This window comes from Halomonas sp. H10-59, assembly GCF_040070555.1.
GTDB lineage: Bacteria > Pseudomonadota > Gammaproteobacteria > Pseudomonadales > Halomonadaceae > Halomonas > Halomonas litopenaei.
Window position 1 is genome coordinate 733,861 of sequence record NZ_CP098828.1, and the last position, 229,383, is coordinate 963,243.

General features: G+C 65.0%; 204 protein-coding genes and 8 tRNA genes (2 of these 212 cut by a window edge). 140 read left to right on the top strand and 72 right to left on the bottom strand.

The features are described 5' to 3' along the window. The 5 genes from NFG57_RS03350 to dctP all read right to left on the bottom strand — a co-directional run. A protein-coding gene (locus NFG57_RS03350; protein WP_348815367.1) for a malonyl-CoA synthase crosses the window boundary here: on the bottom strand, window positions 1–208 show its 5' end (the start). Its footprint begins 1,316 nt before the window's first position; 208 of the gene's 1,524 nt are visible here — the first part of the coding sequence; the start codon lies at window positions 206–208; its stop codon lies beyond the left edge, outside the window. Beyond that, window positions 205–1,560: a malonyl-CoA decarboxylase gene (locus tag NFG57_RS03355; protein ID WP_253029016.1), complete on the bottom strand. Its 1,356-nt coding sequence runs from the start codon at window positions 1,558–1,560 to the stop codon at window positions 205–207. Before NFG57_RS03355 ends, NFG57_RS03350 begins: the two co-directional genes overlap by 4 nt. 76 nt (window positions 1,561–1,636) lie before the next feature. Further along, window positions 1,637–2,986: a TRAP transporter large permease gene (locus NFG57_RS03360; RefSeq protein ID WP_045992166.1), complete on the bottom strand. Its 1,350-nt coding sequence runs from the start codon at window positions 2,984–2,986 to the stop codon at window positions 1,637–1,639. Then, complete coding sequence (locus NFG57_RS03365; RefSeq protein WP_197037048.1) at window positions 2,986–3,543, bottom strand: TRAP transporter small permease; 558 nt, start codon at window positions 3,541–3,543, stop codon at window positions 2,986–2,988. The genes NFG57_RS03360 and NFG57_RS03365 overlap by 1 nt, the downstream gene beginning before the upstream one ends. 67 nt (window positions 3,544–3,610) lie before the next feature. After that, window positions 3,611–4,606 carry a TRAP transporter substrate-binding protein DctP gene (dctP, locus tag NFG57_RS03370; RefSeq protein WP_045992164.1) on the bottom strand — a complete coding sequence of 332 codons (996 nt, stop codon included), beginning with the start codon at window positions 4,604–4,606 and terminating at the stop codon, window positions 3,611–3,613. Between the two features lie 291 nt (window positions 4,607–4,897). Here dctP and NFG57_RS03375 point away from each other — a divergent pair, with 291 nt between their 5' ends. Then, entirely contained in the window at window positions 4,898–5,596 is a 699-nt protein-coding gene (locus NFG57_RS03375; protein ID WP_045992163.1) for a GntR family transcriptional regulator, read from the top strand. A 112-nt stretch (window positions 5,597–5,708) separates the two neighbouring features. Continuing rightward, on the top strand, window positions 5,709–7,232 hold the full coding sequence (locus NFG57_RS03380; protein WP_348815368.1) for a protein adenylyltransferase SelO: 1,524 nt from the start codon (window positions 5,709–5,711) through the stop codon (window positions 7,230–7,232). An 88-nt stretch (window positions 7,233–7,320) separates the two neighbouring features. Here NFG57_RS03380 and NFG57_RS03385 read toward each other — a convergent pair whose 3' ends face one another. After that, window positions 7,321–11,265, bottom strand: a complete 3,945-nt coding sequence (locus NFG57_RS03385; protein WP_213228119.1) for a NahK/ErcS family hybrid sensor histidine kinase/response regulator — start codon at window positions 11,263–11,265, stop codon at window positions 7,321–7,323. A 391-nt stretch (window positions 11,266–11,656) separates the two neighbouring features. On the opposite strand from NFG57_RS03385, the gene NFG57_RS03390 reads away from it, so the two are divergent. The 6 genes from NFG57_RS03390 to ttcA all read left to right on the top strand — a co-directional run bounded on the left by NFG57_RS03390 (window position 11,657) and on the right by ttcA (window position 17,996). Further along, window positions 11,657–11,914, top strand: a complete 258-nt coding sequence (locus NFG57_RS03390) for a DUF4212 domain-containing protein (protein WP_045992160.1) — start codon at window positions 11,657–11,659, stop codon at window positions 11,912–11,914. Window positions 11,915–11,952: 38 nt separating this feature from the next. After that, a complete protein-coding gene (locus NFG57_RS03395; RefSeq protein WP_108131315.1) occupies window positions 11,953–13,746 on the top strand; it encodes a sodium:solute symporter family protein in 1,794 nt (597 codons plus the stop codon). 102 nt (window positions 13,747–13,848) lie between these two features. Next, a complete protein-coding gene (locus NFG57_RS03400; RefSeq protein ID WP_348815370.1) occupies window positions 13,849–15,672 on the top strand; it encodes a DUF294 nucleotidyltransferase-like domain-containing protein in 1,824 nt (607 codons plus the stop codon). Further along, entirely contained in the window at window positions 15,669–16,361 is a 693-nt protein-coding gene (locus NFG57_RS03405; protein WP_308812406.1) for a 3'-5' exonuclease, read from the top strand. Before NFG57_RS03400 ends, NFG57_RS03405 begins: the two co-directional genes overlap by 4 nt. A gap of 49 nt (window positions 16,362–16,410) precedes the next feature. Continuing rightward, entirely contained in the window at window positions 16,411–16,650 is a 240-nt protein-coding gene (locus NFG57_RS03410) for a hypothetical protein (protein ID WP_239452527.1), read from the top strand. Between the two features lie 386 nt (window positions 16,651–17,036). Next, window positions 17,037–17,996, top strand: a complete 960-nt coding sequence (gene ttcA, locus NFG57_RS03415) for a tRNA 2-thiocytidine(32) synthetase TtcA (RefSeq protein ID WP_348815372.1) — start codon at window positions 17,037–17,039, stop codon at window positions 17,994–17,996. A 159-nt stretch (window positions 17,997–18,155) separates the two neighbouring features. On the opposite strand, the gene fnr is transcribed toward ttcA, so the two are convergent. From fnr to ccoN, 10 genes are all read right to left on the bottom strand, one after another. Further along, on the bottom strand, window positions 18,156–18,896 hold the full coding sequence (gene fnr / locus NFG57_RS03420) for a fumarate/nitrate reduction transcriptional regulator Fnr (RefSeq protein ID WP_045992157.1): 741 nt from the start codon (window positions 18,894–18,896) through the stop codon (window positions 18,156–18,158). A 154-nt stretch (window positions 18,897–19,050) separates the two neighbouring features. Continuing rightward, on the bottom strand, window positions 19,051–19,737 hold the full coding sequence (locus NFG57_RS03425) for a sulfite exporter TauE/SafE family protein (RefSeq protein WP_348815373.1): 687 nt from the start codon (window positions 19,735–19,737) through the stop codon (window positions 19,051–19,053). Beyond that, on the bottom strand, window positions 19,734–19,964 hold the full coding sequence (gene ccoS, locus NFG57_RS03430) for a cbb3-type cytochrome oxidase assembly protein CcoS (protein ID WP_253555352.1): 231 nt from the start codon (window positions 19,962–19,964) through the stop codon (window positions 19,734–19,736). Before ccoS ends, NFG57_RS03425 begins: the two co-directional genes overlap by 4 nt. Further along, window positions 19,961–22,435, bottom strand: coding sequence for a heavy metal translocating P-type ATPase (locus tag NFG57_RS03435; RefSeq protein ID WP_348815375.1), 2,475 nt, complete (start codon window positions 22,433–22,435; stop codon window positions 19,961–19,963). The genes ccoS and NFG57_RS03435 overlap by 4 nt, the downstream gene beginning before the upstream one ends. Then, on the bottom strand, window positions 22,435–22,959 hold the full coding sequence (locus NFG57_RS03440) for a FixH family protein (protein WP_124802786.1): 525 nt from the start codon (window positions 22,957–22,959) through the stop codon (window positions 22,435–22,437). The genes NFG57_RS03435 and NFG57_RS03440 overlap by 1 nt, the downstream gene beginning before the upstream one ends. After that, window positions 22,959–24,377, bottom strand: coding sequence for a cytochrome c oxidase accessory protein CcoG (gene ccoG, locus NFG57_RS03445; protein ID WP_239452526.1), 1,419 nt, complete (start codon window positions 24,375–24,377; stop codon window positions 22,959–22,961). Before ccoG ends, NFG57_RS03440 begins: the two co-directional genes overlap by 1 nt. A 116-nt stretch (window positions 24,378–24,493) precedes the next feature. Further along, window positions 24,494–25,438, bottom strand: a complete 945-nt coding sequence (gene ccoP, locus NFG57_RS03450) for a cytochrome-c oxidase, cbb3-type subunit III (RefSeq protein WP_287163147.1) — start codon at window positions 25,436–25,438, stop codon at window positions 24,494–24,496. Continuing rightward, complete coding sequence (locus NFG57_RS03455; RefSeq protein ID WP_045992151.1) at window positions 25,435–25,647, bottom strand: CcoQ/FixQ family Cbb3-type cytochrome c oxidase assembly chaperone; 213 nt, start codon at window positions 25,645–25,647, stop codon at window positions 25,435–25,437. The genes ccoP and NFG57_RS03455 overlap by 4 nt, the downstream gene beginning before the upstream one ends. A gap of 2 nt (window positions 25,648–25,649) precedes the next feature. Next, complete coding sequence (gene ccoO / locus NFG57_RS03460) at window positions 25,650–26,267, bottom strand: cytochrome-c oxidase, cbb3-type subunit II (RefSeq protein WP_287163145.1); 618 nt, start codon at window positions 26,265–26,267, stop codon at window positions 25,650–25,652. 23 nt (window positions 26,268–26,290) lie between these two features. Beyond that, on the bottom strand, window positions 26,291–27,715 hold the full coding sequence (ccoN, locus tag NFG57_RS03465; RefSeq protein ID WP_045992149.1) for a cytochrome-c oxidase, cbb3-type subunit I: 1,425 nt from the start codon (window positions 27,713–27,715) through the stop codon (window positions 26,291–26,293). A gap of 165 nt (window positions 27,716–27,880) precedes the next feature. On the opposite strand from ccoN, the gene NFG57_RS03470 reads away from it, so the two are divergent. The 10 genes from NFG57_RS03470 (at window position 27,881) to NFG57_RS03515 (ending at window position 36,996) form a co-directional block, all read left to right on the top strand. Beyond that, a complete protein-coding gene (locus NFG57_RS03470; protein ID WP_124802784.1) occupies window positions 27,881–28,591 on the top strand; it encodes an alpha/beta family hydrolase in 711 nt (236 codons plus the stop codon). Window positions 28,592–28,770: 179 nt separating this feature from the next. Then, window positions 28,771–28,846: transfer RNA gene (locus tag NFG57_RS03475), tRNA-Val, on the top strand. Between the two features lie 40 nt (window positions 28,847–28,886). Further along, a tRNA-Asp gene (locus NFG57_RS03480) sits at window positions 28,887–28,963 on the top strand. A 29-nt stretch (window positions 28,964–28,992) separates the two neighbouring features. Beyond that, window positions 28,993–29,069 (top strand) — tRNA-Asp (locus NFG57_RS03485). Between the two features lie 63 nt (window positions 29,070–29,132). Continuing rightward, a tRNA-Val gene (locus NFG57_RS03490) sits at window positions 29,133–29,209 on the top strand. Between the two features lie 3 nt (window positions 29,210–29,212). Beyond that, window positions 29,213–29,289, top strand: a tRNA-Asp gene (locus NFG57_RS03495). Between the two features lie 418 nt (window positions 29,290–29,707). Next, entirely contained in the window at window positions 29,708–31,720 is a 2,013-nt protein-coding gene (locus NFG57_RS03500) for an NADPH-dependent 2,4-dienoyl-CoA reductase (RefSeq protein ID WP_287163144.1), read from the top strand. Between the two features lie 337 nt (window positions 31,721–32,057). After that, the gene (locus NFG57_RS03505) at window positions 32,058–33,980 is read left to right on the top strand and encodes a PrkA family serine protein kinase (protein ID WP_108131323.1); all 1,923 of its coding nucleotides are present in this window, start codon (window positions 32,058–32,060) and stop codon (window positions 33,978–33,980) included. Window positions 33,981–34,043: 63 nt separating this feature from the next. Then, window positions 34,044–35,330 (top strand): YeaH/YhbH family protein, encoded by a 1,287-nt coding sequence (locus tag NFG57_RS03510; protein WP_045992146.1) that lies wholly within the window; start codon window positions 34,044–34,046, stop codon window positions 35,328–35,330. A 100-nt stretch (window positions 35,331–35,430) separates the two neighbouring features. Then, window positions 35,431–36,996, top strand: a complete 1,566-nt coding sequence (locus tag NFG57_RS03515) for a SpoVR family protein (protein ID WP_108131324.1) — start codon at window positions 35,431–35,433, stop codon at window positions 36,994–36,996. 128 nt (window positions 36,997–37,124) lie between these two features. Here NFG57_RS03515 and NFG57_RS03520 read toward each other — a convergent pair whose 3' ends face one another. Next, a complete protein-coding gene (locus NFG57_RS03520) occupies window positions 37,125–37,439 on the bottom strand; it encodes a high-potential iron-sulfur protein (RefSeq protein ID WP_348815378.1) in 315 nt (104 codons plus the stop codon). Window positions 37,440–37,785: 346 nt separating this feature from the next. On the opposite strand from NFG57_RS03520, the gene NFG57_RS03525 reads away from it, so the two are divergent. Beyond that, a complete protein-coding gene (locus NFG57_RS03525; RefSeq protein ID WP_348815380.1) occupies window positions 37,786–38,061 on the top strand; it encodes an Lrp/AsnC ligand binding domain-containing protein in 276 nt (91 codons plus the stop codon). A gap of 115 nt (window positions 38,062–38,176) precedes the next feature. Further along, window positions 38,177–39,049, top strand: a complete 873-nt coding sequence (locus NFG57_RS03530) for a DNA/RNA non-specific endonuclease (protein ID WP_348815381.1) — start codon at window positions 38,177–38,179, stop codon at window positions 39,047–39,049. A gap of 202 nt (window positions 39,050–39,251) precedes the next feature. Here NFG57_RS03530 and NFG57_RS03535 read toward each other — a convergent pair. The 3 genes from NFG57_RS03535 to NFG57_RS03545 form a co-directional block, all read right to left on the bottom strand. After that, window positions 39,252–39,338, bottom strand: a tRNA-Leu gene (locus NFG57_RS03535). 65 nt (window positions 39,339–39,403) lie between these two features. Then, window positions 39,404–39,490 (bottom strand) — tRNA-Leu (locus NFG57_RS03540). A 65-nt stretch (window positions 39,491–39,555) separates the two neighbouring features. Further along, window positions 39,556–39,642 (bottom strand) — tRNA-Leu (locus NFG57_RS03545). Between the two features lie 263 nt (window positions 39,643–39,905). Here NFG57_RS03545 and rnr point away from each other — a divergent pair. The 9 genes from rnr to NFG57_RS03590 all read left to right on the top strand — a co-directional run bounded on the left by rnr (window position 39,906) and on the right by NFG57_RS03590 (window position 48,062). Beyond that, window positions 39,906–42,353: a ribonuclease R gene (gene rnr / locus NFG57_RS03550; protein WP_348815382.1), complete on the top strand. Its 2,448-nt coding sequence runs from the start codon at window positions 39,906–39,908 to the stop codon at window positions 42,351–42,353. A 165-nt stretch (window positions 42,354–42,518) separates the two neighbouring features. Further along, entirely contained in the window at window positions 42,519–43,259 is a 741-nt protein-coding gene (gene rlmB / locus NFG57_RS03555; RefSeq protein ID WP_204248931.1) for a 23S rRNA (guanosine(2251)-2'-O)-methyltransferase RlmB, read from the top strand. Window positions 43,260–43,423: 164 nt separating this feature from the next. Further along, window positions 43,424–43,795, top strand: a complete 372-nt coding sequence (gene rpsF / locus NFG57_RS03560; RefSeq protein ID WP_045992140.1) for a 30S ribosomal protein S6 — start codon at window positions 43,424–43,426, stop codon at window positions 43,793–43,795. A 45-nt stretch (window positions 43,796–43,840) separates the two neighbouring features. Further along, window positions 43,841–44,068, top strand: a complete 228-nt coding sequence (rpsR, locus tag NFG57_RS03565) for a 30S ribosomal protein S18 (RefSeq protein WP_016853668.1) — start codon at window positions 43,841–43,843, stop codon at window positions 44,066–44,068. A gap of 10 nt (window positions 44,069–44,078) precedes the next feature. Beyond that, window positions 44,079–44,930 carry a hypothetical protein gene (locus NFG57_RS03570; protein WP_348815383.1) on the top strand — a complete coding sequence of 284 codons (852 nt, stop codon included), beginning with the start codon at window positions 44,079–44,081 and terminating at the stop codon, window positions 44,928–44,930. Window positions 44,931–44,946: 16 nt separating this feature from the next. Then, complete coding sequence (rplI, locus tag NFG57_RS03575; RefSeq protein ID WP_045992138.1) at window positions 44,947–45,393, top strand: 50S ribosomal protein L9; 447 nt, start codon at window positions 44,947–44,949, stop codon at window positions 45,391–45,393. 209 nt (window positions 45,394–45,602) lie between these two features. After that, the gene (gene dnaB, locus NFG57_RS03580; RefSeq protein WP_045992137.1) at window positions 45,603–46,991 is read left to right on the top strand and encodes a replicative DNA helicase; all 1,389 of its coding nucleotides are present in this window, start codon (window positions 45,603–45,605) and stop codon (window positions 46,989–46,991) included. A 78-nt stretch (window positions 46,992–47,069) separates the two neighbouring features. After that, on the top strand, window positions 47,070–47,363 hold the full coding sequence (locus NFG57_RS03585; RefSeq protein WP_045992136.1) for a hypothetical protein: 294 nt from the start codon (window positions 47,070–47,072) through the stop codon (window positions 47,361–47,363). A 396-nt stretch (window positions 47,364–47,759) separates the two neighbouring features. Then, window positions 47,760–48,062, top strand: coding sequence for a DUF6482 family protein (locus NFG57_RS03590; RefSeq protein ID WP_045992135.1), 303 nt, complete (start codon window positions 47,760–47,762; stop codon window positions 48,060–48,062). Between the two features lie 141 nt (window positions 48,063–48,203). On the opposite strand, the gene NFG57_RS03595 is transcribed toward NFG57_RS03590, so the two are convergent. After that, a complete protein-coding gene (locus NFG57_RS03595; RefSeq protein ID WP_348815385.1) occupies window positions 48,204–48,584 on the bottom strand; it encodes a DUF393 domain-containing protein in 381 nt (126 codons plus the stop codon). Further along, window positions 48,581–50,161: a cryptochrome/photolyase family protein gene (locus tag NFG57_RS03600; protein WP_348815386.1), complete on the bottom strand. Its 1,581-nt coding sequence runs from the start codon at window positions 50,159–50,161 to the stop codon at window positions 48,581–48,583. Before NFG57_RS03600 ends, NFG57_RS03595 begins: the two co-directional genes overlap by 4 nt. Window positions 50,162–50,269: 108 nt before the next feature. Here NFG57_RS03600 and hemH point away from each other — a divergent pair, with 108 nt between their 5' ends. Next, complete coding sequence (gene hemH / locus NFG57_RS03605; protein ID WP_348815387.1) at window positions 50,270–51,340, top strand: ferrochelatase; 1,071 nt, start codon at window positions 50,270–50,272, stop codon at window positions 51,338–51,340. 91 nt (window positions 51,341–51,431) lie between these two features. Here the strand turns inward: hemH and NFG57_RS03610 are convergent, their stop codons facing one another. Genes NFG57_RS03610 through NFG57_RS03635 form a run of 6 tightly spaced genes read right to left on the bottom strand, consistent with a single transcriptional unit; the run spans window position 51,432 to window position 57,294 of the window. Next, window positions 51,432–51,815 carry a Na+/H+ antiporter subunit G gene (locus NFG57_RS03610; protein WP_045992131.1) on the bottom strand — a complete coding sequence of 128 codons (384 nt, stop codon included), beginning with the start codon at window positions 51,813–51,815 and terminating at the stop codon, window positions 51,432–51,434. A gap of 15 nt (window positions 51,816–51,830) precedes the next feature. Next, window positions 51,831–52,100, bottom strand: a complete 270-nt coding sequence (locus tag NFG57_RS03615; protein WP_045992130.1) for a K+/H+ antiporter subunit F — start codon at window positions 52,098–52,100, stop codon at window positions 51,831–51,833. Beyond that, window positions 52,094–52,594 (bottom strand): Na+/H+ antiporter subunit E, encoded by a 501-nt coding sequence (locus tag NFG57_RS03620; protein ID WP_045992129.1) that lies wholly within the window; start codon window positions 52,592–52,594, stop codon window positions 52,094–52,096. The genes NFG57_RS03615 and NFG57_RS03620 overlap by 7 nt, the downstream gene beginning before the upstream one ends. Further along, window positions 52,591–54,099: a monovalent cation/H+ antiporter subunit D gene (locus NFG57_RS03625; protein ID WP_108448056.1), complete on the bottom strand. Its 1,509-nt coding sequence runs from the start codon at window positions 54,097–54,099 to the stop codon at window positions 52,591–52,593. The genes NFG57_RS03620 and NFG57_RS03625 overlap by 4 nt, the downstream gene beginning before the upstream one ends. Then, window positions 54,096–54,440, bottom strand: coding sequence for a Na+/H+ antiporter subunit C (locus NFG57_RS03630; protein WP_045992127.1), 345 nt, complete (start codon window positions 54,438–54,440; stop codon window positions 54,096–54,098). Before NFG57_RS03630 ends, NFG57_RS03625 begins: the two co-directional genes overlap by 4 nt. A 1-nt stretch (window position 54,441) precedes the next feature. Beyond that, window positions 54,442–57,294, bottom strand: coding sequence for a monovalent cation/H+ antiporter subunit A (locus NFG57_RS03635; RefSeq protein ID WP_045992126.1), 2,853 nt, complete (start codon window positions 57,292–57,294; stop codon window positions 54,442–54,444). A 320-nt stretch (window positions 57,295–57,614) separates the two neighbouring features. On the opposite strand from NFG57_RS03635, the gene NFG57_RS03640 reads away from it, so the two are divergent. From NFG57_RS03640 to NFG57_RS03650, 3 genes are all read left to right on the top strand, one after another. Continuing rightward, window positions 57,615–58,916: a DASH family cryptochrome gene (locus tag NFG57_RS03640; protein ID WP_348815388.1), complete on the top strand. Its 1,302-nt coding sequence runs from the start codon at window positions 57,615–57,617 to the stop codon at window positions 58,914–58,916. Between the two features lie 220 nt (window positions 58,917–59,136). Further along, a complete protein-coding gene (locus NFG57_RS03645; protein WP_348815390.1) occupies window positions 59,137–60,435 on the top strand; it encodes a lytic murein transglycosylase in 1,299 nt (432 codons plus the stop codon). 165 nt (window positions 60,436–60,600) lie between these two features. Beyond that, on the top strand, window positions 60,601–61,152 hold the full coding sequence (locus NFG57_RS03650) for a RimK/LysX family protein (protein ID WP_231498512.1): 552 nt from the start codon (window positions 60,601–60,603) through the stop codon (window positions 61,150–61,152). Window positions 61,153–61,191: 39 nt separating this feature from the next. Here NFG57_RS03650 and NFG57_RS03655 read toward each other — a convergent pair whose 3' ends face one another. Continuing rightward, window positions 61,192–61,905, bottom strand: coding sequence for a 16S rRNA (uracil(1498)-N(3))-methyltransferase (locus tag NFG57_RS03655; RefSeq protein WP_045992123.1), 714 nt, complete (start codon window positions 61,903–61,905; stop codon window positions 61,192–61,194). Between the two features lie 119 nt (window positions 61,906–62,024). Between NFG57_RS03655 and phaR the strand changes: the two genes are divergently transcribed. The 4 genes from phaR to NFG57_RS03675 all read left to right on the top strand — a co-directional run bounded on the left by phaR (window position 62,025) and on the right by NFG57_RS03675 (window position 65,254). After that, window positions 62,025–62,498 (top strand): polyhydroxyalkanoate synthesis repressor PhaR, encoded by a 474-nt coding sequence (gene phaR, locus NFG57_RS03660; protein ID WP_045992122.1) that lies wholly within the window; start codon window positions 62,025–62,027, stop codon window positions 62,496–62,498. A 102-nt stretch (window positions 62,499–62,600) separates the two neighbouring features. Beyond that, window positions 62,601–63,884: a phosphoribosylamine--glycine ligase gene (gene purD / locus NFG57_RS03665; protein WP_348815392.1), complete on the top strand. Its 1,284-nt coding sequence runs from the start codon at window positions 62,601–62,603 to the stop codon at window positions 63,882–63,884. A 63-nt stretch (window positions 63,885–63,947) separates the two neighbouring features. Next, complete coding sequence (locus NFG57_RS03670) at window positions 63,948–64,382, top strand: thioesterase family protein (protein ID WP_045992120.1); 435 nt, start codon at window positions 63,948–63,950, stop codon at window positions 64,380–64,382. Further along, window positions 64,382–65,254: a phosphoribulokinase gene (locus NFG57_RS03675; RefSeq protein WP_045992119.1), complete on the top strand. Its 873-nt coding sequence runs from the start codon at window positions 64,382–64,384 to the stop codon at window positions 65,252–65,254. Before NFG57_RS03670 ends, NFG57_RS03675 begins: the two co-directional genes overlap by 1 nt. Before the next feature lie 32 nt (window positions 65,255–65,286). Here NFG57_RS03675 and NFG57_RS03680 read toward each other — a convergent pair whose 3' ends face one another. Further along, window positions 65,287–66,216, bottom strand: coding sequence for a DMT family transporter (locus NFG57_RS03680; protein ID WP_348815395.1), 930 nt, complete (start codon window positions 66,214–66,216; stop codon window positions 65,287–65,289). Window positions 66,217–66,331: 115 nt separating this feature from the next. Between NFG57_RS03680 and NFG57_RS03685 the strand changes: the two genes are divergently transcribed. Next, complete coding sequence (locus NFG57_RS03685) at window positions 66,332–67,789, top strand: PLP-dependent aminotransferase family protein (protein ID WP_348815396.1); 1,458 nt, start codon at window positions 66,332–66,334, stop codon at window positions 67,787–67,789. Between the two features lie 49 nt (window positions 67,790–67,838). Here NFG57_RS03685 and NFG57_RS03690 read toward each other — a convergent pair whose 3' ends face one another. Further along, entirely contained in the window at window positions 67,839–69,083 is a 1,245-nt protein-coding gene (locus NFG57_RS03690) for a sodium:proton antiporter (protein ID WP_348815397.1), read from the bottom strand. A 222-nt stretch (window positions 69,084–69,305) separates the two neighbouring features. On the opposite strand from NFG57_RS03690, the gene NFG57_RS03695 reads away from it, so the two are divergent. Beyond that, window positions 69,306–69,647 carry a histidine triad nucleotide-binding protein gene (locus NFG57_RS03695; protein WP_045992116.1) on the top strand — a complete coding sequence of 114 codons (342 nt, stop codon included), beginning with the start codon at window positions 69,306–69,308 and terminating at the stop codon, window positions 69,645–69,647. Window positions 69,648–69,677: 30 nt separating this feature from the next. Here NFG57_RS03695 and NFG57_RS03700 read toward each other — a convergent pair whose 3' ends face one another. After that, window positions 69,678–69,851, bottom strand: a complete 174-nt coding sequence (locus NFG57_RS03700; protein WP_348815399.1) for a hypothetical protein — start codon at window positions 69,849–69,851, stop codon at window positions 69,678–69,680. A gap of 48 nt (window positions 69,852–69,899) precedes the next feature. On the opposite strand from NFG57_RS03700, the gene coq7 reads away from it, so the two are divergent. Further along, window positions 69,900–70,544 carry a 2-polyprenyl-3-methyl-6-methoxy-1,4-benzoquinone monooxygenase gene (coq7, locus tag NFG57_RS03705; RefSeq protein ID WP_108131334.1) on the top strand — a complete coding sequence of 215 codons (645 nt, stop codon included), beginning with the start codon at window positions 69,900–69,902 and terminating at the stop codon, window positions 70,542–70,544. Between the two features lie 137 nt (window positions 70,545–70,681). Here the strand turns inward: coq7 and NFG57_RS03710 are convergent, their stop codons facing one another. The 3 genes from NFG57_RS03710 to NFG57_RS03720 all read right to left on the bottom strand — a co-directional run bounded on the left by NFG57_RS03710 (window position 70,682) and on the right by NFG57_RS03720 (window position 72,890). After that, the gene (locus tag NFG57_RS03710; protein ID WP_348815400.1) at window positions 70,682–71,101 is read right to left on the bottom strand and encodes an OsmC family protein; all 420 of its coding nucleotides are present in this window, start codon (window positions 71,099–71,101) and stop codon (window positions 70,682–70,684) included. 74 nt (window positions 71,102–71,175) lie between these two features. Further along, window positions 71,176–71,853: an N-acetylmuramate alpha-1-phosphate uridylyltransferase MurU gene (gene murU, locus NFG57_RS03715; protein WP_045991846.1), complete on the bottom strand. Its 678-nt coding sequence runs from the start codon at window positions 71,851–71,853 to the stop codon at window positions 71,176–71,178. Beyond that, window positions 71,850–72,890 (bottom strand): phosphotransferase, encoded by a 1,041-nt coding sequence (locus tag NFG57_RS03720; RefSeq protein ID WP_045991847.1) that lies wholly within the window; start codon window positions 72,888–72,890, stop codon window positions 71,850–71,852. Before NFG57_RS03720 ends, murU begins: the two co-directional genes overlap by 4 nt. A 188-nt stretch (window positions 72,891–73,078) precedes the next feature. On the opposite strand from NFG57_RS03720, the gene NFG57_RS03725 reads away from it, so the two are divergent. The 8 genes from NFG57_RS03725 (at window position 73,079) to NFG57_RS03760 (ending at window position 80,966) form a co-directional block, all read left to right on the top strand. After that, complete coding sequence (locus tag NFG57_RS03725; protein ID WP_045991848.1) at window positions 73,079–75,541, top strand: LPS-assembly protein LptD; 2,463 nt, start codon at window positions 73,079–73,081, stop codon at window positions 75,539–75,541. Window positions 75,542–75,618: 77 nt separating this feature from the next. Next, complete coding sequence (locus NFG57_RS03730) at window positions 75,619–76,260, top strand: SurA N-terminal domain-containing protein (protein WP_045991849.1); 642 nt, start codon at window positions 75,619–75,621, stop codon at window positions 76,258–76,260. Between the two features lie 11 nt (window positions 76,261–76,271). Next, the gene (pdxA, locus tag NFG57_RS03735) at window positions 76,272–77,321 is read left to right on the top strand and encodes a 4-hydroxythreonine-4-phosphate dehydrogenase PdxA (RefSeq protein WP_222515614.1); all 1,050 of its coding nucleotides are present in this window, start codon (window positions 76,272–76,274) and stop codon (window positions 77,319–77,321) included. Window positions 77,322–77,362: 41 nt separating this feature from the next. After that, the gene (gene rsmA / locus NFG57_RS03740) at window positions 77,363–78,175 is read left to right on the top strand and encodes a 16S rRNA (adenine(1518)-N(6)/adenine(1519)-N(6))-dimethyltransferase RsmA (protein ID WP_108448069.1); all 813 of its coding nucleotides are present in this window, start codon (window positions 77,363–77,365) and stop codon (window positions 78,173–78,175) included. Then, a complete protein-coding gene (gene apaG, locus NFG57_RS03745; RefSeq protein ID WP_045991851.1) occupies window positions 78,172–78,552 on the top strand; it encodes a Co2+/Mg2+ efflux protein ApaG in 381 nt (126 codons plus the stop codon). Before rsmA ends, apaG begins: the two co-directional genes overlap by 4 nt. 39 nt (window positions 78,553–78,591) lie before the next feature. Further along, window positions 78,592–79,404, top strand: coding sequence for a symmetrical bis(5'-nucleosyl)-tetraphosphatase (locus tag NFG57_RS03750; RefSeq protein ID WP_108448070.1), 813 nt, complete (start codon window positions 78,592–78,594; stop codon window positions 79,402–79,404). Between the two features lie 66 nt (window positions 79,405–79,470). After that, the gene (glpE, locus tag NFG57_RS03755) at window positions 79,471–79,809 is read left to right on the top strand and encodes a thiosulfate sulfurtransferase GlpE (RefSeq protein WP_222515613.1); all 339 of its coding nucleotides are present in this window, start codon (window positions 79,471–79,473) and stop codon (window positions 79,807–79,809) included. Further along, window positions 79,806–80,966 (top strand): polynucleotide adenylyltransferase, encoded by a 1,161-nt coding sequence (locus tag NFG57_RS03760; RefSeq protein WP_287163115.1) that lies wholly within the window; start codon window positions 79,806–79,808, stop codon window positions 80,964–80,966. Before glpE ends, NFG57_RS03760 begins: the two co-directional genes overlap by 4 nt. A gap of 13 nt (window positions 80,967–80,979) precedes the next feature. Here the strand turns inward: NFG57_RS03760 and folK are convergent, their stop codons facing one another. Beyond that, window positions 80,980–81,522: a 2-amino-4-hydroxy-6-hydroxymethyldihydropteridine diphosphokinase gene (gene folK / locus NFG57_RS03765; RefSeq protein ID WP_045991855.1), complete on the bottom strand. Its 543-nt coding sequence runs from the start codon at window positions 81,520–81,522 to the stop codon at window positions 80,980–80,982. Beyond that, window positions 81,522–81,887: a dihydroneopterin aldolase gene (gene folB / locus NFG57_RS03770; protein ID WP_045991856.1), complete on the bottom strand. Its 366-nt coding sequence runs from the start codon at window positions 81,885–81,887 to the stop codon at window positions 81,522–81,524. Before folB ends, folK begins: the two co-directional genes overlap by 1 nt. A gap of 204 nt (window positions 81,888–82,091) precedes the next feature. On the opposite strand from folB, the gene NFG57_RS03775 reads away from it, so the two are divergent. Next, window positions 82,092–82,679, top strand: a complete 588-nt coding sequence (locus tag NFG57_RS03775; RefSeq protein ID WP_045991857.1) for a glycerol-3-phosphate acyltransferase — start codon at window positions 82,092–82,094, stop codon at window positions 82,677–82,679. A 79-nt stretch (window positions 82,680–82,758) separates the two neighbouring features. On the opposite strand, the gene tsaD is transcribed toward NFG57_RS03775, so the two are convergent. Further along, a complete protein-coding gene (tsaD, locus tag NFG57_RS03780; RefSeq protein WP_108131338.1) occupies window positions 82,759–83,787 on the bottom strand; it encodes a tRNA (adenosine(37)-N6)-threonylcarbamoyltransferase complex transferase subunit TsaD in 1,029 nt (342 codons plus the stop codon). Window positions 83,788–84,176: 389 nt separating this feature from the next. Between tsaD and rpsU the strand changes: the two genes are divergently transcribed. The 3 genes from rpsU to rpoD all read left to right on the top strand — a co-directional run bounded on the left by rpsU (window position 84,177) and on the right by rpoD (window position 88,553). Beyond that, window positions 84,177–84,392, top strand: a complete 216-nt coding sequence (gene rpsU, locus NFG57_RS03785) for a 30S ribosomal protein S21 (protein ID WP_013333229.1) — start codon at window positions 84,177–84,179, stop codon at window positions 84,390–84,392. 198 nt (window positions 84,393–84,590) lie between these two features. After that, entirely contained in the window at window positions 84,591–86,405 is a 1,815-nt protein-coding gene (gene dnaG / locus NFG57_RS03790) for a DNA primase (protein WP_045991859.1), read from the top strand. Window positions 86,406–86,717: 312 nt separating this feature from the next. Beyond that, window positions 86,718–88,553, top strand: coding sequence for an RNA polymerase sigma factor RpoD (gene rpoD / locus NFG57_RS03795; RefSeq protein WP_108131339.1), 1,836 nt, complete (start codon window positions 86,718–86,720; stop codon window positions 88,551–88,553). Between the two features lie 216 nt (window positions 88,554–88,769). On the opposite strand, the gene NFG57_RS03800 is transcribed toward rpoD, so the two are convergent. Then, on the bottom strand, window positions 88,770–89,417 hold the full coding sequence (locus NFG57_RS03800) for a hypothetical protein (protein ID WP_222515612.1): 648 nt from the start codon (window positions 89,415–89,417) through the stop codon (window positions 88,770–88,772). A 179-nt stretch (window positions 89,418–89,596) separates the two neighbouring features. Further along, complete coding sequence (locus NFG57_RS03805; RefSeq protein WP_108448077.1) at window positions 89,597–90,520, bottom strand: LysR substrate-binding domain-containing protein; 924 nt, start codon at window positions 90,518–90,520, stop codon at window positions 89,597–89,599. Between the two features lie 239 nt (window positions 90,521–90,759). Between NFG57_RS03805 and NFG57_RS03810 the strand changes: the two genes are divergently transcribed. The 7 genes from NFG57_RS03810 (at window position 90,760) to NFG57_RS03840 (ending at window position 98,085) form a co-directional block, all read left to right on the top strand. Continuing rightward, a complete protein-coding gene (locus NFG57_RS03810; RefSeq protein WP_348815404.1) occupies window positions 90,760–92,139 on the top strand; it encodes an L-serine ammonia-lyase in 1,380 nt (459 codons plus the stop codon). A 335-nt stretch (window positions 92,140–92,474) separates the two neighbouring features. Beyond that, the gene (locus NFG57_RS03815) at window positions 92,475–93,251 is read left to right on the top strand and encodes an ABC transporter ATP-binding protein (RefSeq protein WP_124802746.1); all 777 of its coding nucleotides are present in this window, start codon (window positions 92,475–92,477) and stop codon (window positions 93,249–93,251) included. Further along, a complete protein-coding gene (locus NFG57_RS03820) occupies window positions 93,248–94,000 on the top strand; it encodes an ABC transporter ATP-binding protein (RefSeq protein WP_045991865.1) in 753 nt (250 codons plus the stop codon). Before NFG57_RS03815 ends, NFG57_RS03820 begins: the two co-directional genes overlap by 4 nt. 139 nt (window positions 94,001–94,139) lie before the next feature. After that, window positions 94,140–95,387 (top strand): ABC transporter substrate-binding protein, encoded by a 1,248-nt coding sequence (locus tag NFG57_RS03825; protein ID WP_045991866.1) that lies wholly within the window; start codon window positions 94,140–94,142, stop codon window positions 95,385–95,387. 70 nt (window positions 95,388–95,457) lie between these two features. After that, window positions 95,458–96,345: a branched-chain amino acid ABC transporter permease gene (locus tag NFG57_RS03830; RefSeq protein WP_045991867.1), complete on the top strand. Its 888-nt coding sequence runs from the start codon at window positions 95,458–95,460 to the stop codon at window positions 96,343–96,345. A 1-nt stretch (window position 96,346) separates the two neighbouring features. Further along, complete coding sequence (locus tag NFG57_RS03835; RefSeq protein WP_348815406.1) at window positions 96,347–97,333, top strand: branched-chain amino acid ABC transporter permease; 987 nt, start codon at window positions 96,347–96,349, stop codon at window positions 97,331–97,333. 80 nt (window positions 97,334–97,413) lie between these two features. Continuing rightward, the gene (locus tag NFG57_RS03840) at window positions 97,414–98,085 is read left to right on the top strand and encodes a tetratricopeptide repeat protein (protein ID WP_348815408.1); all 672 of its coding nucleotides are present in this window, start codon (window positions 97,414–97,416) and stop codon (window positions 98,083–98,085) included. Window positions 98,086–98,182: 97 nt separating this feature from the next. Here the strand turns inward: NFG57_RS03840 and NFG57_RS03845 are convergent, their stop codons facing one another. Then, window positions 98,183–99,112 carry a LysR family transcriptional regulator gene (locus tag NFG57_RS03845; RefSeq protein WP_108131345.1) on the bottom strand — a complete coding sequence of 310 codons (930 nt, stop codon included), beginning with the start codon at window positions 99,110–99,112 and terminating at the stop codon, window positions 98,183–98,185. Between the two features lie 184 nt (window positions 99,113–99,296). On the opposite strand from NFG57_RS03845, the gene NFG57_RS03850 reads away from it, so the two are divergent. The 16 genes from NFG57_RS03850 (at window position 99,297) to NFG57_RS03925 (ending at window position 123,411) form a co-directional block, all read left to right on the top strand. Continuing rightward, complete coding sequence (locus tag NFG57_RS03850; RefSeq protein ID WP_045994980.1) at window positions 99,297–100,406, top strand: S-(hydroxymethyl)glutathione dehydrogenase/class III alcohol dehydrogenase; 1,110 nt, start codon at window positions 99,297–99,299, stop codon at window positions 100,404–100,406. A gap of 209 nt (window positions 100,407–100,615) precedes the next feature. Continuing rightward, on the top strand, window positions 100,616–101,473 hold the full coding sequence (gene fghA, locus NFG57_RS03855; protein WP_045994979.1) for an S-formylglutathione hydrolase: 858 nt from the start codon (window positions 100,616–100,618) through the stop codon (window positions 101,471–101,473). Between the two features lie 577 nt (window positions 101,474–102,050). Further along, window positions 102,051–103,166 carry a GlxA family transcriptional regulator gene (locus NFG57_RS03860; protein ID WP_045994991.1) on the top strand — a complete coding sequence of 372 codons (1,116 nt, stop codon included), beginning with the start codon at window positions 102,051–102,053 and terminating at the stop codon, window positions 103,164–103,166. 198 nt (window positions 103,167–103,364) lie between these two features. Then, a complete protein-coding gene (mtgA, locus tag NFG57_RS03865) occupies window positions 103,365–104,063 on the top strand; it encodes a monofunctional biosynthetic peptidoglycan transglycosylase (RefSeq protein WP_045994978.1) in 699 nt (232 codons plus the stop codon). Between the two features lie 284 nt (window positions 104,064–104,347). Then, window positions 104,348–105,361 carry a dipeptidase gene (locus tag NFG57_RS03870; RefSeq protein ID WP_108448107.1) on the top strand — a complete coding sequence of 338 codons (1,014 nt, stop codon included), beginning with the start codon at window positions 104,348–104,350 and terminating at the stop codon, window positions 105,359–105,361. A gap of 42 nt (window positions 105,362–105,403) precedes the next feature. After that, window positions 105,404–105,949, top strand: coding sequence for a DUF5943 domain-containing protein (locus NFG57_RS03875; protein WP_222515607.1), 546 nt, complete (start codon window positions 105,404–105,406; stop codon window positions 105,947–105,949). Between the two features lie 242 nt (window positions 105,950–106,191). Further along, window positions 106,192–108,294, top strand: a complete 2,103-nt coding sequence (locus NFG57_RS03880) for an NADH:flavin oxidoreductase (RefSeq protein WP_253555417.1) — start codon at window positions 106,192–106,194, stop codon at window positions 108,292–108,294. A 60-nt stretch (window positions 108,295–108,354) separates the two neighbouring features. After that, window positions 108,355–110,484: a DUF3483 domain-containing protein gene (locus NFG57_RS03885; RefSeq protein ID WP_348815411.1), complete on the top strand. Its 2,130-nt coding sequence runs from the start codon at window positions 108,355–108,357 to the stop codon at window positions 110,482–110,484. Then, the gene (locus tag NFG57_RS03890) at window positions 110,481–111,905 is read left to right on the top strand and encodes an electron transfer flavoprotein subunit alpha/FixB family protein (protein ID WP_348815413.1); all 1,425 of its coding nucleotides are present in this window, start codon (window positions 110,481–110,483) and stop codon (window positions 111,903–111,905) included. The genes NFG57_RS03885 and NFG57_RS03890 overlap by 4 nt, the downstream gene beginning before the upstream one ends. After that, window positions 111,895–113,001, top strand: a complete 1,107-nt coding sequence (locus tag NFG57_RS03895) for an electron transfer flavoprotein subunit beta (protein ID WP_348815414.1) — start codon at window positions 111,895–111,897, stop codon at window positions 112,999–113,001. Before NFG57_RS03890 ends, NFG57_RS03895 begins: the two co-directional genes overlap by 11 nt. Window positions 113,002–113,105: 104 nt before the next feature. After that, window positions 113,106–114,863 carry an NADH-ubiquinone oxidoreductase-F iron-sulfur binding region domain-containing protein gene (locus tag NFG57_RS03900; protein ID WP_348815415.1) on the top strand — a complete coding sequence of 586 codons (1,758 nt, stop codon included), beginning with the start codon at window positions 113,106–113,108 and terminating at the stop codon, window positions 114,861–114,863. Then, complete coding sequence (gene fdhF, locus NFG57_RS03905) at window positions 114,863–117,817, top strand: formate dehydrogenase subunit alpha (protein WP_348815416.1); 2,955 nt, start codon at window positions 114,863–114,865, stop codon at window positions 117,815–117,817. Before NFG57_RS03900 ends, fdhF begins: the two co-directional genes overlap by 1 nt. Window positions 117,818–117,997: 180 nt before the next feature. Continuing rightward, window positions 117,998–118,273, top strand: a complete 276-nt coding sequence (locus NFG57_RS03910; protein ID WP_045990997.1) for a hypothetical protein — start codon at window positions 117,998–118,000, stop codon at window positions 118,271–118,273. Between the two features lie 133 nt (window positions 118,274–118,406). Next, a complete protein-coding gene (locus NFG57_RS03915) occupies window positions 118,407–119,558 on the top strand; it encodes a sugar diacid recognition domain-containing protein (RefSeq protein ID WP_348815418.1) in 1,152 nt (383 codons plus the stop codon). 452 nt (window positions 119,559–120,010) lie between these two features. Then, window positions 120,011–121,009, top strand: coding sequence for a hypothetical protein (locus NFG57_RS03920; RefSeq protein ID WP_348815419.1), 999 nt, complete (start codon window positions 120,011–120,013; stop codon window positions 121,007–121,009). Further along, the gene (locus NFG57_RS03925) at window positions 120,895–123,411 is read left to right on the top strand and encodes an EAL domain-containing protein (RefSeq protein ID WP_348815420.1); all 2,517 of its coding nucleotides are present in this window, start codon (window positions 120,895–120,897) and stop codon (window positions 123,409–123,411) included. Before NFG57_RS03920 ends, NFG57_RS03925 begins: the two co-directional genes overlap by 115 nt. Before the next feature lie 237 nt (window positions 123,412–123,648). Here the strand turns inward: NFG57_RS03925 and NFG57_RS03930 are convergent, their stop codons facing one another. Continuing rightward, on the bottom strand, window positions 123,649–124,935 hold the full coding sequence (locus tag NFG57_RS03930) for an aromatic ring-hydroxylating dioxygenase subunit alpha (protein ID WP_348815421.1): 1,287 nt from the start codon (window positions 124,933–124,935) through the stop codon (window positions 123,649–123,651). A gap of 360 nt (window positions 124,936–125,295) precedes the next feature. Between NFG57_RS03930 and NFG57_RS03935 the strand changes: the two genes are divergently transcribed. From NFG57_RS03935 to purU, 8 genes are all read left to right on the top strand, one after another. Continuing rightward, window positions 125,296–126,402: a hybrid-cluster NAD(P)-dependent oxidoreductase gene (locus NFG57_RS03935; RefSeq protein WP_348815423.1), complete on the top strand. Its 1,107-nt coding sequence runs from the start codon at window positions 125,296–125,298 to the stop codon at window positions 126,400–126,402. A 155-nt stretch (window positions 126,403–126,557) separates the two neighbouring features. Further along, the gene (locus NFG57_RS03940) at window positions 126,558–127,781 is read left to right on the top strand and encodes a GlxA family transcriptional regulator (protein WP_348815424.1); all 1,224 of its coding nucleotides are present in this window, start codon (window positions 126,558–126,560) and stop codon (window positions 127,779–127,781) included. 435 nt (window positions 127,782–128,216) lie between these two features. Then, window positions 128,217–129,524: a serine hydroxymethyltransferase gene (gene glyA / locus NFG57_RS03945; protein WP_348815425.1), complete on the top strand. Its 1,308-nt coding sequence runs from the start codon at window positions 128,217–128,219 to the stop codon at window positions 129,522–129,524. 94 nt (window positions 129,525–129,618) lie between these two features. Further along, window positions 129,619–130,869 carry a sarcosine oxidase subunit beta family protein gene (locus NFG57_RS03950; protein WP_108448117.1) on the top strand — a complete coding sequence of 417 codons (1,251 nt, stop codon included), beginning with the start codon at window positions 129,619–129,621 and terminating at the stop codon, window positions 130,867–130,869. Between the two features lie 14 nt (window positions 130,870–130,883). Continuing rightward, on the top strand, window positions 130,884–131,249 hold the full coding sequence (locus tag NFG57_RS03955) for a sarcosine oxidase subunit delta (RefSeq protein ID WP_108131358.1): 366 nt from the start codon (window positions 130,884–130,886) through the stop codon (window positions 131,247–131,249). Continuing rightward, window positions 131,246–134,287, top strand: a complete 3,042-nt coding sequence (locus NFG57_RS03960; RefSeq protein WP_348815427.1) for a sarcosine oxidase subunit alpha family protein — start codon at window positions 131,246–131,248, stop codon at window positions 134,285–134,287. The genes NFG57_RS03955 and NFG57_RS03960 overlap by 4 nt, the downstream gene beginning before the upstream one ends. Then, window positions 134,280–134,948: a sarcosine oxidase subunit gamma family protein gene (locus NFG57_RS03965; protein WP_348815428.1), complete on the top strand. Its 669-nt coding sequence runs from the start codon at window positions 134,280–134,282 to the stop codon at window positions 134,946–134,948. Before NFG57_RS03960 ends, NFG57_RS03965 begins: the two co-directional genes overlap by 8 nt. Further along, window positions 134,945–135,829 (top strand): formyltetrahydrofolate deformylase, encoded by an 885-nt coding sequence (purU, locus tag NFG57_RS03970; RefSeq protein WP_348815429.1) that lies wholly within the window; start codon window positions 134,945–134,947, stop codon window positions 135,827–135,829. The genes NFG57_RS03965 and purU overlap by 4 nt, the downstream gene beginning before the upstream one ends. 2 nt (window positions 135,830–135,831) lie before the next feature. Here purU and NFG57_RS03975 read toward each other — a convergent pair whose 3' ends face one another. Beyond that, entirely contained in the window at window positions 135,832–136,530 is a 699-nt protein-coding gene (locus tag NFG57_RS03975; RefSeq protein WP_348815430.1) for a DUF3047 domain-containing protein, read from the bottom strand. 278 nt (window positions 136,531–136,808) lie between these two features. Here NFG57_RS03975 and NFG57_RS03980 point away from each other — a divergent pair, with 278 nt between their 5' ends. After that, complete coding sequence (locus NFG57_RS03980; RefSeq protein ID WP_052704195.1) at window positions 136,809–137,303, top strand: DUF302 domain-containing protein; 495 nt, start codon at window positions 136,809–136,811, stop codon at window positions 137,301–137,303. A gap of 256 nt (window positions 137,304–137,559) precedes the next feature. Here the strand turns inward: NFG57_RS03980 and NFG57_RS03985 are convergent, their stop codons facing one another. The 8 genes from NFG57_RS03985 to NFG57_RS04020 form a co-directional block, all read right to left on the bottom strand. Further along, window positions 137,560–137,850 (bottom strand): zf-HC2 domain-containing protein, encoded by a 291-nt coding sequence (locus NFG57_RS03985; RefSeq protein ID WP_348815432.1) that lies wholly within the window; start codon window positions 137,848–137,850, stop codon window positions 137,560–137,562. Next, window positions 137,847–138,428 (bottom strand): sigma-70 family RNA polymerase sigma factor, encoded by a 582-nt coding sequence (locus NFG57_RS03990; protein WP_045991008.1) that lies wholly within the window; start codon window positions 138,426–138,428, stop codon window positions 137,847–137,849. The genes NFG57_RS03985 and NFG57_RS03990 overlap by 4 nt, the downstream gene beginning before the upstream one ends. Continuing rightward, on the bottom strand, window positions 138,425–139,162 hold the full coding sequence (locus NFG57_RS03995) for a TIGR04282 family arsenosugar biosynthesis glycosyltransferase (protein WP_348815434.1): 738 nt from the start codon (window positions 139,160–139,162) through the stop codon (window positions 138,425–138,427). Before NFG57_RS03995 ends, NFG57_RS03990 begins: the two co-directional genes overlap by 4 nt. Further along, window positions 139,152–139,865, bottom strand: coding sequence for a TIGR04283 family arsenosugar biosynthesis glycosyltransferase (locus tag NFG57_RS04000; protein ID WP_348815436.1), 714 nt, complete (start codon window positions 139,863–139,865; stop codon window positions 139,152–139,154). Before NFG57_RS04000 ends, NFG57_RS03995 begins: the two co-directional genes overlap by 11 nt. After that, window positions 139,852–140,595 (bottom strand): ATP-binding cassette domain-containing protein, encoded by a 744-nt coding sequence (locus tag NFG57_RS04005; RefSeq protein ID WP_348815437.1) that lies wholly within the window; start codon window positions 140,593–140,595, stop codon window positions 139,852–139,854. Before NFG57_RS04005 ends, NFG57_RS04000 begins: the two co-directional genes overlap by 14 nt. Before the next feature lie 27 nt (window positions 140,596–140,622). Further along, window positions 140,623–142,332: an ABC transporter permease gene (locus NFG57_RS04010; protein WP_348815439.1), complete on the bottom strand. Its 1,710-nt coding sequence runs from the start codon at window positions 142,330–142,332 to the stop codon at window positions 140,623–140,625. Beyond that, window positions 142,319–143,551, bottom strand: a complete 1,233-nt coding sequence (locus tag NFG57_RS04015; protein ID WP_348815441.1) for an ABC transporter substrate-binding protein — start codon at window positions 143,549–143,551, stop codon at window positions 142,319–142,321. The genes NFG57_RS04010 and NFG57_RS04015 overlap by 14 nt, the downstream gene beginning before the upstream one ends. 176 nt (window positions 143,552–143,727) lie before the next feature. Continuing rightward, window positions 143,728–144,828 (bottom strand): aminoglycoside phosphotransferase family protein, encoded by a 1,101-nt coding sequence (locus tag NFG57_RS04020; RefSeq protein ID WP_348815443.1) that lies wholly within the window; start codon window positions 144,826–144,828, stop codon window positions 143,728–143,730. Between the two features lie 316 nt (window positions 144,829–145,144). On the opposite strand from NFG57_RS04020, the gene NFG57_RS04025 reads away from it, so the two are divergent. Further along, window positions 145,145–146,647: a SulP family inorganic anion transporter gene (locus tag NFG57_RS04025; protein ID WP_213227567.1), complete on the top strand. Its 1,503-nt coding sequence runs from the start codon at window positions 145,145–145,147 to the stop codon at window positions 146,645–146,647. Window positions 146,648–146,830: 183 nt separating this feature from the next. After that, window positions 146,831–147,685 (top strand): universal stress protein, encoded by an 855-nt coding sequence (locus tag NFG57_RS04030; RefSeq protein WP_348815445.1) that lies wholly within the window; start codon window positions 146,831–146,833, stop codon window positions 147,683–147,685. Between the two features lie 70 nt (window positions 147,686–147,755). On the opposite strand, the gene NFG57_RS04035 is transcribed toward NFG57_RS04030, so the two are convergent. The 4 genes from NFG57_RS04035 to NFG57_RS04050 form a co-directional block, all read right to left on the bottom strand. Next, on the bottom strand, window positions 147,756–148,256 hold the full coding sequence (locus tag NFG57_RS04035; protein ID WP_045991012.1) for a DoxX family protein: 501 nt from the start codon (window positions 148,254–148,256) through the stop codon (window positions 147,756–147,758). Beyond that, window positions 148,253–149,017 carry a DNA-binding domain-containing protein gene (locus tag NFG57_RS04040; RefSeq protein ID WP_213227568.1) on the bottom strand — a complete coding sequence of 255 codons (765 nt, stop codon included), beginning with the start codon at window positions 149,015–149,017 and terminating at the stop codon, window positions 148,253–148,255. Before NFG57_RS04040 ends, NFG57_RS04035 begins: the two co-directional genes overlap by 4 nt. Continuing rightward, window positions 149,014–150,006 carry a DUF692 domain-containing protein gene (locus NFG57_RS04045; protein ID WP_249742757.1) on the bottom strand — a complete coding sequence of 331 codons (993 nt, stop codon included), beginning with the start codon at window positions 150,004–150,006 and terminating at the stop codon, window positions 149,014–149,016. The genes NFG57_RS04040 and NFG57_RS04045 overlap by 4 nt, the downstream gene beginning before the upstream one ends. Window positions 150,007–150,087: 81 nt before the next feature. Beyond that, window positions 150,088–150,366, bottom strand: coding sequence for a DUF2282 domain-containing protein (locus NFG57_RS04050; protein ID WP_045991014.1), 279 nt, complete (start codon window positions 150,364–150,366; stop codon window positions 150,088–150,090). A 240-nt stretch (window positions 150,367–150,606) separates the two neighbouring features. Here NFG57_RS04050 and NFG57_RS04055 point away from each other — a divergent pair, with 240 nt between their 5' ends. After that, a complete protein-coding gene (locus NFG57_RS04055) occupies window positions 150,607–150,969 on the top strand; it encodes a RidA family protein (RefSeq protein ID WP_045991015.1) in 363 nt (120 codons plus the stop codon). A gap of 159 nt (window positions 150,970–151,128) precedes the next feature. Here NFG57_RS04055 and NFG57_RS04060 read toward each other — a convergent pair whose 3' ends face one another. The 4 genes from NFG57_RS04060 to NFG57_RS04075 all read right to left on the bottom strand — a co-directional run bounded on the left by NFG57_RS04060 (window position 151,129) and on the right by NFG57_RS04075 (window position 155,318). Then, window positions 151,129–152,637, bottom strand: coding sequence for an ABC transporter permease (locus NFG57_RS04060; protein WP_348815447.1), 1,509 nt, complete (start codon window positions 152,635–152,637; stop codon window positions 151,129–151,131). Further along, on the bottom strand, window positions 152,634–153,467 hold the full coding sequence (locus NFG57_RS04065) for an ATP-binding cassette domain-containing protein (RefSeq protein WP_348815448.1): 834 nt from the start codon (window positions 153,465–153,467) through the stop codon (window positions 152,634–152,636). The genes NFG57_RS04060 and NFG57_RS04065 overlap by 4 nt, the downstream gene beginning before the upstream one ends. Continuing rightward, entirely contained in the window at window positions 153,467–154,345 is an 879-nt protein-coding gene (locus tag NFG57_RS04070; protein ID WP_348815449.1) for a putative selenate ABC transporter substrate-binding protein, read from the bottom strand. The genes NFG57_RS04065 and NFG57_RS04070 overlap by 1 nt, the downstream gene beginning before the upstream one ends. Before the next feature lie 115 nt (window positions 154,346–154,460). Further along, window positions 154,461–155,318: a MurR/RpiR family transcriptional regulator gene (locus NFG57_RS04075; protein ID WP_045991062.1), complete on the bottom strand. Its 858-nt coding sequence runs from the start codon at window positions 155,316–155,318 to the stop codon at window positions 154,461–154,463. 331 nt (window positions 155,319–155,649) lie between these two features. On the opposite strand from NFG57_RS04075, the gene zwf reads away from it, so the two are divergent. The 5 genes from zwf (at window position 155,650) to NFG57_RS04100 (ending at window position 159,851) form a co-directional block, all read left to right on the top strand. Beyond that, window positions 155,650–157,149 carry a glucose-6-phosphate dehydrogenase gene (zwf, locus tag NFG57_RS04080; RefSeq protein WP_045991016.1) on the top strand — a complete coding sequence of 500 codons (1,500 nt, stop codon included), beginning with the start codon at window positions 155,650–155,652 and terminating at the stop codon, window positions 157,147–157,149. A 1-nt stretch (window position 157,150) separates the two neighbouring features. Further along, window positions 157,151–157,834 carry a 6-phosphogluconolactonase gene (pgl, locus tag NFG57_RS04085; RefSeq protein WP_045991017.1) on the top strand — a complete coding sequence of 228 codons (684 nt, stop codon included), beginning with the start codon at window positions 157,151–157,153 and terminating at the stop codon, window positions 157,832–157,834. Between the two features lie 18 nt (window positions 157,835–157,852). Beyond that, entirely contained in the window at window positions 157,853–158,515 is a 663-nt protein-coding gene (locus NFG57_RS04090; RefSeq protein ID WP_045991018.1) for a bifunctional 4-hydroxy-2-oxoglutarate aldolase/2-dehydro-3-deoxy-phosphogluconate aldolase, read from the top strand. Window positions 158,516–158,711: 196 nt separating this feature from the next. Continuing rightward, window positions 158,712–159,392: an NAD(P)H-binding protein gene (locus NFG57_RS04095; protein ID WP_348815450.1), complete on the top strand. Its 681-nt coding sequence runs from the start codon at window positions 158,712–158,714 to the stop codon at window positions 159,390–159,392. Window positions 159,393–159,428: 36 nt separating this feature from the next. Next, window positions 159,429–159,851 (top strand): hypothetical protein, encoded by a 423-nt coding sequence (locus NFG57_RS04100; protein WP_348815451.1) that lies wholly within the window; start codon window positions 159,429–159,431, stop codon window positions 159,849–159,851. A 51-nt stretch (window positions 159,852–159,902) separates the two neighbouring features. On the opposite strand, the gene NFG57_RS04105 is transcribed toward NFG57_RS04100, so the two are convergent. The 4 genes from NFG57_RS04105 to edd are packed head-to-tail and all read right to left on the bottom strand — an operon-like array spanning window position 159,903 to window position 164,727. Further along, on the bottom strand, window positions 159,903–160,859 hold the full coding sequence (locus NFG57_RS04105) for a carbohydrate kinase (protein ID WP_306169081.1): 957 nt from the start codon (window positions 160,857–160,859) through the stop codon (window positions 159,903–159,905). Window positions 160,860–160,877: 18 nt separating this feature from the next. Beyond that, on the bottom strand, window positions 160,878–161,864 hold the full coding sequence (locus tag NFG57_RS04110) for a D-hexose-6-phosphate mutarotase (protein WP_348815452.1): 987 nt from the start codon (window positions 161,862–161,864) through the stop codon (window positions 160,878–160,880). Beyond that, window positions 161,861–162,829 carry a glucokinase gene (gene glk, locus NFG57_RS04115; protein WP_213227585.1) on the bottom strand — a complete coding sequence of 323 codons (969 nt, stop codon included), beginning with the start codon at window positions 162,827–162,829 and terminating at the stop codon, window positions 161,861–161,863. Before glk ends, NFG57_RS04110 begins: the two co-directional genes overlap by 4 nt. 8 nt (window positions 162,830–162,837) lie before the next feature. Then, complete coding sequence (edd, locus tag NFG57_RS04120) at window positions 162,838–164,727, bottom strand: phosphogluconate dehydratase (protein WP_045991024.1); 1,890 nt, start codon at window positions 164,725–164,727, stop codon at window positions 162,838–162,840. 274 nt (window positions 164,728–165,001) lie between these two features. Here edd and NFG57_RS04125 point away from each other — a divergent pair, with 274 nt between their 5' ends. The 20 genes from NFG57_RS04125 (at window position 165,002) to lpxL (ending at window position 184,267) form a co-directional block, all read left to right on the top strand. After that, complete coding sequence (locus NFG57_RS04125; RefSeq protein WP_181248585.1) at window positions 165,002–166,120, top strand: GNAT family N-acetyltransferase; 1,119 nt, start codon at window positions 165,002–165,004, stop codon at window positions 166,118–166,120. Window positions 166,121–166,272: 152 nt separating this feature from the next. Then, complete coding sequence (locus NFG57_RS04130; RefSeq protein ID WP_231498460.1) at window positions 166,273–167,655, top strand: sigma-54 dependent transcriptional regulator; 1,383 nt, start codon at window positions 166,273–166,275, stop codon at window positions 167,653–167,655. A gap of 902 nt (window positions 167,656–168,557) precedes the next feature. Continuing rightward, window positions 168,558–168,908, top strand: coding sequence for a hypothetical protein (locus tag NFG57_RS04135; protein ID WP_045991026.1), 351 nt, complete (start codon window positions 168,558–168,560; stop codon window positions 168,906–168,908). A 53-nt stretch (window positions 168,909–168,961) separates the two neighbouring features. After that, a complete protein-coding gene (locus NFG57_RS04140) occupies window positions 168,962–169,474 on the top strand; it encodes a hypothetical protein (RefSeq protein WP_045991027.1) in 513 nt (170 codons plus the stop codon). A 2-nt stretch (window positions 169,475–169,476) separates the two neighbouring features. Beyond that, the gene (locus NFG57_RS04145; protein WP_045991028.1) at window positions 169,477–170,118 is read left to right on the top strand and encodes a hypothetical protein; all 642 of its coding nucleotides are present in this window, start codon (window positions 169,477–169,479) and stop codon (window positions 170,116–170,118) included. Window positions 170,119–170,193: 75 nt separating this feature from the next. Beyond that, complete coding sequence (locus NFG57_RS04150; protein WP_108131379.1) at window positions 170,194–171,345, top strand: hypothetical protein; 1,152 nt, start codon at window positions 170,194–170,196, stop codon at window positions 171,343–171,345. A gap of 129 nt (window positions 171,346–171,474) precedes the next feature. Further along, window positions 171,475–172,179 carry a C39 family peptidase gene (locus NFG57_RS04155; protein ID WP_108131380.1) on the top strand — a complete coding sequence of 235 codons (705 nt, stop codon included), beginning with the start codon at window positions 171,475–171,477 and terminating at the stop codon, window positions 172,177–172,179. 69 nt (window positions 172,180–172,248) lie between these two features. Then, the gene (locus NFG57_RS04160; RefSeq protein WP_124802684.1) at window positions 172,249–173,037 is read left to right on the top strand and encodes a hypothetical protein; all 789 of its coding nucleotides are present in this window, start codon (window positions 172,249–172,251) and stop codon (window positions 173,035–173,037) included. A 150-nt stretch (window positions 173,038–173,187) separates the two neighbouring features. Beyond that, on the top strand, window positions 173,188–174,264 hold the full coding sequence (locus NFG57_RS04165; RefSeq protein ID WP_231498461.1) for a transporter: 1,077 nt from the start codon (window positions 173,188–173,190) through the stop codon (window positions 174,262–174,264). Between the two features lie 192 nt (window positions 174,265–174,456). Beyond that, the gene (gene ftsB, locus NFG57_RS04170; protein ID WP_045991030.1) at window positions 174,457–174,792 is read left to right on the top strand and encodes a cell division protein FtsB; all 336 of its coding nucleotides are present in this window, start codon (window positions 174,457–174,459) and stop codon (window positions 174,790–174,792) included. After that, window positions 174,789–175,517 carry a 2-C-methyl-D-erythritol 4-phosphate cytidylyltransferase gene (gene ispD / locus NFG57_RS04175; protein WP_045991031.1) on the top strand — a complete coding sequence of 243 codons (729 nt, stop codon included), beginning with the start codon at window positions 174,789–174,791 and terminating at the stop codon, window positions 175,515–175,517. Before ftsB ends, ispD begins: the two co-directional genes overlap by 4 nt. Window positions 175,518–175,531: 14 nt before the next feature. Beyond that, entirely contained in the window at window positions 175,532–176,068 is a 537-nt protein-coding gene (ispF, locus tag NFG57_RS04180; RefSeq protein ID WP_045991067.1) for a 2-C-methyl-D-erythritol 2,4-cyclodiphosphate synthase, read from the top strand. Further along, window positions 176,065–177,240 (top strand): tRNA pseudouridine(13) synthase TruD, encoded by a 1,176-nt coding sequence (locus NFG57_RS04185; RefSeq protein WP_348815454.1) that lies wholly within the window; start codon window positions 176,065–176,067, stop codon window positions 177,238–177,240. Before ispF ends, NFG57_RS04185 begins: the two co-directional genes overlap by 4 nt. Continuing rightward, entirely contained in the window at window positions 177,237–177,983 is a 747-nt protein-coding gene (gene surE / locus NFG57_RS04190) for a 5'/3'-nucleotidase SurE (RefSeq protein ID WP_045991032.1), read from the top strand. The genes NFG57_RS04185 and surE overlap by 4 nt, the downstream gene beginning before the upstream one ends. After that, window positions 177,970–178,635, top strand: a complete 666-nt coding sequence (locus tag NFG57_RS04195; RefSeq protein ID WP_045991033.1) for a protein-L-isoaspartate(D-aspartate) O-methyltransferase — start codon at window positions 177,970–177,972, stop codon at window positions 178,633–178,635. Before surE ends, NFG57_RS04195 begins: the two co-directional genes overlap by 14 nt. Window positions 178,636–178,670: 35 nt before the next feature. After that, window positions 178,671–179,624 carry a DUF368 domain-containing protein gene (locus tag NFG57_RS04200; protein WP_108131381.1) on the top strand — a complete coding sequence of 318 codons (954 nt, stop codon included), beginning with the start codon at window positions 178,671–178,673 and terminating at the stop codon, window positions 179,622–179,624. Then, on the top strand, window positions 179,617–180,777 hold the full coding sequence (locus tag NFG57_RS04205; RefSeq protein WP_348815455.1) for a peptidoglycan DD-metalloendopeptidase family protein: 1,161 nt from the start codon (window positions 179,617–179,619) through the stop codon (window positions 180,775–180,777). The genes NFG57_RS04200 and NFG57_RS04205 overlap by 8 nt, the downstream gene beginning before the upstream one ends. Window positions 180,778–180,887: 110 nt before the next feature. Then, window positions 180,888–181,883 (top strand): RNA polymerase sigma factor RpoS, encoded by a 996-nt coding sequence (gene rpoS / locus NFG57_RS04210; protein WP_348816158.1) that lies wholly within the window; start codon window positions 180,888–180,890, stop codon window positions 181,881–181,883. A 309-nt stretch (window positions 181,884–182,192) separates the two neighbouring features. After that, window positions 182,193–183,302 carry an alanine racemase gene (gene alr, locus NFG57_RS04215; RefSeq protein ID WP_348815456.1) on the top strand — a complete coding sequence of 370 codons (1,110 nt, stop codon included), beginning with the start codon at window positions 182,193–182,195 and terminating at the stop codon, window positions 183,300–183,302. Window positions 183,303–183,346: 44 nt separating this feature from the next. Next, the gene (gene lpxL / locus NFG57_RS04220) at window positions 183,347–184,267 is read left to right on the top strand and encodes an LpxL/LpxP family Kdo(2)-lipid IV(A) lauroyl/palmitoleoyl acyltransferase (protein WP_108131384.1); all 921 of its coding nucleotides are present in this window, start codon (window positions 183,347–183,349) and stop codon (window positions 184,265–184,267) included. A 57-nt stretch (window positions 184,268–184,324) separates the two neighbouring features. Here the strand turns inward: lpxL and NFG57_RS04225 are convergent, their stop codons facing one another. The 5 genes from NFG57_RS04225 to NFG57_RS04245 form a co-directional block, all read right to left on the bottom strand. After that, complete coding sequence (locus NFG57_RS04225; RefSeq protein WP_045991038.1) at window positions 184,325–185,677, bottom strand: DUF2254 domain-containing protein; 1,353 nt, start codon at window positions 185,675–185,677, stop codon at window positions 184,325–184,327. 205 nt (window positions 185,678–185,882) lie between these two features. After that, window positions 185,883–187,544, bottom strand: a complete 1,662-nt coding sequence (gene ettA, locus NFG57_RS04230) for an energy-dependent translational throttle protein EttA (RefSeq protein ID WP_045991039.1) — start codon at window positions 187,542–187,544, stop codon at window positions 185,883–185,885. 270 nt (window positions 187,545–187,814) lie between these two features. Continuing rightward, a complete protein-coding gene (locus NFG57_RS04235; protein WP_108131385.1) occupies window positions 187,815–188,030 on the bottom strand; it encodes a hypothetical protein in 216 nt (71 codons plus the stop codon). A 143-nt stretch (window positions 188,031–188,173) separates the two neighbouring features. Continuing rightward, on the bottom strand, window positions 188,174–188,608 hold the full coding sequence (locus NFG57_RS04240; protein ID WP_108131386.1) for a PAS domain-containing protein: 435 nt from the start codon (window positions 188,606–188,608) through the stop codon (window positions 188,174–188,176). 397 nt (window positions 188,609–189,005) lie between these two features. After that, window positions 189,006–190,316 (bottom strand): MFS transporter, encoded by a 1,311-nt coding sequence (locus NFG57_RS04245; protein ID WP_108448146.1) that lies wholly within the window; start codon window positions 190,314–190,316, stop codon window positions 189,006–189,008. 110 nt (window positions 190,317–190,426) lie between these two features. On the opposite strand from NFG57_RS04245, the gene NFG57_RS04250 reads away from it, so the two are divergent. Continuing rightward, on the top strand, window positions 190,427–190,696 hold the full coding sequence (locus NFG57_RS04250; protein ID WP_045991043.1) for a SelT/SelW/SelH family protein: 270 nt from the start codon (window positions 190,427–190,429) through the stop codon (window positions 190,694–190,696). Window positions 190,697–190,827: 131 nt separating this feature from the next. Then, on the top strand, window positions 190,828–191,724 hold the full coding sequence (locus NFG57_RS04255; RefSeq protein WP_348815457.1) for a DMT family transporter: 897 nt from the start codon (window positions 190,828–190,830) through the stop codon (window positions 191,722–191,724). Window positions 191,725–191,740: 16 nt separating this feature from the next. Here the strand turns inward: NFG57_RS04255 and NFG57_RS04260 are convergent, their stop codons facing one another. Then, window positions 191,741–192,439 carry an arylesterase gene (locus tag NFG57_RS04260; protein WP_348815458.1) on the bottom strand — a complete coding sequence of 233 codons (699 nt, stop codon included), beginning with the start codon at window positions 192,437–192,439 and terminating at the stop codon, window positions 191,741–191,743. 136 nt (window positions 192,440–192,575) lie between these two features. Between NFG57_RS04260 and NFG57_RS04265 the strand changes: the two genes are divergently transcribed. The 7 genes from NFG57_RS04265 to NFG57_RS04295 all read left to right on the top strand — a co-directional run bounded on the left by NFG57_RS04265 (window position 192,576) and on the right by NFG57_RS04295 (window position 203,049). Continuing rightward, complete coding sequence (locus NFG57_RS04265; RefSeq protein ID WP_108448147.1) at window positions 192,576–193,328, top strand: ABC transporter ATP-binding protein; 753 nt, start codon at window positions 192,576–192,578, stop codon at window positions 193,326–193,328. Continuing rightward, complete coding sequence (locus NFG57_RS04270) at window positions 193,325–195,943, top strand: FtsX-like permease family protein (RefSeq protein ID WP_348815460.1); 2,619 nt, start codon at window positions 193,325–193,327, stop codon at window positions 195,941–195,943. Before NFG57_RS04265 ends, NFG57_RS04270 begins: the two co-directional genes overlap by 4 nt. A 123-nt stretch (window positions 195,944–196,066) precedes the next feature. Continuing rightward, window positions 196,067–197,575, top strand: a complete 1,509-nt coding sequence (locus NFG57_RS04275) for a polyphosphate kinase (protein ID WP_348815461.1) — start codon at window positions 196,067–196,069, stop codon at window positions 197,573–197,575. Window positions 197,576–197,716: 141 nt separating this feature from the next. Next, complete coding sequence (locus NFG57_RS04280) at window positions 197,717–199,102, top strand: hypothetical protein (protein ID WP_045991046.1); 1,386 nt, start codon at window positions 197,717–197,719, stop codon at window positions 199,100–199,102. Window positions 199,103–199,320: 218 nt separating this feature from the next. Further along, window positions 199,321–200,586: a serine hydroxymethyltransferase gene (glyA, locus tag NFG57_RS04285; protein ID WP_348815462.1), complete on the top strand. Its 1,266-nt coding sequence runs from the start codon at window positions 199,321–199,323 to the stop codon at window positions 200,584–200,586. A 295-nt stretch (window positions 200,587–200,881) separates the two neighbouring features. Then, window positions 200,882–201,832 (top strand): HAD-IIB family hydrolase, encoded by a 951-nt coding sequence (locus NFG57_RS04290; RefSeq protein WP_348815463.1) that lies wholly within the window; start codon window positions 200,882–200,884, stop codon window positions 201,830–201,832. Then, window positions 201,829–203,049, top strand: a complete 1,221-nt coding sequence (locus NFG57_RS04295) for a glycosyl transferase (RefSeq protein ID WP_348815464.1) — start codon at window positions 201,829–201,831, stop codon at window positions 203,047–203,049. The genes NFG57_RS04290 and NFG57_RS04295 overlap by 4 nt, the downstream gene beginning before the upstream one ends. Before the next feature lie 213 nt (window positions 203,050–203,262). Here NFG57_RS04295 and dsbG read toward each other — a convergent pair whose 3' ends face one another. Together dsbG and NFG57_RS04305 are read right to left on the bottom strand one after the other, a co-directional pair. Continuing rightward, on the bottom strand, window positions 203,263–204,066 hold the full coding sequence (gene dsbG, locus NFG57_RS04300; RefSeq protein WP_348815466.1) for a thiol:disulfide interchange protein DsbG: 804 nt from the start codon (window positions 204,064–204,066) through the stop codon (window positions 203,263–203,265). Window positions 204,067–204,224: 158 nt separating this feature from the next. Next, window positions 204,225–205,982, bottom strand: a complete 1,758-nt coding sequence (locus NFG57_RS04305) for a sugar phosphorylase (RefSeq protein ID WP_348815467.1) — start codon at window positions 205,980–205,982, stop codon at window positions 204,225–204,227. Between the two features lie 193 nt (window positions 205,983–206,175). On the opposite strand from NFG57_RS04305, the gene nrdR reads away from it, so the two are divergent. From nrdR to NFG57_RS04360, 11 genes are all read left to right on the top strand, one after another. Continuing rightward, window positions 206,176–206,661, top strand: a complete 486-nt coding sequence (gene nrdR, locus NFG57_RS04310) for a transcriptional regulator NrdR (protein WP_045993087.1) — start codon at window positions 206,176–206,178, stop codon at window positions 206,659–206,661. Further along, entirely contained in the window at window positions 206,658–207,851 is a 1,194-nt protein-coding gene (ribD, locus tag NFG57_RS04315; protein ID WP_348815468.1) for a bifunctional diaminohydroxyphosphoribosylaminopyrimidine deaminase/5-amino-6-(5-phosphoribosylamino)uracil reductase RibD, read from the top strand. The genes nrdR and ribD overlap by 4 nt, the downstream gene beginning before the upstream one ends. A gap of 180 nt (window positions 207,852–208,031) precedes the next feature. Next, window positions 208,032–209,177, top strand: a complete 1,146-nt coding sequence (gene ribBA / locus NFG57_RS04320; RefSeq protein ID WP_253029119.1) for a bifunctional 3,4-dihydroxy-2-butanone-4-phosphate synthase/GTP cyclohydrolase II — start codon at window positions 208,032–208,034, stop codon at window positions 209,175–209,177. Between the two features lie 121 nt (window positions 209,178–209,298). Continuing rightward, entirely contained in the window at window positions 209,299–209,796 is a 498-nt protein-coding gene (gene ribE / locus NFG57_RS04325) for a 6,7-dimethyl-8-ribityllumazine synthase (RefSeq protein ID WP_045993084.1), read from the top strand. Further along, window positions 209,793–210,293, top strand: coding sequence for a transcription antitermination factor NusB (gene nusB / locus NFG57_RS04330; protein WP_045993083.1), 501 nt, complete (start codon window positions 209,793–209,795; stop codon window positions 210,291–210,293). The genes ribE and nusB overlap by 4 nt, the downstream gene beginning before the upstream one ends. A gap of 12 nt (window positions 210,294–210,305) precedes the next feature. Then, entirely contained in the window at window positions 210,306–211,265 is a 960-nt protein-coding gene (thiL, locus tag NFG57_RS04335; protein ID WP_045993082.1) for a thiamine-phosphate kinase, read from the top strand. Further along, complete coding sequence (locus NFG57_RS04340) at window positions 211,262–211,735, top strand: phosphatidylglycerophosphatase A (RefSeq protein ID WP_045993081.1); 474 nt, start codon at window positions 211,262–211,264, stop codon at window positions 211,733–211,735. Before thiL ends, NFG57_RS04340 begins: the two co-directional genes overlap by 4 nt. Before the next feature lie 59 nt (window positions 211,736–211,794). Then, window positions 211,795–213,051, top strand: coding sequence for a DUF945 family protein (locus tag NFG57_RS04345; protein WP_108448154.1), 1,257 nt, complete (start codon window positions 211,795–211,797; stop codon window positions 213,049–213,051). Window positions 213,052–213,252: 201 nt separating this feature from the next. Beyond that, the gene (gene lon, locus NFG57_RS04350) at window positions 213,253–215,700 is read left to right on the top strand and encodes an endopeptidase La (RefSeq protein WP_213227613.1); all 2,448 of its coding nucleotides are present in this window, start codon (window positions 213,253–213,255) and stop codon (window positions 215,698–215,700) included. 213 nt (window positions 215,701–215,913) lie between these two features. Beyond that, entirely contained in the window at window positions 215,914–217,761 is a 1,848-nt protein-coding gene (gene ilvD, locus NFG57_RS04355; protein ID WP_045993078.1) for a dihydroxy-acid dehydratase, read from the top strand. A gap of 246 nt (window positions 217,762–218,007) precedes the next feature. Continuing rightward, window positions 218,008–219,099, top strand: coding sequence for an oxidoreductase (locus tag NFG57_RS04360; RefSeq protein WP_045993077.1), 1,092 nt, complete (start codon window positions 218,008–218,010; stop codon window positions 219,097–219,099). Between the two features lie 122 nt (window positions 219,100–219,221). On the opposite strand, the gene nudE is transcribed toward NFG57_RS04360, so the two are convergent. Next, window positions 219,222–219,806: an ADP compounds hydrolase NudE gene (gene nudE, locus NFG57_RS04365; RefSeq protein ID WP_348815469.1), complete on the bottom strand. Its 585-nt coding sequence runs from the start codon at window positions 219,804–219,806 to the stop codon at window positions 219,222–219,224. Window positions 219,807–220,063: 257 nt separating this feature from the next. Between nudE and yrfG the strand changes: the two genes are divergently transcribed. The 8 genes from yrfG to NFG57_RS04405 all read left to right on the top strand — a co-directional run. Continuing rightward, window positions 220,064–220,744 (top strand): GMP/IMP nucleotidase, encoded by a 681-nt coding sequence (gene yrfG, locus NFG57_RS04370; RefSeq protein ID WP_348815470.1) that lies wholly within the window; start codon window positions 220,064–220,066, stop codon window positions 220,742–220,744. After that, a complete protein-coding gene (locus tag NFG57_RS04375) occupies window positions 220,737–221,123 on the top strand; it encodes a S4 domain-containing protein (protein WP_108131399.1) in 387 nt (128 codons plus the stop codon). The genes yrfG and NFG57_RS04375 overlap by 8 nt, the downstream gene beginning before the upstream one ends. Window positions 221,124–221,219: 96 nt before the next feature. Then, window positions 221,220–222,095, top strand: a complete 876-nt coding sequence (hslO, locus tag NFG57_RS04380) for an Hsp33 family molecular chaperone HslO (RefSeq protein ID WP_108131400.1) — start codon at window positions 221,220–221,222, stop codon at window positions 222,093–222,095. Window positions 222,096–222,424: 329 nt separating this feature from the next. Next, window positions 222,425–223,981 carry a phosphoenolpyruvate carboxykinase gene (locus NFG57_RS04385; RefSeq protein WP_045994135.1) on the top strand — a complete coding sequence of 519 codons (1,557 nt, stop codon included), beginning with the start codon at window positions 222,425–222,427 and terminating at the stop codon, window positions 223,979–223,981. Window positions 223,982–224,216: 235 nt separating this feature from the next. Further along, window positions 224,217–224,714 (top strand): peptide-methionine (R)-S-oxide reductase MsrB, encoded by a 498-nt coding sequence (gene msrB, locus NFG57_RS04390; protein WP_045994136.1) that lies wholly within the window; start codon window positions 224,217–224,219, stop codon window positions 224,712–224,714. A 107-nt stretch (window positions 224,715–224,821) separates the two neighbouring features. Further along, entirely contained in the window at window positions 224,822–227,191 is a 2,370-nt protein-coding gene (locus NFG57_RS04395; protein ID WP_348815471.1) for a Tex family protein, read from the top strand. A 170-nt stretch (window positions 227,192–227,361) separates the two neighbouring features. After that, a complete protein-coding gene (gene gshA / locus NFG57_RS04400) occupies window positions 227,362–228,999 on the top strand; it encodes a glutamate--cysteine ligase (protein WP_348815473.1) in 1,638 nt (545 codons plus the stop codon). Next, on the top strand, window positions 228,996–229,383 hold the 5' portion of the coding sequence (locus tag NFG57_RS04405; protein WP_348815474.1) for a disulfide bond formation protein B. It continues 137 nt past the right edge of the window; 388 of the gene's 525 nt are visible here — the first part of the coding sequence; its start codon is at window positions 228,996–228,998; its stop codon lies off the right edge, out of view. Before gshA ends, NFG57_RS04405 begins: the two co-directional genes overlap by 4 nt.

The following is a 229,383-nucleotide window of genomic DNA, read 5'->3' on the forward strand; positions in this document are numbered from 1 at the left end:
GAAGGATCGCCTCGGGGCTCTTGTCGACCTGGACGGCGACCCGGTCACCGGGCCCCACGCCGAGCGCGACCAGCGCCCCGGCGAGCCTGGCCACCGCTTCCAGCGCATCGCTGTAGCGGTAGTCACGGCCTTCGCGGGTGGTGATGAAGGGCGCGTCGCCACGCTCGGTCATGCGCTTTTCAAAGGTGGCAAAGAGGTTGTGATTCATGTGACGGGATCTCCCTTCAAGTGCTTGCGGGCGCGACGACGCTGGTCCCTGACCTGAGACGAGCAGGCCACCTTGCCTTCGGTGGTGTAGCGCTCATGGTTGCCTTCGATGTCGTCGAGCACGTAGAGATAGTTGACCATCAGTGAGCCGAACTGTGACAGCCCCCGGCGAGAGGTATCACCGAGCCAGTTGATGCGGTGCAGTTCGGCGCCATTGCCGAGATGGAAGCGAGCGACGGTATTCAGCGGCAGATTGCGCGCGTTGCGCTCCTTGGTGAGGTAGTGAGCGGCCAGCGGCTTGATCACCTCACCCAGGGCCTTGCTGCGCTCGGGGTCCTCGAGCCAGTCGTCCTGATCGAGCTCGGCCAGCAGGGCGCGGGTGTCGTCGTCGAGGCGACCGCGTTGGTCCTGGCGCTCGGCGTCCAGCCAGGCGCGAAAGCCGGGTACCGGTGACAGGGTGACGAAGTTCTTCAGCCGCGGCAGTTCCGACTTCAGCTCCTTGACCACCTGTTTGATCAGGAAGTTGCCGAAGGAGATGCCGCGCAGGCCGACCTGGCAGTTGCTGATGCCGAAGAAGGCCGCACTGTCGGCGTCTTCGGCCTCGATGGCCTCGTGGTTGGCGTCCAGGATCGGCTGGATGCGCTCGGGCATGCCCCTGGTCAGGGCCACCTCCACGAAGATCAGCGGCTCGTCGCCGATGGCCGGATGAAAGAAGGCGAAGCAGCGCCGGTCCCGGGCGTCGAGGCGCCTGCGCAGGTCGTTCCAGTCGCAGATCTCGTGCACCGCCTCGTAGCGGATGATCTTCTCCAGTACCGCCGCCGGGGTGTTCCAGTCGATCCGCTTGAGCACCAGAAAGCCACGATTGAACCAGGACGCGAACAGGTGGGCGAAGTCGGCATCGAGCGCCTCCAGCGCCGGGAAGGCCTTGAGCCGGGGCAGCAGGTCCTCGCGCATGCGCACCAGCTCATAGGTGCCGCCGGCGGTCAGGTTGAGCCGGCGCAACAGCTCCTGGCGCTGCGGTTCGCAGGCCTCGAACAGTCGCTGCAGGTCGACATTGCCGCGACTGTCCCGGTAGCACTCGTAGGCGCCGTCGACGGCCTCGGGATCGGCACTGAACTGCTCGGTCAGGCACTGGAAGAAGCGCGTCTTCTCGTCTTCATCGAGGCAGCTGTAGCCGTCCAGGGCCTGGCCGGCCAGGGCGATGCTGGAGGCCTCGCCATCGCTTTCCAGAAGCTTGCGACAGGCGTCGATCACCTGGGTATGTTCCAGCGGCGGGCCATCGCCCCGGCGTCTGAGCAAGGCGTCACGCTGGGTGATACTGGAGAACAGTTCCTGCAGAAAGCTGAAGTTCATCGGGGACATCTCCTCGGGGCTGGGCCAGGTGGGAGCGGGCCTGGTGGCCCGCTGGTCACACGCGTCGGCGTCGGGATCATCCGGCGCTCTCCATGATCAGGTCCGGCAGCCAGGTGGCGATGCCCGGGAAGAAGCACAGCAGCACGATGCCGAGCACCATGCACAGGGCGTAGGGTAGGCTGCCGAGCAGGATGTCCTTGAGCGCGATATCCGGTGCGATCCCCTTGATGATGAACAGGTTAAGGCCCACCGGTGGGGTGATCAGGCCGATCTCCAGGTTGATGGTCAGGATCACCGCGAACCAGTAAGGGTCGAAGTTGGCCGCCAGAATGATCGGCAGCAGGATCGGCGCGGTCATCACGATCACCGCCACCGGCGGCAGGAAGAAACCGGCCACCAGCAAGAAGACGTTGATGATCCCCATCAGTACCCAGCGATTGACCTCCAGTGACGCGATCGCCTCGGCCACCGTCTGGGTGATGAACAGCGACGACAGGGCGTAGGCGAAGATCTCGGCGCAGGCGATGATCAGCATGATCATCACGCTCTCGCGCAGGGCGTCGCGCATGATGGTGGTGAGCGGTTTCACCTGCCACATGCGGTAGACCACGATGGCCAGGGCCAGACACAGGAAGGCCCCGGCGCCGGCCGCCTCCGAGGGCGTGGCGACACCGCCGTAGAGGGCGAACAGGATACCGCTGACCACCACCAGGAAGGGCAGCACCCGCACCAGCGCCTTCATGTTGGTCTCGACGTTCCTGGCGACGGTGTCCTTGAGCTCGCGGGCGGCGTCGGCGACGGGGCTGGGGGTGTCATAGCCACCGGCCAGCTTGCACGCGATCAGCGTCCAGGCCATGAACAACAGCGCCAGCATGATGCCGGGCAGGGCGCCGGCGATGAACAGCCGTCCGATCGAGGTCTCGGTGGAGATGCCATAGACGATCATGGTGACCGAGGGCGGAATCAGGATGCCCAGGGTGCCGCCGGCGGCGATGCAGCCAGCCGCCACGCCGTCGGGATAGCCGCGCTTGCGCATCTCGGGGATACCCAGCTTGCCGATGGCGGCGCTGGTGGCAGGCGACGAGCCGGACAGGGCGGCGAAGATCGAGCAGGCGCCGATATTGGAAATGGCCAGTCCCCCCGGCACCTTGCCGAGCCACAGGTCCAGCGAACGATAGAGGTCGCGGCCGGTGGGGGAGGAAGCCACGGCGGCGCCCATCAGGATGAACATCGGAATCGCGACGAAGCCGAACGACGCCAGGCTGCCGAAGAAGGTCTCGCCGAAGTAGGTCAGCTCGCTGACGCCCCGGTCCATCACCAGGGCGGCGAGGGACACGCCGCCGAGGGCGAAGGCGATGGGCGTGCCGATGGCCATCAGCACGAACAGGGCGGTAACGATAAGGATGCCACTGGTAACTGGATCCATCAGCGTGCTCCTCCCAGTATTTCCGCCAGGTACTGCAGCGCCAGCAGGGTCGAGCCCAGTGCCAGCGGCACCAGCGCCGGCCACAGCGGCGGATTCCATACCGTGCCGGTGGTCCAGCCTCCGTGGTAGGCCTCCAGCAGGTAGAGCCAGGAGCCGTAGGCCAGGGCGATGCAGAAGGCCAGGCCGCACAGCGAGGCGATCAGGTTCATGGCGCACTTGATGCCGCCCTTGAGCGCATCGGGCAGCACCGTGACCGCCACCTGGCCGCCGGTCAGCAGCACATAGGGGGCGCCCAGCAGCATCGCGCCGGTGATCGAGAAGATCGCGAATTCGGTCTGCCAGGTGGTGCTTTCACCGAGCAGGTAGCGCACGAAGATCATGTGGCAGACGGCCAGCACCCCTGCAAAGAGGGCGGCGCCGGCCACCACTGCCATAGCGATGGATAGCCGGTCCATCAGCCGACAGAAAGCGCCCACCGGGCCGGAGGCATGTCGCCGGGAACCGGGGGCTGCGGGTGCAGAGACGTGAGGGGGAGAGTGGGACGGTGTGTGTGACATGGAGCCTCCGAGGTGACACGACAGCGACGAACGACGAGGCGCGGCCAGCGGCCGCGCCCACCTCGGTCTATTCCACCGCCAGGGCGGCGTCGATCAGTGCCTGGCCGTTGTCGACGTTCTCGGCAAAGCTCTTGTAGGCGCTCTCTTTCGCTACCTCGAGCCAGGCGTCGTAGTCTTCCTGGGACATCTGGACCACTTCGACGCCGTTTTCCTCGAACACTTCCACCATGGTCTGGTCGAGCTGGGCGGCCTGCTCGGCGAAGTACGCCTCGGCCTTCTCGCCAGCGTCGATCAGTGCCTGCTGTTGCTCCTCGTTGAGCCCGTTCCAGCTCTGCTCGGAGATCAGGATCGGCTCGTACATGAACCACAGGGCGTTCTCGCCCGGCGCCGTCAGGCAGCTGACCTGCTCGTAGATGCGATAGGAGACGAAGGAACCCGACGAGGTGTTGGCGCCGTCGAGCACGCCGGTCTGCATGGCGGTGTAGATCTCCGACGAAGGCATCGAGGCGATGGAGGCGCCGGCGGTGGCCAGCATCTCGTCGAACGCCGGGCCAGCCGCGCGCATGGTCTGTCCCTGCACCGTGTCGGGCGAGGTGATGCACTGCTGGTTGGAGGCGAAGCCGCCGGCCAGCCAGGCGTCGGCCAGCACCCGGGCGCCGGCGTCCTCGATCACCTGCTTGATCATGTCCATGAACTCGGAGTCGTTGAGGCGCTGGGCACGCTCGTGATTGCGCACCAGACCCGGCATCAGGGTGGCCGAGAATTCGGGGTGGCGGCCGCTGGCGTAGTCCAGCGGCAGCGAGGTCATGTCCAGGCGGCCGCGTACCAGCGCGCCCCACTGCTCCTTGGCCTTGAACAGCGACTGACCGGGATAGACCTGCAGGGCCAGGTCGACGTCGGCGGCTTCGACCTCCTTGGCCATCAACTGGACCATTTCGTCGCGCACGTCGCCCTGGCCACCGGGAAACTGGTGGGACACGCGCAGGGTGGTCTCGGCGCTGGCAATGGACGCGCTGGCGGTGGCGATGGCGGCGACGGCGAGAGTGAGAGCTTGGCGTTTCATGGTGACTCCTCGAGGCGTTGTTGTTGTGATGATTGTTGTAGTGGGTGTTGTAGCGAGCGTGATGATCAGTGTTGTGGTGGTGGGATAAACGCGCCGAGGTCGGCGCGGGGGATAGAGGTCAAACATTTTTTATCTGCTATGATGTATACATCAATAGCCAGCATGTATATTCCTGTCAATTCGTAGGGCTTAGACCATGGTGGAGTGAGGGCGCCGAGGGGTCAGTCGCATCAGGACAGGATATGCTGGAACGATTCGAGTTCAGCCAAGGGACAGCCAGGGGACAGCCATATGAGCAAGAAGCCCTCCAACGCCCAGCGTCTGCGGGACTCTCTCGAGGACGACATCATTAATGGTCGGCGCACGCCGGGTGAGCGACTGGACCCCGAAGAGCTGTGCAGGACCTACCAGGTATCGCGTACCCCGGTGCGCGAGGCCATCCAGCAGCTGGTGGCCAGTGGCCTGGTGACCGTCTACCCCAAGAAGGGCACCTTTGTCGCCAGGCTAGGGCTCGAGCGACTGATCGAGATGTTCGAGGTGATGGCCGAACTCGAGGGCATGTGCGGTCGACTGGCGGCGCGGAGAATCTCAGCCGATGAACTCAAGGCCCTGCGCGACGCCTTCGAAGGATGTCGCCGCGCCGGCGAGACCGGTGACAGCGACGACTACTACTACGAGAACGAAGCCTTCCACAGCGTCATCTATCAGGCCAGCCACAACGCCTTCCTGGCCGAAGAGGCCCAGACCCTCAAGCAGCGGCTCAAGCCCTATCGACGCCTGCAATTGCAGGTGCGTTCACGCATGCAGAGCTCGCTCGATGAACACCGTGAGGTGCTCCAGGCGATCGAAGCCGGTGATGCCGAGAGCGCCGAGCGCATCCTGCGTGACCACGTGCTGATCCAGGGCGAGCGCTTCAGCGACTTTGTCTCCAGCGTGCGCAAGCTGGAGGAGGGTGGGGGCGAGTTGCGACGCGCCACTGCCTCGAACTAGCCGGGCTCTGCCGTACCGGGATGGTGGTGTCGCAAGCAATGTCGCTTGACGACCACCACAGGCAGGGCCGAGGGTAGTCGGCATCCCACTTGCCAGCCTGAGGTAGCAGCCCATGTTTCCTGCCTTTTCCGGGCGCTATGCGTCCCTGCCCGATCGTATGCGCGCCGAGATGGCGCCCACCCCTGTGGCGGCGCCGCGTCTGCTGGCCTTCAATCGTCCGCTGGCCGAGGCGCTGGGTTTCGACCTTGACGCCTTCGACGCGACCCGTGCCGCCGAGGTGCTCGGTGGCAACGCCGTGCCCGATGGAGCGACGCCGATCGCCGCGGCCTACGCAGGGCATCAGTTCGGCAACTTCGTGCCACAGCTCGGCGATGGTCGGGCGATCCTGCTGGGCGAGCTAGCCCATCGAGACGGCGGCCTGCGTGAGGTCCAGCTAAAGGGCGCCGGACGCACGCCCTTTTCCCGCGGCGGTGATGGTCGCGCGCCGATCGGACCGGTGCTGCGCGAGTATCTGGTGTCAGAAGCCATGGCCGCACTGGGGGTGCCCACCACCCGGGCGCTGGCGGCGGTGGCCAGCGGCGAGCAGGTGGTGCGCCAGATGGTGGAGCCCGGGGCGGTACTGACCCGGGTAGCCTCGAGCCATGTGCGGGTCGGCACCTTTCAGTATTTTGCCGCCCGCCGTGACAGCGAGGCGCTGTCGCTGCTGGTGGACTTCTGCATCGAGCGACACTACCCCGAGCTGGCCGACTTGCCCGAGGCCGAGCGCGCGCTGGCGCTGGTCGAGGCGGTGGTCGAGCGCCAGGCCAGCCTGGTCGCCCAGTGGAAGGGGCTCGGCTTTATTCATGGGGTAATGAACACCGACAACTGCGCGATCTCGGGGGAGACCATCGACTATGGTCCCTGCGCCTTCATGGACGCCTTCCACCCGCACAGGGTGTTCAGCTCCATCGATGAGCGCGGGCGCTACGCCTGGGACAACCAGCCGGCCATCGCCCAGTGGAACCTGGCGCGCCTGGCCGAGACGCTGCTGCCGCTGATCAGTGACGATCAGGAGCGAGCGGTGGCGCTGGCCACCGAGGCCATCGAGGCCTTCGCCGAGTGCCATGACGCCGCCTGGACGGCGGTGCTGCGTGCCAAGCTGGGACTCGGGGCTGATGACTCGCAAGGCCAGCCGGAAAGCCGCTCGACCGATGGGCAGGGGGGCCCGTTGGCAGACGAGGACCTGGCCCTGGGCGAGGACTTCCTCAAGGCCATGGAAGAGGGCAACGCCGACTTCACCCTGAGCTTTGCCCATCTGCCCCGGGCGCTGGTCGGCGATGAGGCAGCGCTTGCCGAGGGCTTCGAGCGCAGTGGCAGGCTCGAGGCCTGGCTGCCGCGCTGGCGCGAGCGTCTGGCCCGTGAAGGCGTCGCCGACGAGGTCGTCGGCGCGCGCCTGGCGGCGGCCAACCCCCAGGTGATACCGCGCAATCATCTGGTCGAGAAGGCCATTCGCGCCGCCATCGATGACGACGACCTGAGCGTATTCGAGACGCTGCTCGCCGCCGTGACCCGGCCCTACCAGACCCCGGACGATACCAGCCTGCTGGCCCCGCCCGGGCGCGACGAGCGAGTGCTCAGAACCTTCTGCGGTACCTGAGGGGCCCCACCGGCAACGTCGTCGCCGGTGGGCTGCTCGCCAGCAGGACTTACGCCGACAGAACTTTCGCCAGCACGGCTCGCGCCGGCTACTGCGGTGCCTGGCTGGCCTGCAGGGTGCGCGTCAGCAGTGCCCGCAGGGCGGCCGGGCGCACCGGCTTGAGCAGCAGCTGGTAGCCGCCGCGGCGGACCTCTTCGGCCACCTCCTCGGTGCGGTCGGCGGTGATCACGATACCGGGCACCGCGCCGGTCAGGCGCTCGCCCAGGGCGTCCAGCGCCATCAGACCGGTGACCTCGTTGTCCAGGTGATAGTCGGCGAGGATGGCGTCGGGGTCGTCGTCCAGATGGCGCAGCACCGACTTGGCGCCGCCGATGGAGGTGGCGGTGAACACCTCGCAGCCCCAGCCCGACAGCATCGCCTTCATGCCCTCGAGGATCAGCGACTCGTTGTCGATGCACAGGATGCGCTTGCCGTCGAGCTTGCTGGCGACCTTGCGCGCAGGCCGGGAGTCCGTGTCCTCGGCCGGGGCCCTGGCCTCGACCCTGGGAACGCTGACCGAGAATACCGTGCCCACGCCGACCCAGGAGCGCACCCTGATGGGGTGGTCGAGCACCCGGCTCATGCGGTCGGCGATGGACAGGCCGAGGCCCAGCCCCTTCTCGCTTTCCTTGTGGCGCGAGGCCTGATCCAGGCGACGAAACTCCTGAAAGATCTCGGCCTGCTTGGCCTCGGGGATGCCGGGGCCGCTGTCCCATACCTCGATCAACAGGCGCTCACCGCGCCGGCGAATGCCCAGCAGCACCCGGCCTTCCTGGGTGTAGCGGATGGCGTTGGACAGGAAGTTCTGGATGATTCGGCGCAGCATCTGGCTGTCGCTGTCCACCCACAGGGCCGATCCCACCACCTTGAGATCCAGGCCGCGGTCTTCGGCCATTACCGCGAACTGGGCCTGCAGCGGACGCAGGATGTCGGTCAGCGCAAAATGGCTGCGTCTGGGGGTCAGCGCGCCGGCGTCCAGCTTGGAGATGTCCAGCAGGGTGCCGAGCAGCTCTTCGGCGGACTGCAGTGAGCTGTCGATATGGCCGATGGTGCGCTTCATGTCCTCGGCGCCCATGTCCTGGGACAGCGCCGAGGTAAATAGCCGCGCCGCGTTGAGCGGCTGCAGCAGGTCATGGCTGGCTGCGGCCAGGAAGCGCGTCTTGGAGGCGTTGGCGTCCTCGGCCACCTGCTTGGCCTGGCGCAGGGCCTGCTCGGCTTCGGCGCGCACCCGGTTCTCCTGGCGCAGCGCGGCGTTGGCTTCGGACAGGGCCAGGGTGCGCGAGCGTACCCGCTCCTCCAGGGTCTCGTTGGTTTCCTTGAGGGCGATCTCGGCCCGCCGGCGCTCGGTAATGTCCTGATAGAGCGCGAAGAAGCCGAGGATCGCGCCGCTGTCGCCGAAGTGCGGAGTATAGGTCACCAGCATGTAGCGCAGGCCTTCGTTGGTGATCTCGAGCGAGACTTCGAAGCTGACCCTTTCACCACTCAGGGTGCGCTGAATCCAGGGAATGCGCTCCTCGGCCATGGTCTCCGGAATCACCTGGGTCACCTTCTTGCCGATGACCTCGTTGCGGTTGATGTTGAAGGCCTGCTCGTAGGCACGGTTGGTAAAGAGGTAGCGACACTCCCGGTCGAAGTAGGCGATCAACGCCGGCACGTTGTCGGTATAGATGCGGATATTGTTTTCCGAGCGGATCAGCGCTTCTTCGGTGCGTTTCTGCTGGGTGATGTCCTGATAGGTGTAGACGAAGCCGCCACCGGGCATGGGGTTGCCCTGGACCTCCAGCACGCTGCCGTCCTGGCGATATCGCACGTAGCGGTGGGGCTGGCCTTCACGGATATTGTCGAGCAGCAATTCCACGTGCTCTTCCGGGTCGCCGGGGCCGTACTCGCCGTTATGGGCGTTGTAGCGGAAGATGCGGTCGATCGGGGCGCCGACACGGATCAGGTGGTCAGGGAAGCGGAACAGCTCCAGATAGCGCTGGTTCCACACTACCAGGCGCAGGTTCTGATCCACCACGCTGATGCCCTGGTTGATGTTCTCGATGGTGGCCTGGAGCAGGGCACGATTGAACTCCAGCACCTGGGAGGCCTCATCGACGATGGAGATGACGTCGGAGATGCCGATGCCACGCCCCTGCAGCGCCGAGTTGACGACGATGCGCGCCGACGAGGCGCCCAGCACCGAGGCCAGAAAGCGCTCGGTGAACTGGATCACGTCGATGGACGCTCGGGCACTGTCTTCCAGCGCCTTGCCGTTGCGCCGGGCGTAGTCCGAGAAGGCGCGGTCGACCTGGCCGGCGCTGAGAAAGCGCTGGCACAGCACCTTCAGGTCGCCGACCGTGGTAGCCCCGGTCCAGGGGCGATTGACCGAGGTCTGGCGGGTCTCGACGCTGTCGACGAACAGCGACGCCTGAATCCGTTCCACCACCCGCTGAGGGGTTACCTGGGAGACAAAGATGTAGGCCACCAGGTTGACCCCCAGCGACAGCATCACGCCGTGGGTAAAGCTGTCACCCACGTGCAGGCCGAACAGCGAGGTCGGTGACAGCCAGGCGATCCCCAGCGGCCCACCCTGGAGCCAGCCGGCGGGCAATACACCGGCGTTGATCATCGCTGGCAACAGCAGGGTGTAGGCCCAGATGGCGAAGCCCGCGTTCATGCCGACGATGACCCCCAGGCGATTGCCGCGCTTCCAGTAGAGCCCACCGATCAGCGCCGGGGCGAACTGGGCGGCGGCGGCGAAGGACAGCATGCCGATGGAGGCCAGCGAGGTGAATTCGCCGATCAGCTGGTAGAAGCCATAGGCCATGGCCAGGATCACGGCGATGGTAATGCGCCGTGCCCGCAGGACCAGGCGTCCGTAGTCGCGGGCCTTGGTGTCGAACCAGCGCATGCGGAACAGCGCCGGGATGACGATCTCGTTGGAGATCATGATCGAGACCGCCACGGCGGCGACGATGACCATGCCGGTGGCGGCGGAGAAACCGCCGATAAAGGTCAGCAGGGCCAGCCAGCTCTGGTTGGCGGCCATCGGCAGCGACAGCACATAGGTATCGGGTGATACGTCGGTGCCGGCGAAGATGGTCAGGCCGGCGGCGGCCAGCGGCAACACGAAGAAGGCGAACAGCACCAGGTACAGCGGGAACATCCAGCGCGCGCGGGCGGCGTCGTCGCGGTGGGTGTTCTCCACCACGGTGACGTGAAACTGACGCGGCAGACACAGGATCGCCAGCATGGCCAGCAGGGTCTGGGCCCAGAAGCTCTGGCCGAAGTCCTGCTGGGCCAGTTGCCGCTGCAGCTGCAGGTGGGTGTCGGCCCGGGTCATCAGGTCCTGCAGGCCATCGAACATGCCCCAGGTGACGTAGGCGCCGAGGATCAGGAAGGCCACCAGCTTGACCAGCGACTCGAAGGCCACCGCGTGGATCAGGCCCTCGTGGTGCTCGGTGGCGTCGGTATGGCGGGTACCGAACAGGATGGCGAAGATCGCCATGACGATGGCCACATAGAAGGCGGTGTCGCCGAACAGCGGCGCCTGGGTGATGTCGGAGGCGTCGGTGAGCACGGCAAAGGACGTGGACACTGCCTTCAACTGCAGGGCGATGTAGGGCAGGGTGCCGATCAGCGCGACCAGGCTGGCGAAGGCCGCCAGAGACTGGGTCTTGCCGTAGCGCGAGGCGATGAAGTCGGCGATCGAGGTGACGTTCTGGTGCTTGGCGACCCGCACCATCTTGGCCAGTACCGGCCAGAACAATAGAAGCGTCAGCACCGGACCGACAAAGATGCTGGCGAACGACCAGCCGGAGGTCGCCGCCTGGCCCACGGCGCCGTGGAAGGTCCAGGAGGTACAGTAGATCGCCAGCGCCAGGCTGTAGACCAGCGGGCGACGATGGCTGGCCCCCAGGTGGCGTGCACGACGATCGCCGCGCCAGGCGATGGCGAACAGCACGGCGATGTAGAGCAGTGAAACAGCGATCAATAGCCAACCGGCAAACATGGGCACCTCCTCGACGTCAGCGGCCATTCTAGGGCATTGGCGGCCTGCTCGGCAGGGGCGCAGCGTGGTTGCCTCGATTCGGGCGCCTGAAGCGCGAAGCATTGACGGAATTTTGCGCCATCAAGGGAAAGGCATTGCCTTGTCTCAAGGCCTTGAATCGCGACTAAGGTGGATTGCACCTTTGTAGTGATAGACCATCGGCTAATATTCCAGAAATGTTTATAAGTTGCTGAAATATTTCATGTAATGGTTTTCTTGGTGCGGTGCATTTATGCTTTTCGACTAAAGTTATCGTTCCAGGAAAGGCCATTTTGTCTAGTCTGCTTCTCGAGCCTTTGTGTCGTCTTTGCGGCGGCATTTGGCGATCAAACCACTTCTTGAGGGTAGCCTTATGCTAGACAAGAGCGCACAGGCCTACTGGAAACGAAACATACGAACCATCCTCGGCTGTCTGGCCGTATGGTTCATCGTCTCCTATGGCTTCGGCATTCTGCTGGTGGATGTACTCAACAATATCCAGTTCTTTGGCTTCAAGCTCGGCTTCTGGTTTGCACAGCAGGGATCCATCTACACCTTTATCGTGCTGATCATTTTCTATGCCTGGAAGATGAACAAGCTCGATGAAGAGTACGACGTCCACGAACAGTGACACCCGCAAAATAACGTCAATGAACGGGAATTGATTCCATGGATGTACAACTACTTACCTATATATTTGTAGGGGCGTCCTTCGCGCTCTACATCGGTATCGCGATCTGGTCGCGTGCCGGGTCTACCAAGGATTTCTACGTCGCCGGCGGCGGCGTCCACCCTGCCGCCAATGGCATGGCTACCGCGGCAGACTGGATGTCGGCGGCCTCTTTCATCTCCATGGCGGGCCTTATCGCCTATCTGGGTTACGACGCCTCGGTCTACCTGATGGGCTGGACCGGTGGCTACGTCATGCTGGCCATGCTGCTGGCGCCTTACCTGCGCAAGTTCGGCAAGTTCACGGTGCCGGACTTTATCGGTGACCGTTACTACTCGAATATCGCCCGTACCGTGGCGGTCATCTGCGTTATTTTCGTGTCCTTTACCTATGTCGCCGGTCAGATGCGCGGCGTCGGTATCGTCTTCGCCCGTTTCCTCGAAGTCGAGGTCAATCTGGGCGTGGTCATCGGCATGGTCATCGTGTTCTTCTACGCGGTGCTCGGTGGCATGAAGGGCATCACCTACACCCAGGTGGCTCAGTACTGCGTGCTGATCACCGCCTTCATCGTGCCGGCGGTGTTCCTGTCGATCATGATGACCGGCCACGTGCTGCCGCAGACCGGGCTCGGTGCCACCTTCGTCGATGCCGCCGGCAACGACAGCGGCCAGTACATTCTCGATCGTCTCGACGGTCTGCTGACGGATCTGGGCATCACGCCCTACACCGACGGCAGCCAGCCGATGATCAACGTGTTCTTTATCACCGCCGCCCTGATGTGCGGTACCGCGGGTCTGCCCCACGTCATCGTGCGCTTCTTCACCGTGCCGCGGGTGCGTGACGCCCGGGTCAGCGCCGGCTGGGCGCTGGTGTTCATCGCACTGCTCTACACCACCGCTCCGGCGGTCGGCGTGTTCGCCCGCACCAACATCATCGAGACGGTACACGAGACCAGCTACGAAGAGGCACCGGCCTGGTTCAAGAGCTGGGAAGGCGTGGGCCTGATCGGTTGGCTCGACAAGAACGACGACGGTCGTGTGCAGATGGGGCCGGGCGCACCGTTCGAGGGCAAGCCGACCTTCGAAAGCGGCCCGCTGGAAGAGGAAACTCCTGGCGAGCACGGGCAGCGGGTGGTGACCAATACGCCTACCGACAGCCCCAACGAGGTCTATATCGACCGCGACATCATCGTGCTGGCCAACCCCGAGATCGGCGGCCTGCCGGCCTGGGTGATCGCCTTGATGGCCGCCGGTGGCGTGGCCGCGGCGCTGTCCACCGCAGCCGGTCTGTTGCTGGTGATCTCGGCGGCGGTGTCCCATGACCTGATCAAGAAGCAGATCAATCCCAACCTCAGCGAGAAGGGGGAGCTGCTGGCGGCGCGTAGTGCTGCTGCGGTGGCGGTGGTGGTAGCCGGCTACTTCGGCATCAACCCGCCGGGCTTCGTGGCCCAGGTGGTGGCCTTTGCCTTCGGTCTTGCTGCCTCGTCCTTCTTCCCGGCGATCCTGCTTGGCATCTTCGACAAGCGCATGAACCGCGAAGGGGCCATCGTCGGCATGGTGCTGGGTCTGAGCTTCACCTTCATCTACATCGTCTACACCAAGTTCATCAACACCGATCCTTCGATCTGGTGGTTCGGCATCTCGCCGGAGGGTATCGGTACCCTCGGCATGATCCTCCACTTCGTTGTGGCCTTCGTGGTCTCGCGGGCAACCGCGGCACCGCCGGAGCACATCCAGGAACTGGTGGAGAACGTGCGTGTGCCGAGAGGCGCGGGTGAGGCCCACGCTCACTAGAGCGGGCCATCAGGCAGGGGCGTCGGCCCACCATCCGTCGCCCCCTGCCAGACGACAACACTCCCCGACCCCGGCCTCGCCGGGGTCGGTCATGGAGCAGACATGATCGACATCGACTTCACTCATCCACCGTTTTCATTGCTCGACGAGGCCGAGCGCGAGCGGGTCCTGGGCGGGCTGGATATCGCCTACTACGGGCGGGATGACGTGATCCTCGATGCAGGGCAGTCCGGCGAGTTCGTCTTTGTGATCCACAAGGGCGAAGTCGCCGAACTGGACCCGGCCGAAGGCCCCGCCGGGGGGCGCATCGGCCACTACACCGGGGGCGATCTGTTCGGTGCCATCAGCGTGATCAACGGCCAGAGCCGTTACCGCTTCGTCGCCGAAGAAGAAAGCCTGTGTTATCTGATGCCGCACACCTTGTTTCTGTCGCTGTGCGAGAACAACGCCGCCTTCTCGGACTACTTTCACCAGCGCCTGATCAGCAAGACGCGCTTGCTGGCCGAACGTCGCGCCGAGGGCGGCGTCACCCTGGCCGGATTCATGCTCGCCCGGGTGAACGAGTGCATGCGTGAGCCGCTCAAGGTCGGCTCGACGACATGCATTCGCGACGCCGTGCTGACCCTCAAGGACAAGGGCGCCGACAGCCTGCTGGTCGAGACGCCCGACGGTCCTGGCATGCTGACCAAGACCGACCTGCTCGAGGCCCTGGTGCTGGAGGGGTGCGACGGTAATGCCGAGGTCGGTGGCATCGCTCATCTGTCGCTGGTGACGGTGGATGAAAGCCAGTACCTGTTCGAGGCACTGATCGAGATGACCCGCCACAAGGTGGCCAGGGTGGTGGTGCTTCAGGGCCAGCGGCTGATCGGTGTCGTGGAGCTGACCGATGTGCTCAGCTTCTTTTCCAGCCGCAGCTACGTGGTCAGCCTGCAGGTCGAGCAGGCGACGACCCTGGCCTCCCTCAGCGAAGCAAGTCAGCGTGCGCCGGAGCTGGTCGAGGCGCTGATGGCCCAAGGGGTACGCATGCGCTTCGCCATGGGCATGCTGTCGGCGCTCAATGGGCGCATCATCAGCAAGGCCTGGCACTTCTCGATGCCGGCCCCTCAGCGCGAGCGCGCCTGTCTGCTGGTGCTCGGCAGCGAAGGGCGCGGCGAGCAGATCTTGAAGACCGACCAGGACAATGCGCTGATCCTGGCCGATGACCAGCAGTGGGACGAGCTCAGTGCAGATACCGCGCGGTTTACCAGCGTGCTCGACGATCTGGGCTATCCGCGCTGCCCGGGCAACATCATGGTCTCCAACCCCCAGTGGATCGGCACCCTTGCGCAGTGGCGAGGGCGCATCCGTCGCTGGGTCAGCGAACCCGACGGAGAAAGCCTGATGCGTCTGGCGGTGCTTGCCGACGCCTCGGGGGTGGCCGGTGACTTTGCCCTGGTGGACCGACTCCACGACGTGCTGATCGAAGAAACACGGGGCAATGAACTGTTGCTGACCCATCTGGCGAGGGGGGTGTTGCGGTTCTCGACGCCCTTGACCCTGTTTGGAACGCTGAAGAAGCCCGAGCACGGTGTCGACATCAAGAAGGGTGGGATCTTTCCCATCGTCCACGGTGTTCGCACCATGGCGCTGGAGTGCGGGCTGCGTGAGACCTCGACCCACGACCGGCTGGCGGCGCTGGCGTCACTCGGGCGCATCGAGCGAGTGGTGGCGGAGGATCTCGGCGAGGCGTTGTCGCTGTTCTGTGAGCTGCGGCTTCGGGCGCAGCTGGCCTACCGGCGCGACGATGCCCGGGCCACGGACGCCCCGGACAGGGTGGTGGTGCAGTCGCTCAATTCACTGGAGCGGGACCTGCTGCGCGAGGCGCTGCATCTGGTCAAGGAGTTCAAGGCCAGCCTGTCCCACCGCTATCACCTGGAGTATGCATGAGTGTCGAGGCAGCCCCCCAGGGCAAGCTGCCTTGGCGTCAATGGTTTCGCTTGGGAGAGTACCCGATGCTGAGAGCGATCAGGCGTGTGGCCGACAGGCGTCGGCAGGCCGATGGCGATTTCGCCTGGCTGTTCAATCCCTATACCGGCGATGAGCTGGTGTCCCTGGACTGCGAAACCACCGGTCTGGATACCCGTCATGCGGAGCTGGTGTCCATCGCTGCGGTACGCATTCGTGACGATCGCGTCTTGACCAGCGAGTCGCTGGACCTGCGGCTCGCGCGTCCTGCCAGCCTGAGTGGAGACTCCATCTGCATCCATCGCCTGCGAGGGGTCGACCTGGAAGGCGGCCTCGAGGTGCGCGAGGCCTTGACGACGCTGCTGGAATTTATCGGCAATCGCCCATTGGTCGGCTGGTGTATCGACTTCGACCTGGCCATGCTGGATCGCTACCTGAAGGCGGAGTTTGGCTTCTCGCTGCCCAACGCCACCATCGACGTGGCCCAGCAGTACCGCAAGCGGCTGCGCCGAAGTCACCCGGAAATCGAGGTGCAGCCGACCTTTGAACAATTGGCAGAGCGACTGGGAGTCCCGATCATGGGACGCCATACGGCCCTGGGCGACGCCGTCACCACCGCGCTGATGCATCTGCGCCTGGAGAGCGGGGCACTCACGGCGCCATCGCGCTGACCCGGTGCCACCCGCACCGGCAACCATTCACCTGCAAGGAGATCCTGTCATGAGTCTGCACGCCATGTTGACCCTTCTCGAGCCCACGCTGCTGGCGCTGGGCCTGGTCTCGGTGCTGGTGGCCTACCTCCAGTACTATCGCCGTACCCGGGACCTGTGGGGCATGGTCAAGTTCTGGGAGAAGCGCCTGACCCTGACCGTGCGCGAGTTTGGCTGGCAACGTGCCGGCATCCTGCTGCTGTTGCTGGGCGTGGTGGTGCGCTATCTGCTGGCGCTGAACGTCGTCTAGGGCTTGTCTGAAAAGTGCCTGCGCTCGGTAATACGGCGTTAAAAATCGTCTGGTGCGCCAGCCCGGTCAAAATGCTCATTTACACCCCGTAAACTGCGCTTTCTCACCGATTTTTGCCTTGTCTAACCTTCGCTCGTCGACTTTTCGGACAGCGCCTAGGGCCTGGCTGACAGGCACTTGCGTTCTTCGACTTGCCAGACCAGGCCACGACGCGCAAGGGCGCCACTACGGCGGTGTCGTCCTTGGCGCTTTCCGATGTGCTGCCGACGAAAAGCCTCTCCCGTATTGTCCTCGCCGGGGTAAGCGGTCGCTGACCTCTTCGCCACTAAAGCGTCCGGATGGTAGACTGGCGCCTCTTTCATTTTCAGCCGTGATGTCCCGCTCCCATGTCGCCACAGTCCGCCTCCGCCACCCTGTTCGATCCCCGTACCCCCGAGGATGACCATCTCTCGATCGATGCCGGCGTCAGCCCGGCCGACCCTGCTACGGATGGCGATCAGACGGAAGCCCAAGTTCAGGCCAAGGCACGGCGTGAGTTCAACAAGCTGCAGAAGCGCCTGCGCCGCCAGGCCGGTAACGCCATCATCGACTACGGCATGATCCAGGAAGGCGACAAGATCATGGTGTGTCTGTCTGGTGGCAAGGACAGCTACACCATGCTCGAGATCCTGCGCAGCCTTCAGCGCAACGCGCCGGTCAACTTCTCGCTGGTGGCGGTGAATCTGGATCAGAAGCAGCCGGGCTTTCCGGAGCATGTGCTGCCGAACTATCTGGACAGCATCGGCGTGGACTACCACATCCTCGAGCGCGACACCTATTCGGTGGTGAAGGAGAAGACGCCGGAGGGCAAGACCACCTGCGCGCTCTGCTCACGCCTGCGGCGCGGCTCGCTCTATGGTTTCGCCGAGGAGATCGGGGCGACCAAGATCGCCCTGGGCCACCACCGCGAGGACATTCTCGAGACGCTGTTTCTGAACATGTTCTTCGGTGGCAGCCTCAAGGCGATGCCGCCCAAGCTGCTCTCCGACGACGGCAAGAACATCGTTATCCGCCCGCTGGCGTACTGCCGCGAGGCCGATATCCAGGCCTACAGCGAGGCGATGGAGTTCCCGATCATCCCGTGCAACCTGTGTGGTTCCCAGCCCAACCTGCAGCGCCAGGTGGTCAAGGAGATGCTGGCCGAGTGGGAGGTCAAGCATCCCGGGCGCCTCGAGAGCATGTTCAAGGCGGTGACCAATGTGGCGCCGTCGCAGCTGGCGGATCGGCAACTGTTTGACTTCGAGGGGCTGGAGGCCGTACAGGCCGAACGCCAGGCCCGGCGCATCGACGTGGTGGATGCCGGCTGATCTCGCCAACAGCGAATGTGCAGGACGCCATGACAGCAAAAGAGGCCGCATCTCCGGAGGCGGCCTCTTTTTGTCATACGCCATCTATTACGCTCTGCTTTCCAGATCCTGGATACCGGGCCCTGCCGGCCAAGCCCGGCACACTGCCGCCAGGCCCGCTCAGGTAACTTCGGTGTCGGCCAGGGTCGACAGCGCGGTCAGGTCGAGGATATTGACCTCACGTCCCGATACCGCCACCAGATCCTGCTGCTGGAAACGCCCGAGGATACGGCTGACCGTTTCCACCGCCAGCCCCAGGTGATTGCCGATGTCGGCGCGGGACATGGACAGGCGGAAGCTGAACGGCGAATAGCCGCGGCGGCGGAAGCGGTCGGACAGGCCGAGGAAGAAGCAGGCCAGGCGCTGATCGGCGGTCTTGCGTGACAGCAGCTGCATCATCCGGCGGTCCTCTCGCAGCTCCTTGCTCAGGGTGCGAAACAGCTGGGCACGCAGCTCCGGTAGGGTCTGGGTCAGCGCATCGAGGCGGTCGAAGGGAATCTCGCACACCGTGGTGGTCTCCAGCGCCACCACGCTGCCGGGATAGCGGCCGTCGTCGATGCCATCCAGGCCAACCAGTTCACTGGGCAGGAAGAAGTTGGTCAACTGAGCTTCGCCGCTGCCTTCGGTGGTGATCTGCTTGAGACTCCCCGATCGGACCGCGAAGACGCTGGTGAAGCGATCTCCCTGCTCGACCAATCGTGTGCCTTTCTTGATCGGCGGGTGACGACGGATGATGGAATCGAAGCGCTCGAGGTCGGCGGTCTCCAGCGACAGCGGAAGGCATAAGGAACTCAGGCTGCAGGACTCACAGCGAGTCTCATGCAGCATGGGACGCCGCCGATCTTGGGCCGTAGGACTCATTCGCAGCTCCTGTGGATCTGGGATCGATATTGACTGGGCCATGGGGAGAACAGACGTCGCCCGTACAGCACGTTGATGGCACTATTCTACACCCTCAGATCAGCTAAAAGTGGCGTCTACCTCTTTAGGATTAATAACTTAGAGGTAGGATGCGTCATTGATGCAGCCCAGTCCAAAGTTGCCAGACGGCAAAGGCGATGATCATGCCAGCGGCGGCGAGGCGTGTTGCCCGATGCGCCAGCAGGGCCTGCATTTGTCTGGCGGCGAGGCCCGTCACCACCAGCGCCGGAAGCGTGCCAAGACCGAAGCTCGCCATCAGCAGTGCGCCCTCGAGGGGTTCGGCCCGTGCCAGGCTCCAGGCCAGCATCGAGTACACCAGGCCACAGGGCAGCCAGCCCCAGATGGCGCCCAGCGCCACCGCCTGGGGCAGACGCACCACCGGCAACAGGCGTCTGCCTGCGGGTTCCAGGTACCTCCAGAGGTGACGCCCCAGTGCCTCGACGTGACGCAGGCCTTTCCATAGATCGGCAATGTAAAGCGCCATCAGGATCAACATCAGGCTGGCGACGATCTGCATCAGGCCACGCAGGGTCGGCGAAAGGCCGATCACCGAACCCAGGGTGGCAACCAGAGCGCCCGCCACACAGTAGCTGGTGATACGACCTACATTGTAGCCGAGCACCAGAGAGCCCACCCGCCAAGGTTGACGCATGCTGGTGGGGATGGCAAAGGTCAGAGCGCTCATGATGCCGCCGCACATGCCAATACAGTGTGCACCACCAAGCAGACCAAACACGAAGGCCGCCATCATGGGAGGCAGTTCCAGGCCGGTAGGATTCACTCAGGCCCTCTGGACGATGGATCACGATCGGATGTCTGCGCAGGCGTTTCGGACGAGGAAGCGCCGTCATCGGCACTGCGAGTGTCGTCTTCATCTTCGAACAGGATGCGATAGGCGGGGCCTTCGAGGTCCTCGAACTGGTCGTTGCGCACCGCCCAGAAGAAGGCCCAGACCGCCAGGCCCAGCAGGATCAACGACAAGGGTATCAACAGGTAAAGGATGCTCATGGGCCGGGGCTTGCGGTGACGGGTGAAGGTGTCGCGGTCGGCCTGGTGCGTCCGCGCCGCAGACGCAGGGCATTGCCGATGACCAGCAACGAGCTGAGTGACATGCCGATGGCGGCAAGCCATGGGGGCACGAAGCCCAGCGCCGCTGCGGGCAGCGCCACGACATTGTAGAGCACCGACCAGGACAGATTCTGGCGAATGATGCGACGGGTCTGGCGGGCCACCTCGATGGCTTCGACGATACCCGTGAGCGGTTCGCCCAGCAATACAAGATCGGCGCGGGTGCGGGTGAGGTCGCTGGCCCCGGCCATGGCGATGGCAAGGTCGGCGCCGGCCAGTACCGGCACGTCATTGATGCCATCACCGACCATGGCCACCTTTTCGCCCTGTGCCTGCCGCGCCTTCAAGTGCCCGAGCTTGTCCTCGGGGGAGGCCTCGCCACGCCACTGACCGACGCCCAGCGTGCGCGCAAGCTGGCCAACGTTGACGGCGCGGTCGCCCGACAGGATCTCGATGGCAAGCCCTCGCTGGGCGAGGGCGGCGAGGGTCTCGGCGGCGTCGTCACGGGGCTGATCGTCGAGCTTGAACCAGGCCTGGGGCTTGCCTTCGCTGGCCAGCAGCAACCAAAGCCCTGCGCCAGGGAGCTCAGGAACGGGTTGGCCCAGGCAGGCAAAGTGCGGCTGGCCCAGTCGCCAGCGCCGGCCGTCGATCACGCCTTCCACGCCCTGGCCCGGGTGATTGCGCAGTTCGCTGGCCTGGCAGCTGGCGTCGCGCCAGGCAGCGAAGGCGCGGGCGATGGGGTGCTCCGAGCCGGTCTCCAGTGCCGCCGCCAGTGCTAGATGCCGGCGCTTGGCGGCAGCGTCCATCTCGCCATTGTTGGCGCTTCCTTCGTCGTCGCTCAGCGGCCGGTGTTCGGCGAGTTGCATACGCCCCCGGGTCAGGGTGCCGGTCTTGTCGAAGACGACGCGATCGAGGCAGGCCAGGGTCTCCAGCGCATCGGCTCGGGTCACCAGTACCCCGGCACGTCTCAGCCGGCCGTGGGCCACGGTCAGGGCGGTGGGGGTCGCCAGCGCCAGGGCGCAGGGGCAGGTCACCACCAGTACCGACAGGGTGATCCACAGGCTGCGGCTCGGGTCGATCAGGCTCCAGACCAGCGCCACCAGGGCGGTGATGACCAGCAGGTTCAACACGAAGCGATGGGCCACCTGCTCGGCCAGGCGGGCGATACGTGGACGATGGGTGAAGGCACGGTCGGTGAGATCGAGAATGCCGGCGGCGCGGGTGTCGTCGCCGACGCGGGTGACCATCACTTCGATCGGGCTGTCCATGCACAGGGTACCTGCGTGCACGGCATCTCCCTGGCGACGCAGGAGGGGCAGCGATTCGCCGGTCAGCAGCGACTCGTCGATCTGGGCAAGACCCGAGGTCAGGTTGCCGTCCGCGGGAATCTGGGCGCCGGGACTGACCCGAACCCGGTCACCCGGGACCAGCCGACTGGCGGGGATGACGCGTTCATCGCCATGCTCGTCGAGGCGCACCGCAGCACTTGGCAGGGCACTGGCCAGGGCATTGCCGCTACGGCCGTAGTGAGTACGGGCGCGAGACTCCAGGTAGCGTCCGAACAGCAGGAAGAAGGTGAACATGCTGACTGAGTCGAAGTAGCGGTCACCGGAGTCGCTCACGACCGACCAGGTGCTGGCGATAAAGGCCCCACCGATGGCCAGGGCCACCGGCACATCCATGCCCAGCACGCGGGTTCGCAGATCACGCAGGGCGCCGACGAAGAAGGGTTGGGCCGAGTACAGTACCACCGGAGTGGTCAGCGCCAGCGATAGCCAGGCAAACAGGCGCTCGAACTCGGTGCTGAGATCACCGCCGTCGACGTAGTGCGGGATGGAAAACATCAGCACCTGCATCATGCCGACGGCCGCCACGATCAGGCGCCTTATCATCTGGCGCGACTGTTGCTTGAGCCGCTGCTGGGCCTGGTCCGGCTCGTAGGGCTGGGAGGGATAGCCGATGGCGGCCATCTCGGCCAGCAGGCGCGACAGCGACAGGCGTTCGGGATCCCAGCGCACCTGAAGGCGGTGCTGGGAAAGATTGACAGCGCAGCTCTCCAGGCCGGCGAGGGCATTCAGGCGGTGTTCGATCAGCCAGGCGCAGGCGGCGCAAGTGATGCCATCCACCGCCAGGGTCGCTACCTTGGTGTCGCCATCCTGACGCACGAAACGATCCTGCAGGCCCGGATCGTCGAATACCTGATAGCGGGCCTCGTCGGCGGGTGTCGGCGATGGGCGCTCCGGCAGGGCGGTGCGAAAGCGATAGTAGCTGTCCAGGCCGCCGCCGACGATGGCCTGGGCCACCGCCTCGCAGCCCGGGCAGCACAGCGGATGGCGCTGGCCATCCAGGGTGATCGACCAGGGTGCTGTGGCCTCCACCGGGGCGCCACAGTGGTAGCACGAGGCCGCCATCAGAGTCCCGGTGTCAGGCGCACGGAGGTCTCACGCGGGAACTCTGCCTCGCCGGTCAGGCGCCATTCAGGCTGCTGTCCCGACGCGCCTTCTGCGTGGGGCTGCAGCTGAAGGTACCAGCGATAGCGCAGATTGCGCTCGAGGGTGCCGACATAGTGGCCTTCACGGGTGTGGGTCAGCACCAGTGCCCGGTCGCGGGCGCCATCGGTGGGGAACTTCAGCGCCAGATCCAGCCGCTCTGGGCGTTCGTCGCCATCGAGCGTTACCACCACGTCGCCGGTGGTGGCGTCGATGCGCAGTTCGGCCGCCAGCCCCAGCGCCTCGGCACGTTGCTGCTTTTCGAGCTGGACGTTGATGGCCAGACCTTCCTTGTAGTAATCGTCCGGCACCGAACCGTCGAAGTAGCGGATCGAGAAGGCCAGGTAGACCATGCTGAAGGTGACCGACGACAGCAGCAGGGCGATCAGGAACCAGGGCCAGAACTGCTTGTACCAGGGCGGCACCTGGGGATCGGACAGGGACATCAGGGGGTAACTCCTATAAAGCGGCTTTCACGTTCGATGGCCACGGACGGATCGTCCTCGGCGAGGACGCGAACGCTGATATCGGCACTGCGTTGTTCCATCTGATCAGGATTCACGCTCAAGGTCATCACCAGTTGGCGGGACTGGTTGGCGGGAACTTCGATGGCGGTGGTGTCGCTCTCGAGACCTTCGATGCCGGCTACCTCGATCACGTAGCGATGAGGGCGGTTGTCGAGGTTACGCACGGTCATGGCGTAGGAGTTGGCGATGCGTCCATCGGTCAGTGTCTGGTAGAGCCGTGCGCGATCGCGCTCCACATCCACATCCAGCGGTGTGCGGTCGGCGATGGTCCAGACGAACAGGCCGATCATCACCACCAGGGCGACCAGATAGCCGATCAGTCGAGGCCTCAACAGGTGGGTCTTGTTGCCGTCGAGGGCATGCTCGGTGGTGTAACGCACCAGACCACGGGGGTAGCCCATCTTGTCCATGACGCTGTCGCAGGCGTCGATGCAGGCGGCGCAGGTGATGCACTGGTACTGCAGACCGTCGCGGATATCGATGCCGGTCGGGCAGACCTGAACACAGAGGTCGCAGTCGATGCAGTGGCCAAGGCCCTGCTCTGCCGGGTCGGCGTTGCGCTTGCGCGGGCCGCGAGGCTCCCCGCGGTGGTAGTCGTAGGACACGATCAGGGTGTCGCGATCGAACATCACCGACTGGAAGCGGGCGTAGGGGCACATGTACAGGCAGACCTGCTCGCGCAGCCAACCGGCGTTCAGGTAGGTGAAGACGATAAAGAAGCCGACCCAGAAATAGGACCAGCCGCTGGCCGAGAGGGTGGCAAGATCCAGCACCAGGCCACCGATCGGGGTGAAGTAGCCGACGAAGGTGATGCCGGTGGCCGCCGAGATGATCAGCCAGATGGCGTGCTTGGCGCTCTTGCGCCAGGCCTTGTCGGCGTCCCAGGAGCGCTTGTCGAGCTTGATGCGACGATTGCGCGGCCCCTCGATGCGGTGCTCGACCCAGATGAACAGGAAGGTCCAGACGCTCTGGGGGCAGGTGTAACCGCACCATACTCGACCGGCAAAGACGGTGATGAAGAACAGGCCGAAGGCGCAGATGATCAAAAGCCAGGACAGCAGCACGAATTCCTGGGGGTAGAAGGTGGCGGCGAAGATATGAAATTCGCGCCCCGGCAGATCAAACCAGACCGCCGGTCGATCACCCCAGGGAATCCAGGGCAGCAGCAGAAAACCGAGCATCAGCGCCCAGTTGGCGACCCGACGGACACGCTGGAACACGCCTTTGATCTCGCGTACGTAGATGTGCCGGCGGCTCTCGTACATGCTCTGGCTGTCGGGGGAATGGTGCGACACCGCAGGGTCGGTGACGTCGTGGGCAGGGATCTTGTCGCTCATGGCAGACTCACATCGCGTCGATGGGGCCGAAGCCCCAGTCTAGCGATTGACGGGTAGGTGGGTGGCGAGTGCGGCCAAGCGCCGCACTCGCCGCGGGAGCGATCCCGCTGGGGTCACTACTGACTCTTCTGGTCTTGATTCTGGCTCAGACCATAGACATAGGCGGCGACCAGGTGGACCCGCTCCTCGCCGATGTAGGCGGCCTGCGCCGGCATATGGCCATTGCGGCCGTTGCGCAGCGTCTGACGCACGGAGTCGGCCAGGCTCTGGCCCGGTGCCTGGTACAGCCAGCTGTCGTCGGTCAGATTGGGCGCGCCCAGCGCCTGGTTGCCGGTACCGTCAGGCATATGGCAGGCGGCACATACCGAGGTGAAGACGGCGCCGCCTTTTTCGGCACGTTCGGCGTCCTCGGCCTGGCCGGACAGCGACAGCACATGCTGGGTCAGGTTCTCGATATTGTCCGCGCCGAGCTGCTGCCATGACGGCATCAGGCCATTGCGTCCGTTGTTGATGGTGGTGACGATGTGCTCGGGCTCGCCGCCGTAGAGCCAGTCGTCGTCGGTCAGATTGGGGAAGCCGTAGCCGCCCTTGGCGTTGGAACCGTGGCAGATGGCGCAGTTGTTGAGGAAGATGCGCTCGGCCACCTGCATGGCGTCACCGTCCTGGGCGAGTTCCGGGATGGGTACCTGCTGGTACTTCTCGAAGATCGGTGCAAAGCGCTCTTCGGCCTGGGCGACCTCTTCCTCCCACTGACCTTCCTGGCTCCAGCCCAGCACACCGGCGAAGTTGCCGAGGCCCGGATACAGCACCAGATAGCCCAGGGAGAAGATCACCGTGGCAACGTAAAGCTGAAACCACCAGCGAGGCAGCGGGTTGTCGTATTCGTCGATACCGTCGGCGGTGTGGCCGGTGGTCTCGACGGTGCCGTCGGCGTCAGGGCGCTTGTCGGTCTTGCGGTTGGCCCACAGAAGCCAGAACGCAAAGCCGATGGTGCCGAGCGTGATGACGATGATCCAGGCACTCCAGAAGCCTGAGAGGGCATCACCCCAAAGCGTATTCATGTGTTCTTCTCTCCCCTGTCCTCTCGGGAATCGGCCTGTCGCTCGGCCGTGCGGTCACGATTCGGTTGTTCGTCGTCGTCGGCGAACGGCAGCTGCGCCGCCTGATCGAACTCGCGCTTGCGGCGGCTCGAGTAGGCCCAGGCCACCAGGCCCAGGAAGGCGATCAGCAGGATGCCGGTCAAGATGCCGCGAAAGGTTCCGATATCCATGGTTACGGGCTCTTCGCCGAGCTGGGCAACACCGTGCCAAGCTGCTGCAGGTAGGCGACCAGGGCGGTGATTTCACGCTCACCGCGGACCTCGCTGGTGGCGTTGGCGATCTGCTCGTCGGTGTAAGGCACGCCCAGTTTCTGAAGGGTGCGCATCTTGGCCGGGGTGTCCTCGCCGTCCAGGGTGTTCTCGAACAGCCAGGGGTAGGCCGGCATCACCGATTCCGGCACCACGTCCCGCGGGTTGTAGAGGTGGGCACGATGCCAGTCGTCACTGTAGCGACCGCCGACGCGGGCCAGGTCCGGGCCGGTGCGCTTGGACCCCCACAGGAAGTTGTGCTCGTAGACGGATTCACCGGCCACACTGTAGTGGCCATAGCGCTCGGTCTCGGCACGGAAGGGGCGAATCATCTGCGAATGACAGCCGACGCAGCCTTCGCGGCGATAGATGTCCCGGCCTTCCAGTTCCAGCGCGGACAGCGGCTCGAGGCCCTCGACCGGCTCCGTGGTCTGCTTCTGGAAGAACAGCGGTACGATCTCGGCCAGGCCACCGAAGCTGATTACCACCAGCACCAGCACCGCCATCAAACCGATGTTCTTTTCTATGATCTCGTGTTTCATGTCAGTCTCGGTCCTTCGTTGACTCAGGCGGTCTGGGGCAGGGGCGCGCCGCGCTTGGCGGAACCCTTGACGGTCATGGCCACGTTGACGGCCATGATCAGCATGCCGGTCACCCAGAAAAGGCCACCGATCAGGCGCACGATATAGCCGGGGCCGCTGGCCTCGACGGTCTCGACGAAGGTGTACATCAAGGTGCCGTCTTCGTTGATGGCGCGCCACATCAGGCCCTGCAGGATGCCGTTGACCCACATCGCGGCGATGTACAGCACGGTGCCGATGGTGGCCAGCCAGAAGTGCACCGCCACCAGCTTGACGGAGTACATCTCGGTGTGACCGAACAGGCGTGGAATCAGGTGGTACATCGAGCCGATGGTGATCATCGCGACCCAGCCGAGGGCGCCGGCGTGGACGTGACCGATGGTCCAGTCGGTGTAGTGGGACAGGGCGTTGACGGTCTTCACCGCCATCATCGGGCCTTCGAAGGTCGACATGCCGTAGAACGACAACGCGACGACGAGAAAGCGCAGGGTCGGGTCGGTTCGCAGCTTATGCCAGGCCCCGGAGAGGGTCATCATGCCGTTGATCATGCCGCCCCAGGAGGGCGCCAGCAGAATGATCGACATCACCATGCCCAGCGACTGCGCCCAGTTCGGCAGGGCGGTGTAGTGCAGGTGGTGGGGGCCGGCCCACATGTAGACCATGATCAGCGCCCAGAAGTGGACGATGGACAGGCGGTAGGAGTAGACCGGGCGCTCGGCTTGCTTGGGCACAAAGTAATACATCATGCCGAGGAAGCCGGCGGTCAGGAAGAAGCCTACCGCGTTGTGGCCGTACCACCACTGCACCATGGCGTCGATGGCGCCGGAGTAGATGGAGATGGAGTAGGTGGCGGTGACCGGAAGGGCCGCGCTGTTGACGATGTGCAGTACGGCAACGGTCAGGATGAAGGCGGCGAAGAACCAGTTGGCCACGTAGATGTGGGAGGTCTTGCGGACCTTGATGGTGCCGAGGAAGACGGCTGCGTAGGTAACCCACACCACCGCGAGCAGAATGTCGATGGGCCATTCCAGCTCGGCGTATTCCTTGACCTCGGTGAGGCCCAGCGGCAGGGTGACGACCGCGCACAGGATGACCGCCTGGTAGCCCCAGAAGGTAAAGGCGGCCAGCTTGTCGCTGATCAGCCTCACCTGGCAGGTGCGCTGGACGACGTAGTAGGACGTCGCGAACAGGGCGGAGCCGCCGAAGGCGAAGATGACCGCATTGGTATGCAGCGGGCGAAGCCGACCGAAGCTTGTCCAGGGCAAGCCAAGGTTGAGTTCCGGCCAGACCAGTTGGGCGGCGAGAATCACACCGAGGGTCATGCCCACGATGCCCCACACCACCGTCATGATCGCGAACTGCCGGACCACCTTGTAGTTGTAGGTCGGATGTTCAAATGCTGTGCTCATGATCAGTTTCCCATCGATCGCGTAAAGGGGACGATCCCCCGGCCATAGTGCCTGCCCGGCAATTGCCTCAGAATGATGCAGATCAACAACCACTCAGAATTCTAGCCCAGCCTGGCAGTGAGAAGAACTTAGCCTCTGGTGGCAGTGAACTTTGGAAACTTTGCCGTGTCACAACTCGTTTTACCCGACGCTTTTACTCAGGAATTCAGCCAGGCACTCGCCGCCGGGCACCGTGGCGAGTGGCAGGTGCCCGACCTGGCGCCGGTGATCCTGGAGGGACCACCTTGCCGAGACGTGTTGTTGCTGGCGCATGGGGCCGGTGCCGGACACGATTCACCCTTTTTGCTTGAATGGCGCGCGGCGCTGGCCCGGGCCGGCGTACAGACGCTGTCATTCGAGTTTGCCTATCTGCGCGAGATGCGTGCGGCGGGGCGTCGGCGGCCGCCGCCCAGGGTGGCTCGGCTGGTGGAGGAAATGCGCCTCTGGCGTGACGTTTTGTCGCAGATGGTGCCAGGGGCGCTGTGGCTCGGCGGCAAGTCCATGGGCGGGCGGGTGGCCAGTCTGCTGGCCGCCGAGGACGGTGCACCGGGGCTGGTGCTGGCTGGCTACCCCTTTCATCCCGTGGGCAAGCCCGAGCGCCTGCGGCTGGATCACTGGCCGTCGCTGGCTTGCCCTCTGGTGGTGCTGCAGGGTACCCGGGACCCTTTCGGTACTCGAGACGAGGTGGCGGGCTATGAGTTGCCGGCGCATGCGCGTCTTGAATGGCTCGAGGATGGTGACCACGACTGGTCGCCGCGGCGCTTGAGTGGACTGTCGCGTCAGGACCTGATGGCTAAGGCGGCGCGCGCTACCGCGGACGCCATGGGCAAGTCGTGAGCGCTTCTTTCTGCAAGGGTGGATATCACGGCGCTGTGGCGCCAGCCCTTGCGCCGTCTGGCTTTCGGCCCAAGTCGATGAATGCACGGGCAAAAGTCGGGACAAAAAAAACGAGAAAGATGCGTGGAGCGCGTTGACATCCCCCGGATGTTCTGTAGAATGCAGCGCCACGTGACCAGGGGTGGTTAGCTCAGCTGGGAGAGCACCAGCCTTACAAGCTGGGGGTCACAGGTTCGAACCCTGTACCACCCACCATCATGAAAATGATGGATGGACACGTAGAGTAGAGAGCGCTGGACCGGTAGTTCAGTTGGTTAGAATGCCGGCCTGTCACGCCGGAGGTCGCGGGTTCGAGTCCCGTCCGGTCCGCCAGCGTCTCTTCTCGAATTGGTCATCATTGCGGACCGGTAGTTCAGTTGGTTAGAATGCCGGCCTGTCACGCCGGAGGTCGCGGGTTCGAGTCCCGTCCGGTCCGCCACGATGACAAGCCAAAGACGACGTCTTCAGGAAACTCGAGACATCGCACCGTGTGAAATAACGTGGGTGATTAGCTCAGTTGGTTAGAGCACCAGCCTCACATGCTGGGGGTCACTGGTTCGAATCCGGTATCACCCACCACGCGGACCGGTAGTTCAGTTGGTTAGAATGCCGGCCTGTCACGCCGGAGGTCGCGGGTTCGAGTCCCGTCCGGTCCGCCAGTTTCACTCGATCCAGTTCGCTGGAAAAGTCCGGTCCTGTTACCGGCGCTTATTTCGGAAGGCCCCGCTGCTACGCAGCGGGGCCTTTTTCGTGTGCGTCAGGTCAGCGGTGGTGGACGAGGGTTGACTGGAGGGCTATCCAGAGAGCTGTTCCAGGAGGGCGATTCCAGGGGCTATTTTAGGAGCTGTTTCAGGAGCTCTTTCAAGAGCTCTTTCAAGAGCTATCCCCGGAGCTGGCCAGAAAGAAACCTTTGCCCGACGATGCGTTTTGCGCGCATTTTCATCGAGGGGGGTGGCAGAGGGTGGACTGCTATCATACAGTTGTTTGAAATTGGTCGATGAGTGGCGCCAATTGTGTGAGCGCGCCATCCGACACCGCCAACAACAACGCGCAGCCTGTGCTGCGAAGGACCGCCCCGTGACCGCCTATCCCCAGCTCTTCACTCCCTTGCGCCTGGGCCATCTGAGCCTGCCCAATCGTGTGCTGATGGGCTCCATGCATACCAACCTGGAAGAAGCACCGCGCGGCTTCGAGCGTCTGGCCGCCTTCTACGCCGAGCGCGCCCGCGAGGGAGTGGCGCTGATTGTGACCGGCGGCATCGCCCCCAACGCCGAAGGCGCCGTCTTCCAGGGGGCCTCGCAGTTGACCAGCGAGGACCAGCTCGAGGGACACCGTCAGGTCGTCGAGGCGGTGCACGCCGAGGGCGGACGCATCTGCATGCAGATCCTGCACGCTGGGCGCTACGCCTATTCGCCGGAGCTGGTGGCGCCGTCGGCGATCCAGGCGCCGATCAATCCCTTCGTGCCGCGTGAGCTTACTGACGAGGATGTGGAGCGGCAGATCGACGACTACGTGCGCTGCGCGCGCCTGGCCCAGCAGGCCGGCTACGATGGCGTCGAGATCATGGGGTCCGAGGGCTACCTGATCAACCAGTTCATCTGTCGGCGCACCAATCAGCGCCAGGATCGCTGGGGCGGCGACTTCGACAATCGCTGTCGCTTTGCGCTGGAGATTTTGCGCCGGGTACGCGCGGCGGTGGGGGATCGCTTTCTGCTGATCTACCGGCTGTCGATGATCGACCTGGTGGAGGACGGCAGCACCCATGACGAGGTCATCGCCCTGGGGCGGGCGGTGGAAGCCGCCGGTGCCGACGTGATCAACACCGGCATCGGCTGGCACGAGGCCAGGGTGCCGACCATCGTCACCAGTGTGCCGCGGGCGGCCTTTACCGAGGTGTCCCGGCGCATGCGCCAGGCGGTGACAATTCCGCTGATCACCACCAACCGCATCAACATGCCCGAGGTGGCCGAGCGGGTGCTCGCCGAGGGCCACGCCGACATGGTCTCCATGGCTCGGCCTCTGCTGGCCGACCCCGCCTGGGTGGCCAAGGCTCGCGGCGACAGGGCAGACGAGATCAACACCTGCATCGCCTGCAACCAGGCCTGCCTCGACCACACCTTCCAGGGCAAGCTGACCTCGTGCCTGGTCAACCCTCGCGCCTGTCACGAGACCGAGCTGTCGCTGGAGCCGGCCGCCACGCCGCAGACGGTGGCGGTGGTAGGGGGCGGTCCTGCTGGACTCGCTACCGCCGTCAGTGCCGCCGAGCGGGGCCACAGGGTCACCCTGTTCGAGCGCCAGGCCAGTCTGGGGGGGCAGTTCAACTTTGCCCGTCGGATACCTGGCAAGGAGGAGTTCGACGAGACGCTGCGCTACTTCCGGGTCATGCTCGACAAGACCGGTGTCGACGTCAGGCTGTCCTGTGAAGCAACGGTGGCTGATCTTGAGGGCTTTGATCATGTGGTGCTGGCCACCGGCGTCCGTCCCCGCCAGCTTCAGTTGCCCGGTGCCGATCATGCCAGTGTGCTGAGCTACGCAGAGGCAATCGAGTCACCCGGGCGGGTCGGGCGGCGGGTCGCCATCATCGGCGCCGGCGGTATCGGCTTTGACGTGGCGGAGTTACTGACCCACGTCGCCCCGGGTGACGACCCCCTGGCCGAGTGGTGTGACGAGTGGGGCGTGGATCTCTCCGTGAGCGCGCCGGGAGGGCTCAAGCCCGCACAGCGTCCCGAGTCACCGCGGGAGGTCTTTCTGCTGCAGCGCAAGAGCTCCAAGCCCGGCAAGGGGCTCGGCACTACCTCTGGCTGGGTGCATCGGGCCTCGCTGCGCCATCGGGGAGTCCAGGCGATACCCGGCTGCGAGTATCAGCGTATCGACGACCAGGGCCTGCATCTGAGCGTTGACGGCGAGGAGCGCACCCTGGCCGTGGACAGTGTGGTGGTGTGTGCCGGGCAGGAGTCGGTGCGTGAGCTGGTAGCGCCACTTGAGGCCGCCGGCGTTCGGGTGTCGATCATCGGTGGGGCGGACAAGGCAGCGGAGCTGGACGCCAAGCGCGCCATCGATCAGGGCGTGCGTCTGGCGGCGTCACTGTAGGATTGTCGACAATAAAATATGCAGATTCGGTAATCCTCAGGAGGTGCGCTGTCGTGCCTCATGAGGACCGGGCAGGTGGCGTCCGGCGCTGGCTTCCCGGCCGTCGGCTACCTCGGCTTTGGTGCCTCTTGACCCTCTTAGGTCGAATTACGTCTGGACAATGAAACGCTTCTGCTGGCATGAGTTCTTATAGGTAAGGACGTTCAGCGTTGAAGATCCGAGCATCGTCATTGGCTAATGCTGTTCTACGCTGAGAGTACCCCCTCGACAAGGGCGATGGCAGGCAAGGGTGGGTGACGTCGTCCAGATCGAGTCCCGGGCATCACAGGAGGCATCGATGAGCATCTTCGACCATGTGCAGAACCGCTTCGCTCGCGTCCAGCAGGAAGAAATGTCCCTGCAGGAATATCTGGAACTCTGCCGTCAAGACCCTTCCGTCTACGCCAGTGCGCCAGAGCGCATGCTGGAGGCCATCGGTGAACCGGAGGTGATCGACACCGCCAAGGACCCGAGGCTGGCGCGGATCTTTTCCAACAAGGTGATACGCCGCTACCCGGCGTTCAGTGAATTCCATGGCATGGAGGAGGCCATCGAGCAGATCGTGGCCTACTTCCGCCACGCCGCTCAGGGCCTGGAAGAGAAAAAGCAGATTCTCTACCTGCTGGGGCCGGTGGGGGGCGGCAAGTCGTCGTTGGCCGAGCGGCTCAAGCTGTTGATGGAAAAAGTGCCGTTCTACGCAATCAAGGGTTCTCCGGTGCACGAGTCCCCGCTTGGCCTGTTCTCGCCCGAAGAAGACGGCGAGCTGCTCGAGAAGGAGTACGGCATTCCCGGTCGCCACCTGCGCAGCGTGATGTCGCCCTGGGCAGCCAAGCGACTCAAGGAGTCCGGTGGTGACATCTCCCAGTTCCGGGTGGTGCGGCTGTATCCCTCGCGGCTCAATCAGATCGCCATCTCCAAGACCGAGCCTGGCGACGAGAACAACCAGGACATCTCTTCGCTGGTGGGCAAGGTGGACATCCGCCAGCTCGAGCTCTACTCCCAGGATGATCCGGACGCCTACAGCTTCTCCGGTGGCCTGTGTCGAGCCAACCAGGGCCTGATGGAGTTCGTCGAGATGTTCAAGGCGCCGATCAAGGTGCTGCACCCGCTGCTGACCGCCACCCAGGAAGGCAACTACAACCCCACCGAGGGCATGGGCGCGATACCCTTCGATGGCGTCGTGCTGGCCCACTCCAACGAGAGCGAGTGGCAGGCGTTCCGCAACAATCGCAACAACGAGGCCTTCCTCGACCGGGTCTACATCGTCAAGGTGCCTTACTGCCTGCGGGTCTCCGAAGAAATCAACATCTACAAGAAGCTGCTCGAGCACTCCTCGCTCAACCAGGCTCCCTGCGCGCCGGATACCCTGCGCATGCTGGCCCAGTTCTCGGTGCTGTCGCGGCTCAAGGAGCCGGAGAACTCAAGCGTCTACTCCAAGATGCGGGTCTATGACGGCGAGAACCTCAAGGACACCGATCCCAAGGCCAAGTCGATCCAGGAGTATCGCGACAGCGCCGGGGTGGACGAGGGCATGGACGGGTTGTCCACACGCTTCGCCTTCAAGATCCTGTCGAAGGTGTTCAACTTCGACAACCATGAGGTGGCGGCCAATCCGGTGCACCTGCTGTATGTGCTGGAGCAGCGTCTGGAGCAGGAGCAGTTGCCCAAGGAAACCTTCGAACGTTACCTGCGCTACATCAAGGAGTACCTGGCGCCGCGCTACGTCGACTTCATCGGCAAGGAGATCCAGACCGCCTACCTGGAGTCCTACTCCGAGTACGGTCAGAACATCTTCGACCGCTACGTCACCTACGCCGACTTCTGGATCCAGGATCAGGAGTACCGGGATCCCGAGACCGGCGAGCTGTTCGATCGCCAGTCGCTCAATGACGAGCTGGAAAAGATCGAGAAGCCGGCGGGCATCTCCAATCCCAAGGACTTCCGCCACGAGGTGGTCAACTTCGTGCTCAGGGCGCGTGCCCAGAACAACGGCATGAATCCGGGCTGGCAGTCCTACGAGAAGCTGCGTGGTGTGATCGAGCACAAGATGTTCGCCAACACCGAGGAGCTGCTGCCGGTGATTTCCTTCAACGCCAAGGCATCCTCTGCCGACATCAAGAAACACGAGGACTTCGTGGCGCGGATGAAGGATCGAGGCTACACCGAGAAGCAGGTGCGCCTGCTGTCGGAGTGGTACCTGAGGGTGCGCAAGTCGCAGTAGCCGTGAAGGCACCGGGAGCGTCCCGGTGCCTGCCACCCTTGTCGACTGCGCCCAGGAGGTCCCATGACCTACTTCATCGATCGCCGAGCCAACGCCAAGAACAAGAGCGCGGTCAACCGCCAGCGCTTTCTTGACCGTTATCGGACCCATATCAAGCGCTCCGTGGAGGAGGCGGTGAATCGCCGTTCCATCACCGACATGGAGCGCGGCGAGAAGGTCTCGATCCCGAGCCGTGATATCTCCGAGCCGGTATTCCAGCACGGCAGCGGGGGGCGTCGCTCCATCGTCGCGCCGGGCAATCGCGAATTTCAGGAAGGGGATCGCCTGCGCCGTCCGGACGGTGGCGGCGGTGGTGGCGATGGCAGCGGCGAAGGCGGCGCTTCCAATCAGGGTGAGGGCATGGACGAGTTCGCCTTCACCCTGACGCGGGAGGAATTTCTCGAGTTTGTCTTCGACGGCCTGGAGTTGCCCCACCTGGAGCGCAAGCCGCTGGTCGACGTCGAGGAGGTGCGGCCGGTGCGCGCCGGGGTGTCCCGGGACGGGGTGCCGGCGAGGATCAACATCGTGCGCTCCATGCGCGAGGCCCAGGCCCGACGTATCGCCATGCGGGCGCCCATTCGTCGGGCCCTGCGCGAGGCTCAGGAGGCACTGGAGGTCGAGGAGCGCAAGGATCCGGTGCTCCGAAACCCCGCCCGCATCCAGGAGCTCAAGGACGAGATCGAGCGCCTGGAGCGGCGCCTGGAGGCGGTGCCCTTCATCGACACCTACGATCTTCGCTACAACCACCTGATCAACCAGCCCCAGCCATCGAGCAAGGCGGTGATGTTCTGCGTGATGGACGTCTCCGGGTCGATGACCCAGGCCCACAAGGACATCGCCAAGCGCTTCTTCCTGCTGCTGTACCTGTTTCTCGAGCGCAGCTACGAGCGGGTCGAGCTGGTCTTTGTCAGGCATCATACCGCCGCCAAGGAGGTCGACGAGGAGGAGTTCTTCTACTCCCGCGAGACCGGCGGCACCATCGTCTCCAGCGCCTTGACCCTGGTCGACGAGATCATCGACAAGCGCTACCCGCCGGGTCAGTGGAATCTGTACGTGGCCCAGGCCTCGGATGGCGACAACTGGGACGATGATTCGGTGAACTGTCGTGAGCTCCTGACCAAGTCACTGATGGGGCGCCTGCAGTACTTCACCTACGTGGAGATCACGCCCCACGCCCACCAGGCCCTGTGGGAAGAGTACGAGCGGGTGGAGGCGGCCTATCCTGACCGTTTCGCCATGCGTCAGATCGTCGAGCCGGGGGATATCTATCCGGTGTTCCGTGCCTTGTTCAAGCGTCGCGCCGAGAGTTGACCCCTCGGTCGACTCGACAGCAGGCCGGGGCCTTGCGGCCCCTGAACAAGCGCTACGCAACTCCGGGCGATGATAGAGCCCCGGAGAGGAGGGGAGCTCCATGACCACCTTGACCAAGCGCCACGCCAAGCCCATCGCCACCGGCTCCGACTGGAGCTTTGACGATCTCACCGAGTTCGAGGCCGAGATCGCGCGACTGGCAGACGAGTACCGGCTCGATACCTACCCCAACCAGATCGAGATCATCACCACCGAGCAGATGATGGACGCCTACGCCAGCGTCGGCATGCCGGTGGGCTATCACCACTGGTCCTTCGGCAAGCAGTTCCTGGCGGTGGAGCAGGCCTATCGGCGTGGTCAGATGGGGCTGGCCTACGAACTGGTGATCAATTCAGATCCCTGCATCGCCTACCTGATGGAAGAGAACACCCTGATGATGCAGGTGCTGGTCATGGCGCACGCCTGCTATGGCCACAACTCCTTCTTCAAGGGCAACTATCTGTTTCGGACCTGGACCGACGCCTCCTCGATCGTCGACTACCTGGTGTTCGCCCGCAAGTACATCAGCCAGTGCGAAGAGCGCCACGGTGTCCAGGCGGTGGAGCAGCTGCTCGACGCCTGTCACGCCCTGCAGAATTATGGCGTCGACCGCTACAAGCGTCCGTCCCCGGTATCTCCCGAGGAGGAGGCTCGCCGTCAGCAGGAACGCGAAGACTACCTGCAGACCCAGGTCAACACCCTGTGGCGCACCATTCCAACCGGTGATGTGGGCAGCATCGCCGAGCCCATGGCGTCCGAGGACGATCCGCTGGGGCTGCGAGGTGGCGGGCGTTATCCGCCGGAGCCCCAGGAAAACCTGCTGTACTTCATCGAGAAGAACGCTCCGCTGCTGGCGCCCTGGCAGCGTGAGGTGGTGCGCATCGTGCGCAAGCTGGCCCAGTACTTCTACCCCCAGCGTCAGACCCAGGTGATGAACGAAGGCTGGGCGACCTTCTGGCACTACACCCTGATGAATCGCTTGTTCGACGAGGGCGCGGTGGACGAGGGGCTGATCCTCGAGTTCCTGCAGTCGCATACCGCCGTGGTCAGTCAGCCGGCCTTCGATAGCCCCTACTACAACGGCATCAACCCCTACGCCCTGGGGTTCGCCATCTTCACCGACCTGAAGCGTATCTGCGAGGCGCCCAATGACGAGGACCGCGAGTGGTTCCCCGACATCGCCGGCAGTGACTGGCGCGAGACGTTGAACTTTGCCATGCGCAACTTCAAGGACGAGTCCTTCATTCAGCAGTTTCTCTCGCCCAAGGTGATCCGCGATCTGAAGCTGTTCCAGATCGTCGACGATGACCAGGAGGAGACCCTGGAGGTCGGCGCCATCCATGATGAGCGAGGCTACCGGCGGGTGCGCGAGGCGCTGTCCACGCAGTATGCGCTGTCGCTGCGTGAGCCCAATATTCAGGTCTATGAGGCGGATATCCGTGGTGATCGTTCGCTGACGCTGCGCCACGTGCAGGATCAGCGGCGACCGCTGGCACGCAGTGTCTATCCGGTGATCCGTCATCTGCATCAACTGTGGGGCTTTCCGGTCAAGCTGGAGTCCTGGGACGGCGATGAGGTGGTGCGTCGCTATCAGTGGCCGCTGCCGGACAGCGAAGAAGGCGCTTGAGACTCGGCAAGAGCGGCAAACGACAACACCCCGGGCCATCGGCCCGGGGTGTTGTCGTTCTGGTGTGGCTCAGGGGTGAGCTCTTTTCAGCCTACCCCTGGTAGATCCGACGCTGGGTCAGCCAGACGTCAAGGCTTGGCGGTCCAGGACTGGCACCACCCGCCCGGCTCCACGCTGTTCTGCGGGAACAGCTGGCAGCCTTCGGTCTCGGCGTTGAAGAACATGCAGTTGGCGCAGGTCTCTCCCTCTTCGTAGGCGGCGTTGCCACTGGCGTCGCTGGCGTTCTCGACGTAGCCGAGCGCCTTGGCCTGGGCGTTGTTGGTATCCAGGCGCGGCAGGCTCTGGGCCAGGGCGGTGCGGGACAGTACGCCAGCGCCCAGAGGCAGGGCGGCGATGCCCAGCAGACTGTGGCGCAGGAAGTCACGGCGGCTGTGCTTGGCCATGGTGGGGCTCCTCGTTGTGGCTCGATCGATGGTGATCGAAGTCGATAGTCGAACGGTCTTGGTTGGGTCCGTTTCTGCTGGACCGATGTTATCGAGTGTGCCCGGTGAGCCTGGGCGACCTCGTGCGCTCTAGGCGGCGCTGAACATTCAGATTAGCTAAGCCTTTGAGTCTTGGCGAATCCTCGCTACTCCGCTGCGGCAATCCGCCACGCAGGTGGTGCCTGTCGGGTGGTGCTGCCCGTGCCGCGCCGGCGCTGATATACTGCGCCGCGAGCACACCACATCTTGCCGTCTGTGCCGTGGGCTTGGTTGGCCAGGCGAAGACGGACATCGAAGGAGGGCGACCATGCAGAATGCAGTGATCCTGATCAATGCCGAAAAGGGCCAGGTCAAGGCGGTGGCGGAGCGCCTCGCCGAGGTCGACGGCATCAGCGAGGTGTACTCCACCTGTGGTCGCTACGACCTGGTGGCGATCGCGCGCACCCGTGATTTCGAGAGCCTGGCCGAACTCGTCACCGGGCGCCTGAACGCGGTGGAAGGGGTCGCCGACACCGAGACTCTCAATGCCATGCAGGTGCACTCCCGTCACGACCTGGAGACCATGTTCTCGCTGGGGTGGTAGCAAGGTCGCGTGTGCGGCCCGGTGACTGCGCCGGGCCGGCGCAACGCCGCTCGTTCGACGCGCCGGCGACCAGCACTTCTTCGCCATCTCGTGACTCTTTGCATCAAGGAAGCGTGTGGACCTTTCACTCGATCGCCTGATACCCCGCCCCCGAAACCTCCTTGTCTCGCTGGTGCTGGTCGCCGCGGGTGCCTTTCTGTGGCACAGCACAGAGCAGGGCTACCGTGATCGCATGAGCTGGATGGGGGTAACCGAGTGGGCCGAGCCCGGCGTCTTGTCCTTCACCCGCGTCATGCGCAACGATGGCTATCTGCTCGGATGGTCGGATGTCCGCGTCGGTGCGCTGTGGGTCAGCTATGAGCTACGCCAGAGCGGGGATCGACAGATCGGGCCGCGACCCGGTTTCCGCCAGGACTGGCGCACGCTGTGGCCTGTCAGCACCACGAGCTACTCGGGCAGTGGTTACGACCGCGGCCACCTGGCCCCGAACTACGCCATGGCCAAGGTGTGGGGAGAAGACGCCCAGGACGACAGCTTTCTGATGAGCAACATGATGCCGCAGAAGCCCGCGCTCAATCGGCAGCTGTGGCAGCGCCTGGAGGAGGTGGTGATGGACCACTTCCTGCCGCGCTTCGGCCGGCTGCAGGTGATCACCGGCCCGATCTACGCCGAGACACGAATCACCGATATCGAGATCGATCGTCTACTCGATCGCGTCGGCTTCGTCGAGGTGCCGGTGGCGTTCTACAAGATCGTGGTGGTGCCGGGGGATACGCCGCTGGCGGTGGCCTTTGTGATGCCCCAGGACGTGCGTGGCGACGAGTCGCTCAAGCAGTTTCTGGTCAGCATCGACGAGGTAGAAGCAAGCACCGGGCTGAATTTCCTGCCGCGGCTGGCGGCGAGCCAGGAAGCCGACTGGGAGTCGGTCGCGGGGGTCGGCGACTGGGCATTGTCCCAGGTGGCCGAGTTGCCCTCTCGATTCGACTAGGTAGAGAGTTCGCGGGTGCCGGAAAGACGGCGGAGCTGGCTGTTGCTGTTCTGCTGCGTCAGGAGGGTGGCGCAGAGGGATAGTGCGAGAGGAAGGTGAGGTAGAGGGATATCCGGGAGCGGTGCAGATTTCAGGCACAAAAAAACCGCGACGAGGCGCGGGTTCTTGTTGATCCGATGTGGATCCGTTGTCTGCATGACGATGGTGCCCAGGAGAGGACTTGAACCTCCACGTCCATAAGGACACTAGCACCTGAAGCTAGCGCGTCTACCAATTCCGCCACCTGGGCATGTCATGCGATTCTCTTGTCAATCTTGCATCAGTCTGTCGTGTTCGTCGACCCTGACGAGTCGATGGTGCCCAGGAGAGGACTTGAACCTCCACGTCCATAAGGACACTAGCACCTGAAGCTAGCGCGTCTACCAATTCCGCCACCTGGGCGAACACGTGCTGCTTGACTGACAAAGAGCGTGACGACTTGCATCGTCGTGATCCCGAAGGATCGTTGGTGCCCAGAAGAGGACTTGAACCTCCACGTCCATAAGGACACTAGCACCTGAAGCTAGCGCGTCTACCAATTCCGCCATCTGGGCAAGTGGCGCGTATGTTACCGAATCATCTGAATAATGCAAGCGTCTCGATAGGGAATCGCGCGATTTTTTTTGCCGTTGTGACCATCGCCTGAATGGGCCCTCGGTGGGCGGCGGGTCTATCCACGGGCGCTTATGGTTGGGTCAAGGCCGCGCCAGCGCTATACTGCGCGCATGTTACGACAAATTTTCGACAAGACCGCACGCTCGCGCCCGGGAGTCGGCGCTCACCTGCCGTCCTCGACCCTGCCAAGGATGCCTTTCGCATGACCCATTGGACGCTCGACGCCGACGAACACGCTCTCCGCGAAGCCCACAAGTACGACAACCCCGCCCCGTCCCGCGAATACCTGCTCAAGCGGCTCGAGGAAATCGGGGCGCCGGTGACCCATGAGGCCATGAGTGATCAGCTGGGTCTCGATGACGAGGACCTGCGCGAGGCGGTGCGTCGCCGCCTGTCCGCCATGGAGCGGGACGGCCAGGTGCTGCGCAACCGTCGCAACGCCTATGCGCTGATCGACAAGCTCGATCTGATCAAGGGCAAGGTGCTGGGGCATCGGGATGGTTTCGGCTTTCTATTGCGCGACGACGGCAAGAAGCCCGACCTGGTGATCCCCCCGCGACAGATGCGCCGGGTGTTTCACGGTGACCACGTGCTGGTGCGCATCAGCGGACGCGATCGCAGGGGCCGTGACGAGGCCACGGTGGTGGACGTCATCGCGCGCAACACCCAGACCATCGTTGGTGTGTATCGCGAGAATACGCCCGAGTTCGGGGTACTGATCCCCGAGAACAATCGGATCACCCAGGAGGTGATCATCCCGCACAGCGCCTGTGGTGGCGCCCAGGACGGCCAGGTCATCTCGGCACGCATCGTCAAGCAGCCCGAGACCCGGGTGCAGCCGGTGGGCGAGGTCATCGAGGTGCTGGGAGAGCGTATGGATCCCGGTATGGAGATCGACATCGCGCTGAGAAGCTACGAGATCCCGTCCGAGTTTCCGCCGGATGTCACCGACCAGATCGCCAGCATGTCCGCCGAGGTCGCCGAGGAGGACAAGCACCACCGCATTGACCTGCGTGACAAGCCGCTGGTCACCATCGATGACGAGACCGCCAAGGACTTCGACGACGCGGTGTGTGCCTACAAGACGCGTTCGGGCAGCTGGAAGCTTCTGGTGGCCATCGCCGACGTGTCGCACTACGTGCGTCCCGGCAGCCCGCTCGATCAGGAGGCCATCGCCCGCGGCAACTCGGTGTACTTCCCGGGGCAGGTGGTGCCGATGCTGCCGGAGCTGCTGTCCAATGGATTGTGCTCGCTGAACCCGGACGTCGATCGTCTGGCGCTGGTGTGCGAGCTCAACATCTCCAAGACCGGGGCCATCAGCCGTTATCGCTTCTACGAGGCGGTTTTCCGTTCCCATGCCCGGCTGACCTACAACAAGGTGGCGGCGATCCTTCAGGACGAGGGGGAGGAAGGCGAGGCCCTGCGCCAGGAGTACAAGTCGCTGGTGCCGTCGCTGAAGAACCTGCACAGCCTGTATCAGTTGCTGCGAGAAGCGCGTACCGAACGGGGTGCCATCGACTTCGAGACCACCGAGACCGCCATCGTCTTCAACGACGAGCGCAAGATCGAGAAGATCGTGCCGCGCTCGCGCAACGACGCCCACAAGATCATCGAGGAGTGCATGCTGGCGGCTAACGTTGCCACCGCGCGCTTCCTCGACAAGCACGACCTGCCGGCGCTGTACCGTATCCACGAGCGTCCGTCGCCGGAACGCCTGGACAAGCTGCGGCTGTTCCTCAACGAGATCGGCATGTCACTCGGCGGTGGTGATGAACCGACGCCCCAGGACTACCGTGACCTGGCCGAGGCGATCAAGGGTCGCGACGATGCCGACATCATTCAGACGGTGATGCTGCGCTCGATGAGTCAGGCGGTGTATTCGCCCCACAACGAGGGCCACTTTGGCCTGGCCTACCCGGCCTACGCCCACTTTACCTCGCCGATTCGTCGCTATCCCGATCTGCTGGTGCACCGTGCCATTCGTTCGGTGATCCGCGGACCGCGCCAGACCAACACCGTGCTGCGCGCCGAGGGAGCGCCGGTGGAGCCGCCGACCAAGTGGTGTCCCTATACCTTCGAGCAGATGCTCGAACTTGGCGAGCACTGCTCGATGACCGAGCGTCGTGCCGACGACGCCACCCGTGACGTCGAGGGCTGGCTCAAGTGCGAGTTCATGTCCGACAAGCTCGGCGAGGTCTACGACGGTACCATCGCCTCGGTCACCCAGTTCGGTATCTTCGTGCGCCTCGACGCGTTCTATGTCGAGGGACTGGTCCACGTCACCTCCTTGCCGTCGGACTACTACCACTACGAGCCCGAGAAGCATCGTCTCAAGGGCGAGCGTACCGGCACCAGCTATCGTCTGGGCGATGGGGTCACCGTTCAGGTGGCTCGGGTCGACCTCGACGAGCGCAAGATCGACTTCGAGATGGCCGACGACAAGCCGCGCCCTCGTCGGGCACCGCGCAAGCGTCGCGACGCAGGCGCCCAGAGTCAGGGCAAAGGCCAGGGCAAGGGGCGCGGCGGCAGGACGGCCCAGGGCGACACCAAGCGCCGTGCCGACGGCCCTTCCGGGGTCGGCGAACAGGATGCCCCGAAGAAGAAGGGCGGACGTCGGCGCCGCGGTCCGCGGCGTGGCAACAAGGGATGAACACCCGCGTGAAGATTGACCAGGAGGCCGCCCGTGGCCAAGCATGATTCCAGACGCCGTCGCCACGGCCAGAGCCAGTCCCAGACGCATGACCAGGCGCGTACTCAGGCGCGTGGCAAGGGACGTGGTCAGCATGGTCCGGCAGTGCCGAACGGCCTCGACAGTGTGTTCGGCGTCCACGCCGTCCGGGCGCTGCTGGAGCGTGGCGAATCACCCAAGGAACTGTGGGTGCAGGAGGGCGACGCCGGGCGTCGTCTCAGTGAGCTGGTCGATACCGCGCGCAGTCGCGGCGCCAGGCTCAGGAGCGTGCTCCGTGAAGAGCTCGACGGCCTTTCCCAGGGTGCCTCCCATCAGGGTATCGTGGCGTTCTGTCCGCCACTGGCGCCGGAGGGCGAGGAGTCCCTGTGGCACAAGCTCAAGGCCTGGCCGCTGGAGACGCCGCCGCTGCTGCTGATCCTCGATGGTGTCACCGACGTTCACAACTTCGGCGCCTGTCTACGCAGTGCCGATGCCGCCGGGGTGCACGGCGTGATCGTGCCCAAGGACAAGTCGGCACCGCTCAACGCCACCGTGCGCAAGGTGGCCTGCGGTGCCGCCGAGAGCGTGCCGGTGTATCAGGTGACCAACCTGGCCCGCGCCATGGCGCGACTGAAGGAAGAAGGAGTGTGGATCACCGGTACCGCCGGCGAGGCCGACGCCAGCGTCTTCGCTGCCGACTTCACCGGGCCCATGGCGCTGGTGATGGGGGCCGAGGGCAAGGGCATGCGTCGGTTGACCCGGGAGGCCTGCGACAACCTGGTCAAGCTGCCCATGGCGGGCACCGTCTCGAGTCTCAATGTGTCGGTGGCCACCGGCGTCTGTCTGTTCGAGGTGGTGCGCCAGCGCGAGCTCAAGGCCCGCGGGTGACGGTGTCGCCCCAGCATCGGCTTGCAACCCTGATCACAACTCCGTAGAATCTGGGCGCCCGTGCGTTCTGCGCGGGACAGGCTAATTGTTATTCACTCCTTGCTTCCCCCGGCGCCGAGACGACTCAGGCCCCTGCGGAAGCTGCCAAACCGAAAGGAGAATCCATGCGTCACTACGAGATCGTCTTCATGGTCCACCCGGACCAGAGTGAGCAGGTTCCGGCCATGGTCGAGCGCTACACCAGCATCGTCACCGAGAACGCCGGTACTGTTCACCGTCTCGAGGATTGGGGCCGCCGTCACCTGGCCTACCCGATCAACAAGATCCACAAGGCTCACTACGTGCTGATGAACGTCGAGTGCAGCGGCGAGACCCTCGAGGAAATCGAGAACATCTTCCGTTTCAACGACGCCATCATTCGCAGCCTGGTGGTGCGCTGCAAGGAAGCCATCACCGAAGCGTCTCCGATGATGAAGCCGGTGGAAGAGAAGCGTGCCCGTCGCGAAGAAAAGCCGCGCACCGCTGAATCCGCCTGAGCCGCGCATCACTAGCTCTGCAACGCACGTATAAGGAGTCTTTCCATGGCACGCTTTTTCCGTCGCCGCAAGTTTTGCCGTTTCACCGCTGAAGGCGTGAAGCAGATCGACTACAAGGATCTGGACACGCTCAAGGCCTACATCACCGAGACCGGCAAGATCGTTCCCAGCCGCATCACCGGTACCAAGGCCCGTTACCAGCGCCAGCTGTCCACCGCGATCAAGCGCGCACGCTACCTGGCCCTGCTGCCTTACACCGACAGCCACCAGTAAGTCGTCGCCGATGCTGCCCGTCGCCCGATGGTCGATGAAAGGCATGCCCCAGGCGACTCTGGTCGCGCTGGTGGCGTCTGCGGTGCCCTGGCTGTTCTGGTTCGGGGCGGCGATTGCCGCTCTGGTGACCTTGCGCAAGGGCATGGCACCGGCGATGCCGGTGATCGCCGCTGCGGCGGTGCCGGCAGGCTGGTGGTGGACCCAGGGAGATCCGATCCCTCTGGCGACCACCCTGCTGGCGCTGTTGATGGCCATCGTGCTGCGCTCCCGCATGCGCTGGGGCGAGGCGCTGATCCTGGGGTCGCTGGCCGGCGCTGCGATGATCCAGTTGGGGGTGTTCCTGCCCAAGGCAGACACCGCCCTGATGCTGGAGCAGCTGCGCCAGAGTTCCTCCGAGGTGGCGGCCATGCTCGACGAGCTGGCTGCCCAGGGGGTCGACGCCAGTCGGCTGGCCGAGCTGGTCATCAGCGGTGTCACCGGTCTGGTGGTGATGCTCGCTGCGGTGGCCTGTCTGGCCCTGGCACGCAGCTGGCAGGCGGGGCTCTACAACCCGGGAGGTTTCCGGGAAGAGTTCCACGCCCTGCGGCTCACCCCGAGGGAGCTGATCCTGTTGGTGGTGCTGGTGATCGCCGGCACCCTGCTGGGTCTCCCCGGGATCGGCATGCTGGCCTGGATTCCGCTGCTGATGGCCGGCATCGGCCTGACACATGGTGTAGTTGGACGTAAGGGAATGAACGGGTTGTGGCTGGTCGCGTTCTATCTGCTGCTGATCACCACCTGGCCCATGATTCTCATCGTGCTGGTTGTGGCCCTGATCGATACCTTCGCGGACTTCCGCGGGCGTCTGGGTCACAACAACTGACATAGAGGTTTACGAGATGGAAGTCATTCTGCTCGACAACATTGGCAAGCTGGGCGGTCTCGGTGACAAGGTCACCGTCAAGCCTGGTTACGGCCGCAACTACCTGGTGCCCTACGGTCTCGCCGTGCCGGCCACCAAGGACAACATCGCTGCCTTTGAAGCCCAGCGTGCCGAGCTCGAAGCTCAGGCCGCCGAGCGCAAGGCCGAAGCCGAAGCTCGCGCCGAGCAGCTCAACGACATCGAGCTGTCTCTGGTCGCCAAGTCTGGCGACGAAGGCAAGCTGTTCGGTTCCATCGGTCCGCGTGACCTGGCCGAGGCGATCTCCAGCGCCGGTATCGACGTCGCCAAGAGCGAAGTCCGCATGCCGGAAGGCCCGATCCGCCAGACCGGCGAATACGACATCGTGCTGCACCTGCATGCCGACGTCGACGCCACCGTGCGCGTGGTGGTGGTGGCCGAGTAAGGTCGTCTCCCACGGCAGTGGCAAGGGCGCGGGAGTCACATCCCGCGCCCTTTTTTGTGGCTCGCGATCGCCCGCACGGGTGATCGTGCGACGGACCCGGCTTCGGGTAGACTAAGGCTTGTCTGGAGAGTGGCTGCGCTCGTCGACTTTTCGGACACAGCCTGGATCCAGTGGCATGGCGCCGTGAACAACAGCGAAGAGACAAGCGCATGAGTGACGTCCAGACCATCGATCGTGAAGCCGCGGCGCTGAAGGTTCCGCCGCACTCGGTGGAGGCCGAGCAGTCGGTGCTGGGTGGCCTGATGCTCGACAATCAGGCCTGGGACAATATCGCCGACCGGCTGGTGGCCGACGACTTCTATCGCTACGAGCATCGCCTGGTGTTCAACGCCATGGTGGCGCTGGCCGAGTCGAGCCGTCCGCTGGACGTGGTGACCCTGTCCGAGGCCCTGGAGGGGCGCGACCAGCTCGACACCGTGGGCGGGCTCGCCTACCTGGCGGAGCTGGCCCGCAACACTCCCTCGGCCAGCAATATCCGCGCCTATGGCGACATCGTGCGCGAACGCGCCACCCTGAGAAAGCTGATCCAGGCGGCCAACCAGATCGCCGACGGCGCCTTCAGCCCCAATGGGCGTCCTGCCGATGAGCTGGTCAACGAGGCCGAGCGGCTGGTGTTCCAGATCAGCGAGGATCGCCCCAAGGCCGGCGGCCCCATCGGCATGAGCGAACTGCTGACCAAGGCCGTCGATCGCATCGACGAGCTGTTCAACATGAAAGGCGAGATGACCGGCCTGTCGACCGGCTTTCGCGATCTCGATGACATGACCTCCGGGCTGCAGCCCTCCGACCTGGTGATCGTCGCCGGCCGCCCGTCCATGGGCAAGACCACCTTCGCCATGAACCTGGTGGAGCACGCGGTGGTGTCCAGCGACAAGCCGGTGATGGTGTTCTCCATGGAGATGCCGGCGGACTCGATCATGCTGCGCATGCTGTCGTCACTCGGGCGTATCGACCAGACCCGAGTGCGCTCCGGTCAGCTCGAGGACGAGGACTGGCCGAGGTTGACCTCGGCGGTCAACCTGCTCAAGGACAAGCAACTGTTCATCGATGACACCGCTGCGCTGTCGCCCAACGAGATGCGCTCACGGGTGCGTCGCGTGGTGCGCGAGCACGGCAACCTGGCGATGATCATGATCGACTACCTGCAGTTGATGCAGGTGCCGGGGTTCGGTGACAACCGTACCGGCGAGATTTCGGAGATCTCGCGCTCGCTCAAGGGGCTTGCCAAGGAGTTCGGCTGCCCGGTGATTGCGCTGTCGCAGCTCAACCGCTCGCTGGAGCAGCGCCCCAACAAGCGTCCGGTGATGTCGGACCTGCGTGAATCCGGGGCCATCGAGCAGGACGCCGACCTGATCGGTTTCGTCTATCGTGATGAGGTCTACAACCCGGATAATCCCGACAACAAGGGGCTCGCCGAATTCATCATCGGCAAGCAACGTAATGGTCCCATCGGGACGGTGCACATGGCCTTTATCGGCAAGTACACCCGCTTCGAGGATCTGGCGCCGGACAGCTACGGTGATACCTTCGGCGAATAAACGTGCTTGAGCCTGACCGACGGGCTCGTATAATGCCGCCCCTTGCGATTTCGACAGACACAGTGAAGGAGACCTGACATGGCAGGCGGATTTCGACGCGGCAATCGCCGTCGCGCGCCCAAGCTGGAAGCCCGTGGCGAATTGACCTCGGTGGAAAGGGAAGGCCCGTTCAAGGAATGGCTCGGCATGCCCGATCTGTATCGCTATCACCTGGTAGTGGACGGCGTGGACTACAGCTACCAGACAGAAGACTCCGAGCTGCCGGTGCAGATCGGCGACAAGGTGGTGTTTCGCTACAAGGAGACCAAGGCCGGCAATTGGGTCGACCGCAACTCCCTCGGCAAGGCCATCGATCCCTCCGACTACCAGTAGTCTCACCGCCGGATCCGTCGCCCGCGAGCATTCGTGTCGCGGGCCTTCGTTTTCCCTCCTTCAAGCTCTCCACTTCCTCCCGCAAAGGCGCTGCCTGCCGCTGAAGACCCCCTTTTCTCCGCCGCGATCATGGAGGTCGTTTAACCCGCTGTGCGCGCGAAACGGCCAATATGTATCCAGATCAGAGAAATTCTTCACACCGTCACGGGAATGTCACCCGAAGGGCCCAGGCTGTGCCATGATCAGAGAGTCACATGCGCGGCACAGGGAAATGAAACGAGCGTCATGGTCTGCCGAAATATCATCGGCACGCTCGTCGCCGTAGTGTCGTCACATAAGGAGGGCGGGGGCCACAGGACCCCCGTCGCGACAGGATGAAAAGAGGCGAAAGATACGATGGAAATTAATGATCTCAAGGCCTTTGTCGGCCGCCACGACAACTTCGAGATTCGCGTGATCGGCCATGCCGGCAGCCGTTTTTACCAGGTCGAACTGGAAGACGTGGAAGGTGCCCGCAAGATGCTCTGCCGCCGCGGCAAGCCGGTGTTGTTCCGCTCGCTGGACGACGTCTACCTGGAGCTCAAGCGTGCCGGTATCCACCGCGCCTACCTGGTCCAGCACGTGGCCCACGACGAGGTGATCGGTCGCGAGGCCCACTATGCCGAACCGCTGGCCTCACGTATGCCCCTGGTGTTTTGAGTGACATCGTTCCACACCACCCTGGTGCTGGAACCCTCTCGACGGCAGTCTCGCCGTCTCTGCCTTGCCACTGATGTACCCACGTTCACCGAACAAGTCCCTGGCGCAAGCTGCCAGGGCCCTTGGCGGTGTCGACCTGCCTTATCGCTTCCTATGAGTCCCTGTTAGCCAGGGTCGTAGTCGGGCGAAGCCCAGATAGCCGATGTTCAGCAGTCCACGCAAACCGGGTACGCTGCTTAGCTGCACCCAACGGCGATGACCCAGCGTCGCGTACAATGCGCGAGTGGCATCCATGCCGATGAACCAGCGACCTGTGGCGTCGCGCAGGTGCAGCTTGCCCAGCATGTCATCGAAGCGCTGGCCCCAGGCCTCGGCGCAAAAATCGTCGTCGCGGATATCGATAAAGTGGATCAGCCGGCTGCGCGGATGCCGCCTCAGCCAGGCGATCTCCTTGCGGCATAGTGGGCACTGACCATCATGAAACAGCGCAAGCGGTGTGGCGAGTGACTCGAATGGGCTCATATAGATGCTCCCTGAGGTCGATAGCCGTCGCGGTGGGGACCCTGACCGTAGCTCGGTTCGCATGCCAGGTTGTCGAGAAAGGACGTGGCCTGACGGCGCATGGCGCTGCGCTTGTCATCGCTCATGCGGCGCAGCGAGCCATAGATCAGCTTCATGCGAGGATTGCTCGCCAGGGTGTCGGCGTGACGTTCGAGAAAGTCCCAGTAGAGGCTGTTGAAGGGACAGGCGTCTTCGCCCAGGGTCTTTTTCACGTCATAGCGACAGTGGCGGCAATGGTCAGACATCCGATCGATGTACTTGCCTGACGCACAGTAGGGCTTCGAGCCCATCAGTCCACCGTCGGCGTGCAACACCATGCCAAGCGTATTGGGCAATTCGACCCATTCGCAGGCGTCGGCGTAGACCGCCAGGTACCAGTCGCACAGGGCCTCGGGGCTGACGTCGCACAGCAGAGCAAAGTTGCCGGTCACCATCAGACGCTGGATATGGTGCGCGTAGGCGTTGTCCCGGGTCATGCCGATCGCGCGGGATAGACAGCGCATGCCGGTGTCACCGCTCCAGTAGAAGTGGGGCAGACCCCTGCGGGCCTGCAAGGCGTTATAGCCCTTGTAGTCCGGCATACGGGTCCAGTAGATGCCCCTGACGTACTCTCGCCAGCCGAGGATCTGGCGGATAAAACCTTCCACCGCATTGATCGGTGCATGCCCCTCGAGATAAGCGGTTTCGGCGGCCTCGCAGACCTCTCTCGGGCTGAGCAGGCCAAGGTTCATGGGAGCGGACAGGCGCGAGTGGAAGAGAAAGGGATCGCTGTCGCTGATGGCGTCCTGGACGTCACCGAAGCTCGGCAGCAGGTGATCGATGAAGTGTCTGAGATCGACCAGCGCCTGGCGTCGGGTGACCGGCCAGTGGAAGCCATCCAGACGACCGAAGTGTTCATCGAAGTGTTCCTCCACCAGTGTCAGCACCTCACGGGTCATGTCGTCGACGGTGTGGCGGGGAGGCTTGGGCAGCGTGTAGTGCTGGGGCAGGGGCCGTCGGTTGTCCTTGTCGAAGTTCCACTGGCCGCCCATGGGTTCATCGCCCTCCATCAGCAGGCCGGTGCGGCGACGCATCAGTCGATAGAAGCCCTCCATGCGAGGCTGCCGGCGATGGGACAACCAGTCGCCGAATTCACCAGGCGTGCAGTAGAAGCGGTCGTCCTCGACCCATTGCCAGGGTATCCCGCCCTGGCGGCGCTCCATGGCATCCAGCAGCCGCCATTCGCCGGGCCTTGTGGTGACAATCCGCGAACAGTCGTAGGCTTGCGCGAGGCGTTCCGCCTCCGCCAGCAGGCCATGGGCGTTGTCCGGATCATCGAGGGCGCTGTAGTGGACGCGATAGCCCTTGTCGCGAAGAGTGGCGGCGAAGTGGCGCATGGCCGACAGCATCATGGCGATCTTCTGAGGATGATGCGGCACGTAGCGGCCTTCCTCGGCGACCTCGCACAGCGCGACGACGTCGTCGTCGCCAGTGGTCTGCAAGAGTCCGAGGTCCAGGCTCAACTGGTCGCCGGTGATCAGGATCAAGGATCTGGACATGGGTTCACCAAAAATTGTACAAATCCTCTTCATAGTAACACTTCATTCGAGCCTGATACCCACCGGTGATAGGCTTTGTGCATTCGCTACCAAGAGGAAGTCACCTTCATGGATCAGTCCGTTCCCCCCTCAGTGGTGGAGGCCCATCGCCCGGAGCAGGCGCCGGTCGACCACCCCGCCGTCGCACGTGAAAAGATCGGCGTGCTGGTCGCCAACCTGGGTACGCCGGACGATACCGACTACTGGTCCATGCGCCGCTATCTCAGCGAATTTCTGTCGGACCAGCGGGTGGTCGACTATCCGCGCTGGCTCTGGCAGCCACTGCTGCAGTTGATCATCCTGAGTCGCCGGCCATTTGCTTCCGGGGCGGCCTATCGCAGCATCTGGAACACCGACAAGGACGAGAGTCCATTGCTGACCATCACCAGAAGCCAGAGCGAGAAGCTGTCGACGCGGCTGCGCGCTGAGCTGGGGGACTCGATCGAGGTCAGCTTCGGCATGCGCTACGGCAATCCTTCCACCGACAAGGCGCTCAAGGAGCTGGAGGAGAAGGGATGTCGGCGTATCCTGTTCTTCCCGCTGTATCCCCAGTACGGCTCGCCCACTACCGCCACCGCCTGCGATCAGTTCTTCCGTCAGCTGATGAAGCGCAAGTGGCAGCCATCGGTGCGAACGGTGCCGGCCTACTTCGACGAGCCGGGCTACATCGAGGCCCTGGCTGCCTCGGTCAGCGAACGCCTGGAGAACGAGACGCACCAGCCTTCGGTGGTGGTGGCGTCCTATCACGGCGTACCCAAGCGCTTTCTGGAGGAAGGCGACCCCTACTACTGTCAGTGCAGGAAGACCACGCGACTGCTGCGCGAACGGCTGGGGCAGGCCGAGGACGAAGTGGTTACCGCCTTCCAGTCCAAGTTCGGGCCTGAAGAATGGGTGGGCCCCGCCACCGTCGACAAGGTGGCGGAGCTGGCGCGTCAGGGACACAAGAGAATCGCCGTACTGTCCCCCGCCTTCAGCGCCGACTGCGTGGAGACCTTGGAAGAGATCGAGGAAGAGATCCGCGACGCCTTCATGGAGGCCGGCGGCGAGCACTTCATCTACATTCCGTGCCTCAACGATCGCGACGACCATATCGCGGTGCTGGCCGATATCGTCAAGCGCGAACTGGGCGGCTGGATCTGATCGCTCGGCCTTTCGCGCCACGATAGCCAGACACAGAACGGGCAGCCCATGGGCTGCCCGTTTCGTATCCAGCTTGCATGAAGCTAGGCTTTTAGTCTCGGTCGGGGTGGGGCACCGGCTTATCCCCAACCTCCTCCTCACGGAATTCGAGCGGCTTGCCGCGGGTCTTGTCCAGATACTTGAGGCGCTGGTGCAGGCCAGTCTTGGCCAGCATGTGGGCGCTTACCGGGGCGGTGATGAACAGGAACAGGGTGATCAGCATCTCCTGTAGGTGGGTGCCTTCCTGGGTGGCGCTGAAGTACACCATGGAGCCGGACAGGATGCAGCCCATGCCCAGGGTGGTGGCCTTGGTCGGGCCGTGCAGGCGCATGTAGAAGTCCCGCAGGTGGGCCATGCCCAGCGAGCCGATGAAGGCAAACAGCCCGCCGGCGATCAGCAGCACCGAGATCAGCCCCTCGAGAATGACGTAGAACATGGAATTCTCCCGAAGTTACTCGATGATATCGCCGCGCAGCAGATACTTGCAGACGGCAATGGTGCTGATGAAGCCGAGCAGCGCGATCAGCAGCGCGGCTTCGAAGTAGGTCTTGGAGTTGAGCCACACTCCCATCAGGATGATCAGGGCGATGGAGTTCACGTACATGGTATCCAGCGCCAGGATCCTGTCGGGCATGTCCGGGCCCACGGTCAGGCGAAACAGGTTCAGCAGCAGCGCCAGGCAGACCAGCGCCAAACTGATGGTCAAGGCGGTGTCTAGCATTCGAAGATCTCCTTCAGCGGCTGCTCGTAGCGTTCGCGGATGGTGCGGATCAGGGTCTGTTCGTCACGCACGTCCAGAGCGTGGATCAGCAGCGTCTTGCCGTCCATGCGCAGGTTGGCCGACACCGTTCCTGGGGTCAGGGTGATGGTGCTGGCCAGCAGGGTGATGGTGAATCGCTCCTCGAGCATCAGCGGATACTCGACGAAGTGGGGCCGAGTGCGGCGCCAGGGATTGATGATGATCCAGGCCACCTGCATGTTGGCCACCACGATGTCACCGATCACCCGGAAGAAGAAGCGCAGCAGTTTCCAGGGCTTCTTTACACCGGGCTGCATGTCCCAGAAGGGGTAGGTCAGCCAGGGGATGAGCACGGCCAGAAAGCCGCCAAGCAGCAGGTGACCGACCGAGACCGTGTTGACCAGCAACAGCCACACGACCAGCAGCAGCAGGCTGAGCAGCGGTGTCGGCAGTAGTGAGCGAGTGCGTCGGTTCATTGGGCGTCTCCCTGATCGATCAGAACGGCCTGAATCATCGGTTGCGGGTCGCTCAACTGTTCTGCCGTGGCCTCGGTGTAGCCGGCCAGGGGGCCGGCCAGGATCACCAGCAACGGCGACGATGCCAGCAGCCAGCCGGTGCCCGCCCACTGCCAGGGGGACAGCGAATCGCCGTCATCGCTGGCCTGGCTACGCCAGAACAGGGTGGACCCTGCCCGCGACAGCGCCACAATGGCGCACAGGCCGGTGGCCAGCAGCAGAGGCCAGAACCAGAGACGTTGGGCGCTGTCCCCGGCGTTCATCAGCATGACCTTGCCCAGCGCCCCGGACAGCGGGGGCAGGCCCGCCACCGCCATGGACCCGATCAGGAACATCAGGCCCAGCGCCGTGGCGTTGCGCGGTATCCGGCCGCGCACCAGGCGGGTACCGGCCTTGCCACGCTGGACGCCGATCATGTCCGCCAGCAGGAACAGCCCGCCGGTGACCAGGGTGGTGTGCACCAGATAGAACAGGAGGCCCGACACCGCCTCGGGGGAGCGCATGCCGACGCCGGCGAGCAGGGTGCCCACCGACACCAGTACCAGATAGGCCACCAGCAGACGCAGGTCGCGGGCGGCCAGCACGCCGACACCGGCAATCGCCAGGGTGCCGAGCGAAAGCCACCACACCCAGCTCTGCTCAAGCGCCTCCAGGGGACCTGCCTGGTCGCCGAAGACCAGCCAGTAGACCCGCAGGATGGCGTAGACGCCGATCTTGGTCATCACCGCAAACAGGGCGGCCACCGGCGGCGGCGCGCTGGCGTAGGCCCGCGGGAGCCAGAAATACAGTGGCAGTACCGCCGCCTTGAGGCCAAATACCACCAGCAGCAGCAGGGCGCCGGCGACGACCATGCCCTGACGCTCTCCCGGCAGCTGACTCACCGCCTGGGCCATGTCCGCCATGTTGAGGGTGCCGGTAGCCCCGTACAGCAGCCCCACGGCGAACAGGAACAGCGCCGATCCCGCCAGGTTGAGCACGGCGTAGTGGACCGCCGACTGGATGCGCGCCTTGCCACCACCGTGGACCAGCAGGGCGTAGGAGGCCAGCAGCAGCACCTCGAAGAACACGAACAGGTTGAACAGGTCGCCGGTCAGGAAGGCGCCGTTGATTCCCATCAGCTGCAGCTGGAACAGGCCGTGGAAGTTGCTGCCCTTCTCGTCGTCGCCGCCGCAGGCGAACAGCACCGCACCAACCGCCAGCATCGAGGTCACGAACAGCATCAGTGCCGATAGCCGGTCCAGCACCATGATGATGCCGAAGGGCGGCTGCCAGTTGCCCAGGGCGTAGTACTGGATCTCGCCGCTGGCCGCCTGGCGCAGCAGCATCACGCTGATCACCAGCAGCGCCAGGGTGGTGGCAAGGCCGAGACCACGCTTGAGCGTGGCATTGCCGAATCGGGTCAGCAGCAGCGCCACCGCTGCTGCCAGCGGCAGCACGATGGGCATCACGATCAGGTGGGACATCAGCGTCGCTCCTCCTTGTCCTCGGCCTTGCGCCCGTCCACGTGGTCATTGCCCATGTCGCCCCGTGCACGCATCGCCAGGATCACCGCGAAGGCGGTCATGGCGAAGCCAATGACGATGGCGGTCAGCACCAGCGCCTGGGGCAGCGGATCGCTGTAGTCGCTCTTGCCGTCGATGATGGCGGAACCACCGGTGGTCAGTCCGCCCATGGAGAACAGAAAGAGGTTGGTGGCGTAGGAGAGAAGCGTCAGACCTACCACCACTGGGAAGGTTCGGCCGCGCAGCATCAGATACAGGCCACTGGCGGCGAGCACGCCGGTCGTTATGGCATAGAGCATTTCCATGTCACACGGTCTCCTTGCCGTCGGGGGTGGGGTCGTCGGTGCGGTGCAGGCCGCGTTCCGTCGCGTCATGGTCTTCCTTGGCCGGACGGTGGGGGGTGGTCACCTTGCCCAGGTTGGCCAGGATCATCAGGGTCGCACCGACCACCGCCAGATAGACACCGAGATCGAACAGCATCGCGGTGGCCAGTTCGATATCGCCGATCAGCGGGATATGGAAATGGCCGAAGGACGAGGTCAGGAAGGGTGCGCCGAACAGCCAGCTGCCGAAGCCAGTCAGGGCGGCGACACCGACGCCGAGGATCGCCACCGGCTGGTAGGGGAAGTCGAGACGCTTCTGGGTCCAGGCAACGCCCCGGGCCATGTACACCAGGATCAATCCCACCGCGGTGATCAGGCCGGCGATAAAGCCGCCACCGGGCTGGTTGTGGCCGCGCAGGAAGATGAATACCGACACCAGCAGTGCCAGCGGCAGTACCGTCTGGGAGATGGTGGTCAGAATCATCGGGTAGCGATCCGGCGCCCAGATGCGTCCCTCGCTGTCGCTGTGAGGCATGAACAGGCGCAGACGGTTGAGCAGCTTGAAGATGGCGAGACCGGCGATCGCCAGCACCGTGATCTCGCCCAGGGTGTCGAAGCCACGGAAGTCGACCAGGATGACATTGACCACATTGTGGCCGCCGCCGCCGGGCACGCTGTTGTCGAGGAAGAAGTCCGAGATGCTTTCGGTGTCGCGGGTCAACACGGTGTAGTTGAGTCCGGCGATCACTCCGCCCAGTCCGGTACACAGCACCAGGTCGCGCAGCGCCCGCGCCGGGGTGGATTCCCGAGGGGTCTTCTGGGGCAGGAAGAACAGCGCCAGCATCAGCAGGATCATGGTGACCACCTCGACCGATAGCTGGGTCAACGCCAGGTCCGGTGCCGAGAAGCGGGCAAAGGTCAGTGATACCAGCAGGCCCACCACCGACAGCATCAGCAGCGAGATCAGACGATGGCGATGGGTAATGGCGGTGCCAATGCCGGTGAACACCAGCAGCAGGGCGCCGACCAGCAGCACGCCGTCCACCGGTTGGTTGCCCTTGGCCCCGGTCAGGGTATCCATCTGGGCCAGACCGATGGCGCCGACCACGAGGGAGGCGGTCAGCAGCAGGGTCATGAAGCGCTGCAGCGAGGCGTTGTCGACGCATTCGGTGATGCGCTCGGCGCGATCGCCGATGCACTGGATGACACCCTCGAAGATACGGCTGGCATCACGCGGCGGGAAGTCCCGCACGAACTGGCGAATCTTGCGATGCAGGATATAGGTGATGACGCCGGCGACCAGGGCCACGGCGCTCATCGCCAGCGGCAGGTTGAAGCCGTGCCACAGGGCCAGGTGGAACTCCAGCGGCTCGAGCAGCACCGCCTCAACCGCAGGCGCCATCAGCCAGGTGGCCATCAGCGCCGGGAACAGGCCGACCAGGATACACAGCACCGCCAACAGCTCCGCCGGAGCTCGCATCAGATGGGGCGGCTCGTGCGGCGTCTTGGGCGGCGCGTGGCGCGGAGGGGAGAAGAACACCGCGTGGACCAGCCGCGCGGAATAGGCCACCGACAGCACGCCGCCAATGGTGGCCAGTACCGGCAGCACCAGGCTGAGGCCGCCGAAGGCGTGGGTCTCGAGGGCCTCGGTGAAGAACATTTCCTTGGAGATGAAGCCATTGAACAGCGGCACGCCCGCCATGGCGGCGCCGGTGATGCTCATCACCACGCAGGTGACCGGCATCGCCTTGGCCAGTTTGCCCAGCCGGGCCAGGTCGCGGGTGCCGGCCTCATGGTCGATGATCCCCGAACACATGAACAGTGCGGCCTTGAAGGTGGCGTGGTTGAGGATATGAAACAGCGCCGCCAGCACCGCCATGGGACTGCCGATGCCCAGCAGTACGGTGATCAGGCCCAGATGGCTGACGGTGGAGAACGCCAGGATACCCTTGAGATCCGCCTTGATCAGAGCAAACCAGGCGGCATACACCATGGTGACGATACCGATCACGGTCACGATGGCCGACCACAGCTCGCTGCCGGCGATGGCGGGATGCAGGCGCGCCATCAGGAAGATCCCCGCCTTGACCATGGTGGCGGAGTGCAGGTACGCAGACACCGGAGTCGGTGCCGCCATGGCATGGGGAAGCCAGAAGTGGAACGGGAACTGGGCGGACTTGGCGAAGGCGCCGAGCAGCACCAGGACCAGCATCAGCGGGTAGCGCGGGTCGGCCAGGATCGTCTCGCCGCTTTCCAGCACCACCTGCATGTCGAGACTGCCGACGATATCGCCCAGCAGCAGAAAGCCCGCCAGCAGGGCGAGGCCACCGGCGCCGGTGACCGTCATCGCCATGCGCGCGCCCTTGCGCGCCTCCGAGCGGTGTGACCAGAAACCGATCAGCAGGAAGGATGACAGGCTGGTCAACTCCCAGAAGAACCACAGCACCAGCAGGTTGTCGGCCATGGCGATGCCCACCATGGAGGCCATGAACAGGATCAGGTAGGCGTAAAAGCGGGCGTAGTTCTCGCTGGCGTCCAGATAATAATGGGCGTACAGGATGATCAGCAGGCCGATGCCCAGGATCAGCACATTGAACAGCAGTGACAGGCCATCGAGGCGAAAGGCCAGGTCCAGCCCCAGTTGGGGCACCCAGCTCAGGGAGACCCGAGGGATATCCCCGGCACCCAGGGCGGGCAGCTGGGCCAGGGTCATGGCCAGGGCAATGGCGGGAAGGACCGCCGTGGCGAGGGTGCAAAGAGGGCGGCCTCTAGATCCGGTCAATGCGGGGACCAGCACACCGAGAAGGGGGAGCAAGGGAATCCATAGCAAAGTCATCTGTCGGTCATCCTGCCTGTCCTTGAACGTGGTGAGCGCCGCGATGGTCTGAAAACACGAGCCCTCACAATGCCTTGGCCTACCGCCAGGGGTGTTGATCAGCTCACCCTGAAGCGCCGACCCACTTTACCCGAAAGATGGACGGACCGCTGCCCCGTGCGGATTCAACGTGATAGCCGTAGGCGCTCTAAAAATTGTACATGTAGTGTACAAGACCTATATATTATCGCTATGTAGTAGGGCAATGCCTCCGTCGGTAGCGCACGATCTGTGCCCACGAGGCGCGTGCCGCGAATCCTCAGGCCTGTCGGGAGGGTAATATGGAAACAGAGCTGGTGTGGTTGCGTGGGGAACTGCGGCTGGCCGACAACCCCTTGCTGGACATCGCGCCCTCGGTCAGCGAGCGCCTGGTGGTGTTCGTGATCGACGAGGCGCTGCTTGATGGCTCATCGGCAGACGGCGTGGCCGGTATCGGCGCTCGTCGGCTGCGCTTTCTGTGGCAGTGCCTCAAGGAGTTGCGTGGGACGCTGTTGAAGAAGGGTAGCGACCTGCTGGTGGCGGTGGACGAGCCGGTGTCGCTGGTCGCCCGGCTGGCCGAGCAGTATCAGGTGACACGGGTGGTGGCCAGCGAGGCAGCAGGCGGGGACGACCAGCTTGAGCGTCTGGCACGCTGCCTGCCAAGGCAGTGTCGACTGGAGCGTCGTGGTGCGGGCACGCTGTGGACGTCGCAGACGTTGCCGATGACGTTGGATGAGGTACCGGCAAGCTGGTCGGCTTTCCGGCGTCGTCTCGGCGAGGCGTCTCCTCGAAGCCACAGTCGTCCGGCCCCGGCGACGCAGCCGGCGTGGCCGGAACGAGCGCCGCGCGGACTGCCCTCGTTGCAGCGATTGTCACGCGAAGCGGACGCCTTGAACGACAAGCCCGACAGCGCCGGGCTTGCCTTTGTCGGCGGTGAAGCGCCCGCCTGGCAGCGTCTCGACGACGTCGTGTGGGAGTCCGATTTGCTGGCGACCTATCAGCAGACGCGCAATGGTTTGATCGGCGCTGGCTTTTCGTCCCGTCTATCGCCCTGGCTGGCGCTTGGCTGTGTGTCGGCGACCCAGGTCCTCGAAGCACTGAGAGAATGGGAAGACCGGCGGGGTGCCAACGCATCATCTCGCCACTTCTATCACGAGTTGTTATGGCGCGAGTACTTCCACTGGGCGGCACGCCAGGAAGGCAAAGCGCTGTTCGGCGATCCCCCATCATCGCCGGGGCCGGCATTCGAGTGCTGGCGCCTGGGCGCTACCGGGCAGCCGCTGATCGATGCAGCCATGCGTGAGTTGACGGTCAGCGGCTGGCTCTCCAATCGAGCGCGTCAGCTCGTCGCCAGCTACCTGGTGCACGATCTCGGGGAGGACTGGCGCCACGGCGCCGCCTGGTTCGAACGCTGTCTGATCGACCATGACGTCGCCAGCAACTGGGGCAACTGGAAGTACATCGCAGGAGTGGGCCGCAACGCCAAACCCAGGATCTTCGATATCGACGAACAGAGCCGGCGCTACGACCCCGATGAACGCTATGTCCGCCACTGGAAGGAGGTGAGCTTGCAGCCGTCTTCCTACGAGGCACTGGGGCATTGAGGCACTGGGGCATTGAGGCACCGGTGTAGGGAAGAACGAGCGATGCCCTGTTCACTACGTTGTTCGACCTACCGTATGAGGTCTCTTGCCCCTGCGGGTGGCTCTCACCTTGGTGGTAGTGGTGCCACATCTTGCGATGCTCTGGCGGCCTGACTGGCTGGTATGACAGCGGGTCCTGGGTCATCATGCCCGCATATTGATCGCCAAGGATTGCTTCATCATGCTGACCCGATTGTTCCCCGCCCTTCTCGTGGTGACCCTGGCCGGTTGCCAGAGTACCTCCGCCGCCCCCTCCGGCGATGCCGCGGCCGGTACCAATGCCAGTGCTGGTGCAAGCGTCACCGCCAGCGCCAGTGGCGAAGCGTCTGGGCAGGCCGCCCCTGCCGCCGCTGCAGCCGACCCCCAGAGCTTCGATCAGTGGCTGGCCGGCTTTCGTGATCAGGCGCGTGCAGAAGGCATCAGCGAAGCGACCCTGGCGCGCGCGCTGGATGGCCTGCGCTACCGTCCCCGGGTGATCGAACTCGACGGCTCCCAGCCCGAGTTCGTGCGCCCGATCTGGCAATACCTGGATACCGCGGTCTCCAACGCCAGGGTGACCCAGGGGCGTGACAAGCTCGCCGCCAATCGCGCTGCGGCCGACCGCGCCGAGGCCGACTACGGTGTGCCCGCCGAGGTCCTTACCGCCATCTGGGGTATCGAGAGCAACTACGGCCAGAACTTCGGTGACTTCTCGACCCTGGAGGCACTGGCGACCCTGGCCTATGACGGTCGGCGCCGAGACTTTGCACGCGGTGAACTGATGGCAGCGCTCGAGATCATCGACGCCGGCGATATCACACCGCAGCGCATGAAGGGCTCCTGGGCGGGGGCGATGGGCCACACCCAGTTCATTCCTTCCAGTTTCGTGGCCTACGCCAAGGACGGAGACGGCGACGGTCGCCGTGATATCTGGGCGAGTATCCCCGACGTCATGGCGTCGACTGCCAACTATCTGGATCGTGCCGGTTGGCGTCAGGGCGAGCCCTGGGGTGTCGAGGTGCAACTGCCGTCCGGGTTCGACTACGCCCAGACCGAGCTCGATACCCGCAAGAGCGCTTCGGCCTGGGCCGGCCTGGGTGTGAGCCCGCTGGGCGGTGGCGATCTGCCGGCCTTCGATGAGGCGTCGGTGATCACTCCTGCCGGCGCGCGTGGTCCTGCTTTCCTGGTGGGACCGAACTTCCGCGCCATCCTGCGCTACAACAACGCCACCAGCTACGCCCTGGCGGTAGCCTCGCTGAGCGACCGTATCGCCGGGCGCGCCGGCATCGAGGGTGGCTGGCCTCGTGACGAGCAACCGCTCTCTCGTACTCAGGTGAAGACGCTGCAGTCGCGGCTTCAGGCGCTTGGCTACGAGGTGGGAACCCCGGACGGCATCATGGGTCCCAATACCCGGGCAGGGTTGCGCGCCTGGCAGCGCGACCAGGGTCTGGTGCCCGACGGCTTCGCCACGCTCAACCTGCTCGAACGCCTAAGTCACTGAGCGATCAATCAGCCCTGAAAACATCAAGGCGGCCCCTGACTCAGGGGCCTGACGTATCGGCGTCCGGCGGGACGCCCTCCACATGGAAATGGCACGATGACTCTCTGGAATCGATGGCTGTCGGGCCCCGCCCGACGGATGGCGCTGGCGGCGCTTCCCCTGTGCATGGCGCCGGCCGGCGGCGCCCTGGCCGATGACGGCCCTGACGTCTTTGGCTGGGTCGAGATGGCGACCCTGGAGCCCTGGGACGTCGAAGTGAAGGCAAAGCTGGACAGCGGCGCGCTGACGTCTTCGTTGGATGCCCGGGATATCGAGCGCTTCGACAAGGAAGGCGAACCCTGGGTGCGTTTCGCCCTCGAGCTCGAGGACGAGGAGACCGGTGAAACCTTCAAGAAGCAGCTCGAGCGCCCGCTCTATCGCGACATGACGGTGCGCGGCGCCGGCGGTCGCGACGAGCGCCTGGTGGTGTTGATGGAGGTGTGCATGGGGGACACCATCCACGAGGAGCAGTTCAGCCTGCGCAACCGGGAAGAGATGAACTACCCGATGCTGCTGGGTCGCCGTACCATCGGTGAGCTCGGGCTGCTGGACGTGCGCGAGACCTTCATGATCGAGCCGAGTTGCGACGAGAACTCTCCGGTCATCGAGCATGAGGGAGAGGGCGAGTACGGCACCAACAAGGATGACGGTGCCGATGACGAGGACAGCGAGAGCTGATACGTCGATGGCACCGCTGGTGTGGTCTACAGGGTTGGCCTAGAAGAGCCTGGACAGTAGCGCGGTCACCGCGGTTTCCACCCGCAGGATGCGCTCGCCCAGGTGGATGCCCTCGCAGCCTGCCGCCAGCATCTGTTCCACCTCCCATTCGATGAAGCCGCCCTCGGGGCCGACCAGCAGGGTCACAGGCTCGGTCAGGCCTCGAGGGCAGGCAGTCGCCATCCCGGGGTGCGCCAACAGGCCCCGCCGTCCTTCCAGCAGGGACGGCAGACGGTCCTCGACGAAGGGCCGAAAGCCCCGCGCCGTGTCCACCACCGGCAGCGCAGTATCGCGGGCCTGCTCCAGGCCAAGCACCAGGTGCTGGTGGATCTTGGCGGGATCGAGTTCGGGGGACTGCCAGTAGCTCTTCTCCACCCTGCGGCTATGCAGCAACGTGATGCGCTTCACCCCCAGCGCGGTGGCATGCTCTATGCTTCTTGCCAGCATGCGTGGGCGAGGCAGCGCCAGCACCAGGTGCACCGGTAGCGCCGCGGGCGGAGCCTGATCGAGCCCGGAAACGTCGAAGCAGGCCTCATCGTCGGTCAGCGACACGAGCTGACCGCGGCCCAGCGGGCCGTTCTCCAGTCCCAGGGTCATCACGTCGCCCTGGCGGGCGCGGTGGACCTGGCGCAGGTGGGCCAGGCGCCGGGGGTCGCGGACCCGTGCCAACCCGGCGTCATCGACGTCGTTCCGGGTGAGAAGTATCAGATTCATGGAGCCTCGAGTACCGGTTTGTCTTGCAAGGGCCGTGTCGCGGTGCAAAATGGATGCGAACGAAGCCGAGGATCTGCAGCTGCAGTCCCGGAGCTTCCCACGAACAAAGGAGCAGCGCCGTGCGCGTGATTCGCAAGTATGCCAATCGCCGGCTCTATGATACCGAACAGAGCCGCTATGTAACGCTCGAGGATTTACGAAGCCTGATTCTCGAGGAAGTGCCTTTCCGTGTGGAAGATGCCAAGAGTGGCGAGGACCTGACGCGTACCATTCTGCTGTCGATCATCATCGAGCAGGAGCAGGCCGACAGCGACGCCGAGGTGTTCTCCAATGACCTGCTGCAACAGCTGATTCGGGTGTACGCCATGTCTCAGCCGCTGCCCCTGGCGCGCTACCTGGAGCAAGGCACCCGGTTGATGATGGAGCAGCAGAAGAAGATGCAGGATCAGTGGCAGCAGGCCATGCGGCATTCGCCGATGGAGCTGATGCGCGAGCTGGCCGAGGAAAACATGCGTTTCTGGCAGAACACCATCAGCCAGGGCGGAACCAGCCAGGGCGGGACCACCAAGGACGACGACGAGCGTTCCTCCTGACCCTCCCACGCCCGGCTCTGATGGAGAGAGGCCAGGAGGGCGAGAGCGGGCTTTTTCTGCCATAATGCCGCCTCATTTGGTACTCGAAAGGTAGTTGAGCGGATGAAGGTCCTGATCATCGGCGGCGGTGGCCGCGAACATGCCCTGGCCTGGAAGGTCGCCCAGTCGTCCAGCGTCTCCTCGGTCTTCGTGGCGCCAGGCAATGCCGGCACCGCACGGGAGGCGGGACTGACCAACGTCGATATCGCGGTATCCGACCTCGACGGGCTGGTGGACTTTGCCCGGCGCGAGAGCGTCGGCCTGACCATCGTGGGCCCCGAGGCGCCGCTGGTCGAGGGAGTGGTGGATCGTTTTCGTGACGCCGGGCTCGCGATCTTCGGCCCGACCCAGGGCGCTGCCCAACTCGAGGGATCCAAGTCCTTTACCAAAGACTTTCTGGCTCGCCACGCCATTCCCACCGCTGACTACAGCACCTTCACCGCCGTGGAACCGGCGCTGGCCTATCTGCGGGACAAGGGCGCACCCATCGTCATCAAGGCCGACGGCCTGGCGGCGGGCAAGGGCGTCATCGTGGCCATGACCGAGGCCGAGGCCGAGGCGGCGGTTCGCGACATGCTCGAAGACAACGCCTTCGGTGATGCCGGTGCTCGTGTCGTGATCGAGGAATTCCTCGAAGGTGAGGAAGCCAGCTTTATCGTCATGGTGGATGGCGAGTCCATCGTGCCCATGGCCACCAGCCAGGACCACAAGCGGGTGGGCGAGGGCGACACCGGCCCCAACACCGGCGGCATGGGCGCCTATTCGCCGGCACCGGTAGTCACCGACAGCGTCTACCAGCGCATCATGGACGAGGTGATTCGCCCCACGGTGCGTGGCATGGCCGACGAAGGGCATCCTTATACCGGCTTCCTCTACGCCGGGCTGATGATCACCGACGCGGGTGAACCCAAGGTGATCGAGTACAACTGCCGCTTCGGCGACCCCGAGACCCAGCCGATCATGATGCGTCTGCAGAGCGATCTGGCCGAGCTGTGTCTGGCCGGCGCCGAGGGTCGCCTGTCCGGTCACGATTGCCGCTGGGACCCGCGTCCGGCCATCGGTGTGGTGATGGCCGCCGAAGGCTACCCCGGCAGCTACCGCAAGGGCGACGTGATCAGCGGAGGCGACAGTGCCGAGGCCCAGGGCGTCAAGGTCTTCCACGCCGGCACCGCGGAAAAGGATGGCCAGGTGGTCACCTCCGGCGGACGAGTGTTGTGCGTGACCGCCCTCGGTCAGGATCTTGGCGAGGCTCGGGAGCTGGCCTACCGCGGGGTCAAGACGGTGAGTTTCGAAGGCGCCTTCTGGCGTTCGGACATCGCCCACCGTGCCATGGCCCGGCAGTCCTGATCGTCGGGTACCGGTCTGGCTTGCCCCATGGTACTGACCAACAATAATCAGCAAGGAGCGAGCATGGAACGCGTCAAACTGGAGTTTCCCGAGCAGGCGATCGTCCACCGTCATGGTTTGACGGTGCGCGTGACCGACATGAACTACGGGCACCATCTGGGCCATGACGCCGTGATTTCGCTGTTGCACGAGGCCAGGGCGGCCGCCCTGGCCCATCTCGGGCTTCACGAAGGTGACATGGGAGGCTATCCCAGTGTCGCCGCCGACCTGGCGGTGCAGTATCAGGCCGAGTCTCGTTGGCCGGACGCCCTGACGGTCGAGACCGCCATCCCCGAACCGGCGCGCAAGGCCATCACGGTCTACCATCGCATGCGTCGCGACAGCGATCAGCGGATAGTGGCGACCGCCAGGCTCAACCTGATGGTGGTCGACCCCCAGGCAGGGCGTGCGGTGGCGGTGCCCGAAGCGGTACGTGACGCCCTGGCGAGGGCTGGCTGATGTCGAGGGAGTATCCAGTCATCGCGGTCACCGGTTCGTCCGGTGCCGGCACCACTACGGTCAAGCGTACCTTCGAGCGCATGTTCGCCCGGGAAGACGTCCATGCCGCCTTCGTCGATGGTGACGCCTTCCATCGCTACACCCGCCAGGAGATGGCGCGGATCTTTCGCGAGGAGCCCGAGCGCAAGGATGAGCTGTCCCACTTTGCGGTGGAGGCCAACCTGCTCGATCGCCTGGAGACCTTGTTCCAGGAGTACGGTGACAGCGGCGCCGGGACCTTCCGGCACTATATCCACGCCGAAGACAAGAAGATGATCGAGGCCGGCTACCAGGTCGGCACTTTCACCGAATGGCAGCCGCTGCCCACCGGTACCGACCTGCTGTTCTACGAGGGTCTGCACGGTGGGCTGGTCACCAGTGAGGTGGACATCGCCCGCCACGTCGATCTGCTGGTGGGCGTCGCCCCGACCATGAACCTCGAATGGATCCAGAAGATCGACCGCGACATGCATGCCCGCGGCTACACCCAGGAAGCGGTCATCGACACCATCCTGGGGCGCATGGATGACTACGTGCGCTACATCCTGCCGCAGTTCTCGCGTACCCACATCAACTTTCAGCGGGTGCCCACGGTCGATACCTCGAACCCCTTCGAGGTCCAGGATATTCCCACCGATGCCGAGTCCTTCGTGGTGATCCGGTTCCGCGATCCGTCCACCGTGGATTTTCCCTACCTGCTGGCGATGATTCAGGACGCCTTCATGAGTCGCCCCCACACCCTGGTGGTGCCCGGCTCTCGTCTATCCTTGGCGATGGAGCTGATCCTCGGTCCGCTGGTGCGTCATCTGCTGGCCCAACGACGTTTTCGTTGAGCCGCCGCGCCGTTGATGCCGGCTTCGTCTGACTAGCGAGTCGGGATCGACGGCACCGGAGCTGGTGTTGCGAAGCGTTTTGCACCGGCGACGCACACCACGACCGCGGCACAGGTGGCGAGCATCGCCACGCTGATCGACTCGTTCAACAACCAGGCCGCCAGGCCAAGCCCGAGAAACGGCTGCAGCAACTGTAGCTGACCCACCGCGGCCACCCCACCGAGCGCCAGGCCGCGATACCAGAAGATGAAGCCAATCAGCATGCTGAACAGCGATACATAGCCCAGCGACCACCAGGCGGCGCTGCCGATGCCCTGCAGGGTCGGCGGGTGCGTTGCAACCGCCAGAGGCAGCATCAACGGCAGGGCCAGTGTCAGCGCCCAGCAGATCACCCGCCAGCCTTCCAAACGTCGCGACAGTCGCGCGCCCTCGGCGTAGCCGAGCCCGCAGACGATCACGGCGGCCAGCATCAACAGATCGCCGGTCAAGGAGGCGCTGCCAGGCTGGCCGAGCGCGAAGCCTGCGACCAGCGCAGCACCGCTCAACGAGCAGGCCCAGAACGCCGGGCGGGGCCTGTCGCCGGTACGCAGCACCCCGAACAGCGCGGTGGCCATCGGCAGCAGGCCGATATAGACCAGCGAGTGCGCTGCGCTGACGTGCTCCAGCGCCATGGCGGTCAGCAGTGGAAACCCCACCACCACGCAGGCGGCAACCAGCCCCAGCGATGCAAGCTCATCGGTCCGCGGCCGGCGTCCCTTCAGGCGCACCAGCAATACCACCGCCACCAGTCCCGCCAGGCTGGCCCTGGCAAAGGTCAGAAACAGCGGATCGAAGGCCCCCACCGCCACCCGGGTGGCGGGCAATGAACCGCTGAAGATGGCCATGCCGAGGGCGCCGCAGGCCCAGCCCCTGCCAAGGTCCGGGCGGTGTGTCGGGTTCAATGGTCGGTGTCGTGAGGGCATCTGCGCGAACTCCGTGGCGGGTCAGTAGCGCCTAGGGTGAAGGGCGTGCGCTGGTGCAGCCAGAGACGGTGCAGTACAGTTTTGACAAACTGTCATGGTGGAGCCTCCAGTACAGATGAAGGCACAGGACATCGATCGTCGGGCGGGCATCAGCCTGGTCGAGCAGGTGGTAGCGCTGATCCAGCGCCGCATGGCCCAGCGTCAGCTGGCGCCAGGTACGCGCCTGCCGTCGATTCGCGGCTTGGCTGAATCGCTCGGGGTGTCACGCTCCACCGTGGTCGAGGCCTACGATCGGCTGGTCGCCGAGGGCGCCATCCATTCCCGTCGCGGCGCCGGCTTTTTCGTCGGTGATCGCTTGCCGCCGCTGTCCCTGGCGGAGCTGGCGCCCCGTCGCGAGCGCGCAGTGGACCCGCTGTGGCTGACCCGCCAGGCGCTCGAGAGCGACCATTACCGGCTGAGGCCAGGCTGTGGCTGGCTGCCGGCAGAGTGGATGCCCCACGAGGAGATTCGCCGTGGGCTGAGGCAGTTGGCGAGGCGTTCCGGCGCTGTCGCCAGCCTGACCGACTATGCGTCGCCCCAGGGCCTGCAAGCACTGCGTCAGGTGCTGGCGCATCGCCTTACCGAGCGGGGTGTCGAGGCGGCGCCGTCCCAGATCCTGCTGACCGAGTCCGGCACCCAGGCCATCGATCTGTTGTGTCGGTTTCTGCTCGAGCCGGGCGACCGCGTGCTGGTCGATGACCCCTGCTATTTCAACTTTCATGCCCTGCTGCGTGCCCACCGGGTCAAGGTGGTGGGGGTGCCCTTCAGCCCTGCGGGGCCGGACCTATCGCGCCTTGCCGAGGCCCTCGAGCAGCATCGTCCGCGGCTCTATATCACCAACTCGGGGCTGCATAATCCAACCGGTGCCAGCCTGTCACTGGCGGTGGCCCACCGCGTGCTGCGCCTGGCCGAGCGTCACGACCTGCTGATCATCGAGGACGACATCTTCGCCGACTTCGAGCACCAGGCGTCACCGCGCCTGGCGGCGCTGGACGGGCTCGAGCGGGTAATCCAGGTGGGCAGCTTCTCCAAGACCCTGTCGGCCTCGGTGCGCTGTGGCTATATCGCCATCCGCCCCGAGTGGTTCGAGGAGCTGGTCGACCTGAAGCTGGCGACCTCCTTTGGCGCCAGTGCGCTGTCGGCAGAGCTGGTGTTCCAGCTGGTCAGGGAAGGCGCCTATCGACGTCACCTCAACGTGCTCAGGACGCGCCTGGCAGACGCCATGGGACAGGTCATGCCGAGACTGCGCGCGGCGGGCCTGGAGCCCTGGGTGGAGCCTAGTGCGGGGCTCTTTCTGTGGACGCGACTGCCCGCGGGGCTCTGCGCCAAGGACGTGGCCAGAGCGGCGCTGGACGAGGATCTGGTACTGGCGCCTGGGGAGGTGTTCAGCCCGGAAACGGCGAACAGTCGCTACCTGCGCTTCAATGTGGCGCAGTCGCTGGATGATGACGTCTTCAGGGCGCTGGACCGGGCCATGGAGCGGGCGGCCAAGGATCGGGTGGCCAAGGAACGGACGGCCAGGGATCGGGACTGACGCTATCGTGGTGAAACGTCAGTCCCGCCCACCCGTCAAGCAGGCGGCTCTAGTGGCCAGGAGGCCCCTGCTTGACGGGTGCGTCCTTGGTGGGGCGAGAAGCGACGAAGCGCTGGGCCATGGGCTGGGCGCTGACGCCGTGCAGCACCACCGAGATCATGACCGTCAACACCACGCAGGCGAGGATCTCGTCGCTGCCGGGGATCGGGTACTGATCGTAGATCAGCAGTGCGAACAGGATGCTGGCCAACCCCCGAGGTCCGAACCAGCCGAGGAAGGTCTTTTCATAGGCGGACAGCCCGAGTCCGGTGAGCGATATCCAGATCGGGATCATGCGAATCACCGACAGGTACATCAGCGCCAGAGCAACGGTCTTCCAGGACGCATGCGAGATGGCCAGCGGCACCATCACCGCACCGAAGATCAGGAAGGTGGCGATGGTCAAGAGCTGGCCCTCGCTCTCCATGAACTCCTCGATGAAGGTGGTGTCATGGCGTAACTGGTTGCCGAAGGTCAAGCCGCCGAGGAACACCGCGATAAAGCCGTTGCCGCCGACGGTTTCGGCGACCAGATAGATCAGGAAGGCCAGCGCCAGAAACAGGATGCCCTGATAGATGACGGTGACGTAGCCGCGGTCGATGGCGGCGTCGAGCAGGCGGGCAAAGCCCCAGCCGAACAGCACCCCGACCAGCGGCCCGAGGGTCAGTTGCAGCAGGGCGAAGGTCCAGAGGTTGTCCGGTGCGTCGGCGACCTCGGTGCCGGTGGCCGCTACCGCCAGGAGTGCCGAGGCAAGAATCACCGGTACTGCCAGGCCATCATTGAGCCCACTTTCGACGTTGATCGACTGGCGGATACGTTCTGGCACGCTGGGGCTCGATACCACCGCCTGGCCCAAGGCCGCGTCGGTCGGGGTAAGAATCGCCGCCACCAGCATGGCGGTGCCCCAGGCCGCTTCCGGCGAGACCCACTTGGCCATCAGCGTGCCCAGCAAGACCGTCAGGGGCATGCCGATCAACAGCATGCGCAGCGGAATCGCCAGGTTCTGGCGCAGAGACTTCAGCTTGACCACCGAGGCATCGGCGAACAGCACGATGATCAGGGTGATCTCGGCGATCACCTGGGTCAGCTCCTGCTGCATGTCCATGGGCACCAGGTCCGGCGTCAGCGCGCCCAGCCCCATCCCCGCGGCCATGAACACCATGGGCAGACTGATCAGCGAGGCCGAGATGCGCCGCGACAGCAGGGCAAAGGCGATGATGATCAGAAGGATCAGCAGCAGGGCGGTGTGATGCATGGCAGGCGACACTCCGAAAATGCATGGGAGCTACGGTTGTACCATAGCCGCAATGGCTTGGGGGGGCAGGCGAGCGCGATGACCAGAGGTGCATAACTGGCGGTTTGGGAACGTTGCTCATGGGGCCTGGGTCAGTGATCGGGCGAGTCAGGGGACTGACAGCAGCCCTGTTGGCGGGTAATCTCGAAGACACCGTTTTTTCAGTGTGCCCCGGAGCCTGCCATGGATTGCCTGTTCTGCAAGATCATCAACCGCGAGATTCCCGCCGATATCGTCTACGAGGACGATCAGGTGCTGGCCTTCAACGATATCGATCCCAAGGCCCCGACCCATATGCTGGTCATCCCCAAGAAGCATATTGCCACTCTCAACGACATCACCGAGGAAGACCAGGCACTGGTGGGGCGCCTGCCGCTGACCGCCTCGCGTCTGGCCAAGGACCTCGGGTTTGCCGAAGATGGCTTCAGGGTGGTGATGAATTGCAATGAAGACGGCGGCCAGACGGTCTATCATATTCACATGCACGTGATGGGCGGTCGTCGCTTCACATGGCCGGCTGGCTAGCCGGCGCGCGACGGAGTCTCTTCCGGCAGTTCAAGCGCTCGACGCATCCGTGCATTCTCCGGCGTCGCCTGGTGTCCCCCAGGCGGCGCCGATCGGTTTTTTCGATGTGTTGAGCGTCGAGGCGTCGCCGCCCTCAACATGAAGAGCCGGCGCTTGAGTGCCGCCGACGCTTGCGTAGAATAATCCCTTGATGCGAACGTTCATCGTTTCGCCCATGTTTGCTGGCTCACTTAGTCGTACAAGGATCGCGCCATGTCCCGCTCCCTCAGTCCCGCTGATCGGGCCATCCATCAGTTCGACAATGTATTGCGCACCCTGGTGCCGGGGGCGGCGCGGGCATCTCGGCCGACGCCCGCGGTCGATACGATCCATGACGGCGAAATGAGCCCGGATGAGCGCCATCACGCGGCCGGCCTGATGCGCATCAACCACACCGGAGAGGTATGCGCCCAGGCGCTGTACCAGGGCCAGGGCCTGACCGCCAAATTGCCGGAGGTGCGCGGCCAGATGGAGGAAGCCGCCCAGGAAGAGATCGATCACCTTGCCTGGTGCGAGGACCGGCTCAGGGAGTTGAATGCGCCGACCAGTCGACTCAATCCGCTGTTCTATGCGGCGTCCTTCGGCATGGGGGCGCTGGCGGGGGCGGTTGGCGATCGTGTCAGCCTGGGCTTTGTCGCCGCCACCGAGGAGCAGGTTGGCAAGCATCTGGACGAGCACCTCGAGACCTTGCCCGAAGGGGACAAGCGCTCCCGGGCGGTGCTCAGGCAGATGGCCATCGACGAGGCCCACCACGCCCAGCAGGCGCTGGAGGCTGGTGGCGCCAGGTTCCCTGGCCCGGTCAAGGCCGGCATGACGCTGATGTCCAGGGTGATGACCAAGAGCGTCTACCGCATCTGATCCTGTGCCGGTGGCCAGCGCCTGATGCTGCGATGGCCTCGCCCTCACGCAAAAGCCCCTGCCGATCGGCAGGGGCTTTTGCGTGAGGGTGGCTGTCGATCCGAGGCGCTCGCTGCTGCGCGGCGCTCGAAGCGGCCTCAGGATTCGACGATGGTGTAGGAATGGGTGACCTCGACGCCGCCCTTGGCCAGCATGATGGAGGCGCTGCAGTACTTGTCGGCGGAGAGTTCCACCGCGCGCTGGACCTGCTTTTCCTTGAGCCCCTTGCCGGTGACGGTGAAGTGCACGTGGATCTTGGTAAACACCGACGGCACGCTGTCGGCGCGTTCGGCCTCGATGTCGGCGACGCAGTCTTCCACCGGGGCGCGGGACTTCTCGAGGATCTCCAGCACGTCGAAGGAGGTGCAGGCGCCCATGCCCATCAGCAGTATCTCCATCGGGCGCGGCCCGGTGTTGCGGCCACCGTGATCGGGGGGGCCGTCGATGACCACGGCGTGGCCACTACCGGATTCGGCCACGAACTGACGGCCGTCGGTCCATTTGACGCTGGCTTTCATGGGGATTCCTTCTTTTTCTGCGATAGTGATGTCGATGTTTTTTGATGCGGTCTGCAGGATGCAGCCGGACTCAATCAGCGTTCGCCAGGAGCGCCGCCGAGTCTGTGATTCAACGCCTCGAGGCGCTCGGGCGTACCCACGTCGACCCAGTCTCCCCGATGGTGGGTGCCGGCGACGAGGTCGCGGGCCATGGCCTCGCGAAGCAGTGGAGCGACAGGATAGCAGGGAGCGGGCAGGTCATTCACCAGACGCGGGTCGATCAGCGCTATCCCCGAGTAGGTCAACTTTGGCGAGCCGTCGCTCGAAACTCTGCCGCCGGCCGCCAGGTGGAAGTCGCCGTCCGGGTTGTGGACGGGGTTGTCGACCAGCACCAGATGGGCCAGATCGCCCTCCAGAGAGGGCAGGGCGCTGGGGTCGATGTCGCAGAAGGCATCGGCGCTGACCAGCACGAAGGGCTCCTCGCCGAGCAGTGGGCGAGCCTTGGCGATACCGCCGGCGGTCTCCAGCGGCTCGTCCTCGCGACTGTAGGCAATCGATACCCCGTAGCGTTCACCGTCGCCCAGGGTCTCGATAATCTGGTCGGCACGGTAGCTGACGTTGATCACCACCTGTTCGATACCGCAGCCGGCCAGGCGCCTGAGGTGGTGGCCAATCAGCGGTTCGCCGGCCACCGGCAACAGGGGTTTGGGGCAGTGGTCGGTCAGCGGCCGCATGCGTTTGCCGAGACCGGCGGCCAGGATCATGGCTTTCATGGGCGCACCTCTGCGACGCGGGCTTCGATCAGCGGGCGCAGGCTGTCTTCGACCCAGGCGCTGAAGTCGGCGTGTCCCGCGAGGCCCTCCAGCCCCTCTAGGCTGTCCTGAAGATGGGCAAGAAAGTGAGGTAGACGCGCCAGGTAGCCGTCGCGCTGGTCGCGCAGGGTCAGGCGACAGAAGATGCCGAGCACCTTGAGCGCACGCTGGGCAGCCATGGCATTGACCCAGCGCAGGAAACTGTCGCTATCCACCGAGTCAGACAGGCGCCCGTCGGCTATCGCGCGCTGGCGGAAAGCCTCGCTCCAGGCCGCCCGGGTGGCCGCATCGAAGCGCCGATAGCGCCCGTGCAACAGCGAGATCAGGTCATAGGTGATGGGGCCTGCCAGGGCGTCCTGGAAGTCGATCAACCACAGTTCGGCGGCGTGACGCATCAGGTTCATGGCATCGAAGTCGCGGTGCACGGTGACCACCGGCTGGGCCAGCGCCTGTTCGATCAGCGCCTGGCGCAGCGCAGGCCAGCCGGGAGGCTGGCCATCCAACTCCAGCCACTGGGCGAGGCACCAGTCGGGGAACAGGTCCAGCTCCCGGGCCAGCGTTACGGCGTCGTAGGGCGGCAGGCTATCGCTCGGAGCCTTCCGCTGAAGCTCCTCGAGCAGCGCGATGGCGGCGTCGAAATGGGCGTGGGTGGTGGCCTCGTCGGCACCGTCGAGGGCCAGGTGCAGCGGCTCGTCGCCGAGGTCCTCAAGCTCCACGAAGCCCTGGTCGGCGTCCACGGCATAGACCCGGGGTACCGGCAGGCCCGCTGCGTGCCAGTCACGGGCGATGGCGACGAAGGGGCCGACGTCCTCCTGGGGGGGTGGGGCGTCCATCAGCATGCGGGTCTCCCCACTTTCCAGGGTGAGGCGGTAGTAACGCCTGAAGCTGGCGTCGCCGGCGGCCAGCACGAGATCGCTCGAGCCCTCGATGGACGGGTGCTGTGCCTGTGCCCAAAGGCGCAGTTGCTCGAGTCGGCGGGGGCTTTCAGCCTGGGACATCGGGGGGAAAACTCCTGGTGGCGGCAGGGCGAAGGATGCCAATGTCGGTTGACGCTCCGTTGGCCTCACCGCATGCTGTGCATGGATCAAGGGCGGCCGTGGCGCGAATCTCGTTGGAACAGATCGGCGTTACAGGTCGGCCGCGGCCTGTATAATACCGATTCACCCCGTCGAGGACAGCGTGCAACATGGCCAAGCGATACGCATGGACGGCCCTGGCGGGCCTCGCCACCACCAGTCTGGTGTCGTCCCCCCTGTGGGCGGCCCCACCTGAACCCCTGCCGGCAAGCCAGATGGATTGGCAGCCCTGGGGCGATGACCGTCCCGCCGGGACGGTGTGCCGAGGCTACTACGTTCAGCCCGAATACCGCCTTCCTGCGCCGGCCATCGATGGCCAGGTCAACAGCGAATCCAACACCGCCAACTACGGCACCGACGGTGACACCGTGCTCGACGGTGAAGTGGTGCTGCGCAAGGGCGATACCCAGCTCGAGGCAACCCGGGTGCAGGTACCACCGGAGCGTGACCTGGCCAACGCCAGTGGTCCCCTGACCCTGCGCGACAAGGGCCTGCTGGTGCGCGGTGACAGCGCCGAGGTGTCGCTGAACAGCGACCAGGCCACCATCGATTCGGCCCACTACGTGGCCCACGAGTCGCGCCTGCGCGGCGATGCCATCCAGCTCGAGCGAGTCAGTGACAACGTCTTTCGTCTGCGCGAGGCCAGCTTCACCACCTGTGAGCCTGGCGACAGCACCTGGCGCCTGATCGGCAACGATATTCTGCTGGATCGCAATCAGGGCTACGGTACCGCCAAGCATGCCCGCCTGGAGGTAGGCGATGTGCCGGTGTTCTACTGGCCCTGGGTGCGCTTTCCCATCGACGAGCGGCGCCAGACAGGCTTCCTGTGGCCGACCATCGGCGTCTCCGACGGTGGTGTCGACTACGCACAGCCCTTCTATCTGAATCTGGCGCCCAACTATGACGCCACCATCACCCCGCGCTGGATCGACGACAGCGGGTTACTGATGGGGGCGGAGTTCCGTTACCTGTTTCCCACCGATCAGGGCACTCTGGAAGGCGCCTACATCGGTGACGACGAGTCCGCCGGAGATGACGACTCCACCACCGAGCTCGAGAACGGCGACGAACGCTGGTACTTCGACTACAGCCATTACGGGCGCTTCAGCTCGCGCGTTCCCTACCGGCTGCGCTATGGCGCCGCCAGTGACGGCCGCTATTTCGATGACTTCGGGCGTACCTTTGGTGAGACCGATACCAGCAACATGGCGCGTCTGGCCCAGATCGACTACCTCGGCGACACCTGGAACCTCCAGGCCAAGGCCCAGGGCTATCAGCTGCTGGACGATCCGGTCGACGAAGGCGACAAGCCCTTCTACCGGCTGCCGAGCCTGACCGCCAACGGCCGCTGGTCCCAGGACCTCGGCTTCTATCAGGAGTGGAACTCCAACGCCACCTACTTCTGGCGCGATATCGAGGGCGACGAGAACGGCTTCTACGACTACGAGGATACCCAGCGCCGCATCCCGCTCAGGGAAGACGTCAAGGGCGCCCGCCTGGATCTGGCGCCGGCGGTGGGCTACCGCTTCGAGCCGAGCTGGGGCTTCTTCGAACCCCGCGTGGCGCTGCAGCACACGAGCTATGACCTCGACTATGACGAGCGCATCACCGACAACAGCGAGAGCCCGACGCTGACCGCACCGGTGACCACCATCGACGCCGGGCTGATCTTCGAGCGCGACTTCGCCTTTGGCGGTGACGACTGGCGCCAGACCCTCGAGCCACGCCTCAACTACGCCTACGTACCGGAGCGCGACCAGAGCGACTTCCCCGACTTCGACACCGAGGAGCTGGCGTTCTCGTGGGGCCAGCTGTGGTCGCCGTACCGCTTCTCCGGCGGCGATCGTCTGGGTGACCTGAACCGTTTGTCCTACGGCGTGGAAAGCCGCTTCCTCGAAGACCAGAGCGGCCGCGAGCGGTTGTCTGTCGGGGTCGGGCAGTCGGCCTACTTCGAGGACCGCAATATCGATATGGCCGGTGATCCCGACACCTTGCCCGGTGATGAGGAGTCGTTCGACTACTACGAAGCCACCCGCGATCGTTCGCCCTGGGTGACCCGAATCAACTGGCAGATCACCGACAACTGGAGCACCCGCTGGCAGTGGCTCTACGACGACGAGGAGAGTCGCACCGAGAGCACCGGCCTTGGCGTGCAGTACCGTGCCGACGCCGGTCACGTGCTCAACCTGGGCTACCGCTGGGAGATCGAAGGCTTCGACAACGCCGACGATGACGATGACGTTCGCAACTACAACCGCGAAGAGTACGACATGTCCTTCGCCTACAAGGCGACGGATCGTTTCGACGTCATCGGCCGGGTGCTCTACGACAACACCAACGACCGTGCCCTCGACCAGATGGCGGGTGTGCAGTGGAACGACTGCTGTTATGGTGTGCAGGTCGTGTGGCGCGAGTGGATCGAAGACGAGGACACCGCCAACAACATCGAGGACGACACCACGGATCGCGGGCTCTTCCTGCGCTTTGTGCTCAAGGGCTTCGGTGGCATCGGTGGCGACGCGGACACCTACTTCCAGTCTGCGGTGCCCGGTTACCGTCCCGGCCTGAACTAAATACCCTGGCGTATCCCCAACGGCGAGCACGAGACGTGCTCGCCGCATCGAATCTGAGTGAACGAGGAAGCATGACTATGCGTAGCCGACCCCTTGCCGCCCTGGCGATGGCCGCCTGTCTGGCACTGACTACCGTGGCGGCCCACGCCCAGGACGGTTACCGCCAGCCGCTGGATCGGATCGTCGCCGTGGTCAACGAGGACGCCATCATGGCCTCCCAGCTCGATGACCGTGTCGAGCAGGCCATGGCCAGACTGCGCGCCAGCGACATGGACACTCCTCCGGAGCAGGCCCTGCGTGAGCAGATTCTGGACCGCATGATCGTCGAGGAGATCGAGGTGCAGATGGCCGAGCGCATGAACCTGAGCGTCGACGATACCGAGCTCAATCGTCAGGTGCGCGCCGTGGCCAACCAGAACGGTGTCAGCCTGGAGCAGTTCGCCGATCGGCTCGAGTCCCAGGGCATGAGCCTGTCCCAGGTGCGTGATCAGATCCGTCGCGAGATGCTGATCATGAAGGTCCAGCAGGCCCAGGTGTCCAGCCGGATCAACATCTCCGAGTCCGAGGTCGAGCGCTATCTGCAGCAGCAAGGCGTCGGTACCAGCCGCGAGGAGGCGCGCCAGGCGATCTTCCAGCGCAAGGCCGGCGATGAACTCGAGAAGTGGGTTCAGGAAATTCGCGGCGAGGCCTTCGTCGAGAAGCGCCTGAACCAGGGCTGATGTCGCAGCGGATGAAGGCACCGATCGTGGTGACCACCGGCGAACCCGCCGGCATCGGTCCCGAGCTTGCCCTGATGCTGGCTGCGCGCCACGCCACCGACTGGGTCGCCATTGGCGACCCAGAGCTGTTGAGGGCTCGCGCCTTGGCGCTCGGACTGGATGTCGAGGTGGTAATAGTGGCACCGGGCGAGGCGCATCCGGGGCCGCGCCGGCAGCGTCTGGCGGTGTGGCCGGTCGCGCTCAAGGAGGCCAGCGAGCCTGGCGTGCTGTCGACGGCCAACGCCGACTATGTGCTCGAGACCCTGGATATGGCGGTGGCCCAGTGCCTGGCCGGCAAGGCCTCGGCGATGGTCACGGCGCCGCTGCACAAGGGGGTGATCCGCGACGCGGGCCATCACCACTTCACCGGCCACACCGAGTACCTGCGCGATGCCTGCGGGGTCGAGGAGGTGGTCATGATGCTGGCCACCGACAGCGCCCTGCACGGGCGCGTCGTCTCGGCCGACGCCACCACTGATTCATTGCGTTCGATACCGCTGCGGGTGGCCCTGGCGACCACCCACCTGCCGCTGCGCGAGGTGGCCGACGCGCTGTCTCGAGAGGGTCTCGAGCGAGTGCTGCGTATTCTGGCCCGGGACCTGACAGACTTCTTTGGCGTTGTCTCTCCGCGGATCGCCGTGTGCGGTCTGAACCCCCACGCCGGCGAGGATGGGCATCTCGGGCGCGAAGAGATCGAGATCATCACCCCGGTGCTCGAACGGCTACGTGAAGAAGGACTGGCCCTTGACGGGCCGCTGCCGGCGGATACCCTGTTCACCCCGCGTCATCTCGACGGCGTCGACGCGGTGCTGGCGATGTATCATGACCAGGGTCTGCCGGTGCTCAAGTATTCGGGATTCGGCCAGGCCGCCAACATCACATTAGGGCTGCCGCTGGCACGGACCTCGGTGGACCACGGCACCGCCCTGGACCTGGCCGGGCATGGCACTGCCAGTCCCGATAGCCTGGCGGTGGCGATTGCCCTCGCCGAGGATATGGGCAGCCGGGTGGCCGAGCGCTGAAGGTCCGTCACCCCAACCCTCGTTTTGCAAAGGATTCAAGCATGTCATCCCGCCCCACGGCGCACCGGGCCCGCAAGCGCTTCGGTCAGAACTTCTTGCGTGATCCCGGCGTCATCTCGCGCATCGTGCGTTCCATCGGGGCGCGCCCCGGCGACCGTATGGTCGAGATCGGCCCAGGCCAGGGGGCGCTGACCGAACCACTGCTCGATGCCACCGACGGTGATCTCGAGGTCATCGAGCTGGACCGGGACCTGATTCCGGGGCTGCGGGTGCAATTCTTCAATCACCCGAACTTCGTCATCCACGAAGGCGACGCCCTCAAGATGGACTTCGTTGCGCTACGCGGCGAGGGCCAGCCACTCAGGGTCGTCGGCAACCTTCCCTACAACATCTCGACCCCGCTGATCTCGCACCTGCTCAAGGCTGGCGACGCCATCCAGGACATGCACTTCATGCTGCAGAAGGAGGTGGTGGATCGTCTTGCGGCGCCACCGGGCGGAGGTGATCGTGGGCGGCTGTCGGTGCTGGCGCAGTACTTCTGCGACGTCGATTCGCTGTTCGTGGTACCGCCGGAGGCCTTCGTGCCGCGTCCCAAGGTGGACTCGGCCATCGTCAGGCTGACCCCGCGTGAGCGACCCCAGGGGCGGGCCAAGGACGAGACGTTGCTGTTCGACGTGGTGCGCGAGGCCTTCGGTCAGCGGCGCAAGACGCTGCGCAACAATCTCAAGGGACGCATCGACGGTGACGCCCTCGAGGCCCTCGGTATCGATCCGAGCCGGCGGCCCCAGACGCTGGAGGTGGAAGAGTTCGTGTCCATCGCCAACGCCTTGAGTGCAGAGGAGAATCCGTCATGAGCGAGATGCCCGACGTAAGGGTCGATGTGGAGCCCGCCTATCGTGAAGATGAATCTTCGCCGATGGAGAACCGCTTCGTGTTCAGCTACACGGTGACGGTGCACAATCATTCGCCGGGGAATATTCAGTTGATGGCGCGTTTCTGGAAGATCACCCAGACCAGCGGGCAGGTCCAGGAGGTTCGTGGCAAGGGGGTGGTCGGCAAGCAGCCGATGATAGGCCCCGGTCAGACCTTTCAGTACACCAGTCGTGCCATTCTCGACGGGCCGGTAGGGTTCATGGAAGGGGCCTACACCTGCGTGGACACCGCCAGCCAGCGTCCCTTCGAGGTGCCGATCACGGTGTTTCGCCTGGCCACACCCAACCAGATTCACTGATCTGGCGAATCGAACGCCCTTCAAGAGCCCCGAGATCCTATGAAACGCTACGCTATCGGTGACCTTCAAGGCTGTCATGAGGAATTCATCGCCCTGCTCGAGGCGCTCGACTTCGATCCGCGTCGGGATCAGTTGTGGCTGGCCGGAGATCTGGTCAACCGCGGGCCGGGGTCGCTGGCCTGCCTGCGCGAAGTGATGGCGCTGGGGGAGGCGGCCAGGGTGGTGCTAGGCAACCACGACCTGCATTTGCTGGCGGTGGCGCGAGGTGGCGCCGCGACCAAGCGCAAGGACACCATCGACGATATTCTAGAGGCCGAGGATCGCGAGACCCTGCTCGACTGGCTCCAGGCCAGGCCGCTGCTGGTGCGCGATGGCAATACCCTGATGACCCACGCCGGCCTGCCGCCCCAGTGGGGGCTGGATCAGGCCGAGTCGCTGGCCGGTGAGGTCGAGTGGATGCTGACCGGCGAGCGTGCCGGCGATTTTCTCACGCGCATGTACGGCAATCGTCCGCGCCGCTTCAAGCCGCACCAGGAAGGGGTCGACCGCCTGCGGGCCATCGTCAACACCCTGACCCGTATGCGCTTCATCGACGCCGAGGGGCGCCTGGATTTCGACGCCAAGGAAGGCCTGGACAGTGCGCCGGATGGCTTCGCTCCCTGGTTTCAGTACCCTCGCCAGGATGATCCCTGGCTGCTGTTCGGCCACTGGGCCGCGCTCAACGGCGAGGCCAGCGGCAGTCGGGTTCGCGCCGAGGCGCTGGATACCGGCTGCGTCTGGGGCGGCAGCCTGACCGCGCTGGACCTGGACAGCGGCGAGCGCATCAGCGTGCCCAGTCGGCAGTTTGCGTAACGCCGCAGGCCACTCGCCGAGACCCACTTCCCCGTGCCCGACCCTTCCCTTTATCAAGGAGTCCATATGACGTCCGCCGCCTTCGAACATCTGGATATCGAGCGCCTGAGCCAGTGGCTCGATGAGCAAGGCGAGCTGTGTCTCGTCGATATTCGCGATCCCGGCAGCTACGCCCAGGGCCACATTCCCGGCAGCCGCCATCTGGACAACCACAGCGTAGGGCCGTTGGTCGAACAGACGCCGAAGGATAGACCCCTGGTAGTGGTGTGCTATCACGGCCATTCCAGCCAGCAGGCGGCAAGCTGGCTCAGCGCCCAGGGCTTCGAGCGCGTCTACAGCCTCGATGGTGGCTTTACCGAGTGGCAGCATCGCCTGCCCGAACGGGTGAGCCGGATGGCGTCATGACCCAGGAACGCGAGCAGCGTCAGGGCGACGAGCCTTGTGCGGGGCTGGAGGTCTATCGGGTGGGTGGCGCGGTACGCGACGCGCTGCTTGGCTGGCCGGTGAAGGACACCGACTGGGTGGTGGTCGGTGCCACCCCCGAGGCCATGCGCCAGCGTGGTTTTCGCCCGGTGGGGCGCGACTTTCCGGTATTTCTGCACCCCGAGACCCACGAAGAGTACGCCCTGGCGCGGACCGAGCGAAAGTCTGGTCACGGCTATACCGGCTTTGTGGTGCACGCCAGCCCCGAGGTGACCCTGGAGGAAGACCTGGCCCGCCGCGATCTGACCATCAACGCCATGGCCGAGTCACTCGACGGCGCGCTGGTGGATCCCTTCGATGGCCGTCGAGACCTCGATGATCGACTGCTGCGCCACGTCAGCCCGGCTTTCGTCGAGGATCCCTTGAGGGTGCTGCGTACCGCCCGCTTTCTGGCCCGTTATGCAGGTCTTGGTTTTCGCATCGCCGAACCGACCCAGGCGCTGATGCGCCAACTGGCCGACAGCGGTGAGCTCGACCATCTGGTGGCCGAGCGGGTCTGGGTGGAGACCGAGAAAGCGCTCGGCGAGCCCGAGCCGCGGCATTACTTCGATGCCCTGGCCGCCTGCGGTGCACTTAAGCGGCTGATGCCGGCGCTGAACGAGGCGGGCGGTGATGCCCTGGAGCGTGCGCTTGTTCGGATGACGAGATTGCCCGAGGCGTTGTCCGGTTCGCCCTGTTGGCGCTGGGGGCGACTGGTGGAGGCACTGAGTGCGCCCGCACGCAAGGCCCTGGAGGAGCGCCTCAAGCTACCCAACGACTATCGTGACGCCGGGCATCAGTTAGCGTCGACCCGACAGCTGGCGTCGTCGCTTGCTCAGGACGGTGATCGCTCGGCGCCGTTGATCGCCATGGACTGGCTCGATGGCATCGACGCCTGGCGCCGCGGTGAGCGGGTGGCGCCGCTGCTGGCGGTGCTGGCACTTAGGCGTCCCGGGGACGCCGAACGGTTGGCGCTGGGCTATCGTACGGCGCTGGCGCTCTCGCCCAGAGACCTGCTCGATGAGGGCTTCAAGGGTGCGGCGCTGGGTCAGGAGCTACGACACAGGCGGCTTGCCGTCCTGGAAGACGCCTGGCGCTAGCGGGCTTGCGGGGCTACTGCTCGAGAGTCCCCTCGAGTGCTGCGCGTGAAGGCAGCGCCCGATCCCCCCAGTGGAACTCGATGGGCCACAACGGCTGGTCGTCCGCGTCGAAGGCCTGCCAGATCTCCTGATAGCAGCGCCCGTCGAGGGGGTGGCGGTGCTCCGGCAGCAGCTCGGCCATGGGCCAGAGCACGAAGGCGTGGTGCAGGATTTCGCCTCGCGGCAGGCTGACGCCGTCGATGTCGCCTACCTGCTCGCCGACGGTGAGGATGTCCACGTCGAGGGTGCGAGGGCTGAACTTGGGGCTGTCCTTGCGTCGACCATTGGCGGCCTCGAGACGTTTGCACCAGGCCTGCAGTTCGCCAACGGACCAGTCGCTGTAGAGGGCGACCACCAGGTTGTAGAAGTTGCGACCGTCTTCGAAGCCGACCGGCTTGCTTTCGTAGACCCGCGAGATGGCAAGCTCGCCAAAGGTCTCCGACAGGGCGTCCAGGCAGACGCGAATATGCTGGTCGCGCTCGATATTGCTGCCAAGACTCAGGGTTACCAGCGCCATCAGTGGCCCCCGGGGCGCTGACCGCGCTCGATGCTGACGCCTACGGCGCGGGCGTTGGCCACCGCCCCGGGCTTGCGCAGGGTCATCTTCAGCCAGGGCACGCCGAACTCCTCCTGCAATAGTTCCGCCAGCCGCTCGGCGAAGGTTTCCACCAACTCGAAGCTGTGTTCTTCGGCGAAGACCCCGATGCGACGGCTGATGGCGTCATAGTCGAGGGTCTGGCTCAGGTCATCGTCTTGCGCTGCAGCGCGGATGTCGGTGGCCAGCACCAGGTCCAGCGTCAGGCGCTGGGTGATGCTGCGCTCCCAGTCATAGACGCCGATGACGGTATCCAGTTCAAGGCCTTCGATCAGTACCTGATCCATCGGTGATCCCCGGTGATTGTCCTCCCGGCCGCTAAGCAAGAACCGGGAAAAGCAGGTGTGACAAGGCGCCCGATTGTACTTGAGCCGCCCCCCGGGAAACAGGCCGCGGGTGACTCGCGAGTGCTCGTACTGGCAAACTACGACGGAATGCCCTTGAGTGTGGCATCTTTCGCCAGCACCGGTTGCGTCGGGTCAGGAGTCGCCATGGGTTCATCGTTGGAAGTGATACTGCCCTTGACCGCTCTTGCCTACCTGAGCGGCACCTGGCTGGGCGCCATCAGCGTCTGCCGCTGGGCCGGGCGCCCGGATCCGCGGCTCAGCGGCTCCTGCAATCCCGGCTTCTCCAATGTGCTTCGCCAGCACGGCGTGCCGCTGGCGCTGGCGACGCTGGCGATCGACGCCCTGAAAAGCTGGCCGGTGCTGCTGCTCGGCCTGTGGCTCGAACTGCCGCCCTGGGGGCTAGGCCTGGTGGGGCTCGGTGTGCTGCTGGGCCACTGCTACCCGGCGTGGTATCGCTTCCGTGGTGGCAAGGCGGTGGCCAGCGCCTTCGGCGTGATGCTGTTGTTGACCCCTGGGGTAGCCCTGGTCAGCGCCGTGATCTGGGCGCTGCTTGCCTGGTGGGCGCACACCGCGGCGGTGGCCTCATTGACCAGCGCCACCCTGGCCCCGCTGCTGAGCCTGTGGCTGGCGCCGGACTTTGTCTGGGTAGTGCTGGTGTTCGCCGGTCTTGTGGTGGCCCGCCACGCCATCAATATCGGCCGGTTGCGCCAGGGCAAGGAGCCCCACCTGTAAAGCGACCGGCTCGATGGGGCAGGCTGGGCTCCTGGGCGTATAGAGAGCGCAATCATGGCCCTTTCTTCTTGCTAGTCGACTACGGCGCGCTGAGTTGATCCATCGGCCAGCGCGGCACCGCCTTCATCTGACCCACGGTATCCTTTTCTCCTGCGATCAAACGCTGGGCTCCCGCATAAGCGATCATGGCGCCGTTGTCGGTGCAGAAGCGGCCGCGAGGGTAGTAGGCGCGAGCCCCCTGTTTTCGCGTCGCTTCTTCCAGCTTGGCGCGCAGGCGCACATTGGCACTGACACCGCCGGCCACCACCAGGCGGGTGAGCCCGGTCTGCTTGAGGGCCCGACGGCACTTGATCGCCAGGGTGTCGGCGACGGCCTCCTCGAAGGCTCTGGCGACGTCGGCGCGGGCCTGGTCGTCGAGCTGGCCAGCCTGTTCTAACTGACGAATGGCGGTCAGGGTGTGGGTCTTGAGCCCCGAAAAGCTGAAGTCGAGACCCGGGCGATCGGTCATCGGCCGGGGGAAGCGGAAGCGGCCCGGGTCGCCGCCCTCGGCCAGGGCAGCTACCCGCGGGCCGCCGGGGTAATCGAGGTCCAGCATCTTGGCAGCCTTGTCGAAGGCTTCACCGGCGGCATCGTCCACCGATTCGCCCAGCAGTTGATAGCACCCGATGCCGTCAACCTGGACCAGCTGGGTGTGGCCGCCCGAGACCAGCAATGCCACGAAGGGAAAGGCCGGAGGCTCGTCCTCGAGCATGGGAGCGAGCAGGTGTCCTTCCATATGGTGAACGCCGAGCACCGGAATGCCGAGTGCGCGGGCCATGCCGTGGGCGGTGCTGGCGCCGACCATCAGCGCGCCGACCAGCCCGGGGCCTGCCGTGTAGGCGATGGCGTCCAGCTGGGTGCGTTCGAGCTGTGCTCCAGAGAGCACCTGGTCGATCAGCGGCAGCAGGCGCCGGGTATGGTCGCGAGAGGCGAGTTCCGGCACCACACCGCCGTAGTCCGCGTGCATCGCCACCTGGCTATGCAACGCATCGGCCAGCAAGCCGCGGTCGGTGTCGTAAAGGGCGACGCCGGTCTCGTCGCAGGAGGTTTCGATGCCTAGTACGCGCATGGATCGGGCTCGGGAAACGGTGAAAGGGGGGAGTATTCTACGCCGATTTGGCTTCCGCTGCATAAGCGACGGGCTCCCTTTCGGCGGCCGCGGCGCGCCTTGTGGCAGGCAAGCAGCGCTGGCGGCGGGTACAGATTGAAGGGTGAGCGAGACGAAAGCATTTGCAAGAAAGCGGGATGGTCACTAAAATACTGTCCGCTGCAAGACTGGGTCGTGCATCCAGGGCTCGCTTCCCCCGTCTCTGTTCCGTTTCAGGTCATGCCCGCAGGGTTCCTGCGCTGAGCTGTTGTCAGCTCAAGGGTTGGCCGGACAAGGAGTGGTGCGAGGTATTGGCCTTGAAGGTGTGCGTACAAACCGAACTCAAGTTACCCAAGGTAGGTGAGTGCTTAATGCCTTCTGTCAAAGTACGTGATAACGAGCCGTTTGACGTCGCTCTGCGTCGCTTCAAGCGTTCCTGTGAAAAAGCCGGCGTTCTGTCCGAGGTTCGTCGTCGTGAGCAGTACGAGAAGCCGACTGCCGAGCGCAAGCGCAAGGCTGCTGCCGCTGTCAAGCGTCACGCCAAGAAGCTCCAGCGCGAGCGCAAGCGTTTCGAACGGCTCTATTGATCCGTACTTGAGTCGAGCGCGGTCCGCCGCCCTCGGTTCAGGAGGACGCCAAGCGGCCGCCATTGAGGTGGCCGCTTGTTTTTCTGACGTTTGTCGCCGACTCCCGCTTCGCTTCTCTTGCTCCTGCTAGTGCATTGTCTAGCGCGTTTCAGTCTAGACTAGCGCGCTTCAGTCGAGAGAGCTCCTGTCGAGCAGAATATGGCCGGTCAGATTCCCCAGCGTTTCATCGATGATCTCCTTGCCCGCGTCGACGTGGTCGAAGTGGTGGGAGAGCGCGTCAAGCTGAAAAAGGCCGGGCGCAACCATTCCGGTCTGTGCCCCTTCCACCAGGAAAAGAGCCCGTCTTTCACGGTCAGTGCGGACAAGCAGTTCTATCACTGCTTCGGCTGCGGCGCCCACGGCAACGCCCTGCGCTTTCTGATGGAGTACGACAAGCTGCGGTTTCCCGAAGCGGTGGAGCAGCTGGCCTCGCGGATGGGAATGGAAGTGCCGAGGGAAGGGGCGGACGACCCTCGCGCCCAGGCCCGCGAGAAGAAGCGCAAGGAAGGCGTCAACCTGCTGGAAATGTCGGCCAGCTATTTTCGCGAGCGGCTCAAGATGCCGGAAGGCAAGGCGGCGCGCGAATACCTCGAGGGTCGAGGGCTGTCCGATGAGGTGCGCGAGACCTTCGGCATCGGCTACGCGCCGGCCCAGTGGGAGGCGCTGAAGCGACACCTGGGCAGCCAGGGCGTCGATGAGTCGGTGCAGATCGAGTACGGCCTGCTGGTGCATCACGAGGACAGTGGCCGCAGCTACGACCGCTTCCGCGACCGGGTGGTCTTTCCGATCCGCGACATTCGCGGCAGGACGCTTGGCTTCGGCGGCCGAGTGATGGGCGACGCCAAGCCCAAGTATCTGAACTCGCCCGAGACGCCGGTGTTCCACAAGGGGCGCGAGCTCTACGGCCTCTATGAGGCACGTCAGGCCAATCATCGCCTGGAACGCCTGCTGATCGTCGAGGGCTACATGGACGTGGTGGCGCTGGCCCAGTTCGGCATTCGCAACGCGGTGGCGACGCTTGGCACCGCCACCACCGCCGATCACCTGCGTCGGCTGTTCCGTCTGGTCAGCGAAGTAGTGTTCTGCTTCGACGGCGACAAGGCGGGACGCCAGGCGGCAGCGCGGGCGCTGGAAACGGTGCTGCCGGAGATGATCGATGGTCGCCAGGCACGCTTCCTGTTCCTGCCGGAGGGAGAGGATCCCGACTCCCTGGTGCGCAAGGAGGGAACCGAGGCCTTCGAGGATCGGGTGACGTGCGCAAGCCCTCTGTCGGAGTTTCTGTTCGAGCACGCCGCCCAGGGGCGCGATCTGGCGCAGCTTGAGTCGCGAGAGCGCTACGCCAGTCAGGTGCTGGCAGCGATCGAGAAGCTGCCGCAGGGGGTGCTCAAGTCGCTGATGCTGACCGAACTCTCGCGTCGCACCGGGGTCGAGCAGTCGCGCTTCGAGGCGCTGCTGGCGCCGGCGCCCGAGGACAACGACGTCGCGCCGGTCGATGAGTTTTTCGAACCCGTCGTCGAGGACGGCGAGCCGGCGCCACGGCCGCGCCGTTCCGGGGGCGCCCTTGGCCTGATGGCGCGAACCCTGCAATTGCTGGTTCACGAGCCCAGGCTGGTGGAGCGCTTGCCCGAATCGCTGGACTGGTGCGGGGGGCAGGACGAGGACGCCCGGCTGTGCCGGGAGGTCATTACCTTGCTGCGCGCTGGCGGCTACTCAAGCGCTCAGGTGCTGCTGATGCACTTCCACGGTAGCGAGGACGGTGAGCGGCTGGCGGCGCTGGCGCGACGGGAGTTGTTGATCCCGGTGGCAGCCAGGGCGGCGGAGCTCGATGGTCTGGTGAGCTATTTTCAGAGAGCCAGTCAGACCCCGTCCCGGCAGGAAGAGATCGACGCCTTGCTGAGGCGGCAACAGTCCGGCGAGCGGTTGTCGAGTGAAGAACGCGGGCGCTTGATGGAGTTGCTGGCGGCGGGGCGCTAGGTCGCTTGCGGCAGGGCGCGAGCGCTGTCACGACGGCAGGTTCGGCTACCACCAATGGTAAGAACCTGTGAGCGTTCGACGACAAATATGAGGTATGGATGTGGGTAGGGTTGAATTTTGTCCTACCATCACCATCTAAGGGATACGGCGCTGACAAGTGGCGCAACCAGATAAACTAACACACCTGAGACATCGCGCAAACACTCCAGACTGGCAGAAGTGGCCCCAAAACCGCTATACTGTCCGGCTTACCGAGTTTCTCCACCTTAGCGCTTCAGGTGCTTCATTCTTCTTCGTCGAGATAGGGTTTCTATGGCTGGAAATGCGCAGCAGCAGTCACGTCTGAAGGAGTTGATCGCGCGCGGCAAGGAACAGGGCTTCCTGACCTATGCCGAGGTCAACGACCACCTTCCCGAAGATATCGCCGACCCCGACCAGGTGGAAGATATCATCGGCATGATCAATGACATGGGTATTAACGTCGTCGAGGAAGCTCCCGACGAAGATACCCTGATGATGTCGGATCACTCAACCGATGAATCCGCGGCTGAAGAGGCAGTGGCGGCCCTGGCCGCGGTGGAAAGCGATGTCGGTCGCACCACGGACCCGGTGCGCATGTACATGCGCGAGATGGGCACCGTCGAGCTGTTGACTCGTGAAGGCGAGATCGAGATCGCCAAGCGCATCGAAGAAGGCACCCGTGAAGTCATGTCGGCGCTGGCCTATGTGCCGGGTGCCGTCGAGTCGATCCTCGATGCCTACGATGCCACCCAGGACGAGGAAGCGCCGGGACGTCTCTCTGACCTGTTTTCCGGCTTCATCGACCCCGACGAAGGCATCCCCGGCGTGGCCGAGGCCGAAGTGCCCGAGGTGGACGAGCAGGCTGCCAGCGACGACGACGAAGACGGCGAGGAAGAAGAGGACGACTCCGGTGGTGGCCCGGATCCGGAAGAGGCCCGTGCGCGTTTCGGGCAGATTCGCGAGCAGAGCCAGGCCGCCAACGCCGCCATCGAGACCCACGGTCGTCAGTCCCGTGAGGCTCAGGAAGAGCTGGCACGTCTGGCCGAGCTGTTCTCTCCGATCAAGCTGGTGCCCAAGCACTTCGAACGTCTGGTCGGACAGGTCCGCATCAGCGTCGAGCAGGTGCGTGCCCAGGAAAAGACGGTGATGCAGCTCCTGGTGAAGCAGGCCAAGGTGCCGCGCAAGGCCTTTATCAAGGCCTTCCCGAGCAACGAGTCCCGGCTCGACTGGCTCGACGACTTCATGGCCGACAACGCCCGCTACGCCGATCGTCTCGCGCCGCTCAAGGCCGACGTTCAGCGTGCCCAGCGCAAGATCGCCTTCGAGGAGGAGATGATCCAGCTGCCGGTGAGCGAGGTGAAGGAGGTCAATCGTCGCCTGTCCATCGGTGAGGCCAAGGCTCGCCGTGCCAAGAAGGAGATGGTCGAGGCCAACCTGCGTCTGGTCATCTCCATCGCCAAGAAGTACACCAATCGCGGCCTGCAGTTCCTCGACCTGATCCAGGAAGGCAACATCGGCCTGATGAAGGCGGTGGACAAGTTCGAATATCGTCGCGGCTACAAGTTCTCGACCTACGCCACCTGGTGGATTCGTCAGGCGATCACGCGTTCCATCGCCGACCAGGCGCGCACTATCCGTATTCCGGTGCACATGATCGAGACCATCAACAAGCTCAACCGCGTTTCGCGGCAGATGCTGCAGGAGATGGGGCGCGAGCCGACGCCTGAAGAACTGGGCGAGCGTCTCGAGATGCCGGAAGACAAGGTGCGCAAGGTGCTCAAGATCGCCAAGGAGCCGATCTCCATGGAGACGCCGATCGGTGACGACGACGATTCGCACCTGGGTGACTTCATCGAAGACTCCACCATGGTGCTGCCGATCGACTCGGCCACCGGCGAGGGCCTCGTCGAAGCCACGCGCAACGTGCTCGGTGGCCTGACCGCCCGCGAAGCCAAGGTGCTGCGGATGCGCTTCGGTATCGACATGAACACCGACCACACCCTCGAGGAGGTCGGCAAGCAGTTTGACGTGACCCGCGAGCGTATCCGTCAGATCGAGGCCAAGGCGCTGCGCAAGTTGCGCCATCCGACCCGCTCCGAACCGCTGCGCTCCTTCCTCGACGAGTAACGCCTGTCTCGACCGAGCAGGGCTTGCGTCGACAGCGAAGCAGTAGGGTGAGCACAGGACGCCCGTGGCGAAAGCCACGGGCGTTTTTTCATGTCATCGAATCAGGGTGAAGCGCTGCCGCACGCGAGCGTTTCCGGCGAGCGAAGGCTGAAAGCGACAACGCCCGCGGTGATGGCCGCGGGCGTTGTCGTGTCACGACGCTGTGGTGGTCGCGAGCTATTCGCTTCTGGCCTGGCGCCGGCGGATCCACAGCACCAGTTCGACCATGGCGAACATCAGCAGGGTGTACCCGAACAGTTCCGTGACCTCTTCGGCGGCGTCCTTGAATACCCTGACGTAGCGTTCGGCGAGCAGGGCCTCCCACATCTCGCTGCGGCCGTAGAGCCGCGAGAAGGCAAAGGTGCAAAGGAAGCCTGCTGCAAACAGGCCGAAGGCGAAGCTTTCGACGAACTCCTCGAACTCGCGTACGAAGGCGTGACGCTGGCGAAGCACGCAATAGAGAATGGGCAGCAGCAGCAGGGTCACCAGGGTCTGCCAGGCGCCGTCGAAAACGTAGGCGTCGAGAAAGGCGTCCTGCTCGCGAATCAGGGCGGCGCCGAGCAGACCGAACATCAATAGCGTCACCCGTGGCAGGCCGCCCAGCACCTGGCGGGCGTAGATCAGCAAGAGGCAGCTGATCAGCAGCCACAGTGTCTGCATGCTCTCGGTAAAGCCGACTTCGCTGAAGCGAATCTTTTCGGGCAGGCCGGTCTCCCACAGCACGCCCTGCATCATCGCGCCGATGATCAGGATATAGAGCAAGGCTCTGGCGCAGGTCGCGCGAAAGCTGATGGTAGGCGTGATGGAAGGGGGGGTATTGAGCATCCCTCTCAATCTCCAGAAAAGGGGTGTATCTGGGCGTGATTATACCCGTCGAGCCGGGGGAGTGTCTGGGAATCCCGAAGGATTCTTCGCCAGTCTTCGCCATATGCTTATACAGCATAGGTAAGGCGCAAGACAGGTGCCCGATGACCTGGTCAGGGCCGCTCGTCCAGGCACGGGGGTTAGTGGTTTGTGCTGCGGCTGGCCTCCTCCACCAGCCAGTCGTGCACGGCCTTGACCCGGCGATCGTCGGTGGCGCCTGCCGCGTGGACGATGCCGTACTGCTTGCCACTGTCGACGCGGGCACGGAAGGGGGCGATCAGGGCGCCGCTCTTCAACTCGCTGGTGATCAGTGTTTCCCGGGCGATCGCCACGCCCATGCCGGCGATGGCGGCCTCCATGGTGAGGTGATTGCGGTTGAAGGTGTAGCCACGCTCCAGATTGATCGAAGGGGCGCCGATGGCGGACAGGTAGTGGCGCCACTCGCCATACTCCTGGCTGCCGCGCCAGGCGGTGATGTCATGCAGCAGCGGGTACCAGGCCAGGTCTTCGGGACGTCTGAGTGGTGGGCGGCCCTTCAGCAGGCCGGGTGAACAGACCGGGAAGATGCGTTCCTGCATCAGCGGGGTGATGGCAAGTCCCGGATAGTGGCCGTCGTTGAGGTCGAGCGCGAGGTCAAAGTCGCCGTCACGCAACGAGATGTTGCTGTCCTCGGCGGTGATATGCAGTTCGATATCGGGAAACCTGGCCTGCAGACGCGGCAGGCGGGGCATCAGCCACTTGTTGAGGAAGGAGGGCACCGAGCGCAGGCGGATGACCCCGCTCATTACCCCGCTGCGCAGGCGACTCACCTCGAGTCCCACCGCCTGGTAGGCGTCGTCCACCACGGCGGCCAGGCGCTTGCCTTCTTCGGTCAGTTCCAGGCGACGGGGCAGGCGTCGGAACAGCTTGAAGCCCAGCCGGTCCTCCAGTTGCTTGATCTGCTGGCTGACGGCGCCGGTGGTGACGTGCAGTTCCTCCGCCGCTCGGGTGAAGGACAGGTGGCGGGCGCTGACGGCGAACCCCTTCAGCCAGGCGTGGGTCTGGGCGTTGAGCAGTCGACTCATTGCGATGTGTTCCGACAAGAGGTCATGGTCTGGCCGTGGTATGGCGGTGGTTTAGGTATGGTTTAGCTGAGCTATAGTGAAGGCAAGATATTCTGCCTTGTCCATCGAAGCGATGGCAGCCAGCATAACGATATCCCGGAGGAACGACAGCCCTCGCTTTAGCGAAATTGACCTCGCAGGTCTCGGACCTCCGCCCCTCATGCCCCACACTTCGCGTCATTCGTACAAGAGGCAGCGCCATGGCTATCAGCGTATTCGACCTGTTCAAGATCGGGATCGGGCCGTCCAGCTCCCACACCGTGGGGCCGATGAAGGCCGCCTACGACTTCGTCGAGGCGCTGCGGTCGCAGGACCTGCTGGAGCGCGTCGCGGGGATCGAGATTCACCTCTACGGTTCGCTGTCGGCCACCGGCAAGGGCCACGCCACCGATCGCGCCTGCGTGATGGGACTGATGGGTGAGCGTCCAGACCGCATCGATCCGGCCGTTGTTGGCCCCTGCATCGAAGAGCTGCTCGAGAGCCAGACCCTGTTGCTCGGTGGTCAGGTGGCGGTGCCTTTCCTGTGGGCCAGAGACCTGCAATGGCACGAGGAGAGCCTGCCCTATCACCCCAACGCCATGACGCTGGTGGCCAAGGGGCACAGCGAGGAGGTCAAGCGCGAGACCTACTACTCGGTCGGAGGTGGCTTCGTCATCGACGAGGCCCAGGCCCGGGACGGAGCGCTGGATTCCGACACCACCCCCTTGCCTTACGACTTCAACAGCGGCGCGGAACTGATGGCGCTGTGTCGTCTGCATGGCATGAGCATCAGCGAGCTGATGCTGGAAAACGAGAAGGCCTGGCGCAGCGAAGCCGAGGTGCGCTCCGGTCTGTGGGATATCTGGCAAGCCATGCAGGCCTGCGTCAACCGTGGTGTCGAGGGGGAAGGGGTGTTGCCTGGCGGGCTCAACGTCAAGCGTCGCGCCGCGTCACTGTATCGCCGTCTCGAGGCGATGGGCGATGACGCGGGGCTGATCGCCACGACGTTTTCGGCGATGGACTGGGTCAACGTCTACGCCCTGGCGGTCAACGAGGAAAATGCCGCCGGTGGGCGCATGGTCACCGCGCCCACCAATGGCGCCGCGGGGATCATTCCCGCCGTGCTGCACTACTACATGAAGTTTCAGCCCGGTGCCTGTGAGAAGGACGTGGTCAACTTCCTGCTGACCGCCGGTGCCGTCGGCATCCTGTGCAAGAAGAATGCCTCCATCTCCGGCGCCGAGGTGGGCTGTCAGGGCGAAGTGGGATCGGCCTGCGCCATGGCCGCGGCCGGGCTCGCCGAAGTCATGGGGGCCAGCGTCCCCCAGGTCGAGAACGCCGCCGAGATTGGGCTCGAGCACAACCTGGGGCTGACCTGCGATCCGGTCGGAGGCCTGGTCCAGGTGCCCTGCATCGAGCGCAATGCGATTGCCTCGGTCAAGGCCATCAACGCCGCCCTGATGGCCTGTCGCGGTGATGGTGAGCACTTCATCTCGCTGGACAAGGCCATCCGCACCATGCGCGACACCGGCGCCGACATGCAGGAGAAGTACAAGGAAACCTCCAAGGGTGGACTCGCCGTCAACGCCATCGAGTGCTGAGCAGGACGCGGGCGCTGGTCGTGGTGGTTGACCAGTCGCTCGACGAGGACCGAACCATTTGAGCCTCTTCTTTCAGGCCCCCGTCGCGCCAGCGCGACGGGGGCCTTGTGCTTTTCAGGGGGAAAACCTCGCGGGGCCAAGGTGTTGCCGGTTTGTCGTAAGCAACCTATTGAAATGCGGAGAATACATCTTTGGTCTTGTTCAACGCTTGGCCAATTGCGTCGGGCCTTTGACTCTTCTAGCTTACGTAAACGTAAAGTAGAGCGTCGCCATCGCGGCATCGAACAACCATAACAACCTCAAGCCAGGGACCCCGGTCCCGCAGAGGACGCCACATGACCCAGCAGTACGTGCTAGAGACCCGTGGCCTGACCAAGTCGTTTCGTGGCTTCACCGCCGTGGACGGCGTGGATCTCAAGATCACGGAAGGGCATATCCACGCCCTGATCGGCCCCAACGGCGCCGGCAAGACCACGGTCTTCAATCTGCTCACCAAGTTTCTTCCGCCGACCCGCGGCGAGATCCTCTATCGCGGCAAGCCGATCACCCGCATGCGGGCCAACGAGATCGCGCGGCTGGGGCTGGTGCGTTCGTTCCAGATATCCGCCGTGTTCGCCCACATGACCGCGCTCGAGAACGTGCGTGTGGCCCTGCAGCGCAAGCTCGGCACCTCCTTCCACTTCTGGAAGTCAGAGCGTTCGCTGGAGCCACTCAACCAGCGTGCCATGGAACTGCTCGAGCAGGTGGGACTGGCCGACGTCGCCGATGTCCTCACCGTGGAGCTGCCCTACGGACGCAAGCGTGCGCTGGAGGTGGCCACCACCCTGGCGCTGGAGCCCACCGTGATGCTGCTCGACGAGCCCACCCAGGGCATGGGAGCCGAGGACGTCGACCGTATCGTCGAGCTGATTCGGCGGGTTTCTGCCGGGCGTACCGTGTTGATGGTCGAGCACAATCTGAGCGTCGTCAGTCGTCTTTGTGATCGCATCACCGTGCTGGCCCGGGGCTCGGTACTGGCCGAAGGCGACTATGCCAGCGTCTCGGCCGATCCGGCGGTGCGTGAAGCCTACATGGGCAGTGAAGCCAGCGTCGGTGAGGAGGCCAGCGCATGAATCAGACTCTCGACAGGCCAACTGCGTCACCGGCGGTCGGCGCCCATGGCGACGAGGCGCTCAGTCTAGCGGACGTCAACGCCTTCTACGGCGAGTCGCATATCCTGCACGGCGTGGAGCTGCGCGTGAAGCGGGGAGAGCTGGTGACTCTGCTGGGGCGCAACGGGGCCGGACGCAGCACCACCCTGAAGACCATCATGAACATGGTCGGTTCGCGCAGTGGCTCGATCAAGATCAACGGCCAGGAGACCCTGGCCATGAAGCCTCATCACATCCCGCGTCTGGGGGTCGGCTACTGCCCCGAGGAGCGTGGCATCTTCGCCAGTCTCGACGTCGAGGAGAACCTGCTGCTGCCGCCCACCGTGCGCTCGGGCGGAATGAGCCTGGATGACATCTACGCCATGTTCCCCAACCTCTACGAGCGGCGTCGCAGTCAGGGGACCCGGCTGTCCGGCGGCGAGCAGCAAATGCTGGCGATGGCCCGCATCCTGCGTACCGGGGCCGAGATCCTGCTGCTCGACGAGATCACCGAGGGGCTGGCACCGGTCATCAACCAGAAGCTCGCCGAGGTGCTGATTACCCTCAAGTCTCGGGGCATGACCATCGTGCTGGTGGAGCAGAACTTCCGCTTCGCCGCGCCCCTGGCCGATCGCCACTTCGTGATGGAACACGGTCGCATCATCGAGACCATCGAGGCGCGTGATCTGGACGCTCGTCGTGAGCACCTCAACAGCCTGCTCGGGGTCTAGTGTCCATGGCCGCTGTCTTCCAGGCCTTAGAGGACCTTTGCATCAACCACAAGATGTCCGGCAGTAGCCGTTCAACAACCACTTTCTAAACAACAACCTATTCAACAACAACAAGGGCCGCTGGCCCCAGGAGCCTCCCATGACCAAGGTACACGCTTCCTCCCCCCGTCTTGCCCGCCGCCACCTGGCCCTGGCGGTCGCCGCCGCCACCGGCCTGGGCCTGGCATCGTCGGCCATGGCGCAGGATGCCATCAGCGATGGCGAGGTGCGTATCGGCTATCTGGCCGACATGTCCGGCACCTACCGTGACCTGGCCGGCCCCGGCGGCCTCGAAGCGCTGAAGATGGCGGTAGAGGACTTCGGCGGCGAAGTCGCCGGTGCCCCCATCGAGGTGTTCAGCGCCGACGATCGCAACAGCGCCGACGTGGGCGCCAACACCGTGCGCGGCTGGGTCGACCAGCAGAACGTCGACCTGGTGGCCGGCATGGTCGCCTCCTCGGTGTCCATCGCCGTGACCAAGGTGCTGGAGGAGGCCGGTGGTCTGGCCATCATTTCCGGCTCGGCGGCCTCGAGCATCACCAACGAACACTGCACCCCGAACCATATTCACTACGTCTATGACACCTATCCGCTGGCCAACGGTACCGCCAAGGCGGTGGTCGAGCAGGGCGGCGACAGCTGGTTCATGCTCACCGCCGACTACGCCTTCGGTCATGCCCTCGAGAGCGACGTGGAAAAGGTGGTCACCGACAACGGTGGCACGATCATCGATCGCGTTCGCCATCCGTTCCCGACCAGCGACTTCTCCTCCTACATCCTTCAGGCCCAGGGCTCCGGCGCCAAGATCGTCGGTCTGGCCAACGCCGGCTCCGACACCGTCAACGCGATCAAGACGGCCAGCCAGTTTGGCCTGACCCAGAGTGGCCAGCAGCTGGCCGGCCTGCTGATCTTCCTCAACGACGTCCATGCCATGGGCCTGGAGACGACTCAGGGCCTGTTGTTGACCACCGGCTGGTACTGGGACATGGATGACGAGTCCCGCGAGTGGGCCGAGCGCTACTTCGAGCGGGTGGGCAAGATGCCGACCATGGTTCAGGCCGGCATCTACTCCAGCACCACCCAGTACCTGAAGGCGCTGGAAGACGCCGGCACCGACGATCCTGCCACCGTCAGGGCCAAGCTGGGCGAGGCGCCGATCAACGACTTCTTCGCTCGCAATGGCCAGATTCGCGAGGATGGTCGCATGGTGCATGACATGTACCTGGCCGAGGTGAAGGCTCCCGCCGACTCCGAGGGCGAGTGGGACCTTTACGAGATCCAGGCCACGATCCCGGCCGAAGAGGCCTACCGTCCGCTGTCCGAGAGTTCCTGCAAGCTCGTCAACTGAGCCGCCCGCGCTCGATCTACGCCGGGGTCACCAGGGTGGTGCCCCGGCCTGATGCTCAAGGGAAATCATCATGACCATGATATTCGGCGTACCGCTGGCGGTGTTCATGGGCCAGCTGATGCTGGGGCTGATCAACGGCGCCTTCTATGCGCTGCTCAGCCTGGGGCTGGCGGTCATCTTCGGTCTGCTGAAGATCGTCAATTTCGCCCACGGCGCCCAGTACATGCTGGGTGCCTTTGCTGCACTGCTCGGGGCTCAGTACCTGGGCATCAACTACTGGCTGGCGCTGTTGCTGGTGCCGCTGGTGGTCGGCGCCTTCGGTGCTCTGCTCGAGCGTCTGGTGCTGCGGCGCATCGCCCACCTGGATCACCTCTATGGGCTGCTGCTGACCTTCGGCCTGGCGCTGATCTTCGAGGGTAGCCTGATCAACCTGTTCGGCGTGTCCGGGGCCAGCTACCCGATTCCCGAGGCGTTGAGCGGCGGCATCAAGCTGCCCTTCATGTTCCTGCCGACCTATCGCGGCTGGGTGCTGGTGGCGGCCCTGGTGGTATGCCTGGGCACCTGGTTCATCATCGAGCGAACCCGGCTTGGCGCCTACCTGCGGGCGGGCACCGAGAACCCCGCCTTGATGCAGGCCTTCGGCGTCAACGTGCCGCTGCTGGTCACCCTGACCTACGGCTTCGGGGTGGCCCTGGCGGCCTTCGCCGGGGTACTCGCCGCGCCCTTGTACCCGGTGTCACCGACCATGGGCTCGAGTCTGTTGATCGTGGTCTTCGCGGTGGTGGTGATCGGCGGCATGGGCTCGATCCTCGGTGCCATCCTGACCGGTCTTGCCATGGGGCTGATCGAGGGGCTGACCAAGGTGTACTACCCGGAGGCAGCCAACACCGTGATCTTCCTAGTGATGATCATGGTGCTGATGCTGAGGCCCGCCGGGCTGTTTGGAAAGGAGGCCTGAGATGTCCACAACCACTACTTCGCCGACGCCGACTCAGACCCGGGCCCGCGCCGCGCGCCGACGCCAGGGCATGCTGATGATCGTGTTGCTGGCCATCGCCCTGGTCGCGCCGCTGTTTGCCTACCCGGTGTTCCTGATGAAGGTGCTGTGCTTCGCGCTGTTCGCCTGTGCCTTCAACCTGCTGCTGGGCTTCGCCGGACTGTTGTCCTTCGGCCACGCCGCCTTTCTCGCCACCGGGGGCTACATCACCGGCTTTCTGCTGTCGAGCTATCCGGGCCTGACGCCGGAACTCGGGATCGTCGTCGGCACCCTGGCGGCGGTGATCCTCGGCACCCTGTTTGGGGCGCTGGCGATCCGTCGTCAGGGCATCTACTTCGCCATGGTGACCCTGGCGCTGGCCCAGATGATGTTCTTCTTCTACATCCAGGCGCCCTTCACCGGGGGCGAGGATGGCCTGCACGGTGTGCCGCGGGGCAAGCTGCTGGGGCTGATCGATCTGTCCGACAACCTGGCGATGTACTACGTGGTGCTGGCGATCTTCGTGATCGGCTTCGCCATCATCCAGCGCACCGTGCACTCGCCCTTCGGTCAGGTGCTCAAGGCCATCCGCGAGAACGAGCCACGGGCGGTGTCACTGGGCTACAACGTCGACGCCTACAAGCTGGTGGCCTTCGTCATCTCGGCGGGGCTTGCTGGCCTTGCCGGCGCGACCAAGACGGTGGTGTTCCAGCTTGCCTCGCTCACCGATGCCCACTGGCACATGTCCGGCGAGGTCATCCTGATGACCCTGGTCGGTGGTGTCGGCACCCTGTTCGGCCCGCTGGTCGGCGCTGGCCTGGTGGTCAGCCTGCAGACTCAGCTGGCGCAGTCGCCGCTGGGCAACTGGGTCAGCGTCATCCTGGGGTCCATCTTCGTGCTCTGCGTGCTGAGCTTTCGCAGCGGTATCGTCGGCGAGATCCAGAACATGGTGCGCAAGAACTTCAAATAGACACGGCGATTGCCGCTGTTCTCCCGCTGCCCGGCCTCAAGGCCGGGCTTTTTTTGTCAGGATTTTTATCTCAGGGTGGAGTGCGTGGTTTTGATGTGGAGAAAAATATTGAAGATATGGTGAAATATAATGAGAACGCCTGGAGGTTGGGTGCAGTTGATGCGGGACACGTTCTGTTTGGAATGTACTATACCGGGGGTGGCGTCGAGAAAAACAAAGGAGTTGCATTAAGATATCTATTGGATTCAGCTAGGCTAGGTTTTATTAGATCGCAAAGACAATTGGGCGTGGCATATAGGGGGCTAACTTTACGTGACTTGGTGGATAAAGATGAAGCTGCAGCATTCGAATGGTTTTTATTGGCTGCAGAGCAAGGAGATAGGACTTCTGCAACGAATGTGGCAGTGTTTCTTCACGAAGGAAGAGGTGTAGATAAAGATGACGATGAGGCATTTCGTTGGTTTTCTAGGACGGAGGATATGCCTTATGGCCGCGATACATCAGGGTTTAGAGGGCTGGCAGCATTTTATGAAAAAGGTATCGGTACCGACATAGATCTCGTCCAAGCCTATAAATATTACGACCTTCTCTCCCCCGGCAGCGCCCCCGACAAAGCCCGCCTTGAAGAACAAATGACCCCTGAGCAGATCCGTGAGGCGATCCGACTTTCTCGCCAGTGGCAGGAAGAACACAATATCTTTGTTCCCAGCTACTACGGCCTGGAGTATCAGGAGGATGGGACCTTTCAATAGCCGCAGATGGCAGGCAATAGGAGACAAGGCTTTTGGTGACCAGATGTCGAAGGCCCTCGATACGAAAGCGTATCGAGGGCCTTTTTGTCGCTGGGGGTTAATCGGATGGCGCTGGCTCGTCGATGCCTCGCCTGTCGCGATATCGCGGTGGCAGGCGCTCTGCGAGGTGCTCGGCGAGGTAGTCGATGACCACGCGGACCTTGGGGGAGCGGTGGCGGTGGTGGGGGGTGACGGCCCAGACGCCGGTATCGCTGTGACGGTAGGTGTCGAGTACCGAGACCAGCTCACCCTGGGCCAGATGGTGCTCGACGTAGTAGTCGGGAAGCTGACCCAGGCCCACGCCCTTCAGCACGGCGTCGAGCAGGGCCGGGCCGGAGTTGCCCTGCCAGGGCCCCTTGATCGCCACTTCCCGGGGAATGCCGTCGACGGCGAAGCGCCAGCGATCGCGTGAGCCATGCAGACAGCGGTGATGCTTCAGCTCGGACAGGGCGTGGGGCTGCGAATAGCGCTGGAAGTAGTCGGGGGAGCCCACCACGTACTCGCGGCGATCGGCCAGACGACGGGCGATCATGGTGCTGTCCTCCAGCGTGCCCATGCGGATGCCGATATCGAAGCCTTCCTCGATCAGGTCCACCTGGCGGTTGGTGAAGTGCAGGCGCACGCCGAGCTGGGGGTACTGGATCAACAGGTCATTGATCAGAGGCGCCACGTAGCGCTCGCCAAAGGTGGTGGCGCAGGTCAGCGCCAGCTCGCCCCTGGGGTGAGCCTCGAAGTCCTTGACCACGGCGTCGGCCTCGCGAAAGCCGTCGACCAGTGCCTCGCATTGTTGATAGTAGAGCCGACCGGCCTCGGTCAGGCTTATCTGGCGGGTGGTGCGATACAGAAGCGGCGTATCGAGGCGGCTTTCCAGGGCGGCCACCTGTCGGCTGACGTGGGAGCTGGATACACCCAGGCGTCGGGCGGCGGCGGCAAAGGACTTCAGGCGCACCACCTCGATAAAGGCTTCAATGCCGGCCCAAGGATGCATGGCGCTCTCCATTGTTGCGAGACAGCAACAATGTTATGCCGAATGCGTGCTTTATCCCAGTCCGTAGCGAGGTCTAGACTGTGGTCATCATCCACCGGGTCAGGATGACCCGTGCCCCTTACGTTAGTGCGCCAGGCTTGGTCGTTCATGCCTGGCGTGCAACCCCCGATCCGAGGAGATTGCCATGAAGTCTCGCGCCGCCATTGCCCTGGAAGCCGGCAAGCCGCTTACCCTGACCGAAATCGATGTCGAAGGCCCCAAGGCCGGCGAAGTGCTGGTCAGGGTGGTCGCTACCAGCGTCTGTCACACCGACGCCTATACCCTGTCCGGAGCCGACCCGGAGGGGCTGTTTCCGTCGGTACTGGGTCACGAGGGTGCCGGTGTGGTGGAAGAAGTGGGGGAGGGCGTCACCAGCCTGAAGCCCGGTGACCACGTCATCCCGCTGTACACGGCCGAGTGCGGCGAGTGCAAGTTCTGCCGTTCGGGCAAGACCAACCTGTGCAGCTCGGTCCGTGCCACCCAGGGCAAGGGCCAGATGCCTGACGGCACCACGCGCTTCTCGCTGGACGGCAAGCCGCTCTATCACTATATGGGCACTTCCACCTTCAGCGAGTACACCGTGGTGCCGGAGGTCTCGCTGGCCAAGGTGTCCAAGGAAGCGCCGCTGGACAAGATCTGCCTGCTCGGCTGCGGGGTGACCACCGGGATCGGCGCGGTGATGAACACCGCCAAGGTCGAGCCGGGCGCCACCGTGGCTGTGTTCGGTCTCGGTGCCATCGGCCTTGCGGTAATCCAGGGTGCGGTGATGGCCAAGGCCGGTCGTATCATCGCCATCGACGTGAATCCGGACAAGTTCGAGCTGGCCAAGCAGTTTGGCGCCACCGACTTCGTCAATCCGAAGGACTACAGCGATTCCATCCAGCAGGTGATCGTCGACCTGACCGACGGCGGCGTCGACTACTCCTTCGAGTGCATCGGCAACGTCAACGTCATGCGCTCGGCGCTGGAGTGCTGTCACAAGGGCTGGGGCGAGTCGATCGTCATCGGTGTCGCCGGCGCCGGCGAAGAGATCTCCACCCGGCCTTTCCAGCTGGTGACCGGTCGGGTATGGAAGGGCTCCGCCTTCGGTGGCGTCAAGGGCCGTAGCCAGCTGCCGGGCTACGTCGAGCAGTACATGAAGGGCGAGCTGAACATCGACGACTTCATCACCCACAACATGGAGTTCGAGAAGATCAACGAAGCCTTCGACCTGCTTCACGCCGGCGAGAGCATCCGCACCGTACTGCATTACTGAGCCGGTAGCATCGAGACGGCGCTGATGAGGCCACGCCCGCCTGACCCAAGCGATGGGCCAGGCGGGCGCCGATTGGCGGTGAGTCGAATGCTGGCGCAGTATTGATGCCAGCTCGCCCCACCGCCAGACGGCCGCGTCGTCCGCCAGAACGCACCGCGTCGTTTTATCCGCCCCGGACCTCGGGGCTTCATCGTTGAGGGGAAGTCGCCATGTCCATGAGCGAACATCTGGAACTGGTCAGCGCCAATCGCAGCTTCGGCGGCTGGCACAAGCGCTATCGTCATCATTCGCGGGCGCTGGACTGCGAGATGACCTTCGCCATCTATCTGCCGCCCCAGGCCGAGACGGAAAAGGTGCCGCTGCTGTGGTGGCTGTCGGGGCTGACCTGCACCGACGAAAACTTCATGCAGAAGGCCGGTGCCCATCGGCTGGCGGCGGAACTGGGCATCGCCATCCTCTGCCCCGACACCAGTCCCAGGGGGACCGACCTGCCGGGTGAGCACGACAGCTATGATCTGGGCTCCGGGGCGGGCTTCTACGTCAACGCCACCCAGGAGCCTTGGAAGGCCCACTACCGGATGTACGACTACGTCACCGAAGAGCTGCCTTCGGTGGTTCGTCAGCACTTCCCGCTCAACGGTCGCGAGTCCATCAGTGGTCACTCCATGGGAGGCCACGGTGCCCTGATTCTGGCGCTGCGCAAGCCGGGGCACTACCGCTCGGTGTCGGCGTTCTCGCCGATCGTCAACCCGACCCAGTGCCCCTGGGGGCGCAAGGCTTTCTCGGCCTATCTGGGCGAGGATTCCAGCAAGTGGACCCAGTACGACGCCTGTGAACTGGTGGCCCGTGGCGCCTCACGTCAGCCGTTGTTCATCGACCAGGGCGACGCCGATGACTTCCTCGATGAGCAGTTGTGTCCAGAGCGGCTCGAGGCGGTCTGTGCCGAGCGCGATCACCCGCTGATCCTGCGTCGCCAGCCCGGCTACGACCACAGCTACTTCTTCATCGCGACCTTTATCGAGGATCACCTGCGCTACCACGCCGAGAAGCTCTACGCCAAGCGCTGAGCGAGACTTCTCGCCAACCTGCAGTACCCTCCAAGGTATCCACCACGGCCCCCGATCATCGGGGGCCGTGGCGTTTCTGGGCTCTTGATTCTTGGGTCCAGAATTTCTGCGGCCTGAACTTCCGGGCCATGGAGTGGGAGAAGAGAGTGCTGGGTTTGGCGTGTCCGGGCAGGGGGGGCGTGCGCTGGCTGGCGAGCCAAAGGCGGCGTCCCGGCAAGGCATCGCCGGGTCGCCTGGAGAGATAGCCCTGTCGTGAATGGGGAAATATGGCCGATCCTTTGCCTTGTCAGATGACAGATGCGACCTCGTCATAGTCACCAGCGACATCATTGTCGGAGACGACTGGTCAAGCGGCAGCCGATAGCGATTATTGTGATGCCGAGACTCAGTCGCCAGGCGTAAAGTCGTCGGAGAAAAGCACGGACGCTCCTGCCTGCGATACCCGTAGCGACGCTGGCAACGTCGAGGGTGTCGACACCATGCGCGAGTCCTGTTCCGTTTACGACGTCGCGATAACAACAAATGGACGTGACGGTACCTCGTGGCTTGCGACGAGGAGGCCGACGCTGTGGAGAAGATGACCATGACCCTGCCCAGCCGGCCCGAGGGGCCACAGACCGTAGGTTTTCTGCTGCTCGAGCATTTCACCCTGATCTCGCTGGCCTCGGCCATCGAGCCGCTGCGCATGGCCAACCAGTTATCGGGCCAGGAACTCTATCGCTGGTTCACCCTGAGCCTGGATGGTGCGCCGCTTCAGGCCAGCGACGGCCTGACCGTGACGCCGGACTCGTCGATCACGGTGCCGCTGTCGCTGGATATGGTCGTGGTCTGCGGCGGCGTGGCGCCGACCCGCCATGTGCACCAGGGCCACGTCAGCTGGCTGAAGGCCCAGGCACGCCACCTCAAGCGATTTGGCTCGGTGTGTACCGGCGCCTGGGCGCTGGCCCGGGCCGGGCTGCTCGAGGGTTATGAGGTCAGCACCCATTGGGAGTGCCAGGCAGCGCTGCAGGAGGCCTACCCGGGTATCGGCCTGACCTCGAAGCTGTTTGCCATGGACCGGGACCGTTTCACCTGCTCCGGCGGCACGGCGCCGCTGGACATGATGCTGACGCTGATCGGGCGTGACCATGGGCGCGAGCTGGCGGCGGGCATTTCCGACATGTTCGTGTGCGATCGGGTGCGTGGCGAGCAGGACCAGCAGCGAGTGCCGCTCAAGCATATGCTCGGCACCACCCAGCCGCGACTGCAGGAGATCGTCGCGCTGATGGAGAACAACCTTGAAGAGCCCATCGACCTGGACGAACTGGCCCGCTATGTCAGCTTGTCGCGGCGCCAGCTGGAACGGCTGTTCCAGCGCAACCTGCACTGCTCGCCGTCGCGCTATTACATGCGCCTGCGGCTCAATCGCGCGCGTCAGCTGTTGAAGCAGACCTCGATGTCGATCATCGATATCGCCGCCGCCTGTGGCTTCGTCTCCACCCCGCACTTCTCCAAGTGCTACCGCGAGTGCTTCGGCCTGCCGCCGCGGGAGGAACGCCTGGGCTGGAGCGCCTTCTCACCGGTGGTGGCCGGTAGCACCGTATCCCCGCTGCTGGCGGCCGCCCCTGACGAACCGGTGTCCCGGGCGCTGTCGGCGTTGGAAGAAGCGCGCGGGGAGCCGACCTACGGCAGCTTCAAGGTGTTGCCCAAGTAGCGAAGAGCGTGTTGAACAATGCGCCTTCGCTGGCTGAATTTGCTGGACGAAGCCAGGGACCAGGCTTCGGCATGCCTGGACGCCAGATATCGGCAGAAGAGCCTTTGGCCACACCGGTAAAATGCTGACAGCGGCGATTGCCCGCCCCACCCAAGGCCTTGATATACTCCCCGGATCGATTCCAACCGAGCCCGATGCATGCGCAACTGGTGGCGCCCTCTCAGCCGACTTCTGCTACGCGCCACCCTTGCCTTTGCGCTGGGGTCAGTGGTGCTGGTGCTGGTGTTTCGCGTGGTGCCGGTGTTCGGCTCCATGGTGATGCTGGAGCGCGAGGTCTCGTCCTGGTTCTCCGGCGAGCCGCTGGACATCCAGCAGCGCTGGCGTCCCTGGGACGAACTATCCGACAACGCCAAGCTGGCGGTAATCGCGGCGGAAGACCAGCGCTTCCCCGATCATCACGGCTTCGACCTGGTGGAGTTGAAGCGTGCCATCGAGTCCGCGATGAACGGAGGCTCGCTGCGCGGGGCCAGCACCATTACCCAGCAGACCGCCAAGAACCTGTTTCTGTGGACCGGGCGGGACTATGTGCGCAAGGTGTTCGAGGCCTGGTTCGCCACCCTGATGGAACTGCTGTGGCCCAAGGAGCGCATCCTCGAGGTCTATCTCAATATCGTCGAATTCGACCGGGGGGTCTTTGGCCTGGAGGCCGCCAGTCGCCACTACTTCGGCGTCGGTGCCGATCAGTTGAGCGCCGCGCAGGCGGCCCGCCTGGCGGCGGTGCTGCCCAACCCGCGAGAGCGCAGCGCCTCGCACCCGGGGCCGCGCACCGCCCGTCACGCCGCCTGGATTCAGCGACAGATGAATAACCTGGGGCTTGGCTACCTGGAGAAGCTGTAGCCGGCAGGCGTCGCAGTCCTTGATCCTTTGGGTTCTGCCCATTCACTTCTTTCCCTCTTCGCCCCTTTGCTTCCGGCACGTCTTCGCGGTGTTTTGAGGCGCGTCGTTTCGCTTCTTTCCTTTGCCCACGGGTGCCTTTTGTCGCTGCCGGAACGGCGGTGACGCTTTTGGAATTCTCGTCGTCGCAATCAGGCGTCGTGGCCCCCCGGGGCGGCGCTATCCTGCCCGCACAACGCCAGCGTTTGCCGCTGGCGCTCTCCCTGAAGCGGGTAAGGACAACAGCGATGAACTCCCCTCTGACGCAAACCGAAACTGGTGCCATCGACGCCCGGGCGCTTCACCGCGAGGCCACGGTGATCGACGGTCTGATCATCGCCAAGTGGAGCCGTGAACTCCTCGAGGACATGCGCCGAGGTGGGCTGTCGGCGGCCAACTGCACCGTGTCGGTGTGGGAGGGGTTCCAGGCCACGGTGGACAATATCGTGGCCACCAACGCGCTGATGGAAGAGTGCAGCGACCTGGTGCTGCCGGTGCGCACCACCGCAGACATCCGGCGTGCCAAGCAGCAAGACAAGACCGGCATCATCTTCGGCTTTCAGAATGCCCATGCTTTTGAAGACCAGATCGGCTACGTCGAGATCTTCAAGAAGCTCGGCGTCGGTATCGTCCAGCTCTGCTACAACACCCAGAACCTGGTGGGCACCGGCTGCTACGAGCGCGACGGTGGCCTGTCCGGCTTCGGTCGCGAGATCGTCGCCGAGATGAACCGGGTCGGGGTGATGTGTGACCTGTCTCACGTTGGCGCCAACACCTCCCGCGAGGTGATCCTCGAGTCGTCCAGGCCGGTCTGTTATTCCCACTGCCTGCCCTCCGGGCTCAAGGAGCATCCGCGCAACAAGTCCGATGAGGAGCTCAAGTTCATCGCCGACCACGGCGGCTTCGTCGGCGTGACCATGTTCACCCCCTTCCTGCGGGCCGGGGTCAACGCCACCATCGACGACTACGTCGAGGCCATCGTCTACGTGATGAATATCGTCGGCGAAGACGCCATCGGTATCGGCACCGACTTCACCCAGGGCCACGATCAGGCCTTCTTCGAGTGGCTGACCCACGACAAGGGCTACGCCCGTCGCCTGACCTCCTTTGGCGAGATCATCAATCCCAAGGGCATTCGCACCATCGGCGAGTTCGGCAACCTCACCGAGGCGCTGCTGCGCCACGGCCTCAGCGAAGCCCAGGTGCGCAAGATCATGGGCGAGAACTGGGTACGGGTGCTGGCCGATGTCTGGGGCGAATAGCACACAACCACCACAACAATAACGCCTGCCAAGGAGTCGACCGTGACCAAGATGGCGCCTGAACTGCCCATAGAGGTGGACGTCGAGACCGGTGTCTGGACCACCGACGCCCTGCCGATGCTGTATGTGCCGCGACACTTCTTTATCAACAACCATATCGCCGTGGAGCAGGCGCTGGGCGTCGAGGCCTACGCCGAGATTCTCTACCACGCCGGCTACAAGAGCGCCTGGCACTGGTGCGAGAAGGAGGCCGAGTTGCACGGTCTGGCCGGCGAGGCGGTGTTCGAGCACTACATGACGCGTCTGTCCCAGCGAGGCTGGGGCCGCTTCATCACCGAGGCCATCGACCTGGAGGCGGGTACCGCCCGGGTGCGACTGGAACACAGCGCCTTCGTCTACCAGCTGGGCAAGGTCGGCTACCGGGTCGAGTACATGTTCACCGGCTGGTTCGCCGGTGCCATGGACCAGATCCTGGCGGCCTCGGGGTCGGCACTGCGTACCCGTGCCGAGCAGACCCAGAGCGCCGCCGAGCCAGGCTGCGAGGTAGGCCGCTTCGAGGTCCAGCCGCTCGCCACCGTGTCTCGCTGAGCTGCGCTATCTCGTCGATTCGGTGCGCAGCCCTGGTGTTCCTGTCAGGTGACGCTGTTCGGCGAACCCGATCGGCGACCCTGTTCAGCAACCCCCGTCGGCGAGCCCAGCCAGCAACCTCCGTCGGCGAGGCCAGCCAGCGACACCCGTCGGCGAGCTCAGCCAGCGGCTCCCGTCAGCGACCACCGCAGGCCAAGGCGTCTGCCGTGGTTCCACCTTCGTCCGGGCAGAGGAGTTTCCCCATGGCCTTTGACGCGATCTTCGAGCCGATCACCATCGGCAGTCAGACCATTCGCAATCGCGTGGTCAGCACCGCCCACGCCGAGGTCCACGCCACCGACGGTGGCATGACCACGGAGCGCTACGTGCGCTACTACGAGGAGAAGGCCAAGGGCGGCTGCGGGCTATGCATCTGCGGCGGCTCCTCGGTGGTCTCCATCGACAGCCCCCAGGCCTGGTGGAGTTCGGTGAACCTGTCCACCGACCGCATCATTCCGCACTTCCAGAATCTGGCCGAGGCGGTGCACCGCCACGGCGGCAAGATCATGATCCAGATTACCCATATGGGGCGTCGTTCGCGCTGGGATGGCCACGACTGGCCCACCCTGGTGTCGCCCTCGGGCATCCGCGAACCGGTCCATCGTTCCACCTGCAAGACCATCGAGGAGGAGGAAATCTGGCGCATCGTCGGTGACTTCGCCCAGGCCGCGCGCCGGGCCAAGGAGGGCGGTCTCGATGGAGTCGAGCTGTCCGCCGTGCACCAGCACCTGATCGACCAGTTCTGGAGCCCCCGCGTCAACAAGCGCGAGGATGCCTGGGGCGGCACCTTCGAGGGCCGCATGCGCTTTGGCCTGGAGGTGCTCAAGGCGGTGCGTGCCGAGGTCGGCGACGACTTCGTGGTGGGTATGCGCATCTGCGGCGACGAGTTTCACCCCGACGGCCTGACACACGACGACATGAAGGCCATCGCCGCCTACTACGACGCCACCGGCAAGGTGGACTTCTTCGGCGTGGTCGGCTCCGGCTGTGACACCCACAACTCCCTGGCCAACGTCATTCCCAACATGTCCTATCCGCCGGAGCCCTTCCTGCACCTGGCCGCGGGCATCAAGGAAGTGGTCAGCGTGCCGGTGATCCACGCCCAGAACATCAAGGACCCGACCCAGGCCAACCGCATCCTCGAAGGTGGCTACGTCGACCTGGTGGGGATGACCCGGGCGCATATCGCCGACCCCCACCTGATCGCCAAGATCAAGATGGGCCAGGTCGACCAGATTCGTCAGTGTGTCGGCGCCAACTACTGCATCGATCGCCAGTACCAGGGCCTCGACGTGCTGTGCATCCAGAACGCGGCGACATCGCGGGAGTATATGGGCCTGCCGCATGTCATCAGCCAGAGCGAAGGCCCGAGGCGTCGCGCGGTGGTGGTGGGTGGCGGTCCCGGTGGCATGGAGGCCGCCCGGGTGCTGGCCGAACGCGGCCATGAAGTGACCCTGTTCGAGGCCGAGGACAGCCTGGGCGGCCAGATCACCCTGGCGGCCAGGGCCCCGAGTCGCGACCAGATCGCCGGGATTACCCGCTGGTATCAGCTCGAACTTGCCCGGCTCAAGGTGGACCTGCGCCTGGGCACCCGGGCCGATGTGCCCACCATCGACGACCTGAGGCCCGACCTGGTGGTGCTGGCCACCGGCGGGCGGCCGTTTCTCGACCAGTACGCCGACTGGGGCTTCGACCCTGACCCGGAAAAGAGCCTGGTTGTCAGCACCTGGGACATCCTCTCGGGCAAGGTGGCACCGGGCCAGAACGTGCTGGTATTCGATTCCATCTGCGAGTTCTCCGGGGTATCCGCCGCCGACTTTCTGGCCGACAAGGGCGCCCGGGTCGAGATCGTCACCGACGACATCAAGCCCGGGGCCGCGGTGGGGGGCACCACCTTCCCCACCTACTACCGCAGCCTGTACGAGAAGGAGGTCATCATGACCTCGGACCTGATGCTGCACGAGGTCTACCGCGAGGGGGCGTCGCTGGTGGCGGTGCTCGAGAACGAGTACAGCGGGGTCCAGGAAGAGCGTGTGGTCGACCAGATCGTGGTGGAGAACGGCGTGCGCCCGGACGAGCGGCTCTACCTCGAGATGAAGGAGGCCTCGCTCAATCGCGGTCAGGTCGATCTGGAAGCGCTCTACGCGGCCAGGCCGCAGCCCTGCCTGGCGCACCTGGACGCAGAAGGTCGCAGCGCTGGAGATCGCAGCGCCGGTTTCGTGCTGTTCCGACTGGGCGACGGGGTGGCGCCGCGCAATGTGCACGCCGCCATCTATGACGCCCTGCGTCTGTGCAAGGACGTTTGAGCGAGCCACGAGGGCGGCCCAGTCGCCGCCCGCCTGCCCCTCGTCGAGAGGAGATAGAAGATGCCCGCAACCGTTCTTCCTGACCTGCTGGCCGTGCTGGTGCTGGCCGTGCTGACACTGACCCTGGTGGGTGGGGCCAGACGCTTCACCCTGTGGCGACGCGGGCGGCCCTCGCCGGTGCCCTGGTTGGCGGGCCTGGCGGCGATGCCACGACGCTATCTGGTGGATCTGCACCACGTGGTGGCCCGGGACAAGGCCTTCGCCCACACCCACGTGGCCACCGCCGGGGGCTTCGTCGCCGCCGCGCTGCTGATGCTGCTGGTGTTGCTGGTGCCGATGCCGGCGGGGCTAAGGCTCGGCCTGACCGGCCTGATGCTGGCCGCCAGCGTGCTGATGCTGGTCGGTGCCAGGCTGGTCGCCAGGCGGCGGCGCTCGCCGCCGGCGCGGCTGTCGCGTGGCCCCTGGATGCGCCTGCCCAGGAGCCTCACGGTTTTCTCGGCAAGCCTTGCCGGCGTTGCACTGGTCAGTCTGCTTTCCTCGCTGCTGCCGCCAGGCTGGCTCGGCGGCATCCTCGGCTGGGCGCTGGCTGGTGTGTTGCTGGTGGGGCTCGCGCTGGGACTCGCCGAGATGTTGCTGGGCATGACCTGGGGCGGGCCGATGAAGCACGCCTTCGCCGGTGCGCTGCACCTGGCCTGGCATCGCCGGGCAGAGCGCTTTTCCACGCGCTCAAGCGAGCGCGAGGGGCGCACGCCGCGCTCCACCGGGCTCAAGGCGCTCGATCTGGACGACCCCGAGGCGCCGCTGGGGGTGGCGTGTCCCGAGGACTTCACCTGGAACCAGCGCCTGGGCTTCGATGCCTGCGTGCAGTGCGGGCGCTGCGAGGCGGTGTGCCCGGCCTTCGCCGCCGGCCAGCCGCTCAATCCCAAGAAGCTGATCCAGGACATGGTCCGTGGCATGACCGGCGCCAGCGCCGACAGCTACCACGGTTCGCCCTATCCCGGCCGGCCGCTCACTCAAGATAGAGGTCAAGACAAGTCTCAGAACCAGGGCCGGCCGGCTGGACCCATCGTCGTCGAGGCGGGGGGCGCCTTGCTCGATGCCGATACCCTGTGGTCCTGCACCACCTGCCGGGCCTGCGTGGAAGAGTGCCCGATGATGATCGAGCACGTGGACGCCATCGTCGACCTGCGCCGTCACCTGACCCTGGAGCGCGGCAAGACCCCGGGCAAGGGCGCGGCGGTGCTCGACAATCTGATCGCCACGGACAATCCCGGCGGCTTTGCCCCTGGGTCACGCATGCACTGGGCGGCCGACCTGACGCTCCCGCTGATGCGCGACTACGGCCAGGTGGATGTGCTGCTGTGGCTGGGGGACGGCGCCTTCGACATGCGCAATCAGCGTACTCTGCGTGCCCTGGTCAAGATCCTGCGGGCGGCGTCGGTGGACTTTGCCGTGCTTGGTAACGAGGAACGCGACAGCGGCGACGTGGCGCGCCGGCTGGGAGACGAGGCGACCTTTCAGCGTCTGGCCCGGGCCAACGTGGCGATGCTTTCACACTATCGCTTCCAGACCATCGTCACCTGTGACCCCCACAGCTTCCACGTGCTTGGCAACGAGTACGGCGCCTTCGGCGGCGACTACCGGGTGCGCCACCACAGCACCTTCATTCAGGAGCTGATCGCCGACGGACGGCTCACGCTCGAATCCCGTCAGCGCGGCCGTGTCACCTACCACGACCCTTGCTACCTGGGGCGCTACAACGGCGAATACGAGGCGCCGCGCCAGGTGCTGGCGGCGCTCGGCATCGAGCTATCCGAGATGCAGCGCTCCGGCTTCCGTTCACGCTGCTGCGGTGGGGGGGGCGGCGCCCCGATCACCGACGTGCCCGGCGAGCGGCGGATTCCCGACATGCGCATGGCCGACGTGGCCGAGACCGGCGCCGAGCTGGTGGCGGTGGGCTGCCCCCAATGCACCGCCATGCTCGAAGGGGTGGTCGATGCCACCGCCCAGGTGCGCGATATCGCCGAGCTGGTGGCCGAGGCATTGATCGAGCCACCTGCCGGCAAGCGCCAAGCGCGCAAGGCGCCAGCACACGACAGCACGGTCGCCGCAAAAGGAGGTGTGGCAAGAGGCGCTGACCCGGCCGTGGACCGAGGCGTGGGCCGTGATGTAGAGGAGCTGAGCCAATGAGCACGTCCGACGAAGCGACGCGAGGCAGCACCCCAGTAGCGACGGCTCGGCGGCGTCGCGATCCCCGGCAAGACTGGATCGCCCGCAACCGCCTGCATCCGCAGCATCAGTCGGTGCTGGCCACGTTGGAGGGCGCCACCTCGCCGCCGGCGTCGATGGGCCCCCAGGGACGGTTGCGCCGGAACCCCCACGCGGTGGGCTTTATTGGCCCCAACGGTCGTCGGCGTATCGACCGCAGCGGTGTCCAGGCGGGAGCCACCGCGTCGCCTGCAGGTCGCGCCCAGACCGCAACCGTTCAGGCCGCCCGCGACCGGCGCCGAGCGGTGACGCTGGAGGCCCCGGCGGGCTGGATCGCAGTGGTCCCGGATACCGCCACCGGCAGGCTGATCGATCACGATCGCGATCTGTTCGGCCTGGCCCGTCGACTGGCCGATAGCGGTTCGCAGCCAGAGGGAGCTGAACTGGCCGTGGTGGCCATCCTGTTCGGGGATTCGCCGCCACCCGCGCTGGAGCAGGCGCTCGGCGAGGCCGGGGCGGATCGGGTGGTCTGCCTGGCGGTGGCGGAGGGTTATGCCCCCGAGGCACGCCTGGCGGCCTGTACTCGAGTGGACGACGCGCTGGCCCCGCGCCATTGGCTGTTTCCCGATACCGCCCTGGATGGCGGCGATCTGGGGCGCAGGCTGGCGGTACGGCTGGGCGAGCGGCCCGCCTGTGGAGTGTGGCGGGTCGAGGCGGATGGCGGGCTCGATGCCGGCGGGTCCTGCGTCTGTCGGACCGGGTCCGGGCGCGAGGACCAGCCCCGTCCGCTGCCGCGCATCCTGATGGCGCTAGCCGAATGCGCCGAGCCGGTGGTCGAGACCCGCCATGAGGCGAGAGCGATGGCCCTGGAGCCACCGCACGTGCCCCAAGCACCCCAAGCAAGGGTCGAGGATCTTGGCGCGGTGGCGGTGGACCCTGCCGAGATCGCGCTGCACGAGGCGCCCTTTATCCTGTCCGGCGGCAATGGCGTTGGCGACTGGCCCGGCTTTCACCGGGCCGCCCAGGCGCTGGGCGCCAGCGAAGGCGCCTCCCGGGTGGCGGTGGACGACGGCCATATGCCACGCCATCGCCAGGTAGGGGCCACCGGCACCTTCGTCAGCGCCCGGGTATACCTGGCGGTGGGGATCAGCGGGGCGATCCAGCATCTGCAGGGGATCCAGCGCTGCGACAAGGTTATCGCCGTCAACCGCGACCCCGGCTGCGATATGGTCAAGCGGGCCGATCTGTCGGTGATTGGCAATGGCGACGAGATCCTCGCCGAACTGGTACGTCTGGTCGAGGCCGGGGGGGAACGTGGAGGCAAAGGTGATAGCAAGCGTGGCGATGCCCACGAGTCCCGGCCAGCGGAAACATCCCCGAAGGAGACCCTGAATGTTGCCTGAATCTTCCTCCCACCATGGCGAGGCCCAGATCGGCGTCAGTGCCGATGCCAACGGCGGTGTCAAAAACAAAGCCAAGGCCAACGCCAACGCCTCCAGCGCAGACGCTGCCTACCTACAAGCCAGCGCCATCACCTCGCTTCGCCTGGATGTGCTTTTGTCGGTGGGGCGCCATCGCCTGACCGGTCGCGCCCAGCGTGCCGATGGCGATGCCCGGGCGCTGGAAATGGCGCTGTCGCTGAGACAGGCGTTGCAGACCAAGAAGACGACCCCTCCCGAGGTGGAGTTGATTCCCTGGCACCTGGGGCCGGAGGGCGACGACACCGAAGCGGCGCTGCGTGGTTATCTGGGCATGGGCCTGGACGCCATTCGCTGGATCAAGGCACCGGCGGCGGCGGACGCCATGGCGCCACTTCGGGCGTCACTGGCATCGCCCTCGGCGGGGGACGCTCACCACCGTCAGGCGCGCCTGGTGCTGTGCGGGATGCGTGCCGAGCAGGGCGAGGGCACCGGCATGCTGCCCATGGTGCTGGCCGAGCAACTCGGCTGGGCCTGGGTCCCTGGAGTGGTGGCCCTCGAGCGTATTGAAGCGATCGAGGGTCGCCATCGGCACGCTGAGGACGGCGAGCCAGGCAAGGTCAATGACTGCGAGGAGACCGCGCTGTTCCGGGCCATCGTGCTGCAGGCGCTGCCGCAGGGACAGCGACGCCGTCTGGCGGTGACCCTGCCGGCCATCCTGGGGGTGGACAGTGCGGCACCGGCCGCGCGCCAGAGCGCCTTCGGTCCGGCCCGGCGTGGTCAGCTGCGTCTGGTCGAGTCAGGCGAAGAGCTGGTGCTGGACCCGGCGGTGGAGCAGTGGCCGCTGATCCCGGCCCGCGCCCGCCCCAGGCGGCTCAAGATCGTCACCGCCACCAGCGCCCGCGATCGCTTCAAGGCCGCCGCCGCCAAGGCCGAAGGGGGCGGTGGTCGGGTGCTCGAGGATGTCTCGGCCACAGAAGGGGCCGCCGCCATCCTGTCGATGCTCGAGGCAGAGGGCGTCTTGCCTGCCGGCGGGGCCCGGCACGGTCAACAAGGTAGTCCACAAGGCGATGGACGCTGACGCCAAGCGGTGCCAGCATCAAGGCAGGGACCGCCAGTGGCAGGGCGCGTCGACCCGGCAAAGTCCGCACCGCCGCCTTACATGGACATAACTAGAGTCAAGCAATGACCGTCGAACCCGATACCACCGTGACTTCCGACGCCAGCCGATCCCGGCGTACCCGGGCGACCCTCAAGGGGCGCCAGACCGATCCCGACCTCCTCGAGGCATTGCGTCGGTTGCTGGGCGATGAACGCAAGCACCCCGAGCTGCGGCGGCGGGATCTCTTGATCGAGCACCTGCACGCTATCCAGGACGCCAATGGTCATCTGGCGCTTGACTGGCTGAGGGCGCTTGCGAGCTACATGACGCTGCCCATGGCGGCGGTCTACGAGACGGCGACCTTTTACGCTCACTTCGATGTGGTGCATGACGGCGAGGCGCCGCCACCCGCACTGACGGTGCGCGTGTGCGACTCGCTGTCCTGTGAACTGGCCGGGGCCGAGCGTCTGGCCGAGGCCCTGAGCAGCGGTCTCGACCCCGAGCAGGTGCGCGTCACCCGCGCCCCCTGCATGGGCCGCTGCGACCTGGCGCCGGTGGTCGAGGTGGGGCACCACCACCTGGGCCACGCCACCCCGCAGGCGGTGGAGGTGCTGGTGGAAACCGGCAAGGTCCACCCCGAGGCGGTGCGGTGGCAGCGCCTCGACGAATATCGCCGAGAGGGCGGCTACGAGCTGCTGCGCGGCTGCCGGGAAGGCCAGGTGACGGTCAATGAGTTGACCTCGATGCTCGAGCGCGCAGGGCTGCGGGGGCTTGGCGGCGCGGGTTTCCCGACCCATCGCAAGTGGCAGAGCGTTCGCGCCGAGCCCGGTCCTCGCTGGTGCGCGGTCAACGCCGACGAAGGTGAACCGGGGACCTTCAAGGATCGCTACTACCTGGAGCGCGCCCCCCACCAGATGCTGGAGGGCGCCCTGGTGGCCTGCTGGGCGGTTGAGGCAGAAGGCGTCTATATCTACCTGCGCGACGAGTATCCCGGCGTCCACCGGGTACTGATCGAGGCCATCGAGGAGCTCGAAGACGCCGGTATCGCGCAGCCGGGCCAGCTTATCCTCAGGCGTGGCGCCGGGGCCTACATCTGCGGCGAAGAGTCGGCGATGATCGAGTCGCTGGAGGGCAAGCCCGGCAAGCCCAGGCATCGTCCGCCGCTGGTCGCCCTCAAGGGCCTGTTCGGCCGGCCTACGCTGGTCAACAACGTCGAGACCCTGTACTGGATACCGGTGCTGTGGCGCGAGGGCGTGGCCATGTACGCCGGTCAGGGCCGGCGCGAGCGCAGCGGCCTGCGCAGTTTTTCGCTGTCCGGGCGGGTGCGGCGGCCTGGTGTCTATCTGGCGCCCGCCGGCATCAGCCTGCGCGAGCTGGTCGACGAGTACGGCGGCGGCATGGCGCCGGGCCATCAGCTGGCCGGCTACCTACCGGGGGGCGCCTCCGGCGGTATCCTGCCTGCCGCCAAGGCGGATATCGCACTGGACTTCGACACCCTCCAGGCCGAGGGCTGCTTTATCGGCTCGGCGGCGGTGATCGTGCTGTCCGATCAGGACGACCTGCGCGCGGTGGCCACCAACCTGCTGGCCTTTTTCGCCGATGAATCCTGCGGTCAGTGCACCCCCTGTCGGGTCGGCAGCGAGAAGATGCTGAGCCTGCTCGAGCGCGATCAATGGGTGGTGGAGGACCTGGAGCGACTGTCCCGGGTGATGCAGGACGCCTCGATCTGTGGCCTGGGACAGGCGGCGCCGAATCCGGTGCTGAGTCTGCTGCGCCACTTCCGCGATGATCTGGGGCGCCACGACATCATCGTCACCGATACCGCCGAGGGAGCGTGCTGATGACCGGATCCCGGAACGCTTTTGTCTCCCACGTCGCTGATGATTCGACGCTTGAGTCCTTCACGCTGACGCTGGATGGTGTCGAAGTGAGCGCCTGGCCCGGCGAGACCCTGTGGCAGGTGGCCAAGCGTGCCGGGGAGACCATACCGCACCTGTGCTTCAAGGACGCCAGCGGCTACCGCGCCGACGGCAACTGTCGCGCCTGCATGGTGGAGATCGAAGGCGAGCGGGTGCTCGCCGCCAGCTGCCTGAGAGAGGCGCGCCCCGAGATGGTGGTCAGAAGCCAGTCGTCCGAGCGCGCCCGGGTCGCCCGCGAGGGCGTGCTGGAGCTGCTGCTCAGCGATCAGCCGCCGCGCGACGATAGCCCGGACCGTGCAAGCCAGCTGTGGCAGATGGCCGATCACCTGGCGGTGGACGCCACCCGCGCCCGCGCACGCTATCCCAGGCGCAGGCCCGACGTCGTGCGTCATGCGCCCGGCGCTCGCCTTCCCGGCCAGTGCCCGCCGATCGCAGATGATGCGAGCGGGGGGCGCCATGCTTCCGCGACAGCAGGCCACGACACCAGCCATCCGGCGATGACGGTCAATCTGGACGCCTGCATCCACTGCACCCTGTGCGTGCGCGCCTGTCGCGAGGTTCAGGTCAATGACGTCATCGGCATGGCCCATCGCGGTGCCGCCAGCAAGGTGGTGTTCGACCTCGATGACGCCATGGGCCAGAGCAGCTGCGTGGGTTGCGGCGAGTGCGTCCAGGCCTGTCCCACCGGCGCCCTGTCGCCGACCAGCCTGATCGATGCCCAGGGCCGTGGTAACAGCGACAGCGCCGAGCGCAAGGTGGACTCGGTGTGTCCATACTGCGGTGTCGGCTGCCAGTTGACCTACCACGTCAAGGAGGACGCCATCCTCTACGTGGAAGGCCGCGACGGCCCGGCTAACCAGGGGCGGCTGTGCGTCAAGGGACGCTTCGGCTTCGACTACGGCCGCCACCCGTCGCGGCTGACCCGGCCGCTGGTGCGGCGCGAGGGCGTGCCCAAGGGCATGGACGAGGGCTTCGATCCCGCCCGGCCACTGAGCCATTTTCGTGAGGCCGACTGGGACGAGGCGCTGGCGCTGGCCGCCGGGGGCCTGACCCGGCTCAAGGCCGACCACGGCCCCAGGGCGCTGGCAGGCTTCGGCAGTGCCAAGTGCTCCAACGAGGAGGCCTGGCTGTTCCAGAAGCTGGTACGCACCGGCTTCGGCTCCAACAACGTCGACCACTGCACCCGGCTGTGTCACGCAAGCTCGGTGGCGGCGCTGATGGAATGCATCGGCTCCGGTGCGGTGACCGCCTCCTTCATGCAGGCGCTGAACGCCGACGTGGTGATCCTCACCGGCTGCAATCCGGCGGTCAATCATCCGGTGGCGGCGACCTTCTTCAAGCAGGCGGCCAAGGGTGGCACCCGGTTCATCATCATCGATCCACGGGGCCAGGCCATGGGCGCCTATGCCCATCGGGTACTGCGCTTCACCCCGGGGGCCGACGTCTCGCTGTTCAACGCCATGCTGAACGTCATCATCGACGAGCAGCTCTTCGATGAGGCCTATATCCGTGAGCACACCGAGGGCTTCGAGCGGCTCAAGGCAGCGGTGCGCGATCAGACGCCGGAGTCGGTGGCCGCGGCCTGTGGCGTGCCCGCCGACGAGATCCGCGCGGCGGCGCGGGAATACGCCAACGCCGAACGGGCGATGATCTTCTGGGGCATGGGGATCTCCCAGCATACCCACGGCACCGACAACGCCCGTTGCCTGATCTCGCTGGCGCTGGCCTGTGGTCACACCGGGCGCCCCGGCACCGGCCTGCATCCGCTGCGTGGCCAGAACAATGTCCAGGGAGCCTCCGATGCCGGCCTGATCCCGATGGTGCTGCCGGACTACCAGCCGGTGTCCGACGCCCAGGTGCGGGCCTCCTTCGAGGAGCTGTGGGGCAACGCCGGCATAAGCAGCGACGGCAGCGGCGACGCCCTGGATCCCGAGCCGGGCCTCACCGTGGTCGAGATCATGGACGCCATCCACGCCGGCACCATCCGCGGCATGTACATTCTGGGCGAGAACCCGGCCATGTCGGACCCGGACCTGACCCACGCTCGTGGTGCGCTGGCAAGCCTCGAACATCTGGTGGTGCAGGACCTGTTCGTCACCGAGACGGCGCAGTTCGCCGACGTCATCCTGCCGGCCTCGAGCTGGCCGGAAAAGGACGGTACCGTGACCAACACCAACCGTCAGGTGCAGCTAGGGCGCCAGGCGCTGCCGCTGCCCGGTGATGCGCGGCCGGACTGGTGGATCATCCAGGAGATGGCGCGGCGCTTCGGCCTCGACTGGGACTATGGCCACCCGCGCGAGGTCTACGCCGAGATGCAGAAGGGGATGGCCTCGCTGAACCATATCGACTGGGAGCGACTCGAGCGCGAAGGCGCGGTCACCTATCCCTGCCTGGCGGAAGGGGCGCCGGGCGAAGACGTGGTGTTCTCCGAGGCCTTCCCCACGGCGAGCGGCAAGGCGCGCTTCTCGCCGGCGCTGCCGCTGCCGCCCGATGAACCCATCGACCGTGACTACCCGACGGTGCTGTCCACCGGACGCCAGCTTGAGCATTGGCACACCGGTTCGATGACCCGCCGGGCCCAGGTACTCGACGACCTGGAGCCCGAGGCGGTGGCCAGCCTGTCGGTGGGGGAGCTCACCCGGCTGGGTGTGCACCCGGGAGAGCGGGTGACCATCACCACCCGGCGTGGCGCCATCACCCTGGTGGCGCGGCTCGACGACGGCATGCCCGACGGCATGGTGTTCGTACCCTTCTGCTATGTGGAGGCGGCGGTGAATCTGCTGACCAATCCGGCGCTGGACCCCTACGGCAAGATTCCGGAGTTCAAGTATGCCGCCTGTCGCTTGAGTCGCGCCGAGCCGGCCCAGGTCACCTAGGCGCTGTCCGAAAAGTCGACGAGCGAAGGTTAGACAAGGCAAAAATCGGTGAGAAAGCGCAGTTTACGGGGTGTAAATGAGCATTTTGATCCGATTTTTAACGCCGTATTACCGAGCGCAGGCACTTTTCAGACAAGCCCTAATCTGAACGTAAGACACAGCAACAAGGAGTCACCCACCATGATGATTGCCGAGCTGATCGACGGTCGTGACTTTCGTGATCGGCTGTTGGCGCTGGGAGTGCGCCTGCCCGAGGATGCCTGCCCGGAGACCTGCGCCAGGATGGCCAGGCTCAAGGCTCGTGAGGTCGGCCTGCCCGGCCTTGCGGCGCTGGTGCGCGAATTGATGGACAAGCAGGAGGTGCTGTTGCCGTCGGTCCATCAGGCGATCCAGGCCCACCTGCTGGGGCTCGATGATAACGGCGAATCCAGGGCTGCAGGGAAGGGCTCAGCCTAGGGCGCCTAGCCTAGGGCGCCGACTGTGGTGCCGTCTATGGCTCAGCCTGGGGCGCAGGCTAGACCGCCGGCTTGCAGCCGCTCAGTCGCAAGGCGAAGATGGCGTTTCTTCGCCAGCGGCGGCAGGTGGCCCCATGATTCTAAGCGCTGAGCTCGCACAGCAGATCATCGACAAGACCCAGGATATTCTCGACGCCAACATCAACGTGATGGACGCGCGCGGGGTGATCATCGCCAGCGGTGATCACTCGCGTCTGGGTACCCTGCATGATGGCGCAATGCTGGCGCTTCAGCGTGGCAATGGACTCGAGATATCCGAGCATGACGTCGATGCTTTCAAGGGAGCTCGGCCGGGCATCAATCTGCTGCTTCAGTGCGCCGGCGAGACCGTGGGGGTGCTCGGTATCACCGGTCCGCCATCGCAGGTACGTCAGGCGGCGCGGCTGGTCAAGGTGACCGCCGAGATGCTGGTCGAACAGGCCGACATGCTGAGTCAGCTTGAGTGGGCCAAGCGCCACCGGGAAGGTTTTATCCTGTCATGGGTCAACGCTGAGCTTTCTTCCGAGCAACTTCATGACTGGGCCGAGCGACTAGGGATCGACGTCGCCTGTCGACGACTGGCGGTGCTGATCGAACTGGACAGAGGATCGCCCAGCGCAGATCTGGACGCCATGCAGCGATTGATGGACCTTCTGGCCCACGACAGCCTGGTCACCCAGGTGTCACCCCATCGCGCTCTGGTGCTCCAGCCGGTGATGGATCAGGCTGGACAGCGCAGGCAGGGCGCACACCCAGGCCCCGACGGGGCTATCGAAGCCCTGCTGGCGCGACTGGCACGCCACGATATTCACGGGGTCAAGGTCGCCGTCGGGCGTGCCTTCGATGCACCCGGCCACCTCCACCTGTCCTACGAGAGCGCCCGGCAGGTACTGGCGATCGGCAAGCGCCAGTTTCCCGAGCGAATGACCTATCACTACGACGAGCTGCGCCTTCCGGTGCTGCTGTCGCCACTGAACGATGGCTGGCAAGGCGAGCAGTTGCGCGAGGCGGTCGAGCGCATCCGTGGCGCCGACAGCCATGGGCGTCTGCTCAAGACCCTGGCAATGCTGATCGAGCACGAGGGCAACCTGAGTCGCTGCGCCGATGCCCTGCATGTCCATCGCAACACTCTGCGCTATCGGCTGGATCGCATCCACGAGATTACCGGTATTTCTCCCCATCGCTTCACCGGCCTGGTGGAGCTTTTCCTGGGTCTGGAGCTGTCGTCCGGCGACGGCGCTCATTGAAACCCACAGGCTGATCTTTCTTGCTGGCGGCGAGCGGTGGCTTGCGGGCTTGTGCCTCGATGCTGTCAGTCATCATGTCGCAGGGGGCATCGGGCCTGCTGGTGTGTCTGCAGGTAGGGTGGCGGTTGCCACAAAGCCAGCCGTCAGGGCTTGCCTGCCATAAGAATGTGAAGCCACGGCGCTTAGCTTGTGGCTTTTTTCTTACATTAAATTACGAATTAGTTACTGAGAGTCGTAGCGACATTTTGTGCAGGATAATTAGCAGGGAGACAAATCTGTGCAGCTTTCCCCTGAGGCGGGCTGATCTAAGGCGTTCGCCCAGGAGGCTTGCGCCGCCCATCTGGACGCTCCTTCACCACTGAGGCCGGCCGATGAGTGACTGGAAGTCCGAGGAAGAGCGGAGTCTGGGCTTTCCGCCACTGCTGCTGGTGGTGCTGACCTTCGGGGCCCTGATGGCCCTGCATACCCTGTTCGCCTCCTCCTCTTCCTCGTTGTTCCTGTTCGATCTTCTGACTTTCAGCCGTTGGGGCGCGGTGGCGTCGTTGCTGGCGACGCTCGGTATTCTGGCGCTGGTTATCGGCTGTGATCGTGGCAGGCGGCTGGCCTCGTTGGCGCTGCTGGGGTACAGCCTGGGACAAGGGCTATGGCTGCTTGATCAAGTCAATCGTCAGGTGAGCCTCGAGGCGCTGCCGGCAATGTCGTTGCTGCTGATGCTGCTGTTCGCCTTCTGTCTGTGGCACGGTCGAGGCGTCGGGCGCAGGCGCTACGCGGCCCTGGGAATCGTGTGCATGGTGGCTGGTACGCTGGGATTTTCGATCCTGTGGACAACGGAGGATGCCCCTCGTTGGCGCCTTATATTGTTCGAGTCCCGGCCGCTTGGAACCGTCATGGTGTTTACCTATGGCGTCATCTTCTGGCTGTTCGCCCGCCAGCGCAGCTTGAACTTGCGACGGCTGGCGCCCAGGGTGATCAAGGTCGGGCTCATCGGCACCAGTCTCAGCATGCTGGTGGGCTTTGGGGGTTATCATCTCTATTCGCTCGATCTGAAACAGGATCTGAGCACGCAGCTGGATACCTTGAGTGAGCGCATCGCCAATTGGGAAGAACGCTACCGCCTGGGCTGGAGCGAATGGAGCCTTCCACTGACCCAGGCAGGAGGGTCGCCGGAACCCACCGGTCCCGCAGCCCGGGGAGAGGTGCTTGCCTACGTCTGGTGGCAGGACAAGGCGCATTGCGCTGGAACCCCGCTGACGGTGGTGGGGCGACGTCTCGACTCGAAGAAATGCTGGCGTTGCACGAGGTTCGAAGTTGGCTCGAACAGCGTCAGAACGAGGCCATGCGCTGGTGGATTCCGGGCAAAGGCGCGGCGCTGCTGGAGGTCAACAGCTTCGGTGCTGCGGGCCCCCGGCTGGTCGTACTGGTCGACACGACGCTGTGGCTTGAGCATATGAGTGAAGGACTGACGGCGAACCTGTCGCTGTTGGGGCTCCGCCCGGCAGAGGCGTTGGATCATGGTGCCCGCGAGGTCTGGGTCGAGCGCGGCAGGCTGGCCGGCGTAATGCGAGACGATATTGCCCTGGCTGGCGGCACGCTGCTGCGGGTTCAGGCATCGAAGCCGCTGTCGCTCAAGTGGGTGCTATTGCCGGCGCTGTTGCTGGCGTTGGGCCTTTTTGTCACCTATCAACTGATGACCTGGATTGCGCTGGCGCGATTGCGTAGAGAGCAGGCGATTTCGCTGGCGACGCGTGAACAGGAGTTTCATTCCCTGTTCGGACTACACCCCGTGCCGATGCTGCAGGTTCGACGTTCGGGCCTGATCGGTGCGCTCAACGACTCTGCCACGGAAGCTCTGGGTGACAGCGCAGGGGAGGCTATCGCTCGACCCTTCACCGAGGTAGCCAGTCGACTGCTGGGATGCGGTGATGCGCCCGATGAATTGATGAAGCACTTCGACAATGTCATGACCGGGCGACAGCGGTCCGTGGTGTTCGAGTGCTCGATCGCGGATTCTACCTTCAGGATACGCCTGCAGCAGGTCCGGGTGGGGGTGGCCTGTGTGGGCCTTTTCGCCAGTTTCGCCGACATCAGTCTGCGTCAGCAGGAGCAAGCCAGGCTGTCGATCATGGAGCACTGTCTCAGGGAGAGCAGCAATGGGGTCGTGATCTTCGACGCCCAGTCCAGGGGCTGCCCCGTGATGTATGCCAACGCTGCTCTGTGCCGCATGCTGGATGCTTCGGCATCCTCGGTGACCGGACTGCTGGCGAGTGAGCTTGCCAGGACCATGTGTCTGGACCCGGTGACCGAAGCCGAGATCTGTCACTGGATGAAGACCCAGCAGCCGGGCTCGGTCACTGCGCTGGCCAGCCAGGGAGGAGGAGGCGGTCGCTGGTACGACCTGACGCTCTCGCCGGTGCATGCGCTCCGCGAAGGGGTAAGTCACTACATCGGCATCGTCGATGACGTCAGTCAGCGCAAGGTTCAGGAAGAGATGCTGGCCCACCAGGCCACCCACGACGCCCTGACTGGTCTGCCCAATCGCACCCTGCTGGCCGACCGACTGGAGCACGACGTAGCCCTGGCGACACGTCATCGGCAGGGGCTGGCGGTGCTGTTCATCGATCTGGATGCGTTCAAGCCGATCAACGATAGCCTGGGGCATGAGGTCGGTGATCGCGTGCTGATACAGGTCGCCAAACGCCTGAGCCGAGGGCAGCGACGCTCGGATACCCTGGCGCGTCTGGGCGGGGACGAATTCGTGCTGGTGCTGGTGGATATCGGTGGCAAGGACAAGGCCATCGCGGTGGCCGAGCGTCTGCTGAACCAGTTGCGTGAACCCTGCCGCGTCGACGGCTTCCAGCTGCAGATATCCGCGAGTATCGGGATCGCCTTGCTGGACACCGGGACCACCCTGTCGCCACAACGGCTGATCCAGCAGGCCGATCTGGCCATGTACCAGGCCAAGCAACGCGGGCGAAACCAGTATCAGTTGTTCACACGCACCCTCGACGGTGTCCCCGGGCGTCATGTGACCCTGCGCAACGCGCTGCGTATTGCCATGGAACAGCAGCGGCTGCAGTTGTTCTATCAGCCCCAGGTGGATGGCGAGGGCAGGATCACCGGTCTGGAGGCGCTGATACGCTGGTCCCATCCCGAATTCGGCTGGGTACCGCCGTCGGAGTTCATTCCACTGGCCGAAGAAACCGGCCAGATCATCGATCTGGGGCGCTGGGTGATGCGCAGGGCCTGCTACGACGCCAAGCGCCTGTGGCGAAGTGGACTCAAGCCGGGGCGAGTGGCGGTGAACCTGTCACCGCTGGAATTTCATCGCATGGATTTTCTATCGAGCGTGTGCCAGACGCTGGATCAGACCCACCTGCATGCCGAGTGTCTGGAGCTGGAAATCACCGAAGGCATGTTGCTGGATGACCAGGAACGCGTGGCACGTACACTGAGGGCCCTGGCGGCCCGCGGGGTCACCACGGCGATCGATGACTTCGGCAAGGGATACTCGAGCTTCGATTACCTCAAGTCCCTGCCCATCGACAAGATCAAGATCGATCGTGGTTTTGTCGCCCAGTGCCTGGACAGTGAACGAGATATCGCGGTCTGTCGCAGCGTGATCACCCTGGCCCAGGAGTTGGGCCTCGAGGCGCTGGCAGAAGGGGTCGAGACACCGCATCAATGTGCCGCCCTGAAGGACCTGGGCTGCACCACCTTCCAGGGCTATCTGTTCTCTCGACCGGTGCCTTTCCGGGAGCTTGCCGGCCTGCTGCGTCGCCCCCATCTGGCGCCGCAGCAGGAGGTCCCAATGGATCGGCAGGACTTGATTGGGGCGGAAGCGCGCCGACGCTGAGCGACCGCCGAGTCCTGAAATCCGCCCAGGTGTCGTCTTGAAGACGACACCAGGGCTGGCTTCAGGGCAAGCGATGACGGCAGGCTGTTTCAGCAGGCTATGTCAACAGGCTATGTCAGCGGGCTATGTCAGCAGGTCGAGACACCAGGCCGTGACAGAGACACCCCCAGGGGACCGCAATGTCGACGAGCGCAGGGACTTTTCCGCCAGCGCCTAGCCGCTGGCCAGGCTCAGCGCCTAGCCGCTGGCCAGGCTCAGCGCCGGGCTGCTGCCCAGGTTGGCTGCCAAGGTGGTGCGGTACCAGTCGATAAAGTCGATCACCCCGTATTCGTAGGTGGGGGAGTAGGGGCCGGGGCGATAGGCCAGGGAGTTGATGCCGCGCTGGTTCTCTTCGGCAAGCCTTCGGTCCTGGGCGTTGGTGGCGTCCCATACCCGGCTCAGGTTCTCGACGTCGTAGTCGACACCCTCCACCGCATCCTTGTGGACCAGCCATTTGGTGGTGACCTGGGTGCGCTGGGGACCCAGTGGCAGCACCCGGAACACTGCGGCGTGGTCGCCGACAAAGTGATTCCAGCTATTGGGCAGATGCAGGATGCGCAGGGAGCCCATGTCCTCGATGCCCTGATGGGTCAGCGGTCGGCGGCAGGCGGCCCTGCCGTCCATGGTCATGGACACGGTGCCCTCGACCAGCGGGGTGCGGGTCAGACGATTGCGCTTGCCTCCCGCCCAGCTCATCTTCCAGGGGATGCCGAGGCCGTCCCATTCCTGCTGCTTGCGCGCCACCAGGCTGCGGTATTCCGGCGTGGCACGGGGGTCCTCGGTGTCGTCAAACTCGTAGAGCGACTTGATCAGCTCCGGGTGAGAGCCGTTGCAGTGGTAGCACTCGCGGTTGTTCTCGAGCACCAGCTTCCAGTTGGCCTGCTCCTCGATGGTGGTGGTCACGGCCACCTTGAGGTTGGCCATGTCGTAGAAGCTCAGGTAGCTGTCGAAGATGGTCTTGAGGTCGCTCACGTCCGGCGGATTCTCGGCGAGGCTGACGAACAGGTAGCCGCCGGCTTCGGTCAGCGCGACCGGGGCGAGTCCGTAGTCCTCGAGTTGAAAGTCCTCGCCCATCTCGGTGCCGGCGAACAGCAGGCGTCCGTCCAGCTCGTAGGTCCACTGATGGTAGGGGCACACCAGCTTGGCCAGCTTGCCCTTTTCGGTGGAGCACAGGCGAGATCCGCGATGGCGGCAGGTGTTGTGGAAGGCGTGAATGGCGTCGCCATCGCCGCGCACGATGACCACCGGATTATGGCCGATGTCGAGGGTGATGAAGTTGCCCTTGGCGGGAATCTCGCAGCTCATGCCGGCGAAGATCCACTCGCGCTCGAAGATGGTCTGCATGTCGAGCTGGAACAGTCGTTCATCGTTGTAGAACGGCTGCGGCAACGAGAAGCCGTAGGGGTGGTGTGACATCGTCTCCAGGGCGAAACGACGGGCGTCCCCCAGGGGATCCTCCAGATTGAGATGGGCGATGGGCTCCATGGTGCACTCCTCGTGATGCGATAGATGCGGTGTCGATGGGCGCGGTGGCCCATGGCAAGGGGCGCCGCTATGGATCAGGGGAAAGCATTAGCGGCGCTATCAGCTGGCGTGCGTCGCGGTTGTCATGCTGCGCAGTCTGGGGCAAGGGGGATGACCCTGGGTATCTGGCGGCGACACCAGATGATGCCGTTGCGACCTCTTTGTCGCTGCAGCGAGCGTGGCCGGAGGATTCGAGTATGCTGATGTCGCGATCAGACAAGTGGCGCGCGAGGCGCGAGGGGCAGAATGCGCTCAATGACCAGGCCTCGAACGAGGTTCGGGGCCTGGGTGACCCGCCGACTGTCTGCGAGCGAAACCGCCATGGTGACGAATTTTCTCAATCCGGTGACCACCCAGACGTGGGCCAATGGCCGCCACGTCGTGCGCTGCGTCAAGGTCATCCAGGAGACCTGGGACGTCCGAACCTTCTGCTTCATGGCCGAGCAGCCGGTGATGTTCTTCTTCAAGCCGGGGCAGTTCGTCACTCTGGAGCTCGAGATCGACGGTGAGTGCGTCTTCCGCTCCTATACCATCGCCAGTTCACCTTCCATCCCCTACAGCTTCTCGATCACCGTCAAGCGGGTGCCGGGGGGGCGCGTCTCCAACTGGCTGCATGACCAGATGGACGTGGGCCACGAACTGGCGGTGCACGGTCCGGTGGGGGACTTCAACTGCATCGACCACACCGCCGACAAGGTGCTGATGCTCTCCGGCGGTGTCGGCATCACGCCGCTGATGTCGATGACCCGCTGGTTCTTCGATACCAATGCTGCGGTGGACCTGGCCTTTATCCATTGCGCCAGGACCCCCAGGGACATCATCTTTCACCGTGAGCTTGAGCATATCTTCTCGCGGATTCCCGAGTTCCGGCTGAATATCGTGTGTGAGCGGGACAACGAGCTGAACCAGGCCTGGTCGGGTTTCCGCGGCTTCCTGTCGGAGCCCATGCTGGAGCTGATGGCGCCTGATTTTCTGGAGCGAGAGGTCTTCTGCTGCGGGCCCACGCCCTTCATGTCGGCGGTCAGGCGTCTGTTGACCCAGCGTGGCTTCGACATGAGTCGCTACCACGAGGAATCCTTCGGTGCCACGCCGGTCGACGTCCAGGAAGACGTCCACGAGCTGGCGGAGCAGGCCGAGGCAGAGGCCGAGGAGCTCGTGGCGGCCGACATGCACTGTGTCGAATTCGCCTCGGCGGGCAAGAGCGTACGCATCCAGCCGGGCGAGACCGTGCACGCCGCGGCCTCAAAGCTCGGACTGCATATTCCCAAGGCCTGCGGCATGGGCATCTGCGGCACCTGCCGGGTGCCGCTGGTCGCCGGTGAGGTGGACATGGAACACAACGGTGGCATCACCGACGAGGACGTGGCCGAGGGCTTCATCCTGTCCTGCTGCAGTCGACCCAGGGGTAACGTCACGGTGGACTGGTAGCGGCGGTGGCTCCCGGCGGAGGCGGGTCGTAGGCCACCCAGCGCGGCAGAGGTGTAACCGTCCGGTGCAGGTGACTCCGTATGGCGTTGATAAATAGGAGGGCGGTGAGAAATTCGGTTAGGCTGGAGTCTGATTTTTGCTGGTATTCGGACGCCATGCCATCCTCGCCCCTGCACCCGCTCCATCCATCACGGCCATCGCCGGCACCAGCGTCAGCACAGCAAGGGCACGCCGATGTCTTTGGCGGCGAGCCGCTCACGCCGGCGCTGTCGGTGGGCTTTGTGTTGCTGTCGCGCTTTACCCTGCTGCCCTTTGCTGCCTTCGTCGACTGCCTGCGGCTGGCGTCCGACGAGGGCGATCGCAGTCGTCAGCTACGTTGCCGCTGGCGCTTTCTGTCAGAGGATGGCGCCGAGGTTGCGTCAAGCTGTGGTGCGGTGATCTCACCCTGCGAGCCGATAGGGGGGCGTCATGGGCAGCCTTTCTGTGATCCCCGCCAGTTCGACTACCTGGTGGTTATCGGCGGGGTGCTGGGGGAAGGCGAGGAAGCTGATCGCCTTGAACGATATAGCCCTGAGCGAACGGGCCCTGAACGACGGGCTCTCGAGCGAAACCGCCCCGAGCGAGATGGCGGCACCCTCGACTATCTGCGCCATGCGGCAGCGCTGGGCGTGCCGCTGGTGGGGGTGTGCACCGGGGTCTACTCGCTGATCCAGGCCGGTGTGATGGAGGGGCGGCGTTGCTGCGTCAGCTGGTACCACCACCTGGATCTGACCCGGCGTTTTCCCGCCGTCAGCGCGGTGGCCGACCGCCTCTATGTCGACGATGGCGACCGCTTGACCTGTGCCGGTGGTGCGGCGGCGGCGGACCTGGCCGCCTATCTGGTGGAGCGCCACCTGGGACGCGCCTGGGCACGCAAGAGCCTGCATATCATGCTGCTGGACGGCCACCGAAGCGGCGACCACTCCCAGCCCCAGCCGGTGGTCTTCGATCGCATCGAGGACCGCATCGTGCGTCGTGCCGTGGCGATTCTCGAGCAGCATCTGGGCGAGCCGCTGTCGGTGGATGAGCTGGCGACGCGCGCCGGCGCCTCGCGTCGGGGGCTCGAGCGCAAGTTTCGCCAGGCCTTCGGTGTCGGCCCGCAGAAGTTCGCCCGTGACCTGCGCCTGCGCTACGGTCTGTGGCTTCTGTACTTCACCGACCATAGCGTCACCGAGATCGGCGAGCGCTGCGGTTTCGCCGACACCGCCCACTTTTCCCGCCACTTCCGCAGCGCCTTCGGACAGTCACCTTCGCGCCTGCGTCGCGATCCCGTCGGTCGCGAGGAGGCCGGCGTCGATCCCTTCTTCCTGCATGTCGGTGCACGTCTGGGGCATCGCTGAGCGCGCCCCGCTGGCGCAATTGCCCCTGATATTGCTCCTGATAGTGCCGCTGATAGCTCCCCCGATCGTGCCGCTGGCAACGTCATCCAAGCGCTCTTCCACGGCGCTCGGCTCATGCCTTCGTCCAACAAAGCTGTCGCATTTGTTCAAGTTCTGAAGGAGCCGCTCGGCTTCAATGACCTTATCCCGCCGGGCACCTGCGTTCGTCTGGGCCGGCCTCTGCCTGTATGGGCCCGTCTGAGCCCGTCTGGGCCGGCCCGGGCAGCGTCGATGTCCCTGACGGCGACGCCGATGTCGTTTCCAGAATGTCGGCGCCGGGATAGCGGCTTACCTTGGAGGCGGGGGACTGCCCGTCTTCGTCAGCCATCACAACGACAACATCGACCAGGCGAAAGCGGCCGCGAAGAGGCGCTTCGCCATTACCGGAGATACCCCATGCCAAGCGCTCATCTGTCCAGCTCGTCACTGTCCCGGTTCGATCCGCAGATCGCCGAGGCCATCGCCGACGAGGTCGTTCGCCAGCAGGATCATGTGGAGCTGATCGCCTCCGAGAACTACGCAAGTCCGGCGGTGATGGAGGCCCAGGGCACCCAGCTGACCAACAAGTACGCCGAGGGCTATCCCGGCAAGCGCTACTATGGCGGCTGCGAGCACGTCGACGTGGTCGAGCGTCTGGCCATCGAGCGGGCCTGCGCGCTGTTCAGCGCCGACTACGCCAACGTGCAGCCCCACAGCGGCGCCCAGGCCAATGCCGCCGCCTTCATGGCGCTGGTGTCCCCCGGCGATACCGTGCTCGGCATGAGTCTGGCTCACGGCGGTCACCTGACCCATGGCGCGGCACCGAACTTCTCCGGCAAGCACTACCACGCGGTGCAGTATGGTCTGGACGAGGCCTCCGGCCAGATCGACTACGCCGAGGTCGAGCGACTGGCCAGGGAGCATCGCCCCAAGTTGATCGTCGCCGGCTTCTCGGCCTACTCCCAGGTGGTCGACTGGCGCCGCTTTCGCGCCATCGCCGACAGCGTCGGCGCCTGGCTGCTGGTGGACATGGCCCACGTCGCCGGTCTGGTGGCGGCCGGGCTCTATCCAAGCCCGCTGCCCCACGCCCACGTGGTCACCACCACCACCCACAAGACCCTGCGCGGGCCGCGCGGTGGCCTGATCCTGTCCGCCAGCGGTGACGAGGCGCTGTACAAGAAGCTCAACGGCGCGGTCTTCCCCGGCCAGCAGGGCGGCCCCCTGATGCATGTCATCGCGGCCAAGGCGGTGGCCTTCCGCGAGGCCATGAACCAGGACTTCGTGCGCTACCAGGAGCGGGTCATCGTCAATGCCAAGGCCATGGCCGGGACCTTTCTCGAGCGCGGCTACGACGTGGTCTCCGGCGGCACCGAAGACCATCTGTTTCTGGTCTCGCTGATTCGCCAGGGGATCACCGGCAAGGACGCCGACGCGGCCCTGGGTCGCTCGCACATCACCGTCAACAAGAACGCGGTACCGGGAGACCCGCAGAGCCCCTTCGTCACCTCGGGCCTGCGCATCGGGACCCCGGCGGTGACCACCCGCGGCTTCGATGCCGAAGAGTGCGAGCGGCTTGCCGGCTGGATCTGCGATGTGCTGGACGTGCTGGCCCGTGGCGAGGACACCGCCGCCATCGAGGCCGACGTACGCCAGCGGGTCGGCGAGCTATGCGCGCGCCACCCGGTCTATCCGACCCCTCGGCAAGCCGCCGCCGAGCCGGCCTGATCGGCATGATGCCCCCCCGGCGGTCGTGACGCACGGTGCGACCGCCCAGGCACTTTTCAGACACGCTCTAGCCCAGAGTTTTGAGGGACACCCTATGCAACGCTACTCCGGATTCGCGCTGGCCCGCCACGCCCTGAGTCACCACGAGAACTGGCAGCGCCAGTGGCGCAACCCGACCCCCAAGGCCGCCTACGACGTGATCATCGTCGGTGGTGGTGGCCACGGCCTGGCCACCGCCTACTACCTGGCCAAGGAATTTGGCGTGCGCAATGTCGCGGTGATCGAGAAGGGCTGGCTGGGCGGCGGCAACACCGCCCGCAACACCACCATCGTGCGTTCCAACTATCTGTGGGATGAGGCTGCCGCGCTCTATGAGCACTCGATGAAGCTGTGGGAAGGGCTGTCCCGGGATCTCAACTACAACGTGATGTTCTCCCAGCGTGGCGTGCTCAATCTTGGCCATACCCTGCAGGACATGCGCGACATCCAGCGCAGGGTCAACGCCAACCGGCTCAACGGCATCGACGGTGAGGTGCTCGACGCCAGGGGCGTGCAGGAGATCGTGCCGATCCTCGACTGCTCGAAGAACGCGCGCTACCCGGTGATGGGGGCCTCCTGGCAGCCCCGCGCCGGGGTCGCCCGCCACGACGCCGTGGCCTGGGGCTACGCCCGAGGTGCCGATGCCCTCGGCGTCGACATCCTGCAGCAGACCGAGGTGACCGGGTTCAAGATCCGTGACGGCCGCATCCTTGGGGTGCACACCAATCGCGGCGATATCGAGGCTCGCACCGTGGGCTGCGTGACCGCCGGCAACTCCGGGGTGATGGCCTCGCTGGCGGGGCTGCGCCTGCCGCTGGAGAGCCACCCGCTGCAGGCGCTGGTGTCAGAGCCGCTCAAGCCGGTGCTCGATACCGTGGTGATGTCCAACCACGTGCACGGCTATATCAGCCAGTCCGACAAGGGCGACCTGGTCATCGGCGCGGGCATCGACGGCTACAACGGCTACGGCCAGCGTGGCAGCTACGCCACCGTCGAGCACACCCTGCAGGCCATCGTCGAGATGTTCCCGATCTTCTCGCGGGTGCGCATGAACCGGCAGTGGGGCGGCATCGTCGATACCTGCCCGGACGCCTGTCCGATCCTGTCGAAGACCCGGATCGAGGGGCTCTACTTCAACTGCGGCTGGGGCACCGGTGGCTTCAAGGCGACCCCCGGTTCCGGGCATGTGTTCGCGGCGAGCCTGGCCAAGGGCGAGATGCATCCGCTGGCTGCCCCCTTCTCGATCGACCGCTTCCACAGCGGCGCGCTGATCGACGAACACGGCGCCGCCGGTGTCGCCCACTGATTCAGGAGGTTTCCATGTTCCATATCCATTGTCCCTACTGCGACGAGTGGCGCGAGGAAGAAGAGTTTCATCCCAGGGGTCAGGCGCACATCGCACGCCCCGAGGATCCGGCCGGCTGTTCCGACGAGCAGTGGGGCGACTACCTGTTCTTCCGCGATAACCCCCGCGGCATCCACCACGAGCTGTGGGTCCACGCGGTGGGCTGTCGCAAGTTCTTCAACGTGACGCGCCACACCCAGAGCTACGAAATCCTCGAGACCTATCGCATCGGCGAGCGACCGCGCTTTACCCGGGACAACCCCGACGGGGTGGTGGCGTCCGCGCCTGAGTCCCTTGACGACAGCGATATCGCCACCGCCGCCCAGGAGGTTCGCGCATGAGCCAGCCCAATCGCCTCGACACAGGGGGACTGATCGACCGCAGCACACCCCTGCGCTTTACCTTCAATGGCAAGGAGTACACCGGCTTTCACGGGGACACCCTGGCCTCGGCGCTGCTGGCCAACGGGGTGGACGTGGTCAATCGCAGCTTCAAGTACTCGCGTCCCCGCGGCGTCGTCGCCGCCGGTGCCGAGGAGCCCAATGCGGTGGTCCAGCTCGGCCAGGCCGAAGCCGAGCAGGTGCCCAATGTGCGCGCCACCCAGCAGGCCCTGTTCGAGGGGCTGACGGCACGTTCCACCAACGGCTGGCCCAACGTCCAGCGCGACCTGATGGGGACCATCGGCAAGCTTGGCGGCAAGCTGATGCCCCCCGGCTTCTACTACAAGACCTTCATGGCGCCGGCCTCGCTGTGGATGACCTACGAGCGCTATATCCGCAAGAGCGCGGGGCTGGGGCGCAGCCCGCTGGAGCACGACCCGGATATCTACGACCACATCAATCGCCACTGCGAGGTGCTGGTGATCGGGGCAGGGCCTGCGGGACTGGCTGCCGCCCTGGCCGCCTCGCGCAGCGGCGCCCGGGTGATCCTGTGCGACGAGCAGGAGCTCTTTGGCGGCTCGCTGCTGGACGGGCAGGAATTGCTGGACGATCGTCCGGCGTTGCAGTGGGTCGAGGAGGTGCTCGAGGAGCTTGCCGCCAACCCCGAGGTGACGCTGCTGCCGCGTACCACCGCCAACGGCTACCACGACCACAACTTCGTCACCCTGCACGAGCGGCGCAGCGAGCACCTGGCCCACTGCGCACCTCGAGTGGAGGGTCACCGTCAGTCGCGCTCGCGCCTGCATCGGGTGCGCGCCGCGCGCGTCGTGCTGGCCACTGGGGCCCATGAGCGTCCGCTGGTCTACGCCGGCAATGACGTGCCAGGCAATCTGCTGTGCTCGGCGGTGTCCACCTACATCCGCCGTTATGGGGTGGTGCCGGGCAAGCGGCTGGTGGTCTCCACCAGCAACGACGACGGCTACCGTGCCGCGCTCGACTGGCTGGATGCCGGCCGCGAGGTGGTGGCGGTGGCCGACGCCCGTCCCGCCCCCGACGGTGAACTGGTCGAGGTCGCCCGGGCGCGCGGTATCCGCATTCTGCCGGGTGCCGCCGTGGTCGAGGCCAGGGGCGAGCAGCGGGTCACCTCAGCGCGGGTCGCCGCCATCGATATCGACGCCTTTCGCGTTACCGGCGCCAGCGAGACGCTCGACTGCGACACGCTGGCCAGTTCCGGTGGATTCAGTCCGGTGATTCACCTGGCCTCCCACACCGGAACGCGGCCGAGCTGGCGCGACGACCTGATCGCCTTCGTGCCCAACCTGCCCAGGGGCATGTTGGCGGCCGGTGCAGCCGGCGGCACCTTTGGCCTGGCCGAGGTGCTGGCGGAAGGTCGCGACGCCGGCCTCGAGGCGGCAAGCCAGGCCGGCTTCGAGGGTGCCGAGCTTAAACTGCCGGCGGTAGCGTCGCGGCGCGACGGTGCGGCGGTGGCGCTGTTCCAGGTGCCCCACGAAAAGCCGACCCTGCGGGCGCCCAAGCAGTTCGTCGACCTGCAGAACGACGTCACCGCCGCCGGGATCGAGCTTGCCACCCGGGAAGGCTTCGAGTCCATCGAGCACGTCAAGCGCTACACCGCCATGGGCTTCGGTACCGATCAGGGCAAGCTTGGCAACATCAACGGCATGGCCATCGCCGCGCGCTGCCTGGGGCGTTCGATTCCCGAGGTCGGCACCACCGTGTTCCGGCCCAACTATACCCCGGTCACCTTCGGAGCCATCGTCGGTCGCCACTGCGGTGCGTTGTTCGATCCCGAGCGCTACAGCGCGCTGCACCAGTGGCACGTCGGGCAGGGCGCCGAGTTCGAGGACGTGGGCCAGTGGAAGCGGCCCTGGTACTTCCCTAGGACCGTCAACGGCAAGCGCGAGACCCTGCACGAGGCGGTGATGCGCGAGTGCCGCGCGGTGCGCGAAGGCGTCGGCATCCTCGACGCTTCGACCCTGGGCAAGATCGATATCCAGGGGCCGGACGCCCGCGAGTTTCTCGGCCGCATCTACACCAACAAGTGGGCCAAGCTGGGCGTGGGCAAGGTGCGCTACGGCTTGATGTGCAAGGACGACGGCATGGTCATGGATGACGGCACCACCAGTTGTCTGGCCGAGGATCACTTCCTGATGACCACCACCACCGGTGGCGCCGCGGGAGTGCTCGAGTGGCTGGAGCTGTGGCACCAGACCGAGTGGCCGGAGCTCGACGTGAGCTTTACCTCGGTCACCGACCACTGGGCCACCATGACCGTCACCGGCCCCAGGGCGCGGGAGCTGATGAGCGAGCTCGCCGAGGGCATCGATCTGGATCGCGAGGCGTTTCGCTTCATGGACTGGCGTGAGGGCAAGGTGGCCGGGGTGCCGGCACGGGTGTTCCGGATCTCCTTCACCGGCGAGCTGGCCTACGAGATCAACGTCCAGGCACACGCTGCCATGCACGTGTGGAAGGCGCTGTTCACCCACGGCGAGAAGTACGACCTGACGCCCTACGGTACCGAGACCATGCACGTGCTGCGTGCCGAGAAGGGCTTCATCATCGCAGGTCAGGACACCGACGGTTCGGTGACCCCGGAGGATCTGGGCATGCAGTGGGCGGTGGGCTACGACAAGCCATTCTCCTGGGTCGGCCAGCGGGCGCTGACCCGCAGCGACACCGCGCGCCAGGATCGCAAGCAGCTGGTGGGGCTGAAGCCCCGGGATCCGTCGGTGGTGCTGGAGGAGGGCGCCCAGATCGTGCTCGACCCTGACCATCCGATTCCCATGCCGATGGTCGGCCACGTGACCTCGAGCTACTACAGCCCGACGCTCGAAACCGGCTTCGCCCTGGCGGTGGTCAAGGGTGGCCACCAGCGGATGGGCGAGACCGTCTATCTACCCTGTGTCGACGGCAAGGTCCACGAGGCCGAGATCGTTTCCACCATCTTCCTCGACCCCAAGGGGGAGCGCCAGAATGTCTAACGCCAATGCACGTGCCCGTACCTTTGATGCCTTCCCGGACGAAGGCATCCCCCTGGAGTCGCCGCTGGCCTGGTCGTTTGAGCACGTCGGCTGCCCGGCGCCCGGCACCCACTCGCGGGTAGTGATGCGCGAACGCCAGCACGACCATCTGATCCTGCGCGGTGGTGCCATCGTGCTCGACGAGGCGGTGCGCGCGGTGCTGGGGCTGTCGTTGCCGGCGCGTCCGCTGGAACTCAGTCAGGGAGAGAGGGCTTCGCTGCAGTGGCTAAGTCCCGACGAGTGGCTTGCCGTGCTGCCCCAGGGTGACGCCTTTCGCGTGGAGACGGCGCTGCGCAGCGCCCTGGGCGACGCCAGCGTGGCCTTCTCCGACGTCAGCGCCGGTCAGACGGTGATCGAGCTGACCGGTGAGGACCAGGCCCTGCGCGAGCTGTTGATGAAGTCGGTGGTCTACGACGTCCACCCACGCCACTTTGCGGTGGGCAAGGGGGTGACCACGGTGCTGGCCAAGACCAGCGTCATCCTGCGTCGCCCCGACGAGCGACGCTGGGAGCTGGTGGTGCGGCGCAGTTTCGCCGACTACGTTTATCGTTGGTTGCTCGATGCCGGTGAGGAGTTCGCCATCGGCGTCGAGCGTGACGTCACCGCCGGGGAGACGACATGACGATCAGCGTGAGCGCCGTGCGCACGACCCACTGGATCCTGACCGCCCAGTGCCCCAGTCGTCTTGGTACCGTGGACGTGGTCACCCGCTTTCTGCGCGAGCAGGGCTGCTACATCACCGAGCAGCAGTCCTTTGACGACAGCAGCTCCTGTCGTTTCTTCATCCGCACCGAGTTTCGCCCTCCCGAGGAGGGCGAGTTCGATGCAGGCGCCTTCGAGGCGGCCTTTGCCGAGCGCGCGGCGCCGTTCTCCATGGCGTTCGAGCTGACCTCACCAGAGCGCCTCACTCCGGTGGTGATCATGGCTTCCAAGGCGGATCACTGCCTCAATGACCTGCTCTATCGCTATCGTACCGGCCAGCTTCCGGTGGCCATCAAGGCGGTGGTGTCCAACCACCCCGATCTGGCGCCGCTGGCCGAGTGGCACGGGCTGCCTTATCACCATCTGCCGATCAGCGCCGAGACCAAGGCCGAGCAGGAGGCCGAGGTGTGGCGGATCGTCGAGGACAGTGGCGCAGAGCTGGTGATCCTGGCGCGCTACATGCAGGTGCTGTCGAGCGAGATGAGCGAACGCCTGGCCGGTCGAGCGATCAATATCCATCACTCGCTGCTGCCTGGCTTCAAGGGCGCCAAGCCCTACCACCAGGCCTTCGAGAAGGGCGTCAAGCTGGTCGGGGCGACCGCCCACTACATCAACGATGATCTGGACGAAGGCCCGATCATTACCCAGGGGGTGGAGCCGGTCACCCACGCCGATACCGCCGAGGACCTGGTGGCCCGAGGGCGTGATATCGAGTGCATCACCCTGGCCCGGGCCGTCACCCTGCACCTGCAGCGTCGGGTGTTTCTCAACGGCTCGCGCACGGTGGTGTTCCAGCGCTGATGTCAGGGACAGACAGGCGGCGACGACGAGGCGCTGAACTCCATCTTGCTGAACCAGGCGGTGGCGTCGCCTCCGGCGTTGTCGCCATCGCTCATCAGCGCCAGGCCATCGACGCCGTCGGGGCTCGCGCCGAACAGTCGACGGTAGTCGGCGGCCACGTCGCGCACCTCGCCGACCCACTGCCCAGCCTTGGCACCTCCGCTTTGCAGCGCCAGCAGGACGGCGCGATCGGTAAAGGCGTTGGGCCAGCTGGTGCCTGCCGGCTGATTCGATGACCACACGTAGTTGACCGACTCCACCTGCCAGGGCAGAAGGCCGGTGCGTCTGGCCACGTAGACCCGGGCGGGATAGTCGTCGCCACTCTCTGTGCGTTCGTCGACCCCGGAATAGACCCCGGATACCTGCCAGCACCAGCGTAGGTAGGGCGTCTCGCCGAGGTCGATGTCGCGCTCCAGATAGCGGGCCGAAGCCTGCCCCCGGGAGCGCGCTTCGAGCACGCTGACGCCATCGCGCTCGACCAGTCGGTAGGCCGTTTCGCCGGCGAAGGATTTGGTTGGCCAGTCGAGCATGGCGCGCGGGCTGAAGGTCTGGGCCTGGGCCTGGGCGCAGGAGGCCATCAGGACCGCGGCCGAGACAAGGGCGCGGGTAAGGGTACGCGGCGGTGGGGCAGCGAGGTGGCGAAGGGGAAGAATCCGGGCCATGCAGGCTCCTGTCGTCGGCAATCGGGGAAGCGGCTGAAACGACGTGAACGATATGAACCATCAGGTGCAAATCGTGTGGGCGACCATCGCCTGTGCGCACATCGTGTAGCTGCAGTTGTGCGCACTATGCCCAGTCGCGTCGGCTATGGGTACTGGGTCGTCGCCCCGGCGTTGAACCTTACACAGCGTCAACCCGGATTGTGAGAGATTTCCCCTTGTGGTGGTCGGGGACCGGCGACCATGCTGTAGGCACATTGACCTGGAAAGGAAGCTCCATCATGAAGCAGTGCTATCGCAAGATGTTCACCCTGTGCCTGGGCAGCGTGCTGGCGGGATCGATGGCGACCATGGCCTGGGCGCAGGGCGAGGTCGAGGTGAGCGACAGCGGTATCGCCAGTCTGACGTCGACCGATAGCCTGGAGGCGGTGGAATCTCGCTTCAAGGAGGGGCTGGAAAAACGGGGAATGGGACTGATGGCAAGCGTGGACCACCAGGCCAACGCCGCCGGGGTGGAGCTGGAATTGCCAGCGACACGCACCTACATCTTCGGCAAGCCCGAGGTGGGCACTCGACTGATGCAGTGCGAGGGCAGTGTCGCGCTGGACCTTCCCCAGAAGATGCTGGTTCGCCAGCAGGATGATCACCTGGTGATCGAGTGGAACGACCCTCATTACCTGGTGGAGCGCCACGGCCTACAGGACTGCGAGCTGCCCGTGGACAAGATCGCCGAGGCCCTGACCGGGCTGGCGCGGGAGGCAGCGGGCCAGCAGTGATGGCCTGGTCTTGCCCAGGCATCTCCCGAGCCTTGCTCACCGGGTCCGGCTCGGGACCTCTTTACCGGGGATCTGGCACGCAATCGCTTGAGGCTGACTCAGGTGGGGGGTAACTGGCGCCCCGTCGGCGGGCTGCCTTGGTGGCCCGCCAGGGGGAGGCAGAATGGTGGGTCGACCAGCGAGATGCTTCCCTCGAGGTAGGGCAGTCGAGGTCTGGCAGTCGAGGTCCTTGCGCCCAGTCCGTCAGCCGAGTCCTTCAGTTCTGGCGACGGGTCTCCGCCTCGGCCATCGCTTCCTTTACCTTCAGCAGGTCCTGATCACTGGCGACGTTGTCGGTATTCGCGCCAGGGGACGTACCGTCCTGGGGTTTATCAATTGTGCCGTTATAGGCATTGCCGACCCGGTGCAGCATGCCGAACTGCTTTTCGCAGTTGCGACAGGCCGAGCACAACATCAAGTGAAACCGCAGCGAAATACGCTCCCTGGCCGTCAGGGGGGCATCCAACTGCTTTGACATCAGCCGCGTAGCGGCCTTGCACATCATCATGCCGCGTCCTCCTTCCATCCCTTTTCAATGCAAGCGCGAAGCTTGAGGCGAGCCCGATGCAGGATCACCCAAGCGTTGTTTTCCTTGATGCCCACTTCCTTACAAATATCGTCGGTGGAAAGGCCCATCAATTCGCGCAGGGAGAAAACGCGAGCCACGTTTTCTGGAAGACTCAGCATACAAGCGTCGAATACTTTCCAGAAATTTTCGTTCTCGAACGCTTGCTCCGGGGTGCTCCATGCCTGGGGCTTGGCGTCGGCGGCCCAGTGTCCGTCCTGTTGAAACATGCGGTCGATGGCGTCGTCGCTGTGCTCTTCATCGAAGGGCTCCCAGCGACCATGACGCTTCTGCTGGCGCATCTGGTCGAGCAGCTTGTACTTGAGGATGCCGAATACCCAGGTTTCGTAGCCGGAGCGCCCCGAAAAGCTGTCGTTCTTCTCGATGGCGGCGATCATGGCTTCCTGCACGGCGTCCTCGGCGGCGGCATGATCGCGCAGGTGCATGCGGGCGAAGGACACCAGGCGGGGGCGCACGGCGGCGAGTTTCTTGTGGCGGTCGGTGAGCGTTTCTTGGGTCACGGCAGAATCTCCAGGGCGAGGGCTTCCATGTCGGCGAGGCGAGCCAGGTCCTGGGGCGTATCCAGGTCCCATACGGTCGTTGGACACTCCAGCGTCCACAAAAGCTCCGCAAGACGTGTGCGCGTCTGGGACATGACGCTGGACGTGCCCCAGTCGATTCCTCGGAAGAGACGGGGATCGGGGCGACGAACTCCAACCAGAGCATAGCCGCCGTCCTCGGCCGGAAGAAAGACGCTATCTGCGTCTTTAAGCCGTTTATGACAAGTTTTTAGTAATGTCTTATCCAATATCGGGCAATCTGTGCCGATTAGAAGACTCGGGCCACCTGCCAAGCACAGCGCCGCGTGCATGCGCACCCCCAGGTCGCCTTCAGGCTGTGGTCTCAGCGTCACGCCGAACCGCTGGCGGATATCGACAAAGCACGGATGGTCGTGATCAAGCGCCGTCCACAGCGTGATGTTGCGCGCGGACGTCGTCTCCAGCGCCGTCTTCAGGGTGTACTCGATCAGTCTTTGCTGGAGACGAGCGGCGCCTTCGGCGCCGAGGGCGGGGATCATCCGCGTCTTGGCCTGGCCGGGGATCGGCGCCTTGGCCAAGATGGCCAGCTTCAGGCCATCCTCGTGGTGAACAGGGTGCTGATCGCCGAGCTGCTGGCCGCACGCCTGGCTATGCGACTGACTATTCGCCAGATCCGGGCTGGCTGCCAACCTGTCGCTATCGTGGTCAGCGCACATGGCGATACTCCTCGGCCAGGCGAACGGGATCGGCCCCACGCCAATAGCGAAAGCGCAGTCGCCACATCAGCAATATCGTCGTCAGCACGCCAGCCTGCTCCCAGCGGCGACCGTCGGTGAGTACCTTGAAGCCAAGGCAGGCGGGCGGCGACAGTCGCTTGAGGCGCCTGGACACTTCGATGTCTTCCATCAACGGCTGGTCGGGGAAGCCGCCGACGGCGTCGAAGGCGCTGCGACGCATGAACATCGCCTGATCGCCGGTGGCGATGCCGGTCAGGCGTGAGCGCAGGTTCATGCAGGCGGCGATCAATGATAACCAGCGTGAGCGGCCCCGGATGCGCACGTCGAAGCGCCCCCAGTGGCGTTTCTCCAGCGCCTTCAGTATCGCCGGCATGGCCGCCGGGGGCAGTCGAGTGTCGGCGTGCAGAAACAGTAAGGACGGCGCACTCGCCGCAGCGGCGCCCTGGTTCATCTGGCGCGCCCTGCCGCGGGGGGCATCGATGACTCGATCGGCCAGGGGACGGGCAAGCGCCTGGGTATCGTCGTCGCTGCCACCATCGACGACGATCACCTCGACGCCCTGCTGGCGCCACTCGGATAGCCGCTCAAGACCCGCGACGATGGTCGCTGCCTCATCGAGGACGGGAATGACCACACACAGACGTGGTGAGACGGTCGGGGAGCCTGGTTCAGCGAGAGGCACGGCGGGCACCCTGCCAGGCGGCCCCGGCGGGGGCTTCGGTGGCGGCCGCCAGTTCGACGATCGGGCCCGCCGCTGCCTCGGCGTCTGCCCTGTCGTGGGTGACCAGCAGCGCCGGAAGACGATGGTCGCGGATGCGCTGGAAGACCAGGTCACGCATCTCCTGGCGGAGCGCGGCGTCGAGCTTGGAGAAGGGCTCATCCAGCAGCATCGCCTGGGGACGCGACAGCAGGGTGCGCATCAGCGCGACGCGAGCGCGCTGGCCGCCGGACAGCGTTGCCGGATCACGCTCACCGAATCCGGCAAGACCGATATCCGCCAGGGCCTCTTCGATGGCCTCGCGACGCTCGCGTCGGCTGGCAGACGACGGCATGCCGAAGGCCAGGTTGCCGGCGACGCTGAGGTGGGGAAACAGCAGCGCATCCTGGAACAGCAGCCCGAGTCGGCGGGCCGAGGCAGGCAGGTCGGTGACTCGCCTGTCACCGAGGCGCACCTCGCCCTGGGCGCCAAAGGCGGGGGCGAGAAAGCCCGCAGCGTAGGCCAGCAGGGTGGACTTGCCGACACCGGAAGGCCCCATGACGCTGACCACCTCGCCGGGGGCGACCTGAGCATTCAGTGATACCAGGGGGGCACCGTCCAGCGAGATCACGACCCGATCGAAGACCAGTGCGCCCGTCGGGTTCGCTGGAGACGTGGGGGGAAGGTGGCATCGTGTGTCTGGTGTCTGTGACATGGTGGGCTCGGATGGCGTTGAGGCGGTTCAGGTCAGCAGGGCGCGTCGGTGGCGATGCAGTACGCGCGGCAAGCCGATGGCGAGGGCGAAACCGAGTGCCGGCAAGAGTAGCTGGGCCAGGGCATAGACCGCTGTCAGGCGACGATCCCCCCCGGAGGCAAGCGATACCGCCTCGGTGGTCAGGGTGGTCAGGCGTCCGGCCCCCAGCAGCAACGTCGGCAGATACTGGCCGACGCTGACGGCGACCCCCACGGCGGCGGCGGTGGCGATGGGGGCCAGCAGCAGCGGCAGGCGAACGCGCACAAAGGCGGCGGCCGGGCCATGGCCGAGACCTGCGGCGACCTGGGCCCAGCGGGGGTCAAGCCGCCGGTAGCTCTCGGCCAGTGACAGAAAGACGTAGGGCAGCACGAACAGACAGTGCCCCAGTACCACCACCATGAAGCCCGGTGCCACCGATAGCTGCGCCTGAAGTTGCACCAGACCGTAGAGAAAGGCGACCGGTGGCACCAGCAGCGGCAGGTAGAGCACCAGGGTGGCGCTCGCTCCCATGCTGCGGTGATTGAGCGCTTCGCTCTCGAGACAGCCGATCACCAGGATGGTCGCGAGAGCGGTGGCGGCCAGCGCCAGCCACAGGGTATCGAGGGCGGCCGGCAGCAGGCCTGGCAGCGCACGACCCCAGTTGGCCAGGGTCAGGGGCGTGGGCCAGGCCGAGGGAAAGGGCCAGAAGGCCGCCAGCGACCACAGCGTCAGCCCCAGCAGACTGGCACCGAGCAGGGTGACGCTGAGCCAGGTCAGACCGCCGCCCAGCAGGCTGCCGAGGCGTTGACCGCTGTTGCGTCGGCCGTCGGTCAGGCGTGGCGTGGCGCACCAGCGTACGGCCTGTTCCAGGCACCACCAGCAGGCCAGTGCCAGCAGCGTGATGCCGAGCTGGCTCAGCGCTGCGGCGGAGGCCATGAAGCGCATCGACAGGTCGGGATCACCAAGCCAGCGGACCACGCTGACCGCCAGGGTCGGTGGGGTGGACGGGCCCAGGATCATGGCCACATCGACATTGGACGAGGCAAAGGCGATGACCGCATAGACCGGTAGCCGAATCAGCGGGTACAGGCTCGGCAGTACCGCCTTGAGAAAGGCGGTCACCGGCGAATAACCCAGCGACAGTGCCAGGTGCCGACGATCGTCGGCCTGGCACTGAGGCAGCGCCGATAGACTCATCAGCAGCAGAAAGGGGACTTCCTTGACCACCAGTCCGGCGATCAGCGCAAGGCCAAAGGGATCACCGGGGAACAGGTAGTCAGGAGGCGTGGCGTGACCGCTCAAGGCCGGGGAGACCAGGCGCATGGCCAGGCCCGAGGGCGCCAGCAGAAAGGCCAGACCGATGGCGGCGGCGGCGTGGGGCACCGCCAGCAGTGGCGACAGCAGGCGCTTGAGCCAGACAAAGGCGGCGCTGTCGGCGAAGGCACCGAGAAACAGCACCACGATGGTCAGGGCCAGGGCGGTGCTGATCAGGCCAGTGGTGAAGCTGAGCACCAGCATCTTGAAAAGCCCGGGGGTGTTCGCCAGGCTCACCCAGGGCGCCAGGCTCAGCTGCTCTCCACCGAGCACCGGCAGCCAGCCGAAGGCCGGCGCCGCAGCGCCTGCCAGGCCGGCCACCACCGGGGCCACCAGCAGCAGTACCGTCAGCGCCGGCGCCAGCCCCACCAGGCGGGAGAAGGTCGAGGTATCAGCGGCTGCCATAGCGCTCGAGCCAGGCCGCCTCTACCGCTTCCATCCAGCTCGGGTGCGGCTCGGGCAGGGTCTGTTGCAGGGCCTGTGGCGCCAGTCGCGCTGGCTGGTCATCCATGGGCGTCAGTGCCTGACGCTCGGCCTCATTCAGGCGCGCGAGATCGAGCACGCTGGGGTCGCCCCAGACATCCAGTTGTTGCTTGCGCGCCTGGGCCTCGGGCGAGAGCAGGAAGTTGGCGGTGACCATGGCGCCGGCCTGGTGGCTGGCGTTGAACGGGATGGTGACAAAGTGAACGTTGCCGATGGTCCCGCCGTCGAGCACATAGCTGCGAATCGAGGGAGGCAGTTGGTAGTTGTTGACCGCAGCGGCAGGCTCGGCGGGGTTGAAGGTAAAGGCCAGCGACAGTTCGCCGTCGCCCATCAGGCTTCTGAGCGCAGGCCCTGAAGCGGGGAAGTCCCGCCCCTGGCGCCACAGATGGGGGTGCAGGGCGTCGAGATAGTCCCACAGCGGTGCCATGGCCGCTTCGGCGTCGGCTTCGCCGGCGGGGCGGGCAAGCACCGCCGGGTCGTCGATCAGTGCGATAAGCGCCTGCTTGAGAAAGGTGGAACCGTGGAAGTCCGGGACCAGTGGATAGGTGAAGCGCCCGGGATGCTGCTCGGTCCAGTCGAGCAGCTCGGCCATGCTGGTCGGTGGCGCCTCGACACGCTCGCTGTCGTAGTAGAACGTCAGCTGGGCCTTGCCCCAGGGTGACTCGAAACCCTCGGTGGGGACGGTGAAGTCGGTGGTCATCTCGGGATTGGCATCCGGCGAGGTCAGCGCGAAGTTGGGCAAGCGCTGGGCAAAGGGCCCGAGCAGCAGATCATTGGCCTTCATCGCGGCGAAGTTCTCGCCGTTGATCCAGATCAGGTCGATGGCTCCCTCGTCGAGGTTGCCGGCGGACTTCTCGGCCAGTACCCGGGAGACCGCAGCGGCGGTGTCGTCGAGCTTGACGTGGACCAGGTCGATGTCGTGGCGCTGTTCGAGTTCATCGGCGACCCAGTCGAGATAGCCATTGACGTTGGGGTCACCGCCCCAGGCGTTGAAGTAGACCGTCTGCCCCCTGGCCTGCTGCTCGATCTCCTGCCATGGCTGGTTCAGCAGCGTGGACGTATCCTGGGCCCAGGCGGGCGAGCCTAGCCCCAGGGCAGCCAGGGCGGTGAGGATGAAGGCGCCACCGGGAAGCCAGGTCAAGCGGAGGTCGGCAAACGGACGTCTACAGGAAAAAGGCGTGGTCATGGTCGCGTCCTTGTGACGATGGATAGGCAGGGTTGGGTTGAGCCGGACAGGGCCGGACAGGGCCGGACAGGGCTGAACAGGGCCGGACAGGGCTGAACAGGGCCGGACAGGGCTGAACAGAGCCGGGAAAGTCAGCCGGCACGGGCGAGTTCCTCGAGTTCGTCGGCGACACGCCTGATGATGGGGGCCGAGAGGTAGTGATCGACGCGGTCGGCCACATGGGCGATCAAGGCATGGTCGCTTAGCTGTGCCGACCAGTCTTCACCACTGTGCTGCCTGTCGACCTGGCGGCGCTGCTGGGCACGCCATTTGGCACACCAGGTCAGCGACCATAGCCACATGGCGCGACGACAGGTGATCAGCGTCGACCAGTCGCTGTGATGACTGTCTTCGGCCATCAGTTCCTGCCAGCGCCGATACAGCGCCACCAGATCCTCGACGAACAGCACCGCGCGGCTGTTGAGGTCCCAAGTGGTGGAGGTGTAAAGGCTCAGGTGGGCCAGGTCGAAGCCGGGTAGCGAATAGCGGCACTTTTCCAGATCCACCAGTACGGCGCGTCCGTGAGGCGTGATCAGAAAGTTGCCGGGGTGAGCATCGAAGCTGATCAGGCGAATCTCGTCGTCGGCGATGCGAAGTCGCTCAGGGAGCTGTGCCAGCGCCTGTTCGATCAGGGCAGTGCTGGTGCGAGACAGCCCGGCCCCGGGGAGAAAGCGGGCCTGGGTGGCGATCTCGTCGAGCATCTCTCGCCAGGGATCCACCGGTGACGCCAGGGGGGCACGGTGATCGGGCAGCGGCAGCCGGTGCAGGCTGGCCAGGGCCGAGGTCAGGGCCGGCAGGTCCGAGGGCAGGCTGGCGGGACGGCCATCGATGGCCTCCACCACCAGCGCGCCTCTGGGCAGCAGGTCGTCGCAGGGCAGCCAGTCATCGAGCCTGGGTGTATGGCCACTGGCCTGGGCGCGATCGAAGCAGGCGACCTGATAGGCCAGGTTGGACGCCGCGTCCAGCCCCATCTGGCTCTGCTTGGGCAACCGCGCCAGCCAGCCGCCCTTGTCACTGCCGCCGGCCAGGCGCACATGCCAGTGGGCCAGGCCGGTATCGGCCAGCGGTTCCAGTCGATGCCCGGACAGAGGCCACCCATGGCGCGCGAGACTATGCTCGAGCGCTATTAGCGGCGGGCCCGGCGATTGGCTCTCCGTTCGCGGTGACGGTGGCGTCGAGGCGCATCGCTCCATGTCGCGTTCCTTGGACGTAGTCAGCTGAGTCGGCAGGGGGCAACGATCCTTACACATTTTTTTCAGAAGATGCCACCGGGCGGACTTGGCCGGATCGAGACCGGGGTGGCGACAATGCGGCGACAAGGCAAAGACAGGCTGGGTAGCAGCGTCGCCTTGCTCGGGTGGTTCTGGTAAACTGCGCCCCTTCCCGTGTCTCCACTACATCATGACAGCGCCAGGCTAACGCCTCCCGGTGCGCTGCTGTCGTGGAGAAACGGTCGGCCCTGGGCCGCTTGTCGCGATATCTCACAACCACTCCCCCCTGGACCGCCTCATGATGCGATCGATCAAGCAAGACTGGTTTTCCAATATTAGGGGCGACGTGCTGTCCGGCATCGTCGTGGCCCTGGCGTTGATTCCGGAGGCCATCGCCTTCTCCATCATCGCAGGTGTCGATCCCAAGATTGGCCTCTACGCCTCCTTCTCCATGGCGGTGATCATCGCCTTCGCCGGGGGCCGGCCGGGGATGATCTCTGCCGCCACCGGCGCCATGGCACTGTTGATGGTGACCCTGGTCAAGGAGCACGGACTTCAATATCTGCTGGCCGCGACCCTGCTCACCGGGGTACTGCAGATCATCGCCGGCTATCTGCGCCTGGCCGACCTGATGCGTTTCGTCTCGCGCTCGGTGGTGACCGGCTTCGTCAACGCCCTGGCGATTCTGATCTTCATGGCCCAGTTGCCTGAGCTGACCAATGTCAGCTGGCACGTCTACGCGATGACCGCGGCGGGTCTCGGCATCATCTATCTGTTCCCCTATGTGCCCAGGATCGGCAAGCTGCTGCCGTCCCCGCTGGTGTGCATCCTGGTGCTGACCGGCGTCTACCTGGCGACCGGCATGGACATCCGCACCGTCGGTGACATGGGCGAGCTGCCCGATACCCTGCCGATGTTCCTGTGGCCTGATGTGCCGCTGAACCTCGAGACCCTCGGCATCATCTTCCCCTATGCGGTCATGCTGACCGTGGTCGGTCTGCTCGAATCGATGATGACCGCCACTATCGTCGACGATCTGACCGATACCTCCAGCGACAAGAACCGCGAGTGCAAGGGCCAGGGCCTGGCCAACATCGGTACCGGTCTGCTCGGCGGCATGGCGGGCTGCGCGATGATTGGTCAGTCGGTGATCAACATCAAGTCCGGCGGGCGTGGACGCCTGTCTACCCTGCTGGCGGGGGTCTTCCTGCTGCTGATGGTGGTGTTCCTGTCGGACTGGGTCTCGCGCATCCCCATGGCGGCGCTGGTGGCGGTGATGATCATGGTGTCCATCGGTACCTTCAGCTGGAGTTCGCTGCGCGACCTCAAGAAGCACCCGATGTCCACCAATGTGGTGATGATCGCCACCGTGGCGGTAGTGGTGTGGACCCACAACCTGGCGATCGGTGTGTTCGTCGGTGTGCTGATCGCCGCGCTCAACTTCGCCAACAAGGTCGGCAACTTCCTGTACATCGCCAGTGACGAGCTGGAACAGCAAGAGGAGCTTGGCAAGGGACGGCGCTACCGCGTGGTCGGCCAGGTGTTCTTCGCCTCGTCTCAGCGTTTCTCCGCCGCCTTCGACTTCAAGGAAAGCGTCGAGAAGGTGGTCATCGACCTGTCACGTGCCCACTTCTGGGACATCACCGCGGTCCAGGCGCTGGACATGGTGGTGATCAAGTTCCGCCGTGAGGGCACCGACGTCGAGCTGATCGGGCTCAACGAGGCCAGCGCCACCATCGTCGATCGCTACGCCATCCACGATAACCCGGCGGCGGTGGAAAAGCTGATGGGTGGTCACTGAGGCAGGCGCCGAAGATGTGACGGGTGTGTGCCAGTTGGTGTAGAACTGGAGGTAACACCCGGATCGGGCTAGACAACAGGTCTGAGGGTCGCGCCCCGCTCGGGCGCGACGACAAGGCCACAATCGATGGAACGCGACGTCTGAGGACGCGCGTTCGCCCCCAACGCCAGGCAGGACGATTTCATGACAGAACAGGTGATGGCCGCCATCGACGGGTCCCAGTTTTCCAAAGGGGTCTGCGACTCTGCCGCCTGGGCCAGTCAGGCCCTCGATGCGCCGCTGACGTTTCTTCACGTGGTGGATAACCACCCCCAGACCGCCGAGGCCGATCTGTCCGGTAACCTGGGACTCGGCGCCAGGGAGCACCTGCTCGAGGAGCTGGCCAGTCTCGATGAGCGGCGGGCCAAGGTCGCCCAGGAGCACGGCCGCCTGATGCTCAAGGCGGCCAAGGATCGCGCCAGCGCCAGTGGTGTTGATGACCTGCATTGCCGACAGCGCAACGGCACCCTGGTGGAAACACTGCTGGAGCTGGAAGACGAGATCCGCCTGCTGGTGATCGGCAAGCGGGGCGAGAGCGCCCAGCAGGCCAGCGAGCACCTGGGCTCGAATCTCGAGCGGGTGGTCCGCGGTCTGCATCGGCCGATTCTGATGGTACCGGAGAGCTTCACGCCGCCGACTCGGGTGATGATCGCCTTCGATGGCAGCAAGACCACCCGCAAGGGCGTCGAGCTGCTGGCCAGGAGCCCGCTGTTCAAGGGGATCGCCTGTCACGTGGTGATGGTCGGTGCCGATACCGGTGATAACCGAACCCAGCTGGAGTGGGCGCTGGACAGCCTCAAGGGCGCCGGTCACGAGGCCCAGGGCGAGATTCGCGCCGGAGAGGTCGAGGAGACCCTGCGCACCTACCAGAAGGACCACGCCATCGAGATGGTGGTGATGGGAGCCTATGGCCACTCGCGGATTCGCCATCTGCTGGTGGGCAGCACCACCACCAGTGTCCTCAGGCGCACCTCGCTGCCGGTGCTGCTGCTGCGCTGACGAGGCTGAGCCGACATCGACATCGACCCGCCGCCGAATCCTGTTCGGCGGCGGGTCGTTTTTTATGCGTCTATGCGTCGTCGACGCGGTCCTGCTGTGGCGTCACCGATTCGCGACCTTTGCCCTTCATCCTGCATAGCAGCCACTCCAGCGAGAGACAGCCGCCGCCGCGCAGGATCAGGGTGGCGAGGCTCGCCGCCCAGAGTCCGTGGGTGACCCAGGCCTCGGGATAGACGAAGGTCTGGATCACCAGGGTCATGATCAACAGCCCGAAGGCCGCCAGTCGCGTGGCAAGCCCCGCCCACAGCAGCAGCGACAGCGAGAACTCGGCGAGTGTTGCCAGGTAGGCGGCCAGCACCGGTGAAATCAACGGCAGGGCGTATTCGTGCTCGAACAGGAAGAAGGTGCTGTCGGCGATACCGAATCCCTCCACCTTGGTCAGCGCCGACAGAAAGAACACGGCGCCGAGCACCAAGCGCATCAACGCCAGCACCAGGTCCAGCGAACGACGCTCGAGCCAGGGGCAGAGTCGCCCGTAGTAGGTGTCCAGCAGGTTTGTCATCGGTGTCATGGGGTGCCTCGTAACAAAGTGGGGGCGGGGTCCGGTACCGCGAGCGCGCCATGGCCGACCAGGGTGCCCAGAGCGTGGCCGAGCGCATCCTCTGCCACGCCGCTGTCGGCCAGTTCGCCCAGCGCCTGGGACAGCGAGGTCGGTGTGTCCAGCAAGCCGTACAACACTGCGCTTGCCGCATCGAGTGGCCTAAGCCTGACCTGGCGACCCGAGCGGATCACCAGCCAGTGGCCGGCGCCTCGCTCGCCCAGGGGGGCGCCACCCTCTCCGCGCTCCAGCGCCTGCCACAGGGCTTCGACGTCATGTTGGCAACGGATGGTCCGGCTGGCCGGACGGGCCTGGACGAGCCGCTGGTCGTCAAGGACGGCGCCGATATCGGACGCCTCCAGCGGCACCGCCTCGGCTGCGTGACTGACCTGAAGCCGGGCGTGCTCGAGTCGCGCGATATCGGCGACGAAGCGATAGGGCGCAAGCGCCGGTGCGCGCGCCAGAGCGTCGGCAAAGCCCTGGCCATAGCGGCTGAGTCGAGGGTCCTGCGGGGGGCTTGTGGCCGCGTAGCTTGCGGCCTCGGCACTGAAGCAGCCCTCGCCCAGCAGGGTCAGGGTATGGGGAAAGGCTTCCTTCAGGGCCTCGATCAGGCTTGAGCGAATATTGTTGCGGTAGACGTCGAGCCCGGCCTTGTGGCCGAGCTGTGGTGGCGTCGCCTGGGGGCGATGCATGGCATCGATGAAGCTGCGCTGCCAATCGAGCAGGCCGCTCATGGCGCTCTCCCTGTGGCTTGCGCCGAGGCGCTGGCTGCCAGGGTGGTGCTCGCATCGGCGTCGGGGCCATGGGCTGCATGCTGATGCCGGCGTGCCAGGTCGACCTCCTGCATCCAGCGCTCTAGCGTCGGCACCCGGTTGTCCCACTCGATCAGGGTGGGCAGGCCGGGACGCCGGGCGAGCACCTGACGGTAGCGTTGCCACACCGGCTCACTGACGGCGCTGCCATGGTCGTCGATGTACAGCTCGCCGGCGGCATCGAGGCTGTGGCCGGCCAGGTGCCATTCGCCGACGGCGGCCCAGGGTACCTCGTCCAGATAGGCATCCAGGTCGCGTCCCAGGTTGGCGGCGCTGATATAGGCGTTGTTGACGTCGAACAGCAGCCCACAGCCGGTCGTGTCCACCAGCCGCTGGAGGAACTCGGTCTCGCTGAAGCGATTGTCGAGGCTGACGTAGAGGCTCGGGTTCTCCACCAGCAGGCGGCGGCCGAGACGGTCCTGGGTGCGTGCGATATTGTCGCCGAGAACCCGTAGCGATTCCTCGGTCAGCGGCACCGGCAGCAGGTCGTTGTAGCTGTGGCCGTCGAGACGGCTCCAGGCCAGGTGCTCGGAGACCAGCGCGGGGTTCAGGTGATCGACCAGGCGTGCAAGACGCTCCAGGTGGGCCGGGTCGATGCCCTCGGCACTACCCAGCGACAGGCCGACGCCGTGGACCGAGAGCGGGTAGCAGCGTGCCAGTTCATCGAGTCGATCCTGAAGGGGCCCGCCGGCGTTCATGTAGTTCTCGGCGTGCAGTTCGAGAAAGTCCGGGGCCTGGGGCGCGTGAGCCGAGTGAGCCGAGTGAGCCAGATGGACCAGCGCCTGCATATGCTGAAACTTGAGGCCGATACCGACCGCATTGGCCGCCATTGGCTGTGGCGCTGGCAAGGACGCCGAGACGGGCGTCTCGAGCGACTCGCGTGGAAGGCTGGATGACAGGGAAGAGGGCATGGGCGATTCGCTATGGCTTGAGGCTTGGCGTGTAAACGTCACGGGAAGGCCGTAGCCTCCCCGTGGCGCCAGTGCTCTGGCTCAGGGGCGCTCGACCTCGCTCAGGCTGCCATTGCCGTGGGGCGTTTCGATATCGGTACAGGTGCCTTCCGGGACCAGGGTCCAGGCGTTGCCCTGGTAGTCGACGGTAGAGGTGCCGGCGCAGGTGGTGCCTGGCCCTGCCTTGCAGTCGTTCTCTCCGGCCAGGGCGACGCCGTAACACTTTTCCATGTCGCCATCGGCGGCCTGGACAGTGGCAATGGCGCCGGCTTGCGCCAGGGCGGTGGACAGCACGGCGGCCATCATGACGGAACGTTTCATTTGCAAACCCTCATATAAACGGTTGGGCGACAGCAGGACTGTCGTGACTATGTCGCCGGGGTGAGGGATACCTGACATCGCAAAAGAGGCAAAAGCGCGACAACAGACTATCTGGCGCAGGGAGAAGTTGGCTATATTGGGCGGCTGTCTAACGTTGCAGAGAAGACACTGGTGAAGAGGTGGTCGAATCGGCTGTCTTTTCGAGATTTTTTAGAAATACCGACTTTTTTGGAGAGAGCGATGAGCATTCAGCGTCACGACACCAAGACCCGCATGAGCCGCGCCGTCATCCACCACGGTGTTGCCTACCTGTGTGGTCAGGTCGCCGGACCGGACGCCCGTCAGGGGGATATCACCGCCCAGACCACCAGCATGCTGGAGCGTGTCGATGAGCTGCTGGCCGAAGTGGGCAGCGACCGCGAGCATCTGCTGAGCGCCACCATCTACCTGCAGAACGGCGAGGACTTTGCCGCCATGAACGCGGTATGGGACGCCTGGGTGCCGGAAGGCCACGCCCCCGCCCGTACCTGCGTGTGCGCGCCGATGCCGGCCAAGGAGCTGAAGGTCGAGATCACCGTCACCGCCGCCGTCAAGGGCCTGTAACAGAGCCCCAGTGACATAGCCGTTGACATAGCCGTCCGCTCGAACGACAACGCCGGCCCCGTGGCCGGCGTTGTCGTTTGTGTTGTTTTTGAGGCATTGGTCCTGGCGTCAGGGTGCGCCGGATAAAACGCCTGTGCCGCCCTTGAAGACGTCTTGTCTTCAGCGCAGGCAGGGGTCTTCCATAGGTGGCTCACAAGGCCTCAGACGGCGGGCCAGGGCGTCGACGGCGATATTGAGCAGGGCGGTGATCACCAGCAGGGCGAAGGCCACATCGAACATCAAGGTCTGGAAGGCGTCATCGATATTGTCACCGAGGGTGGCGACCCCGAGCATGCCGAGCAGGGCGCTTTCACGCAGGATTACCTCGGCGCGGTAATAGACCAGCGCCAGCATGCCCGGGTACAGCCGGGGCAACAGCTCGTAGGCCAGCCGTCCCGAGGCCGGGAGTCCCGGCATGCCGGGCTCGATGGCCTGGGCGTGGCGACATACCAGGAAGGCGATCAGGGCGCCGTTATGCAGCGCCAGGGCCAGCCAGGCCGGCAGCAGCGATGGCCCCAGCAGCAACAGGAAGACGAAGGCCAGCATCAGCTCCGGGGTCGAGCGCAGAAAGATCAGCAGACCCTGGCTGATGCCCTGGCTGACGCGATTGCCGAAGTGGCGCGAGGCCAGGGGCCACAGCACCAGGGCGAGCAGCAGGGCGCCGACGGTGCCGAGCAGCCCCAGCAGCAGGGTATTGGCCACCGCACCGACGAGGTCGGGCAGTTCGGCCAGCCAGCGGAGCACACCGCCGATGTCGCCCTGGAGCAAAGCGCGGGGCCAGATGTCTACGCTGACAAAACGCCATAACAGGCCTGGGTCGATCTCGGGCCAGGGGCCCAGCAACCACACGCTGGCCAGTCCCAGTGGCAGCAGCAGGCGCCGATGGGCCCACCAGGGCAGGGTGGCGATCAGCAGGTAAAAGGCCCACAGCAGGGCGCCGGCCTCGAAGTAGCGACCCTCGCGAAAGGCGCTCTCGAGCTGGTAGCCCAGTGTCGGCAGACCGACAAAACCCAACAGCACGCTGCTTCTGAGCGCGCACTCGAAGCGGTAGCGGGTGTAGGCGGCCAGTTGGGCGAAGGCCTGGGGCAGCTCGGTATAGGCCAGCCGGGCAAGGCGCCCGGTACCCTCGGGCAGCGCAGCCTGGGGCGCCTGGGGCGTCTGCTCGAGGATCTCGGCGTAGACCTTGGCGAAGATGCCGGCGTAGGGAATCGCCAGGGCCGCCAGGGCGGTCAGCGCGGACAACCCGAACACCTGCAGGAACAGCAGCGCCCAGAACAGCTCATGTACCGCCCGCACCGCGGCACTGGCCGCGCGCACCAGGCGTGAGCGGGCGTAGACCAGCGCCAGGGGCAGCCCCAGCACCACGCCGGCCAGGGTGCCCCAGAAGGCCACCGCGATGGTCAGGCCGATGGCCTGCAGGGGCGTCTCGATGGCGCCGAAGTCAGGCAGCGCCAGGCCCATTGCCATGCGTCCGAGTTCGCCCCAGGGATCGCGGCTCAACACTTCGAGGTCGGCCAGCGGAATCGCCAGGACAGCCAGCACCACCAGCCACAGGCTGTGGCGTGCCAGGCGGGCACCGATACCGTCGCCGGCCAACAGGCCTGGGCGTGTCGCTTGCGCTGCGCTCACGATCGTGCCTGCTCCTCGCCGGGCTGGTGCGAGGCGTGGCGAGTGCTGGCCTCGGCCGGCGAATCGCTGTTGTCGTCGCGAGCAGGGCTGGGAGCAGCGGGAGAAGAGGCCGTGCGTGACGCACTGGGGTAGAGCGCGTCGAGATCATCGAGGCTTAGATCTTGGCTGGGCGCGTCGAGCACCACGCGACCGCCGGCCAGCCCCCAGACGCGATCGAAGTGGCTCAGCGCCAGCTCGCGCTGGTGCAGCGCCATCACCGTGGTAGCGTGCTGGGCATCGATTCGATCGAGCAGCGCCATGGCCTGATGGGGGTCGACGCTGGCGACCGGCTCGTCACCGAGAAAGACCTGGCGGCGCTGATAGAGTGCACGGGCGATGGCGACTCGCTGGCGCTGGCCACCCGACAGCCGACCTACCGGGCGCCTGATGGCGCCTTCGAGCCCTAGTTCAGCGCACAGACTTGAGACATCTTCCCAGGCCTGGCGCAGCGGCCTGACCAGGTTCCACAGGTTGACCAGCGCCGAGTGGCGCTCCAGCCTGCCCATGTAGACGTTATGGTAGACCGATAGCTGAGGCACCAGGCCGTGGTACTGGGGACACCAGGCGGCGTGGCGGCCAAGACGGCGGCGCAGTTCCGCCAGCAGGGTGGACTTGCCGACGCCGCTTTCCCCGAGCAGGGCGACGCGCTCGCCGGGCGCAAGGCGAAGGTGGACGTCATGCAGCACCCTGTGGTCGGCGTGGCCCAGGTCGACCCCGTCGAGGATCAGTGTCGGGAAGTCACCGTGGCCGTTGTCCCGGCCGCCGGTGACCTGACGTTGGCCATCGTCCATCAGCGCAGCAGGCCGAGGCTCTCGGCGACCGTCTCGATGGGGGCGTACATGCTGTTGTCGGCGGGAATGAAGCCGGAACGCGGGAAGCTCTCCAGCAGTTCGGGATCTTCCATCTCGAGCAGTGCCTGGCGAACCCTGTCGGTAAAGCCTTCGCCGAAGGCCTCATCGGCGTCGCCGCGCAGGGTCCACTGGTAGTCCGGGTAGCTCGGGGTAGACCAGATCACGCTGACCTTGTCGGTGTCGACATCGCCATTTTCCAGCGCCGCGTCCCACACCTTGAAGTTGACCGCACCCAGCTCGTAGGTGCCGGCCTCGACCAGGGCGATGGTGCGTGAGTGATCACCGGAGAAGCCGACCCGTGAGAACAGCTCTTCCGGCGCGGCGTCGAAGCGCTCGCGCAGGTAGTGCTCCGGCATCAGGCGACCGGAAGTGGAGGTCTTGGCGCCAAAGGTGAAGGTCTTGCCCTCGATCTCTTCGGGCAGCTGGTCGGCGGCCTCGAGTCCGGTGCTGGAGTGGGCGATGAAATAGCTCTCGAAGGCCGCATCCTCGACGCCCTGGGCCAGCGCCTGGGAACCGGGCACCAGACGACGGGCCTGGACACCGGACAGACCGCCGAACCAGGCCAGCTGAACCTGGTCGTTGCGGAAGGCGGTGACCGCCGCACCGTAGGACTTCACCGGCACGTACTCGACCTCGACCTCGAGCGTCTCGGACAGATAGTCGGCCACCCGCGAGAAGCGCTCCACCAGACGCGATTCGTCCTCGTCGGGGATGGCGGTGAAGCGGAAGGTCTCGGTCTGCTCGGCCAGCGTCGGCAGGCTGAACAGCCCCAGGCTCAAGACGGTCAGAACAGAGGGCAGGGATGGCAGTGATCGCATGAGGCTTCCTGGCAATGGTGTGGATGGCGGCGTGCGGACAGGGACGCAAGACAGGCCGCTATTGTTGTGCCAATACGCTAAGGAGGCAAGCCGTGGAGCGGGCCTGTCGTTGTTGTCACTCGTCGACGCTGTACCTTGTGCTGCGCAGGCTGTCCTTGATCTTCTTGAGGTGGTGCAGGAAGTCTTCGCCGCGACGCAGGGTGACGCCGGTGGCCAGCACGTCGATCAGCGCAAGCTGTACCATGCGTGAGGTCATCGGCATGTAGTGGTCGGTGTCTTCGGGCGCGCTGACCGCAAGGGTTTCGGTGCACTGGCGCGACAAAGGTGAGTCCGGCGCGGTGATACCGAGCACCACGGCACCGTTTTCACGGGCCAGGGCGGCGATGTCGACCAGTTCCCGGGTGCGCCCGGTATAGGACAGTACCACCACCACGTCGCCGGTGTGGCAGGCCGAGGCGACCATGCGTTGCATCAGTACGTCGATGTAGGCGCTGACCGGCAGGTTGAAGCGAAAGAACTTGTGCTGGGCGTCCTGGGCCACTGCGCCGGAGGCACCGAGGCCGAAGAAGTGGATTTGCTTGGCCTGGATCAGGTAGTCGACCATGCGCTCGATGCGCTCGGGAGCGACCTCCCGACTGGCGAGGTCCAGCGCCGCGATGGTGGCGCCGAAGATTTTGCCGCTGTAGGCCTCGGCACCGTCATCGGGTTCCACCGCCTGGCTGACATAGGGGGTGCCGCCGGCCAGGCTCTGGGCCAGCTGGATCTTGAAGTCGGGATAGCCCTTGGCCTCGAAATTTCGGCAGAAGCGATTGACGGTGGGTTCGCTGACCGAGGCAGCTTGAGCCAAACTGGCGATACTCATGCCGGTTGCGGCGGCGGGGTCGGCCAGAATGACGTCGGCGACCTTGCGCTCGGAGCGGTTGAGCTCGTCGAGGCGGGTGCGAATGCGTTCGATAAGGTCGTGGCGAACCATGGTCGAGGTCGGCTCCGTGACGAAAGGCGCGGGCAACTGCGCGGTGGTGCGCGGGCAGCGGCGCATTTATTGGGGTACCCGAGACAATTCTCTCTGGGGATGTGGTGATTTAACTACGTATTGGCGGCTATCCTAGCGCTCCACCGATCTACATCCAATGTATAAGCGCGCCAGCGGGATATTTTGTGTAAGTTTACAAAATATTTTTCAATCTGGCCGTCGAAAGTTGACCATTTTTTTGTAAACTTAGATACCCTGACGGTAAGCAGGACACATCTCGCCCGATAGCCTTCTGCGATATCCAGGGGTCTACCACCAAACGAGGACGGTTATGACACGACACACCCGATCCGGTGACGCCGAGCGTACCGACATCGATCTGGCGTTGTTCGGCGCCCTGGGCGACCTGTCTCGCCGCAAGCTGTTCCCGGCGCTCTACCAGCTGGACCGCGAGGGACTCTTGCATGACGACACCCGGCTGCTGGGCCTGGCGCGTCAGGACATCGACCAGGAGGCCTTCCGCGAGCGCATCCATGGCTCCTTGAAGGAATACGTCAAGTCGAGCGAGCTCGATGACAAGGTGGTCGCCCGTTTCCTCGATCGCCTGTCCTTCCTGTCGGTGGACTTCACCACGGTGGAAGGCTATGGCGCCATCGCCGAGTGGCGTGAGCAGGGCGGTCAGCAGCGCCCGTTGGTGGTCTATCTGGCGGTGGGGGCGAGCCTGTATGGCGATATCTGCCGCCACCTCGAGGCCAGTGGCAGCCTGGACGAGCAAAGCCGCGTGGTGGTGGAGAAGCCGATCGGCTACGACCTGGAGTCGTCGCGGGAGGTCAACGATGCGGTGGGGGCGGTGTTCCCCGAGTCGCGGGTCTATCGTATCGACCACTACCTGGGCAAGGAGACGGTGCAGAACCTGATCGCGCTGCGCTTTGCCAATCCGCTGTTCGGAACCCAGTGGAACCAGAACCATATTTCCCACGTGGAGATCACGGTGGCCGAGAAGGTCGGCATCGAGGGCCGCTGGGGCTACTTCGACGAGGCTGGCCAGCTCAGGGACATGGTCCAGAACCACCTGCTGCAGCTGGTCTGCCTGATCGCCATGGACCCGCCGGCCAACCTCGACGCCGACGCCATCCGCGACGAGAAGGTCAAGGTGCTCAAGGCGCTCAAGCCATTCACCGACGACATGATCGGACGTGACGTGGTGCGCGGACAGTACACCGCCGGCACCAGCGACGGCACCAGTGTACCCGGCTATCTCGAGGAAGAAGGCGCCAATACCCGCAGCCATACCGAGACCTTCGTGGCGATGAAGACCGAGGTGTCCAACTGGCGCTGGGCCGGCGTGCCCTTCTACCTGCGTACCGGCAAGCGCATGCCCGAGAAGCTGTCACAGATCGTGATCCACTTCCGTCAGCAGCCGCACTATATCTTCGACCCGGATCAGCGGGCGCTGGCCGCCAACAAGCTGATCATCCGGCTGCAGCCGGAGGAAGGTATCCGCCTCGAGGTGCTGACCAAGGACAGTGGTCTCGACAAGGGCATGCGCCTGCGCCGTGGCCCGCTGCACCTGGACTTCAACAGCGCCTTCCCCAAGGCACGTATCCCCGACGCCTACGAGCGTCTGCTGCTCGAAGTCATGAAGGGCCAGCAGTACCTGTTCGTTCGGCGTGACGAGGTCGAGCATGCCTGGCACTGGTGCGACGAGCTGATCGCTACCTGGCAGGATCGTGACGAGCCGCCGCGCCGCTATCCGGCAGGCTCCTGGGGACCGGTGGCCTCCATCGCCATGATCACCCAGGACGGACGCAGCTGGTACGAGGACTACTGACATGAGCAGCGAGCAACTTTCTCCGTCTCCCCGAGAGCAACTGGCGCACCAGTTGGCGCAGACTGTGGCCACGGCGCTGCGCGAGGATCTGTCGTCCCAGGATCGCGCCCTGCTGATCGTGTCCGGCGGCTCCACCCCGGTGCCGTTCTTCGAGGCACTGTCCCAGGAAACACTGCCCTGGGATCGGGTCGACGTGACCCTGGCCGACGAGCGCTGGGTCGCTGCCGAGGCCGACGATTCCAACGCCCGGCTGGTCAGGAAGCACCTGCTGATCAACCGGGCCGAGGCGGCCACCTTTGTCCCGCTCACCACCGAACACGATACCCCCGAGGAAGGCACCGACGAGGTCGCCCAGCGACTGACGGGCCTGTCCTGGCCGGCATCGGTAGTGATCCTGGGGATGGGCGGCGATGGCCATACCGCCTCACTATTTCCTGACAGTCGCGAACTGGACCTGGCACTGAGCACCGATGCCCATGTGGTGGCGGTGCGCACACCGAGCCAGCCCCAGGCGCGCATTACCCTGAGCGCCGAGCGCCTGCACCATGCCCGCCGCCATTACCTGCACCTGACCGGTGACGACAAGCGCGCCGTGCTGGGAAGCGCCATGGCCGGTGACAACGTACGTGAACTGCCCATTCGTGCCTTTCTTAGCTGCCCGCTGGCCGTCTACTGGGCGCCCTGATTTCCTGGAGCCACGCTCATGACCATTGAAAAACAGCTTCCGTCTACCCGCACCACCGAGCTCGACAGCATCTGCCTGAAGGCCGAGGTGATCCCGGTGATCGTCATCGATCGCATCGAGGACGCCGTGCCCATGGGCCGCGCCCTGGTCGAAGGTGGTCTCAGCGTGCTCGAGGTGACCCTGCGCACCGACTGCGCGATCGAGGCCATCGCCCGGCTGAAGAAGGAGCTGCCCCAGGCCAGCATCGCCGCCGGTACCGTGCTGACACCTGCTCAGTATCGTCAGGTCGAGCAGGCCGGTGCCGACTTCGTGGTGACCCCGGGCGCCACCGAGGCGCTTTACCGTTACGGCGTCGAGAGCCCGGTGCCGATGTTGCCGGGGGTGGCCACCATCTCCGAGCTGATGACCGGCTGGCAGTACGGCTATCGTCGCTTCAAGTTCTTCCCGGCCGAAGCCAGCGGTGGCGTCAAGGCGCTCAAGGCCTTCGCCGGCCCCATTGGCGAAGCTCGCTTCTGCCCCACCGGCGGCATCAACCTGGGCAACGCCTCCGAGTACCTGGCGCTGCCTAACGTCATGTGCGTGGGCGGCTCCTGGCTGACCCCGAAGTCGCTGGTCGACGCCGGTGACTGGGACGCCATCCGCGCCCTGGCCAAGGAAGCCGCGGATCGTTTCCATCACTGAAGCCATCACCGAATGCTCGATGACGAAGCGGCGCTGGCCGCTTCGTCATGATTCCTGAGCTCTCTGCACCGGAAGGGCGTCATGCCTATCCATGTGCTCTCTCGACAGCTGGTGCTGTCCTTGATCCGGCCTCTGGCCGGATTTTTTTTGTCCGCCGCCATGGGATGATGGTTGCCTGAGCGAGCGGAGAAAACCTATGAAACTGTTGATACTGGGCGCGACGGGGTTGGTGGGTAGCGAGGTGCTGCGCCAGGCATTGGCCCATCCCGACGTCACCGAGGTGCGGGCACCGGTACGCCGACCGCTGACGCTTGCGCACCCAAGGCTAGCCGCCCCGGTCGTCGATTTCGCCGATCTGGAGTCACTGCGACCGGACAAGACTGGACGAGGTGATGCACAGGCGCTGGAGGGGAATGACGAGTTGTGGAAGGCGGATGGCGTGATCTGCGCACTGGGCACCACCCTCAAGGCCGCCGGCTCGCGAGAGGCCTTTCGACGTGTGGATCTCGAGTTGCCGCTGTGGTTTGCGCGCCGCGCCAGAGCCGCCGGTGCCGAACGCTTTGCCTTGAACTCGGCGCTAGGCGCCGATCGTGGCTCGCGCTTCTTCTACTCCCGGGTCAAGGGCGAACTGGAAGCCGAGTTGCTCGACCTCGACTACCCCAGCCTGACCTTGGTCAGGCCGGGCCTGATCGACGGTGAGCGAGCCGAGGTGCGCCACGCCGAGCGCCTGGGGCTCGCGCTTTCTCGCGGTCTGCGTCCGCTGCTGCCGCGCCAGTGGCGACCCAGTCCGGTGGCCCGCATCGCCGAGGCGCTGGTGCAGGGCGCCATCAGCGCGCCAGCCGGAAGGCATCTGGTGCAGGCCAGGGACCTGGCCTGACCCAAGCCGTCAACGCAGTGATGGAATAGGCCGTCAATGAACCTAGGATTGCTTTACCGCGTGCTTGGACTACCAGGACTGCGCTTTCTGCTTCTGGTGGTGGGGTACAGCGTCGGTCATGAGATCGCCGATTACCTGGGCAGGGAGTACCGGGGTGGTGTGTCCTGGGGGATGACCCTGGGCTACCACTCGTGGGGGGTTGGGTTGCTGTCGCTGGTCGAAGGAGTCGTGGTGTACCGCTGGTCGCGGCGCTGGGTCAGGCTCGAGTGGTTGGCGGCAACGATCACCGCGGCCATCGTGCTGACCTGCACGGGGATCCTGACTGGATACTCGGGCGCATGGGCGCACCCTTATCGTCTGGCCTGGTTCCAGGGCTGCGCGGTGGCTGCCATCTTTCTGCCGCTGATCGTCCACAGGCTGGTCAATCGCTGGCGCCATGCCAGGGCGGGGAGGCGATAAGCCCGGGCATGGCGGCGGGGGACTTTCGGGTCACCCGAGGTTGTCGAGATGTCAGCTGTCGATCACGTCTTCGCGGCGCGGCAGGGCCGCGTAGGCGCCGGGGCGCGTCACCGCGTGGGCGCCGCAGCGACAGGCCAGGGTCAGGGCGCGTTCGAGGAAGGCCTCGTCGTGCTGCCAGTTGGGGCGCTGCCAGTCGTGGTCGGCCAGAGCCGCCAGCAGACCGCCGATAAAGGCATCGCCACCGGCGGTGGTATCGACCGCCTTGACTGGCGGCGGTGTCATGCGCTTGACGCCCTGGGTGGTGTGGGCGGCGACCGCACCGGGACCATCGGTGATCACGATCAGGCGAGCACCGGCGGCCAGGCGTTCGGCCAGCCAGTCGTCACGCGGGTGGTCACCCCGCAGGGCGTCGAGTTCATCGGTGGACAGCTTGATCAGGTCGGCCTGGTCGAGCAGGCGGGTGACCAGGCCGACGTCGATGCTGTGCTCGGGCCAGAGGTTGTGACGCAGGTTGGCATCGACGCTGACCAGACAGCCTGCCCGGGAGGCCATCTCGGTGATCGCCAGGGAGGTGGCGGCGATGGCATCGTCCGTAAGGCTGTTGCTACACAGGTGGACGATGGCGGGCTCGCTGAACACTCCATGGGGCAGATGCTCGGTGCGATACAACAGGTCGGCGGCGGGAGGACGATAGAAGTCGAAGGTGCGCTCGCCGTCTGCGTCGCGGGAGACGAAGGCCAGGGCGGTGCGGGCCTCGCGGGTGCGTGATACGCCGGAGACGTCGACGCCGTGGTGCTCGAGCTCACGGGCCAGGAAGTCGCCGAAGTGGTCGTCGCCCAGCATGCCGAGAAAGCGACTGGTCAGTCCCAGACGCGCACAGGCCACGGCCACGTTGGCCGGCGCGCCACCGGCGTAGGGGGTGAAGGTCTCTGGTCCCTCGGCGGCATCACCGAGACGACTGGAGAGCATGTCGACCAGGGCTTCACCAAAGGCGATCACGGGGGGCATGGCGGGATTCCTCGTCGATCAGTGGTTGTCGGCCAGCGACAGGGTGGTGCCGAGCATATGCTGGGCGCCGGGTACCAGCCACACCGGATCGAGGCGGGTGTTGGCGGACTCGACGCACAGAAAACGGCGGGCGGCGTCCAGCGGGGTGTCCGGGTTGGGTGTCTCGCCGGGATTCCACACCACCACCGAGTCGCTGTTCTGGCGAGCCACTCGCAGGCGGCGCTGGCCGTCATCGAGCACCACCTCGGCGTTGGAATGATAGATACGATCGACGCCTTCACGGACCCCGAGCTCACCCACCTGCTCGCTCTCGGCGAAGCCCTTGAGCTTGTCCAGGTAGCGGGCCCCGACGAGGCCTTCGACGCGGCAAGCGAAGACCTGATCCACTGCCAGATAGCTGTGCAGGGCGGCGGTCATCTTCACCGGCGTCTCGCCCAGGTGCTCGGTGATCAGCTCCACGTGCAGACGCTGGGCGTTGGCCTGGACCACCGCACGGGGATGCAACTGGCTGTGCAGGTGCTGTGGCAGTGACAGGTGCACCTCGACGCCGTCTTCGTGCTCGTCCACCGCGTCCAGTTGCCAGTCGGCCTTGCGCGCCGGGCCGTGCATCGGGCCGGAGCGGTCGGGGGACTCGTCGGCGGTGTTCTCGTCGGCGAACCACGGCCAGCACAGGGGGATGCCGCCACGAATCGCACCCGGCACGTCCTGGGGCGTTGGGGTCACCCACAGCCAGCCAGCGGGCACCAGCGGATCATCCGCACCGCTATCGACGGTGGCTTTGGCGGGTGAAGCGCCTGCGGCTTGCGTGGGGTCGGGCGCGGGAGAAGCGCCTGCGGCTCGCGTGGCGTCGGACGCGGGTAGATAGTGAAGCACCTGGGCGCCCTGCAACGAGATCGCCAGCTGGCCCCAGCTCTCGTTGGCCACCCAGATGTCGCGGCCGGCCCAGTGGATGTGCCCCTGGCCCTCTACCTCGTCGATACGTGTCTTGAGCGTTGCCGGAATCATTCGACCTCCTCGTTGTGGAGCGCCTCGGCGGCGCCCAGCAGCCCCGTCCACGGGGCCGTGACCACCTGGATGGAGATGGCTTCGTTGTAAGGGCGCATCCTTCCCTTGTTGCAGAAGGCGCTGAGAAACCCACTGTGAGGCAGCCAGTCGATCAGCCGTGGCACGATGCCACCACACAGGTAGACGCCGCCTCTCGCACCCAGGGTCAGCGCAGCGTCGCCCGCCACGTCGCCGAGGATCTTGAGAAAGCGCAGAATGGTATCACGCCCCAGAGGGTCGCCGCGGTTGGCGGCCTCGGTGACCTGAGCCGGCGTGGTGGCGCTGGCCTCCAGACCATCGATCTCGGCCAGTACTCGGTAAAGGTCGAGCAGGCCCTGGCCGCACAGGATGCGTTCCACACTGACCCGGCCATAGCGACGGTGGAGGCGTCGATAGATCTCGAGCTCCTGTTCGTCGGTGGGCGCGAAGCTGGCATGGCCACCCTCGTTGGGCAGTGGCACCCAGGCGCGCCGTGCCGGGAAGAGGCCAGCCATGCCGAGGCCAGTGCCCGGTCCGATGACCAGTCGAGCGGCGTGCCCTTCGGCCTCGCCGGTCTGGATGCTGACCAGATCATGCGAATCGACGTGGGGGACGCCGAGCGCCTGAGCCATGAAGTCGTTGATGACCTTGAAGTCATCCAGGGCAAGGTCACGCTTGACCTCGCCCTTCAGGAAGCTCCAGTGATTGTTGGACATGCTGACCCGTTCGGCGTGCACCGGACAGGCGAACGCCAGGCACGCCTCCCGCGGGGCCTTCTCGCCGCTGGCGCCCACCCGCTCGAGGTAGTCACGGGCAGCTTCCACCACGCCGGGATAGTCGGCACAGGGCAGGGTCAGGATGTCGTGGGGGGCAGTCTTGCCCGGCGACACCAGCGCGAAGCGTGCGTTGGTGCCGCCGATGTCCCCGATCAGCGCTTGGCGTGTCATGGGCGAACTCAGGCGTCCTCGTCGTGGATCTGTCCCTGCTGGCGCTCGAGGTCGTCGGCCTCGAAGCCACCGAAGACGCCGGCGCCTTCCTCGGCGCCCATGGCCAGGTGACGGTAGCCGCCGAACAGCTCGCGACCCAGACCCACATGGTAGTGGTCCAGTTCGGCCACTCGCTTGGGACGATCCCGCCATTCGGCGTCGCTGAGCACGACAGACAGCTCGCCCTTGTCGGCGTCCAGGCGCACCACATCGCCATCACGCAGCCTGGCCAGCGGGCCACCGTCCAGCGCCTCCGGGGTCATGTGGATGGCCGCAGGTACCTTGCCCGAGGCACCGGACATGCGCCCGTCGGTGACCAGGGCAACCTTGTAGCCGCGATCCTGCAGGACGCCCAGGTAGGGGGTCAGCTTGTGCAGTTCGGGCATGCCATTGGCCTTGGGGCCCTGGAAGCGCACCACCACGATGACGTCACGGTCGAGATCGCCGGCGTCGAAGGCGGCCTTGAGGTCGTTCTGTTCCTCGAAGATCTTGATCGGCGCCTCGACGACCCGGTGCTGAGCCTCTACCGCCGACACCTTGATGACGCCACGGCCGAGATTACCCTCGAGCACGTTGAGGCCACCGGTGGCGGCAAAGGCGTTGGATACCGGGCGCAGCACGTCCGGGTCGAGGCTCTCCAGGGGGCCTTCGCGCCATACCAGCTTGCCATCCTCGAGGAAGGGCTCCTGGGTGTAGGCGGTCAGGTCGGTGCCGAATATCGTCGGGATGTCGCCGTGGATCAGGCCCGCACCGAGCAGCTCCCGGATCAGCAGGCTCATGCCGCCGGCGGCCTGGAAGTGGTTGATATCGGCCTGGCCGTTGGGATAGACCCGGGTCAGGCTGGGCACCGCGGAGGACAGCTCCGAGAAGTCATCCCAGTTGATGGTGATACCCGCCGCCGCGGCCATGGCCACCAGGTGCATGGTGTGGTTGGTGGAGCCGCCGGAGGCCAAGAGGCCGACCATGGCGTTGACGATGGCACGCTCGTCGATCTGGCGATAGAACGGACGGTAGTCGCCGCCGGGCTCGGTATTGCGGATCGTCTGTTCGGTGGCGAAACGAGTCAGCGCTTCGCGCATGTCGGTACCGGGGTTGACGAAGGAAGCGCCCGGCAGGTGCAGCCCCATGAACTCCATCATCAGCTGGTTGGAGTTGGCGGTGCCGTAGAAGGTGCAGGTACCGGGGCTGTGGTAGCTCTCGGACTCGGCTTCCAGCAGCTCGTCACGGCCGACCTTGCCCTCGGCGAACAGCTGACGGACGCGGGCCTTTTCCTTGTTGGGCAGGCCGCTGGGCATGGGCCCGGCCGGGATGAAGGTAGTCGGCAGGTGGCCGAAGCGCGCCGCGCCGATGAACAAGCCCGGCACGATCTTGTCGCACACGCCAAGATAGAGGGCGGCGTCGAACATATTGTGCGACAGGCCCACGGCGGTGGCCATGGCGATGACGTCGCGGGAGAACAGCGACAGCTCCATGCCCGGCTGGCCCTGGGTGACGCCGTCGCACATGGCCGGCACTCCGCCGGCGAACTGGGCGGTAGAGCCCATCTGGCGGGCGCTTTCGCGAATCACCTCGGGAAAGGTCTCGAACGGCTGGTGCGCCGACAGCATATCGTTGTACGACGAGATGATGCCGAGGTTGGCGCTATTCATCAGCTTGAGCTGATTCTTGTCCTCGCTGCCGCACGCGGCAAAACCGTGGGCCAGGTTGCCGCAGGACAGTTCGGAGCGATGGACGCCGCGACGATGCTGGGCCTCCATGCGCTCTTCGTAGAGGGCGCGCCTTTGCCGAGAGCGCTCACGGATGCGCTCGGTGACGCGGGCGACGGTGGGATCGAGCGAAGAAGCTTGCTGGCTAGCCATGGTCAACCTCAGACGTGTTGATGCGGGTCAGGTACGTAACTTTACCAAATAAAAAGCCAATTTCCTCCCCCTTGACCGAGTGCTTTGGTCGAATATGTAGTTTTTTTACAGGGAGTGGCCGGTGGTCGCCGCCTTCGACGATCTCGGCGACGAGCACCTCCAAAGTCTGGCACTCTGTGGCTGAATCGCAAAGTGCAAGGAGTGGGTTGTGACGCCATCATCCCCGCAGCAAGAACAGGGCGGCCACGCCAAGGAAGGTCTTTCGGTCAAGTGCCTGGAGACCGTCGCCGAGGTGCCGGCCGAGCACTGGAACGCCCTGGTGGACCCGGACCACCCCTTTGCCCGTCACGAATTTCTCGATGCGCTGGAGGCCACCGGTGCGGTGGGGGAGGGCACCGGTTGGCAGCCTCGACATCTGACGCTGTGGCGAGGGGCGCGACTGGTAGGCCTGCTGCCTTACTACCTCAAGGAGCACTCCTGGGGCGAGTACGTGTTCGACTGGAGCTGGGCGGATGCCTGGGAGCGTGCCGGGGGGCGCTACTACCCCAAGGCGGTGAGCGCGATCCCCTTCACCCCGGCGCCAGGCCCGCGCCTGGCACTGGCAGAAGGTGAAGACGAGCAGACCGTCATGGCCATGCTGGCGAGCCAGTGGCAAGACGACCCCGGGCTATCGGGCTGGCATCTGCTGTTTGCCGAGGACTCGGAGGTGGCCGCCTGGCGACAGGCCTGTCCGGGCCTGATCGCCCGAAGCGGCGTGCAGTTTCAATGGCGAGACGAGGGCTTCGGCGACTTCGAGGGATTCCTGGCGGCGATGACATCGAAACGGCGCAAGGAAGTAAGACGCGAGCGTCGCCGTGTCGCCGACCAGGGCATCGAACTGCGGCGCCTCGAGGGCAGCGAGATCGACGAAGCGGCGATCCGCCACTTCTTTCGCTGCTATCGCATCACCTATCTCGAAAGAGGTACGACAGGATATCTAAGCGAGGTATTTTTTCAGCGGCTTCGCCGTCATATGCCGGAAAACCTTGTGCTTGTTCAAGCTTTTGTTGAAGGCCGCCCGGTGGCCGCCGCGCTCTGCCTTCAGGGAACTCGAACCCTCTACGGTCGCTACTGGGGCAGCGAGGTGCTGGCCGACTGTTTGCACTTCGAGGCCTGTTACTACCAGGGTATCGAGCACTGCCTTGCGCGAGGCCTCGACTGCTTTGACCCCGGAACCCAGGGTGAGCACAAGGTGTCCCGGGGCTTCGTCCCCCGCCGGCTGACGTCCTTGCATCATGTCAATGATCCCCGCCTCAACGATGCGGTAGCGCGATTTTGTCAAGAGGAAGCCCGACAGCTCGAACTGTATGTGGCGGCGGCCCACCGTGGACTACCGTTTCGAGGTAGAGCGTAATACGGTGCTATGATTCAACCGATACTCATGTGAGATAACGATTACATTACGCAGGCGCAGATGGATCGAGGGCGGTCGGGTTCGTAGTCGCGCTGGCGCGACAGTCCGATCGTTGCTGGTGTCTGCGGGCGGTTGGGTTCAGGGGACAGGCGATGGACGTCAAGCAACGTTGCAGTTGGTGGATCGGCGACCCCGGTGGTCGTGCCGGCCACCTGCTGGAGGGATTGCAGTCGAGTGGCTGGCAGATGCATCCGCTGGTGTCGCCGCTGTCGGATTGCCGCTTGCAGCCTGATGACCCTTGCCGGGTCGGCATCATGGTACTGGAGGACCTGTCCTGTCAGGACCTGCGCCATCTGGAACCGCTGATCCTGAAAAGCGAAAGGCCCTGGATCGCGGTCGGCACCTCGGATCAGTGTGACGACCCCGAGATGCGTCGCATCATGGCCCACCTGAGCCACTCCCTGGTGTCGCCCCAGGTGGATCTGCTACGCCTGTCGATTCTGATGGAGCACGCTGCGGAACTGTCGATGCTGCAGCAGCGCGACCGTGAAGAACAGCGCATGTCGGCCGCCGCCGAAGACAGCGAGTACGAGTTCGTCGGTACGACGCCGGTGATGTGGAACCTGTTCAAGACCATCCGCAAGGTGGCGGTGGTCGATGCCCCGGTGTTCATCAGCGGGGAGTCCGGTACCGGCAAGGAGCTGACGGCTCAGGCCATCCACGAGCGCTCCACGCGTTCGCGCCAGCCCTTTCACGCCATCAACTGCGGCGCCCTGCCCGAGCATTTGATTCAGTCAGAGCTGTTCGGCCACGAGAAGGGCGCCTTCACAGGTGCCTCGCAACGCAAGATCGGTCGTATCGAGGCGGCCGACGGTGGCACCCTGTTCCTCGACGAGATCGGCGACCTGCCGCTGGAGCTTCAGGTCAACCTGCTGCGCTTTCTGGAAATGCGCTGTATCCAGCGCGTCGGTGGGCTCGAGGATATTCCGGTGGACGTGCGTATCGTCGCCGCGACCCACGTCAATCTCGAGCTGGCGGTGAAGGAGGGACGCTTTCGGGAGGATCTCTATCACCGGCTCAATGTGCTCCAGGTGCAGGTACCTGCCTTGCGCGAGCACTCGGAAGATATCGAGATCCTGGCGCGTTTCTTCTTCGAGCGCTTCTCCTGCGAGAAGGCCTCCTGTCTGAAAGGCTTTTCCCGAGAGGCGCTGTCGGTGATGCAGCGCTACCATTGGCCCGGCAACGTCCGCGAGCTGATCAATCGGGTTCGCCGGGCCATGGTGATGTGCGAAAACCGCCTGATCCAGCCCGAGGACCTCGGCATCGAACGGCGTGGCTTGAACCGCCACCAGATAACGCTTGAAGAGGTTCGCGAGGAAGCCGAGCGTGATGCGCTGCTCTCGGCGCTGGGGCGCAACAAGTACCGGGTCAACGCCGCCGCCAAGGAACTTGGCGTCTCCCGGGTGACCATCTATCGGTTGCTCGACAAGCACGGTATTTCACGTACGCCTCCCCAGGAGGCCGCCTTTTCCTGACGGCCTGGTGTCATTGATTCTGTTCGAGCGATAGTGAAGAGGCGTTATCGGCAGGTCTCTCCTCTCTCTCCTCGCAGCGCTCTCTTCTCTCTATATGACATCTCGGCTATATGACCTCTCGGCAAACCACTCTTTAATAGCCCCGCTGCAAGCGGGGCTTTTTGCATCCAGGTTCCAGTGCTCTGCTATCTGGGGGCTTTCTATCGCCCTGGCATCTGGGTCCTTCTATCACCCTTGTATCTGCGCTCTGACATCCGGATCCGATTATCGACGTTGAGAGATCGCGGCAAGATGTCGACGCTATGCGGACGAAGCTGATGCTTCGTACTCCCGAAAAATGGGCCTGGCGCAAAAGTGTTGCTTTGTTGAAACATTGGCCAGAAGGACAGTGTTGAAGTGGTGAATGTCTAAAAAATACCTTTTATATCAGTATATTGCTTGTTGATGGGTCAGTTTTAACTGTGCTCAATCATGTGATTTCTGACATTTCTCCCCCATCCGTACAAGGTGCCGGCTTCCCTCGTAACGCGAATGTCGTCCTTGAACACACCCTGCCACATTTTTTTGCTGTTTCTTCTGAAACCCCCGCCACGCGGGCCCTTCAGCACGATAGTGCCAGGCTGGCAGCGTCGCTTTGCCTGTTTGTCGCTATCGCTCAGTTCTGTGCTGTACCAGTAACGGTACTTTTTGGAAAACCACCGACAAAACAGATAGTTGACGATGTTTTGTGCTGTTTTTTCTCATCGGCTGAAGGTGCGTTGTTTCATCCGCTTAACACTCTTCATTTCGCACAAAAATAAAAATGCCTATAAATCAACAGGTTATAAGTTGGCACGGCGATTGCTCTGTTCTTTGTGCAGGAGAAACACTGCAACGGGAACAGGACCCGAGGAGACGCCGACATGAACCAGACGATCGCAAACAGCCGGACCCTAGTCCTTGGCGCGTCCATCGCGATCGGTGTGGCGCTGGCCGCCACCGGATCCATGTCGGCCCGATCGGACACCGCGATGCTCGACGAGCAGCAGGTGTTCGGCGCTCCCGGGGAGCAGCACCTCGTCAATGACGGGGCGCTGGACACAATTCGAGGCCGCTTCGTGCCGGAGCAGGGAATCGACGCCGACGGCGTCATCCTCTGGGACGAACGGCCGGGACGAGGTGCCGGAGGCGGGGGCGACGACAGCAGCCATCGCGCAGCCAACGGGCTGAACAACCGTCAGAGCGCCAACGTCACTACGCAACGGGACTGGTGATCACCATGGGACACCTGAAGCACAAAGAAGGGCAAGGGGGAAGCGGGAACGCCGTGACGTGCCAGTGGCGTCTGGCCCTGGCCGCAGCGGTAGTAGCGGTGGGCCTGGTCGGTGTGGGGACCGACCAGAGCCTCGGCGCCGATCTTCGCCCCGGCGTCCAGCCCGGCGAGATCATCATGCTGCGAGAGGTCGAGACTGCGCCATTCGGCTACGTCAATCGCGAAAGCGGGCCGATTCGTGGCCGTGCCGACCTGATGCACAGCAGCAACATGGCGCGCAGCGCCACCGGCAGCGTTCACACCCGCATGGGTGGGGTCTCCGCGATCATGCTCGATGACACCCGGGCGGCCAGTATCTCCGCCGGCGTAGGCCGCGGCATGAGTCAGATGCACCGCGCCCTGGGTACCGGCGCCAATCTCGGCACCGGCCCCCTGGGCAGCAGCAATCGGGTAGCGACCTCGGTCGGTGGCGGATCGGCAGCCGGTGGCAGCGTGATCGGGGCGACCTCGGGTATCGCCAATACCGTGACTGGCGCGCTGGCGCCCCTGACCGGCGGGAGGCGCTGATCATGCGGATCTTCAAGCCTTCATTCGTGCCGGTACGGCTGACTCGCAGCCTGGTGCTTACCGCCGCCTTCGGGCTGGTGATGGTGAGCCCGGACCCGGCCCAGGGCCAGGACCTGAGCGGCCTGCGCAGCAGCAGCGTGATCAGCGGACAGGCGCTCAGCGGTGTCAGTGGTGTCGCGGCGGCCAACCAGGCCGCGGGCAACCAGAATCTGCAGTCCAACAGCGGCGCCCTGGCCATCGGTGATGGCGCCACCATCAACAATCGTCTGGTGCAGCAGGTGCGCATCGACGAACGACTCGCCGGCATGGAGGTGGGCACCGCCATCAGGGAGGGCGCCTTTAGTGGAGCCTCCGGGTGGATGTCCGTCAACCAGGCGGCGGGGATAGGCAACCTTCAGAGCAACAGCTTCGGCATGGCTCTGGGGAGCACGGTCAGCGGCCTGAGCGACGACAGTCTGCAACAGGTGCTGGCACCAAGGCAGGGGCTGAATGGGTCGAGCAGCAATGGCTCCGACAGCGCCATCCGGAATCTCGAGATCGATGAGAGTACCTTCGGGGGCGCCAGAGGAGTGATTCAGGTCAACCAGTCAGCCGGCACGGGGAACGCCACTCGCAACAGCTTCAGCTATCGCTTCAACCAATAGAGCAAGCGTGGAAGACAACGAGTGACGTCAATAAAAGCAGTGAAAAGACAGTACGGTTCATTCAGGAGAACGATCATGAAAACTTTCGAAAAAGCACCGCTCGCTCTGGCCATCTCTGCACTTCTGGTCGCACCGGCGGCACTGGCGGACAACAGCTTTGACACCGATTCCTACATGGATTCCGACGTCAACAACCGCTACGACGTTCATATCAAGAACGATTCCCACACCTACAAGCGGCTGGGTGCGCTCGGTGGAGCCCTGGTTACAGATGACAACTACTCCGGCGCCACCGTGGACAGCAAGCAGTTCAGCGACAACAACTATGCCACGCAAGACCTGACCACCAATGACGCGACCCTGGGCGGCAATGCCCTGCAGGGTGCTGCCGGTAATATCGGTGCCAACGTGGCCGCCGGTGACAACAACCAGCAGGCCAACGACGCCGCGCTGTCGTCTTCCGACGCGGCCACCGTATTCGGCCAGGCGGCTTCCTTCTCCTTCCAGTCCACCTCCAACAACATGACTGGCATCACCGGCAGCCCGAACACTGCCCTGATGGGTGGCAACGCCCTGCGTAACGCCAGCGGCAACATCGGCGTCAACGTCGCGGCTGGTATCGGCAACGCCCAGCACAACAGCCTGGCGGCAGCCGTCAACACCGCCAGCGGCAGCGCCGACGCCACCACCGGCGGCGTCCAGGCCAGCTACAACAACAGCACCACCACCGCAGGACAGGTCGTGACCCTGGAAAGCGGCTCCGAGTTCAGCGCCGGCGTGGTACTGGGCGGTGGCTACATCGGTGGCGGTGTCGGTAGCTACGAGGGCAACTGGGAGCAGACCAACGACGTCTATCCGGAAATCTGGCAGGGCGGCGATAGCCACCCCGGCGGCGAGTCCCTGTGGGGCCATGCTGACTTCGACGACCAGGGCCCGGATGGCAACGACGGTCGTTTCGAGGGTGAAGAAGGCGGTTCTCTCGGCTTCGTCGAGGCCGGTCTGATTGGCCTGGCCGGCACCGCTTCCGGTTCCAGCAACTCCTTCAATGAAGTGCTGGTCTACCAGGAAAATACTGCCACCCTGGGCGGCAATGCCCTGCGCGGCGCCACCGGCAACATCGGCGTCAACATCGCCTCCGGCACCGGCAACATGCAGCGCAACTCGCTGTCGATTGCCTCCAGCATGGGCGGCGCAGCCACCGGCGGTGGCGCGGGCGAAGCGCAGTAATCCGTTCGATCCAATCGGTACTTCCCCGGCCCATCTGGGTCGGGGATCTTTCCAACAAGACACGACCGCCAAAGCTCACCAAGAAGCTGGCCAATACGACACTCACCATCTGGATACGGGGGACAGGTCATGACACTGCCACGCTGGCCGCTGGCCGCGGCACTGGCCATCGGCCTCGCACTACCACTCGGCAACACCCAGGCTGCCACCATTCGCCTGGGAGGGATCGTGCCGGGGACGGTGATCAACAAGGACGTGCAGTCCATCCGTGAGCGTCGCTACGAAAATCTGGTCGAGCAGCGCACCGACTTTTCCTGTGGTGCCGCTTCGCTGGCCACCCTGCTCAAGTACGCCTACCAACGTCCCGACACCACCGAGCACGACGTGCTGGCGGGGATGCTGGAGGTAGCCGACCTGGAGCTGGTACAGCAGCAGGGCTTCTCCCTGCTGGATCTGAAGAACTATGTCGAGACCCTGGGCCTGCGCGGGCGCGGCTATGAAGTCGACGCCGAGACCCTGGATGACGTCTCGATTCCGGTGATCGTCCTACTGGACCTCAACGGCTACAAACACTTCGTGGTCATGAAGAAGGCCAGCGCAGATCGCGTCTATATCGGTGATCCGGCGTTGGGCAACCGGGTGATGTCCCGGGACGAATTCATGGCCGCCTGGAACAATATCATCTTCGCGGTGGTGGGCGACGGCTTCGATCGCTATACCGCCTTGCTCGATCCGCGCCAGCCTTTGACGGCGCATCGAATGAAGGACGTGTTTTCGCCCGTCTCACGCGAGCAGATGATCGACTTCGGTTTCCGTCACGCTGAACTGTTCTGATAACGATAACGCTCTTTCGGCAAGGCTCAGCGGCGAGCAGGAAGGCGCCGTCGATCAGGGGGCAACACCATGATGGGACATGACAGGGGACCAGGGCTGAAATACTGGGCAATGCTGTTGGCATTGTCGTTGGCTCTGGGCGCACCGGCAGCGTTGGCTGCCACCACCGACTTTGACCGCTTCGAGGGTTTCAGCGAGGCGCGTCAGCTATCCGACAGTGAACTGGGACAACAGCGCGGGCGCTTCGCCGATAAGGGGCGCCTGATGTTTTTCGGGGTGCAGATGGTCAGCGAATGGCGCACCGCGGCGGGGGATCATCTATCTGCCGGGGCGCAGATGCTGGGTGATCTGAGTCGAGGCCAACCCACGGTGAGCTTCCAGCCCACCATTACCGTGGTGGAGAGCGCCGCGGGTCTGGCAAGTCTTGGCAACGGTGCAACGATAGTCGATCGGGGCACCGCCAACGCCTCCGGCGTGGTGCAGTCGATCCAGGCGGGGGGGGACTTCAACGTCGCCGCCAATGACCTGGTCATCGATGTCATGGACGCCTCGAGCTTCGGTGGAGTGAGCCCGGACACCAGCGGCAATCTGACCCGCTCCATCGCCGGCAGTACCATCGCGGTATCCGCCGTCGGCAACAACATGAGCGTATCCGTGGACATTCCGGGTATGGGCAGCATCAGTCAGGCCATTGTACCCGGCGGCGGGCTGAATCAGGCGATCCAGCTCTCCAGCAACATGCAGCAGGTGCGCAACCTGACCCGGCTGCAGCTGTATATGGGTAACCAGGCCGGGGTGGGAGACAGGGCGGTACCCGGCATGCTCAGCGGCATCAAGTCCGCGGCGGCACTGCGTTGACAGCTATGAAGGATTTGGCCGTCGTAAACGCACAATTTGACTACACTTTACCAGGAGTGTCGGGGGACCCTGCTGGAAGGGGAGCAGAAGGGCGCAGTAGACGCTCGACAAGAAGTACAAACGATTTCATTCGGGGACAAGGAGATCGACGTGAATATCGTCATCAACAGGACGCTCTGCCCGCCGTTGGCGGGCCTTTTACTGGCCGGTGCTGCGGCGCCTGCTCTTGCACAACAGACCGTCGGAGCCGAACAGCAAGAAGCGCTGGAATCCCAGGAGGCCTCGCGCAGCGTGCAGGATATTTTCCGCGAGGAGCACGCGCTGTTTTCCGATCGCCTGACCATCGAACCCGGGATCACCTACACCTACTCGGATCGGGATAGCCTGGCACTACGCGGCTTTCTGGCACTGGACGCCATCTTTCTCGGCGAGCTGAATCTCGACAATGTCGAGACCCACATTACCACCCTGGATATCAATACCCGTTATGGCCTGACCGATCGGCTGGAAGCCAGCATCAATGTGCCCTTCGTCTATCGCACCACCACCATCCAGTCCATCGGTGGTGAGTTCTCCACAGAACGCAATGTGGAGGATGACGTCGATGAAGCCGGGCTAGGTGATATCTCGGCGAGCCTGTCCTACCGGCTGCTGCCGGAGACCGTGGAGAGGCCCGACGTGGTGGTCAGTCTGGGGGTGCGTGCGCCCACCGGCAAGGACCCCTACGGCATCGAAATCGAGCAATCCGATACCGCCGGTAACCTGTCGGTTCCCAAGGAATTGCCCACCGGCAACGGCGTCTGGGGCGTGACTGCCGGGGTGTCGGTACTCAAGACTCTGGACCCGGCCATCGTCTTCGCCAACCTGGGCTACACCTACAATATCGAGGAAGATTTCGACGATATTTCGGCGGGTGAGGGTGATCAGCGCGCCGATGTGGATCTGGGTGACAGCATCAGCGCAGGCTTCGGTACCGCCTTTGCCTTGAATGAGCGGCTGAGTCTGGCGTTGTCCTACTCCCACGAATATATCCGCAAGACCGAGATTACTCCGGAAGGTGGCAATGAGACCGAGGTTATCGGCAGTGACGCCACTATCGGGGTGTTCAATATCGGTGGCACCTACGCCATGACCGATTCCACCTCGGTGGTCACCAACCTGGGCATCGGCATGACCGATGACGCCTCGGATATCAGCCTGACCTTCCGTATGCCGTTCCAGCTATAGAGCGGTTGGCATTTAACCAGCGCAAGAACGCTCGCCAGTGAGTCGGCCGACCCTCGGGGTCGGCCGATTGCGTTGGTGCCTCTGGTCTTGATGCGCTCTCCTGGCCATCGTGACATGGGCCGACCCGCGACTCGCCCCCGACCGGGCGGCGATGGCATACTAGGCGCCGAATCGAATGTCGACGGTACCTGCATGCTCAAGACCTTGGCGATAGTGCTGCTGGCACTGCTCGCCCTGCTTCAGTATCGACTGTGGCTGGGCCAGGGCGGTGTCATGGAAATGAATGAAGTCAGCGGGCGGGTGGCGGCGCTGGAGGCGGAAAACCAGCCCCTGCGCGATCGCAATGCTCGCCTTAGCGCCGAGGTGGTGGACCTCAAGACCGGTCTCGATGCCATCGAGGAACGCGCTCGCAGCGATGTGGGCATGGTGCGCACCGACGAGCAGTTCTTCTGGGTGCCCGGGGTCGAGACCGACGTCGCCCCGGTGGCCCAACCGACACCGGGATCTGCCCAGGGGGCCAGTGAATGAGCCGACTGTGGCTGATCGTGCCGGCGGCGGGCGTCGGCAAGCGGGTCGGCGGGACCTGCCCCAAGCAGTATCTCGAAGTGGCGGGGCGACCGGTGCTGGCGCATACCCTGGCGCGGCTGCATCAGAGCTTTCCCGAGGCGCGGCTGTGCCTGTGCCTGGCGCCCGATGACGACTGGTTCGACCCGGCGCTGGTCCCCTTTACCGACTGGCAGCGGGTGGCCGGCGGCGCCGAGCGCGTGCACAGCGTGGTCAATGCCCTGGCGGCGGTCGCCGCCCAAGGCGCCCCCGATGACCTGGTGCTGGTGCACGACGTGGCGCGCCCCTGTGTCAGCGCCGATGACCTGTCACGGCTCTACAACGCTGCCCTCGCGAGCCCTGACGGGGCGCTGCTGGCCTCGCCGGTGGCGGATACCATCAAGCGTGACGATGGCCAGGGGGCGGTGGCGAACACCGAGGACCGACGGGGTCTGTGGCAGGCCCAGACGCCCCAGGCATTTCGCTTTGCTCTGCTTCAGGAAGCTCTGGCCCGGGCGCTGGCGCCGGACGGCATCGGTGTCGGCCGGATCACCGACGAGGCGTCGGCGGTGGAGGCCCTGGGCCGCGCGCCCCGACTGGTCGCCGGTCGCCGCGACAATATCAAGATCACCCACCCCGAGGACCTGCGCCTGGCCGAGTTGATCCTGGCCGGCGACGCGGTGCTCCGGGATCTGCACGAGAGTTCATGAACATGCTGCTGCCCCTGCGCATAGGCCACGGCTTCGACGTCCATCGCTTCGGCGAGGGTGACCACCTGATGATCGGGGGCGTGCGACTGCCCTTCGATCGGGGGTTCGTGGCGCACTCCGATGGCGACGTTCTGTTGCATGCCATCAGTGATGCGCTGCTGGGCGCCTGCGCCCTCGGTGATATCGGTCACCTGTTTCCGGATACCGACCCTGAGTGGAAGGGCGCCGACAGTCGCGACCTGCTGCGGCGGGTGGTGGCACGGGTGGCGCAGGCCGGCTACCGGGTGGCCAACCTGGACGCCACCCTGATGGCCCAGGCGCCGAAGATGGCACCGCATCTCGGTGCCATGCGCGACGCCCTGGCCGAGGACCTGGGCATCGACAGGGGCGCCATCAACGTCAAGGCCACCACGACAGAGCGTCTCGGCTTCACCGGGCGTGGCGAGGGCATCGCCGCCGAGGCGGTGGTGCTGATGGCGGCCATTGACAATGATGCCACCAGCGCCGCCGGGGACCCTGGCGCCAGTGTCACGAGGGCCGAATCGACATGAGCGATGCCATCGTCTGGCCCCCGGACTGGCCGCGCTATCTGGACGAGCGTTTCGGCGCCCCGATGGCTGGGCGTTACCGGGAAACCCCCGAGGATTTCCAGGTCGAGGAGGACCTTGGGTTCGCTCCTGAGGGCCAGGGCGAGCACCTGTGGCTATGGATCGCCAAGCGTGACACCACCACCGCCAGGGTCGCCTCGACCCTGGCCCACCAGTGTCAGGTGAGTCGCCGCGACGTCGGTTATGCCGGCATGAAGGATCGCACGGCGGTAACGCGTCAGTGGTTCTCGGTGCATCTTGCGCGGCGTGAGGCGCCGGAAGATCTCGACGCACGACTGGCGGCGGAGGGCTATGTGGTCGAGGCCGCCAGCCGTCATCCGCGCAAGCTCAAGCGTGGGGTCCATCGCGGCAACCGCTTTCGTCTAAAGCTGACCGGCGAGGTGGCTCGGGACCCTGGGCTCGAGCAGCGCTTCGAGGCCTTGGTGAGCGACGGGGTGCCCAACTATTTCGGGCCCCAGCGATTCGGTCACGAGGGACGCAACCTGAGCAAGGCCTGTGCGGTGCTCGAGCGCGGCTGGCGCAAGCGTGATGACCGCGAGGGCATGCTGTTGTCTGCCGCTCGCAGCTACCTGTTCAACGCCCAGTTGGCCGAGCGTCTGCGCAGGGGCTGCTGGCGAGAGGTGCTGGCCGGCGATGTGATGATGCTGGAAGGTACCCACAGCCTGTTCGACGTGGAAAGCCCCGATGACGCCTTGAAGGCGCGCCTCGAGCAAGGCGACATCCATCCCGCCGGGGTACTCTGGGGGACCGGTGGCAGTCGCGCCCGGGAGCGAGCCGAGGCGCTGGAGCAAGACGTCCTGGCCGAGGCGCCGGCGCTTTGCGCCGGACTCGAGAAGGCCAGGGTCAAGGCGTCCCGACGGGCGTTGAGAGTCATGCCCACCGAGGCCCGTCTGTGGCGTCAGGACGACGCGGTGTGGCTCGAGTTTCGCTTGCCCGCCGGGGCCTTTGCCACCGCCGTGCTGCGTGAGCTGATGGATCACCCCACCTTGAGCTTTCGCAACGCGCCGTCCGTCGACGAGCCTTTAGTGAAGGAGCCTGTGGCCAGGCAGCCTGGGGAAGAGCTGACCGGGGACGCGCAACCAGTGGCCGAGCAACACCAGGGAGATGCACCATGAGGAGACTGCTGCTATCCAACGACGACGGCGTCAACGCGCCTGGCTTGAAGGCCTTGCATGACGCCCTCAGCCCCTATGCCAAGCTCAGGGTGGTCGCCCCCGATCGTGATCGCAGCGGTGCCAGCAACTCCCTTACCCTGTCGCGTCCGCTGTCGCTCAGCCCCATGGACAGCGGCTTCTACAGCGTCGACGGTACCCCCGCCGACTGCGTCTATCTTGGCGTCAACGGCGTCTGGGACGAGACGCCGGATCTGGTGATCTCGGGTATCAACCATGGCGGCAACCTGGGCGACGACGTGCTCTACTCGGGCACCGTGGCGGCGGCCATGGAAGGGCGCAATCTGGGCATGACGGCCATCGCCGTGTCACTGGTCGGGCACCGCTACTTCGAGACCGCTGGCCGGGTGGCGGCGAGCCTGGTGGGGGCACTGGAGCAGCTTTCGCTGCCGCCGCGCAGCCTGCTCAATGTCAATGTGCCGGATGTGCCGTGGGAGGAGCTGCGCGGCTTTCGCGTCACTCGCATGGGCTATCGTGGCCCCGCCGAACGCCCCATCGAGACGCGCGATCCCCGTGGACGATTGCGCTACTGGATCGCCCCGGTGGGGGAAAATGCCGACGATGCGCCGGACACGGACTTCGCCGCGGTGGCGGAGGGTTACGTCTCCATCACCCCGCTGCAGACCGATCTGACCCGACACGCCGCACGCGATGATGTGCAGGACTGGCTTGATGCGCTCACCTGATCTCAGAGGCGTCGGCATGACGTCCCAGCGAACCCGGGACCGCATGGTCAGCCGCATGCGCGAGCAGGGCATTCGCTCGTCTCGCGTGCTCGAGGTGATGGCGCGGGAACCTCGCCATCTGTTCCTTGACGAGGCCCTGGCGCATCGTGCCTACGAAGATACCGCGCTGCCGATCGGCCATGGCCAGACCCTGTCGCAGCCCTGGATCGTCGGACGCATGAGCGAGCTGATCCTCGAGCAGGCGCCCGAGCGAGTGCTGGAGGTGGGCACCGGGTCAGGCTACCAGACGCTGATCCTGGCACGTCTGGTGACGGAACTCTGGTCGGTGGAGAGGATCAATGCTCTGCATCGTATCGCCGCCTCACGCCTGCGCCTGTTGAAGACCTACAACGCGCGCTTGAGGCTGGCCGACGGCGGGCACGGGTGGCCCGAGGCCGCCCCCTTCGACGCCATCCTGCTGACCGCCTGTGCCAGCGAACTGCCCGAACCTCTGCTGTCCCAGCTGGTGGACGGCGGCGTGCTGATCGCGCCGCTGGAAGGGCACGATGGACGCCAGTGGCTGACCCGTGTACGGCGCGAGGGAGAGCGCTTTGAATTCGAACGGCTGGAGCCGGTACGCTTCGTGCCGTTACTGGAAGGAGTAATTCGTTGAAACATTCGCTAGGCCTCTACCTCCGGGGTGCGGGCATGGGGGCGGCGGATGCCGTCCCGGGAGTCTCCGGGGGCACCATTGCCTTCGTCACCGGCATCTACGAGGAGCTGATCCACACCATCAAGCGCTTCGGTCCCAGTGCCTTCGGGGCGCTGAAACAGGGCGGCGTCAGGGGGCTCGTTGCTCACCTGAACCTGCGCTTCCTGCTTCCGCTGATGGCCGGCATCCTGACCAGCCTGATCACCGTGGCTCACCTGGTGGTGTGGCTGCTGGATAGCCATCCGCTGCTGCTCAACGGCTTCTTCTTTGGCCTGGTGGCGGCGTCGGCGCTGGTGGTCGGCAAGCACCCGGCCGACTGGCGCTGGTGGCACATGCTGCCGCTGGCGCTGGGACTGGTGCTGGCCCAGGCGCTGCCGTCGCTGATGCCGCTGGTCAACGCCCTCGGTAGCCCCTCGCTGGTACTGGTCGTCGGTGGCGCCATCGCCATCAGCGCGATGCTGTTGCCCGGCGTCTCGGGTAGCTTTCTTTTGTTGAGCATGGGCCTCTACGACGTGGTAATGCAGGGGATCCGTGGTTTTGATGTACCGCTGCTGGGGCTGTTTGCCCTGGGGTGCCTGGTTGGCCTTTTCACCTTTTCGCGTCTGCTGTCGTGGCTGCTGCGGCGTCATCACACCGCCACCCTGCAGCTGCTGGTCGGCTTCATCGTGGGCTCGCTGCCGATCCTCTGGCCCTGGCGGGAGCTGACGCGCTATCAGCTAGGCAGTGACAATCAAGTCATCCCGCTGGACTATCGCTATCTGGCCCCCTGGGATTATTCTGCGGTGACAGGAGAGGCCGCGCAGCTGGTGGGGGTGACGCTGCTCGCCATCCTCGGCATGCTGGTGGTCCTCATCGTTGCCAGGGTTGGCGCTTCGTCCGCCGCCCGCGAAGACGCCAACGCTAGCCGCTCGACGCGGTCAGCCGACAAGGAGACACCACACGATGCATAAGACTCTCGTCATCTCCAGCCTGGCGCTGGTCCTGGCCGGCTGTGTCAATCAGCAGGGCCCGAGCCAGCCGGTCCAGGTTCAGGACCTGTCGTCGGCCCGTGCCGCCCAGGTGCCTGCGCAGTACACCGTCGAGTCCGGCGATACGCTGTACGGCATCGCCTGGCGCCACGATATGGACTTCCGCGAACTGGCCCGGATCAACAATATCCAGCCTCCCTACCGCATCGACGTCGGCCAGACGCTGAGCCTGTCGGCCAACGGTCAAGCCCCGTCGTCGGGCGCCGGCGGCCAGCAGGTGGCGGGCGCGCAGGCAGGCCAGGGCGGGGCGGTGGCAACGCCCCTCGGCCAGGAAAGTCAGAACGCTCAGCCCTCCTCCGAGGATCTCGAGTGGCTGTTGCCGGACGGCAGCACCGAGACCGTGAGCGCGAGTACCGAGCAGATCAGCGGTACCGCGGCCCAGGGCGCGGCCGCCGTGGCCGGTGTCAGCGCGACCGCTCCGGGACCAGTGTACGACTACGACACCCCCGGCGCCGATGGCAGCCTGAGCAGTCAGGATGAGGCCGAGCGCGCCCAGCGCGAAGCCGAGGAATCGGTGGTGGCGGCCGCCGAGGAAGAGGCCAGGGCACAGCAACAGCAGCAGGCCGAGGCTAGCGATTCTGCACAGTCAGAAACCGTTGCCGCCAACGCTTCACAGGACAGCGGCAGCAGCAGCCAGGCCACGTCTTCCAGTGGCGGCGAAAGCGCTTCAAGCAGCGGGTCCCGGACCTATACGCCGGTCGATGAGGTCCCCTGGCAGTGGCCGGCCGACGGCCAGATTGTCAGCCAGTTCGGCGAGAGTTCGAGCATCACCGCCGGCATTGATATCGGCGGTCAAAAGGGGCAACCTGTCAGAGCGGCGGGGCCGGGCAAGGTGGTCTACGCGGGCAGCGGTGTGAGGGGCTACGGCAAGCTCATCCTGCTCAAGCATAACGATGAATACCTGAGTGCCTACGCCCATAACGACAGTCTCAAGGTCAGCGAGAACGATGTCGTAGAGGCAGGCCAGGTCATCGCCACCATGGGCGATTCCGACGCCGAGGACGTACGCCTGCATTTCGAGGTGCGCAAGGACGGCCAGCCGCAGGATCCGACGAAATATCTTCCTTCCCGTTGAGAAACGGCAGTTTCTCCAGGATGAGCGTCACACAATAATAATCTTTGGCGTTGATCGTAGTGGGTGACGACAACGCCGGGTCGCAACCACGGGGTAGCTATACGATGAGCATGCTTGAACGGGATCTTCAGGATGTGAATCTCGAAACGGTAGACGAGGCTGACGAGGACGCCGTCGAGGACGTGACGGACGAGGTCGAAGAGGTCGAGGAAGCCGACGACGAGACTCAGGCGTTCGAGAAGGCGCTGGGTCGCGAGGATCGCTATGCGCGCCAGAGCCTCGACGCCACCCAGATCTACTTGAACGAGATCGGCTTCTCGCCATTGCTGACGCCGGAGGAAGAGGTCTATTTCGGCCGTCTGGCGCGCAAGGGCGACCCCCAGGGGCGGGCTCGGATGATCGAGTCCAACCTGCGCCTGGTGGTGAAGATCGCGCGCCGCTACCTCAATCGTGGCCTGACCCTGCTGGACCTGATCGAAGAGGGCAACCTCGGCCTGATTCGTGCGGTGGAGAAGTTCGATCCGGAGCGCGGCTTTCGCTTCTCGACCTACGCCACCTGGTGGATTCGCCAGACCATCGAGCGGGCGCTGATGAATCAGACCCGCACGATTCGCCTGCCGATCCACGTGGTCAAGGAACTCAACATCTACCTGCGCGCCGCCCGCGAGCTGACCCAGAAGCTCGATCACGAGGCCACCGCCGAAGAGATCGCCGAACATCTGGACAAGCCCGTCGAGACCGTCAAGAAGATGATGGGGCTCAACGAGCGGGTGTCCTCGGTCGACTACCCCATGGGCGGCGAGAGCGACAAGCCGTTGATCGAGACCCTCACCGACGACAACGAGCAGGGGCCCGAGTCGACGCTGGTCGACGGCGACGTCAAGGCCCACGTCAATCACTGGCTGGCCGAGCTTACCGAGAAACAGTGCGAGGTGGTGGTGCGACGCTTTGGCCTTCGTGGCCACGAGGCCGCCACCCTGGAGCAGGTCGGCGAGGAGATCGGCCTGACCCGCGAGCGGGTGCGCCAGATTCAGGTCGAGGCGCTCAAGAAGCTGCGTCGGATGCTCGACAAGAAGGGCCTGTCGCTGGACGCCATCTTCGAGTAGCCCCGTCAGCCTGGCGTGACCAGGGTGCTGTCGGTGGCGGTACCCGGCGAGCAGATGATATCAGCGCATGCTGGGGCGCTTGGATAGAGGCATGGTCCCGACCTTCAAGACTGACCCCGTGAGACGTATCCGTAAGCGCCAGGCCAAGCCTGGCGCTTTTTTAGTGGTTATGTCTGTGGGTTATCATGGTTATGGGGTAACCGACTATGGTGGAAGGAATTTATGGTTCTATATGCCATGAAATGACCATTTCTATCGAGCATAATATGGTGGCAACACTAGCCTCTGCCCACTGACCTCGGAGTCCCCATGTCTCGCCCCCTGATCGCCGATATCGACCTGGATGCCCTGCGCCACAACTACCGGCTTGCCGCGGGCCTGGCCCCTGGCAGCCTCAGCGTCGCGGTGCTCAAGGCGGACGCCTATGGCCATGGCGCCGTCGCCTGCGCCAGGGCCTTGTCCGGCGAGGCGCCGATGTTTGCGGTGGCAGCGATCGAGGAGGCGGTCTCCCTGCGCGAGGCCGGCATCGAGGAGCCCATCGTGCTGCTCGAGGGGATCTTCAGCGCCGATGAGCTGGCCCAGGTGGAGGCGCTTGGCCTGGGCATGGCGATTCACAGCGACTGGCAGCTCGAGGCCGCCCTGGCCCGGCGCCCGGCCCGGCCCATCCCGGTGTGGCTGAAGGTGGACTCCGGCATGCATCGGCTGGGCTTCCCGCCCGAGCGGGCCGAAGCGGTCTGGCGGGCACTCGAGGCGGCCCCCGAGTGTGTCTGTGATCTTCACCTGATGAGCCACTTCGCCACCGCCGACAGTACCGATGCTGGCTACTTTCAACGTCAGCGCGAGTGCATTGTGGCGCTGGCCGAGCGTCTCGACGCGCCCACCTGCCTGGCCAACTCGCCAAGTATTCTTGCCCAGCCCTCGGCCCACGGTGCCATCAACCGTCCGGGAGTGATGCTCTACGGGGCCGACCCACTGGAGGTCGCCAACAGCGCAAGCCAGCAGCTTGCACCGGTGATGAGCCTGCGCAGCGAGATCATCGCCGTGCGCGAGCTTTCCGCGGGGGAGCCGGTGGGCTACGGGGGGCGCTTCGTCACCTCTCGGCCCTCGCGTATCGGGGTGGTGGCCTGTGGCTACGGCGACGGCTATGACCGCCACGCGGTGGACGGCACTCCGGTGCTGGTCGACGGCAAGCGCACCCATGTGGCCGGCAAGGTGTCGATGGACATGATGACGGTGGACCTGAGCGAACTACCCGAGGCAGGCATCGGCAGCGAGGTGGTGCTGTGGGGCCGCAGCCGTCACGGTGGCGTTCTGTCGGTGGATGAAGTGGCCCGATTCTGCGACACCATCAGCTATACCCTGTTGACCGGGGTGCTGCCACGGGTGCCCAGGCGGTACAATGGCGCCGTTAGCGACTGACGGCCTGGCTCGTCGGTCGTCCTGATCGACCGACGAGGGATCGCATGTCCAAGGACACAACGACCGCGCCACGTTACTGGACCCAGCCACGCTACTGGCCGACCTACCTTGCCATCACCGCCATGCGCGCCAGTGCCTGGTTGCCGTGGCGCTGCAAGCTGGCGCTGGGCCGATTGATCGGACTGGCTGCCTGGCGTTTCGCCGGGCGTCGCCGTCATATCACCGAGACCAATATTCGCCTTTGCTTTCCCGAGCTCGACCCGGCGGCCCAGGCCCGCCTGGTCAAGCAGAGCTTTCTGGCCAACGGCATCGGCATCTTCGAGACCGCCACCGGCTGGTGCCGGGATCCCGAACATCTGCGCCACCGGGTCACCTTCAAGGGCCAGGAGCATATGGCCAAGGTCCAGGCCGAAGGCAAGGGCGCGCTGATCATCGGCATCCACTTCTCCACCCTGGATCTCGGCGGCGCCCTGCACTCGCTGTTCTTTCCCGCCGACGTGGTCTATCGCCCCCACGACAATCCGGTGTTCGAGCGTTTCATGACCCGTGCCCGCAACGGCATCTTCGGTACCGCCATCGATCGTCATGACCTGCGTGGCGTGGTGCGACGGATCAAGGCCGGTCACCACGTCTGGTACAGTCCGGACCAGGACTTCGGTCGTGACGCCAGCGTGTTTGCGCCCTTCTTCGGAGTCGAGGCGGCGTCGATCAAGCTGACGGCCAAGATCGCCAAGATGACCGGCGCGCCGGTGATGCCGCTGATCTTTCATCGCAATCCCGACAATCGCACCTACAGCCTCGAATACCTGCCCGCCCTGGACAACTTCCCCAGCGGTGACGAGGTCGCCGACGCTGCCCGTATCAACGCGGTGATCGAGGCCGCGATTCGCCGCCATCCCGAGCAGTATCTGTGGATGCACCGGCGCTTCAAGACCCGCCCCAGGGGCGAGGCCAAGATCTACTGATGGACCCGCCTGGCGGGGCTTGCCGGCTTGGCCGCGGGCGCCCCGTCGGTCCAGGCGTCAACCGATCTGCTCGAGGCGCGCCGCCAGGCGTTCTCGCATGGGGGTCAGGTCGAGGCGGTGTGCGCCTCTTTCCAGGCGTTCCACGATAAAGGCCTGATCCATCGGGTCGCTGGCGCCGTCCGCCAGCGCCTGGCCGACCCGCTGAGCCATCCGCTGAATGCTGGGGAGCTGGTGTTCCCCGGCGAACAGTGACTGGGTCTTGAGCGACTTGAGCAAACCCAGCAGGGTGCTCTGGTCCTCGGCGCCGTAGGACAGGATCGGCACGAACAGGCGGTGCAGCAGGCTGTCGTAGCGTTCCACCGGCCAGGTCACACGGCGCTTGCCGTCACCGTCGACCATGGTGTTGGCCGGCTGCCATTTGAGGTAGCGGCACAGCAGATCGGTCATCCGGTGCAGGCACAGCCTGGCGGTGCCGGGGTCGTTGATCCCCGGTGACAGCGCCTTGATCGCCACTTCCATCATCTGGGTCAGTCCGTGGACGAAGTGCTCGTCGATGGATTCACCGTCGAGATAGGTGAGGGTGGAGAGCACCTCGTCGCACCACTCCTCGTTGGGCGTGTCCTCGCATTCCAGGATAGCGATGGGCAGACCTTCCACCACGTAGTCGCCGAAACGAAACTGCAGATGCAGCACGCCACCGATGCGCTCGGCAAGCTCCGCCAGTCGCTCGAGGTTGGCGTTCTGCACATAGCCCGCCATGCGCGCATGGATCTCGTGACACTGGGCGCTCGGCGGTGCAGCCGAGGGCAGGTAGCGCCAATGGTCATCGGTTTCCTTGTCGTGCAGACGCTGCATGCTGGCCAGGGTGGTGTCATGGAGCCCGGAGATCACGGCGTCGATCTGGATCGACTGGGAAGCGTTGTGGATGAAATAGACGAACAGCGCCAGGCAGTGCAGCACCATGGCGCAGGCCAGATAGATGGCGAGCGAACGCCAGGCGGCTTCGCCGTCGTCGACCTCCGGCACGATCAATAGAATCAGGATGAACAGGATGGTGCCCAGGTAGTGGCCGAGCACCCACTGATTGGCGCGCTCCGATACCAGCCCGAATACCAGCTTGTGGGAAAAGTTGCCGCCGGCCTGGGACAGCACCGACATCACCATGGAAAAGCTGAACACCATCAGCGAGATCATGCCGCCGAGCATCGCCGCCAGCAGTGACTGGGCGCTGCCCGGGGCGGTGAGACTGAGCTTCTGGATCACCTCCGGCAGCGAGGTGTCGCTGATCGGTGGGGCCAACGCCAGCAGGCCGAGCAGACCGTAGACCAGGGCTGCCAGGGTCGGCAGGTAGGCGATGCTGGTATAAAAGGCGCGAATCAACCGCACCGGATGGAAGGTCAGCGATGACATGGCAGGGACCCTGTCAGGTAGCGGTGGATGGGAGAGGTCGATGTCGACGACAAGATGCGTCGCATGTGGCTCTTATCGCTTCAAGCGTGCTGTCATGCAAGTACGCCGGTAAACGCTGGCGGCAGCGGAAAGACTGGAACTGCACAAACGACGACGCCACCGGCGTGGGCCGGTGGCGTCGTTGCAGTGCGCAGTGCTTGTCGTATCAGGCGTCGATACGCTTGTACTTCATCCGATGCGGCGTGTCGTCACCGACGCGCTTCTTGTGGTCGGCTTCGTACTCGGTGTAGTTGCCGGCGAAGAACTCGACGTGGGACTCGCCCTCGAAGGCCAGGATATGGGTCGCGATGCGGTCCAGGAACCAGCGATCGTGGGAGATCACCATGGCGCAGCCGGGGAAGGCCAGCAGAGCCTCTTCCAGCGCACGCAGGGTCTCGATATCCAGGTCGTTGGACGGTTCGTCGAGCAGCAGCACGTTGGCGCCCTGCTTCAGGGTCTGGGCCAGCTGCAGGCGGCCGCGCTCACCACCGGAGAGGTCCCTGAGGAACTTCTGCTGGTCATTGCCCTTGAAGTTGAAACGCCCGACGTAGGCCCGTGAGGAGACCTCGTAGCCGTTGATGTTGAGGATATCCTGTCCATCGGACACCGCTTCCCACACCGTCTGCTTGTCGTCGAGGGCGTCGCGCATCTGCTCGACGTAGGCGATGTCCACCGTCTCGCCGAGCACCACTTCGCCGGCGTCCGGCTTCTCGCTGCCCTGGATCAGCTTGAACAGGGTGGACTTGCCGGCACCGTTGCCGCCGACGATACCGACGATGGCACCCTGGGGGATGGTGAAGCTCAGGTCCTCGTAGAGCAGCTTGTCGTCGAAGCGCTTGGACACCCCGTGGAATTCGATGACCTTGTCGCCCAGACGCGGACCCGGCGGAATGTAGATCTCGTTGGTCTCGTTGCGCTTCTGGAAGTCGCCGGACTGCATCTCCTCGAAGCGGTTGAGGCGTGCCTTGCTCTTGGCCTGACGGCCCTTGGCGTTGGAGCGAACCCACTCGAGCTCGTGCTTGATCGCCTTCTGACGCGAGGCCTCGGCCTTGGCTTCCTGCTCCAGGCGCTTCTCCTTGGCTTCCAGCCACTGGGAGTAGTTGCCTTCGAAGGGGATGCCCTGGCCGCGGTCGAGCTCGAGGATCCAGCCGGCCACGTTGTCGAGGAAGTAGCGGTCGTGGGTGATGGCTACCACGGTACCGGAATAGTCGTGGAGGAAGCGCTCGAGCCAGGCCACGGACTCGGCGTCCAGGTGGTTGGTCGGCTCGTCCAGCAGCAGCATGTCCGGGTTGGACAGCAGCAGGCGGCACAGCGCCACGCGGCGACGTTCGCCACCGGACAGGTGGCCGACATTGGCCTCCCAGGGCGGTAGCCGCAGTGCCTCGGCGGCGACTTCCAGCTTGCGCTCCAGGTTATGGGCGTCGGCGGCCTCGATCAGGTTCTCGAGCTTGGCCTGTTCGGCGGCCAGCGCGTCGAAGTCGGCGTCCGGTTCGGCGTAGGCCGCATAGACGGCGTCCAGCTTGGCCTGGGCTTCCTTGATCTCGCCCAGTGCCTCCTCGACGGTCTCGCGCACGTTCTTGGTGTCGTCGAGCTCGGGCTCCTGGGGCAGGTAGCCCACGTTGAGGCCCGGCATCGGCCGTGCCTCGCCTTCGATCTCGGTGTCCACGCCGGCCATGATCCGCAGAAGGGTGGACTTGCCGGCGCCGTTGAGACCGAGCACGCCGATCTTGGCCCCGGGGAAGAAGGACAGGGAGATGTCCTTGAGGATCTGCTTCTTGGGGGGCACGACCTTGCCCACCCGGTTCATGGTGTAGACGTATTGCGCCATGGGAACTCGCTAGTGTTGGGGAAACGATCACCACCGGCGCTGACGGACGCCCTGGGCGTCGACAGCATAGCCAGACGTGGACGATGCCGCGTTTCCACTGGGGTTCGCGGAAAAAAGCTGGTCACAGATGATAGAGCCGGAGGCGCACAAACGCCAGCCGTGTGGCGAGATCGAGGGGCGCCCCACGCAAGGTGAGGGGATTCGCCAGGCGAGAGCGAATGGCGGGGGCGATGCACCGACCGCCCCGGGAAAGACAGGTGGCGCTGGGTGCTATTCCTCTTCTTCTTCCTCTTCCTCGTCATAGCCCCAGTCGTCATCGATGGCCTGGCGCAGGCGACGTTCCTCGAGCAGGGCTTCCACTCGTCGGCGGGCGCGCAGGGTGTCAGCACGGTTGGAAGGACGACTGCGGGAATAGTCCTCGTCGTTGACCGCCTCCTGATCAGAGAGGTCGAGGTAGGCATCATCGAGAAGGGAATCACGGCTCATGTGAAATCTCCCATGGCCAGAGCGCCGAAGCGCGTCTTGTCACACCATGCTTCCGACGGCGGGAAGCGCCAACAGAATCCGAGGACTCTGTTGGCTATATAAGCGGGAATCGAGAAAAGTGCAAGAGGGAGGCGTGGACTGGCTCAGGCGCTGTCGGCGCCGTCACGCAGGCGATCGATCTCGGCCAGGTTGGCCACACGTTCGCTGACGTCCTTCTGGACGCCGATGAAGTAGACCAGCTCGTCACTTTCGTCCAACACCGGGGTCAGTGACAGCTCGTTGTAGAACAGGGTGCCGTCCTTCTTGTAGTTGCGCAGAACTTCGCGGCAGGGGCGCAACTCCTTCAAGGCCTTGCGCACGACGTCGAGGGCCGGCTGGTCGGTATCGTCGTTCTGCAGAAAGCGGCAGTCGCGGTAGAGGATCTCGTCCGCGCTGTAGCCGGTCAGGCGCTCGAAGCCCTGATTCACGTAGATCAGGATATGCTCGTCGCCTTCCTTCTCGGCCACCACGATCCCGTCTTCCGAGGCGTTGACGATGCGTTCGAGCAGTTCCGGGGCGATCATGTTCGGTCGTGTCATGGGACGTCCTGTTGCGGGCTTGGCGTTACACCCTTGTTGCCTGGTAATCAGGGGCCGGGGATTCAGGGGCCAGGATGTGCACCAAACCGGTAGTCTCTCGTAGACGGTTTGTGCGCAACCTCGGGATGTAATGATGGCTCTAATCGGCAAAATTTGATGCTAAGCATGGCCAGGCGGCGAGATTAAATCAATGGTCCGCTAAGGAAACGCTGCATAAATTGCTGCGCTCGACATCTCGACCGCCGGCGGTACTCAGGGTCCTCATTTAACCCATGTAAACTCGAATCCTTGCGTTCCGGCGGCAACCGACCTGTCATCGCTCGCGACATTTCTTCAGCGCTTCCTGTCGTCTTTGCTGTGGCGGTAGTGTGGAGCGGACGCTGAGGCAGCCCTTGCGTCACTCTACCTCCGGCAGGCGCAGCGCGCTGAGGGCGGCCAGGGCGGCGGTGGCGGCCAGCACCAGCAACAGCGGGCCGGCGCCGAGCCATTGCGCCAGAGCACCGATCACGGCGCCGACGATCAGCATCAGCACGCCAGTGATGGTGTTGGACAGGGCCACATAGAGGGCACGATTGTCGGCGCCGGCCATGTCGACGATGTAGGTCTTGCGACCGAGGCGAATGCCCGAGTGGACGATGACCAGCAGCGCATAGACCAGGGCGTAGGGCCAGACACTTGCGCTCATCGACTCGGGCAACCAGGCCAGCGATGCCCCCAGCAGGCAGCACAGGGTGGTACCGATGGCACCGTCGCGCATCACCGTTTTGCTGGAGGCATCCGAACGCTTGCCCCAGATGGGGCTGGCGACCATGCCGGCGACCCCGGATACCACGATCAGAAGTCCCAGTCCGCCAAGTTCAGTACCGCCGTTGTCCTGGGCCATCAGCGCGACATAGGGCAACGCCAGGGCGCTGGACAGCAACAGGGCGCGGGTCAGATTGAAGTTACGAAAGGCGGCGTCGTCGCGCATCAGGGCGAGGCCGGTCTTGACCGAATCCCAGGCGTTGGCGCCGCCGTCGGTGGCGCCTTCCGCTTCTTCGATGGCGGCGGCGCACAGCGCATTGAGGGTCCATCCCAGCGCCGCCACGCCAAGCAGCACCGCCAGGGCGAGCTCACCGGGGCGGTCGTCGAACAGCACCAGCACCGCACCGGCGGCCAGGGTCACGGCGCCCGCCACGCTGCCGCTCCAGCCCATCAGGGTCCCGCGACGTTGCTTGGAGATGGTCTTGCCGAGCACGTCCTTGGTGGCGATGGACGACAGCCCCCGGGCCAGCGACAGGGCGACCAGGGCCAGCAGTACCAGGCCGCCGCCAACACCGCCTGAACCGATCAGGGCAAGAACCGACAGCGCCGCGGCGGCCAGCGCCTGGAGCAATCCACCGACCACCCAGACGCCCTTGCGCCGAGGTTTCAGGCGGATAAAACCGGCCACGAACAGTTGAGGCAGCAGGGCGCCGGCCTCGCGAATCGGCACCAGCAGGCCGACCATCCAGGTCGGCGCGCCGATGGCGCCCAGTAGCCAGGGCAGGACCAGACGAGCGCTGGAGAGCTCGTCGGCGAGCTTGTTGCCGAGCGACGCCAGCAGATGCAGGAAGAAGTTGCGCGGCTGCTCATCGCAGGCGCTGTCCGGGATGTCCTTGCACAGGCGACTGTCCTCGTCGCCGGTGAGCCACTCGTAAAGTCGCGTCTGGGTTTCGCCACTGGCCATGGAGGCTGTCCTGACTGTTATGATCGAGGTTTGAGGGAATACGGTGTACACGCTGCCTTGCAGCGCGTTGCCGGTGTTTCCACCTACGTGCTGGAACAGGGAGGCTGAACGTGGCACGCATTCGGATTATCTACTGTACGCAATGTCAGTGGCTCTTGCGTAGTGGCTGGTATGCCCAGGAGCTGCTCTCGACCTTTGGCGAGGATCTCGAGGAGGTGACGCTGGTGCCTTCCCACGGCGGACATTTCGAGATCCGGCTGGATGACGAGACCCTGTGGGAGCGCAAGCGAGATGGCGGCTTTCCCGACGTCAAGACGCTCAAGCAACGGGTCCGCGACGGCATCGCTCCCGAGCGCGATCTGGGCCATCTGGACCGTTGAACGTTGCCGATGGTCATCCTGTGTTGACGGTCTGAACGTGGGCTCGATGGCGTCATCCTGATTGACCGCGTTCCCCTTCGCGTGGCCATGGCTCGCGGCTCCTTACCCTCATCTTTACCCCAGGGAATGTCATGACAACTGATCGACAGGCCATGGCCTTCGGCCTTGGCGCCGTGGCGTTGTGGTCCACGGTGGCCACCGCCTTCAAGCTGGCGCTTGCCCATATGAGCCCGCTGGAGCTGATGTGGCTGGCGGCACTGGTGTCCTGGGCGCTGATGAGCGTGCTGATGCTGCGGCGCGGACAGCTGCATCAGGCACTTCGTCGCGGCTGGCGCACCGCTGTGTGGGCCGGGCTGATGAACCCGGTGGCCTACTACCTTGTGCTGTTTGCGGCCTATGACCGGTTGCCCGGACAGGAGGCCATGGCGCTCAACTACACTTGGGCGCTGGCCATGGCCCTGCTGGCGGTGCCGATCCTCAAGCAGCGGTTGACGCCGATGGACGTGGTGGCCGGCCTGGTGGCCTACGCCGGGGTCTGGGTCATCGCCACCCGCGGCCAGGTTTTTGACGTGTCCTTCGCCGATCCTCTGGGCGTCGCACTGGCGCTGGTGTCGACGCTGATCTGGGCGTTGTACTGGCTGTTCAATGCCCGCGACCGGCGTCCTCCACTGGTCGCCCAGTGGCAGAACTTCAGCGTCGGGGTGCCGGTGCTGACGCTGCTGATGGTGCTGGGGCCAGGCTTTCAGTGGCACGGCAGTGCCGCCCTGGGCGCGGGCATCTATGTCGGACTGTTCGAGATGGGCGTCGCTTTTGTGCTATGGCAGGCGGCGATGCAGCGGGTGTCGCGCACCGCCAAGGTCTCCAACCTTATCTTTCTGTCACCACCGGTGTCGCTGATGCTGCTCTACCTAGTGGTGGGCGAGCCGATACTCCCCTCGACCCTGATCGGATTGGTGCTGATCCTGCTGGGGCTTGGGCTGCAGCAGTGGCAGAAGGCGCCGGCTCACGTCGAGCCATCCTCCTCGTAGGGGCCCGCGGAGCGCCTCAGGAGGCGCTCGCTTGCTCGCTGCTTTCTTCGCTCGCGCTGCTGGTCGAGGCAGCTTCGGTTCCCTCTGATTCTTCGGTCTCGTCCAGCAGGGGCGCAAGGCTCGGCCAGACGTTGTCGAGCAGCCTCGGCTGGGCTTCGGCGGTGGGGTGGATGCCGTCGTCCTGCATCAGCTCCGGGTCCAGCGCCACGCCTTCGAGCAGGAAGGGCACCAGCGGCACCTCATGGGTGTCGGCCAGTTCTCGAAAGACCCCGGTGAAGGCCTGACGGTAGGCGTCGCCGTAATTCGGGGGAATATCGATACCCAGCAGCAGCACCTGGGCGCCGGCGGCCTGGCTCTTTTCGATCATGCCTTCGAGGTTTGCCGACATCTGGCTCGGCGGAAGGCCCCTGAGTCCATCATTGCCGCCCAGCTCCAGCAGAACGATGTCCGGGTCGTGCTGTCGGAGGAGTTCAGGGAGACGGGTGGCGCCCCCGCCAGTGGTTTCGCCGCTGATGCTGGCATTGACCACCTCGGCGCGGTGCGCCACTCGCTCGGCCAGCAACGCCACCCAGCCGGCGTCCCGTTCGATGCCGTAAGCGGCGCTCAAGCTGTCGCCCACTACCAGCAAGGTCGGCGGGGCTGTGTCAGACTGGGCCCAGACCGACCCCTGCACAAGGGCGGTCAAGACGCAGGCCATCATCAGCGTCTTCAGCATCCGCCTGGCGGGCGTTGCCCGGCGATCCTGCGCTCGTCTTCCTGACGTCGTGGCATCAGCAGCGCCGAAGCGCGAGGCTCCAGAAAAAAACCGCCGTGCCGCCCCAAACGTCCAAGTCCCAGGGAATGCCATCACCATGTCGCTGTCTCCTTCCGAGAATACCGTCCCGACCACCGTGCTGCGTGCGCGAGGCCTGTCCAAGCGGGTCGCCAGCGGAACGCGGGAACTGACCATCCTGCGCGAGCTTGAGCTCGACGTACAGTCCGGCGAGAGCGTCGCCATCCTCGGCCAGAGCGGTGCCGGCAAGTCGACCCTGCTGGCGCTGCTGGCCGGTCTCGATACGCCGAGTGCCGGCGAGCTTGCGATGTTCGGTACATCGCTTGCCGAGCTCGACGAGGACGGTCGCGCGGCGCTGAGAAACACCCGAGTGGGCTTCGTGTTTCAGAACTTCCAGTTGCTGCCGACCCTGACGGCGCTGGAAAACGTGCTGCTGCCGACCGAGCTGTCGACCCTTGCCAACCGTGAGGCCCGTGCCACCGACTGGCTCGGTCGAGTGGGGTTGGGCGAACGCCTGGATCACCTGCCCAAGCAGCTGTCCGGCGGCGAACAGCAACGGGTGGCGCTGGCGCGGGCCTTTGTCACTGGCCCCGAGCTGGTGTTTGCCGATGAACCGACCGGCAATCTCGACCCGGACACCGGGGAGCGCATCATTCAGACCCTGTTCGAGCTCAACCGTTCCGAGGGCACCACCCTGGTGCTGGTTACCCACGACCACGCTCTGGCGAGGCGCTGCGATCGGTGTCTGCGCCTGGCCGACGGCCAGCTCACCGAGGTGACATCCAAGCTTCCAGCCGAGGCGCCAGACGCCCAGCGGGAGGCCTCGGCATGAGTGAGCGAAGCTCCACGGCGAAGGGCCAATTGGGACGTCAGCTGGTGATGGCGGCGCGCTCTCTGCGGCGCGATCTTCGTGCGGGTGATGTACGCGCCTTGCTGGTGGCGCTGACCCTGGCGGTGGCCGCCTCGACCATGATGGGGTTCTTTCTCGACCGGCTGGAACGTGGTCTGACCCGTCAGGCTAGTCAGATGATGGGCGGCGATGTGGTGCTGGAGCAGTCCGATCCCTTCGCTCTGGAGATCCGGGAGCGTCTGGAAGGCGCCGGCATGCGCCTGAGCGACCAGGTCGATCTGGTCTCCATGGCCAGTCGCGATGGCGCCTTTCAGCCGGTCAGCATCAAGGCGGTGGACGAAGACTATCCACTCTACGGCGTGTCCCGGGTCGACCAGGGCGCCGGCGTCGAGGAGCTCGCCAGTGGCCCTGCGCCAGGCGAGGTGTGGCTGGCGCCGAGGCTCGAGACGCTGCTGGACATCGAACTCGGCGATAGTCTGACGCTCGGCAGGGGCGAGTTCCAGGTGACCGGCTGGATCGAGCGGGAGGCCGACCAGTCTGCCGGCTTCGGCAGCTTCAACCCGCGGGTGATGATGCACGTCGACGACGTCGAGGCGACCGGGCTGATCCAGCCCGGTTCGCGCATCGAGTTCGAGATCCTTGCGGCCGGCTCGCCCCAGGCGGTGGAGACGCTGTCGCCCTGGCTTGCCCGCCTGCGCGCCGACGGCGTCGAGGTACGTGACGTGCGCGAGGACCGGCCGCGGCTGGGCTCGGCGCTGGAGCGAGCCGAGACCTACCTGAGCCTGGCCGGTCTAGCCGCCGTGCTGCTGGCCGGGGTGGCGGTGGCCATGGCGACGCGGCGCTACGTTGATCGCCATCTGGATACCGCCGCGCTACTGCGCTGCTTCGGCGCTTCCCAGCGGGACCTGGCGCGTATCTTCACCTTCCAGCTGGCCGGTCTGGCGCTGGTGGCCTCGCTGATCGGCGCGCTTCTGGGGCTGGCGGGACAGGCGTTGCTGCTGGGCTTGATGCAGCGTTTTTTACCGCTGGAGCTGCCGCCTCCCGGAGCGTTGCCGTTGTGGCTCGGCGTGCTGACGGCACTGGCCGTGCTGACCGGCTTTGCAGGGCCGACCCTGCTGCGCTTGAAGCGGGTTAGCGCACTCAAGGTACTGCGCCGGGAGCTGGACCCCTTGCCCGCCTCCGGCTGGTCGCTGCTGCTGGCGGCGGCGCTGGCCTTCGGTGCTCTGCTTTGGCTGTACTCCGGCAGCCTGGGGCTGGCGGCGGGGCTCTTGGCCGGCGGCATGGTGGCACTGGGCGTACTGTGGGGCCTGGCGGGCTTGATCCTCGATGGACTGTTGCGTCTGGCCGCGCGGCTCGACGGTGGTGATCCCGCTGGTCTGCGCGGGTCGTTGCGTCTGGGCGCTCGGCAGTTGGCGCGCCGTCGCAACGCCAGCCTGGGGCAGATGCTGGCGTTCGCGGTGACCTTCTTCGCCATGACCATGATCGCCTTGGTGCGGGGCGATCTGTTGACCACCTGGCAGGCGCAGTTACCCGAGGACACACCCAATCACTTCGCGATCAATATCCAGCCCGGCGAGCGCGACGACTTCGAGCAGCGGCTCGAGGCCATCGCCGAGGCCAGCAGTGATCTCTACCCCATGGTCCGCGGGCGTATCACCGCGATCAACGGCCAGCCGCCGAGGCAGGCCGTGCCCCCCGAGGCGAGGGGAGAAAACGCCCTGCGCCGGGAGCTCAACCTGACCTGGCGGGAGGATCTGCCGAGCGGTAATCGTCTGGTGGCCGGCGAATGGTTCACCTCGCGCGCCGAGGCCGGCGGCTGGCTCGACGAGGTGGACGCCCAGCCGTCCTCGGCGCCCGCAGGCGATGACGTCGCCGAGACGGCGCCGATCTCCATGGAACGAGAACTGGCAGAACGTCTGGGGCTGGCGCTGGGGGATCGTTTAAGTTTCACCATCGGCGCCGACACCCTGGTCGGTGAGATCACCAGTCTCCGCGACCTCGATTGGGACAGCTTCAAGCCCAACTTCTACGTGATCTTCCCGCCTGGTGTGCTGGAACGCTACGGCCATAGCTACATCACCGCCTTCTATCTGGAGCAGCAGCAGAAGCGCGAACTGGGGAGCCTGGTCCAGGCCTTTCCGGGGGTGACGCTGCTCGACGTGGATGCCCTGCTGGGGCAGGTCCGTGAGGTGCTGGGGCACGTGACCCGGGCGGTGGAAGTGGTGCTGGCCTTCGTGCTGCTGGCCGGGGTCAGTGTGCTCTACGCCGCGTTGATCGCCAGTCAGCCGGTACGTGCCCACGAAAGCGGCTTGTTGCGCGTCTTTGGCGCAGGTTCCCGTCTGCTAGCGCGGGTGCAGTGGGCTGAATTTGCCGTTCTGGGACTGGCCAGCGGCCTGATGGCGGCGCTGCTGGCGGAGGTCGCCACGGCCGCGTTATATCTGCTGTGGCTGGATCTGCCGCCGCGGGTGCATCCCTGGGTCTGGCTGCTGGTCCCGACGCTCGGCGCTGTGGTACTGGGCCTGGTAGGGCATCTGTTGTCCCGTGGCATTCGTCGACAGGCGCCGGCGGCGAGCTTGGGGCTGCTGGGCGAGGCCTGAAAGGCGAATCATCATGAAAGGGCGGAGCGTCTCACGAAACGCGAAGCGCCTCATGCAAAGCGAAGCGCCTTATGCAAAGCGATGCGCCTTATGAACAGGGAAGTGCGTCATGAAGGAGCGACGATGACCAGGACCAAGGTGGCAAAGGGAAAGAAGCGGGGCTCAACCAGCAACGCCTCTCGCAAGAACGCCTCCGGCAAGACCATGTCCGCCGAGGAGTGTCAGCGGTTTCGGCTGCTGTCGGCCCAGCTGGAATTGGCCCAGCGAGCGGATCGGGCAGTGGTAGTGCTGGTGGCCGGTCACGCCGCCACCGGCAAGGGCGAACTGATCAACCTGCTCAACCACTGGCTGGAGAACCGGTTGACCGAGGTGCACGCCCTGGTGCCCGGCGACGAGGAGCGCCGACGACCTTACTGGTGGCGATTCTGGCGACGTCTTCCAGGGCGTGGCCGGCTCGGGGTGTTCGTCCATGGCTGGGTCGGCGATGCGGTGCTGGCGCGGGCCTCCCGCGCCTTGGGCGAGGGCGCCTACAATGACCGCATCGAACAGATGCGTCAGTTCGAGGCGGAGCTTGCCGCCGACGGAGTTCGCCTGGTCAAACTGTGGCTGCAGATCGATGCAGACACCCAGCGACAACGACTCGAGGCCTGGGCCGCCGACCCGGCCAGTCGCTGGCAGGTCACCGACGAAAAGTGGCGCCGCCACGCCCAGCATGGCCTGCTCGATGAGCTTGCCCGCGACCTGCGTGCGCGCACCCACTGTCGCCACAGTCCCTGGATCGAGCTCGACGCGAGCCCCGGCAACGACCTGCTGCCCCAGGTGGCCGAAGTCCTCGAGAAGGTCATGGCAAGCCCTGTCCCGGCCCTCGAGCGCCCCGAGACTCCCCCACTGAATGCCATCGCTCCCCCTCGGCTCGACGCCCTCGAGCATGACGACCCGCCCCCCCGACTCAAGAAGCGCGACTACAGCGAGCGCCTGGCCGACGCCCAGGCCAGGCTGGCCCAGCTGGCGCGCAGTGCCGCGCGCCAGGGAGTGCCACTGGTGGTGGTGTTCGAGGGCCATGACGCTGCCGGCAAGGGCGGCGGCATCCATCGCCTGACCTCGGCGATGGATGCACGTCAGTACCGTGTGCATCAGATCGCTGCGCCCACCGAGGAGGAGCGCCAGCACCCGTGGCAGTGGCGCTTCTGGCATCGTCTGCCCCGCGATGGCCGGGTGGCGATCTTCGACCGCTCCTGGTATGGCCGGGTGCTGGTGGAACGGGTCGAAGGCCTCGCCGATGAGCGGGACTGGCGACGCGGCTTTGAAGAGATTCGCCAGTTCGAGGCGCGCCTGCTCGAGCACGGCACCGTGCTGGTCAAGCTGTTCCTGGCCATCGACAAGGACGAGCAGCTCGAGCGTTTCGAAGCCAGGGCCGAGACCCCTCACAAGCGGCACAAGCTCACCGACGAGGATTGGCGCAACCGCGAGCGCTGGGACGACTACCAGCAGGCCATCGACGAGATGTTCGCGGAAACTCATGCCCCTGGCGGCGAGTGGGTGCTGATCGACGCCAACGACAAGCGTCGGGCGCGCCTGGCGGTGATCGAGGAGGTGAGTCGGCGGTTGTCGGCGCGCCTGCCGCTGGATTGAGTGAACGATGTCCTGTTAACACTGCTGAAGGCCTGTCGACGGATTCGTTCAGGCGCTACAGTGAAGGCTGACACAACAGCCGTATCGGCAAAGATCGTTGGTGTTTGCCAGGTTCTATTTTCACACCGGAGGTGAAAGTTCATGAAGTGCCGTCTGTCTTCCCGCCACGCCGTCCCTTTCGTGGCGCTGCTTTCTCTGGGGGCGAGCGTCGCCCAGGCCGACGCCGAACGTCTCGAGGCTGACCTGCGTGCGGCCCTGGAGCGTGAAGGTACCCTCGAGATCGGCGAGGTATCCGATGAGCTGCTCGGCAGCACCACCAGCGCCGAGAACCTGACCCTGACCGGCGACAACGGCGAACGCCTGACCATCGCGCGCTACCTGGTCGAGGGCGACTACGACGCACCGGAAGAAGTGGTGCTCGAGGACATCGAGCTGGTCGACCGGGGCGCCAGCATGCTGCTTGAGCGGCTGGTGTTCGAGGAGCCCGGCCAGCCTGTGCTCGATCTGCGTGATCTGCCCTGGGATGAAGACAACCCGCTGGCCGGGATTAGCCTGGAAGGACTGGTGATGGATCAGCGCCAGGGCAAGGTGGGGGCTGACCTTCCCTGGGGCGACTATCCCGGACGCATCGAGATCCAGAGCCTGGGCGCCAGCGACGTCAGCGCCGATGCCATCGGCAGCCTGACGCTGACCGGGATGAGCGGCTCCAGCGACAACTTCGAGGAGCTCGGGGCCGGAACCTTCTCGCTGCCGTCACTCAGTCTGACCGGCCTCAAGGGGCTTGCGAGCGACGCGCCCACGGTGGACGCCCTCGAGCTCGAGGACCTGGAGATCGCCACCGATCGCCTGGTGGCAAGCCTTGAGCATCTGGTGGCCGACGGCGACATGAACGACGGCGAGTACAGCGGGCGCATGGACAACCTGACGGTGGATCTGGCCAGGATGATCGAGCTGGCGCCGGTGGACGAGCGCACCCAGCTACGCCTGGTCAGCAACGTGCTGACCGATGGCTCCGGACAGCTCACCCTGGACGCCGACATGGACGGTACCTGGGAGGCCAGCGGTGCCAATGGCCAGGTGGCCAGCCGTTTCGAGATGACCGCAGCCGATGCCTTCCGCCTCGGCTTCGACAGTGACCTGCCGGTAAACCTGCCCAAGGGCCAGGACCCTGCGGCCTACTTTGCCGGCCTCGAGGACTGGACCGAGCTGGACACCCAGGGCGGCGACGTCTCGCTCAGTCTCAGCGATCTGGGCGTGTTCGGGCGTATCGCACCGGTGGTGGCAGCGACCCAGGGGGTGTCCGAAGACGCCCTGCTCGAACAGCTCAGGACCCAGTCCGAAGGCTTCGGCATCATGATGGGACCGCAGATCGGCGCGGTGCTCACGGGGCTGGTGCAGATGATGGCCGGCGAGGCCAGCGAGATGTCGATCGACCTCAGCCTGCCACCCAGCCGACAGCTCCAGAAGCTGGCCCAGGACCCGCTGGGGCTGCCCCAGGCTCTGTCCATGGAAGTCACGATGGACTAGGGCTTGGCCGAAGGGTCGTGGCGCTCGCCGGCGTTTCGGGCTGAGCCTGGAAAAGAGCGCCCGGTGGGCCACGCTTCAGTCTGACTGAAGCCAAGATGAGAAATCATGCAGCAGCCCATGACGGTCTTTCATGTGAAAGCGGTCATGGGCTGCGCTATGATGGCGGCCCGCTTTTCGCGATTGCCCCTTGAATCCCCCGCTGCGAGGTTATGCCGCCGATGTTCAGCCGTGATATGCAGATTGCCGGTTTCGATGATGCCCTGTTCGATGCGATGCAGAAGGAAGTCGCCCGTCAGGAGGCTCACATCGAGCTGATTGCCTCCGAAAACTACGCCAGCCCCCGGGTGATGGAAGCCCAGGGTAGCCAGCTGACCAACAAGTACGCGGAAGGCTATCCCGGCAAGCGTTACTACGGTGGCTGCGAGTACGTCGACGTGGTCGAGCAGCTGGCCATCGACTATGCCAAGGAGCTGTTTGGCGCGAGCTACGCCAACGTCCAGCCGCACTCCGGCTCCCAGGCCAACGGCGCGGTCTTCCAGGCCCTGGTCAAGCCCGGTGACACCGTGCTGGGCATGAGCCTCGACGCCGGCGGTCACCTGACCCACGGCGCCCGCCCGAACTTCTCTGGCAAGCACTACAATGCCGTGCAGTACGGCATCGACGAGTCCGGCCGCATCGACTACGACGAGGTGGCCCGCCTGGCCCGCGAGCACCAGCCGAAGATGATCATCGCCGGTTTCTCCGCCTACTCCCAGGTCATCGATTGGGCACGCTTCCGCGAGATCGCCGACGAGGTGGGTGCCTTCCTGCTGGTGGACATGGCCCACGTGGCCGGCCTGGTTGCCGCCGGTGTCTATCCGAATCCGCTGCCCCACGCCCATGTGGTCACCACCACCACCCACAAGACCCTGCGCGGTCCGCGTGGTGGCCTGATCCTGTCCGCCGAGAACGACGCCGACATCGAGAAGAAGCTGCAGTCTGCGGTCTTCCCCGGTGGCCAGGGCGGCCCGCTCGAGCACGTCATCGCGGCCAAGGCGATCTGCTTCAAGGAGGCCATGGCGCCCGAGTTCAAGACCTACCAGCAGCAGGTGGTCAAGAACGCCCAGACCATGGCCAAGGTATTTATCGAGCGTGGCTACGACGTGGTCTCCGGCGGCACCGAGGATCACCTCTTCCTGCTGTCGCTGATCAAGCAGGGCCTGACCGGCAAGGACGCGGACGCCGCCCTGGGTCGTGCCCACATCACCGTCAACAAGAACGCCGTGCCCGGTGATCCGCAGAGCCCCTTCGTGACTTCTGGCCTGCGTATCGGCACCCCGGCGGTCACCACCCGTGGTTTCGGCGAGAGCGAGTGCGGTAATCTGGCTGGCTGGATCTGCGACATCCTCGACGTCATGGCCAAGGGCGAGTCCACCGAGGTCATCGAGGCCGAGGTCAAGGCCAAGGTGGAAGACGTCTGCACCCGCCTGCCGGTCTACGGCTGAGTGCCCGGCGGGATGACCCGCCGCTCAGGCCACCAATGACACCCCCGAGAGCCCCGCTCTCGGGGGTGTCGTCGTTCTGGGGCTGTGTGCTTGCAGCGGGGCGTCGGCAGTCGATGCACCATTGTGGTGCCTTATCCTGCACCGGACACGGCCGCGCCCGCCCCGGACCTGACGGGGCCTCGTTGCGCTGACGTCTACCTTCCCGTCATCTGCTTGTTTTCCCGTTGCTCTGTTGAGCGCTGGCGCAGCCCTTGCTTTGCATCTCGGTGAACCCTTTTGATGCGAAGGTCCCACCATGCACGCCAGCACGACTCCCCGAATCGGTGCCTTCGACGGGCCCAGGCTGCTGTTCACCGACCTGGATGGCTCGCTGCTCGACCACCATGACTACGGCTGGAAGCCCGCCGAGCCCTGGCTCGATGCCCTGCGTGAGGCCGGCGTTGCGGCGATCCCGGTGACCAGCAAGACCCGCAGTGAACTGCTCGGGCTGCGCCAGCAGCTCGGCCTCGCCGATCGCCCCTTTATCGCCGAGAACGGCGCGGTGATTGCGCTGCCCCCCAGCTGGTGTCACGCCCGACGTGAGGGACAGCCGGGCCCGGATGGCCTGGTGATCCGCACCCTCGGGGTGGATATCGGGCTGATTCGCCGGCGGGTGGCGATCTGGCGTGAGCGGCTGTCCGCGCGCTTTCTGACCATGAGCGAGATGGCGCTGGAGGACGTGGTGGCCTTCACCGGTCTGGATGAACAGGAGGCTCGCCTGGCACGCCTGCGCGAGGGCAGCGAGCCGCTGTTGTGGGAAGACGACGAAGCGCTGCTGCAGCGCTTTCGCGAGGGCCTGGCCAGTGACGGCCTGCGCATGACGAGGGGCGGGCGCTTCTGGCACGTGCTCGGCGACACCGACAAGGGCCAGGCGGTGCAATGGCTGTGCGCCCGCTTCGAGGCGCTCAAGGGCCGACGCCCCGAGACCCTGTCGCTGGGCGATGGCCCCAACGATGTCGCCATGCTCGAGGCCACCGATGCGGCGGTGGTGATTCGTGCCCGCCATGGCCTCGACGTGTCCCCGTGCCAGCCGCGCTTGTATCGCAGCGAGGCGCTGGGCCCCAGGGGCTGGGCCGAGGGGGTTGCGCACTTCTGGGGAGAGCAGGACGCGGCGGAGCCTGCCAGCAGCGCTGAGGCCGGCAGCGTAGATGCCGGCGGCGCCGACGACAAGGATCATCACAAGCTGGGCGAGGAGGGTGAGGCATGAGCGATTTCCACCAGAACGGCATCATCACCGACTTTCACAACCTGACCCGGCGCAAGGTCGAAGACCTGGAGGCGGATCTGGAGCGCTTCGGCCGCCAGCGCCCGCTCGGGCTGATCCTGCCGTCATTGTACTCGGAGCTGGAAGGACCGGCGCTGGACGCCATCGTCGAGTCCCTGGCCCAGGCGAGCTATCTGTCGGAGATCGTGATCGGCCTCGATCGTGCCGACCGGGACCAGTTTCTGCGGGCACGCGAGTTCTTTTCGCGCCTGCCCCAGCACCATCGCATCCTGTGGAATGACGGCCCGCGCCTGAGCGAGCTGGACGCGCAGCTGGCCGAGGAAGGCCTGGCGCCACAGCAGCCGGGCAAGGGCCGCAATGTGTGGTTCTGTGCGGGCTATGTGCAGGCATCCGGGCGCACCGCCGCGGTGGGGCTGCATGACTGCGATATCCTGACCTACGACCGCGGCCTGCTGGCACGGCTGATGTATCCGGTGGCCCACCCACGCTTCAACTACGCCTTCTGCAAGGGCTACTACCCGCGTATCGCCGAGGGCAAGCTCAACGGCCGGGTCTCCCGGCTGATGGTGACCCCGCTGCTGCGGGCGCTAAAGATCATGCACGGGCCCTTGCCTTACCTGGACTACCTGGACAGCTATCGCTACCCGCTGTCGGGGGAGTTCTCGATGCGTACCGAGGTGCTGGACAACATCCGTATCCCCGCCGACTGGGGGCTGGAGATCGGGGTGCTGTCCGAGGTCCACCGCGACCACTCCACCAATCGGCTGTGTCAGGTGGATATCGCCGACGTCTACGACCACAAGCATCAACCGGTGTCCGCCGATGACGCGGCCACCGGGCTCAACCGCATGAGCCTGGATATTGCCAAGGCGCTCTATCGCAAGCTGGCCACCCAGGGTGTGGGTTTCTCGTCGGAAGGCTTTCGTACCCTCAAGGCCACCTACTATCGCCTGGCCCTCGACCTGATCGAGGCCTACGACCACGACGCCACCATGAACGGGCTGAGCCTGGACCGTCATGCCGAGGAGCAGGCGGTGGAGCTGTTTGCCGCCAATCTGATCGAGGCCGGCAACGCCTTTCTCGACAACCCCAGGGAGAAGCCCTTTATCCCCAGCTGGAACCGTGTGCGGGCGGCCTTGCCGGACCTGCCCGAACAACTTTACAGCGCGGTGGAGGCCGATAACGCCGGGGACGTCTAAGGCTTTAACGAAAAGTGCCTGCGCTCGGTAATACGGCGTTAAAAATCGGTTCAAAATGCTCATTTACACCACGTAAACTGCGCTTTCTCACCGATTTTTGCCTTGTCTAACCATCGCTCGTCGACTTTTCGTTTAAAGCCTAAATCGCGCTGGCACCAGGCCCCACCCGGGTCCTTATGCCAGCGCCTAATGCCAGCGCCTTGATAAACCCTGTCAGTCGGGCTCCGGCCCCATGATGGTATGGAACAGTTCTTCGCTGGGCAGGCCTTGGCTCATCTCGAGCTTGCCATCGTTGCGATAGACGATGCCCGGGGTCGCCACCATGCCGAAGCTGCGAAACAGTTCATGGTTGCTCTGCAGGCGCTGCTCCAGGTCTCGGGGCAGTTGGCGCATGGGCTCAATCGGGTCGCCGCTCTCATGGGCGCGGAGGGCGGCCTGAGGGTCATCGGCGGCCAGCATCGTGACCGCCTGGCGCGGACTTTCGGGGTCGAGGATACCGACCATCACGTGGCGTAGCTGGACCTGGCCGCTTTCGACGAAGGGCCGGCTTTGCTGCCACAGGCGGGTGCAGTAGGGGCAGTTGGGATCGGTGAACACATAGACGATGCGCTCGGCGTCGGGATCGCCGTCGGCGATCCAGGCGCTGTCCTCAAGGCTCTGCCAGGTGGTCTCGTCCTGGGGCCCGCGTACCAGGCGCTCCAGCGGCGCCTCCGACAGATTGTTGGCGTCGGCATCGATCAGATTGCCGACGATGGCGTGCTCGCCATCCTTGGTGACGAAGATGGTCATCGGCTGTCCGCGATGGCTGGCGGCGAAGCCGCTGAGCCCACCCGGCGCGTCGAATTCACCGTGCACCTCAAGACCTTCCTCTTCCAGCGCCTCGATGGGGGCGGGGTGGTCCTCGGCCTCGACGCTGGACAGTTGCATCAGGCCGAAGGCCACCGCCGCCAGGGTCATGAAGGAACGCTGATGGCGGGGCAGGTCGGGGAGGCGGGGCAGTCGGGGGCGGCGGGGCATGTCGTTACTCTCCGGCATCTTGTAGGACGAATCCCGCGACAAGCGAGAATCACTCGCACTAGGACAGCAGCAAACGCCATCGGTTCGACCGCTGACGTCGCCGGGCAGTGAAAGCGCCAGGGCCGCGCTGTTGTGTGATACACCGAGCGCGCGGTGGCTTATCTGTCGGTGCGCACCAGCCACAGTGAACGATAGGGGGCCAGGGTGTCGACGGGCCGCCAGGCGCCTCCTTCCAGCAGGTCCTGCCAGCCGGACTGGTCGAGGCCGTCCAGTACCAGTGGCTGAGGCCGATCGGTGACGTTGTGAATGGCCAACAGTCGACGGCCATCGTCCAGGGGGCCGCGCTGGATCGCCAGCAGCTCCGGTGGTGTGGGGATGACCGTCTGGGCCGCATCGGGGTGGAAGCAGGGTTCCCTGCGACGGATCTCGAGGCGTCGGGTGAGGGCGAAGAACACCTCGCGGGTCGGCGTGTGACGGCTGTCCAGCAGAGGTTCCAGCTCCTGGCGGTCCCAGCGCTTGCGATTGATCGAACGCAGGCGCCCGCTGCGTTCGACCCCGTCGTGGTCGTTCTGGGTGGCGGTCAGGCAGTGCAGGTAGACGCCGGGGATACCCTTCAGCACCAGCATCAGGTGCTGGCTCAACAGGAAGCGCTCGACCTGCCACGGGTCGGGGCCGCGCCGGGTGCCGCTCATGGCGTCGAACCAGGTGATATTGAGCTCGTAGGGGCTGTCGCTGCCGTCGGCCTGCCGGCGCATGCTGACGAAGCCACCGAAGCGCTGCATCAAGGCGACCAGGGCGTCGATCTCGTGGCCTTCCAGCCAGCCTTCCAGCGGGCGCACGCCAATGCCATCGTGGCTGGCGGTGAAGTTCAGATAGCTGCAGCCGGCGGGGAGCTCGGGCAGGCTGTCGAGCCAGCGTGCCAGGGTGCCGGCCTCGCCACTGGTCAAGGTGTGCAGCAACAGAGGTGGCAGCGGGAACTGATAGACCAGGTGGGCCTCGTCGGGCGGCGTGTCCTGTCGCTCCAGGCCGAAGTAGCTGATGTTCTCGGCGTGGGGCACGTTGGTTTCGGTGATGATCAGGGTGCCGGGGGCGACGTGGTCGACCACCGCCCGCAACAGCCGCACCACCGCGTGGGTCTCGGGAAGATGGATACAGCGGGTGCCGGGGCGTTTCCACAGGAAGGCGACGGCGTCCAGCCGGACGATGCGGGCGCCCTGCTGCAGGTAGAACAGCAGGATGCCGACGAATTCGATCAACACGTCGGGGTTGGCGAAGTTGAGGTCGATCTGGTCCTCGGAGAAGGTCGCCCACAGGTGGCGAACGCCACGGCGGGTGCTGACGGGGACCAGCAGCGGTGAGCTGCGCGGACGCACCACCTCGCTGAGATCGGTATCGGGGTCCATCTCGATGAAGTAGTCGCGCCCGGGCAGGTTGCCGCCGAGATAGTCGGCGAACCACAGCGATTCCCGCGAGACATGGTTGAGCACCAGGTCCACCATCAGATCATGGTGACTGGCCAGGCGCCGGATATCGCGCCAGTCGCCCAGTTTCGGGTCGACCTCGCGATAGTGGATCACCGAGAAGCCGTCGTCGCTGCTCCAGGGGAAGAAGGGCAGCACATGGACACCGCTGAAGACGGTCTTCAGGCGCTTGCTCAGGAACTCATCGAGTACCGCCAGGGGGGGCTTGTCGGCATCCAGCAGCGAGTCGCCATAGACGATCAGCCACTGGTCCTGCTCGCTCCACAGCGTCTGGCGTGCACCATGACGGTGCCTCAACCCGGCCCCCTGCGCTTCGTTCAGGCGCAGCAGACGGCGCAGGACCTCTTCGCTGCGTGCACCATAGAGAGGCGCGAGCAGCTCTGCGGCACGCTGGCGAAAGTCGTCGGGTTCCAGGGGGGAGAGGTGGCTTGCCATGGTGTCCTCCGCAGGCGTGGGGGCGCCTTGCCCCGTGAGCGCTCGCCATTTCATTGACGGCTAGAAAGAAAGTATCAAGCACAGGGCGTGCCAACTCAGCTGAAATCGCGGATGACCTGGGCCATTGCGCTGGGCGGGGCAGGCCTCAGCCGTTACACTATGGCGACATATTTTTCCTGCCGGACTGTCCGCTATGCATTGCCCCTTCTGTGGCGCCCAAGAGACCCGAGTGACTGACTCCCGGCTGGTCGCCGAAGGTGATCAGGTGCGCCGACGGCGGCAGTGTGCTGGCTGCGGTGAGCGCTTCACCACCTACGAGACCGCTGAACTTATCATGCCACGGATCATCAAGGCCGATGGCTCGCGGGAGGTGTTCGACGAGATCAAGCTGCGGGCCGGCATGCTGCGGGCGCTGGAAAAACGCCCGGTCAGCGCCGAGTCGATCGAGGCGGCGGTGGAACGTATCCGCCAGAACCTGCGCGCACGGGGCGAGCGCGAGGTCCAGGCGCGGGTGGTCGGTGAAGAGGTGATGAATGCCTTGAAGCGCCTCGATCAGGTGGCCTATATCCGCTTTGCCTCAGTCTATCGACGGTTTCAGGATATCGACGAATTTCGTGCCGAGATCGACCGCCTGGCCCAGGAGCCGAGTTTCTCGCCCGACACCGGGGAGAGCACATGAATCCGACGGACATCACGGCAGGCCAGGATGAAGCCTGGATGGCCAGGGCATTGAAGCTGGCCGAACGCGGTCGCTACACCACCATGCCCAATCCGAGGGTCGGCTGCGTACTGGTCAAGCACGGCAAGCATCTGGCCGACGGCTACCATCAGCGCGCCGGGGAGCCCCACGCCGAGGTCCATGCACTCGAGGCTGCCGGTGAGCACGCCCGAGGCGCGACCGCTTACGTGACGCTGGAACCCTGCTCCCACCAGGGGCGCACAGGGCCTTGCTGCGATGCCTTGATCAGGGCCGGTGTCGCCAGGGTAGTGGTAGCCATGCAGGATCCCAACCCTCAGGTGGCGGGGCGGGGTATCGCACGCCTGCGTGACGCCGGGGTCGAGGTAAGGCTGGGTTGCCTCGAGGCGGACGCCCAGGTATTGAACGCCGGCTTCGTGTCGCGCATGACCCGGGGGCGTCCACGGGTCAGCCTCAAGCTCGCCATGAGCCTCGACGGCCGTACCGCCATGGCCTCCGGCGAGTCCCAGTGGATCACCGGTGCCGAGGCTCGGCGTGACGTCCAGCGGCTGCGGGCTCAGAGCTGCGCCATCCTCACCGGGGTGGATTCGATCATCTTCGACAACTCGCGGCTGACGGTGCGTGCCGATCAGCTCGGGCTCGATGACGCCGAAGTCATCGCCCGACGCCAGCCGCTTAGGGTCGTGGTGGACTCGCGCCTGCGCATGCCGCTGGCCGCGGCCTGCCTGAGCGAGCCAGGGGAGACGCTGGTGGTCTGCGTCGAGGGCAGCGAATCCGCTCGCAGAGACGCGCTGATGCGCTCCGGCGCGCGGGTGCTGGAGATGCCTGCAGGCGACGACGGCCGCGTCGATCTTGGCGCGCTGCTCAAGTGGCTCGGTGACGAGGGCGGCTGCAACGAGCTGTTGGTGGAGACCGGCGCGACCCTGGCAGGTGCCTTGATGGATGCCTGTCTGGTGGACGAGTTGCGTCTTTACATGGCGCCGACCCTGCTCGGCTCCGACGCGCGCGGGCTGATGGCGTTGTCGGGCATCGAACGCATGGCCGAGCAGCGGCCTCTGGAAATTCTCGATATCCGTGCCCTCGGCAAGGACTGGCGTATTCTGGCGCGCCCGGCGCTGGCCGCCTGCGCCGAGCACCGACCCGACGAAAGTCACCGGGGCCCGGGATCGTAGTAGCGGGGCTTCATATAAGCGGCGCCCGACGCGGAGTCGCAGTGGCCGATCTTGATATAAGCGGCGCCCGACGCCCTGTCTGGTCTTTGTCTTTGACTGGCGCCCGACGCCGCGCCACGGTACCCTGACGCGGTTTCTGGCCGCCGTCGCGAGTGGCCATTTTAGATCCAGGGAGCATACATGTCGCAGTCTTCCAGCGGGGGCCTGGCCCCTATTGCCGAACTCGTCGAGGATATCCGCCAGGGCCGTATGGTGATCCTGATGGACGACGAGGATCGGGAAAACGAAGGTGACATCATCATGGCCGCCGAGAAGGTCGAGGCCTGGCACATCAACTTCATGGCGGTTCACGCCCGTGGTCTGATCTGCATGCCGATGACCCGGGAGCGCTGCGAACAGCTCAAGCTGCCGCTGATGGTGCAGGACAATGGCTCCGGTTTCGGTACCAAGTTCACCCTGTCCATCGAGGCCGCCGAAGGCGTCAGCACCGGCATCTCCGCTGCTGACCGCGCACGCACGGTGCAGGCCGCCAGCGCGCGCAATGCCAAGGCAGAAGACATCGTCCAGCCCGGCCACATCTTTCCGCTGATGGCCGAGCCCGGCGGCGTGCTCAGGCGCGCCGGCCACACCGAGGCGGCCTGCGATCTGGCCGCCCTGGCCGGTTGTGATCCCAGCGGTGTGATCTGCGAGATCATGAACGACGATGGCAGCATGGCCCGACGTCCTGAGCTCGAGCGCTTCGCCGAGACCCACGGGATCAAGATGGGCACCATCGCCGACCTGATCCACTACCGGATCCACAACGAGCAGACGGTAGAAGAGGTCGAGCGACTGCCGGTGACCACCGCCTACGGTGAGTTGACCGCCCACGTCTTTCTCGACCGCACCCACAAGGTGCACCACCTGGCGCTGGTGAAGGGCTCGCCGAGTCCGGACAGCGTGACCACGGTGCGGGTGCATCTGGCCAACGAGATGCGTGACCTGATGTGCCTGGTCAAGGGCGAGGACGCCTCCTGGCGCGCCCACCAGGCGCTGGAAGAGGTGGCGCGGGCCGAGCAGGGTGTCTTCGTGCTGCTCGATGACATGCGTCCGCATCAGGACCTCAACGATATGCTGCAGGTGTTCCTGGAGCGCCGCCGCACCGCTCGCGGCAGCGAGTCCGACGGCGCCGGCAACTACCTGACCATCGGCACCGGCTCCCAGATCCTGCGCGAGCTCGGTGTCGGCAGGATGCGTCTGCTGAGCTCACCGTGGAAATTCTCCGCGCTGTCGGGTTTTGATCTCGAGGTGGTGGACATCGTCTCGCCAGCTGATATCAGCGGTTGATTCACGCCGGGCGAGGCAGTAATGCTGGCGTCCGGTGTTTCGGTTTTTACCAGGGGACAGGCCCTTTGACAGGGTCACCCCGACTACCGGCCCCAGGCCGGTACATTCAGGAAGATTCAAGATGCAACCTATTTCCCAAGTCGAAGGCAGCTTCGTCGACGTCCAGGGCCGCTACGTGATCGTCGTGGGCCGCTTCAATCACCATGTGGTAGATAGCCTGGTCGAGGGCGCGGTGGACAGCCTGGTGCGCCACGGGGTGGACATGGAGATGATCGACATCGTCCACGTCCCGGGTGCCTGGGAACTGCCGCTGGCGGTCAAGCGTGTGCTGGCGGTGGCGCGTCCCGACGCCGTGGTCGCGCTCGGCGCGGTCATTCGCGGCGGTACCCCGCACTTCGAGCACGTGGCCGGCGAGTGCAATTCCGCGCTGTCGCGGCTGCAGCTGGAGTTCGACACCCCGGTGGCCAACGGTGTGCTGACGGTCAACTCCATCGAGCAGGCCATCGAGCGGGCCGGCACCAAGGCCGGCAACAAGGGCGTCGAAGCCGCCATGGCCGCCATGGAGATGGTGTCGCTGCTGCGTCATTTTGGTGACGATGCCGAGGAGACCCCCGCATGAGCCGCGAACAGCGTGCGCCCAGCAAGGCCCAGCAGTCTCGCCGTGCGGCTCGCGAGCTGGCGGTGCAGGGACTTTATCAGTGGCAGATGACCGACAAGTCCATCACCGCGGTCGAGGCCGAATTTCGCAGCCAGGTGCCCGATGACGACCTGGAGGTGCACGAGAACTGGCTCAAGGTCATGGAAATCGCCGATCTGGCGCTGTTCCATGAGCTACTGCATAACGTCGCACGCTACCGCAAGGAGCTCGACGCCTCCATCTCGCCGCTGCTGGACCGCCGCCTCGAGGACATCGACCCGATCGAGCTGGCGATCCTTCGCCTTGGGGCCTACGAGCTGTCCAAGCGTCTGGAGGTCCCTTATCGGGCGGTGATCAACGAAGGGGTCGAGCTGGCCAAGTCCTTTGGCGCCACCGATGGCCACAAGTACATCAACAGCATTCTCGACAAGCTGGCCATCAAGCTCAGAAGCGCCGAGGTCAGTGCCCGTCGCCGCTGAAGGTCGCGCCTGATGTACGGAGAATTCGAACTCATCGAGCGCTGGCTGGCGCCCACGACGGGCGAGCCCGGCAAGGCCTCCGGCGTCTCGCTCGGGGTGGGTGATGACGCCTGCCTGATGCGCCCTGCGCCAGGGCACGAACTGGTGGTCAGCGTCGACACGTCGGTGGAAGGGCAGCATTTTCCCGAAGACGCACCGCCGCAGGCGCTGGGGCATCGCGCCCTGGCGGTGAGCCTGAGTGATCTGGCCGCCATGGGCGCGCAGCCGCGCTGGTGTCTGATGGCGCTGACGTTGCCCGAGGTGGAAGAGCAGTGGGTGGCAAAGTTCGCCCAGGGCTTCCATGCTGTGTGCGACGAGGCGGACATGACCCTGGTCGGGGGCGACGTCACCCGGGGCCAACGCGCCGTCAGCGTCACCGTGATGGGTGAGGTACCCACGGGCGAGGCGCTGCGTCGCGACGGTGCCCGCGCCGGCGACGTGCTGGCGGTCACCGGTGCGCTGGGTGGCGGCGCCGGGGGACTGGCGGCCTGGTACGAGGGTCAGCGAGATCTTGAGTCACCGCTGCTTGCCCGCTACCTGTTGCCCCAGGCGCGCTGGCAGGCAGGTCTGGCGCTGCGGGGACTGGCCAGCGCGGCCATCGACGTCTCCGACGGCTTGCTTGCCGACCTTGGTCACCTGCTGAAAGCCAGCGGTGTCGGGGCGCGTCTTGACGCCGAAGCGCTGCCTCTGGCCGAAGGGCTCGTAGAGGCCCTCGGCACCGAGGCGGCCCGAGAGGCCGCCCTGACCGGCGGCGACGACTACGAGCTGGTCGTGGCGCTGCCGTCGGCGGCGTTCGATCGGGCCCGCCTGGCACTGGCGGAACTGGGGCTCGCCTTCGTTGCCATCGGCCAGGTCACCGCGTCGCCGGGGATACAAGGGGTGAATGCCTCTTCGCTGCCGGGGTGGCAACATTTCCACGGAGGGACATCGTGAACAAAGCACCGGCTAGCGTGTGGCGTCGACCGACCCATTTTCTTGCCTTCGGGCTGGGCAGCGGGGCGGCGCCCTTTGCCCCGGGGACCTTCGGGACCCTGGCGGCCATTCCCTTCTACTGGCTGTTGTCCGAGCTGACCCTGGGCTGGTACCTGGTGATGATCGCCATCACCTTCGTCTGGGGTGTCTGGCTGTGCGACAAGACGTCCCGGGACCTCGGCGTGCACGACCACTCCGGTATCGTCTGGGACGAGTTTGTCGGCTACTGGCTGACCATGGCGGCGGTGCCCTTTTCGTGGGAAGCGGCGCTGTGGGGCTTCGTTGTCTTTCGTGTATTCGACGTGATCAAGCCCTGGCCCATTCGCTGGGCCGATCGTCGCGTCGCCGGCGGCTTCGGCATCATGGTCGATGATGTCATGGCCGGCGTTTACTCCTGGTGCACCATGCACCTGTGGTTCTGGCTACACTGAACAGCGTATCGTCACGCCGACGGGGGCAGGGAGGCTCCTCTCGGCAGAGAGGGCAAGGAATGCGCAAGGAACGATGGATCGTACCGGTGGTGGTGGTGCTGGCGCTGGCCTGGGCGGTGGCCCAATATCTCGCCAGTCTGCTGTTCGAGCGCGAACTGGAGAGGGCGCTTGCCGATCTCGAGGCGCGCGGTGACCTGCGAATCTCGCGCGACGACGTGGAGCAGGGCTGGCTGCGTTCCTCCGGCGTGTTGCATGTAGCTCCCCTGATCGGTCACGCCTGGCATCTTGCGATTCCCTATGAGGCACGCCACGGCGTACTCGATACCAGCGTCTTTGGCCGGCTCGACGTACACGTCGGCGACGCCGACCGGCGCCTGTTCGGTGATGCCATGCCGGCAAGCCCGCCCCGCTGGGAAGCTCACTACCGCACCCTGGGGGGCACCCTGCAGGGGGAGTTGCGGCTGGCACCATTTCTCATCAGTCAGTCTCCGTCCGGTGAAGCGCCTCGCTCGCTGCAATTCTCCGGTGGACGTATCGCCTTTGACGGAGTCTATGGCGACTGGCGCACCCAGGTGCTGCTGGAGGCGATCGAGTTGCGCGATGGAGACGCGGTGCTGGAAATCGGCCCGCTCCATCACGAAAGCCGTTACGCCTATACCCCCGGGGCCCTGCACTTCACCCAGCAGGACAAGCTGACCCTGGACGCCGTCAGTCTGCGTCACCCTCAGGTCAACCTGGATGGCACCGAACTGGTGCTCGAGGCCCGCACCCTGCTGGATGACAGCGAGCTGAGGCTGCAGAGCACCTTGACCATCGGTGAGGTGCGCTCCGGCGACGACATGCTGGTGGACGGCGAGGTCAGTCTGGAGCTGTCTCGCATCAACGCCGAGGCGCTGCGTTCGGTGGTGGCCCTGGCGCGTCACAAGACCGCGCTAGGCACCGTCTCGCTTGAGGACGCCGAGGCCTACTCGGCGATGGATCGCGCCCTGGCCCAGTTGCTCAAGGACTCTCCGCGTCTGGATCTGAAGGACGTGGATCTCGACAGCCCCATGCTGGGACTGAGTCTCAAGGGCGAGGGCGTGCTGGTGCTGGACCCCCGAGACCTTGCGTCGCTGAGCCTGCTGTCGCTGGATCGCCCCGAGATGCGTGAGCGCTTTCGCCAGCGCCTGGACGGAGACTTCGAATGGCGTGAGCCGCCGGCCGTGGTCGCGCTGTGGCTGGGGTTGCCGCTGGATACCTCGATGCTGGGCATCGACGTGGTCAAGGGGCGACTGCGGGTCAACGGACGTCCGGTACCACCGCTGCTGGGTGGTTGAGCGGACTCCGCTCACACCGTCAGACGTCAGAAGAGCCACCAGATTCCTGTCCCCTGAAGTCCCTCCCGGCCGGGCCCGGCAGCGTCCCCGATGGCGGCACTCTGCTGCTATCCTCCTGTCACGCCTTGAACTTGGTCGTGGTCGCCCGCATTGCTGATACCCAGACGGGCAAGACGCCCCCTACTTCAGGATGAGGACACCATGAGCGATGATCGCGATCCCCGGTCCGACGATCTGGACTGGATTCCCATGAGTGGCGACGCCGAAGACGGAACCGCGGACGGCCTGGCCGATGGCGAGCAGGTCCAGGGCCATGCGGTGATTCCTGCCAGCGCCTCGCTGCCGGAACGGCTTTACCTGTTGCCGATTCACAATCGTCCCTTCTTTCCCGCCCAGGTGCAGCCGCTGGTGATCAACCGCGAACGCTGGTCCGAGACCATCGAGCGGGTCGCCAATACGCCCCATGACACCGTCGGTCTCGCCTTCGTCGGAGAGGCCGGTGTCGAGGAGCTGTCCTACGAGGACTTTCCGACCATCGGCACCGCGGTCAAGGCCCACAAGCTGCAGGGCGAGGACAACCAGATCCAGTTCATCGCCCAGGGCGTGCGACGCTTCAAGATCGAGCGCTGGCTGTCGCGCACCCCGCCGTTTCTGGTCGAGGTGTCCTACCCTCGCGAGCCGGTGGACGCGGAGGAAGACGAGACCCGCGCCTACGCCATGGCGCTGATCAACGGCATCAAGGAACTGTTGCCGATCAATCCGCTGTACGGCGAGGAACTCAAGCACTACCTCAATCGCTTCAGTCCCCACGAGCCGGGCCCGTTGACCGACTTCGCCGCCGCCATCACCTCCGCCCAGGGGCAGGAGCTGCAGGACGTGCTCGCCACGCTGCCGGTGGTGCCGCGGATGCAGAAGGTGCTGCCGCTGCTGCGCAAGGAGATCGAGGTGGCGCAGCTGCAGAGCGAGATCAGCGAGCAGGTCAACGCCCAGATGCAGGAGCGGCAGCGCGAATTCTTCCTGCGCGAGCAGCTCAAGGTGATCCAGCGTGAGCTGGGCATCTCCAAGGACGACCGTGAAAACGACGTCGACACCTTCCGCGCGCGCCTCGAGGACCGCGAGGTGCCCGAGCGGGTGCAGGAACGCATCGACGACGAGCTGGCCAAGCTGTCGGTGCTCGAGACCGGTTCGCCCGAATATGGCACCACCCGCAACTATCTGGACTGGCTGACGGCCATGCCCTGGGGCCAGCGCAGCCAGGACCAGCTGGACCTGGCCCACGCCAGACAGGTACTCGACCGCGACCATGACGGACTCACCGACGTCAAGGAGCGGATCGTCGAGTTCCTCGCCGAGGGCACCTTCAAGGGTGACGTGGGGGGCTCCATCGTGCTGCTGGTGGGACCACCAGGTGTCGGCAAGACCTCCATCGGTCGCTCCATCGCCGAGGCGCTCGGCCGTGAGTTCTATCGCTTCTCGGTGGGTGGCATGCGCGACGAGGCCGAGATCAAGGGCCACCGGCGCACCTACGTCGGCGCCATGCCCGGCAAGCTGGTCCAGGCGCTCAAGGAGGTCGAGGTCGAGAACCCGGTGATCATGCTCGACGAGATCGACAAGATGGGCCAGTCCTTCCAGGGCGATCCGGCCTCGGCCTTGCTCGAGGTGCTGGACCCGGAGCAGAACGTCGACTTCCTCGACCACTACCTGGACGTGCGTCTGGATCTGTCCAAGGTGCTGTTCGTGTGCACCGCCAATACCCTGGATTCCATCCCGCCGGCGTTGCTCGACCGTATGGAGCAGATTCGCCTGTCGGGCTACATCGCCGAAGAGAAGCAGGCCATCGCCAGGAACCACCTCTGGCCCAAGCTGCTCAAGCGCGACAATATCCCCAAAAAGCGTATCAATCTGACCGCCGCAGCCCTGCGCCAGGTGGTCGAGGGCTACGCCAGGGAGGCCGGTGTCAGGCAACTGGAGAAACAGCTGCACCGGATCGTGCGCAAGGCCGCCGTCAAGCTTCTGGAAAACGACCAGGCGACGGTCAAGGTCTCGCTCAAGAACCTCGAGGAGTTCCTCGGCGCCCCGCTGTTCCGCAAGGAAAAGGTGATGAAAGGGCAGGGCGTGGTCACCGGCCTGGCCTGGACCTCCATGGGCGGTGCCACCCTGTCCATCGAGGCCGGCAAGGTGCACGGGCTGGATCGCGGCTTCAAGCTAACAGGCCAATTGGGCGACGTGATGAAGGAGTCGGCCAACATCGCCTACAGCTATGTTCAGGGGCACCTGACCGAGTACGGCGCCGATGCCGGCTTCTTCGATGCCTCCTTTGTTCACCTGCACGTGCCGGAAGGCGCCACCCCCAAGGATGGCCCCTCGGCGGGGGTGACCATGACCACGGCGCTGCTGTCACTGGCGCGTCATCAGTCCATCGAGCGCAACCTGGCGATGACAGGCGAGCTGACGCTGACCGGACAGGTGCTGCCGGTAGGGGGCATTCGCGAGAAGGTCATCGCCGCGCGCCGCAGCGATATCTTCGAGGTGATCCTGCCCGAGGCCAATCGGCGCGACTATGACGAACTGCCGGAGTACCTCAAGGACGGCATGACCGTGCATTTCGCCAATCGGTACAAGGACGTCGCCAAGGTGGTGTTCGCCTAACGGCAATATGACGGTGCATTTCGCCGACAGTGAGCCGTCAAGCCGTTCCGGATCGGGCCCGAGGCCGCATGACGCGGTTCTTGGGCCCGTGGCGTGATGGCCTGTGCAAGGCTAGTCAGTGCCGTCTGTGCGTGACAGAATCGACAGTCTGGACACGCGACACCGCCCGGTTGCCTTCTGCATCACGGGTGGACGAAAAATGACGAGGATTCCATGCCTGAGTATCGCTCCCGTACCACCACCGCCGGTCGCAACATGGCCGGCGCTCGCGCCCTGTGGCGCGCCACCGGCATGAAGGATGGCGACTTCCAGAAGCCGATCATCGCGGTGGCGAACTCCTTCACCCAGTTCGTGCCGGGCCACGTTCACCTGAAGGACATGGGCCAGCTGGTCGCCCGTGAAATCGAAAAGGCCGGCGGTGTGGCCAAGGAATTCAACACCATCGCCGTGGACGACGGTATCGCCATGGGCCACGACGGTATGCTCTATTCGCTGCCGAGTCGCGATCTGATCGCCGACAGCGTCGAGTACATGGTCAACGCCCACTGCGCCGACGCCCTGGTGTGCATCTCCAATTGCGACAAGATCACGCCTGGAATGTTGATGGCCGCCATGCGCCTCAACGTGCCGGTGATCTTCGTCTCCGGCGGCCCCATGGAAGCCGGCAAGACCAAGCTGCTGGATCACGGCCTGGACCTGGTGGACGCCATGGTCATGGCCGCCGACGATTCGGTGGACGAGGAAACCCTGAACGAGGTCGAGCGCAGCGCCTGCCCCACCTGTGGCAGCTGCTCCGGCATGTTCACCGCCAACTCCATGAACTGCCTGACCGAGGCGCTGGGCCTGGCGCTGCCGGGCAACGGCACGGTGCTGGCCACCCACGCCGATCGCCGCCGCCTGTTCGAGACGGCGGGCGAGCGCATCGTCGAGCTGGCCAGGCGCTACTACGAAGGTGACGAAGCGCACCTGCTGCCCCGTGCCATCGGCTCCAAGGCGGCGTTCAAGAACGCCATGACCCTGGACATCGCCATGGGCGGCTCCACCAACACCATCCTGCACCTGCTGGCCGCGGCCCAGGAGGCAGGCGTCGACTTCAACATGATGGACATCGACCGGCTGAGCCGCGAAGTCCCTCAGCTGTGCAAGGTGGCGCCCAATACCCAGAAGTATCACATCGAGGATGTGCACCGGGCCGGCGGCATCATGGCGATCCTCGGCGAGCTGGATCGCGCCGGAGTGCTGGATACCTCGGTGCCCACGGTCTACGGCGACAGCCTCAAGCTGGCCCTCGACGAGTGGGACATCATGCGCAATCCGTCGGCGGAGGTGGTCAACTTCTTCAAGGCCGGCCCCGGTGGTATCCCGACCCAGACGGCGTTTTCCCAGAGCGCCCGCTGGCCGAGCCTGGACGGTGACCGCGCCACCGGTTGTATCCGCGACTACGAACACGCCTTCTCCAAGGAGGGCGGGCTCGCCGTGCTGAAGGGCAACATCGCTGAGAACGGCTGTGTGGTGAAGACCGCCGGCGTCGACGACAGCATCCTGGTGTTCGAAGGGCCGGCCCACGTGGTCGAGTCTCAGGATCAGGCGGTGGAACATATCCTTGGCGACAAGGTGAAGGAAGGCGACGTGGTGGTGATCCGCTACGAAGGCCCCAAGGGCGGCCCGGGCATGCAGGAGATGCTCTACCCGACGTCCTATCTCAAGTCCAAGGGGCTGGGCAAGGGCTGCGCCCTGCTCACCGACGGACGCTTTTCCGGCGGCACCTCAGGGCTGTCGATCGGCCACGTCTCGCCGGAGGCCGCCGCCGGCGGCGCCATCGCTCTGGTGGAAAACGGCGACCGTATCCGCATCGACATCCCCGCTCGGAGCATCAATGTCCTGCTGGACGACGCCGAGCTTGCCGAGCGCCGCCAGCGCCAGCAGGAGCGCGGCAAGGATGCCTGGAAGCCGAGCATTCAGCGTCTGCGCAAGGTGACTCCTGCGCTGAAGGCCTATGCCTTGTTGGCCACCTCGGCAGACATGGGCGCGGTGCGCGATCTGGAAAAGCTTGACGACTAATATCTGCGCTTTTTAGCACAGAGTAGCTCGATGAAGGCCGGCATACGCCGGCCTTCATCGTTGATGGCGTCCAGCGCTCAGGCGACTCGCTTGAAGAAATGAGCGACCGATCAGCGAAATGAAACAGCTTGCGTGTACGCCGGAACTCGATAATTTCCGGGGATTTGGTCATTCTGACGTGACAGGGGATCGACAGATCAAAGCAGCCCTCGACAAGATGGGCGAGATGCAGGCACGGGGACCGCTATGAAAACACAGACTCTCAATGTGGGCCTGGTGGGTTACGGCATGGCTGCCAAGACCTTCCATGCCCCCTTGATCCAGGCCGCGCCAGGGCTCGAGCTGACCTCGGTGGTCAGCTCCGACGCCGACAAGGTCTTGCGTGACCTTCCGGACGTGACGGTGCACGCCAAGCTCAACGAGCTGCTCGAGGTGCGCCACGTTGACCTGATCGTGATTGCTACACCCAACGAGCAGCACTATGCCATGGCCAAGGCGGCTCTTGCGGCAGGCAAGCACGTGGTGGTGGACAAGCCGATCACTGTGTCGGCCTCGGAGGCGCGTCAGCTCCGCGCCCAGGCGGACCGCTCGGAACTGCTGCTCAGCGTCTTTCACAATCGTCGCTGGGACTGCGACTTCCTGACGGTGCGCAAGCTTCTGGAGCAGGGCCGGCTGGGGCGAGTGACGTCCTTTACCTCGCGTTTCGATCGCTATCGACCGGCGGTGAACAACCGCTGGCGAGAGCAGCACAAGCCCGGTGGCGGCATCTGGTACGACCTCGGCCCGCATCTGCTCGATCAGGCCATAGAGCTGTTCGGCATGCCTCGGGCAATTCTGCTGGAACTGGCCTCCGCCAGAGACGGCGCCGAGGTGGATGACGACTTTCTGGCGCTGCTCGAGTACGACCGCCTCAGGGTGACCCTGCAGGCCAGTTCGCTGGTAGCCGAGCCCAGCCCGCGCTTCGTGGTGCACGGCACCGAGGGTAGCTATTCGATCTACGGGCTCGACCCCCAGGAAGGCTGGCTCAAGCAGGGACTGATGCCGAGTGAAGACTGGGGCGTCGACGATGCGCCGGGACAACTGACCCTCAACCGGGGCAGCGCCGAGGAGCCGGACCTGGTCACCGAAGAGTGGCTGTCGGAACCGGGCAATTATCCCGCCTTTTACACTGCCGTCGCTCAGACCCTGCTGCATGGCGACCCGCCGCCGGTGTCCGGCGAGCAGGCGGTGGACGTGATGACCTTGCTGGAAGCGGGGCTCGACAGCTACCGCCAGGGGCGCTGGGTGCGCCTGAAGGAAGGCAACAGCAACCTCCGCCGGCTGCACGCCCGTCGCTGAGGCGAATCAGCCAGGCACGACAAGAGGGCCTTGGCCAAGGAAGCTTGGCCAAGGCAAATTCGACCAAGGCACGTTGACCAGGGGGCCGTCAGGGCCCCCTGGTCGTATTGGTAGGGTGGGTCTTACCAAAGCGAGGTATCGGCCTGCTCGCCCTTGAGCTTGTCCCGGGCGATGTACAGCGCGGCGATGGCGCGGGCCTCGTGGAAGTCCTCCCGGGCGAGCAGCGCGGTTATGCTGTCCAGCGCATGGGTCTCCACCACCAGCGGCTCCGGCTCATCGCCCTCCAGGCGCTTGGGGTAGAGGTCGCTCGCCAGCATGACCTGCATACGCTGGCGCATATAGTTGGGCGACAGGGAAAGCTCGACCAGCGGTTCGATACGCCGGGCGCCCACACCACACTCTTCCATCAGCTCGCGGTTGGCGGCGGTGACGATATCCTCGCCGGGGTCCACGACGCCCTTGGGCAGGGTCAGTACATAGTCCTCGAAACCGACGGCGTACTCTCGGATGAGCAGCACATGGTCGGGGTCGGGCATGGCGACGATCATGACCGCGCCGATGCCCTTGCCGTTGCCAAGCAGCCGTTCGAAGTGACGCTCGGCGCCGTTGGAAAAGCGCAGTTCGAGTTCCTCGACCCGGAACAGACGGCTCTCGGCGACGGTCTTGCGTGAGAGGATGCGGGGTTTTTCCGGGGAACTGTCGTCCATGGGAGCTCCTGGGCGGTGGGATGGGCTGGTGGATCGCGTAATGAGTAGCGCAATGACTAGCGTAATGAACAGGGGGCAGGCGGGGTTGGCGGCGTCGCGGGACATCCGCCGTCCGCACCGGGCCGAGACCAGGCGCAAGGGCCCGGGCTGCGAGCCCGAATGCCTTTGAGGTACACTAACACGTTACTCAGGTGTCGGCGGACGTTCGCCGGCGCAGTGGAACAAGCATTGAGCTGGTGATGGCGGGAGATGAGGTAATGCTCGATTGGGACACCATCGATACCGTGCTGCTGGACATGGACGGCACCTTGCTGGACTTGCACTTCGACAGTCATTTCTGGCTGGAGCATCTGCCTCGCCGCTACGTAGAACTGCATAAGCTGGATGAGGCCACCCAGGAAGTGGTGCGCGCGCGGATCATCCGGGAGCAGGGCACTCTCAACTGGTACAGCCTGGCCTACTGGAGCCGCGAGCTCGACGTGGATATCGTCGCGCTCAAGCGCGAGGTCCAGCATCTGATCGGCCTGCGCGGCGATGCTCTGGACTTTCTGGGCTGGCTCAAGAGCGTCCATCCGCGAGTAGTGCTGGCGACCAACGCCGATCGCGAGAGTCTGGCGCTGAAGCTGCCGCTGACGGGCCTCGACGACTACCTGGACGCCATCGTGTCGTCTGCCGATATCGGCGAGCCCAAGGAAGAACAGGCGTTCTGGCATGCGCTCAACGAGATCGAGCCCTTCGACCGCGAGCGGACCCTGTTCATCGACGACAACGCGGCGGTGCTCGAAAGCGCCCGCGAGTACGGTATTCGCCATCTGCTGGGGATCCGCCAGCCGGACAGCCGGCGGCCGGAGAAGTCGCTCAAGGACTTTATCGCGCTGGACCGTTTCGCCGATATCATGCCCTCGGCGCCGCAGACTCCGGAGGCCCCCCGTGGATAGCGTCAGACTCGACAAGTGGCTGTGGGCGGCACGATTCTTCAAGACCCGCGCCCTGGCCAAGAAGGCCATCGAGGGTGGCAAGGTCGAGGTCGACGGGGCCAGGGCCAAGACCAGCAAGTCGGTGAGCCCCGGCATGTTGATACGTGCGCCTCAGGGCTGGGATGTGTGGGAGGTCGAGGTGCTCGAGGTCAGCGAGCAGCGTCGTGGGGCGCCGGAGGCGCGGCGGCTGTACCAGGAGACCGAGCAGAGTCGCGAACGTCGCGAGCGCGAGGCCGATCAGCGCCGCCAGGCCAACGAGGTCTTCAAGCATCCGCTCAAGCGCCCCGACAAGCGGGCGCGCCGCGATATCAAGCGCTTCCAGCGCGAGGGCGGCTCCTGACGGCGCGCGTCGCGCTCATCCCAGCGCCCTCGTCGAACACCCTTCTTTTCGTCAGACGCGCGCCCGCCGGGGCGCGCCCAGCAGAGATCGTTTTTCATGGCTGATCAGATACAGCGATTCATTATCGATGACACCAACGTCCGCGGCGAAGTCACCCGCCTGTCCGAGGCCTACGACGAGGTGCTCAAGCGTCACGAGTATCCGGCCGCCGTCAATCGTCAGCTCGGTGAACTGCTGGCGGCGGTGGCTCTGTTGACCGACACCGTGAAGCTTGACGGCACCATGACCCTCGAGGTGCGCGGCAGTGGTGACGTCTCCCTGATGATGGCGGAGTCCAATCCTGGCGGTGAGCTTCGCGCCATCGCCCGCCTCGCCGAAGATGCGGCACTGCCCGGCGATGAGGCCGGCTTTCGCGAGCTGGTGGGAGAAGGCCAGATCGTGATCACCCTCGACCCCAAGGAAGGGCGGCGCTATCAGGGTATCGTCGGCATCGAGCACGATCGCCTGGCCGGCTGCCTGGAAGCCTACTTCACCCAGTCCGAGCAGCTGCCCACGCGGCTGTGGCTGGCGGCGGACGGTGTCAGCGCCGGTGGCCTGCTGCTGCAGCGACTGCCCGACGAGTCGCTCAATCAGGATGACGACGCCTGGGATCGCGCCTATCACTTGGCTGCCACCCTCAGCGAACAGGAATTGCTGGAACTGGATGCGGCAACTTTGCTGGTGCGGCTGTTCCATGAGGAGCCATTGCGTACCTTCGAATCCAAGGCGTTGCGTTTTGGTTGTACTTGTTCTCGTTCGCGCATCGCCGGGGGACTGATGTCGCTGGGGCACGAGGAATTGCGTCAGATCGTCGCGGAGCAAGGTACGATCGAGACCCAGTGTCACTTCTGCAACACCCGCTACGCCTTCACCGCGGCCGATGTCGAAGCCTTGATCGAGGACCCCAGCGACGGCAGCCCAACGGTGCATTGAGCGGTTGCAGCGTCCAGGCCCGAGCCGTTTCGCTGGCATGAATGGCAGGCTCGAGGTTATCGGGACTGCGGTGGCGGTTGCAGGTTTGTAGTGGAATGACAGGAAATGCACCAAAAAGGCCGAAATGTTGTAATTAAACTACAATAACGTCTTGAAAAATGGGCATTTCCTGTCTCGGGGTTTTTTGCCATAATCCCCGCCGATCCCGGACGCGTCGTCAGTCGAAGAAGACGGTCGAACCGCGTAGTCGACTCGCCGGATCCCTTGCGCCGTTCGCCCTGTCGGATGGCGCCAGTCCACGAGAGAGAAGCCGAAGGCCCAGGAATCCTATGACCACCACCACGCAGTCTTCTACCGTTCACGTCAACCTCAGCACTGCCGAGCTCATCGAGCGTGCGGTGGCCCAGGGCGAGGGCCGACTGGCCTCCCACGGCGCCCTCGTGGTCAAGACGGGTGAACGTACCGGGCGCTCCCCCAAGGACCGGTTCATCGTCGACGAACCGTCCACCAGTGCCCAGATCGACTGGGGCAGCGTCAACCGTCCCTTCGACGCCGAGCGTTTCGATGCACTGTGGGAGCGAGTGGAAGGCTACCTGGGCGAGAAGGACAGCTATGTCAGCGAGCTTCACGTGGGCAGCGATCCGACCCACTACCTGCCGGTTCGTGTGACCACCGAGACCGCCTGGCACAACCTCTTTGGCCGCACCATGTTCGTGCGTCCCGAGGCCTACAATGCGTCACGCAAGGACGAGTGGGAAATCCAGAATGCCCCGCACTTCGTGTGTGAGCCGAGCCGTGACGGCACCAACTCCGATGGCTGCGTGATCATCAACTTCGCCAAGCGCCGGGTGCTGATCGCCGGCATGCGTTACGCCGGCGAGATGAAGAAGGCCATGTTCTCGGTGCAGAACTTCCTGCTGCCCGAGGCCGACGTGCTGCCCATGCACTGCAGCGCCAACGTCGGCGAAGACGGCGAGACCACCCTGTTCTTCGGCCTGTCCGGCACTGGCAAGACCACCCTGTCAGCGGACCCGGGTCGCTACCTGATCGGCGACGACGAGCACGGCTGGGGCGTCGGTACCGTGTTCAACTTCGAGGGTGGCTGCTACGCCAAGTGCATCGACCTGTCGGAAAAGAACGAGCCGGTCATCTGGAATGCCATCAAGTTCGGTACCGTGCTCGAGAACGTGGTGCTCAACGATCGTCGTGAGCCGAACTACGCCGACGACAGCCTGACCCAGAATTCCCGCGCCGCCTATCCGCTCGAGCACGTCGACAAGCGTGTGGCCGAGAACCGCGCCGGCGAGCCCAACGCCATCGTCTTTCTGACCTGTGACATGAGTGGCGTGCTGCCGCCGGTGTCGGTGCTGTCCAAGGAGGCCGCCGCCTATCACTTCCTGTCCGGCTACACCGCCAAGGTGGGCTCCACCGAGATGGGCTCTTCCAGCGGTCTGGAAGCGACCTTCTCCACCTGCTTCGGTGCGCCGTTCTTCCCGCGCCCGGCCCGCGAGTACGCGGATCTGCTGATCAAGCGCGTGGCCGAGAAGGACGCCCAGGTCTACCTGGTCAACACCGGCTGGACCGGCGGTGCTTACGGCGAGGGCGGCTCACGCTTCTCCATCCCGACCACCCGCGCCATCATCCACGCGATCCAGACCGGCGTGCTGCGTGACGTGGAAACCCGCCACATCGACGGCCTGAACCTGTCGGTGCCGGTGTCCGTGCCCGGCGTCGACTCCAGCCTGCTGGACCCGCGTCAGACCTGGGAAGACCAGGCGGCCTACGATCGCAAGCGCAGCGAACTGGCAGGCAAGTTTGTAGAGAACTTCAAGAAGTTCGACGGCGTCAGCGACGCCATCGTCAAGGCAGGCCCGAGCCTGGTCTAGGCGGCTCCGGGCCTGGTTTAACCTGCGGGTTGCCAAGGCAGTAAACGACTGAACCTTGCCGCGAGGCAGGGGTCGAGAAGAGGAGAAGGCGATGGCCTTCTCCTCTTTTTTTGCTCTTGTTCCAGCGCCTTGCCGTCGATAGTTGGCGAAGGTCCGGACGGACAGCGACGATTGAGTGTAAGGAAGGGGAGGGGCAGACCGACCCAGCACAATCCTTGACGCAGGAGACTCTACAATGAAACGACGCAATTTCCTCGCGCTGCTCGGGCTCGGCGGCCTCGCCAGCATGGTGCCGGCGGTGGCCAATGCCCGCCCGGAGCTGGAGCTTTCGCCAAGTCCCGATATCGAGCCGCTGGAATTGAGCGAGAGCGAGTGGCGTGAGCGCCTGAGCCCGGCCCAGTACGATGTGCTGCGCGAGGCAGGGACCGAGCCGGCAGGCTCCAGTCCGCTCGACGGCGAGAAGCGTGAAGGCGAATTTCGCTGTGCCGGTTGTGATCTGTTGTTATTCACCAGCGCCATGAAGTACGACTCCGGCACCGGCTGGCCGAGCTTCTACGAGCACGTGGAGGGCCACCTGCTGACCAGTGTGGACTACAAGATCCTGTGGCCGCGTACCGAGTACCACTGCGCTCGCTGTGGTGGTCATCAGGGGCACGTGTTCGAGGATGGGCCCGATCCCACCGGTCTGCGCTGGTGCAACAACGGGGTCGCGCTCAAGTTCGTTCCGGCCTGAACGAAAAGCTGCCCGGGGGATGACGCCGGGCAGCGGGTGGCGGCGGCGCAAAAGGGCGCTTTGTGATACCTTGGCCGGATCACAGACGTCGTATTGCCAAGGATTTCATGGACGCTACAGCCAAGATCATTGCCCTTCTGGCCGAAGAACTGGCGGTCAAGGCCCCTCAGATCTCCGCGACCGTCGAGCTGCTGGATGGCGGCGCGACGGTGCCGTTCATTGCGCGCTATCGCAAGGAAGTGACCGGAGGACTCGACGATACCCAGCTGCGCAACCTGGAAGAGCGCCTGGGCTATCTGCGTGAACTGGAAGAGCGCCGCACCACAGTGCTTGCGGCCATCGACGAGCAGGGCAAGCTCAGCGATTCGCTGGCCGCCAGCATCCAGGCTGCCGATACCAAGCAGCGCCTGGAAGACCTCTACCTGCCCTATCGCAAGAAGCGCCGGACCAAGGCACAGATCGCCCGGGAAGCGGGTCTCGAGCCGCTGGCCGACGCGCTGCTGGCCGATCCAACCCTCGACCCCGAGACCGAAGCCGCGGGCTACCTGCGGCCTGCCGAAGGCGAGACGCCGGCGATCGAAGACGCCAAGGCGGCGCTCGATGGCGCCAAGCAGATCCTGATGGAGCGCTTCGCCGAGGACCCCGAGCTGGTCGGACGCCTGCGCGAGAGGCTGTGGAGCGAGGGCGAGCTGTCCAGCCGCGTGATCGCCGGCAAGGAGCAGGAGGGCGCCAAGTTCTCCGACTACTTCGAACACGACGAACGGCTCGCCAAGGTGCCTTCTCACCGCGCCCTGGCGATGTTCCGTGGCCGCAACGAGGGTGTGCTGGCGCTGGCGTTGCGCCTGCCTGGCGAAGACGAGGCGCCGGTGCACCCAGCCCAGGTCGCCATCGCGCGTCACTTCGAGATTCGCGACGAGGGGCGCAAGGCCGACCGCTGGCTGGCCGAGGTGGTGCGCTGGACATGGCGGGTCAAGCTCTACACCCATCTCGAGACCGAGCTGATGGGGCGTCTGCGTGAGCGGGCAGAAGGCGAGGCCATCGACGTCTTCGCCGCCAACCTCAAGGATCTGCTGCTGGCGGCGCCGGCCGGCCCCAAGGCCACGCTGGCCATCGATCCCGGCCTGCGCACCGGCTGCAAGGTGGCGGTGGTCGATGCCACCGGGCAGTTCCTCGAGCAGGCCACCATCTTTCCCCACGCCCCGCGGAATCAGTGGGATGCGTCGCTTGCCGAACTGGCGAAACTGGTCAAGAAACACGGCGTCGAGCTGATCGCCGTAGGCAACGGTACCGCCAGCCGGGAGACCGATCGGCTGGCCGGGGATCTGCTCAAGGCGATGAAGGATCCCCGGTTGTCGAAGGTCATGGTCTCGGAGGCGGGGGCCTCGGTGTACTCTGCCTCCGAGTATGCCTCCCGCGAGCTGCCTGATCTCGACGTGACCATTCGTGGCGCGGTGTCGATCGCGCGCCGCCTGCAGGACCCCCTGGCCGAGCTGGTCAAGATCGAACCCAAGTCCATCGGCGTCGGCCAGTACCAGCACGACGTCTCCCAGGTCCAGCTGTCACGCAGCCTCGAGGTGGTCATCGAGGACTGCGTCAACGCGGTGGGGGTCGACCTCAATACCGCCTCCTCGGCGCTGCTGTCGCGGGTGGCGGGGCTCAATCCGGGGCTGGCCGAGAACATCGTCACCCAGCGCAACGCCAAGGGCGCCTTCCGTGATCGCCGTGATCTGCTCGAGGTGTCCCGGCTGGGGCCCAAGACGTTCGAGCAGTGCGCCGGCTTCCTGCGCATCATGAACGGCGCCAATCCGCTGGACGCTAGCGCCGTGCACCCGGAGGCCTATCCGCTGGTCGAGCGCATCGCCGAGCGCAGCGGGCGCGAGCTGTCCGGGCTGATCGGCGACAGCGCCACGCTGAAGGCGCTCAAGCCCAGCGAGTTTGCCGACGAGCGCTTCGGGGTGCCCACCGTCAGCGATATCATCGCCGAGCTCGACAAGCCTGGCCGCGACCCTCGTCCCGAGTTCCGTGCAGCGCAGTTCCGCGAGGGCGTCGAGACGCTCAAGGACCTCGAGCCGGGCATGGTGCTGGAAGGTACCGTGACCAATGTCACCCACTTCGGTGCCTTCGTCGATATCGGTGTGCATCAGGACGGTCTTGTGCACATTTCAGCGCTGTCGGACCGCTTCGTCGAGGATCCACGCACCGTGGTCAAGGCGGGCGACATCGTCAAGGTCAAGGTGATGAACGTGGATCTGCAGCGCTCGCGTATCGGGCTGTCCATGCGCATGGACGATACTCCCGACAGCGCCGACGGAGGTGACGCTCGCCAGGCCCCCAGACGTCGCGAAGGCGGTGGCAAGGGCAAGGGCCCTCGGAGCCAGCAGGGTCGCGGTCAGGCAGGCAAGGGAGGGCGCGACGAGGCCGCTCCCATGGGCGCCCTGGGTGCCGCTCTGCTCAAGGCGAAGCAGGGTCGTTCTTGAAACCTGCCAATGGAACGCCATAATCTGTCGACCTTATCCAGCGATCTCGACTGTCGACCTTCGCTGTCGACCGTATCTGTCGACTGAAACAACGGGCGCCTGAGCGCCCGTTGCCGTCGCCGCCATTCGAAGCAGGCCCCCGGGCCCTTCCACGACACGGGGTGTTCACCTTGTCCACTCAGCTTTCTTCGCTCCTCGAACGCCTGCGCGGCCCGGCGGCCGCACGACGCTTCGGCCGCCTGCGCCGCGGCATTGAAAAGGAGGGGCTTCGGGTCGACGACCGCGGCGTGATCGCGGCGACCTTCCATCCCCGGGCGCTGGGCTCCAAACTGACCCACCCCCATATCACCACGGACTACTCCGAGGCGCTGCTGGAGTACATCACGCCGGTCTACAGCCGTCCCGACGAGGCGCTGGAATTTCTGGCCGATCTCCATCGCTACACCTATCGCCATCTGGACGGAGAGTGGATCTGGCCGGCCAGCATGCCTTCCCGGCTCAATGGCAACGACAGCGTGCCCATTGCCGACTACGGGAGCTCCAACGTCGGCACCATGAAGCATGTCTATCGTCGCGGCCTGGACGCTCGCTACGGGCGGATCATGCAGTCGATCGCCGGCATCCACTACAACGTGTCGCTGCCCGACGACCTGTGGACGCTGCTGCAGACCCTGGACGAGCAGGAGCAGGTGTCCATGGGCGAGTACCGCTCGTCGCGCTACTTCGGACTGATCCGCAACTTCCGGCGCCATAGCTGGCTACTGCTGTATCTGTTCGGTGCATCGCCCGCCATCGACGACAGCTTCCTGGATGATGGCGAGATCCCCGAGGGGCTGGAACGCCTCGGCGAGCGCACCCTGGTATCTCGCTATGCGACGAGCTTGCGGATGTCCGATCTGGGCTACCAGAACAAGGTGCAGGATCAGCTCAAGATCTGCTTCAATTCGTTGTCGAATTACGTCAACACTCTGCGCCATGCCATCGCCACCGGCTGGCCGGACTACGAGGCGTTGGGTGTGCGTGATGGCGATAGCTGGCGTCAGCTCAACGCCAACATCCTGCAGATCGAGAACGAGTACTACAGCGATATCCGTCCCAAGCGGGTCACCCGTCACGACGAGACACCGAGCCAGGCCCTCGAGGCCCGCGGTGTCGAGTACATCGAGGTCCGCTGTCTGGATATCGATCCCTTCGCTACCCTGGGGATCGATGCCGCCCAGACCCGCTTTCTCGACACCTTCCTGGTGTGGTGTCTGCTGTCCGACAGTCCCTGGATCTCCGACGAGGAGTGTGACCACCTGGACGACAATCGGCGCCTGGTGGTGGAGCGCGGTCGCGAGCCCGGGCTCGAGCTCAATGACCGAGGCAACCGCCGCGGTCTGGTCGACTGGAGTCGTGCCATCGTCGCCGAGATGCGCGAGGTCGCCGCGCTGCTCGACCAGCTCGAGGATGGCAGTCCCCACCAGCAGGCGGTGGACGCGATCGCGCCGCGCATCGATAATCCGTCGCTGACGCCTTCTGCTCGCGTGCTGGCGCGCCTCGAGGACAACGGTGAGGAGTTTGTCGAGGCCATGGTCGCCATCGCCCGTGAGCAGGCCGCTGCGCTGGCTGACGAGCCGCTCAATCGGTGTCGTGCGTCCATGCTGGAAGACCTGGTCGAGACCTCTCATCAGCAGCAGCGGGAGATCGAGGCATCCGACACCAGCGATTTTGCTCAATTCCTGAGCGACTATTTCAGCCGAGCCCGGGAGACCCGGGCGTTGGCACCCACGGATCAACCGACCCATAGCGGAGAGAGCCTGAAATGAGCGAGTGGAGCCAGCGGCAGTGGAGCCTGGCGGGACTGGGCTTTTGCGTGGCAATGATGGCCGTGGCCCTGGGGCTTGAGCACCTGGTCGGGCTCGAGCCCTGTCCGCTTTGTGTGTTTCAGCGGGTGGCGGTGATCGCGGCAGGGCTGGTGTTTGCCGTGGCCGCGCTGCATGGACCTCGTGGTGCATTCGCCACAGTGGCCTACAGCGGTCTGGCGGCCCTGGCGGTGCTGTCCGGGATCGCCGTTGCCGGGCGTCATCTGTGGCTGCAGTCGCTGCCGGCGGATCAGGTGCCGAGCTGTGGCCCCGGTCTCGATTACATGATCGATGTGCTGCCGCTGCAGAAGGTCATCGCCTCGGTGTTGTCCGGCTCCGGCGAGTGCG

Coding starts and splice junctions, on each gene's coding strand:
- NFG57_RS03355 (WP_253029016.1), bottom strand. CDS start 1,560: ATGAACTTCAGCTTTCTGCAGGAACTGTTCTCCAGTATCACCCAGCGT.
- ilvD (WP_045993078.1), top strand. CDS start 215,914: ATGCCTGAGTATCGCTCCCGTACCACCACCGCCGGTCGCAACATGGCC.
- coq7 (WP_108131334.1), top strand. CDS start 69,900: ATGTCCCGCTCCCTCAGTCCCGCTGATCGGGCCATCCATCAGTTCGAC.
- tsaD (WP_108131338.1), bottom strand. CDS start 83,787: ATGCGCGTACTAGGCATCGAAACCTCCTGCGACGAGACCGGCGTCGCC.
- NFG57_RS03975 (WP_348815430.1), bottom strand. CDS start 136,530: ATGGCCCGGATTCTTCCCCTTCGCCACCTCGCTGCCCCACCGCCGCGT.
- NFG57_RS04010 (WP_348815439.1), bottom strand. CDS start 142,332: ATGGCAGCCGCTGATACCTCGACCTTCTCCCGCCTGGTGGGGCTGGCG.
- NFG57_RS03935 (WP_348815423.1), top strand. CDS start 125,296: ATGGTGACGAATTTTCTCAATCCGGTGACCACCCAGACGTGGGCCAAT.
- NFG57_RS04130 (WP_231498460.1), top strand. CDS start 166,273: ATGGACGTCAAGCAACGTTGCAGTTGGTGGATCGGCGACCCCGGTGGT.
- NFG57_RS03985 (WP_348815432.1), bottom strand. CDS start 137,850: ATGATGATGTGCAAGGCCGCTACGCGGCTGATGTCAAAGCAGTTGGAT.
- NFG57_RS03570 (WP_348815383.1), top strand. CDS start 44,079: ATGCTGCCCGTCGCCCGATGGTCGATGAAAGGCATGCCCCAGGCGACT.
- NFG57_RS03615 (WP_045992130.1), bottom strand. CDS start 52,100: ATGCTAGACACCGCCTTGACCATCAGTTTGGCGCTGGTCTGCCTGGCG.
- NFG57_RS03800 (WP_222515612.1), bottom strand. CDS start 89,417: ATGCTCAATACCCCCCCTTCCATCACGCCTACCATCAGCTTTCGCGCG.
- ettA (WP_045991039.1), bottom strand. CDS start 187,544: ATGGCGCAATACGTCTACACCATGAACCGGGTGGGCAAGGTCGTGCCC.
- NFG57_RS03585 (WP_045992136.1), top strand. CDS start 47,070: ATGGCAGGCGGATTTCGACGCGGCAATCGCCGTCGCGCGCCCAAGCTG.
- NFG57_RS03880 (WP_253555417.1), top strand. CDS start 106,192: ATGGCCTTTGACGCGATCTTCGAGCCGATCACCATCGGCAGTCAGACC.
- NFG57_RS04200 (WP_108131381.1), top strand. CDS start 178,671: ATGGGGGCGGCGGATGCCGTCCCGGGAGTCTCCGGGGGCACCATTGCC.
- NFG57_RS04385 (WP_045994135.1), top strand. CDS start 222,425: ATGACCACCACCACGCAGTCTTCTACCGTTCACGTCAACCTCAGCACT.
- NFG57_RS03395 (WP_108131315.1), top strand. CDS start 11,953: ATGGATGTACAACTACTTACCTATATATTTGTAGGGGCGTCCTTCGCG.
- NFG57_RS03400 (WP_348815370.1), top strand. CDS start 13,849: ATGATCGACATCGACTTCACTCATCCACCGTTTTCATTGCTCGACGAG.
- NFG57_RS03360 (WP_045992166.1), bottom strand. CDS start 2,986: ATGGATCCAGTTACCAGTGGCATCCTTATCGTTACCGCCCTGTTCGTG.
- ftsB (WP_045991030.1), top strand. CDS start 174,457: ATGCTCAAGACCTTGGCGATAGTGCTGCTGGCACTGCTCGCCCTGCTT.
- rnr (WP_348815382.1), top strand. CDS start 39,906: ATGACCCATTGGACGCTCGACGCCGACGAACACGCTCTCCGCGAAGCC.
- NFG57_RS04135 (WP_045991026.1), top strand. CDS start 168,558: ATGAACCAGACGATCGCAAACAGCCGGACCCTAGTCCTTGGCGCGTCC.
- purU (WP_348815429.1), top strand. CDS start 134,945: ATGACGATCAGCGTGAGCGCCGTGCGCACGACCCACTGGATCCTGACC.
- NFG57_RS03405 (WP_308812406.1), top strand. CDS start 15,669: ATGAGTGTCGAGGCAGCCCCCCAGGGCAAGCTGCCTTGGCGTCAATGG.
- NFG57_RS04040 (WP_213227568.1), bottom strand. CDS start 149,017: ATGAGCGGCCTGCTCGATTGGCAGCGCAGCTTCATCGATGCCATGCAT.
- NFG57_RS03870 (WP_108448107.1), top strand. CDS start 104,348: ATGAACTCCCCTCTGACGCAAACCGAAACTGGTGCCATCGACGCCCGG.
- glpE (WP_222515613.1), top strand. CDS start 79,471: ATGACGTCCGCCGCCTTCGAACATCTGGATATCGAGCGCCTGAGCCAG.
- NFG57_RS03375 (WP_045992163.1), top strand. CDS start 4,898: ATGAGCAAGAAGCCCTCCAACGCCCAGCGTCTGCGGGACTCTCTCGAG.
- msrB (WP_045994136.1), top strand. CDS start 224,217: ATGAAACGACGCAATTTCCTCGCGCTGCTCGGGCTCGGCGGCCTCGCC.
- NFG57_RS04090 (WP_045991018.1), top strand. CDS start 157,853: ATGACCATTGAAAAACAGCTTCCGTCTACCCGCACCACCGAGCTCGAC.
- NFG57_RS03950 (WP_108448117.1), top strand. CDS start 129,619: ATGCAACGCTACTCCGGATTCGCGCTGGCCCGCCACGCCCTGAGTCAC.
- mtgA (WP_045994978.1), top strand. CDS start 103,365: ATGCGCAACTGGTGGCGCCCTCTCAGCCGACTTCTGCTACGCGCCACC.
- ribD (WP_348815468.1), top strand. CDS start 206,658: ATGAATCCGACGGACATCACGGCAGGCCAGGATGAAGCCTGGATGGCC.
- yrfG (WP_348815470.1), top strand. CDS start 220,064: ATGCTCGATTGGGACACCATCGATACCGTGCTGCTGGACATGGACGGC.
- NFG57_RS04255 (WP_348815457.1), top strand. CDS start 190,828: ATGACAACTGATCGACAGGCCATGGCCTTCGGCCTTGGCGCCGTGGCG.
- folB (WP_045991856.1), bottom strand. CDS start 81,887: ATGGATCAGGTACTGATCGAAGGCCTTGAACTGGATACCGTCATCGGC.
- lpxL (WP_108131384.1), top strand. CDS start 183,347: ATGTCCAAGGACACAACGACCGCGCCACGTTACTGGACCCAGCCACGC.
- ccoG (WP_239452526.1), bottom strand. CDS start 24,377: ATGAGCGACAAGATCCCTGCCCACGACGTCACCGACCCTGCGGTGTCG.
- NFG57_RS03750 (WP_108448070.1), top strand. CDS start 78,592: ATGAAACGCTACGCTATCGGTGACCTTCAAGGCTGTCATGAGGAATTC.
- ribBA (WP_253029119.1), top strand. CDS start 208,032: ATGTCGCAGTCTTCCAGCGGGGGCCTGGCCCCTATTGCCGAACTCGTC.
- NFG57_RS03655 (WP_045992123.1), bottom strand. CDS start 61,905: ATGAATCTGATACTTCTCACCCGGAACGACGTCGATGACGCCGGGTTG.
- NFG57_RS04265 (WP_108448147.1), top strand. CDS start 192,576: ATGTCGCTGTCTCCTTCCGAGAATACCGTCCCGACCACCGTGCTGCGT.
- NFG57_RS03835 (WP_348815406.1), top strand. CDS start 96,347: ATGTCCACAACCACTACTTCGCCGACGCCGACTCAGACCCGGGCCCGC.
- edd (WP_045991024.1), bottom strand. CDS start 164,727: ATGGCTAGCCAGCAAGCTTCTTCGCTCGATCCCACCGTCGCCCGCGTC.
- NFG57_RS04105 (WP_306169081.1), bottom strand. CDS start 160,859: ATGCCCCCCGTGATCGCCTTTGGTGAAGCCCTGGTCGACATGCTCTCC.
- NFG57_RS03710 (WP_348815400.1), bottom strand. CDS start 71,101: ATGAAAGCCAGCGTCAAATGGACCGACGGCCGTCAGTTCGTGGCCGAA.
- NFG57_RS04045 (WP_249742757.1), bottom strand. CDS start 150,006: ATGCCCTCTTCCCTGTCATCCAGCCTTCCACGCGAGTCGCTCGAGACG.
- rpoD (WP_108131339.1), top strand. CDS start 86,718: ATGGCTGGAAATGCGCAGCAGCAGTCACGTCTGAAGGAGTTGATCGCG.
- NFG57_RS03600 (WP_348815386.1), bottom strand. CDS start 50,161: ATGTCCAGATCCTTGATCCTGATCACCGGCGACCAGTTGAGCCTGGAC.
- NFG57_RS04075 (WP_045991062.1), bottom strand. CDS start 155,318: ATGGTTCGCCACGACCTTATCGAACGCATTCGCACCCGCCTCGACGAG.
- apaG (WP_045991851.1), top strand. CDS start 78,172: ATGAGCGAGATGCCCGACGTAAGGGTCGATGTGGAGCCCGCCTATCGT.
- NFG57_RS03690 (WP_348815397.1), bottom strand. CDS start 69,083: ATGCATCACACCGCCCTGCTGCTGATCCTTCTGATCATCATCGCCTTT.
- dsbG (WP_348815466.1), bottom strand. CDS start 204,066: ATGCCCCGCCGCCCCCGACTGCCCCGCCTCCCCGACCTGCCCCGCCAT.
- NFG57_RS03635 (WP_045992126.1), bottom strand. CDS start 57,294: ATGACTTTGCTATGGATTCCCTTGCTCCCCCTTCTCGGTGTGCTGGTC.
- NFG57_RS03595 (WP_348815385.1), bottom strand. CDS start 48,584: ATGAGCCCATTCGAGTCACTCGCCACACCGCTTGCGCTGTTTCATGAT.
- NFG57_RS04275 (WP_348815461.1), top strand. CDS start 196,067: ATGACCAGGACCAAGGTGGCAAAGGGAAAGAAGCGGGGCTCAACCAGC.
- NFG57_RS03820 (WP_045991865.1), top strand. CDS start 93,248: ATGAATCAGACTCTCGACAGGCCAACTGCGTCACCGGCGGTCGGCGCC.
- folK (WP_045991855.1), bottom strand. CDS start 81,522: ATGGCGCTGGTAACCCTGAGTCTTGGCAGCAATATCGAGCGCGACCAG.
- NFG57_RS04305 (WP_348815467.1), bottom strand. CDS start 205,982: ATGGCAAGCCACCTCTCCCCCCTGGAACCCGACGACTTTCGCCAGCGT.
- fdhF (WP_348815416.1), top strand. CDS start 114,863: ATGACCGGATCCCGGAACGCTTTTGTCTCCCACGTCGCTGATGATTCG.
- NFG57_RS03435 (WP_348815375.1), bottom strand. CDS start 22,435: ATGGCGGCCTCGTGCTACCACTGTGGCGCCCCGGTGGAGGCCACAGCA.
- NFG57_RS04360 (WP_045993077.1), top strand. CDS start 218,008: ATGAAAACACAGACTCTCAATGTGGGCCTGGTGGGTTACGGCATGGCT.
- NFG57_RS04025 (WP_213227567.1), top strand. CDS start 145,145: ATGATGCGATCGATCAAGCAAGACTGGTTTTCCAATATTAGGGGCGAC.
- ispD (WP_045991031.1), top strand. CDS start 174,789: ATGAGCCGACTGTGGCTGATCGTGCCGGCGGCGGGCGTCGGCAAGCGG.
- NFG57_RS04030 (WP_348815445.1), top strand. CDS start 146,831: ATGACAGAACAGGTGATGGCCGCCATCGACGGGTCCCAGTTTTCCAAA.
- ccoS (WP_253555352.1), bottom strand. CDS start 19,964: ATGAGCATCCTTTACCTGTTGATACCCTTGTCGTTGATCCTGCTGGGC.
- NFG57_RS03830 (WP_045991867.1), top strand. CDS start 95,458: ATGACCATGATATTCGGCGTACCGCTGGCGGTGTTCATGGGCCAGCTG.
- NFG57_RS04005 (WP_348815437.1), bottom strand. CDS start 140,595: ATGTCACAGACACCAGACACACGATGCCACCTTCCCCCCACGTCTCCA.
- NFG57_RS04110 (WP_348815452.1), bottom strand. CDS start 161,864: ATGATTCCGGCAACGCTCAAGACACGTATCGACGAGGTAGAGGGCCAG.
- NFG57_RS04205 (WP_348815455.1), top strand. CDS start 179,617: ATGCATAAGACTCTCGTCATCTCCAGCCTGGCGCTGGTCCTGGCCGGC.
- NFG57_RS03995 (WP_348815434.1), bottom strand. CDS start 139,162: ATGTGCGCTGACCACGATAGCGACAGGTTGGCAGCCAGCCCGGATCTG.
- NFG57_RS03850 (WP_045994980.1), top strand. CDS start 99,297: ATGAAGTCTCGCGCCGCCATTGCCCTGGAAGCCGGCAAGCCGCTTACC.
- NFG57_RS04195 (WP_045991033.1), top strand. CDS start 177,970: ATGCGCTCACCTGATCTCAGAGGCGTCGGCATGACGTCCCAGCGAACC.
- rsmA (WP_108448069.1), top strand. CDS start 77,363: ATGTCATCCCGCCCCACGGCGCACCGGGCCCGCAAGCGCTTCGGTCAG.
- NFG57_RS03700 (WP_348815399.1), bottom strand. CDS start 69,851: ATGAACGTTCGCATCAAGGGATTATTCTACGCAAGCGTCGGCGGCACT.
- NFG57_RS04245 (WP_108448146.1), bottom strand. CDS start 190,316: ATGGCCAGTGGCGAAACCCAGACGCGACTTTACGAGTGGCTCACCGGC.
- NFG57_RS04270 (WP_348815460.1), top strand. CDS start 193,325: ATGAGTGAGCGAAGCTCCACGGCGAAGGGCCAATTGGGACGTCAGCTG.
- NFG57_RS03910 (WP_045990997.1), top strand. CDS start 117,998: ATGATGATTGCCGAGCTGATCGACGGTCGTGACTTTCGTGATCGGCTG.
- ccoO (WP_287163145.1), bottom strand. CDS start 26,267: ATGAAACACGAGATCATAGAAAAGAACATCGGTTTGATGGCGGTGCTG.
- NFG57_RS04290 (WP_348815463.1), top strand. CDS start 200,882: ATGCACGCCAGCACGACTCCCCGAATCGGTGCCTTCGACGGGCCCAGG.
- pgl (WP_045991017.1), top strand. CDS start 157,151: ATGAGCAGCGAGCAACTTTCTCCGTCTCCCCGAGAGCAACTGGCGCAC.
- NFG57_RS03825 (WP_045991866.1), top strand. CDS start 94,140: ATGACCAAGGTACACGCTTCCTCCCCCCGTCTTGCCCGCCGCCACCTG.
- surE (WP_045991032.1), top strand. CDS start 177,237: ATGAGGAGACTGCTGCTATCCAACGACGACGGCGTCAACGCGCCTGGC.
- NFG57_RS03390 (WP_045992160.1), top strand. CDS start 11,657: ATGCTAGACAAGAGCGCACAGGCCTACTGGAAACGAAACATACGAACC.
- nusB (WP_045993083.1), top strand. CDS start 209,793: ATGAGCCGCGAACAGCGTGCGCCCAGCAAGGCCCAGCAGTCTCGCCGT.
- NFG57_RS03900 (WP_348815415.1), top strand. CDS start 113,106: ATGACCGTCGAACCCGATACCACCGTGACTTCCGACGCCAGCCGATCC.
- rplI (WP_045992138.1), top strand. CDS start 44,947: ATGGAAGTCATTCTGCTCGACAACATTGGCAAGCTGGGCGGTCTCGGT.
- NFG57_RS04345 (WP_108448154.1), top strand. CDS start 211,795: ATGCGCAAGGAACGATGGATCGTACCGGTGGTGGTGGTGCTGGCGCTG.
- NFG57_RS03380 (WP_348815368.1), top strand. CDS start 5,709: ATGTTTCCTGCCTTTTCCGGGCGCTATGCGTCCCTGCCCGATCGTATG.
- NFG57_RS03930 (WP_348815421.1), bottom strand. CDS start 124,935: ATGGAGCCCATCGCCCATCTCAATCTGGAGGATCCCCTGGGGGACGCC.
- nudE (WP_348815469.1), bottom strand. CDS start 219,806: ATGGACGACAGTTCCCCGGAAAAACCCCGCATCCTCTCACGCAAGACC.
- NFG57_RS04035 (WP_045991012.1), bottom strand. CDS start 148,256: ATGACACCGATGACAAACCTGCTGGACACCTACTACGGGCGACTCTGC.
- rpsR (WP_016853668.1), top strand. CDS start 43,841: ATGGCACGCTTTTTCCGTCGCCGCAAGTTTTGCCGTTTCACCGCTGAA.
- NFG57_RS03805 (WP_108448077.1), bottom strand. CDS start 90,520: ATGAGTCGACTGCTCAACGCCCAGACCCACGCCTGGCTGAAGGGGTTC.
- NFG57_RS03440 (WP_124802786.1), bottom strand. CDS start 22,959: ATGTCCCTGTCCGATCCCCAGGTGCCGCCCTGGTACAAGCAGTTCTGG.
- NFG57_RS04260 (WP_348815458.1), bottom strand. CDS start 192,439: ATGCTGAAGACGCTGATGATGGCCTGCGTCTTGACCGCCCTTGTGCAG.
- NFG57_RS04395 (WP_348815471.1), top strand. CDS start 224,822: ATGGACGCTACAGCCAAGATCATTGCCCTTCTGGCCGAAGAACTGGCG.
- thiL (WP_045993082.1), top strand. CDS start 210,306: ATGTACGGAGAATTCGAACTCATCGAGCGCTGGCTGGCGCCCACGACG.
- NFG57_RS03455 (WP_045992151.1), bottom strand. CDS start 25,647: ATGGATATCGGAACCTTTCGCGGCATCTTGACCGGCATCCTGCTGATC.
- rpoS (WP_348816158.1), top strand. CDS start 180,888: ATGCTTGAACGGGATCTTCAGGATGTGAATCTCGAAACGGTAGACGAG.
- NFG57_RS04240 (WP_108131386.1), bottom strand. CDS start 188,608: ATGACACGACCGAACATGATCGCCCCGGAACTGCTCGAACGCATCGTC.
- NFG57_RS03610 (WP_045992131.1), bottom strand. CDS start 51,815: ATGTTCTACGTCATTCTCGAGGGGCTGATCTCGGTGCTGCTGATCGCC.
- NFG57_RS04020 (WP_348815443.1), bottom strand. CDS start 144,828: ATGGAGCGATGCGCCTCGACGCCACCGTCACCGCGAACGGAGAGCCAA.
- NFG57_RS04050 (WP_045991014.1), bottom strand. CDS start 150,366: ATGAAACGTTCCGTCATGATGGCCGCCGTGCTGTCCACCGCCCTGGCG.
- zwf (WP_045991016.1), top strand. CDS start 155,650: ATGACACGACACACCCGATCCGGTGACGCCGAGCGTACCGACATCGAT.
- NFG57_RS03915 (WP_348815418.1), top strand. CDS start 118,407: ATGATTCTAAGCGCTGAGCTCGCACAGCAGATCATCGACAAGACCCAG.
- NFG57_RS03920 (WP_348815419.1), top strand. CDS start 120,011: ATGGCCCTGCATACCCTGTTCGCCTCCTCCTCTTCCTCGTTGTTCCTG.
- NFG57_RS04280 (WP_045991046.1), top strand. CDS start 197,717: ATGAAGTGCCGTCTGTCTTCCCGCCACGCCGTCCCTTTCGTGGCGCTG.
- NFG57_RS03650 (WP_231498512.1), top strand. CDS start 60,601: ATGGCGCCGGCCGGCGGCGCCCTGGCCGATGACGGCCCTGACGTCTTT.
- NFG57_RS03515 (WP_108131324.1), top strand. CDS start 35,431: ATGACCACCTTGACCAAGCGCCACGCCAAGCCCATCGCCACCGGCTCC.
- NFG57_RS03730 (WP_045991849.1), top strand. CDS start 75,619: ATGCGTAGCCGACCCCTTGCCGCCCTGGCGATGGCCGCCTGTCTGGCA.
- NFG57_RS03845 (WP_108131345.1), bottom strand. CDS start 99,112: ATGCATCCTTGGGCCGGCATTGAAGCCTTTATCGAGGTGGTGCGCCTG.
- NFG57_RS03410 (WP_239452527.1), top strand. CDS start 16,411: ATGAGTCTGCACGCCATGTTGACCCTTCTCGAGCCCACGCTGCTGGCG.
- NFG57_RS03960 (WP_348815427.1), top strand. CDS start 131,246: ATGAGCCAGCCCAATCGCCTCGACACAGGGGGACTGATCGACCGCAGC.
- ccoP (WP_287163147.1), bottom strand. CDS start 25,438: ATGAATACGCTTTGGGGTGATGCCCTCTCAGGCTTCTGGAGTGCCTGG.
- dctP (WP_045992164.1), bottom strand. CDS start 4,606: ATGAAACGCCAAGCTCTCACTCTCGCCGTCGCCGCCATCGCCACCGCC.
- NFG57_RS03505 (WP_108131323.1), top strand. CDS start 32,058: ATGAGCATCTTCGACCATGTGCAGAACCGCTTCGCTCGCGTCCAGCAG.
- nrdR (WP_045993087.1), top strand. CDS start 206,176: ATGCATTGCCCCTTCTGTGGCGCCCAAGAGACCCGAGTGACTGACTCC.
- NFG57_RS04145 (WP_045991028.1), top strand. CDS start 169,477: ATGCGGATCTTCAAGCCTTCATTCGTGCCGGTACGGCTGACTCGCAGC.
- NFG57_RS03725 (WP_045991848.1), top strand. CDS start 73,079: ATGGCCAAGCGATACGCATGGACGGCCCTGGCGGGCCTCGCCACCACC.
- NFG57_RS03695 (WP_045992116.1), top strand. CDS start 69,306: ATGGATTGCCTGTTCTGCAAGATCATCAACCGCGAGATTCCCGCCGAT.
- lon (WP_213227613.1), top strand. CDS start 213,253: ATGAGCGATGATCGCGATCCCCGGTCCGACGATCTGGACTGGATTCCC.
- NFG57_RS03815 (WP_124802746.1), top strand. CDS start 92,475: ATGACCCAGCAGTACGTGCTAGAGACCCGTGGCCTGACCAAGTCGTTT.
- murU (WP_045991846.1), bottom strand. CDS start 71,853: ATGAAAGCCATGATCCTGGCCGCCGGTCTCGGCAAACGCATGCGGCCG.
- NFG57_RS03640 (WP_348815388.1), top strand. CDS start 57,615: ATGGAAACAGAGCTGGTGTGGTTGCGTGGGGAACTGCGGCTGGCCGAC.
- NFG57_RS03720 (WP_045991847.1), bottom strand. CDS start 72,890: ATGTCCCAGGCTGAAAGCCCCCGCCGACTCGAGCAACTGCGCCTTTGG.
- NFG57_RS03385 (WP_213228119.1), bottom strand. CDS start 11,265: ATGTTTGCCGGTTGGCTATTGATCGCTGTTTCACTGCTCTACATCGCC.
- NFG57_RS03890 (WP_348815413.1), top strand. CDS start 110,481: ATGAGCACGTCCGACGAAGCGACGCGAGGCAGCACCCCAGTAGCGACG.
- NFG57_RS03885 (WP_348815411.1), top strand. CDS start 108,355: ATGCCCGCAACCGTTCTTCCTGACCTGCTGGCCGTGCTGGTGCTGGCC.
- NFG57_RS03620 (WP_045992129.1), bottom strand. CDS start 52,594: ATGAACCGACGCACTCGCTCACTACTGCCGACACCGCTGCTCAGCCTG.
- NFG57_RS04100 (WP_348815451.1), top strand. CDS start 159,429: ATGAACCTAGGATTGCTTTACCGCGTGCTTGGACTACCAGGACTGCGC.
- hslO (WP_108131400.1), top strand. CDS start 221,220: ATGGCTGATCAGATACAGCGATTCATTATCGATGACACCAACGTCCGC.
- NFG57_RS04150 (WP_108131379.1), top strand. CDS start 170,194: ATGAAAACTTTCGAAAAAGCACCGCTCGCTCTGGCCATCTCTGCACTT.
- NFG57_RS03860 (WP_045994991.1), top strand. CDS start 102,051: ATGACCATGACCCTGCCCAGCCGGCCCGAGGGGCCACAGACCGTAGGT.
- NFG57_RS03675 (WP_045992119.1), top strand. CDS start 64,382: ATGTCGAGGGAGTATCCAGTCATCGCGGTCACCGGTTCGTCCGGTGCC.
- NFG57_RS03525 (WP_348815380.1), top strand. CDS start 37,786: ATGCAGAATGCAGTGATCCTGATCAATGCCGAAAAGGGCCAGGTCAAG.
- NFG57_RS04160 (WP_124802684.1), top strand. CDS start 172,249: ATGATGGGACATGACAGGGGACCAGGGCTGAAATACTGGGCAATGCTG.
- NFG57_RS03940 (WP_348815424.1), top strand. CDS start 126,558: ATGCCATCCTCGCCCCTGCACCCGCTCCATCCATCACGGCCATCGCCG.
- NFG57_RS04070 (WP_348815449.1), bottom strand. CDS start 154,345: ATGCGATCACTGCCATCCCTGCCCTCTGTTCTGACCGTCTTGAGCCTG.
- rpsU (WP_013333229.1), top strand. CDS start 84,177: ATGCCTTCTGTCAAAGTACGTGATAACGAGCCGTTTGACGTCGCTCTG.
- NFG57_RS04095 (WP_348815450.1), top strand. CDS start 158,712: ATGAAACTGTTGATACTGGGCGCGACGGGGTTGGTGGGTAGCGAGGTG.
- NFG57_RS03590 (WP_045992135.1), top strand. CDS start 47,760: ATGGAAATTAATGATCTCAAGGCCTTTGTCGGCCGCCACGACAACTTC.
- dnaB (WP_045992137.1), top strand. CDS start 45,603: ATGAGTGACGTCCAGACCATCGATCGTGAAGCCGCGGCGCTGAAGGTT.
- NFG57_RS04295 (WP_348815464.1), top strand. CDS start 201,829: ATGAGCGATTTCCACCAGAACGGCATCATCACCGACTTTCACAACCTG.
- NFG57_RS03510 (WP_045992146.1), top strand. CDS start 34,044: ATGACCTACTTCATCGATCGCCGAGCCAACGCCAAGAACAAGAGCGCG.
- NFG57_RS03630 (WP_045992127.1), bottom strand. CDS start 54,440: ATGGAAATGCTCTATGCCATAACGACCGGCGTGCTCGCCGCCAGTGGC.
- NFG57_RS03685 (WP_348815396.1), top strand. CDS start 66,332: ATGAAGGCACAGGACATCGATCGTCGGGCGGGCATCAGCCTGGTCGAG.
- alr (WP_348815456.1), top strand. CDS start 182,193: ATGTCTCGCCCCCTGATCGCCGATATCGACCTGGATGCCCTGCGCCAC.
- pdxA (WP_222515614.1), top strand. CDS start 76,272: ATGAAGGCACCGATCGTGGTGACCACCGGCGAACCCGCCGGCATCGGT.
- fghA (WP_045994979.1), top strand. CDS start 100,616: ATGTCCATGAGCGAACATCTGGAACTGGTCAGCGCCAATCGCAGCTTC.
- NFG57_RS04155 (WP_108131380.1), top strand. CDS start 171,475: ATGACACTGCCACGCTGGCCGCTGGCCGCGGCACTGGCCATCGGCCTC.
- NFG57_RS04225 (WP_045991038.1), bottom strand. CDS start 185,677: ATGTCATCGCTGACCTTCCATCCGGTGCGGTTGATTCGCGCCTTTTAT.
- glyA (WP_348815462.1), top strand. CDS start 199,321: ATGTTCAGCCGTGATATGCAGATTGCCGGTTTCGATGATGCCCTGTTC.
- ccoN (WP_045992149.1), bottom strand. CDS start 27,715: ATGAGCACAGCATTTGAACATCCGACCTACAACTACAAGGTGGTCCGG.
- NFG57_RS03680 (WP_348815395.1), bottom strand. CDS start 66,216: ATGCCCTCACGACACCGACCATTGAACCCGACACACCGCCCGGACCTT.
- NFG57_RS03895 (WP_348815414.1), top strand. CDS start 111,895: ATGTTGCCTGAATCTTCCTCCCACCATGGCGAGGCCCAGATCGGCGTC.
- rpsF (WP_045992140.1), top strand. CDS start 43,424: ATGCGTCACTACGAGATCGTCTTCATGGTCCACCCGGACCAGAGTGAG.
- NFG57_RS04065 (WP_348815448.1), bottom strand. CDS start 153,467: ATGGACGATGGCCAACGTCAGGTCACCGGCGGCCGGGACAACGGCCAC.
- NFG57_RS03980 (WP_052704195.1), top strand. CDS start 136,809: ATGAAGCAGTGCTATCGCAAGATGTTCACCCTGTGCCTGGGCAGCGTG.
- glyA (WP_348815425.1), top strand. CDS start 128,217: ATGCCAAGCGCTCATCTGTCCAGCTCGTCACTGTCCCGGTTCGATCCG.
- NFG57_RS03965 (WP_348815428.1), top strand. CDS start 134,280: ATGTCTAACGCCAATGCACGTGCCCGTACCTTTGATGCCTTCCCGGAC.
- NFG57_RS03810 (WP_348815404.1), top strand. CDS start 90,760: ATGGCTATCAGCGTATTCGACCTGTTCAAGATCGGGATCGGGCCGTCC.
- NFG57_RS04235 (WP_108131385.1), bottom strand. CDS start 188,030: ATGAGCCGTGATTCCCTTCTCGATGATGCCTACCTCGACCTCTCTGAT.
- fnr (WP_045992157.1), bottom strand. CDS start 18,896: ATGAGTCCTACGGCCCAAGATCGGCGGCGTCCCATGCTGCATGAGACT.
- hemH (WP_348815387.1), top strand. CDS start 50,270: ATGGATCAGTCCGTTCCCCCCTCAGTGGTGGAGGCCCATCGCCCGGAG.
- dnaG (WP_045991859.1), top strand. CDS start 84,591: ATGGCCGGTCAGATTCCCCAGCGTTTCATCGATGATCTCCTTGCCCGC.
- NFG57_RS04055 (WP_045991015.1), top strand. CDS start 150,607: ATGAGCATTCAGCGTCACGACACCAAGACCCGCATGAGCCGCGCCGTC.
- NFG57_RS03775 (WP_045991857.1), top strand. CDS start 82,092: ATGGGTTCATCGTTGGAAGTGATACTGCCCTTGACCGCTCTTGCCTAC.
- glk (WP_213227585.1), bottom strand. CDS start 162,829: ATGACACGCCAAGCGCTGATCGGGGACATCGGCGGCACCAACGCACGC.
- ttcA (WP_348815372.1), top strand. CDS start 17,037: ATGTCGCCACAGTCCGCCTCCGCCACCCTGTTCGATCCCCGTACCCCC.
- NFG57_RS03925 (WP_348815420.1), top strand. CDS start 120,895: ATGCGCTGGTGGATTCCGGGCAAAGGCGCGGCGCTGCTGGAGGTCAAC.
- NFG57_RS03365 (WP_197037048.1), bottom strand. CDS start 3,543: ATGTCACACACACCGTCCCACTCTCCCCCTCACGTCTCTGCACCCGCA.
- NFG57_RS03645 (WP_348815390.1), top strand. CDS start 59,137: ATGCTGACCCGATTGTTCCCCGCCCTTCTCGTGGTGACCCTGGCCGGT.
- NFG57_RS03520 (WP_348815378.1), bottom strand. CDS start 37,439: ATGGCCAAGCACAGCCGCCGTGACTTCCTGCGCCACAGTCTGCTGGGC.
- purD (WP_348815392.1), top strand. CDS start 62,601: ATGAAGGTCCTGATCATCGGCGGCGGTGGCCGCGAACATGCCCTGGCC.
- NFG57_RS03670 (WP_045992120.1), top strand. CDS start 63,948: ATGGAACGCGTCAAACTGGAGTTTCCCGAGCAGGCGATCGTCCACCGT.
- NFG57_RS03955 (WP_108131358.1), top strand. CDS start 130,884: ATGTTCCATATCCATTGTCCCTACTGCGACGAGTGGCGCGAGGAAGAA.
- NFG57_RS04185 (WP_348815454.1), top strand. CDS start 176,065: ATGAGCGATGCCATCGTCTGGCCCCCGGACTGGCCGCGCTATCTGGAC.
- NFG57_RS03760 (WP_287163115.1), top strand. CDS start 79,806: ATGACCCAGGAACGCGAGCAGCGTCAGGGCGACGAGCCTTGTGCGGGG.
- ribE (WP_045993084.1), top strand. CDS start 209,299: ATGCAACCTATTTCCCAAGTCGAAGGCAGCTTCGTCGACGTCCAGGGC.